The sequence below is a fragment of the Acidovorax sp. SUPP2539 genome, assembly GCF_030158975.1.
Classification (GTDB): Bacteria; Pseudomonadota; Gammaproteobacteria; order Burkholderiales; family Burkholderiaceae_C; genus Paracidovorax.
Genome location: NZ_BQXJ01000002.1, coordinates 1 through 225063 on the forward strand (window position 1 = coordinate 1; position 225063 = coordinate 225063).

Annotated in this window: 200 protein-coding genes and 1 riboswitch (1 of these 201 only partly in view); of the genes, 96 read left to right on the forward strand and 104 right to left on the reverse strand. The window is 69.2% G+C overall.

Translation table 11 applies throughout. The annotated features are described in order from the left end of the window. Positions 1 to 130: 130 nt before the first annotated feature. The 12 genes from gshB to AVTE2539_RS07675 form a co-directional block, all read right to left on the reverse strand. Positions 131 to 1084 carry a glutathione synthase gene (gshB, locus tag AVTE2539_RS07620; protein WP_284409502.1) on the reverse strand — a complete coding sequence of 318 codons (954 nt, stop codon included), beginning with the start codon at positions 1082 to 1084 and terminating at the stop codon, positions 131 to 133. A gap of 23 nt (positions 1085 to 1107) precedes the next feature. Then, a complete protein-coding gene (locus AVTE2539_RS07625; RefSeq protein ID WP_284409504.1) occupies positions 1108 to 2295 on the reverse strand; it encodes a benzoate/H(+) symporter BenE family transporter in 1188 nt (395 codons plus the stop codon). A gap of 117 nt (positions 2296 to 2412) precedes the next feature. After that, positions 2413 to 4281: a potassium transporter Kup gene (locus AVTE2539_RS07630; RefSeq protein WP_284401544.1), complete on the reverse strand. Its 1869-nt coding sequence runs from the start codon at positions 4279 to 4281 to the stop codon at positions 2413 to 2415. 166 nt (positions 4282 to 4447) lie between these two features. Further along, positions 4448 to 5743 carry a glutamate--cysteine ligase gene (gene gshA, locus AVTE2539_RS07635; RefSeq protein ID WP_272566777.1) on the reverse strand — a complete coding sequence of 432 codons (1296 nt, stop codon included), beginning with the start codon at positions 5741 to 5743 and terminating at the stop codon, positions 4448 to 4450. 129 nt (positions 5744 to 5872) lie between these two features. Further along, positions 5873 to 7339 carry a TrkH family potassium uptake protein gene (locus AVTE2539_RS07640; RefSeq protein ID WP_284409506.1) on the reverse strand — a complete coding sequence of 489 codons (1467 nt, stop codon included), beginning with the start codon at positions 7337 to 7339 and terminating at the stop codon, positions 5873 to 5875. A gap of 43 nt (positions 7340 to 7382) precedes the next feature. Beyond that, a complete protein-coding gene (gene trkA, locus AVTE2539_RS07645; RefSeq protein WP_284409508.1) occupies positions 7383 to 8873 on the reverse strand; it encodes a Trk system potassium transporter TrkA in 1491 nt (496 codons plus the stop codon). Between the two features lie 43 nt (positions 8874 to 8916). Next, positions 8917 to 10197, reverse strand: coding sequence for a glutamate-5-semialdehyde dehydrogenase (locus tag AVTE2539_RS07650; protein ID WP_284409510.1), 1281 nt, complete (start codon positions 10195 to 10197; stop codon positions 8917 to 8919). Between the two features lie 160 nt (positions 10198 to 10357). After that, a complete protein-coding gene (locus tag AVTE2539_RS07655) occupies positions 10358 to 10960 on the reverse strand; it encodes a nucleotidyltransferase family protein (protein ID WP_284409512.1) in 603 nt (200 codons plus the stop codon). Positions 10961 to 10968: 8 nt separating this feature from the next. After that, the gene (locus AVTE2539_RS07660; protein ID WP_284409515.1) at positions 10969 to 11715 is read right to left on the reverse strand and encodes an ABC transporter ATP-binding protein; all 747 of its coding nucleotides are present in this window, start codon (positions 11713 to 11715) and stop codon (positions 10969 to 10971) included. Then, complete coding sequence (locus tag AVTE2539_RS07665; RefSeq protein ID WP_284409517.1) at positions 11712 to 12506, reverse strand: ABC transporter ATP-binding protein; 795 nt, start codon at positions 12504 to 12506, stop codon at positions 11712 to 11714. Before AVTE2539_RS07665 ends, AVTE2539_RS07660 begins: the two co-directional genes overlap by 4 nt. Next, positions 12503 to 14428 carry an ABC transporter permease gene (locus AVTE2539_RS07670; RefSeq protein ID WP_284409522.1) on the reverse strand — a complete coding sequence of 642 codons (1926 nt, stop codon included), beginning with the start codon at positions 14426 to 14428 and terminating at the stop codon, positions 12503 to 12505. The genes AVTE2539_RS07665 and AVTE2539_RS07670 overlap by 4 nt, the downstream gene beginning before the upstream one ends. Positions 14429 to 14480: 52 nt before the next feature. After that, positions 14481 to 15719: an ABC transporter substrate-binding protein gene (locus AVTE2539_RS07675; RefSeq protein WP_284409524.1), complete on the reverse strand. Its 1239-nt coding sequence runs from the start codon at positions 15717 to 15719 to the stop codon at positions 14481 to 14483. A 269-nt stretch (positions 15720 to 15988) separates the two neighbouring features. Between AVTE2539_RS07675 and AVTE2539_RS07680 the strand changes: the two genes are divergently transcribed. Continuing rightward, positions 15989 to 16378, forward strand: a complete 390-nt coding sequence (locus AVTE2539_RS07680) for a nuclear transport factor 2 family protein (protein ID WP_284407315.1) — start codon at positions 15989 to 15991, stop codon at positions 16376 to 16378. Positions 16379 to 16507: 129 nt separating this feature from the next. Here the strand turns inward: AVTE2539_RS07680 and AVTE2539_RS07685 are convergent, their stop codons facing one another. Continuing rightward, positions 16508 to 18148, reverse strand: a complete 1641-nt coding sequence (locus AVTE2539_RS07685; RefSeq protein ID WP_502868895.1) for a sulfatase-like hydrolase/transferase — start codon at positions 18146 to 18148, stop codon at positions 16508 to 16510. Positions 18149 to 18257: 109 nt separating this feature from the next. Further along, positions 18258 to 18445, forward strand: a riboswitch (yybP-ykoY riboswitch). Between the two features lie 15 nt (positions 18446 to 18460). On the opposite strand from AVTE2539_RS07685, the gene mntP reads away from it, so the two are divergent. Both mntP and AVTE2539_RS07695 read left to right on the forward strand, forming a co-directional pair. Beyond that, positions 18461 to 19027, forward strand: a complete 567-nt coding sequence (gene mntP, locus AVTE2539_RS07690) for a manganese efflux pump MntP (RefSeq protein WP_272566760.1) — start codon at positions 18461 to 18463, stop codon at positions 19025 to 19027. A gap of 25 nt (positions 19028 to 19052) precedes the next feature. Beyond that, entirely contained in the window at positions 19053 to 19355 is a 303-nt protein-coding gene (locus AVTE2539_RS07695; protein ID WP_272566759.1) for a hypothetical protein, read from the forward strand. A gap of 30 nt (positions 19356 to 19385) precedes the next feature. On the opposite strand, the gene AVTE2539_RS07700 is transcribed toward AVTE2539_RS07695, so the two are convergent. From AVTE2539_RS07700 to AVTE2539_RS07735, 8 genes are all read right to left on the reverse strand, one after another. Then, positions 19386 to 20717, reverse strand: coding sequence for an NAD(P)/FAD-dependent oxidoreductase (locus AVTE2539_RS07700; protein ID WP_284409526.1), 1332 nt, complete (start codon positions 20715 to 20717; stop codon positions 19386 to 19388). A 25-nt stretch (positions 20718 to 20742) separates the two neighbouring features. Next, positions 20743 to 21795, reverse strand: coding sequence for a DNA polymerase III subunit delta (holA, locus tag AVTE2539_RS07705; protein WP_272566756.1), 1053 nt, complete (start codon positions 21793 to 21795; stop codon positions 20743 to 20745). Between the two features lie 100 nt (positions 21796 to 21895). Then, a complete protein-coding gene (locus AVTE2539_RS07710; protein ID WP_272566755.1) occupies positions 21896 to 22396 on the reverse strand; it encodes an LPS-assembly lipoprotein LptE in 501 nt (166 codons plus the stop codon). Between the two features lie 2 nt (positions 22397 to 22398). Then, entirely contained in the window at positions 22399 to 25080 is a 2682-nt protein-coding gene (gene leuS / locus AVTE2539_RS07715) for a leucine--tRNA ligase (protein WP_284409528.1), read from the reverse strand. A 139-nt stretch (positions 25081 to 25219) separates the two neighbouring features. Then, positions 25220 to 25681 carry an ExbD/TolR family protein gene (locus AVTE2539_RS07720; protein ID WP_284409530.1) on the reverse strand — a complete coding sequence of 154 codons (462 nt, stop codon included), beginning with the start codon at positions 25679 to 25681 and terminating at the stop codon, positions 25220 to 25222. Positions 25682 to 25711: 30 nt separating this feature from the next. Further along, positions 25712 to 26398, reverse strand: a complete 687-nt coding sequence (locus AVTE2539_RS07725; RefSeq protein ID WP_284407322.1) for a MotA/TolQ/ExbB proton channel family protein — start codon at positions 26396 to 26398, stop codon at positions 25712 to 25714. Positions 26399 to 26415: 17 nt separating this feature from the next. Further along, positions 26416 to 27264, reverse strand: a complete 849-nt coding sequence (gene dapB, locus AVTE2539_RS07730) for a 4-hydroxy-tetrahydrodipicolinate reductase (protein ID WP_284409532.1) — start codon at positions 27262 to 27264, stop codon at positions 26416 to 26418. Positions 27265 to 27322: 58 nt separating this feature from the next. After that, on the reverse strand, positions 27323 to 27871 hold the full coding sequence (locus AVTE2539_RS07735; protein ID WP_284401583.1) for an outer membrane protein assembly factor BamE: 549 nt from the start codon (positions 27869 to 27871) through the stop codon (positions 27323 to 27325). A gap of 92 nt (positions 27872 to 27963) precedes the next feature. On the opposite strand from AVTE2539_RS07735, the gene fur reads away from it, so the two are divergent. After that, positions 27964 to 28398, forward strand: a complete 435-nt coding sequence (gene fur, locus AVTE2539_RS07740; RefSeq protein WP_272566748.1) for a ferric iron uptake transcriptional regulator — start codon at positions 27964 to 27966, stop codon at positions 28396 to 28398. 45 nt (positions 28399 to 28443) lie between these two features. On the opposite strand, the gene hprK is transcribed toward fur, so the two are convergent. From hprK to hpf, 3 genes are all read right to left on the reverse strand, one after another. Beyond that, a complete protein-coding gene (gene hprK / locus AVTE2539_RS07745) occupies positions 28444 to 29397 on the reverse strand; it encodes an HPr(Ser) kinase/phosphatase (protein ID WP_272566747.1) in 954 nt (317 codons plus the stop codon). 34 nt (positions 29398 to 29431) lie between these two features. Continuing rightward, the gene (locus AVTE2539_RS07750) at positions 29432 to 29902 is read right to left on the reverse strand and encodes a PTS sugar transporter subunit IIA (protein WP_272550568.1); all 471 of its coding nucleotides are present in this window, start codon (positions 29900 to 29902) and stop codon (positions 29432 to 29434) included. Between the two features lie 121 nt (positions 29903 to 30023). Next, a complete protein-coding gene (gene hpf, locus AVTE2539_RS07755) occupies positions 30024 to 30359 on the reverse strand; it encodes a ribosome hibernation-promoting factor, HPF/YfiA family (RefSeq protein WP_272566746.1) in 336 nt (111 codons plus the stop codon). Positions 30360 to 30781: 422 nt separating this feature from the next. Here hpf and AVTE2539_RS07760 point away from each other — a divergent pair, with 422 nt between their 5' ends. After that, positions 30782 to 31702: a phosphoribosylaminoimidazolesuccinocarboxamide synthase gene (locus AVTE2539_RS07760; protein ID WP_272566745.1), complete on the forward strand. Its 921-nt coding sequence runs from the start codon at positions 30782 to 30784 to the stop codon at positions 31700 to 31702. Positions 31703 to 31758: 56 nt separating this feature from the next. Here the strand turns inward: AVTE2539_RS07760 and AVTE2539_RS07765 are convergent, their stop codons facing one another. Next, positions 31759 to 32565 carry an META domain-containing protein gene (locus AVTE2539_RS07765; RefSeq protein ID WP_284409536.1) on the reverse strand — a complete coding sequence of 269 codons (807 nt, stop codon included), beginning with the start codon at positions 32563 to 32565 and terminating at the stop codon, positions 31759 to 31761. Positions 32566 to 32597: 32 nt separating this feature from the next. Beyond that, positions 32598 to 33506 (reverse strand): thioredoxin, encoded by a 909-nt coding sequence (gene trxA / locus AVTE2539_RS07770; RefSeq protein WP_284401594.1) that lies wholly within the window; start codon positions 33504 to 33506, stop codon positions 32598 to 32600. A 93-nt stretch (positions 33507 to 33599) separates the two neighbouring features. Here trxA and purE point away from each other — a divergent pair, with 93 nt between their 5' ends. From purE to AVTE2539_RS07790, 4 genes are all read left to right on the forward strand, one after another. After that, positions 33600 to 34097: a 5-(carboxyamino)imidazole ribonucleotide mutase gene (gene purE / locus AVTE2539_RS07775; protein WP_272566742.1), complete on the forward strand. Its 498-nt coding sequence runs from the start codon at positions 33600 to 33602 to the stop codon at positions 34095 to 34097. Next, a complete protein-coding gene (locus AVTE2539_RS07780; protein WP_284409537.1) occupies positions 34094 to 35266 on the forward strand; it encodes a 5-(carboxyamino)imidazole ribonucleotide synthase in 1173 nt (390 codons plus the stop codon). The genes purE and AVTE2539_RS07780 overlap by 4 nt, the downstream gene beginning before the upstream one ends. A gap of 19 nt (positions 35267 to 35285) precedes the next feature. Further along, on the forward strand, positions 35286 to 36296 hold the full coding sequence (locus AVTE2539_RS07785) for an L-threonylcarbamoyladenylate synthase (RefSeq protein ID WP_284407328.1): 1011 nt from the start codon (positions 35286 to 35288) through the stop codon (positions 36294 to 36296). Positions 36297 to 36384: 88 nt separating this feature from the next. After that, entirely contained in the window at positions 36385 to 37338 is a 954-nt protein-coding gene (locus AVTE2539_RS07790) for an SGNH/GDSL hydrolase family protein (protein WP_272566738.1), read from the forward strand. A 93-nt stretch (positions 37339 to 37431) separates the two neighbouring features. On the opposite strand, the gene AVTE2539_RS07795 is transcribed toward AVTE2539_RS07790, so the two are convergent. The 3 genes from AVTE2539_RS07795 to dacB all read right to left on the reverse strand — a co-directional run bounded on the left by AVTE2539_RS07795 (position 37432) and on the right by dacB (position 40886). Next, the gene (locus AVTE2539_RS07795; protein ID WP_284409539.1) at positions 37432 to 38103 is read right to left on the reverse strand and encodes an OmpW/AlkL family protein; all 672 of its coding nucleotides are present in this window, start codon (positions 38101 to 38103) and stop codon (positions 37432 to 37434) included. A gap of 33 nt (positions 38104 to 38136) precedes the next feature. Beyond that, on the reverse strand, positions 38137 to 39294 hold the full coding sequence (locus AVTE2539_RS07800) for an SGNH/GDSL hydrolase family protein (RefSeq protein ID WP_284407330.1): 1158 nt from the start codon (positions 39292 to 39294) through the stop codon (positions 38137 to 38139). A gap of 131 nt (positions 39295 to 39425) precedes the next feature. Then, the gene (gene dacB / locus AVTE2539_RS07805) at positions 39426 to 40886 is read right to left on the reverse strand and encodes a D-alanyl-D-alanine carboxypeptidase/D-alanyl-D-alanine endopeptidase (RefSeq protein WP_284409541.1); all 1461 of its coding nucleotides are present in this window, start codon (positions 40884 to 40886) and stop codon (positions 39426 to 39428) included. A 174-nt stretch (positions 40887 to 41060) separates the two neighbouring features. Between dacB and AVTE2539_RS07810 the strand changes: the two genes are divergently transcribed. The 5 genes from AVTE2539_RS07810 to corA all read left to right on the forward strand — a co-directional run bounded on the left by AVTE2539_RS07810 (position 41061) and on the right by corA (position 44724). Further along, entirely contained in the window at positions 41061 to 41369 is a 309-nt protein-coding gene (locus AVTE2539_RS07810; protein ID WP_272550553.1) for a hypothetical protein, read from the forward strand. Positions 41370 to 41520: 151 nt separating this feature from the next. Then, complete coding sequence (tsaB, locus tag AVTE2539_RS07815) at positions 41521 to 42249, forward strand: tRNA (adenosine(37)-N6)-threonylcarbamoyltransferase complex dimerization subunit type 1 TsaB (RefSeq protein WP_284409543.1); 729 nt, start codon at positions 41521 to 41523, stop codon at positions 42247 to 42249. Further along, a complete protein-coding gene (gene rimI / locus AVTE2539_RS07820; protein WP_284409545.1) occupies positions 42246 to 42716 on the forward strand; it encodes a ribosomal protein S18-alanine N-acetyltransferase in 471 nt (156 codons plus the stop codon). Before tsaB ends, rimI begins: the two co-directional genes overlap by 4 nt. Next, positions 42713 to 43504 (forward strand): uracil-DNA glycosylase family protein, encoded by a 792-nt coding sequence (locus AVTE2539_RS07825; RefSeq protein WP_284407334.1) that lies wholly within the window; start codon positions 42713 to 42715, stop codon positions 43502 to 43504. Before rimI ends, AVTE2539_RS07825 begins: the two co-directional genes overlap by 4 nt. 233 nt (positions 43505 to 43737) lie before the next feature. Next, entirely contained in the window at positions 43738 to 44724 is a 987-nt protein-coding gene (corA, locus tag AVTE2539_RS07830) for a magnesium/cobalt transporter CorA (RefSeq protein WP_092742874.1), read from the forward strand. Positions 44725 to 45027: 303 nt separating this feature from the next. On the opposite strand, the gene AVTE2539_RS07835 is transcribed toward corA, so the two are convergent. The 9 genes from AVTE2539_RS07835 to AVTE2539_RS07875 all read right to left on the reverse strand — a co-directional run bounded on the left by AVTE2539_RS07835 (position 45028) and on the right by AVTE2539_RS07875 (position 54913). After that, the gene (locus tag AVTE2539_RS07835; RefSeq protein ID WP_284409547.1) at positions 45028 to 45789 is read right to left on the reverse strand and encodes a 5'-methylthioadenosine/adenosylhomocysteine nucleosidase; all 762 of its coding nucleotides are present in this window, start codon (positions 45787 to 45789) and stop codon (positions 45028 to 45030) included. 67 nt (positions 45790 to 45856) lie between these two features. Continuing rightward, positions 45857 to 47536 carry a long-chain-fatty-acid--CoA ligase gene (locus AVTE2539_RS07840; protein WP_284409549.1) on the reverse strand — a complete coding sequence of 560 codons (1680 nt, stop codon included), beginning with the start codon at positions 47534 to 47536 and terminating at the stop codon, positions 45857 to 45859. A gap of 144 nt (positions 47537 to 47680) precedes the next feature. Beyond that, complete coding sequence (locus AVTE2539_RS07845) at positions 47681 to 49171, reverse strand: NAD(P)(+) transhydrogenase (Re/Si-specific) subunit beta (protein ID WP_284409552.1); 1491 nt, start codon at positions 49169 to 49171, stop codon at positions 47681 to 47683. Beyond that, complete coding sequence (locus AVTE2539_RS07850) at positions 49168 to 49512, reverse strand: NAD(P) transhydrogenase subunit alpha part 2 (protein WP_284409554.1); 345 nt, start codon at positions 49510 to 49512, stop codon at positions 49168 to 49170. The genes AVTE2539_RS07845 and AVTE2539_RS07850 overlap by 4 nt, the downstream gene beginning before the upstream one ends. Before the next feature lie 78 nt (positions 49513 to 49590). Further along, positions 49591 to 50337 carry a hypothetical protein gene (locus AVTE2539_RS07855; protein ID WP_284409556.1) on the reverse strand — a complete coding sequence of 249 codons (747 nt, stop codon included), beginning with the start codon at positions 50335 to 50337 and terminating at the stop codon, positions 49591 to 49593. 16 nt (positions 50338 to 50353) lie between these two features. Continuing rightward, positions 50354 to 51469 (reverse strand): Re/Si-specific NAD(P)(+) transhydrogenase subunit alpha, encoded by a 1116-nt coding sequence (locus tag AVTE2539_RS07860; protein WP_284409558.1) that lies wholly within the window; start codon positions 51467 to 51469, stop codon positions 50354 to 50356. 169 nt (positions 51470 to 51638) lie between these two features. Beyond that, a complete protein-coding gene (fba, locus tag AVTE2539_RS07865; RefSeq protein ID WP_272566720.1) occupies positions 51639 to 52703 on the reverse strand; it encodes a class II fructose-bisphosphate aldolase in 1065 nt (354 codons plus the stop codon). A gap of 93 nt (positions 52704 to 52796) precedes the next feature. Further along, positions 52797 to 54125: a histidine kinase dimerization/phospho-acceptor domain-containing protein gene (locus tag AVTE2539_RS07870; protein ID WP_284410638.1), complete on the reverse strand. Its 1329-nt coding sequence runs from the start codon at positions 54123 to 54125 to the stop codon at positions 52797 to 52799. 86 nt (positions 54126 to 54211) lie between these two features. Then, entirely contained in the window at positions 54212 to 54913 is a 702-nt protein-coding gene (locus AVTE2539_RS07875) for a response regulator (protein ID WP_284409562.1), read from the reverse strand. A 96-nt stretch (positions 54914 to 55009) separates the two neighbouring features. Between AVTE2539_RS07875 and AVTE2539_RS07880 the strand changes: the two genes are divergently transcribed. Continuing rightward, a complete protein-coding gene (locus tag AVTE2539_RS07880) occupies positions 55010 to 55771 on the forward strand; it encodes a phosphatase PAP2 family protein (protein WP_502868896.1) in 762 nt (253 codons plus the stop codon). Beyond that, a complete protein-coding gene (locus tag AVTE2539_RS07885; protein ID WP_284409564.1) occupies positions 55758 to 56345 on the forward strand; it encodes a phosphatase PAP2 family protein in 588 nt (195 codons plus the stop codon). The genes AVTE2539_RS07880 and AVTE2539_RS07885 overlap by 14 nt, the downstream gene beginning before the upstream one ends. Here the strand turns inward: AVTE2539_RS07885 and pyk are convergent. The 4 genes from pyk to AVTE2539_RS07905 form a co-directional block, all read right to left on the reverse strand. After that, positions 56278 to 57714, reverse strand: a complete 1437-nt coding sequence (gene pyk, locus AVTE2539_RS07890; RefSeq protein ID WP_284409566.1) for a pyruvate kinase — start codon at positions 57712 to 57714, stop codon at positions 56278 to 56280. The genes AVTE2539_RS07885 and pyk overlap by 68 nt on opposite strands. Before the next feature lie 179 nt (positions 57715 to 57893). Further along, positions 57894 to 59675 (reverse strand): KAR9 family protein, encoded by a 1782-nt coding sequence (locus AVTE2539_RS07895; protein WP_284409568.1) that lies wholly within the window; start codon positions 59673 to 59675, stop codon positions 57894 to 57896. Beyond that, positions 59665 to 60153, reverse strand: coding sequence for a hypothetical protein (locus tag AVTE2539_RS07900; protein ID WP_284409570.1), 489 nt, complete (start codon positions 60151 to 60153; stop codon positions 59665 to 59667). Before AVTE2539_RS07900 ends, AVTE2539_RS07895 begins: the two co-directional genes overlap by 11 nt. Continuing rightward, the gene (locus AVTE2539_RS07905; RefSeq protein ID WP_284409572.1) at positions 60150 to 60626 is read right to left on the reverse strand and encodes a hypothetical protein; all 477 of its coding nucleotides are present in this window, start codon (positions 60624 to 60626) and stop codon (positions 60150 to 60152) included. Before AVTE2539_RS07905 ends, AVTE2539_RS07900 begins: the two co-directional genes overlap by 4 nt. A gap of 439 nt (positions 60627 to 61065) precedes the next feature. Between AVTE2539_RS07905 and AVTE2539_RS07910 the strand changes: the two genes are divergently transcribed. From AVTE2539_RS07910 to AVTE2539_RS07920, 3 genes are read left to right on the forward strand one after another with little or no spacing between them, the layout of a single operon-like run. Beyond that, entirely contained in the window at positions 61066 to 63447 is a 2382-nt protein-coding gene (locus AVTE2539_RS07910) for a TonB-dependent hemoglobin/transferrin/lactoferrin family receptor (protein WP_284409575.1), read from the forward strand. Positions 63448 to 63503: 56 nt separating this feature from the next. Continuing rightward, positions 63504 to 64028, forward strand: a complete 525-nt coding sequence (locus AVTE2539_RS07915; RefSeq protein WP_284409577.1) for an EF-hand domain-containing protein — start codon at positions 63504 to 63506, stop codon at positions 64026 to 64028. Between the two features lie 20 nt (positions 64029 to 64048). After that, positions 64049 to 64864 carry a DUF4198 domain-containing protein gene (locus tag AVTE2539_RS07920; protein WP_284409579.1) on the forward strand — a complete coding sequence of 272 codons (816 nt, stop codon included), beginning with the start codon at positions 64049 to 64051 and terminating at the stop codon, positions 64862 to 64864. 13 nt (positions 64865 to 64877) lie between these two features. Here AVTE2539_RS07920 and AVTE2539_RS07925 read toward each other — a convergent pair whose 3' ends face one another. Then, a complete protein-coding gene (locus AVTE2539_RS07925) occupies positions 64878 to 66269 on the reverse strand; it encodes an aminopeptidase P N-terminal domain-containing protein (protein WP_284409581.1) in 1392 nt (463 codons plus the stop codon). A gap of 143 nt (positions 66270 to 66412) precedes the next feature. Here AVTE2539_RS07925 and AVTE2539_RS07930 point away from each other — a divergent pair, with 143 nt between their 5' ends. Further along, the gene (locus AVTE2539_RS07930; protein WP_284409583.1) at positions 66413 to 67162 is read left to right on the forward strand and encodes a hypothetical protein; all 750 of its coding nucleotides are present in this window, start codon (positions 66413 to 66415) and stop codon (positions 67160 to 67162) included. 33 nt (positions 67163 to 67195) lie between these two features. Here AVTE2539_RS07930 and AVTE2539_RS07935 read toward each other — a convergent pair whose 3' ends face one another. Next, positions 67196 to 67981 carry a nucleotidyltransferase family protein gene (locus AVTE2539_RS07935; RefSeq protein WP_284409585.1) on the reverse strand — a complete coding sequence of 262 codons (786 nt, stop codon included), beginning with the start codon at positions 67979 to 67981 and terminating at the stop codon, positions 67196 to 67198. After that, a complete protein-coding gene (gene speD, locus AVTE2539_RS07940) occupies positions 67978 to 68370 on the reverse strand; it encodes an adenosylmethionine decarboxylase (protein ID WP_284407352.1) in 393 nt (130 codons plus the stop codon). Before speD ends, AVTE2539_RS07935 begins: the two co-directional genes overlap by 4 nt. A 104-nt stretch (positions 68371 to 68474) precedes the next feature. On the opposite strand from speD, the gene tkt reads away from it, so the two are divergent. The 7 genes from tkt (at position 68475) to AVTE2539_RS07975 (ending at position 75379) form a co-directional block, all read left to right on the forward strand. Beyond that, positions 68475 to 70526 (forward strand): transketolase, encoded by a 2052-nt coding sequence (tkt, locus tag AVTE2539_RS07945; RefSeq protein WP_284409587.1) that lies wholly within the window; start codon positions 68475 to 68477, stop codon positions 70524 to 70526. A 76-nt stretch (positions 70527 to 70602) separates the two neighbouring features. Then, positions 70603 to 71064, forward strand: coding sequence for a hypothetical protein (locus AVTE2539_RS07950; RefSeq protein ID WP_284409589.1), 462 nt, complete (start codon positions 70603 to 70605; stop codon positions 71062 to 71064). Between the two features lie 17 nt (positions 71065 to 71081). Further along, entirely contained in the window at positions 71082 to 71870 is a 789-nt protein-coding gene (locus AVTE2539_RS07955; RefSeq protein ID WP_284407355.1) for a hypothetical protein, read from the forward strand. A 45-nt stretch (positions 71871 to 71915) separates the two neighbouring features. Further along, entirely contained in the window at positions 71916 to 72917 is a 1002-nt protein-coding gene (gap, locus tag AVTE2539_RS07960) for a type I glyceraldehyde-3-phosphate dehydrogenase (protein WP_272550521.1), read from the forward strand. Between the two features lie 320 nt (positions 72918 to 73237). Then, entirely contained in the window at positions 73238 to 73705 is a 468-nt protein-coding gene (locus AVTE2539_RS07965) for a DUF4398 domain-containing protein (protein ID WP_284409590.1), read from the forward strand. A 96-nt stretch (positions 73706 to 73801) separates the two neighbouring features. After that, positions 73802 to 74704: an OmpA family protein gene (locus AVTE2539_RS07970; RefSeq protein ID WP_284401668.1), complete on the forward strand. Its 903-nt coding sequence runs from the start codon at positions 73802 to 73804 to the stop codon at positions 74702 to 74704. 117 nt (positions 74705 to 74821) lie between these two features. Then, complete coding sequence (locus AVTE2539_RS07975; protein ID WP_284409592.1) at positions 74822 to 75379, forward strand: DUF924 family protein; 558 nt, start codon at positions 74822 to 74824, stop codon at positions 75377 to 75379. A 32-nt stretch (positions 75380 to 75411) separates the two neighbouring features. Here AVTE2539_RS07975 and AVTE2539_RS07980 read toward each other — a convergent pair whose 3' ends face one another. Further along, positions 75412 to 75819, reverse strand: coding sequence for a YciI family protein (locus tag AVTE2539_RS07980; protein WP_284409594.1), 408 nt, complete (start codon positions 75817 to 75819; stop codon positions 75412 to 75414). Between the two features lie 21 nt (positions 75820 to 75840). Beyond that, positions 75841 to 76254, reverse strand: a complete 414-nt coding sequence (locus tag AVTE2539_RS07985; protein WP_284409596.1) for a VOC family protein — start codon at positions 76252 to 76254, stop codon at positions 75841 to 75843. Between the two features lie 89 nt (positions 76255 to 76343). Here AVTE2539_RS07985 and AVTE2539_RS07990 point away from each other — a divergent pair, with 89 nt between their 5' ends. The 3 genes from AVTE2539_RS07990 to AVTE2539_RS08000 all read left to right on the forward strand — a co-directional run bounded on the left by AVTE2539_RS07990 (position 76344) and on the right by AVTE2539_RS08000 (position 79414). Beyond that, a complete protein-coding gene (locus AVTE2539_RS07990; RefSeq protein ID WP_284409598.1) occupies positions 76344 to 77018 on the forward strand; it encodes a TetR/AcrR family transcriptional regulator in 675 nt (224 codons plus the stop codon). A 138-nt stretch (positions 77019 to 77156) separates the two neighbouring features. Then, positions 77157 to 78476: a putative DNA modification/repair radical SAM protein gene (locus tag AVTE2539_RS07995; protein WP_284409600.1), complete on the forward strand. Its 1320-nt coding sequence runs from the start codon at positions 77157 to 77159 to the stop codon at positions 78474 to 78476. After that, positions 78476 to 79414 (forward strand): TIGR03915 family putative DNA repair protein, encoded by a 939-nt coding sequence (locus tag AVTE2539_RS08000; protein WP_284409602.1) that lies wholly within the window; start codon positions 78476 to 78478, stop codon positions 79412 to 79414. The genes AVTE2539_RS07995 and AVTE2539_RS08000 overlap by 1 nt, the downstream gene beginning before the upstream one ends. An 88-nt stretch (positions 79415 to 79502) precedes the next feature. Here AVTE2539_RS08000 and AVTE2539_RS08005 read toward each other — a convergent pair whose 3' ends face one another. Beyond that, positions 79503 to 79850 carry an HPF/RaiA family ribosome-associated protein gene (locus tag AVTE2539_RS08005; RefSeq protein WP_272566686.1) on the reverse strand — a complete coding sequence of 116 codons (348 nt, stop codon included), beginning with the start codon at positions 79848 to 79850 and terminating at the stop codon, positions 79503 to 79505. A gap of 289 nt (positions 79851 to 80139) precedes the next feature. Between AVTE2539_RS08005 and AVTE2539_RS08010 the strand changes: the two genes are divergently transcribed. From AVTE2539_RS08010 to AVTE2539_RS08035, 6 genes are all read left to right on the forward strand, one after another. Further along, the gene (locus AVTE2539_RS08010; RefSeq protein WP_272566685.1) at positions 80140 to 81012 is read left to right on the forward strand and encodes a gamma-glutamyl-gamma-aminobutyrate hydrolase family protein; all 873 of its coding nucleotides are present in this window, start codon (positions 80140 to 80142) and stop codon (positions 81010 to 81012) included. A gap of 341 nt (positions 81013 to 81353) precedes the next feature. Then, positions 81354 to 81914 carry a Csu type fimbrial protein gene (locus AVTE2539_RS08015; protein WP_284409604.1) on the forward strand — a complete coding sequence of 187 codons (561 nt, stop codon included), beginning with the start codon at positions 81354 to 81356 and terminating at the stop codon, positions 81912 to 81914. A 45-nt stretch (positions 81915 to 81959) separates the two neighbouring features. Beyond that, positions 81960 to 82583 carry a Csu type fimbrial protein gene (locus tag AVTE2539_RS08020; RefSeq protein ID WP_284407362.1) on the forward strand — a complete coding sequence of 208 codons (624 nt, stop codon included), beginning with the start codon at positions 81960 to 81962 and terminating at the stop codon, positions 82581 to 82583. Next, positions 82583 to 83422, forward strand: coding sequence for a fimbrial biogenesis chaperone (locus AVTE2539_RS08025; RefSeq protein WP_284410642.1), 840 nt, complete (start codon positions 82583 to 82585; stop codon positions 83420 to 83422). The genes AVTE2539_RS08020 and AVTE2539_RS08025 overlap by 1 nt, the downstream gene beginning before the upstream one ends. Continuing rightward, on the forward strand, positions 83409 to 85781 hold the full coding sequence (locus AVTE2539_RS08030) for a fimbria/pilus outer membrane usher protein (protein ID WP_284409612.1): 2373 nt from the start codon (positions 83409 to 83411) through the stop codon (positions 85779 to 85781). Before AVTE2539_RS08025 ends, AVTE2539_RS08030 begins: the two co-directional genes overlap by 14 nt. Next, a complete protein-coding gene (locus AVTE2539_RS08035) occupies positions 85778 to 86782 on the forward strand; it encodes a Csu type fimbrial protein (protein WP_284409614.1) in 1005 nt (334 codons plus the stop codon). The genes AVTE2539_RS08030 and AVTE2539_RS08035 overlap by 4 nt, the downstream gene beginning before the upstream one ends. 117 nt (positions 86783 to 86899) lie before the next feature. On the opposite strand, the gene AVTE2539_RS08040 is transcribed toward AVTE2539_RS08035, so the two are convergent. Beyond that, a complete protein-coding gene (locus AVTE2539_RS08040) occupies positions 86900 to 87370 on the reverse strand; it encodes an FKBP-type peptidyl-prolyl cis-trans isomerase (RefSeq protein WP_284409616.1) in 471 nt (156 codons plus the stop codon). Positions 87371 to 87462: 92 nt separating this feature from the next. On the opposite strand from AVTE2539_RS08040, the gene AVTE2539_RS08045 reads away from it, so the two are divergent. After that, positions 87463 to 87702, forward strand: a complete 240-nt coding sequence (locus tag AVTE2539_RS08045; protein WP_284407367.1) for a hypothetical protein — start codon at positions 87463 to 87465, stop codon at positions 87700 to 87702. Positions 87703 to 87769: 67 nt separating this feature from the next. On the opposite strand, the gene AVTE2539_RS08050 is transcribed toward AVTE2539_RS08045, so the two are convergent. From AVTE2539_RS08050 to AVTE2539_RS08100, 11 genes are all read right to left on the reverse strand, one after another. Continuing rightward, positions 87770 to 88153: a hypothetical protein gene (locus AVTE2539_RS08050; protein WP_284409618.1), complete on the reverse strand. Its 384-nt coding sequence runs from the start codon at positions 88151 to 88153 to the stop codon at positions 87770 to 87772. Positions 88154 to 88246: 93 nt separating this feature from the next. Then, entirely contained in the window at positions 88247 to 89311 is a 1065-nt protein-coding gene (locus tag AVTE2539_RS08055) for a pirin family protein (RefSeq protein WP_284409621.1), read from the reverse strand. A gap of 331 nt (positions 89312 to 89642) precedes the next feature. Continuing rightward, the gene (locus AVTE2539_RS08060) at positions 89643 to 90107 is read right to left on the reverse strand and encodes a GyrI-like domain-containing protein (protein ID WP_284409623.1); all 465 of its coding nucleotides are present in this window, start codon (positions 90105 to 90107) and stop codon (positions 89643 to 89645) included. Between the two features lie 76 nt (positions 90108 to 90183). After that, positions 90184 to 90612, reverse strand: a complete 429-nt coding sequence (locus AVTE2539_RS08065) for a VOC family protein (protein ID WP_284409625.1) — start codon at positions 90610 to 90612, stop codon at positions 90184 to 90186. Positions 90613 to 90747: 135 nt separating this feature from the next. Further along, positions 90748 to 91119, reverse strand: a complete 372-nt coding sequence (locus AVTE2539_RS08070) for a hypothetical protein (protein ID WP_284409626.1) — start codon at positions 91117 to 91119, stop codon at positions 90748 to 90750. Positions 91120 to 91200: 81 nt separating this feature from the next. Further along, on the reverse strand, positions 91201 to 92250 hold the full coding sequence (locus AVTE2539_RS08075; protein ID WP_284409627.1) for an SDR family oxidoreductase: 1050 nt from the start codon (positions 92248 to 92250) through the stop codon (positions 91201 to 91203). Positions 92251 to 92517: 267 nt separating this feature from the next. Beyond that, a complete protein-coding gene (locus AVTE2539_RS08080) occupies positions 92518 to 92769 on the reverse strand; it encodes a hypothetical protein (RefSeq protein WP_272566672.1) in 252 nt (83 codons plus the stop codon). Between the two features lie 120 nt (positions 92770 to 92889). After that, positions 92890 to 94032: a mechanosensitive ion channel family protein gene (locus AVTE2539_RS08085; protein WP_284409629.1), complete on the reverse strand. Its 1143-nt coding sequence runs from the start codon at positions 94030 to 94032 to the stop codon at positions 92890 to 92892. A gap of 369 nt (positions 94033 to 94401) precedes the next feature. Then, the gene (locus AVTE2539_RS08090; RefSeq protein WP_284409631.1) at positions 94402 to 95031 is read right to left on the reverse strand and encodes a DUF1439 domain-containing protein; all 630 of its coding nucleotides are present in this window, start codon (positions 95029 to 95031) and stop codon (positions 94402 to 94404) included. Between the two features lie 112 nt (positions 95032 to 95143). Next, positions 95144 to 95482, reverse strand: a complete 339-nt coding sequence (locus tag AVTE2539_RS08095; protein ID WP_284409632.1) for a hypothetical protein — start codon at positions 95480 to 95482, stop codon at positions 95144 to 95146. Between the two features lie 193 nt (positions 95483 to 95675). Continuing rightward, positions 95676 to 96551, reverse strand: a complete 876-nt coding sequence (locus AVTE2539_RS08100) for a PA4780 family RIO1-like protein kinase (RefSeq protein ID WP_284407374.1) — start codon at positions 96549 to 96551, stop codon at positions 95676 to 95678. Between the two features lie 80 nt (positions 96552 to 96631). On the opposite strand from AVTE2539_RS08100, the gene AVTE2539_RS08105 reads away from it, so the two are divergent. After that, positions 96632 to 97111, forward strand: a complete 480-nt coding sequence (locus tag AVTE2539_RS08105; protein WP_284409633.1) for a hypothetical protein — start codon at positions 96632 to 96634, stop codon at positions 97109 to 97111. Positions 97112 to 97159: 48 nt separating this feature from the next. On the opposite strand, the gene AVTE2539_RS08110 is transcribed toward AVTE2539_RS08105, so the two are convergent. Then, entirely contained in the window at positions 97160 to 97732 is a 573-nt protein-coding gene (locus tag AVTE2539_RS08110; protein ID WP_284401716.1) for a hypothetical protein, read from the reverse strand. 171 nt (positions 97733 to 97903) lie between these two features. Here AVTE2539_RS08110 and AVTE2539_RS08115 point away from each other — a divergent pair, with 171 nt between their 5' ends. Both AVTE2539_RS08115 and AVTE2539_RS08120 read left to right on the forward strand, forming a co-directional pair. Further along, positions 97904 to 98518 (forward strand): DNA-3-methyladenine glycosylase, encoded by a 615-nt coding sequence (locus AVTE2539_RS08115; protein WP_284409634.1) that lies wholly within the window; start codon positions 97904 to 97906, stop codon positions 98516 to 98518. Between the two features lie 64 nt (positions 98519 to 98582). Further along, complete coding sequence (locus AVTE2539_RS08120; protein ID WP_284409636.1) at positions 98583 to 99092, forward strand: hypothetical protein; 510 nt, start codon at positions 98583 to 98585, stop codon at positions 99090 to 99092. Positions 99093 to 99133: 41 nt separating this feature from the next. Here the strand turns inward: AVTE2539_RS08120 and AVTE2539_RS08125 are convergent, their stop codons facing one another. From AVTE2539_RS08125 to AVTE2539_RS08140, 4 genes are all read right to left on the reverse strand, one after another. Beyond that, positions 99134 to 99943 carry a tRNA-uridine aminocarboxypropyltransferase gene (locus AVTE2539_RS08125; protein WP_284410644.1) on the reverse strand — a complete coding sequence of 270 codons (810 nt, stop codon included), beginning with the start codon at positions 99941 to 99943 and terminating at the stop codon, positions 99134 to 99136. A 17-nt stretch (positions 99944 to 99960) separates the two neighbouring features. Continuing rightward, positions 99961 to 100308, reverse strand: a complete 348-nt coding sequence (locus AVTE2539_RS08130) for a HepT-like ribonuclease domain-containing protein (RefSeq protein WP_272566656.1) — start codon at positions 100306 to 100308, stop codon at positions 99961 to 99963. Continuing rightward, a complete protein-coding gene (locus AVTE2539_RS08135) occupies positions 100295 to 100606 on the reverse strand; it encodes a nucleotidyltransferase family protein (RefSeq protein ID WP_284406437.1) in 312 nt (103 codons plus the stop codon). The genes AVTE2539_RS08130 and AVTE2539_RS08135 overlap by 14 nt, the downstream gene beginning before the upstream one ends. An 82-nt stretch (positions 100607 to 100688) precedes the next feature. Further along, entirely contained in the window at positions 100689 to 101294 is a 606-nt protein-coding gene (locus tag AVTE2539_RS08140; protein WP_272566652.1) for a class I SAM-dependent methyltransferase, read from the reverse strand. A gap of 212 nt (positions 101295 to 101506) precedes the next feature. Between AVTE2539_RS08140 and AVTE2539_RS08145 the strand changes: the two genes are divergently transcribed. After that, positions 101507 to 102442 carry an alpha/beta fold hydrolase gene (locus AVTE2539_RS08145; protein ID WP_284406583.1) on the forward strand — a complete coding sequence of 312 codons (936 nt, stop codon included), beginning with the start codon at positions 101507 to 101509 and terminating at the stop codon, positions 102440 to 102442. 41 nt (positions 102443 to 102483) lie between these two features. Here AVTE2539_RS08145 and AVTE2539_RS08150 read toward each other — a convergent pair whose 3' ends face one another. Next, entirely contained in the window at positions 102484 to 102867 is a 384-nt protein-coding gene (locus tag AVTE2539_RS08150) for a VOC family protein (RefSeq protein WP_272566650.1), read from the reverse strand. A gap of 319 nt (positions 102868 to 103186) precedes the next feature. Here AVTE2539_RS08150 and AVTE2539_RS08155 point away from each other — a divergent pair, with 319 nt between their 5' ends. Beyond that, entirely contained in the window at positions 103187 to 103762 is a 576-nt protein-coding gene (locus AVTE2539_RS08155) for a flavin reductase family protein (RefSeq protein ID WP_284409638.1), read from the forward strand. A 75-nt stretch (positions 103763 to 103837) separates the two neighbouring features. Here AVTE2539_RS08155 and AVTE2539_RS08160 read toward each other — a convergent pair whose 3' ends face one another. The 7 genes from AVTE2539_RS08160 to AVTE2539_RS08190 all read right to left on the reverse strand — a co-directional run bounded on the left by AVTE2539_RS08160 (position 103838) and on the right by AVTE2539_RS08190 (position 114053). Continuing rightward, positions 103838 to 105478 carry a DUF6119 family protein gene (locus AVTE2539_RS08160; protein WP_284409640.1) on the reverse strand — a complete coding sequence of 547 codons (1641 nt, stop codon included), beginning with the start codon at positions 105476 to 105478 and terminating at the stop codon, positions 103838 to 103840. 548 nt (positions 105479 to 106026) lie between these two features. Then, a complete protein-coding gene (locus AVTE2539_RS08165) occupies positions 106027 to 107013 on the reverse strand; it encodes a glycerophosphodiester phosphodiesterase family protein (RefSeq protein ID WP_284409641.1) in 987 nt (328 codons plus the stop codon). Between the two features lie 168 nt (positions 107014 to 107181). Further along, positions 107182 to 107919 (reverse strand): glutathione S-transferase N-terminal domain-containing protein, encoded by a 738-nt coding sequence (locus tag AVTE2539_RS08170; protein WP_284409642.1) that lies wholly within the window; start codon positions 107917 to 107919, stop codon positions 107182 to 107184. A gap of 131 nt (positions 107920 to 108050) precedes the next feature. Then, complete coding sequence (locus AVTE2539_RS08175; protein ID WP_284409643.1) at positions 108051 to 108812, reverse strand: 3-oxoacyl-ACP reductase; 762 nt, start codon at positions 108810 to 108812, stop codon at positions 108051 to 108053. 48 nt (positions 108813 to 108860) lie between these two features. Continuing rightward, the gene (locus AVTE2539_RS08180) at positions 108861 to 110843 is read right to left on the reverse strand and encodes a UvrD-helicase domain-containing protein (RefSeq protein ID WP_284409645.1); all 1983 of its coding nucleotides are present in this window, start codon (positions 110841 to 110843) and stop codon (positions 108861 to 108863) included. Between the two features lie 73 nt (positions 110844 to 110916). After that, the gene (locus AVTE2539_RS08185; RefSeq protein ID WP_284409646.1) at positions 110917 to 111093 is read right to left on the reverse strand and encodes a hypothetical protein; all 177 of its coding nucleotides are present in this window, start codon (positions 111091 to 111093) and stop codon (positions 110917 to 110919) included. Then, complete coding sequence (locus tag AVTE2539_RS08190) at positions 111090 to 114053, reverse strand: DNA topoisomerase III (protein WP_284409647.1); 2964 nt, start codon at positions 114051 to 114053, stop codon at positions 111090 to 111092. The genes AVTE2539_RS08185 and AVTE2539_RS08190 overlap by 4 nt, the downstream gene beginning before the upstream one ends. A 100-nt stretch (positions 114054 to 114153) precedes the next feature. Between AVTE2539_RS08190 and AVTE2539_RS08195 the strand changes: the two genes are divergently transcribed. Genes AVTE2539_RS08195 through AVTE2539_RS08205 form a run of 3 tightly spaced genes read left to right on the forward strand, consistent with a single transcriptional unit; the run spans position 114154 to position 116413 of the window. Next, complete coding sequence (locus AVTE2539_RS08195) at positions 114154 to 114804, forward strand: SET domain-containing protein (RefSeq protein ID WP_284409648.1); 651 nt, start codon at positions 114154 to 114156, stop codon at positions 114802 to 114804. Next, entirely contained in the window at positions 114801 to 115646 is an 846-nt protein-coding gene (locus tag AVTE2539_RS08200; protein WP_284409649.1) for a biotin--[acetyl-CoA-carboxylase] ligase, read from the forward strand. The genes AVTE2539_RS08195 and AVTE2539_RS08200 overlap by 4 nt, the downstream gene beginning before the upstream one ends. A 17-nt stretch (positions 115647 to 115663) precedes the next feature. After that, complete coding sequence (locus AVTE2539_RS08205; protein WP_284409650.1) at positions 115664 to 116413, forward strand: SPOR domain-containing protein; 750 nt, start codon at positions 115664 to 115666, stop codon at positions 116411 to 116413. 31 nt (positions 116414 to 116444) lie between these two features. Here the strand turns inward: AVTE2539_RS08205 and xopAC (AVTE2539_RS08210) are convergent, their stop codons facing one another. From xopAC (AVTE2539_RS08210) to AVTE2539_RS08225, 4 genes are all read right to left on the reverse strand, one after another. Then, a complete protein-coding gene (gene xopAC, locus AVTE2539_RS08210) occupies positions 116445 to 118088 on the reverse strand; it encodes a XopAC/AvrAC family type III secretion system effector (protein ID WP_284409652.1) in 1644 nt (547 codons plus the stop codon). A gap of 142 nt (positions 118089 to 118230) precedes the next feature. Further along, entirely contained in the window at positions 118231 to 119859 is a 1629-nt protein-coding gene (gene xopAC, locus AVTE2539_RS08215; protein WP_284409655.1) for a XopAC/AvrAC family type III secretion system effector, read from the reverse strand. A gap of 199 nt (positions 119860 to 120058) precedes the next feature. Further along, positions 120059 to 120910: an N-formylglutamate amidohydrolase gene (locus AVTE2539_RS08220; RefSeq protein ID WP_284409657.1), complete on the reverse strand. Its 852-nt coding sequence runs from the start codon at positions 120908 to 120910 to the stop codon at positions 120059 to 120061. Positions 120911 to 121033: 123 nt separating this feature from the next. After that, positions 121034 to 121996, reverse strand: a complete 963-nt coding sequence (locus tag AVTE2539_RS08225) for a tripartite tricarboxylate transporter substrate binding protein BugE (protein WP_284409659.1) — start codon at positions 121994 to 121996, stop codon at positions 121034 to 121036. A 111-nt stretch (positions 121997 to 122107) separates the two neighbouring features. Between AVTE2539_RS08225 and AVTE2539_RS08230 the strand changes: the two genes are divergently transcribed. The 5 genes from AVTE2539_RS08230 (at position 122108) to AVTE2539_RS08250 (ending at position 127929) form a co-directional block, all read left to right on the forward strand. Continuing rightward, entirely contained in the window at positions 122108 to 123028 is a 921-nt protein-coding gene (locus AVTE2539_RS08230) for a LysR substrate-binding domain-containing protein (protein WP_284409661.1), read from the forward strand. Positions 123029 to 123233: 205 nt separating this feature from the next. After that, a complete protein-coding gene (locus AVTE2539_RS08235; RefSeq protein ID WP_284400787.1) occupies positions 123234 to 124601 on the forward strand; it encodes a diaminobutyrate--2-oxoglutarate transaminase family protein in 1368 nt (455 codons plus the stop codon). Between the two features lie 46 nt (positions 124602 to 124647). Then, complete coding sequence (locus tag AVTE2539_RS08240; protein ID WP_284409663.1) at positions 124648 to 125352, forward strand: 2OG-Fe dioxygenase family protein; 705 nt, start codon at positions 124648 to 124650, stop codon at positions 125350 to 125352. Between the two features lie 22 nt (positions 125353 to 125374). After that, positions 125375 to 126580: an MFS transporter gene (locus tag AVTE2539_RS08245; protein WP_284409665.1), complete on the forward strand. Its 1206-nt coding sequence runs from the start codon at positions 125375 to 125377 to the stop codon at positions 126578 to 126580. Continuing rightward, complete coding sequence (locus tag AVTE2539_RS08250; RefSeq protein ID WP_284409667.1) at positions 126577 to 127929, forward strand: ATP-grasp domain-containing protein; 1353 nt, start codon at positions 126577 to 126579, stop codon at positions 127927 to 127929. The genes AVTE2539_RS08245 and AVTE2539_RS08250 overlap by 4 nt, the downstream gene beginning before the upstream one ends. 38 nt (positions 127930 to 127967) lie before the next feature. Here AVTE2539_RS08250 and AVTE2539_RS08255 read toward each other — a convergent pair whose 3' ends face one another. Beyond that, entirely contained in the window at positions 127968 to 128675 is a 708-nt protein-coding gene (locus AVTE2539_RS08255) for a Crp/Fnr family transcriptional regulator (RefSeq protein ID WP_284409669.1), read from the reverse strand. A gap of 158 nt (positions 128676 to 128833) precedes the next feature. Between AVTE2539_RS08255 and AVTE2539_RS08260 the strand changes: the two genes are divergently transcribed. Continuing rightward, on the forward strand, positions 128834 to 130534 hold the full coding sequence (locus AVTE2539_RS08260) for an adenylate/guanylate cyclase domain-containing protein (RefSeq protein ID WP_284409671.1): 1701 nt from the start codon (positions 128834 to 128836) through the stop codon (positions 130532 to 130534). Positions 130535 to 130721: 187 nt separating this feature from the next. On the opposite strand, the gene AVTE2539_RS08265 is transcribed toward AVTE2539_RS08260, so the two are convergent. After that, positions 130722 to 131354 carry a DUF2268 domain-containing putative Zn-dependent protease gene (locus tag AVTE2539_RS08265; RefSeq protein ID WP_284409673.1) on the reverse strand — a complete coding sequence of 211 codons (633 nt, stop codon included), beginning with the start codon at positions 131352 to 131354 and terminating at the stop codon, positions 130722 to 130724. Between the two features lie 843 nt (positions 131355 to 132197). On the opposite strand from AVTE2539_RS08265, the gene AVTE2539_RS08270 reads away from it, so the two are divergent. After that, a complete protein-coding gene (locus AVTE2539_RS08270) occupies positions 132198 to 132536 on the forward strand; it encodes a DUF4148 domain-containing protein (protein ID WP_272566610.1) in 339 nt (112 codons plus the stop codon). 230 nt (positions 132537 to 132766) lie between these two features. Next, positions 132767 to 133114, forward strand: a complete 348-nt coding sequence (locus AVTE2539_RS08275; protein WP_284409675.1) for a DUF4148 domain-containing protein — start codon at positions 132767 to 132769, stop codon at positions 133112 to 133114. 40 nt (positions 133115 to 133154) lie between these two features. Here the strand turns inward: AVTE2539_RS08275 and AVTE2539_RS08280 are convergent, their stop codons facing one another. From AVTE2539_RS08280 to AVTE2539_RS08295, 4 genes are all read right to left on the reverse strand, one after another. Next, positions 133155 to 134612, reverse strand: coding sequence for a sensor histidine kinase (locus AVTE2539_RS08280; RefSeq protein ID WP_272566608.1), 1458 nt, complete (start codon positions 134610 to 134612; stop codon positions 133155 to 133157). An 85-nt stretch (positions 134613 to 134697) separates the two neighbouring features. Next, positions 134698 to 135372 carry a response regulator gene (locus tag AVTE2539_RS08285; RefSeq protein ID WP_272566607.1) on the reverse strand — a complete coding sequence of 225 codons (675 nt, stop codon included), beginning with the start codon at positions 135370 to 135372 and terminating at the stop codon, positions 134698 to 134700. Between the two features lie 134 nt (positions 135373 to 135506). Further along, positions 135507 to 137156 carry a methyl-accepting chemotaxis protein gene (locus tag AVTE2539_RS08290; protein ID WP_284409679.1) on the reverse strand — a complete coding sequence of 550 codons (1650 nt, stop codon included), beginning with the start codon at positions 137154 to 137156 and terminating at the stop codon, positions 135507 to 135509. A gap of 127 nt (positions 137157 to 137283) precedes the next feature. Then, positions 137284 to 137787, reverse strand: coding sequence for a MarR family winged helix-turn-helix transcriptional regulator (locus AVTE2539_RS08295; RefSeq protein ID WP_284406468.1), 504 nt, complete (start codon positions 137785 to 137787; stop codon positions 137284 to 137286). A 141-nt stretch (positions 137788 to 137928) separates the two neighbouring features. On the opposite strand from AVTE2539_RS08295, the gene recA reads away from it, so the two are divergent. Next, positions 137929 to 139020 carry a recombinase RecA gene (gene recA / locus AVTE2539_RS08300; protein WP_284400760.1) on the forward strand — a complete coding sequence of 364 codons (1092 nt, stop codon included), beginning with the start codon at positions 137929 to 137931 and terminating at the stop codon, positions 139018 to 139020. A gap of 77 nt (positions 139021 to 139097) precedes the next feature. Next, on the forward strand, positions 139098 to 139556 hold the full coding sequence (gene recX / locus AVTE2539_RS08305) for a recombination regulator RecX (protein ID WP_284409681.1): 459 nt from the start codon (positions 139098 to 139100) through the stop codon (positions 139554 to 139556). 37 nt (positions 139557 to 139593) lie between these two features. Here the strand turns inward: recX and AVTE2539_RS08310 are convergent, their stop codons facing one another. The 6 genes from AVTE2539_RS08310 to AVTE2539_RS08335 form a co-directional block, all read right to left on the reverse strand. Beyond that, positions 139594 to 141924: a DUF1631 family protein gene (locus tag AVTE2539_RS08310; RefSeq protein ID WP_284409683.1), complete on the reverse strand. Its 2331-nt coding sequence runs from the start codon at positions 141922 to 141924 to the stop codon at positions 139594 to 139596. A 36-nt stretch (positions 141925 to 141960) separates the two neighbouring features. After that, positions 141961 to 142914 (reverse strand): protein translocase subunit SecF, encoded by a 954-nt coding sequence (gene secF, locus AVTE2539_RS08315; RefSeq protein WP_284409685.1) that lies wholly within the window; start codon positions 142912 to 142914, stop codon positions 141961 to 141963. Between the two features lie 12 nt (positions 142915 to 142926). Beyond that, positions 142927 to 144819, reverse strand: a complete 1893-nt coding sequence (gene secD / locus AVTE2539_RS08320) for a protein translocase subunit SecD (protein ID WP_284409687.1) — start codon at positions 144817 to 144819, stop codon at positions 142927 to 142929. A gap of 83 nt (positions 144820 to 144902) precedes the next feature. Then, positions 144903 to 145238: a preprotein translocase subunit YajC gene (gene yajC / locus AVTE2539_RS08325; RefSeq protein WP_284400752.1), complete on the reverse strand. Its 336-nt coding sequence runs from the start codon at positions 145236 to 145238 to the stop codon at positions 144903 to 144905. A gap of 285 nt (positions 145239 to 145523) precedes the next feature. Next, positions 145524 to 149096: an indolepyruvate ferredoxin oxidoreductase family protein gene (locus AVTE2539_RS08330; protein ID WP_284409689.1), complete on the reverse strand. Its 3573-nt coding sequence runs from the start codon at positions 149094 to 149096 to the stop codon at positions 145524 to 145526. Beyond that, positions 149093 to 149251 (reverse strand): hypothetical protein, encoded by a 159-nt coding sequence (locus tag AVTE2539_RS08335; protein ID WP_284406471.1) that lies wholly within the window; start codon positions 149249 to 149251, stop codon positions 149093 to 149095. Before AVTE2539_RS08335 ends, AVTE2539_RS08330 begins: the two co-directional genes overlap by 4 nt. A 182-nt stretch (positions 149252 to 149433) precedes the next feature. On the opposite strand from AVTE2539_RS08335, the gene AVTE2539_RS08340 reads away from it, so the two are divergent. Both AVTE2539_RS08340 and AVTE2539_RS08345 read left to right on the forward strand, forming a co-directional pair. Continuing rightward, positions 149434 to 149934, forward strand: coding sequence for an Lrp/AsnC family transcriptional regulator (locus AVTE2539_RS08340; RefSeq protein WP_284409690.1), 501 nt, complete (start codon positions 149434 to 149436; stop codon positions 149932 to 149934). Between the two features lie 136 nt (positions 149935 to 150070). Further along, on the forward strand, positions 150071 to 151792 hold the full coding sequence (locus AVTE2539_RS08345) for an MFS transporter (protein ID WP_284406473.1): 1722 nt from the start codon (positions 150071 to 150073) through the stop codon (positions 151790 to 151792). A 32-nt stretch (positions 151793 to 151824) separates the two neighbouring features. Here AVTE2539_RS08345 and AVTE2539_RS08350 read toward each other — a convergent pair whose 3' ends face one another. After that, positions 151825 to 153057 carry a hypothetical protein gene (locus AVTE2539_RS08350; RefSeq protein ID WP_284409691.1) on the reverse strand — a complete coding sequence of 411 codons (1233 nt, stop codon included), beginning with the start codon at positions 153055 to 153057 and terminating at the stop codon, positions 151825 to 151827. A gap of 438 nt (positions 153058 to 153495) precedes the next feature. Between AVTE2539_RS08350 and AVTE2539_RS08355 the strand changes: the two genes are divergently transcribed. Continuing rightward, positions 153496 to 154638: a hypothetical protein gene (locus tag AVTE2539_RS08355; RefSeq protein WP_284409693.1), complete on the forward strand. Its 1143-nt coding sequence runs from the start codon at positions 153496 to 153498 to the stop codon at positions 154636 to 154638. A gap of 13 nt (positions 154639 to 154651) precedes the next feature. On the opposite strand, the gene AVTE2539_RS08360 is transcribed toward AVTE2539_RS08355, so the two are convergent. Both AVTE2539_RS08360 and mltA read right to left on the reverse strand, forming a co-directional pair. Beyond that, entirely contained in the window at positions 154652 to 155851 is a 1200-nt protein-coding gene (locus tag AVTE2539_RS08360; RefSeq protein WP_284409695.1) for a hypothetical protein, read from the reverse strand. Positions 155852 to 155997: 146 nt separating this feature from the next. Further along, the gene (gene mltA / locus AVTE2539_RS08365; protein WP_502868897.1) at positions 155998 to 157158 is read right to left on the reverse strand and encodes a murein transglycosylase A; all 1161 of its coding nucleotides are present in this window, start codon (positions 157156 to 157158) and stop codon (positions 155998 to 156000) included. Between mltA and AVTE2539_RS08370 the strand changes: the two genes are divergently transcribed. The 3 genes from AVTE2539_RS08370 to AVTE2539_RS08380 all read left to right on the forward strand — a co-directional run bounded on the left by AVTE2539_RS08370 (position 157157) and on the right by AVTE2539_RS08380 (position 159717). Continuing rightward, positions 157157 to 157309, forward strand: coding sequence for a hypothetical protein (locus AVTE2539_RS08370; protein WP_284400737.1), 153 nt, complete (start codon positions 157157 to 157159; stop codon positions 157307 to 157309). The genes mltA and AVTE2539_RS08370 overlap by 2 nt on opposite strands. Positions 157310 to 157437: 128 nt before the next feature. Beyond that, on the forward strand, positions 157438 to 158937 hold the full coding sequence (locus AVTE2539_RS08375; RefSeq protein ID WP_284409696.1) for a glycoside hydrolase family 19 protein: 1500 nt from the start codon (positions 157438 to 157440) through the stop codon (positions 158935 to 158937). A 132-nt stretch (positions 158938 to 159069) separates the two neighbouring features. Continuing rightward, complete coding sequence (locus AVTE2539_RS08380; protein WP_272566581.1) at positions 159070 to 159717, forward strand: YiaD family glycine zipper/OmpA-like lipoprotein; 648 nt, start codon at positions 159070 to 159072, stop codon at positions 159715 to 159717. A gap of 86 nt (positions 159718 to 159803) precedes the next feature. On the opposite strand, the gene AVTE2539_RS08385 is transcribed toward AVTE2539_RS08380, so the two are convergent. From AVTE2539_RS08385 to AVTE2539_RS08400, 4 genes are read right to left on the reverse strand one after another with little or no spacing between them, the layout of a single operon-like run. Further along, positions 159804 to 160433: a response regulator transcription factor gene (locus AVTE2539_RS08385; RefSeq protein ID WP_272566580.1), complete on the reverse strand. Its 630-nt coding sequence runs from the start codon at positions 160431 to 160433 to the stop codon at positions 159804 to 159806. Continuing rightward, entirely contained in the window at positions 160433 to 162475 is a 2043-nt protein-coding gene (locus AVTE2539_RS08390; RefSeq protein ID WP_284409698.1) for a two-component system sensor histidine kinase NtrB, read from the reverse strand. The genes AVTE2539_RS08385 and AVTE2539_RS08390 overlap by 1 nt, the downstream gene beginning before the upstream one ends. Then, entirely contained in the window at positions 162472 to 163287 is an 816-nt protein-coding gene (locus AVTE2539_RS08395; protein ID WP_284410649.1) for a carbon-nitrogen hydrolase family protein, read from the reverse strand. Before AVTE2539_RS08395 ends, AVTE2539_RS08390 begins: the two co-directional genes overlap by 4 nt. After that, positions 163287 to 167543, reverse strand: coding sequence for a YhdP family protein (locus AVTE2539_RS08400; protein ID WP_284409700.1), 4257 nt, complete (start codon positions 167541 to 167543; stop codon positions 163287 to 163289). The genes AVTE2539_RS08395 and AVTE2539_RS08400 overlap by 1 nt, the downstream gene beginning before the upstream one ends. Before the next feature lie 102 nt (positions 167544 to 167645). On the opposite strand from AVTE2539_RS08400, the gene glnE reads away from it, so the two are divergent. The 9 genes from glnE to AVTE2539_RS08445 all read left to right on the forward strand — a co-directional run bounded on the left by glnE (position 167646) and on the right by AVTE2539_RS08445 (position 179195). Next, positions 167646 to 170465 carry a bifunctional [glutamate--ammonia ligase]-adenylyl-L-tyrosine phosphorylase/[glutamate--ammonia-ligase] adenylyltransferase gene (gene glnE, locus AVTE2539_RS08405; protein WP_284409702.1) on the forward strand — a complete coding sequence of 940 codons (2820 nt, stop codon included), beginning with the start codon at positions 167646 to 167648 and terminating at the stop codon, positions 170463 to 170465. Between the two features lie 421 nt (positions 170466 to 170886). Further along, a complete protein-coding gene (gene msuE / locus AVTE2539_RS08410; protein ID WP_284409704.1) occupies positions 170887 to 171465 on the forward strand; it encodes an FMN reductase in 579 nt (192 codons plus the stop codon). Positions 171466 to 171513: 48 nt separating this feature from the next. Continuing rightward, entirely contained in the window at positions 171514 to 172671 is a 1158-nt protein-coding gene (gene sfnG, locus AVTE2539_RS08415; protein ID WP_284409706.1) for a dimethylsulfone monooxygenase SfnG, read from the forward strand. A 121-nt stretch (positions 172672 to 172792) separates the two neighbouring features. After that, positions 172793 to 173710, forward strand: a complete 918-nt coding sequence (locus AVTE2539_RS08420) for an ABC transporter ATP-binding protein (RefSeq protein WP_284409708.1) — start codon at positions 172793 to 172795, stop codon at positions 173708 to 173710. Further along, positions 173710 to 174606 (forward strand): branched-chain amino acid ABC transporter permease, encoded by an 897-nt coding sequence (locus tag AVTE2539_RS08425; protein WP_284409710.1) that lies wholly within the window; start codon positions 173710 to 173712, stop codon positions 174604 to 174606. The genes AVTE2539_RS08420 and AVTE2539_RS08425 overlap by 1 nt, the downstream gene beginning before the upstream one ends. A gap of 4 nt (positions 174607 to 174610) precedes the next feature. Continuing rightward, complete coding sequence (locus tag AVTE2539_RS08430) at positions 174611 to 175651, forward strand: branched-chain amino acid ABC transporter permease (RefSeq protein WP_284409712.1); 1041 nt, start codon at positions 174611 to 174613, stop codon at positions 175649 to 175651. Between the two features lie 61 nt (positions 175652 to 175712). Then, positions 175713 to 177044 carry an ABC transporter substrate-binding protein gene (locus AVTE2539_RS08435; RefSeq protein ID WP_284409715.1) on the forward strand — a complete coding sequence of 444 codons (1332 nt, stop codon included), beginning with the start codon at positions 175713 to 175715 and terminating at the stop codon, positions 177042 to 177044. 34 nt (positions 177045 to 177078) lie between these two features. Next, on the forward strand, positions 177079 to 178407 hold the full coding sequence (locus AVTE2539_RS08440) for an acyl-CoA dehydrogenase family protein (RefSeq protein ID WP_284409717.1): 1329 nt from the start codon (positions 177079 to 177081) through the stop codon (positions 178405 to 178407). A gap of 17 nt (positions 178408 to 178424) precedes the next feature. Next, a complete protein-coding gene (locus AVTE2539_RS08445; RefSeq protein ID WP_284409718.1) occupies positions 178425 to 179195 on the forward strand; it encodes an ABC transporter ATP-binding protein in 771 nt (256 codons plus the stop codon). A gap of 422 nt (positions 179196 to 179617) precedes the next feature. On the opposite strand, the gene AVTE2539_RS08450 is transcribed toward AVTE2539_RS08445, so the two are convergent. Then, positions 179618 to 183433, reverse strand: a complete 3816-nt coding sequence (locus tag AVTE2539_RS08450) for a CHAT domain-containing protein (protein WP_284409720.1) — start codon at positions 183431 to 183433, stop codon at positions 179618 to 179620. Positions 183434 to 183669: 236 nt separating this feature from the next. On the opposite strand from AVTE2539_RS08450, the gene AVTE2539_RS08455 reads away from it, so the two are divergent. The 9 genes from AVTE2539_RS08455 (at position 183670) to AVTE2539_RS08495 (ending at position 192890) form a co-directional block, all read left to right on the forward strand. Beyond that, positions 183670 to 184911: an SfnB family sulfur acquisition oxidoreductase gene (locus AVTE2539_RS08455; protein ID WP_284409722.1), complete on the forward strand. Its 1242-nt coding sequence runs from the start codon at positions 183670 to 183672 to the stop codon at positions 184909 to 184911. Between the two features lie 10 nt (positions 184912 to 184921). Further along, the gene (locus AVTE2539_RS08460) at positions 184922 to 186187 is read left to right on the forward strand and encodes an SfnB family sulfur acquisition oxidoreductase (protein ID WP_284409724.1); all 1266 of its coding nucleotides are present in this window, start codon (positions 184922 to 184924) and stop codon (positions 186185 to 186187) included. A 32-nt stretch (positions 186188 to 186219) separates the two neighbouring features. Then, positions 186220 to 187044: a MetQ/NlpA family ABC transporter substrate-binding protein gene (locus tag AVTE2539_RS08465; protein WP_284409726.1), complete on the forward strand. Its 825-nt coding sequence runs from the start codon at positions 186220 to 186222 to the stop codon at positions 187042 to 187044. A gap of 20 nt (positions 187045 to 187064) precedes the next feature. Then, positions 187065 to 188486, forward strand: coding sequence for an LLM class flavin-dependent oxidoreductase (locus AVTE2539_RS08470; protein ID WP_284409728.1), 1422 nt, complete (start codon positions 187065 to 187067; stop codon positions 188484 to 188486). Next, positions 188483 to 189313 (forward strand): MetQ/NlpA family ABC transporter substrate-binding protein, encoded by an 831-nt coding sequence (locus AVTE2539_RS08475; protein ID WP_284409730.1) that lies wholly within the window; start codon positions 188483 to 188485, stop codon positions 189311 to 189313. The genes AVTE2539_RS08470 and AVTE2539_RS08475 overlap by 4 nt, the downstream gene beginning before the upstream one ends. An 89-nt stretch (positions 189314 to 189402) precedes the next feature. Continuing rightward, positions 189403 to 190218: a MetQ/NlpA family ABC transporter substrate-binding protein gene (locus tag AVTE2539_RS08480; RefSeq protein WP_284409733.1), complete on the forward strand. Its 816-nt coding sequence runs from the start codon at positions 189403 to 189405 to the stop codon at positions 190216 to 190218. After that, a complete protein-coding gene (locus AVTE2539_RS08485) occupies positions 190215 to 191045 on the forward strand; it encodes a MetQ/NlpA family ABC transporter substrate-binding protein (RefSeq protein WP_284409735.1) in 831 nt (276 codons plus the stop codon). Before AVTE2539_RS08480 ends, AVTE2539_RS08485 begins: the two co-directional genes overlap by 4 nt. Further along, complete coding sequence (locus AVTE2539_RS08490) at positions 191042 to 192256, forward strand: methionine ABC transporter ATP-binding protein (RefSeq protein WP_284409737.1); 1215 nt, start codon at positions 191042 to 191044, stop codon at positions 192254 to 192256. The genes AVTE2539_RS08485 and AVTE2539_RS08490 overlap by 4 nt, the downstream gene beginning before the upstream one ends. Then, on the forward strand, positions 192228 to 192890 hold the full coding sequence (locus AVTE2539_RS08495; protein WP_272566552.1) for a methionine ABC transporter permease: 663 nt from the start codon (positions 192228 to 192230) through the stop codon (positions 192888 to 192890). Before AVTE2539_RS08490 ends, AVTE2539_RS08495 begins: the two co-directional genes overlap by 29 nt. Positions 192891 to 193075: 185 nt before the next feature. Here the strand turns inward: AVTE2539_RS08495 and AVTE2539_RS08500 are convergent, their stop codons facing one another. From AVTE2539_RS08500 to AVTE2539_RS08510, 3 genes are read right to left on the reverse strand one after another with little or no spacing between them, the layout of a single operon-like run. Beyond that, complete coding sequence (locus AVTE2539_RS08500; RefSeq protein ID WP_284409739.1) at positions 193076 to 193846, reverse strand: ABC transporter ATP-binding protein; 771 nt, start codon at positions 193844 to 193846, stop codon at positions 193076 to 193078. A 10-nt stretch (positions 193847 to 193856) separates the two neighbouring features. Next, entirely contained in the window at positions 193857 to 194699 is an 843-nt protein-coding gene (locus tag AVTE2539_RS08505) for an ABC transporter permease (RefSeq protein WP_284409742.1), read from the reverse strand. A gap of 7 nt (positions 194700 to 194706) precedes the next feature. After that, the gene (locus AVTE2539_RS08510; protein WP_284409744.1) at positions 194707 to 195705 is read right to left on the reverse strand and encodes an aliphatic sulfonate ABC transporter substrate-binding protein; all 999 of its coding nucleotides are present in this window, start codon (positions 195703 to 195705) and stop codon (positions 194707 to 194709) included. A 429-nt stretch (positions 195706 to 196134) separates the two neighbouring features. Here AVTE2539_RS08510 and AVTE2539_RS08515 point away from each other — a divergent pair, with 429 nt between their 5' ends. Genes AVTE2539_RS08515 through AVTE2539_RS08530 form a run of 4 tightly spaced genes read left to right on the forward strand, consistent with a single transcriptional unit; the run spans position 196135 to position 200648 of the window. Then, positions 196135 to 197346 (forward strand): acyl-CoA dehydrogenase family protein, encoded by a 1212-nt coding sequence (locus AVTE2539_RS08515; RefSeq protein ID WP_284409747.1) that lies wholly within the window; start codon positions 196135 to 196137, stop codon positions 197344 to 197346. A 40-nt stretch (positions 197347 to 197386) separates the two neighbouring features. Further along, on the forward strand, positions 197387 to 198559 hold the full coding sequence (locus AVTE2539_RS08520; RefSeq protein WP_284409749.1) for a sigma-54 interaction domain-containing protein: 1173 nt from the start codon (positions 197387 to 197389) through the stop codon (positions 198557 to 198559). Further along, positions 198556 to 199755, forward strand: coding sequence for an FMNH2-dependent alkanesulfonate monooxygenase (gene ssuD / locus AVTE2539_RS08525; RefSeq protein ID WP_284409751.1), 1200 nt, complete (start codon positions 198556 to 198558; stop codon positions 199753 to 199755). Before AVTE2539_RS08520 ends, ssuD begins: the two co-directional genes overlap by 4 nt. Further along, complete coding sequence (locus tag AVTE2539_RS08530; protein WP_284409753.1) at positions 199752 to 200648, forward strand: amidohydrolase family protein; 897 nt, start codon at positions 199752 to 199754, stop codon at positions 200646 to 200648. Before ssuD ends, AVTE2539_RS08530 begins: the two co-directional genes overlap by 4 nt. Positions 200649 to 200694: 46 nt before the next feature. Here the strand turns inward: AVTE2539_RS08530 and AVTE2539_RS08535 are convergent, their stop codons facing one another. Then, positions 200695 to 202587: a methyl-accepting chemotaxis protein gene (locus tag AVTE2539_RS08535; protein ID WP_284409755.1), complete on the reverse strand. Its 1893-nt coding sequence runs from the start codon at positions 202585 to 202587 to the stop codon at positions 200695 to 200697. Positions 202588 to 202788: 201 nt separating this feature from the next. Between AVTE2539_RS08535 and AVTE2539_RS08540 the strand changes: the two genes are divergently transcribed. The 7 genes from AVTE2539_RS08540 (at position 202789) to AVTE2539_RS08570 (ending at position 216893) form a co-directional block, all read left to right on the forward strand. Beyond that, positions 202789 to 203472 carry a CerR family C-terminal domain-containing protein gene (locus tag AVTE2539_RS08540; protein ID WP_284409757.1) on the forward strand — a complete coding sequence of 228 codons (684 nt, stop codon included), beginning with the start codon at positions 202789 to 202791 and terminating at the stop codon, positions 203470 to 203472. A gap of 24 nt (positions 203473 to 203496) precedes the next feature. Next, positions 203497 to 204972, forward strand: a complete 1476-nt coding sequence (locus AVTE2539_RS08545) for an efflux transporter outer membrane subunit (protein ID WP_284409759.1) — start codon at positions 203497 to 203499, stop codon at positions 204970 to 204972. A gap of 87 nt (positions 204973 to 205059) precedes the next feature. Further along, complete coding sequence (locus tag AVTE2539_RS08550) at positions 205060 to 206259, forward strand: efflux RND transporter periplasmic adaptor subunit (RefSeq protein WP_284409760.1); 1200 nt, start codon at positions 205060 to 205062, stop codon at positions 206257 to 206259. A 90-nt stretch (positions 206260 to 206349) separates the two neighbouring features. Then, entirely contained in the window at positions 206350 to 209463 is a 3114-nt protein-coding gene (locus AVTE2539_RS08555; RefSeq protein ID WP_284409762.1) for an efflux RND transporter permease subunit, read from the forward strand. A gap of 185 nt (positions 209464 to 209648) precedes the next feature. Then, complete coding sequence (locus tag AVTE2539_RS08560; protein ID WP_284409764.1) at positions 209649 to 214763, forward strand: hypothetical protein; 5115 nt, start codon at positions 209649 to 209651, stop codon at positions 214761 to 214763. Positions 214764 to 214933: 170 nt separating this feature from the next. Then, the gene (locus AVTE2539_RS08565; protein WP_272566534.1) at positions 214934 to 216136 is read left to right on the forward strand and encodes an HD-GYP domain-containing protein; all 1203 of its coding nucleotides are present in this window, start codon (positions 214934 to 214936) and stop codon (positions 216134 to 216136) included. Between the two features lie 151 nt (positions 216137 to 216287). Beyond that, positions 216288 to 216893 (forward strand): glutathione peroxidase, encoded by a 606-nt coding sequence (locus AVTE2539_RS08570; RefSeq protein ID WP_284409766.1) that lies wholly within the window; start codon positions 216288 to 216290, stop codon positions 216891 to 216893. 331 nt (positions 216894 to 217224) lie between these two features. On the opposite strand, the gene AVTE2539_RS08575 is transcribed toward AVTE2539_RS08570, so the two are convergent. Continuing rightward, positions 217225 to 217839: a glutathione S-transferase family protein gene (locus AVTE2539_RS08575; RefSeq protein WP_272566531.1), complete on the reverse strand. Its 615-nt coding sequence runs from the start codon at positions 217837 to 217839 to the stop codon at positions 217225 to 217227. Positions 217840 to 217943: 104 nt separating this feature from the next. Between AVTE2539_RS08575 and purB the strand changes: the two genes are divergently transcribed. Continuing rightward, positions 217944 to 219323 carry an adenylosuccinate lyase gene (purB, locus tag AVTE2539_RS08580; protein ID WP_284409768.1) on the forward strand — a complete coding sequence of 460 codons (1380 nt, stop codon included), beginning with the start codon at positions 217944 to 217946 and terminating at the stop codon, positions 219321 to 219323. Between the two features lie 86 nt (positions 219324 to 219409). Further along, positions 219410 to 219970, forward strand: coding sequence for a YaeQ family protein (locus tag AVTE2539_RS08585; protein ID WP_284406517.1), 561 nt, complete (start codon positions 219410 to 219412; stop codon positions 219968 to 219970). A gap of 160 nt (positions 219971 to 220130) precedes the next feature. Here the strand turns inward: AVTE2539_RS08585 and AVTE2539_RS08590 are convergent, their stop codons facing one another. Beyond that, positions 220131 to 220439 (reverse strand): putative signal transducing protein, encoded by a 309-nt coding sequence (locus AVTE2539_RS08590; protein WP_284400636.1) that lies wholly within the window; start codon positions 220437 to 220439, stop codon positions 220131 to 220133. Between the two features lie 100 nt (positions 220440 to 220539). Further along, entirely contained in the window at positions 220540 to 220977 is a 438-nt protein-coding gene (locus AVTE2539_RS08595; protein ID WP_284409770.1) for a DUF3717 domain-containing protein, read from the reverse strand. Between the two features lie 526 nt (positions 220978 to 221503). Between AVTE2539_RS08595 and AVTE2539_RS08600 the strand changes: the two genes are divergently transcribed. From AVTE2539_RS08600 to AVTE2539_RS08615, 4 genes are all read left to right on the forward strand, one after another. After that, positions 221504 to 222262 carry a TerC family protein gene (locus tag AVTE2539_RS08600; protein WP_272566526.1) on the forward strand — a complete coding sequence of 253 codons (759 nt, stop codon included), beginning with the start codon at positions 221504 to 221506 and terminating at the stop codon, positions 222260 to 222262. 125 nt (positions 222263 to 222387) lie between these two features. Then, a complete protein-coding gene (locus tag AVTE2539_RS08605) occupies positions 222388 to 222864 on the forward strand; it encodes a hypothetical protein (RefSeq protein WP_284409772.1) in 477 nt (158 codons plus the stop codon). Positions 222865 to 223117: 253 nt separating this feature from the next. After that, positions 223118 to 224896 (forward strand): hypothetical protein, encoded by a 1779-nt coding sequence (locus AVTE2539_RS08610; protein WP_284400631.1) that lies wholly within the window; start codon positions 223118 to 223120, stop codon positions 224894 to 224896. Positions 224897 to 225057: 161 nt separating this feature from the next. Continuing rightward, a protein-coding gene (locus AVTE2539_RS08615) for a phage holin family protein (protein ID WP_272569868.1) crosses the window boundary here: on the forward strand, positions 225058 to 225063 show its 5' portion. 351 nt of this gene lie beyond the right edge of the window; 6 of the gene's 357 nt are visible here — the first part of the coding sequence; the start codon lies at positions 225058 to 225060; the stop codon falls past the right edge of the window.

The following is a 225063-nucleotide window of genomic DNA, read 5'->3' on the forward strand; positions in this document are numbered from 1 at the left end:
GGCCACAACTCAAAACCAACCTTTCTTGTCAGACTCTCCGGACAACTCAGTCATCCGTCTCACCTGCCAAGCCCGCAAGTATAGACCACTTTTCCCACACCCGTAGGAGAAAGATGACAAAAAATTGTCATCAAACCCCTCCCCTCACTCCGGCCTCCAACGCATCCACGAACAACGCGGCCACATCGCATCCTGTTTGGTCGTAGATCTCCTGGAAACAGGTGGGGCTGGTGACGTTGATTTCCGTGACGCACGTACCGATCACGTCGACGCCGGCCAGCAGCAGTCCTCGGCTCTGAAGAACAGCGCCCAGCGATCGACCGATTTCCATGTCTCTTTCCGTCAAGGGCTTGGCGACGCCCTTACCGCCCGCCGCCAGATTGCCCCGGACCTCCGTGCCCTGGGGAATGCGCGCCAAGCAATAAGGAACAGGCTGCCCCCCGATGATGAGGATTCGTTTGTCGCCGTCGACGATCTCCGGCAGGAATTTCTGCACCATCACGCTCTGCGAGCCCTCCTTATTGAGGGTTTCGATGATGCTTCCCAGGTTCAGGCCATCCTCCTTCACGCGAAAGATACCCATGCCCCCCATGCCGTCGAGCGGCTTGAGGATGATGTCCCGGTGTTCCGCATGGAAGCGGCGGATGTCTTCCGCGTCCCTGGTCACCAGCGTGGGGCCGATGAACTCCGGGAATTCCATGATCGCCAGCTTCTCCGGATGGTCGCGCAGCGCCCGAGGCTTGTTGAACACCCTTGCGCCCTCCCTCTCGGCCTGCTCCAGCAAGTGGGTCGCGTAGAAATACTCACTATCGAAAGGGGGGTCTTTGCGCATGAGCACGCATCCAAAGCTCGCCAACGGCACTTCGCGGTGACCCTGAACGGTAAACCATGCCTCAGGCTGTCCAGTGAGCACGATGTCCTGCACCCGCGCCATCACCTGCCCGCCGCGCTGCCAGGCGATGTGCGAGGGCTGGCACACGGAAATCGCATGGCCGCGCCGCTGGGCCTCACGCATCATGGCGAAGGTGGTGTCCTTGTAGATCTTGAAATGTTCGAGCGGATCGGCGATGAAGAGGATGTTCATGGTCTGCGAAAGGAAGGGATCGGCTATGCGCCCGGTGCGCGCTTGCGGCCGTACTGTTGCACAAATAGCGCAAGGCTGCCGGCCGCCACGCCCCAGAAGGCCGAACCGATGCCCGCAATGGCCACGCCGCTCAGCGTGACGAGGAAGGTGATAAGCGCCGCCTCCCGATGCGCATCCTCCTTGAGCGCCGACGCCAGGCCGGTGCCGATGGTGCCGAGCAGCGCCAACCCCGCGATGGCGTTGACCAGTTCCTTCGGGAACGCGGTGAGCAGCCCAGTGATGACCGCGCCGAAGATGCCGATCACGATGTACAGGAACCCGCAGGTGACGGCCGCGGTGTAGCGGCGGGCGCGGTCTTCATGCGCTTCGGGGCCCATGCACAGCGCGGCGGTGATCGCGCTGAAGTTGAGCGCGAAGGCCCCGAAGGGCGCGAGCACGAGCGTGGCCAGTCCGGTCATGGTGACCAATCGCGAAACGGGCAGCCGGTAGCCGGTCGCGCGCATGACCGCCACGCCCGGCAGGTTCTGCGACGCCATGGTGACCACGAACAGCGGAAGCGCCAGGCTGATCAGTGCAGGCAGGCTGAACTGCGGCGCCATGAACACGGGCGCGGCCAGTTCGAAGTGGACCGCGGACCAGGCCATCTGCCCGCTGCCGGCCGAAAAAGCCACGGCCACCGCGAGCGTCGCGACCACCGCATAGCGCGGCAGCAGCTGGCGCATCACCAGATAGCAGACCAGCATGAGCAGCACCAGCGGCAAGGCGGTATTGGCCGAGGCAAAGGCCTGCATGCCGAACCGGGCGAGCACGCCGGCCAGCAGCGCCGAGGCGATTTCCATGGGAATGCGGCCCATGATGCGCTCGAACCAGCCAGTGGCGCCGGCCAGCGCGATCAGCACCGCGCAGGCCATGAAGGCACCGACCGCCTCCCCCATGCTGAACCCGCCTGCGAGCCCCGCGGTGGCCAGGACGGCTGCGCCCGGCGTGGACCAGGCCACCATGACGGGCTGGCGCAGCAGCAGCGACGGCACCAGCGAACACAGCCCCATCCCCAGGCCCAGGGCCCACATCCAGGAGGTGATCTGCGCCGGCGTGGCCTGGAACGCCTGGGCCGCCTGGAACACGATGGCCACCGAACTGGTGAAGCCCACCAGGACGGAAACGAAGCCTGCGGTAGCGGTCGAAAGGCTCAGGTCTTTGAAGAAGGACATGGGCCGCGATTCTGTCACCGGCCGCCGGCCCGACCTCGATCTGGTCGAATTGCTATTAACTTAATAGCAGCAAGGGCAATCAAACCGCCGGCATGCGGCAGAAAAGCCCATGAATTCTCAAATCTCGATCTTGGAGCCCAGCTCCACCACCGCATTGCCCGGCAGGTTCAGGAAGCCGGCAGCGCCGCTCGCGTTGTGGTGCATCTGCGCGAAGAGCTTCTCGCGCCACGGGGCCATGCCGCTGCCGATGGTGGGGATGACGACATCGCGCGACAGGAAGTAGCTGGTGGTCATGGGCTCCAGCTCGCAGCCGCGCCCGCGCATCAGCGCCAGGGCGCCGGGCAGGTCGGGATCGTTCTTGAAGCCGTAGTGCACGATCACCTGCCAGCAGTCGCCGCCCAGGGGTTCGACCTGCAGCCGCCGGTCCAGCCCGATCCAGGGGACCTCGTGGCTGCGCACGGTCACGAACAGGTTCTGCTCGTGCAGCACCTTGTTGTGCTTGAGGTTGTGCAGCAGCGCATTGGGCACCGAGCCCGTCTCGGCCGTCAGGAAGACGGCGGTGCCGTCCACCCGGGTGGGCGGGCTGACGAAGACGGCGGTGAGGAAGTCGCGCAGGTCCAGGGAGTCGTCACGCAGCTTTTCGTTGAGCAGCTCGCGCCCGCGCTTCCAGGTCATCATCAGGGTGAAGACGATGCCGCCGATCAGGAGCGGGAACCACCCGCCCTGGAACAGCTTGAGCAGGTTGGAGCTGAAGAAGGCCAGGTCCACCACGAAGAACGAGCCCGTGGCTGCCACGCACAGGGCGAGCGGGTATTTCCAGCCGTAGCGGATCACGAAGAAGGTGAGCACGGTGGTGATGAGCATGTCCAGCGTGACCGCGATGCCGTAGGCCGCCGCCAGGTTGCTGCTGGAGCGGAACATGACCACCGCCAGCACGATGGCGACGAACAGCATCCAGTTGACGAACGGGATGTAGATCTGCCCCGTGTCCCGCACGCTGGTGTGCAGGATGTTCAGGCGCGGCAGGTAGCCGAGCTGGATGACCTGCTTGGTCACGCTGAAGGCGCCGGTGATGAGCGCCTGCGAGGCGATGACGGTCGCCATGGTGGCCATGATGACCAGCGGGATCAGCGCCCAGTCGGGGGCCATCATGTAGAACGGGTTCTTCACCGCCTCGGGCTCGGCCAGCAGCAGCGCGCCCTGGCCGAAATAGTTGATGGTGAGCGCCGGCATCGCCACACTGAACCAGGCCAGGCGAATGGGTTTCTTGCCGAAGTGGCCCAGGTCGGCGTAGAGCGCCTCGGCACCGGTCACGCACAGCACCACCGCGCCCAGCACGATGAAGCTGGTGCCCGGGTTGTTCCAGATGAAGCCCAGCGCATGGTGCGGGCTCAGGGCGCCCAGGATTTCCGGGTGGCCGATGATGTGCGGAATGCCCAGGGCGGCCAGGCTCAGGAACCACACCAGGGTGATGGGCCCGAAATAGCGCCCGATGCCGCCGGTGCCGCGCTTTTGCACCGCGAACAGGCAAAACAGCACGACGAGGGTGAGCGGGATGACGGCCTTGCCGAAGTGCGGCGACACCACTTCGAGCCCCTCGACCGCCGACAGCACCGAGATGGCCGGGGTGATGACCCCGTCGCCATAGAAGAGCGAGGTGCCGAAGATGCCGATGCACAGCAGCACGCTGCGCAGCCGGGGCTTGTCCTTCACCGCCTGGGAGGCCAGCGCCAGCATGGCGATGAGCCCGCCTTCCCCGTTGTTGTCGGCCCGCAGGACCAGCACCACGTATTTGAGCGAGACGATGGTGGTCAGCGTCCAGAAGAAGATGGACAGGATGCCGTAGACGTTCTGGGGCGTGAAGGCCACGTGTCCCGAGCCGAACACCTCCTTGACCGCATACAGCACGCTGGTGCCGATATCGCCATACACGACGCCGATGGCGCCCAGGGTGAGCGCCGCGAGCGAGGACTTGGAACTTTGCACAGACTGGCCCGCTGGCACCGGGGCCAACCGGGATTCCGATATTGGGGGACCGCTATTGTGGCGCGGCTCGCCCCCGATGGTTCGGCCCCCGCCCGGTTGTTGCAATGCAGCAACTGAGGCGGCCACGGCCGCCCCCTCCCCTTGCCCGAGCGTGGCCGCGCGGCCGTCAGTCGTAGATCTCGGCCTCGGGGTTGGTGGCTTCCAGCTCGTAGCTGGCGGCGAGCATCGCCAGGCGCGCCACCACACCATACATATAGAAGCGGTTGGGCGCGCTGGCGCCGGGGCGGGCGCCGGGCTGGGGCAGGTGCGTGCTGTGCTCGAAGGCCAGGGGCACGAAGCTCGCGCCGGGGGCGTTGAGGTTCTCGTCCACGCCGCGCTCGGCATGCATGCGGTAAAAGCCCCCGACCACGTAGCGGTCCATCATGTAGACGACCGGCTCGGCCACGGCCTCGTGCACCCGCTCCTGCGTGAGCACGCCTTCCTGGATGATCACGTCGCTCACCGCCTGCCCGTCCTTGATGACGGCCATCTTGTTCCGGGTCTTGCGGTTGAGCGCGTCCAGGTCCTTGGCGTCGCGCACGGTCATGATGCCCATGCCGTAGGTGCCGTTGTCGGCCTTCACGATGACGAAGGGCTTTTCGTTGATGCCGTATTCCTTGTACTTGCGGCGCACCTTGCCCAGCTGCGCATCGACGGCGGCGCGCAGCCCCTCCATGCCCGTGCCTTCGTTGAAGTCGACGCCTTCGCAGCGGCTGAACAGCGGGTTGATGAGCCACGGGTCGATGCCCAGCAGCTTGCCGAAGCGCTTGGACACTTCCTCGTAGCTCTGGAAATGGCGGCTCTTGCGGCGCACGCTCCAGCCGGCGTGCAGCGGCGGCAGCAGGTACTGCTCGTGGATGTCCTCCAGGATGCCCGGGGGGCCGGCCGAGAGGTCGTTGTTGAGCAAGATGGTGCAGGGGTCGAAGTTCTTGAGCCCCAGGCGCCCCTTGGTGCGGACCACGGGCTCGAGCGTGACGGAGTCGCCGTTGGGCAGGGTCACCGTGGTGGGCTTCTTGATCTCGGGGCTGATGGAGCCCACGCGCACGTTGAGCCCCGCCATGTTGAAGATGCGCTGCAGCTGGATCACGTTCGCCAGGTAGAACGTGTTGCGGCTGTGGTTCTCCGGCACGATGAGCAGGTTGCGGGCCTCGGGGCAGATCTTCTCGATGGCCGCCATGGCCGCCTGCACGGCCAGGGGCAGCATGTCGGTGGTCAGGTTGTTCCAGCCGCCGGGAAACAGGTTGGTGTCCACCGGAGCGAGCTTGAAGCCGGCATTGCGGATGTCCACCGACGTATAGAACGGGGGCGTGTGCTCCATCCACTCCAGGCGGAACCACCGCTCGATCGCGGGCATGGAATCGAGAATGCGCTGTTCGAGCTCGTTGATCGGTCCCGTGAGGGCGGTGATGAGATGCGGAACCATGAAAAGCCCTCGGAAGACGAAAGACGCGTTGAATTGTAGGGATATGGGGACGCGCCCCGGCTTCGCAACCCCGGCCGCCGGCTTTCGCCACCGGTGCGCCGCCCCGGCCCGCCCGGCCGCCGCCCCGCGCTACCGCCGCCAGAACGCCGGGGTGAGCAGCACCATGAAGCTCAGGATCTCCAGCCGCCCGAGCAGCATGGCCAGCGTGCAGACCCAGAGCTGGAACTCGGTGAGCACCGCGTAGGTGGCCGACGGCCCGAGCAGCCCCAGGCCCGGCCCCGTGCAGTTGACGCTGGCCAGCACGGCGGAGAACGCGCTCACCAGGTCCAGGTCGGTCAGCAGCAGCACCATGCTCAGCACCGTGACGGTGGCGCCATAGACCAGCATGAACGCCAGCACCGAGAAGATCATGCGGTGGTCCACCACCGCGCGGCCCAGGCGCACGGGCTGCACGGCGCGGGGGTGGGCCAGGCGTGTCATCTCGCGGCGGGCCTGCTTCAGCAGGATCAGCATGCGCACCATCTTGATGCCGCCGCCCGTCGATCCCGCGCTGGTGGCCACGCCCGACAGCATGAGCATGAAGATCGGAGCGAACACCGGCCAGGCCAGGTAGTCGGTGGTGGCAAAGCCCGTCGTCGTGGCGACCGACACCACATGGAAGAACCCGTGCCGCAGCGCCGCCAGCGGCGCATAGACGTCCTTGGCCCACAGCAGCAGCGCGACGAACAAACCGCCGCCCAGCAGCGTGAGCACGGTGGCGCGCATCTCGGGGTCGCACCACAGGCTGCGCCAGTGGCCCTTGCGCAGCGCGACGAAATACAGCGCGAAGTTGCAGCTGGCCACCACCATGAACACCACCGCGATGGATTCGAGCAACGGCGACTGGAAATGGCCGAAGCTGCTGTCGTGCGACGACAGCCCGCCCAGGCTCACCGTGGTGAACATGTGCATGACGGCATCGGCCGGCGGCATGCCGCCCAGCCAGTAGGCCAGCGCACACGCCAGCGAAAAGAGCACGTACACGCCCCACAGCCCCTTGGCGGTTTCGGTCATGCGCGGGGTGAGCTTGGTGTCCTTGACCGGTCCGGCGGCCTCGGCCTTGAAGAGCTGGCTGGCGCCCACGCCCAGCAGCGGCAGCACGGCCACCGCCAGGATCAGGATGCCCATGCCGCCCAGCCACTGCATGAAGGTGCGCCACACGTTGATCGACAGCGGCAGCGCATCCAGCCCCGTCAGCACCGTGCCGCCCGTGGTGGTCAGGCCCGAGACGGCCTCGAAGTACGCATGCGTGAACGATATCGGCCGGCCGATCTGGTGCATGGCCAGCAGCAGCGGCAGCGCGGCGAAGAGCGGCAGCACCACCCATACGAGCGCGACGAGGATGATGCCGTGGCGCGGCTGCAGTTCGCGCGCCTGGTGGCTCAGACCCGCCCACAGCCCGCCGCCGCACAGCAGCGTGGCCGCCAGGGCGCCGGCGTATTGCGGCCACAGGCCGTCGCCCGTCCACCAGGAGGCCGCCAGCGGCACGCCGAAGGCCAGCGAGAACAGGGCGAGCAGGGCGCCCAGCACGCGCAGAACGGGAAGAAGGTCCGCCATGGTGTCGGTGTGGAAGGAAACGAAGAGAGTCGGGGGCGCGGGTTCAGAAGAACGTGGCGCCCAGGCGGAAGGCCTTTTCCACATCGCGCACCAGGCGCTTGTTCGGCAGGAAGAACACCACGTGGTCCCCGCTTTCGATCACCGTGTGGCTGCGCGGAATGATGACCTGGGGTTCGGCGAAGGCGTCCGGGCCATCGCCCTCGGCCAGCGCCGCATCCGCCCCCGGCTCCGCGCCGGACAGACCGCGCACGATCAGCCCCATGTGTACCTCGGGCGGCAGGTGCAGGTCGCCGACCTTGCGGCCCACCACGCGCGAGCTCTTGCGGTCGCCGCGCGCCACGATCTCCAGCGCCTCGGCCACGCCCCGGCGCAGGCTGTGCACGGCCTGCACGTCGCCGCGGCGCACGTAGGCCAGCAACTCGCCCAGCATGGCCTGCGCGGGCGACAGCGCGATGTCGATCTGCGTGCCGTGCATCAGGTCGGCGTAGGAGCGGCGGTTGATCAGCGCCAGCACGCGGCTCGCGCCCATGCGCTTGGCCAGCAGGCAGGCCATGATGTTGTCTTCATCGTCGTCGGTGAGCGCGAGGAACAGGTCCACCTCCTCGACGTTCTCGTCGCCCAGCAGGTCTTCGTCCGTGGCATCGCCCTGCAGCACCAGCACCTCGGAGGGCAGCGTGGAGGCCAGCTCGACGCAGCGGTCCGGATCGCCTTCGATCACCTTGATGTGAAAGCGCCCCTGCTGCGCCAGCTGCCGCGCCAGGCGCAGGCCCACGCGGCCGCCACCGGCGATCATGATGCGACGCACCGCCCGCGCGGGCTGGCCGTCGCGCTGGTGCATGGCGGCCAGCACCTGGGGAATGTGCTCGCGCGCGGACAGCACGAAGACCTCGTCGCCCGCCGCGATGCGCGTGTTGCCGTCGCAGGCGATGAAGCGGTCGGGCTCTTCGGGAAAGCGGCGGTAGATGGCCACCATGCGCATGGCCACGTCCGGGATACCGGCCCGCATGTCGGCGATGCGCACGCCCGCCACGGTCGCGCCGGCCCGCACGCGCACCGACACCAGGCAGGCCCGGCCACCGGCGAATTCGCGCACCTGCAGCGCCTCGGGGTACTCCACCAGCTTGCCGATGTAGCGTGTCAGCGATTCCTCGGGGCAGATGATGCGGTCCACCGCGAAGCCGTCCTTGCCCAGCAGCAGCGCGGCCTGCTCGCGGTCGTGCTCGAAGCCGGAGGAGCGCACCCGCGCGATGCGCGTGGGCACGTTGAAGAGCAGCTGCGCAACCTTGCAGCACACGAGGTTGGTCTCGTCCTGCGCGGCGCAGGCGATGAGCAGGTCGGTGTCGCGCGCGCCGGCCTCGGCCAGCACCTCGGGGTCGATGCCGTTACCCACCACGCCGCGCAGGTCGAAGCGCGATTCCAGATCGCGCAGGCGCTGGGCGTCCGTGTCGATGACGGTGATGTCGTTCTGCTCGGACACGAGGCTGTCGGCCACGCTGCAGCCGACGCGGCCCGCGCCGAGGATGATGATTTTCATGTCAGTGTGGGGCTGGGCCGGACCGCAGGCTCGATGGGGACCGTCAGCCGCGCACTTCGCCTTCGCCCAGCACCACGTACTTGAGCGAGGTCAGGCCCTCGATGCCCACCGGGCCGCGGGCATGGAACTTGTCGGTGCTGATGCCGATCTCGGCGCCCAGCCCGTACTCGAAGCCGTCGGCGAAGCGGGTGCTGGCGTTGACCATCACGCTGGCCGAATCCACCTCGCGCAGGAAGCGCTGGGCGTGGCCGTGGTGGGTGGTGAGGATGGCGTCGGTGTGGTGGCTGGAGTAGCGGTTGATGTGGGCGATGGCCTCGTCCAGGCCGTCCACCACCTTCACGCTGATGATCGGGGCGAGGTATTCCTCGCTCCAGTCCTGCTGGGTGGCAGGCACCAGCTTCGCGCCCGGCACGCCGGCCAGCAGGGCGAGCGATTCGGGGCAGCCACGCATCTCCACGCCCTTGGCGGCATAGACCGCGCCGATCTGCGGCAAAAAGGCGGCCGCCGCGCCCCGCGCCACCAGCAGGCTCTCGCTGGCGTTGCACGGGCTGTACTTGTTCGTCTTGGCGTTGTCGGCCACCTTCACCGCCATGGCGATGTCGCAGGGGTCGTCCACATAGGTGTGGCAATTGCCGTCCAGGTGCTTGATGACCGGCACCTTGGCGTCGCGGCTGATGCGCTCGATCAGGCCCTTGCCGCCGCGCGGGATGATGACGTCCACGTACTCGGGCATGGCGATCAGGTGGCCGACGGCCTCGCGGTCGGTGGTCTGCACCAGCTGCACCGCGTCCTCGGGCAGGCCGGCCTCGGCCAGGGCCTGCTGCACCAGGGCCGCCAGGGCCTTGTTGGAGTCGATGGCCTCGGAGCCGCCGCGCAGGATGCAGGCGTTGCCGCTCTTGATGCTGAGGCTGGCGGCCTCGATGGTCACGTTGGGGCGGCTCTCGTAGATCATGCCGAACACGCCGATGGGCACGCGCATCTGGCCGACGCGAATGCCGCTGGGCTGCTGGCGCATGCCGGTGATCTCGCCGATCACGTCGCCCATGGCGGCGAGCTGCTCGCAGCCGAGCGCGCAGGTTTCCAGCACCTTGGGGGTGAGCTTCAGGCGATCGACCATGGGCTCGGCCAGGCCGGCGGCGCGGGCGCGCTCCAGGTCGCGGGCGTTGCTCTCCTGCAGCGGGGCGGTCTGCTCGCGCAGCAGGCGGGCCAGGGCGAGCAGGGCCCGGCTCTTGACCGCCGAGGGCGCCCGCGCCATCTGCGCGGAAGCCGCTTTTGCCTGGATGCCGAGGCCATGGGTGTATTCGGCGATGTGGAGCGCGTTCATGGGCGTGATTTTGACGCAGTTGCCGCGGCCGCGGAAACGCAGGGCTGTCGCGCCCCTCGCCTTTCGGAATGGAATCACTACCAATTTGATAGCACGATGCCCTAGTAATGATTGCGCCAGAGCCTGATTCGACCCCGAACCCTTTCCGGGACCACCGCCGTCACCCCAGCCCGGCGGGCGTGTCCAGATCGCGCAGCACGCCGGGGTCGTCCAGCGCGCAGCGCTGCGCGGCCGCCCAGTCGAGCGCACGGCGCACGCCGTCGTCGCCCGACAGTCCCTCCAGCCGGGGATACAGCACTGCCGGGATCAGCCGCGGATTGCCGGGCTGGCCGCCGAACACCGGCAGCACGGGCTGCCCCGGCTGGCGCTGCCAGGCCGCGATGAGCGCGCGCACGGTGGCCGCCCGCACGTCCCCCATGTCGGCCAGCGCGACCACGATGGCCGGCGCGCCGCGCACCAGCGGCAGGGCGGCCGACAGCGAGGCCGCCAGCCCATCGCCGCGCCGGAACGACCACGCCACCTCGACCTGCAGGCGCCGGCACCGCATCAGCCCCCAGGCATCGCCCGGCGGCAGCACGGCCACCACGCGCGGGCACACGGCCTGCAGCGGCGCGAGCGCGGCTTCCATCAGCGATTCATGGCCGGGCCAGGGCACGCGGCGCTTGTCGCTGCCGAAGCGCCGCGCGTGACCAGCCGCCAGCAGCACGCCGACCACGCCGTGGGCCGGCGCCGTGGGCAGGGCTTCGTCGCAGGCGGTGTCCATGGCGCGGCCTACACCGCGAGGTACGCGCGGCGCACCTCCTCGTTGCGCGATAGCGCCTCGATCGAGCCCTCGTAGCGGATCTGGCCCTTTTCCAGCACATAGGCCCGGTCGGACACCATCTCGGCAAAGCGCACGTTCTGCTCGGACAGCAGGATGCTCGCGCCCCGGGCCTTGAGCTGCAGGATCGTCTGCGCCATCTGCTCGACGATCACGGGCGCCACGCCCTCGGAGGGCTCGTCCAGCAGCACCAGGTACGGGTTGCCCATGAGCGTGCGCGCCACGGTGAGCATCTGCTGCTCGCCGCCGCTCATCTGCCCGCCGGGCCGCTGCGGCATGGCGCCCAGGTTGGGAAAGAGCTGGTACAGCGCGGCCGGCGTCCAGGACGGCGCCCCGCTGCCGTCGGGCCAGAGCCGGGGCGGCTGGCGGCCGACCTCCAAATTCTCGGTGACCGTGAGGTCGGCGAACACGCGCCGGTCCTCGGGCACGAAGCCCAGGCCCATCCGCGCGATCTCGTAGGGCTGCAGGCCCGCGATCGGGCGGCCGAGAAAATCCACCCGCCCCTGCCGCCGCGCGAGCAGCCCCATGATGGCCTTGAAGGTGGTGGACTTGCCCGCGCCGTTGCGGCCCATCAGCGCCACGACCTCGCCGCGGCGCACCTGCAGCGACACGTCGAACAGGATGTGCGCCGCGCCGTACCAGGCGTTCAGGCCGGAGACCTCCAGCAGCGGCGGCGGCGTCGGCGCGGGGGCCGTCATGCCGCACCCTCCGGCACCGCTTCCCGGTGCTCGCTCTTTTCCCCGAAGGTCGTGCCGGCGCCCAGGTACACCGCCTGCACCCCGGGGTGGTTGCGGATCGCGTGGGCATCGCCCTCGGCGATGAGCCGGCCCTGCGCCAGCACGATGATGCGGTCGGCATGGGCGAACACCACGTCCATGCTGTGCTCGGTGAACAGCACCGCCATGCGGCGCTCGGCCACGAGCCGCCGGGTGAGCGCCATGAGGTCGCTGCGCTCCTGCGGCGCCATGCCGGCCGTGGGCTCGTCCATCAGCAGCAACTGCGGATCGTTGGCCAGCGCCAGGGCCAGTTCCACGCGCTTGACGTCGCCGTAGGCCAGTTCGCTGCACGGGCGGTCGGCCTGCGCGTCCATGCCGACCTGGGCCAGGAGCGCCATCGCCTCGGCGCGGTAGTGCGAGGCGGCGGGCCGCCAGAGCGCGAACACGCGCCGGTGGTGCGACAGCAGCGCCATCTGCACGTTTTCGACCACGGTGAGCGAGGCGAACGTGGCCGCGATCTGGAAGGTGCGGCCCACGCCCAGGCGCGCGATGGCGCGGGGGGGCAGGCCCAGCAGCTCGCGCCCCTGCAACTGCACCGAGCCGGCCGTGGCCTTCGTCTGCCCGCCCACCATGTCGAAGGTGGTGGACTTGCCCGCCCCGTTGGGCCCGATGAGCGCGAGCAATTCCCCCGCCGCCAGGTCGAAGCCGATGCCATCGACGGCCTGCACGCCGCCATAGGATTTGCGCAGGCCGCGCACCTGGAGCAGCGTCATGGCGACGGCCCCTCGGGGCGGGCGCGTGCTGCCCGGCGCTGCGCGATCTGCTGCGCGAAGCCCGCGATGCCTTGCGGGAAGGCCAGGACCAGCAGCAGGATCACCCCGCCGAACAGCGCGCGCCAATACTCCGTGGCCCGCAGGATGGCGTCCTGCAGCACGCTGAACGCCGCCGCGCCGACGATGGGGCCCAGCAGGGTCTGCAGGCCGCCCAGCAGCACCATGACCAGCCCGTTCACCGACTGGCCCACGGTCACCGCCTCCGGCGAAATGCTGCCTTTGGAGAACGCGAACAGGCTGCCCGCCAGGCCGGCGAACCCGCCCGCGATCACGAAGGCCATCCACTGCACGCGCCGCACGTCGATGCCCACCGCCTCGGCCCGCAGCGCCGAGTCGCGCCCCGCGCGCAGCGCGTAGCCGAACGGCGCGAACAGCACGCGCCGCAGCGCCAACACCGACAGCCCCACCAGCGCCAGCGTGAGGTAGTAGTAGGCCGCGCCGCCCAGCCACGGCGCGGGCCACACGCCGATCAGGCCGTTGGAGCCGCCGGTGACGGCATCCCACTGGAACACCACCGACCACACGATCTGCGAGAACGCGAGCGTCAGCATGGCCAGGTACACGCCCGACAGGCGCACGCAGAACCAGCCAAAGACCAGCGCGCCGGCCCCGGCCACCAGCGGCGCGAGCGCCATGGCCAGCGGCATGGGCATGCTGAAGGCCTTGAGCAGCACCGCGGCGCCGTAGGCGCCCAGCCCGTAGTAGGCCGCGTGGCCGAACGAATGCATGCCGCCCGGGCCCATGATGAAGTGCAGGCTCACCGCGAAGAGCACCGCCACCAGCACGTCCTGCGCCAGCACCGTGGCATACGGCAGCCAGGCCGACAGCAGCGGCAGCGCGGCCAGGGCCGCCAGCACGGCCACCACCGCGGCCCGGAACAGCGGCGTGCCCGGGCACAGCGGCGCCTCCGCGGGTGCCGAATTGCGGCTCACGGCCTGGGGCCGCCCCATCAGACCCCAGGGCCGGAACACCAGCACCAGGGCCATCACCAGGAACTCCACCACCAGCGTGAGCTTGGAAAACGACACCTCGACGCCGAACCACTGCACCGTGCCCAGCCCCACGCACAGCGCCTTGATCTCGGCGATCAGCAGCGCAGCCACGTAGGCGCCCGGGATCGACCCCATGCCGCCCACCACCACGATCACGAACGCCTCGCCGATGGCGCGCAGGTCCAGCGCCAGGCTGGCCGGCTCGCGCGGCAGCTGCACCGCGCCGCCCAGCCCCGCGAGCATCGCGCCCAGCGCGAACACGCCCGTGAAGAGCCACGCCTGGTTGACGCCCAGGGCACCGAGCATTTCGCGGTCCTGCGTGGCGGCGCGCACCAGCGTGCCCCACCGGGTGCGCGTGAGCAGCAGCCACAGCAGGCCCAGCACCAGCGGGCCCAGGGCGATCAGAAACAGGTTGTAGGCCGGGTACTGCCGGCCCATCAGCTCGATCGAGCCCGCCAGGCCCGGCGCGCGCCGGCCCAGCAGTTCCTCGGGGCCCCAGAGCCACAGCACCGCGTCGCTCACCATCAGCACCAGCGCGAACGTGGCCAGCAGCTGGAACAGCTCCGGCGCGCGGTAGATGCGCCGCAGCAGCACCACCTCCACCAGCGCGCCGAGGGCGCCCACCGCCAGCGCCGCCAGCAGCAGGCCGAGCCAGTAGCCCAGCGGCCCACCGGCCGGGCCCGCCAGGCCCGCCATGCGCTCGACCAGCGAATACGCCAGGTACAGGCCCAGCATGTAGAACGAGCCGTGCGCGAAGTTGACGATGCGCGTCACTCCGAAGATCAGCGACAGGCCGGCCGCCACCAGGAAGAGCGACGACGCCTCGGCCAGCCCGTTGAGCAGCTGGGTCAGGAAGCCGGAGAAATCCATCGCGGGCGGAACGGGGCGCGGCGGGGTCGCGGGCGATCGGCAGGCCGGCGCGTCACGGCGCGGGGCGCAGCGCGCGCACCTCGGCCTCGGGCGGCAGCAGGGTGTCGCCGGGCACGTAGCGGTAGTCGACCATCACGCCCTTGCCATCCTTGAGCGCGATCTTGCCCACGTACACGCCCAGCGTGGACTGGTGGTCGATCGCGCGGTATTCGATGGGGCCGTCGGGCGTGGACACCTGGAGGCCGCTGAACGCCTTGGCCAGCGACTCGGCATCGGTCTTGCCGCCCGCGCGCTTCACGCCCGCGGCCAGGGACTGGATGGTGTCGTAGCCGATCAGCGCGCCCAGGCGCAGGTCTTCCTTGCCGTACTTGGCCTGGTAGGCCGCGACGAACGCCTTGTGGGCCGGCGTGTCGATGCTGTACCAGGGGTAGCCGGTGACGATCCAGCCCACGGGCGCCTCGTCGCGCAGCGGCTCCAGGTACTCGGGCTCGCCGGTCAGCAGGCTGACCACCGGGGTGCTCTTGAACAGGCCGCGCGTGGTGCCTTCGCGCACGAACTTGGCCAGATCGGGGCCGAACAGCGCGTTGAAGATGGCGTCGGGCTTGGCATCGGCGATGGCCTGGGCCACGCTGCCGGCGTCCAGCTTGCCCAGCGGCGCGGCCTGCTCGGTGACGAACTCGATGCCGGGCTGCTGCGCCTTCATGCGCTTTTTGAACGTGTCCACCGCCGACTGGCCGTATTCGTAGTTGGGGTACACGATGGCCCAGCGCTTTTTCTGGAGCTTGAGCGCCTCGGGCACCAGGGCCGACGACAGCATGTGGGTGGACGAGCGCAGGCGGTACGTGTAGGCGTTGCCGTTGTGCCAGGTGATCTTGTCGGTGAGCGCTTCGCTGGCCAGGAAAAAGCGCTTCTTTTGCTTGGCGTAGTCGGACAGCGCCAGGCCGATGTGCGACAGGAAGCTGCCCGCCAGGATGTCCACCCGCTCGCGCGAGACCAGCTCGTCGGCCAGCCGCACGGCCTCGCCGGGGTTGGCGTTGTCGTCGCGCGTGACCAGTTCGAGCTTCCTGCCGCCGATGCCGCCCGCCGCATTGACCTCGTCCACCGCCAGGTGCATGCCCTTCTTGTAGGCCTCCAGGAACACCGGCTGGGCCTTGTAGCTGTTGATCTCGCCGATCTTGATCGTGCCCTGCGCCCAGGCGGGGACACCGGGAAAAGCGCCCAACACGGCGACACAGGCCGCAGCCAGCCAGCGCGCGCCGGCGCCCGCAACGAAACGGTGGGGAAAGCTCATGACAACTCCTAGCGAAATAAAGGGTGGGCCGACTTTTCCTGCGGGTCCACCGGCGCAACCGCGCAACCCCCCGATGCTGGCACATCCACCGCAGGCCCAGCCCCGAAAATCGCAGCGATTCCATGGCCTTGCGGATCGCATTGTCCCGGGTAGCGGCCGGCCCGGGCGCCCCCGCCGGGCGCCGGCCGTGTTAAACATGCCGGACCGTCTCGCCACCGCCCTGCCCCGTTCGGCATGGCGGCCTGTCCTTCACTGCTTTCGGAATCTCCATGCGCACGCCTTTCGAACTCATCACCGCCCACTACGCCGCCTCCGCCCGCCAGGACATCGCCGCCATGATGGCCGACATGGCGCCCGACGTGCAGTGGACCGAAATGGCGGGTTTTCCATGCGCGGGCACCTGGGTGGGGCCTCAGCAGGTGATCGACAGAGTTTTCAAGGTGCTGGGCGCCGACTGGATCGGCTACCGCTTCGATCTGGAGACGTTGATCGATGGCGGCGACCGCATCGTGGGCGTCGGCAGCTACTCGGGCACCCATGGCCGCACGGGCAAGGCCATGCAGGTGCGGGCGGCGCACGTGTGGCAGGTGCAGGGCGAGCGAATCGTGCGCTTCGAGCAGTTCACCGACACCCTGCTGGTCGATCGTGCGATGGCCTGATTCCGGGCGGGGGAGCGATGCCCCGGCAGATGCTATTAAATTAATAGCTATATGCCCTAGGTATTATTGCGGCGGAGCCCGATTGGGGCATGCATCCAAAAGCCAGAGGCATGCCCGCCTGCCCCGCCCTCACTCCGAGAACGACGGCACCGCCACCGGCAGCGTCGGCGCCACCCAGCGGTAGCGGTCGTCCAGCACGTTGCGCTCCGGCATGGCACCGGCCCAGCCGATGTGCAGCAGATCGGCCAGGGTCCAGGCCGCCCAGTCGGCGCGAAACGGCCGCTGCGCCGTGGCGGCGGACACCGGCTGCGCCGCCGCGCTGCGCCAGATCACCGTGGGAATGCGGTAGCCCGAGGCGGTCGCGGGGCTGTGGCCCGCGCGGTCGCTGCCGTGGCCGACCTCCTGGCCGTGGTCGGACAGATACATCCACGCCCGGGACTCGCCCGGCCGCGCCCCGGCGCGCGCCAGCTGCAGCGTCTCGGACACCACGAAGTCGTGGTACAGCAGGGCCGCGTCGTACTGCTGGCGGTAGCGCCGCACCCAGGCCGAGCGGCCCTGGCCGGCCAGTTGCGCCTCGACCGCGTCCACGTGGTCGTCGAACGGGTTGTCGCCGCTCGGAAAGCGCAGCCGGTAGTGCGGGTGCGCGCCCATCAGGTGCACCACGATCAGCTTGCGCTCGGCGGGGTCGTCCAGCGCCTCCTGCACGCAGTCCAGCAGCTCGCCGTCCAGCGAGGCGCCCGCGCGGCCCGGCGTGCGGTTGACCATGTCCACCACGTCGGCCAGGCGCGCGTGCTGCTGCTCGATCGCCACGTCGTCGTGGTTGCTCATCCACCAGACCTTGTAGCCCGCGGCGCGGGCCAGCGCCAGCACGTGCTGTCCGTCGGCCCGGCCGGGCTGCCCGAAGCCGAAGAGGTTGGCCAGTGCCGGCAGCGTGCTGGCATCGACCGACCACGCATGGCGCAGCACGGCCATCTCCCCGCCCAGCACGCGCTGCTGGGCCTCCAGGCGCGGCGTGGTGGGGCGCGCGTAGCCGTACAGGCCCAGGTTGTCGCGGTTGATGCTGTCGGTCACCACCAGCACCACGGTGGACGGGCCGGGGCGCGTGACCGCGGGCGCCGCCTGCCGCGCGCGCTCCAGCAGGGCGCTGCGCTGGCGCTCCTGGTCGGCCCAGCCGCTGCGCAGGCCGTGGACCGCCGCGTTCCAGTGCATCCAGTAGGCGACCGGGTGCAGCCGACGCCACGGCTTGCTGGCATAGCCCACGGCGCTGAGCGCCAGCAGCGCGCACAGCAACGCCACCAGGCCCCGCGGCCAGCGCACGGCGGTGCGCAGCCCCTGGCGCGCGCTGCGGCCCACCAGCCACGCGGCGACCACCAGCGCCGCCGACCACACGGCCACCGAGCGCCAGTGCATCGACAGGTATTCGGCGCTCTCGCGGCCCGTGGTGTTGGCGGCCGCGCCGAGCACCAGCGTGCTGTCGGGCGCGGCCTGGTAGGCGTCCAGCAGATACGCGCGTGCCACGCCGTCGAGCGCGAAGGCCATGGCCCACAGCCACACGGCGGCGGTGCGCAGCCGGTGCACGGCGTCGCTGCGCACCGGCCAGGCCAGCCACAGCAGGGCGGGCAGGGCCAGCGCCATCAATTGCGCCACGCGGCGGCCATCGTGCCCGAGGGCCACCAGCGCCAGCACCGTGGCGGTGGCCAGGCCCAGGGCGCGCAGCGCCTGCCGCGGCGCGGGCGGGGGGGCCGCGGAAAGGGAGGAAGGGTCTGGCACGTTCGGGATCAGGCGCGTCGGGGTGGCGCGGATTCTGACAGCGGGCCAAGCCCCCGCACGCGCCAGGGCCGGCGCGGCCCCAGGCCGGCAGGGGCTTCTATAATCCGCGCTCCCTTGGGGAGTAGCCGGCTTTCGTGCAATGTCTTTCGAGCGTTGTACGAAGGCGCCTGCGTCAACACACTCGGCATGCTGCATGCCGTGGCGCAGGCAACCGTTGCGGTTGGCGAGACCATCGGCATGCCACCGCGACGAAAGGTCGGGCAGCGGGGGCGTGCCTTTGCGCTCGCCCGGCCGTACAACGACGTCCCCACCATGAATTTCGCCTCCACCGCCTTGCTCGCGCTGGCCATGTCCACCGACGCCTTCGCCGCCGCCGTCGGCAAGGGCAGCGCCCTGCAGAAACCCCGCTGGTCCGAAGCCCTGCGCACCGGCGCCATCTTCGGCGTCATCGAGGCCCTCACCCCGATCGCCGGCTGGGCACTGGGCTACGCCGCCTCCGGCTACGTGAAGGAATGGGACCATTGGATCGCGTTCACGCTGCTGACCATTCTCGGGCTGCGCATGGTGTACGCGGCGTTCCAGGCGCCCGATGCCGAAGCCGAAAAACCCGCCCGCCACGGCTTCTGGCTGCTGGCCGTGACCGGCTTTGCCACCAGCATCGATGCGATGGCCGTGGGCGTGGGACTGGCGTTCCTCGACGTGGGCATCCTGCCCGTGGCGGCCGCCATCGGCCTGGCGACGTTTGCCATGGTCACGATCGGCGTGATGGTCGGCCGGGTGCTGGGAAGCATCGCGGGCCGCTGGGCCGAGGCCGTGGGCGGCGTGCTGCTGATCGGCATCGGCTCGGTGATCCTCTACGAGCACCTAACCACGTTCTGATCCCGGCCCGCGCTACCCTTGCCGCATGACCCGTTTTTCCGACACCACCACCGCCCTCGTGCAACTGGCCACGCTGGACTCCGCCCTGGCCCGCTGCCGCGCCCCGGGCGGCAGCGCCACCGAGCTGAGCGCCACGGCCCGCGCGCAGGACGCGCTGCTGGCCGCCCTGCCCCCGCGCTATGCCGAGGTGCTGCACGGCCTGCTCGACCGCCTCGAATCGAGCGCGCTGTTTTCCGAGGAAAGCTGCTCGTTCAGTCAGAAGGACCTGCTGGACAGTCTGCAGCAGTGGGTGGACAAGGCCGGGGACGTGCTGCGCCAGGCGGGCTGACCGGGCCACCGCGACCCATCCACCGCCCGGTCACCGCTCGGCGCGGCCCGCCCACTTCTCCCGGGCGATGTAGGCGCGCACGCCCAGGCCCAGGAACGGCGCGGGCGGCATGCGCGCGAGCGCGCCCAGCGCCAGGGCGTCGGCGATCAGCGGATGGTCCTGGCCCAGCGCCAGATCGGCCGCGAGCGCGCCCAGCACCGTGTGCTTGACGATGCCCACGCCGTTGCAGCCCGCCACGCCGTGCACGTTGGAGGCCAAGCGCCCCCAGCGCGGCGCGCCGTTGCGCGTGATGGCGATGGCGCCTTCCCAGAAATGCGCGAGCGGCACGTCGGCCAGCTGCGGAAACCGCGCATCGAACACGGCCCGGTGCGCGCGCCGCACGCGCTCGCGCACGGCGCCGGCCACGCGAAAGCGCGGCGCGTATTCGAAGCCCTGGCGCACCAGCAGGCGGTGGTCGTCGGTGTAGCGCAGCGTGGCGCCGGCCACGGCGTTCACCGGCGTCACGCCCCAGCCCTGCGGTGCGCCCAGGCGCTCGCGCTGCGTGGGCGTGAGCGGCGCGCTCAGCGAGCCGAACGTGGCCAGCGGAAAGGTCTCGCCCTGGAACAGGCCGAGCTGCTGCGCAAAGGCGTTGCTGGCCACGATGAGCTGCGGCGCCTCGATGCGCCCCTGCGCGGTGTGGGCCACCACCGCGTGCGGGGCGATGTCCAGCGCGTGCACGGGCGTGTTCTCGTACAGAGCGACCTGGGCGGGCAGCGCATCGGCCAGGCCGCGGCACAGCGCGGCCGGGTTGAGCAGCACCGTGCCCGGCGTGTACAGCCCGGCAGCGAAGTAGCGCGTGCCCAGGCGCGCGGCGAGCGCATCGCGGTCCAGCCATTCGTGCGGCTCGCCAAGCGTGCTCAACTCTCGGGCGTGGTGCTCCAGCGTGCGCCCGGCCGCGGGCGAAACGGCGCAGTGGTACTTGCCCGCGCGGCGCCACTGGCAGTCGATGGCGTGCGCGGTGATGTGCCGCTGCAGGTCGGCCATGCCGGCGGCCAGCAGGCGCTGGTAGTGCGCGGCCTGGCGCAGCTCTTCGAGCGAACTGCCCACGTTGTGCGGCACGTCGATGGCGAAGCCGGAGTTGCGGCCCGAGGCGTTATCGCCCACCGTGCCCGCATCGACCAGCACCACGTGCGCGTGCGGGCGCAGCTCGGCCAGGCGGCGCGCGGCGGCCAGGCCCGCGCAGCCGGCGCCCAGCACCAGCCAGTCGGCCCGCACGGGGCCCTGCAGCGCCGGGCGCGGCGCGCGCGCCGGCAGGATGGCCGACCAGCCGTTGGTGGCATCGTCGGCCGGCAGGCGCAAGGGGGTGGGGCGCGGTGTCGGCAAGGCGATCGAAAGGCGCTGCGGGCGCTCAGCGCGCCCCGCAGGCCTTGCACAGCTGCAGCGCCAGCCGCTGCAGCGCCTGCCAGCCGTCGGTGGGCCAGTCGGGCGCCTTGAGGCCCTTGACGATGCCGTCCACCGTGTGCGCGGACTGCAGCAGCCGGGCGGCAGCGGCATCGGAAAAGCGCGGCGCGATGCGCTCGAACAGGCGCTCCTTGGGGCCCCAGATGCGGTTTTCGCGCAGGGCGATGGGCAGGGGCTTGCCGGCGTTGAGCGCGTCCTTCACGCGCTTCAAGGCGCGGATGTCCTCGGCCAGCGCCCAGTGCACCAGCACTTCGGCCTCGCCCTCGGCCTGCAGGCCATCGAGCATGCGCTGCACCCGGGCCACCTGGCCCGAGAGCACCGCCTCGGAGAGCTTGAACACGTCGTAGCGCGCCACGTTGAGCACCGCCGCCTCGACCTGGGCCCACGACAGCTCGCCGGGCGGATGCAGCAGCGCGAGCTTGGCGATCTCCTGGTGCGCGGCGAGCAGGTTGCCTTCCACGCGGTCGGCGAAGAACTGCAGCGTGCGCTGGCCCTCGTCGCCGCCGGCCACGCGCTGGCCCTGCAGCGACAGGCGCTGGGCGATCCACTGCGGCAGCGCGGCGCGCTCCACCGGGTCGATCTGCACCGAGATGCCTCGGCCGTCCAGCGCACTGAACCAGCCCCCGGTGCGGGTGGCCTTGTCCAGGCGGGGCAGCAGCACCAGGGTGAGCGTGCTGTCGTTGCCCTGCGCGGCCTCGGCGATCTGCTGCAGCGCCGCGCCGCCGTCCTTGCCGGGCTTGCCCGAGGGGATGCGGATCTCCACGATCTGCTTGTCGGCAAAGAGCGAGAGCGAGCCTCCGGCCGCCAGCACGGCGCTCCAGTCGAAGTGCGCGCCGGCCACGGTGTGGCTGCTGCGCTCGGTGTAGCCCTGGGCCCGCGCCGCCGCGCGGATGGCGTCGGCCGCCTCCTGCTGCAGGAGCGGTTCGTCGCCATGCAGGGTGTAGAGCGATCGCACGCCCTTTTGCAGGTGCGCGGCGAGCTGGTTCAGAGCGACTTGCATGGGAGCGGCCGGGGCAGGATCTTTGAATGAAACAGGCCGCATGCCCTAGAAAAACATGCGGTCACAGCTATCAAATCAATAGCAATCGAGGCATCAGCCATCAAACCGGGCGCGCCGCGGCGAGCCGGCGCAGCAGCTGCTGCACGAGATCGGTCTGCATGTTGCGGTACAGCAGCGCCTCTTCGGCCTCCTTGGCGAGCGCGATGCTTTCGTTGTAGCTCACGTCGCGCTGCTGCAGCAGCTCGGTGTCGGGGATCAGCTCCGCGCCCTGCTGGTTGCGCAGGCGAAAGTGGATGCGCAGGCGCAGCTGCAACTCGCGCACCTGGCCCGAGGCGTTGTAGCCCACCACCACGCGCTCGCGCTGCTCGGACAGCAGCTCGAAAATGGCGTCGGCCGTGGTCTTTTGCGTGGGATCGCGCAGCACCGTGAGGTTGCCGCCCGCGCCCTGCAGCGTGCGCTGCAGCTCGCGCGCCAGGGGTGAGCCGCCGCCCGCCTCCACGTAGAGCGAGCGGAACTGGAACTCGGGCGCGCGGCGCAGGTGAAAGCCGCAGGCGGCCAGGGGCGCGACGGCCAGCAGCGACAGGAGGGTGCGTTTTTGCATTGTCAGATGACCACGTTGACCAGGCGGCCCGGCACGACCACGATCTTCTTGGGCGTGGCGCCGTCCGCCTGCTTGACGAAAGCCTCGCTCGCGAGGGCGGCGCGCTCGATCTCGGCCTTGTCGGCCGAGGCGGGCACGCGGATGGAGCCGCGCAGCTTGCCGTTGACCTGCAGCATCAGCTCCAGCTCGTCCTGCACCAGCGCATCGGCATCGGCCTGGGGCCATGGCGCATCGAGCAGGTCGCCCAGTTCGCCGGCGTAGCCCAGGCCGCTCCACAGGCTGTGCGCGATGTGGGGCGTGGCCGGGTACAGCACGCGCAGCAAAATGCCGAAGCCTTCGATCATCGCCACGGGGGCGCCGGCGCTGTCCACGGCCTTGAAGTCTTCCAGCGCGTTGATCATCTTCATCGCGCCCGAGACCACGGTGTTGTACTGCATGCGCTGGTAGTCGTAGTCCACCTGCTTGAGCACGGTGTGGATCTCCAGCCGCAGGGCCTCGGCCTCCTTGCCGAAGGGCACTTCCTTCAAGCGGGTGGCGCCGGCCGCGCTGGCCAGCGCCGCATCCTTGTCGAGGGCCGCGAGCTTGAGGCCGAAGTTCCACACCCGGCGCAGGAAGCGGTAGCTGCCTTCCACGGCCGCGTCGTTCCACTCCAGCGTGGCCTCGGGCGGCGCGGTGAACATGGTGTACAGGCGCGCGGTGTCGGCGCCGTAGCGCTCGATCAGGTCCTGCGGATCGACGCCGTTGTTCTTGGACTTGGACATGGTGCCCACGCCCTCGTAGTCGATGGCGGTGCCCGCAGGCAGGCTGCCGACGGCGTTCTTGAGCTTCGCGCCCACGATCTTGCCGCCCTCGTCCACCACGTGCTCGACGTCGTGCGGCCAGAAATACTCCTTGCCGCCCTGCTCGGTGCGGCGCGAGTAGATGTGGTTGAGCACCATGCCCTGCGTGAGCAGCTTGGTGAAGGGCTCGTCGATCTTCACCAGGCCCAGGTCGCGCATCACCTTGGTCCAGAAGCGCGCGTAGAGCAGGTGAAGAATCGCGTGTTCGATGCCGCCGATGTACTGGTCCATCGGCATCCAGTAGTCGGCGCCTTCGGCCACCATGGCCTCGCTGTTCTTCGGATCGCAATACCGCATGAAGTACCACGAGCTGTCCACGAACGTGTCCATGGTGTCGGTCTCGCGGCGCGCGGCCTTGCCGCAGACCGGGCAGGTCACGCCGGCGTGAAAGCCCTCGTGGTGGTGCAGCGGATTGCCCGAGCCGTCCGGCACGCAGTCGGTGGGCAGCACCACCGGCAAGTCCTTCTCGGGCACGGGCACGGCGCCGTGCTCGTCGCAGTGGATGATGGGGATCGGCGTGCCCCAGTAGCGCTGGCGCGAGACACCCCAGTCGCGCAGGCGCCAGGTCGTTTTGGTCTCGCCCAGGCCCTTTTGCGCGAGCGCATGCGCCACGGCCTGCACGGCCTCGGGGTAGGACAGGCCGCTGAAGCTGTCGGAGTTGACGGTGACGCCACGCTGCTTGTCGCCGTACCAGTCCTGCCAGTGGTGGTAGTCGAAGGTCTCGCCATCGACCAGCACCACCTGCTTGATGTCGATGCCGTACTTGAGCGCGAACGCGAAGTCGCGCTCGTCGTGCGCGGGCACGCCCATCACGGCGCCGTCGCCATAGCCCATGAGCACGTAGTTGCCGATCCACACGGGCACTTCCTCGCCGGTGATCGGGTGCGTGACCACCAGCCCGGTGGGCACGCCCTTCTTTTCCTGCGTGGCCAGTTCGGCCTCGGTGGTGCCGCCGCTCTTGCACTCCTCGATGAAGGCGGCGATGGCCGGATTGCCCTGCGCGGCGCGCGCGGCCAGCGGGTGCTCGGGCGCCACGGCGCAGAAGGTCACGCCCATGATGGTGTCGGCGCGCGTGGTGAAGACGTACATGCGCCCGTCGCCGATCAGCGTGCCGTCCGCCGCGCGGATGTCGTGCGGGAAGGCGAAGCGCACGCCCTCGCTCTTGCCGATCCAGTTCTCCTGCATGAGCTTGACGCGCTCGGGCCAGCCGGGCAGCTGGTCGCCGGTGACGAAGCCCAGCAGCTCTTCGGCGTAGTCGGTGATCTTGAGGTAGTAGCCCGGGATCTCGCGCTTTTCCACCGTGGCACCGGTGCGCCAGCCCTTGCCGTCGATCACCTGCTCGTTGGCCAGCACGGTCTGGTCCACCGGGTCCCAGTTGACGACCTGGGTCTTGCGGTAGGCGATGCCCTTTTCCAGCATCTTGAGGAACAGCCACTGGTTCCAGCGGTAGTAGCTCGGGTCGCAGGTGGCGACCTCACGCGACCAGTCGATGGCCAGGCCCATCGCCTGCATCTGCTTTTTCATGTACGCGATGTTGTCGTACGTCCACTGCGCGGGCGGCACGCCGTTCTTGAGCGCCGCGTTCTCGGCCGGCAGGCCGAAGGCATCCCAGCCCATCGGCATCAGCACGTTCATGCCCTTCATGCGCAGCTGGCGCGCGAGCATGTCGTTGATGGTGTAGTTGCGCACGTGGCCCATGTGCAGCTTGCCGCTGGGGTAGGGCAGCATGGAGCAGGCGTAGAACTTCTTCCGGTCCGCATCCTCGGTCACGCGGTAGGCATCGGTGGCCGTCCAGTGGCCCTGCGCGGCGCGCTCGACCTCGGTGTGGTTGTATTTGTCTTGCATGGGTTGGCGGGGCCGCGGCGGTGCGGCCAGGAAAGAAAGTGAGCGGGGTGTCAGCCGGGGATTTTAGGCGCGATGCCGGCCGCGGGCGGCGCGAAGCGTTACACGGTGCGCGGTCCCGGCTGGCGCAGGGCCCGGCCGGTCAGCGGGCAGCGGCGGGAGAGGCTGGAGCTGCGGAAGGGGCGGCCGGCGCGGCCGGGTCCGCCACGAAGCCGATGCGCCGCAGGCCCGCGGCGTTGGCTGCCCCCATCACCTCGACCACCCGGCCATACGGCACGGCGGTGTCGGCGCGCAACTGCACCTCGGTGTCGGGCTGCTCCCTGGCCAGCTGCGCCAGGCGCGCGGCCAGCGCCTGCGGGGCGAGCGGCACGTCGTCCAGGTAGGCCTGGCCCTCCTTGTCGAGCACCACGGTGACCGACTGCGGCGGCGCGCCGGGTGTGGCGCCGTCGGCACGCGGCAGGTCCAGCCGGATCGAGCTGGCCAGCAGCGGTGCGGTCAGGATGAAGATGACCACCAGCACCAGCATCACGTCCACCAGCGGGGTCATGTTGATGTCGCTCATGGGCTGCGGCCCGGTGGTGCGTTCGAGTCGGCCGAATGCCATGGCGCGTGCGGGGCGGGAGTCCGTCGCTGGTCAGTCGTTCGCCGCGGCGGGCGGGGCGATGCCGGATTCATCCAGCACCAGCTCGCGCAGGTCGCGCGCGAAGCCTTCCAGGTCGGCCTCGGTGCGGCCGATGAAGCGGCCGAACACGTTGTAGGCCAGCACGGCGGGAATGGCCACGGTCAGGCCGGCGGCCGTCATCACCAGCGCCTCGCCCACCGGCCCCGCCACGCGGTCGATGGTGATCTGGCCGGCCCCGGCCATGGCGGTGAGCGCATGGTAGATGCCCCACACGGTGCCCAGCAGGCCCACGAACGGCGCGGTGGAGCCCACGGTGGCCAGCAGCACCTGCCCGAACTGCAGCCGGCCCAGCACCCCGTGCAGCGCATCGCGCAGGCCGCGCGTCAGTTGCTGGGACAGGCTGCCGCGCGCGGCCAGCGTGGCGGGGGCCTGGTTGGCACCGGCCACGGCGCTGGCCGCCTGCACCAGCGGCATCACCAGGCCATCGCGGTCGAAGGCGGGCAGGCGCTCGGCCGCCAGGGCGATCGACGGGGCCTGCCAGAAGGCAGCGATGGCGCGGGCCGCATCGCGGCGGGCACGGCGCATCAGCAGGGCCTTCCAGACGATCACGACCCAGCTGGCGACCGACATGGCCAGCAGCAGCAGCGCGCTGATCTGGGTGACCGCGTCGCCCTGACGCCACCAGTGCAGGCCGTCCATCGCGTGCGCGCCGGCCGTCAGGCGGCGTTCAGGCCCAGCACGTCGAACATGTCGAACAGGCCGGTCTGGTGCGCGGCGAGGAATCGCACGGCGCGCAGGCTGCCCTGGGCATAGGTCGTGCGGCTGGCGGATTTGTGCGTGATCTCGATGCGCTCGCCGGTGCCGGCGAACAGCACGGTGTGGTCGCCCACGATGTCGCCGCCACGGATGGCGGAAAAGCCGATGCTCGACGGATCGCGCTCGCCCGTGATGCCCTCGCGGGCATAGACGGCGCAGTCCTTGAGATCGCGCCCCAAGGCCTGGGCGATGACCTCGCCCATCTTGAGCGCGGTGCCCGAGGGCGCATCCACCTTGTGGCGGTGGTGGGACTCGATGATCTCGATGTCGTAGCCGGTGGACATGGCCTTGGCGGCCAGCTCCAGCAGCTTGAGCGTGACGTTCACGCCCACGCTCATGTTGGGCGACAGCAGGATGGCGGTGCGCGCGCTGGCGGCGGCGATCTCGGCCTTTTGCGCGTCGGACAGGCCCGTGGTGCCGATCACCATCTTGACGCCCGTCTCGGCGCACACCGCCAGGTGGGCCATGGTGCCCTCGGGGCGGGTGAAGTCGATCAGCACGTCGGCATGGCGCAGGCCTTCGCGCACGTCGGCCGTGATGGCCACGCCGCTGGCATGGCCCAGGAAGGCGGTGGCGTCGGAGCCGATGGCGGGGCTGGCCGCCACGTCGAGCGCGCCGGCCAGCACGCATTCGCCGTCGGTGTCGCGGATGGCTTCGATCAGCATGCGCCCCATGCGGCCGGACGCCCCGGCGACGGCCACGCGGCAAGGGGTGGAGGGGGATGCGTTCGGGGAAGTGGTGGCGGTCATGGAAAGATCAGCGGCTAAGCCGCAGGGCCGGTGCGCACCAGGCCCTGGCCGGCGGAAATCAGCGGGTCGACGATTCCAGCGGCGGGTAGCTGGACGGCGGCGTGGGCACGGGCGAATCGGCAGGTTCGGGCAGCGCGGCCGGTTTGGGGAACTTGGCCAGCTGGGCCTCGGTCGCCTCCAGCACCGGCACCTTGTTCTTCGGGGTGCGGGTGCCCAGGGTGGCGACGAACTCGGCCTCGGTGGGCATCTCGTCGCCCTCGGCACGCTCGAACACGTCGCCGTTGAAGAACACGGTCAGCTTGCGCGACTGCACCTCGACGCCGGGGCGCTTGAGCGTGAAGACGTATTCCCAGCGGTCGGCGTGGAACAGGCTGGTCACCAGCGGCGTGCCGAGGATTTCCTTGACCTGCTGGCGCCCCATGCCGGGCTTGAGCGCCTCGACCTGCTCGCGGGAGACGAAGTTGCCTTGAACCACGTCCACCTTGTAGGGAGTGACCAGGCTGGCGACGCGGTTGCTGGCGCTGTCGAAGCTGCCGCAGGCCGTCAAGCTGGCGCCGATCAACAGGGTCAGGGCCCAACGGGCGCTGCAGCGGGCGGAAACGGACATGGAGTTAGGCATAGGCGATATGATCCGACCCATTGTAGCGGCAGCTTCTCCCGGGCTTTGGCACGCTGGTTTGGTACACGGAAACCCCTGTCATGACGAACATCGACGAACTCAAGAGCACCGGCCTGAAGGCGACCCTGCCGCGCCTGAAGATCCTCGAGATCTTCCAGAAGGGCGCGCAGCGCCACATGACCGCAGAAGACGTGTTCCGCGTGCTGCTGCAGGAGCGCTCGGACATCGGCCTGGCCACGGTGTACCGCGTGCTCACGCAATTCGAGCAGGCGGGCATCCTGAACCGCAGCAACTTCGAAAGCGGCAAGGCGGTGTACGAGCTCAACGAGGGCCAGCACCACGACCACTTCATCTGCACGGTCTGCGGCAAGGTCGAGGAGTTCTACGACCCCGAGATCGAAAAGCGCCAGCAGCTGGTGGCCAAGTCGAAGGGCTGGGTGGTGCAGGACCACTCGATGGCGCTGTACGGCCAGTGCGCCACCTGCGCCAAGCTGGCCACCACGCAGCACCGCTGAGCAGCGGGCGCGCGCCGCCGGCGGGCCCGGGACGCGGCGCGATGGTCAGGAGCCGTCGCGCTCCATGGCGCGGCGGTGCCGCTCCACGAATTCCTGGTAGGTGTCGATCCCGCGCAGGTTCAGGATGGTGTTGCGCACGGCCGCCTCGACCAGCACGGCGATGTTGCGGCCCGCCACCACCTGGATCACCACCTTGAGCACCGGCACGCCCAGCACGTCCTGCGTGAGGGGCTCGTAGGGCATGCGTTCGTAGTCGCGCTCCAGCGTTTCCTTGCGCACCAGGTGCACGATGAGCTTGAGCCGCATCTTGCGCCGCACGGCGGTCTCGCCGAAGATCGCGCGGATGTCCAGCAGGCCGATGCCGCGCACTTCCAGCAGGTTCTGCAGCAGGTCGGGGCACTTGCCTTCGATGGTGGTCTGGTTGATGCGGAACAGGTCCACCGCGTCGTCGGCCACCAGCCCGTTGCCGCGCGAGATCAGCTCCAGGCCCAGCTCGCTCTTGCCCAGGCCCGACTCGCCGGTGATCAGCACGCCCAGGCCCAGGATGTCCATGAACACGCCGTGCATGGTGGTGCGGTCGGCGAAGTGCTTGGACAGGTAGGCACGCAGCACGTCGATGACGAAGGCCGACGACTCGTGCGTGGAGAACATCGGGATCTGCGCACGCTCGCACATGGACAGCAGCGCATCGGGCGCGACCTGGCTGTCGGCCAGCACCAGCACGGGCGGCTCCAGCGTGACGATGCGGGCGATGCGGCGCTTGCAGTCCTCGGGCGTCGCGTTGGTGAGGTAGGCGGTTTCGCGCTCGCCCAGAATCTGCACCCGGTAGGGGTGGATGTAGTTGAGGTAGCCCACCAGGTCGGCGCCGGAGCGCGCGGAGCGCACGGCCACCTCGTCGAAACGCCGCTCGGAGGCCCCGAGGCCGGCGACCCATTCCCACTTCAGCGGGCCGCGGAACTCCTCGAACAGGACATCGGCGCTGACGACGTTGGGTTTCACGGAAGGTTCAGCGTTTGCAGCGGCGGCGGCGGGGTCAGGCGGTGGCCTGGGCGGACTGCCAGCCGGCGATCAGGCCGTGCAGCTCGGCGGCATCGGTGCTGCCCTTGATGCGCTCGCGCAGCGAGCCGTCGCTCAGCAGCTCGGCGATCTCGGACAGGATCTCCAGGTGCTTTTGCGTGGCCGCCTCGGGCACCAGCAGGAAGATCAGGAGCCCGACGGGCTGCTCGTCCGGCGCATCGAAACCGATCGGGTGGGCCAGCTGGAAGACGGCGGCCATCGGCGCCTTCAGGCCCTTGATGCGGCCATGCGGGATGGCGACACCGTGGCCCAGTCCCGTGGAGCCCAGCCGCTCGCGGGCGAAGAGGCTGTCGGTGATGAGGGCGCGCGACAGGCCGTGCTGGCTCTCGAACAACAACCCTGCCTCTTCGAAAGCGCGCTTTTTGCTGGTGGCGTCGACGCTCACGAGCACTTGAGCGGCAGGCAGGATGGAGGCAAGACGGTTCATGGTGAAGGGTTGCGATTATGCACCCCCTAGCATAAACCCTGAGCACTTTGAGGGGGGCATAAAAAAACCGCCCCTGAGGGCGGCGTGGCGAAGGGCCTGGCTGCTCAGGCCCCGGCACCAATCAGGCCACCAGCTCCCGCTTGATGGCGCCATGGTGGTGATTCTGGATGCGGTCCTTGTGGCGGACCACCTGGCGGTCCAGCTTTTCCACCAGGTCGTTCACGGCCACGTACAGGTCGGAATGGGAACTCTCGGCGAACAGATCACTGCCTTTCACATGCACGTTGCATTCCGCGCGCTGGCGTTTTTCCTTCTCCTTTTGCTTCTCGACGGTGAGCAGCACCTTGACGTCGACCACCTGGTCGAAATGCTTGCTGATGATGTCCAGCTTTTCCGTCACATGGGCGCGCAATGCGGGAGTTACTTCGAGGTGGTGACCGCTGATCGTCAGGTTCATAAAACTGGCCTCCTGGGCTTGCGTTGAAGAAGCGCCGTCCTCAAAGGTCTGGTGGAAGGACGGCCCGGCGAAAGGTCAACTCATGCATGTGTTGGATTCACTATGCGCCCGCCCCCGGGCAATTGCAAACGCATACCGAAGTCGGCTGTCGGGTCTTGGGCCCCGAGGTGCCAAGGGCCGAAAAACGGCGCAAAATAGCCTGGCTTTGCTCCGCGGCACACAGCGCAGACGCCTTCGCGGGGCGCACCGCCGGCACGGCGCCCTGCCGACGCGATGGCCCGCCGTCCGCTGCGATTCCGGCCCACGCCCCTCCCTCCCGACCGCCCTGCACCGGCCATCCCGGCACGCGCCCTAAAATCGCGGGCTGGCCGGCCCTGCCGCCGAAAGCCGCGGCTTTCCCGTTCGCAATCGCTTCACCCACCATGACCCTGCCCCTTTCCTCCGCACTGCACACCTCCGCCCTCACGTCCCTGCCGCTGCTCGCGCGCGGCAAGGTGCGCGACAACTACGCCGTGGGCGACGACCGCATCCTGATGGTGGCCAGCGACCGCCTCTCGGCCTTCGACGTGATCATGGGCGAGCCGATTCCGGGCAAGGGCGAGCTGCTCACGCAGATGGCGCTGTTCTGGTTCGACAAGCTGGGCCACCTGTGCCCCAACCACCTGACGGGCGACGATCCCGAGAGCGTGGTGACGCCGGACGAAGCACCCCAGGTGCGGGGCCGCTCGATGCTGGTGCAGCGCCTGCAGCCGATCCCCGTGGAGGCGGTGGTGCGCGGCTACCTGGCCGGCAGCGGCTGGAAGGAATACCAGGAATCGCGCGCCGTGTGCGGCGTGCAGCTGCCCGAGGGCCTGACCAACGCGGCCAAGCTGCCGCAGCCCATCTACACCCCGGCCGCCAAGGCCGCGATGGGCGAGCACGACGAGAACATCACCTTCGAGCGCACGGTGGAGATGATCGGCATCGAGCTGGCCACGAAGATCCGCGACCTCAGCATCGCCATCTACCAGGAGGCCGCGGCCATCGCGCTGGAAAAGGGCATGATCATTGCCGACACCAAGTTCGAGTTCGGCCTCGCACCCGACGGCACGCTGGTGCTGATGGACGAGGTGCTCACGCCCGACAGCTCGCGCTACTGGCCCGTGGAAGGCTACGAAAGCGCTCTGGCCGCCGGCGAGAACCCACCCAGCTACGACAAGCAGTTCGTGCGCGACTGGCTGGAGCAGACGCAGATCAACGGCAAGCCCTGGAACAAGACCGCACCCGCCCCGCGCCTGCCGCGCGAGGTGGTCGAGAAGACCGCCGCCAAGTACCGCGAGGCGCTCGAGCGCCTGGTGGGCTGAACGGCCCTGCCGCGCGCGCCAGGGAGTGCAGCGTCCCGGCGGCCCGTGCGGCCGCCTCACTCCAGTTCGATGGCCTCCAGCCGCAGCAGCACGCGCGCCTCGTCGCCGAACAGCAGCAGTTGCCGCCCTTCCTGGCGGTAGGTCCGGACTTCGCCCAGCGCATGCAGGAAACGGCCCTCCAGGGTGGCCGTCTGCAGGCACAGCTGCAGCGTCGTGTTGATCTGCGTCATCCGCAGACGCACGCCATCGACCGCGTAGCTCGCCAAAAAGCGGTTGCAGCCCCCTGCCCCGCGCGCCTGTTCCCCTTCGCTGTCCAGCACCAGATGCGGCTCGGACGCTCCAGCGGGGGCCGGCGGCACGGCCGTGTCATCGATTTCCACCAACCGCCAGTAGGTCTGTCGCAGCGGCACTTCGGCCTGCACGGTCGCCTTGTCCAAAGGCAGGCGGTGCAACTCGACATCCACGCGCCGATAGGCCGGGTCCGGCGGCAACGGATGGGTGCCATCGGAGGCGAAGCGCACGTAGCCTTGCAGGGACAGCGAGGCACGGACCCGGTAGCGGCCCGGCAGCAGCGGCTGCGTGAGCGCGGACCGGAAAGGAATCCGCAACTGGTACGGCGGCGGCCCCGGCAGCTCGATGCGCTGGCGCCCGAGCACCGTGGGCGGCGCGTCAGGACGCGAGACGTCGAGCAGCGCCGCCTCGAACACGGCGGGCTCGTCGGGCGGCACGTAAAGGCGCTCACGCGAAAATACCGTGCCGATGACCATGGCATCGGGCGGAGGCGATGTGGCGCAGCCCGCCAGGGCGAGAACCAGCACCGAGGCCAAGGCCAGGGCCGTCGCACGGGCCCGTTCAGCGCCCATGGACCGGGCGGCTTCGGTGGCTGGGGCGCAGATCAGCTCAGCACCACGCTGGACAGGCGGCGGCGGTAGGTGGCGACCGTCGGGTCTTCCGGCGGAATCTGGCCCTCGGCCACCTTCACCCGGGGCGGCTCGATGATCTCGAGCACGGCCACGTAGGTCTTGCGCGCAGCCTCGTCGCTCCAGGCCTTGTCGCGCATGAGGATTTCCAGCAGTTCGTCCATGGCCTCGGTCCAGCGCTGGTGCGCGATGAACCAGCGCGCACGGCCGAAGCGGGCGTCGAAATCGCGGCGGTTGGCCGCGATCCTGGCATCGAAATCGGCCAATGCCGACGGGCCGTTCGCCTCCCTGGCCACGAAATCGATCGCATCCATCCAGGCCTTGAGCGCACCCAGCTTGCGCGACGCCGGGGCCTTGGCGATCACGGGGGCGAAGGCGACCTTGGCGTCGTCCTCGCGGCCCAGCTGCAGCAGCAGCTTCACGTAGTCGAAGCGGGCGTCGTCGTTGGCGGGGTCGGTGGCGACGGCGTGCTGCAGCTTTTCCAGCGCGGTGTCGGTGTCGCCGTCGGCCAGCGCGTCCTGCGCCAGCTCCTCCTCCTGCTCGGCCAGCGCCGCCTCGGCGGTGGGCACGTGCTTGTCGAGGAAGGCCCGCACCTGGCCCTCGGGCTGGGCGCCCATGAAGCCATCGACGGGCTGGCCGTTCATCAGCAGCACGCAGGTGGGAATGCTGCGGATGCCGAACATGCCGGCGATCTGCTGCTCCTGGTCGGAGTCGATCTTCACGAGCTTGAAGCGGCCCTCATATTCGGTCTCCAGCTTCTCCAGGATGGGCCCGAGCGACTTGCACGGGCCGCACCAGGGCGCCCAGAAGTCCACCAGCACGGGCACGTCCATCGAGGCGGCGATGACTTCGGTTTCAAAATTTTCTACGGTGACGTCGATCATGTGTTCAGGCCCGGTGGGTGCGCTCGGCACACAAAAAGTAAAATCGCGGGTTCCACTTCGGCGGGCGGCCGGTTCGGCCAGCGCCCCACTCACATGAAACCCATCCAGATCGGTGTGGTCATGGGCTCCAGCAGCGACTGGGAGACCATGCAGCACGCAGTGCAGATTCTCCAGCAATTCGGCATCGCCCACGAAGCCCGCGTGGTCTCGGCCCACCGCATGCCGGACGACATGTTCGCCTATGCCGAGGCAGCGGCCGGCGCGGGGCTCAAGGCCATCATCGCAGGTGCGGGGGGCGCGGCCCACCTGCCGGGCATGATCGCCGCCAAGACCACGGTGCCGGTGCTCGGCGTGCCGGTGGCCAGCCGCCACCTGCAGGGCGTGGATTCGCTGCACAGCATCGTGCAGATGCCCAAGGGCATTCCGGTGGCGACGTTCGCCATCGGCACGGCGGGTGCGGCCAATGCGGCGCTGTTCGCCGTGGCCCTGCTGGCCACCGAGGACCCCGCATTGCGCGAGCGGCTCGAGGCCTTCCGCGCCGAGCAGACCGCCGCGGCGCGCGCCATGGCCCTGCCGCCGGTGTCCGCATGAGCGCGCAGCCGAGGCCCCCGCTGCTGCCCGGCAGCACGCTCGGCGTGGTCGGCGGCGGCCAGCTCGGCCGCATGTTCGTGCACGCGGCGCAGGCCATGGGCTACTTCACGGCCGTGCTGGATGCCGACGCCGACAGCCCCGCCGGCTTGGTGAGCCACCACCACATCCGCACCGCCTACGAGGACCCGGACGGCCTCGCCCGGCTGGCCGGCCTGTGCGATGCCATCACGACCGAATTCGAGAACGTGCCGGCCCAGGCGCTGCGCACGCTGGGCGCCGAGCGCCCGGTGGCGCCGGCCGCGAGCGCCGTGGCCATTGCGCAGGACCGCGCCCAGGAGAAAGCCCATTTCGTGCGCTGCGGCGTGCCCTGCGCGCCCTACGCGGTGATCGAGACCGCCGCCGATCTGGCGGCCGTGGCGCCCGATCTTCTGCCCGGCATCCTGAAGACGGCGCGCATGGGCTACGACGGCAAGGGCCAGTCCCGCGTGAAGACGCCGGCCGAACTCGCCGCCGCATGGCAGGCCATGGGCGGCGTGCCCTGCGTGCTGGAAAAGATGCTGCCTTTGGCCCTCGAATGCTCGGTGATCGTGGCGCGCGGCGCCGACGGCACCTGCGTGCACCTGCCCGTGCAGCGCAACCTGCACCGGGACGGCATTCTGGCGGTCACCGAGGTTTACGATGGAAATGTGCCTCACGCCCTAGTGGAACATGCCATCGATGCTTCTAAATCGATAGCAAACGGCCTGAATTACGTGGGTGTGCTGTGCGTGGAGTTCTTCGTGCTCGACGGCGGCGAACTGGTGGTCAACGAGATCGCCCCGCGCCCGCACAACAGCGGCCACTACAGCCAGAACGCGTGCGACGTCTCGCAGTTCGAACTGCAGGTGCGCGCCATGGCCGGCCTGCCGCTCACGCAGCCGCGCCAGCACAGCCCCGCCGTCATGCTCAACCTGCTGGGCGACCTGTGGTTCACGCACGGCCCGCAGGCCCGCACGCCCGCCTGGGACGCGGTGCTGGCGCTGCCGGGCACGCACCTGCACCTGTACGGCAAGGCCGACGCCAAGCCCGGCCGCAAGATGGGCCACCTGAACGTGACGGCCCCGACCGCTGAGGCCGCGCGCGCCACGGCGCTGCAGGCGGCGGCGCTGCTGGGCATCGACGCTTTCTGAACCCGGGCCCGCACGCGAAATGATCCTCGACGGCCAACGCCCCGAATCCATCGCCGCCGCCGCGCGCGCCCTGCGCACGGGCGCGCTGCTGGGCCTGCCCACCGAGACGGTGTACGGCCTGGCCGCCGACGCGGCCAGCGATGCCGCCGTGGCGCAGATCTTCGCCGCCAAGGGCCGGCCGAGCGACCACCCGCTGATCGTGCACGTGGCCGATGCCGGCGGCATCGCCCACTTCGCCAGCGAAGTGCCGGCGTTCGCGCAGGCGCTGGTCGATGCGTTCTGGCCCGGCCCGCTCACCCTCATCCTGCCGCGCCGGCCCGGCGTGGCCACGGCCGCCACGGGTGGCCAGGACAGCGTGGGCCTGCGCTGCCCCGCCCACCCCGTCGCCCAGGCCGTGCTGCGCGCCGGCGCATCGGACGACCCGGCGCTGGAGGGCCGCCCCGTGTGGGGCGTGGCCGCGCCCAGCGCCAACCGCTTCGGCCGCGTGAGCCCCACCACCGCCCTGCACGTGCAGGACGAACTGGGCGAGGCGCTGCTGGTGCTGGACGGCGGGCCCTGCGGCGTGGGCATCGAATCGACCATCGTCGATTGCACGCGCGGCGTGCCGGTGCTGCTGCGGCCCGGCGCCATCACCCGCGCGCAGATCGCCCAGGCGTGCGGCTTGGCGCCGCTGTCGAAAGACGACCTGCCCGCGCACACCCCGCGCGCGTCGGGCACGCTGGAGGCCCATTACGCCCCGGCCGCCAAGGTGCGGCTGATGGAGGCCAAGGCGCTGCAGACCGGGCTGGACCTGCTGGGCGCCGATGCCGCGCACCTGGCCGTCTATGCGCGCAGCCCGCTGCGCTCGCGCTCGGCCAAAGTGCAGGTGCGGCGCATGCCCGACGACGCCACGGCCACCGCCCAGCAGCTCTTTGCCGTGCTGCGCGCCTTCGATGACGACGGCGTGAAGCTGATCTGGATCGAAGCCCCGCCCGCCACCCCCGAATGGGAAGGCGTGCGCGACCGCCTGCAGCGTGCCGCGGCCGCATAACCCGGATCGCATGTCCCGCGGCACGCCCTGTTGCAGGCCGTGCCGCGCCAGTCGTTAAACTCTCGCCACATTTTCTGGAGAAAAACCCATGGCAGCAAATTGGATGCGCCGCACCCTCGTGGTCGCCGCTTGTGCAACGGCCACGTTGCTCGCGGCTTGCGGTTCGAGCACAACCGAGTCGGCCATCACGCCCGACCGGTTCATCACGTTCGGTGACGGCTTCACCGACATCGGCCAGAACGGGGCCCGCTACACGGTCAACGACGGCAGCATCAACAACTGGGCCCAGCAGATCGCCAACAACTACGGCAAGAGCTTCACCGCCGCCGCAGCGGGCGGCACGGGCTACGCGCAGGGCAATGCCCGCGTGACGGCCACCACCGACGCCGCCGGCCGGACCACCACCCCGTCCGTCACCCAGCAGATCGACACCTTCCTGTCCAAGGGCGGCTTCGCCGAGAACGACCTGGTGCTGATCAACGGCGGCATCAGCGACGTGATCGCCGGCATGGCCGCGGTGAACGCGGGCACGCAGACCAGCGCGCAGTTCCTCACCAACGCGGCCACGGCCGGCAAGGAACTGGCCGCGCAGGTGCGCCGCCTGTCCAACGCCGGTGCCAAGCACGTGGTGGTGACCGGCACCTACGACCTGGGCAAGAGCCCCTGGGCCGTGGGCATCAACCAGACCACGCTGCTGAGCAACGCCAGCACGCAGTTCAACCAGGCCCTGCTGGTGAACATCGAAGACCTGGGCACCACGGTGCTGTATGTCGATCTGGCCTACTACGGCAATGTGTTCGTGGGCTCGCCTTCGGGCTACGGCTTCACCGACAAGGACAACGCGGTTTGCACCTCGGTGGACCCGAACAACGGCATCGGCATCGGCGCAGGCCAGGTCAACTCGCTTCTGTGCAACGCCTCCACGCTGCTGACCGGCGCCGCCCAGGACAAGTACGTGTTCGCCGACCGCGTGTACTTCACGCCCTCGGCCCAGCGCCAGTTCGGCACCTACGCGTACGACCGCCTGCGCGCCCGCTGGTAAGCGCCTTGCAGCCCACGCGAAAAAGCCGACCCTCGGGTCGGCTTTTTTGATGGTGCCGCGGGCTCCGTGCGGCACGGGGCCCGGCGGGGGGCCTCAGAACCGGTAGCCGATCCCGACCGCGAACACGTTGGGGTTGAGCTTGATGTCGATGTTCTGCCCGCTCGACAGGCGCGTGGTGGTCTTGAGGAAGCCTTTGTAATAGGCCGCGTCCAGGAACCAGCGCTCGTTGAACTGCCACACGAAACCGACCTGCGCGGTGACGCCCCACTTGTCGTCGATCGACGCGGTGGTGGGATTGGCCGGCGTGCCGCCGGTCAGCCCGTTCAGCGTGGCGGTGGTGCGCTCCTTGAAGAACTTGGCATAGGTCACGCCCAGCCCGGCATACGGCCTGAAGGCCGCGTTGGCCTCCTGGAAACGGTACTGCGCGAACACCGTGGCGGGCACCACCTTGGTCTCGCCCACCTTGCCTACGCCGCCGATGGCGCCGTCACCGTAGAACGAGTGCTTGAACGGCAAGCCGATGGGCACGTCCACCGCCCAGTGGTCGGTCAGCATGTAGTTCAGGCCGCCGGTCAGCGCCGTGGCGGAATGCACGTCCACGCGGGTGCCGGGAAAGCTCGGCGCGCTCAGGTTGCCGCTTTTGACTTGGGGCGAGATTTGGGTCACGCCGGCGCGCAGGCTCAACGTGCCGGCGACTTGTGCGCTGGCCGTGCCGCAGACGGCGGCCGCGGCGATCGCCACGCAGGCCCAGGAAAATGGCTTCATGAAAACTCCTCGAAGGGGATGGGGCCTGGGCAATCAGAGCCAGCCAGCGGTGGACAGGGAACGCGACACCAGCTGGGCGACCAGTTGGTGGCCATACGGCGTGGGGTGAAAGCTGTCGGCAAAACCGTAGGACTTCCACCAGTCGGCACCGCCCGTGGCGCCTGCAGGGGGCGTGCGGGCCGACAGGGCGGCCGACGTGCAGGTCGGGAAGGAGTAGGTCGGCAGGCCATCGCTGCCCACGCCGGTGGCCGGGCAGGCAGCGGTCGACACGTTGGTCAGCTGGTACTGGGCCGGGTTGGTGGCCTGGTCCTTGAACGAGCTGTAGAAGTCCACCAGGGCCAGGCGGCTGTCGGTCCCCAGGCTGGTGGCCAGGCGGGCGTTGTAGGCCTGGATCCAGCCGTCGAACAGGGCTTCGGCCTGGGCGGCGGCGGCCGCGCCGTTGGCGGCCGCGATGGAAGCCACCACCAGGCGGAACCGCGGGGTGAGGGTGATGCCCGGGGCGTTGAGCACCGCGACGCGCTTGGCGCCCTTGTCCAGCGTGTTGGTCTTGATGGTGGCCGCGAAACGCGTGGCCAGCGTCTGCATGTACAGCCCGCCCACCTGCGCCATGCCGGTCGCGCCGCCGGCCAGGGCGGTGTTCACGGTGTTGGCGTCCAGCAGCGTGCCCAGCACGGCGCGGTAGGTGGCGCCGCCGTCGCTCGAGGCGCGCAGGTAGGCGCCGATCAGGTCGGCCGCGTCGTTGGCGCCGCCGTCGATCAGCACCAGGTCGGTGTCGGTGAATCCGGCAGCGCCGGCATCCTGGATCTGCTTGGTGATGGAGACCGGCGAGGTGGGCGCCGTGAAGTTGTTGATGCGCCCGCCGCCCACGGCGTAGTTGGTGCATTCCGCCCGCGTGCCGAACGTGGTGCCGGTCGACTGGTAGTGCGCGCACAGCGTCTGCCCGTAGCTCGTGGCGACGCGCTCGGGCCAGACGGAACTGGAGCCGGCGCCCGTGGCCGCCGTGCCCTGCACGGTGAACTTGAAGCCGAACGTGCCGCTGTCGGCCAGGCTGTCGCCCATGACCTTCACGGACTTCACGCTCACGGCGGGCGTCGTGTCCGAGCCGCCGCCCCCGCAGGCCGCCAGCAAAGCGGCTGCCGCCAATGCCGTCACCGCCCAGGAAGCTCTGTTTTTAGTGGTTTTTGAGATCAAGGTGTTCTCCGTCAGGTTGAAAATAGCACGGTCGTGCGTTTTACTGGGACCCATCGTAAACCTGCACCGCCCGGGGCCAGCACAGGGGAACTACCGATAGCCGCGCCGCGCAGGCGCCCGTCCAGGGCGCCTCAGCGGTCATGGGCCACCCAATCGATCAGGGCCTCTATGGCCGGCCGCGCCGCGGCCGCGTTCGGGTGGTTGGCGATGGCAACCATCACGTAGCGGCGGCCGCTGGCGGCGTGCACGTAGCCGGCCATGGCCGAGACGTCGCGCAGGCTGCCGGTCTTGAGGTGCGCCGCGCCCACCGACCGTCCCTGGGCCCGGCGCAGGGTGCCGTCCACACCGGTGATCGGCAGCGACGACACCAGCTCGGGCATGACGGGCGACAGCCACGCGGCCTGCAGCATGCGCGCCAGGGCCTGGGCGCTGATGCGCGCCTCGCGGCTCAGGCCCGCGCCGTTGTCCAGCACGGGCACCTCCGTGCCGGGAAAGCGCTGGCGCCACCACTGCCCGACCACGGCGCGCGCGCCGTCGAAGGTGCCGCGGCCGTTCTTTTGCAGCGCCAGCGTGAGGAACACCTGCTGCGTCATCACGTTGTTGCTGTACTTGTTGATGTCGCGCACCACCTCGGCCAGCGCGGGCGAGGACGTGCTGAAGGCCGGGGCCAGGCCGGCAGGCACCCGCCCGTCGCGCACGCTGCCGGTGAGCTTGCCGCCCAGTTCGCGCCACATGCCTTCTATGGCGCGCGCCGCGTAGCCGGCGGGATCGGCCGGCGCCACCGCCCAGGTGCGCTCGCCGCAGGCCACCGGGTACACGCCCTGGAAGGCGATGCGGGCGGGGTCGGCCAGCTCGGCCTTGAGGGCCGTGCGCCAGTCGCCGCACTCCGCGCCCGCCGCGGCGAGCGGCACGGTGGCCGGCCACTGCACCCCCGCCAGCGGGGGCTCGTACTGCACCCGCGCCAGCCCGGCCGGACCATCGGGCACGAAGGTCATGGCGATCGACTTGTAGTTGACCAGCAGCGCGTCCGGCGCGGCGTTGTAGGGGCGCAGGGGCTCGCCGTCGAAGCGCGCGGCATCGTGCTCGGGCACGTCGAAGGCGCTGCGGTCCAGCACGATGTCGCCGACGATCACCTGGATGCCCTGCGCCTGCAGGCGCCGCATCAGCAGCCACAGGCGCTCCACCACGAGTTTGGGGTCGCCCTGCCCCTTGATGTACACGTTGCCCTGCAGGCTGCCGGACCGCGGCCGGGCGTCCAGGTACACCGGCGTGTCCCAGGTGAAGGCCGGCCCCAGCTGGTCCAGCGCGGCATAGGTGGTGACCAGCTTCATGACCGAGGCGGGATTGACCGGCACCTGCGCGCGGTAGGCGAGCCGTGGCGCCTGCCGGCCCTCCGCATCCACCACCAGCACCGACAGGGCCTCGCGCGGCAGCTTGGCGCGCTGCAGGGCGGCCTCGACCGCGGGCGGCAGGGCAGCGGCCTCGGGCGTGGCGGGAGACTGGGCCAGGGCCGGCAGCGCCGCCCCCGCGAATGCCACGAGCGTGGCCGCGCGCACGGCCAGACGCCGGCGCCATGAAAAGACTTGCAACATGGCGGACGAGTCTAGCGATGCACGCCGGCGGCGCCCCCCTGGCGCGCTGCCGGCGGCCGAGGATCGGCCTTCGTCCTACAAATCGATGCGCTCGCGGGGAGGGCCGGCGGCCTTCGGGTTCACCCTAGGATGGCGTCCATCTTGAAGTCCCGGCCTCCGGGGAGAAAGGCAACTGTGAGCACTTGGTACAAATTGGCTCTCGGCAATGACCAGGACGCGTTCGAGCCCGCGCGCCAGATCCAGCAGATCTTCATGGCGAAGTTCCTGATGACGCCTCCCGGCTCGGGACGCGCCCTTTTCTCCAGCTACGACCTCGCCAGCGACAACCTCTGGCTGTATTTTTCGCCCGCGGCGCGCGACATCGCCACCCGTGTGGCCGCCCAGCCCTGCGACAAGCCCGCCCCCGACGCCCCCCTGGGCCTGCTGGCCGGCGAGGGCGACGCCCTGGCCCAGCCGGCGGCGCTGGAAGCCGCGGCCGCCTGACGCCGGCGCTGCGCGCAGGGGTTGCGCGCGGCGGGAAGGCAACCGCCGGCCGGGGCGCCGATAATGCGCACCGGCTCCCCAGCACCGGGTGCGGCGCACGGCTGCGGTTTCGCAGACCCGGCGCTTCGGGCGGGCCACCCACCCTCACCCCATGAACCTGCTCGCCTTCGACACCAGTACCGACACCCTGTCCATCGCCGTACAGCGCGCCGATGCGACCTGGGAGCACAGCGGGCCCGGCGGCGCGCAGGCGTCCGCCACGCTGCTGCCGGCGATCCGGGCGTTGCTGGCCGAGGCCGGCCTGTCGTTCGACACGCTGGATGCCGTGGTCTTCGGGCGCGGCCCGGGCTCGTTCACCGGCCTGCGCACGGCGTGCTCGGTGGCGCAGGGACTGGCTTTCGGTGCGCGCGGCGGTGCGGGCGTGCCGGTGCTGCCGATCGACACCCTGCTGGCCATGGCCGAGGCGGCCCGCCATGCCCATGGCTGCACGCGCGTGGTGGCGGTGCTCGACGCCCGCATGGACGAGGTCTACACCGCGCCCTTCGAATTCCAGGCCGACGGCACCTGGCGCGGGGGCGACGATTTCGGCCTGTGCGCGCCGCAGTCCGTGGCCGTGCCGCCCGGCTACACCGTGGCCGGCAATGCCCGCGCGGCCTATGGCGAGCGGCTCGCGCCCGACGCCTCCCACGTGTTCGCCCTGCCGACCGCCCTGGCCCTGTTGCATTTGGCCCCCGCGCGCATCGCTGCGGGGGGCGCGCAGCCGGCCAGCGAGGCCCTGCCGCTGTACGTGCGCGATAAAGTGGCGCAAACCACGGCGGAGCGCCTGGCGGTCAAGCAGGCGGCCGCAGCCGCCCTGCCCCCCATTCTGAGTGCCCCATGAGCGCCGTTCCCCACACCCCCGACGAAGCCCGGTTCGAGCCGCTCACGCTCGCGCGGCTGGATGCGCTGCTGGCGATCGAACAGGTCGCCTACACGCACCCCTGGACGCGCGGCAACTTCATCGATGCCATGGCGGCCGGCTACGAGACCCAGTTGCTGATGGCCGGCGATGAACTGATCGGCTACTTCGTGGCCATGAAAGGCGTGGACGAAGTGCACCTGCTCAACCTGACTGTGGCACCTGCCCACCAGCGCCAGGGCTGGGCCCGGCTGCTGCTGGATGCGCTGGCCCTGTGGGCGCGCGGGTGCAACGCGCAATGGCTGTGGCTGGAAGTGCGCGTGAGCAATGCGCGGGCACGGTCGATCTACGAAGCCCGGGGCTTTCGCTTCGTGGGCGAACGCAAGCGCTACTACCCCGCCCACGGCGGAGAGCGCGAGGATGCCGTCGTGATGAGCCTGCCGCTATGAGCCTGGACCTGGACGCACGCCAGCGCGCCATGCTGGCCGAGATGGGTATCACCGTGTGGGCGCCGGCAGCCGCCCCCCCGGCCGTGCCAGAGCCCGTCGTGGCCGCGGCCCCGGCAGCCGAATCCATGGATGCCCCCACCCCCTACGCCGCGCCGGCCGCGCCCCGGATGGCGCCGGCGCCGCAGGCCTCGGCCCCCGCCGTGGCCCGCCCGGCCCCGGTGCCTGCGCCCGTGGCTGTGCCCCCGGCGCGCGACGAGGCCGCGGGCACCGCCGCAGCCCTGCAGGCACCGCAGCCGCTGTACCCGCAGGCCGACCCGTCGGCCACGCCGGTGGACCTGGGTGCCGGCTGGCTGGTGCTGGCCGAAAGCGCCACGCCCGACGCCCCCCTGACCGGCGACGCCGGCAAGCTGCTGGACAACATGCTGCGCGCCATGCGCCTGCACCGCCATCCCCGGGTGTTCTTCGCCGCCGTGCAGCGCACCGGCGCCGTGGGCCCCGGCGATGCCGGCATCGCGCACGCGCTGCACGAGGCGCTGGCCAGCCTGCGCCCGTCGATGGTGCTGGTGCTCGGCCTGGGTGCGGCCCGCGCCGTGCTGGAGAGCCGCGAACCCCTGGGCCGGCTGCGCGCCGGCCTGCACGCCCTGCCCGGCGGCACGCCGGCCATCGTCACCTACGACCCGGCCTACCTGCTGCGCGCCCCCGAGGCCAAGGCCGCCGCCTGGGCCGACCTGTGCCGCGCCCTCGCCACCGTGCGGGCGGCGGGCAACCCGGCGCCCGAGGCGGACTGACGGAAAACAAAGCCTTCCCGGCACTGCGCGCACGGGCTGCCAGGCCCCGCCGGGCCTCGGCGGGTGTCATGGGATTGACGCAGCGCAATGCCATAATCCGCGGCTTGCATTTTTGGAGATTCCTCCGTGGAAACCTACCCCAGTTGGTAGCTTTCAGCTCCCGGCCTGCCGAGGGTTGAAAGCCGCCCCATCCCTCGCAGAAAAAGCCCATCACACACCGGGAGTGAGCCCACATGCTCAACATTTTCACGCTCGCCAACGGCCGGCTCGTCCAGGAAGAAATCGAATCCCTGGAAGAGCTGGCGCAGTTCCAGCCCATCTGGGTCGACCTGGAGTCGCCCACCCTCGAAGAAAAACGCTGGGTCAAGCAGCATTACGGCCTCTTCATCCCCGAAGACGCCATGGACGAGGACATCGAGGAATCCGCCCGCTTCTATGAAGAAGACAACGGCGAGCTGCACATTCGCAGCGACTTTCTCATCGACGACGAAGACGACCCGCGCTCGGTGCGCGTGGCCTTCATCCTGAACCTCGTCAACGACACGCTCAAGAGCAAGGGCGTGCTCTTTTCCATCCACGACGAAGACGTGCCCGTCTTCCGCCTGCTGCGCATGCGCGCGCGCCGGGCACCGGGCCTGATCGAGGATGCGAAGGAGGTGTTGCTCAAGCTCTTCGACGCCGACGCCGAATACTCCGCCGATACCCTCGAAGGCATCTACGACGACCTGAAGAAGGTCAGCGTGCAGGTGCTGGCCGGCGATGTGACCGATGCCCGCGCCGGCGAGGTGCTGGCCGCCATCGCGCGCCAGGAGGACCTGAACGGCCGCATCCGCCGCAACGTGATGGACACGCGCCGCGCCGTGAGCTTCATGATGCGCAGCAAGATGCTCAACGCCGAGCAGTTCGAGGAGGCGCGCCAGATCCTGCGCGACATCGAGTCGCTCGATAACCACACGGCGTTCCTGTTCGACAAGATCAACTTCCTGATGGACGCCACGGTCGGCTTCATCAACATCAACCAGAACAAGATCATCAAGATCTTCTCGGTCGCCAGCGTCGCCCTGCTGCCGCCGACGCTGATCGCCAGCGTCTACGGCATGAACTTCAAGTTCATGCCCGAGCTGGACTGGTCGCTGGGCTACCCCTATGCGCTGGCGCTGATGGTGGCCAGCGCCCTGGGCCCCATGTGGTACTTCCGAAAGCGCGGCTGGTTGAAGTGACCCCCTGAGCCGCTGCGCGGCTTCCCCCCAGGGGGACGACGCCAGTGGCCCGACGGAGCCGGTTCCACGGCGTCTGCTGGCTTGAAGGCACGCGCGCTGCCGAGACCCGGCGGTCTAGCATCGAATCGCCCCCCAGCACAATCAGTACTAGGGCATTCTGCTATTGATTTCTTAGCAATCGAATGCCCGGAGCACGCTGTGCGGCGTCTGCGGGCCTCCAAGCACGCGCCCCGTCGAAAATTGCCCATTGAGAGCCAAACGACCCTCCAGCGCAATGTCCACTAGGGCATAAAGCTATTATTTTTACAGCACATCAAGAAACCGCCCGATGATGCCATCGGCATACCGGCTGGCCACGGCCTGCACGAAGCGGGGGAAGTCCACGTGCGCGGCGTCGTCCGCGCGGTCGGAGACGGTGCGGACGGCGGCAAATGGCACGCCGTAGTCGCTGCAGACCTGGGCCACGGCGGCACCCTCCATCTCCACCGCCAGCACCGCATGGCCGGCGGCGGTGAACGCGTCGCGCAGCGACTGCGATTCCTGCACGGTCGACACGAAGCGGTCGCCGCTCGCGATCAGGCCCCGGTGCACGCGCGGCGCGCGCAGGAGCGGGTGCAGTCCGGCGCCGTCCCGCAGCGCGGCCGCGCCGCTGGCCAGGTATTCGCCGGCGGCATCGGCCAGCCGGTCGGCCAGCGCTTCATCGCACGGCAGCCGGGTGCGGCCGTAGCCGGGCAACTCCCAGCGGGGGAACAGGGGCGAGGCGTCCATGTCGTGCTGCAGGAAGTCGTGCGCCACGACCACGTCGCCCACCTGCACGTCCGCGCCCAGGCCGCCGGCCACGCCGGTGAACACCACGCGCGCCGCGCCGAAGCGCTCGATCAGCGCCGTGGCGGTGGTGGCGGCCGCGACCTTGCCGATGCCCGAGAGCGCCAGCACCACCTCACGACCGTGCAGGCCGCCGCTCCAGAACGTGCGGCCGGCATGGAGCGTGCGGCGCCCCCGGGTGAGCGCGTCGATGAGGCCCTGCTGCTCTTCGGCCAGGGCGCTGAGGATGGCGGTCGTCACGGCCGCAACGCCCCCAGCGGTTGCGCCCGCGCCGGGGTGGCCCGGGGCCAGGACGGGACGGGCCGCACTAGCGCTTGTCGCGCAGTTCGCGGCGCAGGATCTTGCCCACCGGAGTCTTGGGCAGCGAATCGCGGAACTCGATCACGCGGGGCTGCTTGTAGCCGGTGAGGTTGGCCTTGCAGAACTCGCGCACCTGCGCCTCGGTGAGGTCGGTGCCGCGCTTGACGATGACCAGTTTGACGGCTTCGCCCGTCTTCTCGTCGGGCACGCCCACCACCGCGCATTCGAGCACGCCGGGCAGCGTGGCCACCACGTCCTCGACCTCGTTGGGGTAGACGTTGAAGCCGCTCACCAGCACCATGTCCTTCTTGCGGTCCACGATCTTGAAGTAGCCGCGCTCGTCGATCACGCCGATGTCGCCGGACTTGAAGTAGCCGTCGTCCGTCATGACCTTGGCGGTCTCGTCGGGCCGCTGCCAGTAGCCGGCCATGACTTGCGGGCCCTTGATGGCGATCTCGCCGCGCGCGCCCGGCTCGGTCACGTCGCGGCCATCGTCGTCGATGAGCTTCATGTAGGTGCTGGAGATCGGCACGCCGATGGTGCCGGTGAACGCCTTTTCGGTGGCCGGGTTGCAGGCGACCGTGGGGCTGGTCTCCGACAGGCCGTAGCCTTCGCAGATGGGGCAGCCGGTCTTCTCCAGCCAGAGCTTGGCCACCGCGCCCTGCACGGCCATGCCGCCGCCCACCGACACCTTGAGGTTCTTCCAGTTCACGGTGTTGAAGTCGGGGTGGTGGGCCAGGCCGTTGAACAGCGTGTTCACGGCCGGGAAGCTGTGGAAGGTGTGCCGCGAAAGCTCCTTGAGCACCGCCGCCAGGTCGCGGGGGTTGGGCAGCAGGATGTTCTTGGCGCCCGTGCGCATGCTCATCATCATGTTCACCGTGAAGGCGAAGATGTGATAGAGCGGCAGCGCACACACGGTGGTGGGCTGCTCGTTGGCCGGCACGGTCTGCATCACGGGAACGTTCCAGGCCTCGGCCTGCAGCACGTTGGCGATGATGTTGCGGTGCAGGAGCACGGCGCCCTTGCTCACGCCCGTGGTGCCGCCCGTGTACTGCAGCAGGGCCACGTCGTCGGGGCGCAGGTCGGGGACCTTGAGCGTGCCGCGCGCGCCCTGCGACAGGGCGTCGTTGAAGCGCACCGCGCCTGGCAGGCTGAACGGCGGCACGAGCTTCTTCACGCTGCGCACCACGTAGTTGACGATCAGGCCCTTGGGGAAGCCCAGGCGGTCGCCCATGGCGCACAGCACGACGTGCTTGACCTGCGTGGCGCCGATGCACGCCTGCAGCGTGGCGGCGAAATTCTCGATGATGACGATGGCCTTGGCGCCCGAGTCCTTGAGCTGGTGCTCCAGTTCACGCGGGGTGTACAGCGGGTTCACGTTCACCACCACGAAACCGGCGCGCAGGATGGCGGCCACGGCCACGGGGTACTGCGGCACGTTGGGCATCATGACCGCCACGCGATCGCCCCTGGCCAGCCCCAGGCCCTGGAGATAGGCCGCGATGTGGCGGCTTTGCACGTCCGTCTCGCCGAAGCTCACATCCTTGCCCATGTAGCTGTAGGCCACGCGGTCGGCGTACTTGCCGAAGCCCTCTTCCATCAGGGCGATGAGCGAGGGGTACTGCGCCGGGTCGATGTCGGCCGGCACCCCGGGTGGGTAGGCGGCAAGCCACGGGCGGTCATTCATGCTGTGTGTCTCCAAACCTGCTGTTACAAAAAGGAGCCCGCATTGTCGTCGCGGGCGAAGGCGCCAGGGGCCTGTAGTTTCCCTAAACCGTGCGCCCCTGCTGCAGCGGCCGCCACGCGGGCGGCACCGGAGGGGCGCGCGGGCCTATTCGATGGCCTTGCCGATGTCCTCGACGACCTTCTTGGCGTCGCCGAAGACCATCATGGTCTTGTCCATGTAGAACAACTCGTTGTCCAGGCCGGCATAGCCCGCCGCCATGGAACGCTTGTTCACGATCACGGTCTTGGCCTTGTAGGCCTCCAGGATGGGCATGCCGTAGATGGGGCTGCCCTTGGTGTGCGCGGCGGGGTTCACCACGTCGTTGGCGCCGAGGATGATCGCCACGTCCACCTGTCCGAATTCGCCGTTGATGTCTTCCATCTCGAACACCTGGTCGTAGGGCACCTCGGCCTCGGCGAGCAGCACGTTCATGTGGCCCGGCATGCGCCCGGCCACCGGGTGGATGGCGTATTTGACGGTGATGCCCTTCTCGGCGAGCTTGGCGGCCAGCTCCTTGACCGCATGCTGGGCGCGCGCCACGGCCAGGCCGTAGCCGGGCACGATCACCACGGTCTCGGCGTTGCCCAGCACGAAGGCGGCGTCGTCGGCGCTGCCGCTCTTGACGCTGCGCTGCGCCTGCGCGCCGCCGGCCGAAGCCGCCGCCGCATCGCCGCCGAACCCGCCCAGGATCACGTTGAAGAACGAGCGGTTCATCGCCTTGCACATGATGTAGGACAGGATGGCGCCCGAGCTGCCCACCAGCGATCCGGCGATGATGAGCATGCTGTTGTTCAGGCTGAAGCCGATGCCCGCCGCCGCCCAGCCCGAGTAGCTGTTGAGCATCGAGACCACCACCGGCATGTCCGCGCCGCCGATGGGAATGATGATGAGCACGCCCATCACGAACGCCAGCGCCAGCATGGCGAAGAAGGCGGTCCAGCTTTCGGTGGCCATGTAGACCAGCCCGAGCCCGATGGTCGCCAGGCCCAGCACGAGGTTGAGCAGGTGCTGGCCCTTGAACTGCACCGGCGCACCCTGGAACCAGCGGAACTTGTATTTGCCCGACAGCTTGCCGAAGGCGATCACCGAGCCGCTGAAGGTGATGGCACCGATGGCTGCGCCCAGGAACAGCTCCAGCCGGTTGCCGAACGGGATCGGCAGCCGCGCGAAGCCTTCCACCAGCACGGTGCCCTCGGGCGTGGCGGCGCTGGCCAGGGCCGGCACGGGGGGCGGCACGATACCGAAGGCCCAGGGTTCGGCCACCGCGGCGACGGCGATGAACACGGCCGCCAGGCCGATCATGCTGTGCATGAAGGCGACCAGTTCGGGCATCTTGGTCATCTCCACCCGCTGGGCCATCACCGTGCCGGCAGCGCCCCCGACGAGCAATCCGAGCAGCACCCAGGCCAGGCCCATGGGCGCGCCGCGCGTGACGCTCCAGATCAGCGCGGCGGTGGTGAGCACGGCGATCGCCATGCCGACCATGCCGAACAGGTTGCCCCGGATCGAGGTGGTGGGATGCGAGAGCCCCTTGAGCGCCTGGATGAAGCAGACGCTGGCCACCAGGTACAGCAGCGTGACGAGGTTCATGCTCATGGCGCGGCCTTGTCGGAAGCGGTGCCGGCGGCAGCGGGGGGCGCAGGCTTGCGCTCCTTCTTGCGGAACATCTCCAGCATGCGCCGCGTGACGAGGAAGCCGCCGAACACGTTCACCGCGGCCAGCGCCACCGCGAGCACGCCCATGGTCTTGCCCAGGGTGGTCTCGGTGAGGGCCGCGGCCAGCATGGCGCCGACGATCACGATGGCCGAGATCGCGTTCGTCACCGCCATCAGCGGCGTGTGCAGCGCCGGGGTCACGGTCCACACCACGTGGTAGCCGACATAGATGGCCAGCACGAAGATGATCAGGTTGATCAGCGTGGGGGAAACGGCATCCATGGCAGCACTCCTTGAAGGTGAAGGGGCGAACGGGGCGAAGGAACGGACGACTGGCTGAACGGCGGAACGACGGAAGGGCTACTGCGGCGGGGCGATCGGGAACGGCGGCACGATCAGCCGGCCGTCCATCATCGCGGTGCTCAACCGCGCGGCCTGCGCCATCTTGTCGCCCCACTCCAGCGCCGGACGGCCGGCGCGCAGGAAGGCCTCGTTGTCGCGCGTGGGCGGGCGCAGCAGGCGCTGATCGACCAGCGCATCGATGGTGACGATGGCGCCGCCGTTGGTGGCATAGCGGAAGAACACGTGCGAGTACGGCTTGGTGGGCGCCGCCTGGTTCATGGACAGCCACTGCGCCACGGCGGGGCGGTTCTTGGCCAGGTAGTCCTCGGTATCGGCGCGGCGCTTGTAGCGCAGGCAGTCGATGCGCGCGGGGCTGCCCTGGGCCTTGTCCTCGACGAAAACGCCCTGCTGCTGGGGGCACGGGGCCGTCCACAGCGTGGTGTCGCGTGGGTAGTTGGTGCTGTTGGTCTGCACCAGCAGCACGGCCAGCAGCGGCCGGTCCTTGCCCGGACCGCGCAGGCCCATGGCGGTCATCTGCGTGGGCAGGTCGGCGGAGGTGTCGTCGGGCAGCACGTCGATCACCTCGTCGCGGCGGCCGAGCACCTCCCAGTCGCCGGGCGGCAGTTCCAGCTGCGCACGGCCCACGTGCGGCAGCGCGGGCTGCACGGGCGCGCAGGCGGCCAGGGTGAGCAGCGAGGCGATGGCGAGCAGCGGGCCGCCAAGGCGGGGGGACAGGGGGAGCAGGGATGAAAGCCGGGTCTTCACAGGAATGCTTGTCTTGTCATGCGCGGGTGACCGCGCCTTCATGGGCCACGAGGCAGGCGGCGACGATGTCGTCTTGCCGGTCCACGTGCAGGGCCCCTTCGGGGTGGATGATGAGCTTGAGGAAATCGAGCACGTTGCGCGCGTAGAGCGCCGAAGCGTCGGCCGCCACGAGCGCGGGCAGGTTGGTTTCGCCGACCAGCGTCACGCCATGGCGCACCACGGTCTGGCCGGCTTCGGTCAGCGGGCAGTTGCCGCCCTGGGGAGCGGCGATGTCGACGATCACCGAGCCCGGCTTCATGGACTGCACCATCGCCTCGGTCACCAGCACCGGCGCGGGCCGGCCGGGAATGAGGGCGGTGGTGATGACCACGTCGGCCTGGGCCACGCGCTTGGCCACCTCACCCTTCTGGCGTTCCAGCCAGCTGGCCGGCATGGCGCGCGCATAGCCGCCGGAGCCCTGGGCGGCCTCTTTCTCTTCGTCGGTTTCGAAGGGCACGTCGATGAACTTCGCGCCCAGCGACTCGACCTGGTCCTTGACCGAGGGCCGCACGTCGGAGGCCTCGATCACCGCACCCAGCCGCTTGGCCGTGGCGATGGCCTGCAGGCCGGCCACGCCCACGCCCAGCACCACCACGCGCGCGGCCTTCACCGTGCCGGCAGCGGTCATGAGCATGGGAAAGAAGCGCTGGTAACGGTCGGCCGCGATCATCACGGCCTTGTAGCCGGCGATGTTGGCCTGGGAAGACAGCACGTCCATGCTCTGGGCGCGCGTGGTGCGGGGCGCGGCCTCCAGCGCGTAGGCAGTGACGCCCGCCTGCGCCAGCCGCTGCAGGCCGGTCGCATCGAAGGGGTTGAGCATGCCGACCAGCGTGGCGCCGGGGCGCAGCAGGGGCGTTTCGGATTCGGTGGGGCAGCGGACCTTGAGCACCAGGTCGGCGCCCCAGGCGCCGGCGGCGTCCACGATCTCGGCGCCGGCCGCGGCATAGGCGGCATCCGGCACGCTGGCGGCCACGCCCGCACCCGCCTGGATGCGCACCGCATGGCCCTGGGCCTTGAGCTTCTTGACCGTCTCCGGGGTCGCGGCGACCCGGGTTTCTCCAACCATGGACTCGGCTGGTACACCTATCTGCATGTTGTCTGTCTCCCGGCTGGCGTGTGCTCGGCGATCTCCGCTCACTGGGCCCGAGCTTACCCGATGCGCTCCGCGGCATCGGCACGCCCCCATGACGAAGGCCCGGCGCACGCGAATGCGCCGGGCCTTGGCGTGCGGAGGCGATAGCGCCCCCGCGCGGCGCAGGGGATCAGTTCACCACCTGGGCCAGCGCGCCCGCGGCGTACTGGCCGGCCACGACCTGCAGGCTGTGGCCCTTGATCTTGGGCGCCTGGCCTTCGCAACCGAACTCGATGTAGCGCTGCTTGCAGATGGCCTTGGCGGCCTCGCGCGCGGGCTTGAGCCATTCGCGGGCGTCGAACTTTTCGGGGTTCTCGGCCAGGAACTTGCGCACGGCGCCCGTCATGGCCAGGCGGATGTCGGTGTCGATGTTGATCTTGCGCACGCCGATCTGGATGGCCTTCTGGATTTCCTCGACGGGCACGCCGTAGGTTTCCTTCATGTTGCCGCCGTACTGGCGAATGATCTCCAGCAGATCCTGCGGCACGCTGGAGCTGCCGTGCATCACCAGGTGGGTGTTGGGGATGCGGCGGTGGATTTCCTGAATGCGGTCGATGGCCAGGATGTCGCCCGTGGGCTTGCGCGTGAACTTGTAGGCGCCGTGGCTGGTGCCGATGGCGATGGCCAGCGCGTCGAGCTGGGTGCGCTTGACGAAGTCGGCGGCCTGCTCGGGGTCGGTCAGCAGTTGCTCGCGCGTCATGGTGGCGTCGGTGCCGTGGCCGTCTTCCTTGTCGCCCTTCATGGTCTCCAGCGAGCCCAGGCAGCCCAGTTCGCCCTCGACCGTGACGCCGACCTTGTGCGCCATGTCCACGACCTTGCGCGTCACGTCCACGTTGTATTCGTAGCTGGCGATGGTCTTGCCGTCGGCCTCGAGCGAGCCGTCCATCATCACGGACGAAAAGCCCAGGTCGATCGCGCCCTGGCACACGGCGGGGTTCTGGCCGTGGTCCTGGTGCATGACCAGGGGAATGTGGGGGTAGGCTTCGACGGCGGCCTGGATCAGATGCTTGATGAAGGCTTCGCCGGCGTACTTGCGGGCGCCGGCACTGGCCTGCAGGATGACCGGGGCGCCCGTCTCGTCGGCGGCGGCCATGACGGCCTGGACCTGTTCCAGGTTGTTCACGTTGAAGGCGGGAATGCCGTAGCGGTTTTCGGCGGCATGGTCGAGCAGTTCGCGCATCGAGACGAGAGGCATGGGATGGGTCCGTTCAATGGTGGGCAGTGGGGAAGGCACGCAGGCCCTGGAAGGCCGTCGGCCGCGGTGGTAACCGCTTCGTAACCGGCGATTTTATCCGGTCGGCCCCGCCGGGGAATCCATGAATTCCAGACGGTAGCAGGTGGTGAATGGCGGCGGTACGGCGCCCGGGCCGAAGCGTGCGCCGTGCGCCTCCGCCACGCGCGCGACGATCTCGTGTCCCAGGTGCAGGCTGTCCACCGGTGCGGGCGCAGCGCCCTGGTCATGGTGCCGGGCGCCGTCGTCCACCACCTGCAGCCAGGGGCCGCCGTGTTCGGCCTGCCCCAGTTGCACCTCGATGCGGGTGCCGTGCGGCGTGTGCTTGAGGGCGTTTTCCAGCAGGTTGCGCAGGGCGATCTCCAGCAGCACCGCGTTGCCGTGCCAGACCAAGGCGCCGGGCGCCGCGACGGCGATGCTGTCCTCGCGCGCCCAGGCCGCCTGGGCGTAATCGGCGCTCACGCCGCGCGCCAGTTCGGCCAGATCGACGGGCGCGGCCGCCTCGTGCAGCTGGGTGCGGCTGGCGCGTGCCAGGGCGAGGAGCTGGTTGAGCACGTGCCCGGCGCGCAGCGCATCCTGCCCGATGCGGGCCAGCGCCTGCGCCTGCTCCTGCGCCGACAGCCCCCCGTCCAGCGCCCGCGCCTGCAGCACGATGGACGACAGCGGCGTGCGCAGCTCGTGCGCCACCTCGTTGGCCAGCCGCCGCTCGCGCGCCAGCGCCGCCTGCTGGCGGTCCAGCAGGGTGTTGATGGACACGACCATCGGGTCGAGCTCGCGCGGGGCGTTGCCGGCGTCCAGCCGCTCGGCGCGCACCACGTCCAGCCGGGCCACGGCGTCCGACAGCGAGTACAGCGGCCGCAGCCCGCGCCGAACCGCCAGGCCCAGCGCCAGCGCCACCACCGGCAGCAGCCACAGCCCGGGCTCGATGATCTGGCCGGCGATGTCGTCGGCCAGGTCGTCGCGCTCGTCCAGGTTGAGCAGCACCATGATCTTGCGGTCGTGGGCCGCATCCCACTGCGAGAACCCCCGCCAGGACACCGGCGGGTCGCCCAGCTCCAGGTCGGCGAAGCCGTCCGGCAGGTCGAACGCCGGCAGCGGCGCGCTGCCCGTGCGCGACAGCAACTGGCCGTTCGCTCCCCACAGCACCACGCTCAGCGATTGCTGGTAGTCGTGCGCCTTGAGCCAGGGCGTGGGCGCGCGCTGCGTGGCCAGGGACGGCTCGACCCCGTCGGAGGCGCGCAAATTGAGCAGCAGCGCGGCGACGCTGGCCAGGTGTCCGTCGGTGAGCTCGTCGGCCTCGTGCACCCCGGTCTGGTAGCCCAGCCCGACGAAAGTGCCCCACACGACCACCAGCGCGCCCAGCGTCCACAGCAGCAGGCGCCGCATGAGCGAGCCCCTGCGCACAGGTGGCACGGGCGCCGCGGCGGTGTCGGCGGGCTCGGGGATCGGTGGGTCGGTAGGAAGGACGCGGCTCATGGCGTGTCCTCCAGCGGCATGAAGTAGCCCACGCCGCGCATGGTCTGGATGCGCCCGCTGCCGAGCTTGCGGCGCAGGTGGTGGATGTGCACTTCCACCGCATTGCTCTCCACGGCGCTTTGCCAGTTGTAGAGGCTTTCCTCGATCTGCTGGCGCGACAGCACCCGGCCGCGCGACTCCAGCAGCACCAGCAGCACCGAAAACTCGCGCGGGGACATGTCCACCTGCTGTCCCGCCCGGCGCACCGTGCGCGCGGCGGGGTCCACCTCTAGGTCACCATGGCGGATGGTGGGCGATGCCCGGCCCGCCGCCCGGCGCAGCAGGGCGCGCAGGCGGGCTTCCAGTTCGTCCACGTCGAACGGCTTGGCCAGGTAGTCGTCGGCCCCTTCGTCCAGCCCTGCGATGCGCTGGTGGACCTGGTCCCGGGCGGTGAGGATCAGCACCGGCATGGCCGGATCGGGCAGCGCGGGCGCGCCCGGGGCACCGGGCGGGCTGTGGCGCAACCGGCGCAGCAGCTGGGCGCCATCGCCATCGGGCAGGCCCAGGTCCAGCAGCACGGCATCGAACCGCTCCATGCGCAAGGCGCTCCAGGCGGCCGCCACGCTGGAACACACGTCCACCGCATAGCCGCGCTGGTGCAGGTTGGTGCGCAGGCCGCCGGCAATGCCTGCATCGTCTTCGACCACGAGGATTCGCATGGAGGCGATTGTCACCGCGATGCGCGGCGTTCCATGACCCCAGCCGTCCGGACCCGTTAAGACGGCGTTAAGAGCGGCTGCCTATCGTCCGCCCCCATGCCGATTTCCGCCTCCCCCGGCGCCGCAACTGCCGCGCCCCGCTCCGCCCCTCCGCTTCAACCGCTGGCCTGGGCGCTGGCCATTCTGGTCGCACTCATGGCCTGGGACACCTCGGGCCTAGACCTCGATCTGGCCCGCCTGTTCGGCTCGGCCCATGGCTTTCCCTTGCGCGACCATTGGCTTTTCGTGCACGTCCTGCACGAAGGCGCGCGGCGGCTGGGCTGGGTGCTGGTGCTGGTGCTCGCTATCGGCGTGTGGTGGCCGGTGGGCGTGCTGCGCCGGCTGGACCATGGCGAGCGGGTGCAGATGGCGATCAGCGCCCTGCTGTCGCTGGGGGTGATTGCGCTGCTCAAGCAGGGCAGCACCACCAGTTGCCCCTGGGACCTGGCGGAGTTCGGCGGCGTGGCGCGCTACGCCTCGCATTGGGCCCTGGGCGTCATGGACGGCGGTGGCGGCCACTGCTTTCCCGCAGGGCATGCCTCGGCCGGCTTCGCGTTCCTCGGTGGCTATTTCGCCCTGCGCCACAAGGCGCCGCGTGCCGCGCGCTGGTGGCTGGCCGGCGCCCTGGCCGCCGGCGTGGTCCTGGGACTGGCGCAGCAGGCACGGGGCGCCCACTTCACCAGCCACACGCTGTGGACCGGCTGGTTCTGCTGGATGACGGGCTGGCTTTGCGACCTCGTGGGACAGTGGATGCACCGGCACTTCCCGGAACTGGACAGCCAGCTGCCCGCCGAGGCCGACGCCCATGCTGTCCATTGAACTGGCCCTGTTCACGGCCGTGAACGCCACGGCAGCGACCCCGGCCGGCGTCGTGACCGCCGCGCGCTGGCTGTCGCAGGGGTTCCCCATCCTCGCGGGGCTTCTGGTGGCCGCGGGCCTGGCCTTTGGCAGCCCCCGGCTGCGCCAGGCCCTCATGCTGAGCCTGGTGGCCGTGGTGGTCGCTTGGTGCGCCGCGCGCGGCATCCGCGCATGGGTTCCCATGCCCCGCCCGGGGCAGCTCGGCCTCGGCGTGCAGTGGATCGAGCACGGCGTCCGCGCGGGCTTTCCCAGCATGCATGCCACCGGCGCGTTCGCGCTGGCCCAGGGGTTGGCCCTGGGGCTGCACCGGCGCCACGCGCCCTGGCAATGGCTGGCCTTCGGACTGGCAGCGGCCGTGGCGTGGAGCCGTGTCTGCCTGGGCGTGCACTTTCCCGCGGACGTGCTGGCAGGGGCCCTAACCGGCTGCGCAAGTGCCCTGTTCGCCAGGGCCCTGCTGCGGCACGTGCTCAGCTGGCGCGGCAGATCTTCAGCATATTGGTTCCGCCCGGCGCGCCCATCGGCTCGCCGCACGTGATCGCGTACAGGTCGCCCTGCTGCACGATGTTGCGGCTCTTGAGGTGGCCTTCGGCCTGCTCCAGCGCGGTGTCGCGGTCGGCGCTGGTGTCCATGAGCAGCGGGCGAACGTTGCGGTACATGGCCATCTTGCGCTGCGTTGCCACCTTGGGGGTGAGCGCGTAGATGGGAATGTGGATGCGGTGGCGGCTCATCCACAGCGCGGTGGAGCCGCTCTCCGTCATGGCCACGATGGCCTTGGCCCCCAGGTGGTGGGCGGTGAAGAGCGCGCCCATGGCGATGGACTGGTCGATGCGGCCCAGCGTCTGGCCGGTGAAGTCGGAATCGCGTTCGGGGTCTTCCGCCGCCTCGGCGGCGGCGCAGATCTTGGCCATCTCCTCCACCGTCTCCAGCGGGTACTTGCCCGCGGCGGTCTCGGCGCTCAGCATCACGGCGTCGGTGCCGTCCAGCACGGCGTTGGCCACGTCGCTCACCTCGGCGCGCGTGGGCACGGGGTTGGTGATCATGCTTTCCATCATCTGCGTGGCGGTGATGACGACCTTGTCCATGTCGCGCGCCATGCGGATCATCTTCTTTTGCAGCGCCGGAACGGCCGCGTTGCCCACCTCCACGGCCAGGTCGCCCCGCGCCACCATGATGCCGTCGGACACGCGCAGGATCTCCTCCAGGCGCGGCACGGCCTCGGCCCGCTCGATCTTGGCGATCAGGCCCGGCTTGTGCCGGTATTCGGCTGCAGCCACATTGCACAGCTGGCGCGCCATTTCCATGTCGGTGGCGTTCTTGGGAAAGCTCACGGCCACGTAGTCGGCCTGGAAGCTCATCGCGGTGCGGATGTCTTCCATGTCCTTGGCGGTGAGGGCCGGCGCGGTGAGCCCCCCGCCCTGCTTGTTGATGCCCTTGTTGTTGGACAGCTCGCCGCCGATCTTGACGGTGGTGTGAACTTCCTCGCCGCGCACGGCGTTCACCACCAGCACGATCAGGCCGTCATTGAGCAGCAGCACATCGCCCGCCTTCACGTCCCGTGGCAGCTCCTTGTAATCGAGGCCCACGCCGTTGTCGTCGCCCGGCACGGTGCGCGACGCGTCGAGGATGAAGGACTGGCCCTGCTGCAGTTGCACGCGGCCCTCGGCGAACTTGCCCACGCGGATCTTCGGACCCTGCAGGTCGGCCATGATGGCCACCTCGCGGCCCGCGCGCTGCGCGGCCTCGCGCACGGCGATGGCGCGGTCGATGTGGTCCTGCGCCTTGCCGTGGCTGAAGTTCAGCCGCACCACATTGACCCCGGCCCGGATCATCTGCTCCAGCAGTTGCGGGTCGCTGGAAGCGGGCCCGAGGGTGGCAACGATCTTGGTGGCGCGGCGGATCTGCATGGCGGTTCGGTCTCTCTGCGTGGATGTAATCGGGTTTCAATTTTGCATGAAAAGAGGTTACATCCACTCCGGACAGACCCCGGGACGATGCGTGCGGCGGGCCGGCATCACGCCGGATTGGACTCCGGCAGCGGTGGCCGGGCGTACCTCACCCGGCCACCCTGGGGCTCGCCGCAGCGTCACATCTCGGTATCGGCCCGCCCATGGGGGCGGCGATGCCGCAGCCCTACCTGCGGTTGCTCACAGACCTCGGCCGGCACATCCCGGGCGGCCGCGCGCACGGCGCCCGCCGCCTGCCAGCTTCCCCCGATGGGCATGTACGTCAACCCCGCCAGGATCCCCGCCAGGGAATTGGACAGGAGGTTCTGCTGTCCCGGCTCCCAGCCCTGGGTCAGGTGCCCCAGCACGTTGAAGACGCTGCCGGCCCCCGTGATGGCCGTGATGCGTGCAGGCGTCTGGTCCAGCAAGCGGGAATAGTCCGTCCCGGTGAGGCGCGGGTTCAGTTGCTGCACCGTATCGGACTGCCGAGCCTCCTGCTGGGTCACCGAGATCCAGTCCGCCGTTTCCACGGCCCAGTTGATGGCCGCCTTGATGGCGGAGGCCCCCGCAATCTCCTGCCACGCACCGCTTCGGGCCCCGCTGCTGCTGGCCCTGTCCAGCAGCACGGCCCGGGCGCCAGAGGTGTCGCCCCCCAGCACCGGCAGTTCGGACCACGCGTTGTTGCCAACGACGTTGGCCAGTCCGTAGAACAGGCTGGACGAGTTCATGTGGCTGCCACTCACGCCGCCGGAGGTTTCGGCCTCCGTGCCGACCATGCTGAACGAGGCCTGGATGAAGTCGCGCGCGAAGGAGTACGCCACCGTCTTGATGTCCCCGGCCAGCACGTCCGCAGGCATCGCCACGTCGCCCGTCAGCATCCCCTGCAGCGAAAGCCCGACCGAGGCCAGCGAGGCGCCGATCTGCTCCAGCGTCACGATGCGCGACATGCGCTGCTGCGTCTGCCGCAACTCTTCTTTCTGGTCGTCCGGGCACTGGTTCCACTGGTCCAGCGTCATGGCGTGGAAGCCGCGGGCCGCCGTGTCCGGGTCTCGCCCCTCGCGCTGCGTGCGCACGAGCGCCAGGCCGATGTTGAGCAGCCCGACCCCCACCTGCATGCCCAGCACCATGGAAGGCGGGGCTGTGCGAAAAGCGACCTTCATGGACTCCGCCATCATCTCGCGCACGAAGGTGGGCACGAAGACCGATGCGGCCTGGTGGACCCCATGACCCAGCACCGCCCCCATGATGCGCTGGCTGGGCAGCAGCCCGCCGATGGCCTGCGCCGTGGTGGACTCCGATACCGCGTTGCGGGCCGAAACGGCCGCATCCCCCACCCGGTGCAGGGCGGCGTTACCGGTCTCCATCGCCCCCACGCCCAGGCGCCGCAGCAGCGCCTGCCAGCTCTGCTGCTCCGGTATCGGCACCGTCGGCGCATCCTCGGCCGCGGGCTGCGGCATATCGACGGAATGGCTTTCACTCCCGGAGACGTCGAACGCGGGGAATTCAAAGAACTCCTCGTTGTGCTCCGGCACACCGTCCATGGACCGGAACGAGGCGTTGGCCGTCCCGGGCTCGGTGTGGATCGATCGGCCCCAGGCGCTGTCCAAATGCAGCACGCCACGGCCGTCGGGGCCCGGGCTGGCCAGGGGCGTGAGCCGGGAGGCGGCACTGTTGAACGACTCCGAACGGGTCGGGCTGGACAGCAGCGAATAGGAGTCGCCCTCGCGGCGCGCCAGCGATTGGCGCGGCGGCAGCGTTTCCGAGCGCGTGCCGGGCGCCCACCGCCGGCTGCTCAGCACTTCGTGCTGAAGCCGCGCGGCAACCTCGGCCCCCGAGGTACGGGCCGTCGGGCTCTGGGGCCGCGATGGAAGGGGCGAGGAGATCGCCGAACTCGGCCGCGATGCGTTGGTTTTATCCACCATGGGACCTCCCTGCCTGGCCGAGGGCCAGCTCGCCCGTCGAAGCGGCGCCTGCCTGCACGGCGTTGGCCAGCGCGGCCAGCTGCAGGATGGTTTGCCCCACCACCGCCAGCGAAGCGCTGGCCAGGGGGCAACGGCACAGGAGTTGCGGCCCGGAGAAGCCCCGGGCGAAGACGATGCCGAACTGAAGGATCAACCGGGTGGAGGCGCGCAGCGCGGCCACGCGCCGGGCCGGGTCGTCCAGGCAGTCCGCCGGCAGCGGGGCGGCCAGGATCAAGGCTTGCTCATCCGCATCCGGCAACAGCGCGACGCTGCGGCTTTCCAGCGCAATGGTTCCGGTGCGCGATGCCTCCCGCGCCTGCTCGCTGGACGCGCCCAGGAGCAGGGCCAGGTCCTTGATCAGCGACAGAACGCGGGGCGAAGCCTCCAGTTCCTGCGCAAGGGGCGGTGCTCCCGCGGGAGAGGTCAGGACGGCGCTCATCGCACACCCCCTTTCCCGTGCGACCCCGCATCCAGCGCCAGCACCCCTTCGCGGGTGGCGTGGCACATGGACAGCAGTCCGCCCAACTGCGCGGCCAGCAGGCGCTCGTTTTCCTGCTGCGTCTCCAGCCGCCGCACCAGCACGGCATCGCCGTTGTCCTCCAGGCCATAGCCCCAGTCGGCACTCAGCATCGAGTGGCCGTTGGCGAACAGCAGCGCATCGGTCCAGGTGTCCGGGGGAATCTGCTCGGGCCGGGCCATCGTGGCAATGGCGGCCCATGGGCCATTGTCCCGATGGCTCAGGGGTGCCACGCGCAGCGTGAACGGCCCCACTTTCGCTTCGCCCGTTTCTCCAAAAATACGGGCAGTGGCCGCGTCGGCCCCCAGTTGCAAGGCTGCTTCCCTGGCACAGGCCTTGCGCCGGGATGACAGTGCGGGGCCACGCACGGGTGGCTTCGGTTTCGCGTTTTTCATCGTCGTTCTTTCAACCGTTATCGCTTATGTATTTCCGCGCGACATGCGGATTTGGTGCCCTTTACACCAGCCGGCACTCGTCTCTGAAAATGTGCCGGCCGTTCCATCGTTGAATGTGCGAAGGCACCGCATGCCTCAGCCAGCGAAGCGATTGGCCGGTTTGCGAAAAAGAAAGTTGACAGGAACGCGCGACATTGAACCTTGGCAGGCCCGCCGGGTCGTGGCGCCCGCGCGAGGGCCGATTCCGGCGGGCCGCAAGGCGCCATCGCGCAGTGTGGAATCCTGCCATTCGATGCGCCAACGCAAATGAGACATATTCTCATTTATGTAACAATGTGCGCCGTGAGCCAGACAACCTGCAGGGACGACGGTGCCGCGATCGGCAGTGTCCAGACCGCGCGAGAGGGTATCCAGCAGACAACCCTTTTCGACGCACTCCATGGTTCACTGCCTGCACACCCGGCCTGTTTCTCTTGCGCACGGCGCCCTGCGCTTCGCCTCCATTCCGCATGCCCTTCGCCCGCTGGCGGGCGCTGCGCTCCTGGCGGTCCTCGCCGCCCCTGCCGCGCCGGTGTGTGGACAGGGCGTCGGTGCCGCCGCCCCGGGCGCCGTGCGGACGGCACTGCTGCCCCAGGTGGACGTGGTGGACGAGGCCGAACGCAGTCCGGGCACCTCCACCGTCGTCAGCGGCGAGGCACTGGAGCAGGCCGGCAGCATGAAGGACGTGGTGCGCAACCAGCCGCTGGTCTCGGCCCCCGGCACCGCCGCGGGCACCACCCGCAATCGCAGCAGCTTCGACCGCTCCGGCACGACGGGCTACAACATCCGCGGGATCGAAGGCAACCGCGTGGGCATGGACGTGGACGGCGTGGAAATGCCCGACGCCACCACCCGCCCCTACGTGAGCCGCGTGGGCGCGAACACCTTCGGCATCGGGCGCGACTTCATCGATCCCGAGATGTTCTCCTCGGTCAACATCCTGTCGGGCACCACCTCCGCCAAGCGCTCCGCCGGCGGCATCGGGGGCGCCGTGAGCTTCAAGACCAAATCGGCGAGCGACTACCTGCGGGGCGAACGGACCTCGTACCTGGGCGCCAAGATCGGCTACGACTCGGCCGACCGCGCATGGAACGAGAGCTTCACCGGCGCCGCCCGCAGCGGCGACCTCGATGGCCTGATCGCCTATTCGCGCCGGGACGGCCACGCGGCGCGCAACCACAGCGACGTGGTGAACAGCTACCCCGACGACTGGCACTCGGACGCCCTGCTGCTCAAGGGCGGCCTGCGCGTGGACGGCAGCAACCGGCTGGAATTCTCGGCCGACCTGTACCGACGCAAGGATGACACCTTTTTTCACGGGTGGAACACCACCAACACGGCCATCACCGAGCAGTCCCGCCAGGCCAGCGACACGGAGCGCAACACGCTGCAGCTGACCCACCAGTGGACGCCGCGCAATGCCTGGGTGGACCACGCGGACACCCGCCTGTACTTCCAGGACACGGGCACCACGGACGTGACCGACACCATCACGCTGGCCACCGGCGCCCTGGTGCGCAATCTTTCCGAGAACCAGACCCGCACCTGGGGCGCGTCCACCACGGCGGACAAACGCATCGGCCGGCACCAGCTGAGCTTCGGCGCCAACGCCTCCACCCAGGACGTGGACCGCCCCTGGAACGTGGCGGGCTACATGAAGCCCCAGCCCGACACCACCACCCGGCGCCTGGGCGCCTTTCTCCAGGACGACATCGTCTTCGATGCGGGCGGCAAGCGGCTTGCCGTGATTCCCGCCCTGCGCGTGGACCGCATCGACATCCAGACCCGCAACCTCGGCAACTTCGTCTCCGGCGTGCTCACCGAGCAGGACGTGAGGCGCCTGTACGGCAATGCGCCCTCCACCACCCTCTGGAGCCCCAGCCTCGGCCTGACCTACGACCTCGCGCCGCGCTTCATCACGTATGCGCAGTACAAGCGCAGCGGCCGCGCGCCGTCGCCGGGCGAGATCTTCGGCTCGTGGAACATGGCCAGCAACTACGCCACGGGCAACCAGTACGCGCTGATCGGCAACCGCGACCTGAAGGAAGAGTCGAGCAACGCGTTCGAGGTGGGCGTCAAGGGATCGCCGGCCGACGGCGTGACGCTCAACAGCTCGGTCTTCTACACGCGCTACCGTGATTTCATCGCCTACACCCGCTACACACGCGCCAGCGCGCCCAGCCTGTTCACGAACGTGCCTGCGCACATCGGCACCATCTACCAGGCCGAGAACCGCGACGAAGCCACCATCTACGGCTTCGAGCTGAGCGCCCGCCTCGAACACGGCCAGTGGAGCCCGGCGGCCCGCGGCCTGTACACCACCTGGGCGGTGGGCCTGAGCAAGGGCACGTCGCGGTCGCACTACGCCGGCGACAAGGACGTGGCGCTCGACTCCGTGCTGCCACGCAAGGCCATCGTCGGCGTGGGCTACGACGCGCCCATGAAGCAATGGGGCGTGAACTTCACCGGCACCTTCGTGGCCGCCAAGCAGGCAGAGGCCACCAACCGCGACAGCTACACCAACGCGGGTGCGGCGCTCACCGACGCCACCACCCAACTGTTCCGCGTGCCCGGCTATTCCGTGTTCGACCTGAGCGGCTACTGGCAGGTGAACAAGAGCGTGCGCCTGCAGGCCGGCATCTACAACCTGACCGACAAGCGCTATTGGGACTATGCCAGCGCCCGCAGCCTGCAGCCTTCGGTGGCGCGCGACCAGCGCGACATCGAACTGCTCACCCATGCCGGCCGCACGGTGGCGGTGTCGATGTCCGTCGCGTTCTGATCCGCCCGCGCCGGCCTCAGCCGGCCTTCTTTTTCCCATTCCACAGGAGTCTTCCCATGCCACACCCACTTTCCCTCGTTTCCCACCGCCCTCGCGCCATCCGCCGGGCCGGCATCGCCGCCGCCGCCAGCGTGGCGGCACTGCTCGCAGCCTGCGCGGCCCCATCGGCCCCTGTCGGCGACGGGCCGGCGCGGCCGGCGGGCGGCCACGGCAATGCCGCCTTCATCGGTGGCTACGACGCCAACCAGGACGGCCAGGTCACCCGCGCCGAATACGACGCGGTGCGCAAGCAGCGCTTCACGGCTGCCGACACCAACCGGGACGGCTGGCTCAGCGAAGCCGAATACGTAGCCGAGTTCGAGGGCCGCCTGCAGCAGCAGTACGCCGCCCAGAAGCGCCAGCCCGACGCGGCCCATGCCGCGTCGATCAAGCAGGCCCATGTGCGCTTCGGCATCCTGGACAAGAACAAGGATGGCCGCCTGACCGAGGACGAAGAACTCGCCATCGCCGACCGGACCTTCCAGGGCGCGGACACCAACGGCGACGGCGTGGTCAATGCCGCCGACGCCAGGAAGCCCTGAGGCCGCCATCCATGCCTGCCATGCACACCGCCCCCCTCTTGCCGTGGCTGCGGCGCACCGGCCTGGCGCTGGCCCTGGGCCTTTGCGGCCTGGCCCGCGCCCACACGCCCTACCTGCTGCCTGCGAGCTTCGACATCGAGCCCGGCTCCACCGTCAGCGTGGACGCCGGCTTCACCGAGAAGTTCTTCCTGCCCGACGTGGCGTTCGGCGACACGCGCTTTGCCATCACCACGCCCGATGGCGGCACGCTGCCGTTCGGCGACGTGCGCCAGTTCAAGACGCGCACCGTGGCCGAGCAGAAGCTGCCCGGCGCCCAGGGCACGTACCGGCTGAGCACCGGCCCGCGCCTGGGCGCGATCTTCCGCAGCTGGGAGCAAGGCGGCAAGGTCGAGGTGGCACGCGACCCCGCCACGCCGATGCCGCCCGGCGCCAGGCTGCTGAGCCACTACCAGTCGCTATCCATCTCCGAGGCCTATGTGACCGCGGGAACCCCCACGCGGGCCGCGCTGGCAGGCTCGGGCAAGGGGCTGGAGATCGTGCCCGCCACGCACCCGAGCGATCTGTTCGCCAAGGAAGCCTTCGACTTCGCCGTGCAGTTCGACGGCCAGCCGCTGGCCGGGCAGAAAGTGGACCTCTACCGCTCGGCGATGGACCTCGCCAGCCAGCACAGCGCCGAGAGCCTGAAGACCGATGCGCAAGGCCGCATCCACTACGTGCCGCCACAGCCCGGCGTGTACCTGGCCCTGGTGCGCCACCGCGCGCCCGCGCCGCAAGGCGCGGCGGCCCCCATGTATGGCCACAACTACACGCTGACCTTCCGGGTGCTGGCCCCGTAGCGCGGGGGGGGCGTCAGCCCCGCATCAACGCCTCAATCTCGTCCGCCTTCACCGGCACGCCGCGCGTGATCAGCTCGCAGCCGCCGTCGGTGACGATGGCGTCGTCCTCGATGCGGATGCCCAGGTGATGGAAGTCCTCGGGCACGCCCGGGGCCGGACGCACGTACAGGCCCGGCTCGATCGTCAGCACCATGCCGGGCCGCAGGATGCGGCTGGGGCGGTTGGCGATGGTCTCGCCCGAGAGCGGGTCCTTGCGTTCGCTGACCTGCCCGACCTCGGACGGCTCCACGTAGCTGCCGCAGTCGTGCACGTCCATGCCCAGCCAGTGGCCGGTGCGGTGCATGTAGAACTGGAAGTAGGCGCGGCTGTCGATCACGTCCTGCGCCGTGCCCACCGTGTTCCTGTCGAGCAGGCCCAGGTCCAGCATGCCCTGCGCCAGCACGGCCACCGTGGCGTCGTGCGGGTCGTTGAAGCGGGCGCCGGCCTTCGTCGCCGCGATGGCCGCGTCCTGGCTGGCCAGCACCAGGTCGTACAGCGCGCGCTGCGGCCCGGTGAAGCGGCCGTTGGCGGGAAAGGTGCGCGTGATGTCGCTGGCGTAGCCGTCGAGTTCACAGCCCGCATCGATCAGCACCAGTTCGCCGTCGCGCACCGGGGCGGCGTCGGCGCGATAGTGCAGCACGCAGGCATTGGCGCCGGCGGCGACGATGGAGTTGTAGGCCGGGCACTGGGAGCCGGCTTCGCGGAAGGCATGCAGCAGTTCGGCGTCCAGGTGGTACTCCCGCACGTCCTCGCCCGCGCGCAGCATGCGCGCGCTGCGTTGCATGGCGCGGATGTGGGCCTGGGCGCTGATGGCCGATGCGCGGCGCATGGTGTCCTGCTCGTGCGCGTCCTTCACCAGCCGCATTTCGTCGAGCAACGTGCACAGGTCGTCCTGCTGCGCCGGGCACAGCGCGCCGTAGCGCACCCGTGCGCGCACCTGGTTCAGCCAGCCCTCCACGCGCGCGGCCAGGCCCGTGTGGATGGCGAACGGGTACCAGACCCGGGTGCGGTTTTCCAGCAGGCGGGGCAGTTGCGACTCCAGCACGGCGGCCGAGTGCGCGGCGTCCACGCCCAGCGTGCCCACGGCGGCCTCGGGGCCCAGGCGGTAGCCGTCCCAGATCTCGCGCTCCAGGTCCTTGGGCTGGCAAAACAGCGTGCTCTGGCCCTGCGCCGTGATCACCAGGCAGGCGCCCGGCTCGGTGAAGCCGGTGAGGTAGTAAAAGTAGCTGTCGTGCCGGTACAGGAAGTCGCTGTCGCGGTTGCGCGGGCGCTCCGGGGCGGTGGGCACGATGGCGATGCCGCCTTCGCCGAGCATCGAAGCAAGGCGGGCGCGGCGCTGGACGTAGAGGGAGTTCTGTGGGCTCATGCAGGCATTCTCAGGGCATCGGCCGGGGGGCATTTGCAATTCCACCGGGCAAATTACATTTCGAATCACTGCAGGCACGCGCCGCCCCGGCGGTGCCCGCAAAGCGTTCGAGAATGGCGGGCTTCCCCTTTCCTGGATCGCGCATGTCCGGTTTCGCCCCGTTGCAGTTCATTTTGACGACCTTCCTGCCGCTGCTGGGCCTGGGGTTGACGGTGGCCCTGCTGGGCTACGGCGCTTATGCCCTGTGGGTCGATGTGCCGCAAAAGCTGGTGCTGTCGCGCCGGGCCCTGCTGGTGCTGTGCGGCGTGGCGCTGCTGTGCAACGCATGGTTGGGGCTGCGCCTGTACCTGTCGCACAGCGAGCGGCAGGAATGGAAGGACGGCGCCGTGCACCGTGCCAGCCGCGAGCGCTTCGCGCTGGCGCAGGATTTCCAGTACGGCGAGTTGCTGATCCCGGCCGGCAGCCTGGTCAACCGCCAGGACCCGTTCGACAAGGGCGAGCCTTCGCGCCCCGTGGCGCTGCATGGGCTGGAAGCGGTGCGGTTTGCGCAGCCGGTGCTGGTGGCCGGGGTGTGGGCCAGCGCGCTGCAGATCAACCCGCTGCGCGTGGAGCTGGCGCAGGACCAGCGCATCGGACCGCTCTACCGCTACGACGCGGCCAGCCAGGGCTGGGTGGCCAACAAACTGGTGCCCGCGCTGGCCTGCAAGAAGGGCCAGATGGCCGTGTTCCAGGTGCCGCACATTCCCTACGACGTGCCGGCGGAGGTGGGCAAGCCGCCACCGGACGGCCCCGCCGCGCGCTTTCTGCCCAGCCAATGGCTGTTCCGCAACTGCGAGGCGGCGCCGCCCATTGCCGTGCAGCCGGCAAACAGCGGCACCGCACCGGCCCAGTGATCGCAACGCGCCGAAAAAAGCCGCCCCAAGGAATCAGCGGTTGAGCTGCGCCAGCCGCTGCGGCGTGCCCACGTCGGCCCAGCGGCCGGTATAGAGCGATGCGGTGACACGGCCTGCGTCCATGGCCCGGCGCAGCAGCGGTGCCAGCGCGGCGCTGATCCCCGTCGGATTACCGGCAGGCACATCGCACCAGGGCGCGCCGAACAACTCCGCCCGCAACAGTGCGAGGGTGCTGTAGGTGTAGCGCGGCGCGGTGCTGTCGGCCGGCAGGTTCAGCGCCAAGCCGGCGTCCGACCGGCCGAAGTCCCCGCGCGGGTGGTGCTCCGGGTTGGGCACCAGCCACAGGTGGGCCAGCGCGGTGCTGGCGGCAAAGTGCTGCGCGGCATCGGCCGCGAACACGAAATCGGGCGCGAACACGTCGCCCGCCGCCAGCCAGAACACCGGCCCCAACTGCGGCAGCGCCCGTGCGATGCCGCCGGCGGTCTCCAGCGCACCACCGAAGTCGCGGCCTTCGTGCGAGTATGAAATCGATAGCAGGCTGCCGGCGGATTCATTGCCCTGGAGGCCGAAACGATCCCCAAACCGCTCGCTGATCTGCTCGCCCAGCCACGCCGTGTTGATGACGGCGCGTGGCACGCCCGCTTGGGCCAGCGCACGCAGGTGCCACTCCAGCAGCGGCACGCCCTGCACCGCCAGCAGCGGCTTCGGGCACGCATCGGTCAACGGGCGCATGCGCTCGCCGCGGCCTGCGGCCAGCACCATCGCGGGCACCTGCGCCCCCCCCTGGTCCGACGATGGGGTCCGCACGGCCGCGGTCATGCCGCAACGCCCTGGGCCACCGCGCCGCGCTGCAGCGCATGCCGCTGCGCCCGTGCCGGTTCGAACAAGGCCAGCAGCGCGGCCATCAGCGACTCGGCCTTGGCCGAATGGTCACCACCGAAATTGCACACGTACACATCCAGCGTGACCGCGCCCAGTTCGGGCCAGGTGTGCACGCACAGGTGCGACTCGGCCAGCAGCAGCGTGGCCGTCACGCCGCCCGGCCCCTGCGCGGTGGCCGGGAAGGTGTGGAACAGCTGGCCCACGGCCTGCAGCCCGGCCGCCTGCACGGCGCCGGCGCAAGCGCGGCCCAGTGCGGCAGCATCGGTCAGCCAGTGCGGCGCGCAGCGGCATTGCTGGAGATCGGCGGTGAGGTGCAGGCCTTGCATGGGGCTGCACTGTAGTGCATCGGGGCCCGGGTACGGAGCCCCGGGAGCCGCCCCGGTAAAATGCCGGGTTTTCCCCCCACCGCCCCCTTCCGGAGCCGCCCCTGATGGCCAATTCTCAACAAATGGCGAATGCGATCCGCGCACTCGCAATGGATGCAGTTCAACAGGCCAATTCCGGCCATCCCGGCGCCCCGATGGGTATGGCCGACATGGCCGTCGCGCTGTGGGGCCGCCATCTGCGGCACAACCCCGCCAACCCGCACTGGCTGGATCGCGACCGCTTCGTGCTGTCCAACGGCCACGGCTCCATGCTGCTGTACGCGCTGCTGCACCTCACGGGCTACGACCTGCCCATCCAGGAGCTGAAGAACTTCCGCCAGCTGCACAGCAAGACGGCCGGCCACCCCGAATACGGCATCACGCCCGGCGTCGAGACGACCACCGGCCCCCTGGGCCAGGGCATCACCAACGCCGTGGGCTTCGCGCTGGCCGAGAAGCTGCTCGCCAAGGAATTCAACCGCGACGGCCATGCCGTGGTGGACCACCACACCTACGTCTTCCTGGGCGACGGCTGCCTGATGGAAGGTATCAGCCAGGAAGCGCTGTCGCTGGCCGGCGCCTGGAAACTCAACAAGCTGATTGCGCTGTACGACGACAACGGCATCAGCATCGACGGCCAGGTCGCTCCCTGGTTCGTGGACGACACCCCGGCCCGCCTGCGAGCCTGCGGCTGGAACGTGATCGGCCCCGTGGACGGCCACGACGTCGAGGCCGTGGCGGCCGCGGTGCAAAGCGCCAAGACCTCCACCGACAAGCCTACGCTCATCGTCTGCAAGACCGCCATCGGCAAGGGATCGCCCAACCGCGCGAACACCTCCAAGGCCCACGGCGAGCCCCTGGGCGCCGACGAGATCACGCTCACGCGCAACGCCATCGGCTGGAGCCACGTGCCCTTCGAGATCCCGGCCGAGGTCTATGCCGACTGGAGCGCCAAGGACACCGGCGCCCAGGCCGAAGCCGAATGGCAGCAGCGCTTCGACGCCTATGCCGCCGCCTTCCCCGAGCTGGCCGCCGAGTTCACCCGCCGCATGGCCGGCGACCTGCCCAAGCACTTCGCGCAGACCGCCGTGGACACCGTGGTCGGCATGCACACCAAGGGCGAGACCGTGGCCAGCCGCAAGGCCAGCCAGCTGGCCCTGGAAGCCTTCACCGCGCAACTGCCCGAGCTGCTGGGCGGCAGCGCCGACCTGACCGGCTCCAACCTCACCAACACCAAGAGCACGCCGGCCCTGCGCTTCGACGAACACGGCGACGTGCAGCAGGTGGAAGTGAACGTGGGCGCCGAGACCGCTCGCATCGGCGGGCGCCACATCAACTACGGCGTGCGCGAATTCGGCATGGCCGCGATCATGAACGGCATCGCCCTGCACGGCGGCTTCATCCCCTACGGCGGCACTTTCCTCACGTTCAGCGACTACAGCCGCAACGCCATCCGCATGGCCGCGCTGATGAAGCTGCGCGTGGTGCACGTGTTCACCCACGACTCCATCGGCCTGGGCGAAGACGGCCCGACCCACCAGTCGATCGAGCACGCCGCCAGCCTGCGCCTCATCCCGAACCTGGACGTGTGGCGCCCGGGCGATACGACCGAAACCGCCGTCGCCTGGAGCGTGGCCCTGTCCAACCGCACCCAGCCCACGGCCCTGCTGCTGTCGCGCCAGAACATCGCCTATGCCCCCAAGCGCGACCTGGGCGACATCAGTCGCGGCGCGTACGTGCTGTCCGAGCCGGCCGATGTGGGCATCAAGAAGAAGGCCCAGGCCGTCATCATCGCCACGGGTTCGGAAGTGCAACTGGCGCTCAAGGCGCAGCAACTGCTGGCCACACGCAAGATCGCCGTGCGCGTGGTGTCCATGCCCAGCACGACGACCTTCGACCGCGAAGACACGAAGTACAAGCAATCCGTGCTGCCCGCCGGCATCCCCCGCATCGCGGTGGAGATGGGCGTGACCGACGGCTGGTGGAAATACGGCTGCGCCGCCGTGGTCGGCATCGACACCTTCGGCGAATCGGCCCCCGCGCCGGTGCTGTTCAAGCACTTCGGATTCACCGAAGAGAACGTGGCCGACACCGTGCAGGCTGCGCTCAAACGATAGTCATCGACCGGTACGGGTTGCCCCAACGTTTTTCAAGAAAAGCGCATTTTTCGCTCATGTTTAATTGATTGATTGAATGACGTACAGCAAGCGAGCCAAGATATTCCTTTTCGGCGTCCTTGGCTTGATTGCTGCCTTTCTGCTGTTCTCGATTTTTGCCTGGTCTACTTTTGATGTTTCAGAGGCCGACCGCCATTCAATGGCATACCAATTGGCGGCTCCCGGACATCTCCGCGATGTGGAGATCATTGGAGAATGCATACCTCCAAAATATCGGTGGAAGGGACGCGACGGAATGGGAGTGCCATTCAGCTCTTTGAATTACGGCAGTTTGGCGCCAGCTACTGATATTTTAAAAATCTATCGCGAGAAATTCACAGCGCAATCCTGCACACCAGAGACATCGACCCCGGCGCCCGATTCTGAATATAGGTTGAGCATGACTTGCACTCATCAGGATTTCTTGGAGGCGAAGGTATTTATCGCGAAGCAGGGTGATTGCAAAACTGTCACCGTTGATTTTTTAGACAACGATTAAATCAATGAAGGTGCCACTTGAGCAAACGCATTGACATTTTGGACGGGCAAAAAGCACTGTCTCAAAACTATGGGCTCGTGTACACCTGCAACCTTGGTTGGCTTGACTTGGGCCATATGCATCCAGAGTCCACGAGGCCGCATACCGGAGCCTCTGCACTCTGGAAAGAAATCAATGCGGGCGGCCCGGATGTCAGGCATTGCCTGGGCATTCATCCGCAAATATGCACGCATCCCTCCAAGACGGACACTTTTAAGGCGGTCACCTTCCCTGACAAAAAGACGACGGGGTTCAAGGTCGTGCATCGACAAGACATGCATGCGCTTGGCAAGAAGATATCTTCCGGAGTCAAGCGGGAATATGTGGTCAAGCACAACCTGTCTCCTGCCGAGAAAAAATCAGTGGCTTTAGCCATCTTCATGGAAGTCAGCCTGGAATTTGAGGCACATCAAGAGTTCTTTCCGAATTTCATCACGGACAGCGGCTTCAGCCAGGAAGATCTGGTTTCCAATTTGATCGGCTTTCATATTGCCATCGGCACAGTGACCAAAGCCCAGGCCTTGGCCATGGCAAAACCCGTTTCCAAAGAAACTGCGTTGGCCATATGGGACCGCAACGGTTCGGTAGGCAGCAACAAGAACAGAGGATTCAAGCCGATGTTCAGCCCGGACACATCCGTCATCAATGACAAGGCCTGCATCAACGAATGCGGGGGCGTACTTCCTCGCATACCGGAATTTCTCGCTCAAATAAAGCCTGCAAAAAAGGGAACGCTTTTTATCAACAACGCCCTGGGCGGCGTTTGATATCTGGTCTACGGCATTTTTTTACTTTCTACTAAAGGAAATCTCATGACGATCAAGATTGGCATCAATGGCTTCGGCCGCATCGGCCGCATGGTGTTCCGCGCCGCCGTGCAGAACTTCTCCGACATCGAGGTCGTCGGCATCAACGACCTGTTGGAGCCGGATTACCTGGCGTACATGCTCCAGTACGACTCGGTGCATGGCCGCTTCAAGGGCACCATCGCGGTGGAGGGGAACACCCTGGTCGTCAACGGCAAGAAGATCCGCCTCACGCAGGAACGCGACCCTGCGCAGCTCAAGTGGAACGAGGTCGGCGCGGACGTCGTGATCGAGGCCACGGGCCTGTTCCTGACCAAGGAGACGGCGCAAAAGCACATCGACGCGGGCGCGAAGAAGGTCATCCTGTCGGCACCGTCCAAGGACGACACGCCGATGTTCGTGCATGGCGTGAACTGCAATTCCTACGCCGGCCAGCCCATCATCTCCAACGCCTCGTGCACCACCAACTGCCTGGCCCCCGTGGCCAAGGTGCTGAACGACAAGTGGGGCATCAAGCGCGGCCTGATGACCACCGTGCACGCCGCCACCGCGACGCAAAAGACCGTGGACGGCCCGTCCAACAAGGACTGGCGCGGTGGCCGCGGCATCCTGGAAAACATCATCCCCAGCTCCACCGGCGCCGCCAAGGCCGTGGGCGTGGTGATCCCGGCACTCAACAAGAAGCTGACCGGCATGTCGTTCCGCGTGCCCACCTCCGACGTGTCGGTGGTGGACCTGACCGTCGAGCTGGAAAAGCCCGCCACGTACGCCGAGATCTGCGCTGAAATGAAGTCGCAGTCGGAAGGCGCGCTCAAGGGCATCCTGGGCTACACCGAAGACAAGGTGGTGGCGACCGACTTCCGCGGCGAAAGCTGCACCAGCGTGTTCGATGCCGATGCCGGCATCGCCCTTGACGACACCTTCGTGAAGATTGTGTCCTGGTACGACAACGAATGGGGCTACTCCAACAAGTGCCTGGACATGGTGCGCGTGGTGTCTTCCCGCTGAGACAGCAGCGCCCGCTCGCCGGACCATCGGAACGCGCCTTCGGGCGCGTTTTTCTTTGGGCGAATGGTTTGTGCCGCCATTGGCCGCTTCGCCTCCGCCCAGCGGCATGAACCTGAATGGCATCCGCAGGAACGCGCTCGCAACCGTTGCTTTCGGATGCATTGCTCACGTTTCGTCGGACATTGCCCACGCGGCCTGCTGCGATGGGCCTACGCCGGAGGGCAGGCCCAACCCGAACAATCGGAACCCTGTCGCCAGGGGCACCCGTCACCGGGACCCGCCCCGAAGCGTCATTCCATCCCTGTCCGGAGAAAAACACCATGCCGACCTTCACCTTGATCCGAACTGCCACTGCCGTGCTGGCGCTGGGCGCGCTTGCCGCCTGCTCCTCCACACCCAAGCCCACCGAGCAGATGGCCGTGAGCCGCACTGCCGTAGACCGCGCGACCACCGCGCCCAAGGTGGCCGCCAACGCCCCCGTGGAACTGCAGAGCGCCCGTGACAAGTGGACCCAGGCCCAGCAGGCCCTGGACAGCAAGGACTACACGCGCGCCCGCCGCCTAGCCGCCGAAGCGGAAGCCGACGCCCGCGTGGCCGAGACGAAAGCCGAAGCCACGGACAACGCCGCCACGCTGCAGCAAGTCAAGACCAGCATCCAGTCGCTGCAGGACGAAATCACCCGCCGCGCGCCACCCGTCCCTGGCGCCATGCCACCCCCACCCCCTCCTGCGCCCATGGCCGCCCCCATGCCTGCACCCATGCCCGGTGCCGTGCCTCCGGCCCGCTGAGGCGCCGGGCCTTCGGGCCCGCCTTCCTGACCGGCCGCCCACACCCACGCGCCACCGCGGCGCGGCCGCCCATCCCCCGATTTGAAGGACACCACCATGCAGTCATCCAACCTCCGCCGCACCTCCACCCTGGCCGCTGCCCTGCTCGCCGCCGGCCTGCTGGCCGCCTGCGCGTCGCCCGGCCCCCTGCCGGCCGTGGAGCAGGCCCGCTCCGCTGTGAACCGCGCCGCCACCGATCCGGCCGTGAACCAATACGCCCAGCTCGAACTGAAGGCCGCCACCGACACGCTGGCCCGCGCCGACCATGTGCTGCGCGACGAGAAGGACGAGTCCGAAGCCAACCACCTGGCCTACCTAGCCACGCAGCGCGCCGCCATCGCCACCAACACGGCCCAGGCCCGCCGCCTGGACGCCGAGATCAAGCAGGCCGGCAGCGAGACCGACCGCCTGCGCCTGGAAGCGCGCACCCGCGAGGCCGAAGCCTCGGCCCGCAATGCGCAGGTCGCCCAGGCCCGTGCCATGACGGCCGAGCAGCTCGCCGCGCAGCAGCAGGCGCAAGCCCGCGCCGCGCAGGACCGCGTGCGCCAGCTCGAAGCACAACTGCGCGAGATCGAAGGCCAGCAGACCGAGCGCGGCCTGCTGGTCACGCTGGGCGATGTGCTGTTCGCCTTCAACAAGGCCGACCTGTCGGCCCAGGCCGGTCCGCGCCTGGACAAGCTGGCCAACTTCCTCAAGCAGTTCCCCGAGCGCAAGCTGCTGATCGAGGGCTACACCGACAGCGTGGGCTCGGACAGCTACAACCAGGAACTGTCGGAGCGCCGCGCCCAGGCCGTGCGTGACGCGCTGGTTCAGCGCGGCGTGGACACCAGCCGCATCACGGCACGCGGCTATGGCAAGTCCTACCCCGTGGCCGAGAACGGCTCGCCCGAAGGCCGTGCGATGAACCGCCGCGTCGAGATCGTGATCGCCGACGCCCAGGGCAACCTCAAGGGCCGTTAAAGTCCGACCGATCCGCGGGCGGGCCACCGCCTGCATCGACCGCCGCCGTTTCCCTGCATCTGCCGGGCACGGCGGCTTTCCTTTCTTTCGTCCCCACCCTTCTGGATCCGATCCGCCATGCACCCCGACTTGCCCGATGCCGCACGCCATGTGCTGACCTTCTGGTTCGAGGAAACCACGCCCCAGCAATGGTTCGCCAAGGACGCGGCGTTCGACGCCGCCATTCGCGAACGCTTCGCCCGCCTGCACCACGAGGCGGCGCAAGCCGAGCTATGGGACTGGCGCGCCACGCCGCAGGGCCGGCTGGCGGAGGTGATCGTGCTGGACCAGTTCTCCCGCAACCTGTACCGCGACAGCGCCCAGGCGTTCGCGCACGACGGCATGGCACTGGTGCTCGCGCAGGAGGCGGTGGCGGCCCAGGCCGACGCCGCCTTGCCGCCCGCGTGGCGCGCGTTTCTCTACATGCCTTACATGCACAGCGAGTCCGCTGCGGTGCAGGCGCGATCGGTCGCGCTGTTCACGCAGCTCGGCAATGCCAACAACCTGGACTTCGCGGTGCGTCACCGGGACATCGTGGTGCGCTTCGGCCGCTTTCCGCACCGAAACGCCGTGCTGGGCCGCCCTTCGACGCCGCAGGAGACGGCCTTCCTGCAGGAGCCCGGCAGCGCGTTCTGAGGGGCTGCAGCGGGGGGCGCTTCACCAGCCCCTCAGCGCCCCTGTATTTCGGCGAAGCCCTTGGCAGCCTCCTGCACATCGGGCGGGAAGTCCGACATCTCCTGGATCTGCCGCACCTCGATGGTTTCGTTGCCCGACGCCGGGCAGCGCGAGGCCCACGCGATCGCCTCCTCCCGGGAGGCCACCTCGATGATCCAGAACCCGCCCAGCACCTCGGCCACGCCGGGAAACGGCCCAGGCTGCACCTTGGGCGTACCGCCTTCGAAGGTGATGCGCACGCCCGCCGACGGCGGGTGCAGGCCTTCCAGCGACCGCAGCACGCCGGCGGCCTGCAGGCTTTCGTTGTAGGCCATCATGGCCGCGACGGCGTCGGCCTCGGGCACGGTGCCGGGCGCGGCGGATTCGTAGCCGTGGGGAATCATCAAGAGCATGAATCGCATGGCAGGGCCTCCGAGGCAGGTTCAGGACTCGGTGGGGGGAATGGCGCCGGGCTCCATGAACATGACCTCCCACAGGTGCCCGTCCGGGTCTTCGAAGCCGTGCTGGTACATGAAGCCGTGGTCCTGCGCCGCGCGCGGCGCCTTGCCGCCGGCGGCGATTGCCTGGCGCACGATCTCGTCCACGGCCGCCCGGCTATCGCGCGACAGGCAGATCAACACCTCGGTGGTGCGGTGCGCGTCGCTCACGGGCTTGTCGGTGAAGGTCTGGAAGAACGGCTGGGTGAGCAGCATGACGAAGCTGTGCTCTCCCACGATCATGCAGGTGGCCTTGTCGCTGGTGAAGCGCGGGTCGAAGCGAAAACCCAGCGCGGTGAAGAACGCGACGGACCGGGGCAGGTCCTGGATGGGCAGGTTCACGAACATCTGGGTGGCCATGGACATCTCCAAAAAAAGGGCGGGGCTTGTGTACGCCGTTCACAAACCTTAGCAGACACAATGGACAGCGTCCACATCGACAAACCCGCATGACCGAACCCGCCTCGCAGGCCCCGAACCCGCCCCCCAAAGCCGCGCCGCCGCGCCAGACCTACCGCCACGGGGATTTGCGCCGCGCCCTGCTGGACGCGGGCGTGGCGCTGGCGCGCGAGGGCGGCCCGCAGGCCGTGGTGCTGCGCGAGGCCACGCGCCGGGCGGGCGTGGCGCCCAACGCGGCCTACCGCCACTTCGCCAATCGCCAGGACCTGCTGGAGGCCGTGCGCGCCGTCGCGCTGGCCCGCGTAGCGCGGGCCATGGAAGCCGAGCTGGCCGCCATCCCCGCCGGCCTGGCGCCGCCCGATCAGGCCCGGCGCAGCCTGCGCGCGGTGGGCACCGGCTACCTGCGCTTCGCACGCGAGGAGACGGGCCTGTTCCATGCCGCCTTCGCCGCTTCGGGCGACATCGGCCCCCAGACGCCGAACCATGCCGACAAGGGTGGCGCGACCGGGCTCGACCCGTTCCAACTGCTGGGCGCCGCGCTGGACCGCATGGTGGCGGCGGGCGTGCTGCCTGCCGAGCGGCGGCCCGGGGCGGAGTTCCTGGCCTGGTCGGCGGTGCACGGCCTGGCCCTGCTGGTGATCGACGGCCCCCTGGGCCGCGCGGTGGGGCCGCAGATGGACCGCGTGGCCCAGCGGCTCCTGGACATGGTGGAAAAGGGCCTGTGATCGGCAGGCCTTTCCAGACTGCAAGGTTCATGGCCCGATCGGTCTCCAGCGCATAGTTTGCTAGGGCATATTGCTACATTTTTAGTAGCAAAACAGATTTCCATTGCGGATCGCCGCACATCACTGTAAATTCATACAGTGATTCTCGACGCCAAACTCGCCATCCTTGCCGACGCCGCCAAGTACGACGCCTCGTGCGCCTCCAGCGGCGCGGCGCCACGCAACTCCGTGGGTGGGCGCGGCATCGGCTCCACCGAGGGCTCAGGCATCTGCCACAGCTACGCGCCGGACGGGCGCTGCATCTCGCTGCTCAAGATCCTGCTCACCAACTTCTGCCTGTACGACTGCCTGTACTGCGTGAACCGCGTGAGCAGCAACGTGCAGCGTGCGCGGTTCACGGTGCAGGAGGTGGTGGACCTCACGCTCGACTTCTACCGGCGCAACTGCATCGAGGGGCTGTTCCTGTCCAGCGGCATCATCCAGAGCCCCGACTACACCATGGAGCTGGTGGTGGAGGTGGCCCGCGTTCTGCGCGAGGAGCACGACTTTCGCGGCTACATCCACCTCAAGACCATTCCCGATGCGGCGCCCGAACTGATGCAGCGCGCCGGCCGCTACGCCGACCGCCTGAGCATCAACGTGGAGCTGCCCACGCCGCAGGGCCTGGCGGCGCTGGCGCCCGAGAAGGACGGCGCCGCCATCCGCCGCTCGATGGCGCGCATGGCCGGACACATCGCCGATGCCCGACAGGCCCGGCGCGAGCAGCAGGGCGCCGCGCAGGTCGTCTCGCTGCCCGGGCGCACGCGGCGGGCCGCCGCGCCGCATTTCGCCCCGGGGGGCCAGAGCACGCAGATGATCGTGGGCGCGGACGCGGCGGACGACCGCACCATCCTGGCCACGAGCGCGCAGCTGTACGGCGGCTTTCGCCTGCGGCGCGTGTACTACTCGGCCTTCAGCCCCATTCCGGACGCCTCGCGCGCGCTGCCGCTGGCCGCCCCGCCCATGGTGCGGGAGCACCGGCTGTACCAGGCCGACTGGCTGATGCGCTTTTACGGCTTCGCGCACGAGGAGATCGTGCCCGCGCGCCAGGGCGGCATGCTGTCGCTGGACATGGACCCCAAGCTCGCCTGGGCCATCGCGCATCCGGAGCGCTTCCCGGTCAACCTCAACACCGCCCCGCGCGAGATGCTGCTGCGCGTGCCGGGACTGGGCGTGGGCTCGGTGGACCGGCTGCTGGCCTCGCGCCGGGTGCGGCGCGTGCGGCATGCCGACCTGTCGCGGCTGCGCGTGCCGCTCAAGAAGGTGCTGCCGTTCGTCGAGACGGTGGACCATCGGCCGGGGCGCCTGCTCGATTCGGTGCACCTGCCGGCGTTCTTCGCCACGCCGGCACGGCCGGCCCCGCTGGCGAGCGCACCTGCCGCCCCCGTGCCGCCCGTGCAGGCCTCGCTGTTCGGCTGATGGACGACGCAACCACCACCACCGCCACCGATGCGGTCACCACCGTGACCCTGGGCCACGCCACCGACTGGGCGGGCTTTCGCGCGGCAGCGCGCACGCTGCTGCAAGGCGGCCGCCCGCCGCAGCAGGTGCAATGGTTCACGGCCGCGGACGCGGCGGGCGACCTGTTCGCCGAGGGGTCCGGGGAGGCCGGCCCGGCGGCAGCGGACGATGCCGTTCGCGCGCCGGGCGCATCCTTTTCGCCCGATGCACCGCCGCCCGCGTCCCCACCGCGGGTGCCACGCGAATTCCTGCAGCAGTGCGAGCGCGTGGTGCTGCACCGCGACCCGGGCCGCTTCGCGCTGATGTACCGGCTGCTGTGGCGGCTCGCGCACGAGCCGGGCCTGCGCCACGACCCGCTGGACCCCGACCGCCTGCGGCTGCAGCACCTGGACCGCGCCGTGAAGCGCGACATGCACAAGATGCGCGCCTTCGTGCGGTTCCGGCCCGTGCCCGAGCCCGACGGCGGCACGCTGCACATCGCCTGGTTCGAGCCGGACCACTGGATCACCGAGGCCAACGCGCCGTTCTTCGCACGTCGCTTCACCCAGATGCGCTGGGCCATCCTCACGCCGGACGCCAGCGTGCACTGGGACGGCCAGCGGCTGCACCGGGGCCCGGCGGCGCAGCGCAGCGACGCGCCGCCACCGGATGCGGGCGAGGCGCTGTGGCTCACCTACTACCGCAACATCTTCAACCCCGCGCGCCTGAAGCTGGACATGATGCGCAAGGAGATGCCCACGCGCTACTGGAAGAACCTGCCCGAGGCCACGCTGATCGGCGAACTCGCGCAGACGGCGCAGACCCGCAGCATGCGCATGGTGGAGGCGCCCGGCACCGTGCCGCGCCGGCGCATCGCGGCAGGCCCCGGCCGCGCCGCCGGCAGGCCTGCGGAATAAAAAAGCCCCGCGAAAGCGGGGCCGTGGCGGTTCGGTGCCCGGAGGGCCGGGGCCCGCACAGGCCCGGCGCTGCCGGGCCCTGCCGGACTCACTCGGTCGCGGTGCGGATGGTCTCGCGGCCGTGGCGGTCCTTGAGGCGGCCCAGGTCGGTGTCGAGGGCGCGGGCCGCCTTTTCGACCGCGCTGGTGAAGGCATCGGCCAGCTTGTCGGCGTCCGCGCTGGCGGCGACGGGCGGACGGCCCGCCGCGCGGGCTTCCACCACGCAGCGCTTGTCGGCCGCGCCGGACTTGCCGGCATCCACATCGGACAGGAAGACCTCCACGCGGGTCAGGTGGTCGCGAAAGCGTGCAAGCCGGCTGTTGGTCTCGTCATGGATCCACTGGGCCAGCGATTCGCCGCCCTGGATGTAGTCGTCGGTGTGCACCTGTACTTGCATAGCGTTGCTCCTTTTTTCCAATGGCGCCCGGCAGGGGCCGGGCAAGACGAAAGGGCGGGACCGGCGCGTGGATGCCGCGTTCCGGCCACCACCCGGGGGCATCGTCGCACATCGCAGCGCCGGGCACCGCAACGCGCGGCGCTGAGGGACTGTCGGGCGGGCGCCCACGGCGGGAGCGGCCGGTTCCTACAGCCGGCGCCGGGGGCGGGTGTTACAACGTTCGGATGCCTTTTGCCCTGACCTGCGGCGCATCCATTCGCCGCCGATTCTCCTTCGCGGACCGCTGAGCATGTCCACCTCCAAGCGCCTCAAGATCGGTCTGTCCGCCTGCTTCTCCCACGCGGACCCCGCACGCTCGCTGTTCACCAACAAGACGCTGCAGTACGTGGAGCAGTCGATCGCCCACTGGATCATGTCCGCCGGCGCGATGGTGGTGATGGTGCCCTGCCCCACCGGCGAAACCGCGCGCGGCGACGTCACCCTGGCGCACTACGCGGACTGGCTCGATGGCGTGGTGATGCACGGCGGGTCCGACGTGTGGCCCGGCACCTATGGCGAGGTCCCGCTCAAGGACGCCTGGCTGGGCGACCGCATCCGCGACCTGTACGACCTGGCGGTGGTCGAAGCCTTCGAGCAGGCCGGCAAGCCCATCTTCGGCGTGTGCCGGGGGCTGCAGCTGATCAACGTGGCCTTCGGCGGCACGCTCTACCAGGACATCGAAACCCAGCACCCCGGCGCCCAGCAGCACCGCAACGCGGTGACTTACGACCAACATTTCCACGAGGTGGAATTAGTGCCCGGCACCCGGCTGTCGCAGATGTATCCGAGCCAGCAGCGCGTGGTGGTCAACAGCATCCACCACCAGGGCATCAAGAACCTCGCGCCGGGCTTCGAGATCGAGGCCTGGAGCCATCCCGACGGCGTGCCGGAGGCGATCCGGCGGCGCCCGCAGCGCGGGCGCGGCTACATCGCCGCCACCCAGTGGCACCCGGAATTCTTCAAGCCCGGCTCGTCGCAGACCATGGACGACGCGCCCATCCTCGAGGACTTTCTGGCGGCCTGTTCGCGCTCCAAAGTGCGTCCGTTGCCGGGCCACAGCCCCTTCCAGATCCGGGATCGTGCCGCCCGACTGCTCCGGCAGGCACTTTTGCTGCGCCGCTGAGAGGCGCGCGCTACCTCAACCGTAGCTATCAAAAACGATAGCAACCCCGCCAGACAGCGCTGCGCTGCAGTCGCTGTTTCGCATCGCAATCATCCAGAGAGGCCTTTCCGGCAAATTGTTTCCATTTGTTAACAATGCGAAGGCCTACCGTGTAACTGTGCAATAACTGTGTCCGGAGACAGTGCAGCTTGGAGAGCTGCAAGACGACGTAGACCACTGTCCCATCGAAATTTTCTTCCTGCAACGAATAGGGGAAAGCGATGCAAACGAGACCGTCAGCCGCAGGCGCAATGCCGCGCGGAACCCACACCGACCCGTCCCCCAGACTGCCGTCGCGCGCGATGCCTGCCGCGGTGGCCTTGTTCTGCCTGGCCCTCGTGGCCGGGCCCGGCACCGCGGCGGCGGACACCCTCACCGGCAACCTGCAGGCGACCATGCGCATCAGCACGGGCTGCGTCATCTCGGGCAGTTCGGGCGGGCAGTCCGGCGTGAGCTTCGGGACGCTGGACTTCGGCACCCAGCCCGCGACGTTCTCCGGCACCGTGAGCGCGGCCCCCACGGGCGGCGCCGGCGGGGCGGGCACCACGCAGATCCTGTGCTCGCCCGAGATCACCGTCATCAGCGTGACGGTGGGCGGCGGGCTGCATGCCGGCCAGGGCGCCGGGGTGGGCGTGGGCACGCGGGCGATGAACTCCGCGTCGGCCTACATCCCCTACGAGGTGTACCAGGACGCGAGCCACACCACGCCCTACCCGCTCAACACGCCGGTGGCGAATGTCGCCATTCCCACGGCGGGCGCGGCGTTCAATTTGCCCATCTACGGGCAGGTCAACAAGACCGGCAGCCAGTCGCTGCCCTTCGGGGCCTACACCGACACGCTCGGGGTCACGCTGACGTTCTGACAGCTCGGCGGCCGGCCACGCGCCCGGCCCGCCCGGAGGAAATCCATGATGCAAGCCATCGGACGGCATGGGCCCATGCACGCCCTGGAAAGCCCTGCCCGCCGGTTCCGCAGGCCGCACGCCACCCCGGCGGGCGTGCGCAAAGCCGCCTCGGTGGCGGTGCTCGCGGCGTTGCCGGCGTGGGTCGCCGTGCCCGCCGAAGCCGCCACGCCCATCGCCACCACGGCCACGATTCCGGTGAGCGCGACCGTAGCGCGCGGCTGCCAGATCTCGGGCAGCGCGCAGACCACCGGGTTGTCATTCGGCCTGCTCGACTTCGGCGTGCATTCGCCCGTGCGCACCGGCACCCACAGCGTCATGGCCACGGGCGGTGCGGGCACACAGGCCCAGGTGCTGTGCACGCCGGGCACCACGCTGCGGGTGACGGTCGGCAGCGGCCTGCACGCCAGCGGCGCGCAGCGCCGGCTGTCCAACGGCTCGCAGTTCATTCCCTACGCGCTCACGCTGGTGGCGGCCGGCGCGCCGGTCCTGCTGCCCAACGTGGCGGCGGACATGGCGCTGGGCGCCACGCCCACGGCACTGCCCATCCAGGCCACCGCGACGTTCCCGGGCTCCGGGCTCAGCGCCGGCACCTACACCGACACCGTGCAGGTGACCCTTTCGTGGTGATGCCGCACCGCTTCCTCACGCTCGCCCTGGCTGGCCTCTGCGGCATCGGCCCGGGGAGCGCGCCGGCGCACGCAGCCACGCCGATCATGATCTGGCCCGTGGACCCGGTCATCACGGGCCCGCAGCGCGCGGTGGCGCTGTGGCTGGAAAACCGCGGCGCCGAGCCCGTGTCGATGCAGGTGCGGGTGTTCCAGTGGCGCCAGACCGACGGACAGGACCGCTTCGAGGCGCAGCGCGAGGTGGTGGCCAGCCCGCCCATCAGCCAGATTCCGCCGGGCCAGCGCCAGATGGTGCGCCTGCTGTCCACGCAGCCGGTGCCGGCGCGCACCGAGCAGGCCTACCGCGTGCTGGTGGACGAACTGCCCGCCGCGACGCCCCCGCCGCCCCCGGACCCGCCCGCGCCCGCGCCCCCCTCGGCCGGCGCATCGCGCACGCCGCAGGCGCTGCCCAGCGACGCGGCAGTGGCCGTGCGCCTGCAGATCCGCTATGCGATCCCGCTCTTCGTCTACGGGCCGGACACGCTGCCGCAGCGCCTGTCCGATGCGCGGTCGCTGGTCGATGGCACCGCGGTCGTCACGCCCGAGCTGTCGTGGGCCCTCACGGGCGCAGGCCGTGCCAGCCAGGTCGTGGTGCACAACCACGGCGCGTCGCACGCGCGCATCACCTCCGTCGCCTGGGCGCGCGGCGGCAGCCCCGTGGCGCCGCCCAAGGACGTGCTGAACTACGTGCTGCCCCATGGCCAGATGCCGCTGGACCTGGCGCCGCCGCCCTCACCCGACCACGACCTGATGGTGACGGTCAACGGGCGCGAAGCCCAGCTGCCCCGTGCATCGCAATGAACCGCGCCCCTCTCCGCTGCGCACCCGCATCGCCCGGTGGGGGGTGCTGGCGGCATGCCTACCGCGCCTGCTCAGCGCCAGCGACTATCCGGTGCCGGACGCGCATGCCGGCGCCCCGGTCACCCTGTTCCTGGAGATCGTCGTCAACGGAAGGACCACCGGCGAGGTCGTCAAGGTGCAGCACAGCGGCCCCCATTACGAGATCGATGCGGAAACGCTGCGCGAGCTGTCCCTGCAGACCCCCGAGCCGGACGGCGCCCCCGTGGCCGTGGACACCCTGCCCGGCGTCTCGGCCCAGTACGACAGCCTGGGTCAGCGCCTGCTGCTGCAGGTGCCGCCCGAGTGGCTGCCGATGCAGGACCTGGCCGACCACAGCCGCACGCAGCTGCCGCTGGGCGGAGGCAGCGGCCTGCTGTTCAACTACGACGCCTACACCATGACCACGCAGGGCCGCACCACCTCGTCGGTCTGGTCCGAGGCCCGGTACTTCGGCGAGCCCGGCGTGGTGTCCAGCACCGGCATCCTGCGCCGCGGCGCCACCGGCATGTCGACCGGCTTCGTGCGCTACGACACGCAGTGGACCCGGCCCGAGACGCAGGAGGCCACGCAGACCGTGTACGGCGACGTCATCACCGGCTCGCTGCAGTGGAGCACGCCGGTGCGGATGGGCGGCGTGCAGTGGTCGCGCAACTTCAGCATCCGGCCCGACCTGGTGACCTATCCGCTGCCCGCCTTCTCTGGCCAGGCGGCCGTGCCCTCGGCGGTGGACGTGTTCATCAACGGCTTTCGCGCGGCCAACCGGGCCGTCGCGCCGGGCCCGTTCACGCTGGGCGAGCTGCCCACGGTGAACGGCTCGGGCACGGCCTCGGTGGTGACCACCGACGCGCAGGGGCGGCAGGTGCTGACTTCGGTGCCGTTCTACGTCAACACGCAGCTGCTGCGCCCGGGCTGGACCGACTACTCGCTGTCGCTGGGAGCGCTGCGGCGCGCCTACGGTTTTCGCAGCCTGTCCTACGGCCGGCCGCTGGCCTCGGGCGTGTACCGCCAGGGCATCACCGAGGCGTTCACCCTGGAAACCCAGGCGCAGGCGGGCCGCGGGCTCGGCGTGGCCGGCGCGGGCGGGCTGCTGCGGCTGGGCCTGCTGGGGGTCGCCAATGCCTCCGTCACGCGGGGGCAGGCGCAGCGCGATCGCGGCGGCTGGCAACTCGGCCTGGGCTACCAGTTCCAGAGCACGGGCGGCGGCATTTCCATGCAGCAGCTGCAGCGCACGCCCGGCTACGGCGATGCCAGCACCTACGCCGACGACGGCTTTCAACTGCCGCGCCGCACGCGGCAGCTCGATGCCAGCCTGAACGTGGCGCGCGGCTCGTTCAGCGTGGGCTGGGTGGACCTGCAAAGCCGCGAGGGCCAGCGCAGCCGGCTGGCCTACGCCGGCTACAGCACGCCGCTCGGGGACCGCAGCTACCTGTCGTTCACCGCCGGCCGCACCCTGGAGACGGGCCAGACGCAGATGCGCCTGCAGCTCACCTACGTGCTGGGGCCGCAGTCGAGCGCGCAGACCGCCGTGGCCCGCTACGGCGACGGCACCACGCAGGCCCAGGCCAGCGTGCAGCGCACCGTGCCGTCGGACGGCGGCTTCGGCTGGAACCTGGGCCACACCGTGGGCGGCCAGGCGAACCGCTACAGCCAGGCCTCGGCGCTCTACCGCGGCGACAGCATGACGGTGCAGGGCGGCGCCTACGGCATGGCCGGCCACGGCACGCGCTTCGCGGGCGCGGCCGGATCGATCGGGCTGATGGACGGCTACGCCTTCGCCTCCAACCGCATCAGCGACGGCTTCGCGCTGGTGTCCACGGACGGCATGGCGGACGTGCCGGTGCTCTTCAACCACCAGCGGGTCGGCCGCACCAACGCCCGCGGCTACCTGCTCGTGCCGGAGGTGCCGGCCTACTACGAAGGCCGCTACGAGATCGACCCGCTGTCGCTGCCGGCGGACGTGCACACCCCCAGCCTGGAAAAGCGCGTGGCGGTGGCGCGCGGCACCGGCACCCTGGTGCGGCTGCCGGTGATGCGCGTGCGCACGGCCACCATCACGCTGGTGGACGGCCGGGGCGCGCCGCTGCCAGCCGGCACCGCCGTGGTCCACGAGCAGGGCAATGTGCCCACGGTGGTGGGCTGGGACGGCGTGGTGTACCTCACCGCGCTGCAGGCCCGCAACACGCTGGTGGCCCGCCTGCCGGACGGAGAGGTGTGCCGCGGCGCATTCAGCGAACAGGCCTACGCCGGCACGCGCGATCTGCGCGTGGTGTGCCGCACGGGCGACGCGCCGGCCGACGCCGGCCCGGAGATGCAATCGTGACCCCGTCCGGCCGCCGGCCCTCTCCCCTCGCCGGGGTGGCGCGGGCCGTGCGCCCCCTGCTCGCCCTGGCGGCCCTGGGGGCGGGCGCGCCGGCCTTCGCCGCCGTCTGCAGCTATGCGGAAACCGGCGCCTCGCTGGGCTCGGCGTCCTCATTCGCCGTGCGCGACGGCAGCCTGACCACGCCGGGCAGCTTCTCCATCACCTGCGGCTCCGGGCTGCTGTCGCTGCTGTCCACCGACAGCGTGCTGCGGGCCACGCTCACCAGCGACAACGGCTTTTTGCTGCGCAACATCAGCGACAGCACCAAGGCCATCGGCTACCAGGCGGGCAACGGCAGCGGGCTCATCTATTCGTCGGGCCTGCTGGTGATCAACGCCACCGGGGCCAACATCCTCACCCTGCTGCCCAACCGCAAGGCCACCGTGCCGTTGCAGATCGCCACGCTGAACGCCAACGTCCCGGCCGGCACCTACCGCGACACCCTGCGGCTGGCCTGGACCTACAACCTGTGCGACGGCGCGGGCCTGCTCGCCACCTGCCTGGGCACGGTGTACGCCGGCACGGCCACGCGCACCGTGACGGTGGAGCTGCAGGTGAACAACGACTGCCTCATCACGCCCGGGGCGATCAACTTCGGCAGCGCCGCGCTGCCCACGGGCTTCGGCGAGGCCGCGTCGCAGGTGGCGATGGTGTGCACCACCGGCATGGTCTACACCGTGGGCCTGGGGCCGGGCAGCAACCCGAGCGGCGGGCGGCGCCAGATGGCCAACGGCAGCAACCGGCTGGCCTACGACATCTTCTTCGGCGCGGGCACCACGCCCTGGGGCACGACCGTCGGCTCCCGCGTGTCCAGCAGCCAGGCCACGTCCGGCCCGGCGGGCGGCATCGCCAACGGCACGGGGTCGCACGTGTTTCCGTACCGCGCCCGCGTGTACCCCGACCAGGCCGCGCCGGTGGAGGGCACCTACCTGGACAACGTGGTGGTGGACGTGCAGTTCTGAGCCGCCCCGCCCACCCATCCAGCCCGCCCGGAAAACCCAGTCGAATAGGCCGCCAGCGCAATCAACACTAGGGCATATCGCTATATTTTTAATAGCAAATGCCCACCAATGCCTCGATCAGTGGTGGTGGCCGTGCCCACCGTGCACGTGGCGGTGCACGACTTCTTCCGGCAACGCCGGCCGCACCTCGGTCACCTTGCAGGAAAAACGCAGTGCCTGGCCGGCCAGCGGGTGGTTGCCGTCCAGGTGCACCTCGGGGCCCTTGATCTTGACCACGTTGAACACGTGCTCGCGCCCGTCGTTGCCCGCGCCGCGCAGCTGGCCGCCCACCTTCACGCCGGGCGGGAACTCGCTCTTGGGGATGGTGCGCACCAGGCTTTCGTCACGCTCGCCGAAGGCCTCGGCCGCGGTCAGGTCCAGCGTGGTGGCGAAACCGGTGGCCTGGCCGTCCAGCACGGCCTCCACCTTCGGAAAAATGCCGTCGTAGCCACCGTGCAGGTATGCCATGTGGCCGGAATCGAGCGGCTTGCCCTGCGGCGTGGTGACCTTGTAGCTCAAGGTGACGGCGGTGTCTTTGGAGATGTTCATGGAGGGAGGGTCCGGACAGGTCGGTGGATCGTCGAAGCCGGGCGGCGTGCGCCCGGCGGTGCAGGCCTGCATTGTCGAGCAACGCGCGCGCCATGGGTGCCCGCAGCCAGATCACCCGGAAAACGGCCTCGCAGCAGTTCCCCGATTCCACGAACGGCTACTTTTTCTGCCTGAACTTCGGTTTTCCCGCCTTGCTGACAAGCAACGCCACGACGACGACGACCATGAGCAAAAATGCGTACTGCCCCAGAAACTGGAAAGCGCCCCAAGCGAGCACCGCCAACACGATGCAAAGCAGCAGGAATAGAAGGCTATTCATCACGCATAGCTGAAATTGGACGGAGCGATTTTGGCTTGCATTCCAAAGCGTGCCCGGCCCGGATGATTTTTCTGAATGACCTAGGGGTTGTTGGCATAGAAGGCTGCCAGCCCATCGAACTCCAGTTTGTTCTGGCGAGCCATCACGAAAAGATCGGACATGCGTGATCCACAGCCGAGTGAGCGCCCCGCAGCCACCGCGATGCTGCCGATGGCCGCTCCGGTGTACGCGGAGGCCCCGATGGAGGCAGCCACCGCCAGCTTTTCCAGACCCACAGTGGCGCCGACCAGTTCAGCCATCGTGGCGCCTTTGCCCAACGTGGCCAGGGTCCCCACCATCGTCGAGGCCGTGCTGAGGGCCGTGTTGTAGGTATCAAACAGCGTGGACGGCACGGGCAAGCCCAAATCCTGCATGTTCTCGTTGAAGTATTTTTTGAAATCGCCCGCGGCGTAGCACTGCCCCATCCATCGACTCCGGTAGTGAGGGAGCACAGATGCTAAATCGGCCCTCTCCATCCCACGGCAATAACCATTTGCACACAAAAAATGACAGTCCGATCACCCGGCCGATGGCAATCCCACATCCACCGGCGCGGGCACGTCCGGCACCGCGCCCGGCCGCTGCGCGAACCGGCCCAGGGTCGGCCCGTGCACCGGCGCCGCATCGCCCCAAGGCCAGCCGCCGAAGCCGGTGCGGCGGTAGTCGGCCAGGGCCTCGGCGATTTCCTGCTGCGTGTTCATCACGAAGGGGCCGTACTGCACCACCGGCTCCGCCAGAGGCCGGCCCTGCAGCAGCAGGAATTCGGCGTCGGCCGTGCCGCCGTTGTGCAGTGCCACCGCTTCGCCCGCGCGCAGCTCCAGCGCGGCGTGGTCCACCGGGCGGCCCGCCAGCGTGACGCCGCTGCCGGCAAAGAAGTACAGCATGCGCCGCGTGCCCTGACCGGTGGCGGCGGGCAGCGTGAAGCGCGCGCCGGGCTCCAGGCGCAGCGTCCAGATGGCCACGTCGGCCTCGGCCTGTGCGGCCCACGATCCCGGCGGGGGCGCCAGGGGCGCGGCCTCGCCCAGCCGGCCAGCCACCACGGCCACGTGGGTGGCGCCGCCGCCGTCCGTGCCCGGGTCCACCACGCGCGGAATGTCACCGGACCAGAACATGGTGAAGTGCGGATCGACCCGCTTGGAACGCGCCGGCAGGTTGAGCCAGATCTGGAACAGCTCCAGCGGGTTGGGCCCGGTGCGGTCCAGCAGCGGGAACATCTCGGAATGCACCACGCCGTCGCCGGCGGTGAGCCACTGCACGTCGCCCTGGCCGAAGCGGGCGGCGGCGCCCAGCGAATCGGCATGGTCGATGAGGCCCTTTCGCACGATGGTCACGGTCTCGAACCCACGATGGGGGTGCGGCGGGAACCCGGGCACCACGTCGCCGTGGTACATGCTCCAGCCGTCCCGGCGCGAAAAGTCCTGGCCGATCTGCCGGCCGTGCAGCGGCGCATCCGGCCCCAGTTCGGCATTGCCGGGCGGGTAGGCGTCGTCGTGGTGGGCGCAGAACAGGAACGGGTCCATCGTGGGCCACAGCGGGCCCAGGGGCTGGGTGTTCAGGATCGGGGTGTCGGCAACGGCTGGCATGGAAAGCTCCTGGGTGGCGCCGCGCGCGGCCCCGGCGGCGGGCGTGCACGGTGGGGTGCGGCCGGCGTGGCGCGGGCCATGCGGCGGCATGGTCTGGCACTGCATATGGGGGCGACCGGCCGCGCTGCAACGCGGGCGCGGGCAGGACGGACTGGTGCAGCCATGGAACAGTGGCCTGCGCGCCGGCCACGCAGCAGGGACGGCACGGGCCCGCACGGCCATGCCATGGCAACCCGGTATTTCAAGGAAAAACCGGTCCATGCCGGCGGATTTCATGCCTGAATTGCTATTAATTCAATAGCAAATTACCTCTGCGCAGCCAGCGGGCCGCTCAATCCTGCAGCGGCTGGTTCAGCTCCGTGCGCCAGGCGGCGGGGTCCGAGCCGGTCTCGGGCCCGGTCAGGTAGCACTCCCACAGCTCGCCCGTGGGCGTGAGGCCCTCGCCCTCGATCCATTGCAGGAAATCGCCCCAGGCGCCGGCCAGGTCTTCATAGCGCCCGCGGTGCACGGTGCGGGCCGCGCGCATGGCGGGCCACTCGCCGGGCTGCATGCGGCCGTGCGGGCCGATGGGCGCGGCCAGGGGCACGCTGATCTCGAAGTCGAACGTGTCCGTGGGCCGGCGCCGGTGGTGGGTGAACCAGGGGCCGGCAGGCGAGGCGCCCTGGGCGGCGATGGCGTCCATCAGGTCGCGCACGCCCTGGCCCATGACGTGCTGGATCTCCTCGCGAGTGCAGGTGACGTGGATGAACGCCGTGGGGCGGGCGGGAAGGTCGGCGATGTGGGGCGTGTCGATCATGGGCTGAGCGGGCGCGGGGGGCCGTGGTGGTCAATCGGAGGGGCGATGGCAAGCGTCCGGCATCAGGGCGGTCCGGTCAGGCGGCGGGCGTGCACACCACCATCCACGGCACCCCGAACCGGTCGGCCACCATGCCGAACGCGGGCGAGAAGAAGGTGGGCGACAGCGGCACCTGCACCTGGCCGCCCTCGGACAGCGCGGCGAACAGGCGCCGGGCCTCGGCCTCGTCGGCCGGGTTGAGCGACAGCGACACGCCCTGGAACACGGGCTGCCCACCGTTCATGCCGTCAGAGGCCATGAGCGTGGTCTCGCCGATGCGGAACGCGGCGTGCATGACCTTGTCGCCCGGCGGCGGGGCCGCGCCCGCGCAACCGGACGCATCGGTCGGGGCGGGGCTGTCCGAAAAGCGCATCAGCGCGGTGACCTCCGCGCCCAGGGCCGTGCGATAGAACGCCAGCGCCTCTTCGCACCGGCCGTCGAAAAACAGGTAGGGTTCCACTTTCATGCGTCGTCTCCTGGCGGCCCGCGCCGGGGCCGGATGCGGCGCCCATCACGATTGTGAACACCGTTCACAAACCATAGCCGGCCTGCCGGGCAGCGTCCACCGGGGATTCCCGGACCCGGGGCGCAGGGCCATCGATCAGATATCGGCGGCGATCGCCGGCTCCCCATGGCCCAGCGCGTCCAGGCTGATCTGGATCTGCGGCACGTCGCTCAGGTCCGGGCTGCGGCCATCGGATAGGTCTTCGAGCGCGGTGAACTGCCCGTCCAGGTACAGGAAGGTGACGGTGCCGGCGATGTCCGCCAGCGCGTCTTCGGGGCTGGGAAACCCGTCTCGCGCCACCTGGTCGCCGCCGTCCAGCGCGTAGCCGTAGCGGCCCTGGGCCTCGGTCAGCGCGCCCAGGTCGATGAGCTTGTCGCGCACGTTGCTGGCGTACACGCGGCCACCGGCCGCATAGAGCGTGAAGGTCTGCGCGGCGCGCGCGGCCTGGGAGAGCGAGGAAGCGGTCATGGACTCATCCTTTCAGTTCCAACGAAACGGGTGCCACCCGGGGGCTTGCGCACAGGCCCCTGCGGTGCGTGGCGCGTCAGGTCAAGGCTGCCGGCCGGTGCCGTCGCTGGCGGTCTCGCGCGTGGCCAGCCACCAGCCGCAGACCAGGCCCGCCACGCCGAGCGCGGCCACGGCGGCCAGTCGGCTGTCGCGGTGATCGCGGTGGCCGCCGTCGATGGCGGTGCCGCGCGACGGCTCGAACAGGTTGCCTTCGGACGCGGGCACTTCGCGCGCGCGCCGCAGCGCCGCATCGGTGAGCCAGCGCATCGCGCGGCCCACGCTGGCCGGCGCCAGCGCATGGGCCAGGCGGCCGGGCAGCGCGGGCGCGCCGAGCCAGGTCACGTCGCGCGGGCGGGTGGATAGGCCCACGATGGCCTCGGCCACGCGGCGCGGGTCCACCATGGGCAGCGGCGGCCGGATGCTGCGGCCCGTGTAGTTGGCGCCGTGCGAGAGGCCCGGCGAATCGACGAAGGTGGGGGCCACGTCGCACACGTGCACGTGGGGCAGGTCGGACACCTCGGCGCGCAGGCTTTCCGACAGCCCGCGCAGGCCGAACTTGCTCGCGGTATAGGCGGCCGCATAAGGCGCGGGCACCCAGCCGCCCATCGAGATGAGGTTGACCAGCGTGCCGCGGCCGCGTTCGCGAAAGTGCGGCAGCACGACGTGCGCGCCGTGCAGGTGGCCCAGCAGGTTGGCCTCCAGCACGCGGCGGTGCGCGGCCACGGGCACGTCTTCGAAACGGCCCACGGCGCCCACGCCCACGCTGTTCACCCACACGTCGATGTGGCCGAAATGGCGCAGCGCCTTGGCCCGCAGGGCCTGCACGGCCTGGGGATCGGTCACGTCGGTGGGCACGCCGATGGCGGTGCCGCCCTCGGCCCGGCAGGCCAGCGCCACCGCCGACAGGGTGCCCGCATCGCGCGAGGCCAGCACGATGCAAGCGCCGCGCCGGGCGAAGGCCAGCGCCGTGGCGTGCCCGATGCCGCTGGACGCGCCCGTGATGACGACGACCGTGCGCTCGGGCAGGGGCGCGGCCGGGGCCTGGTCGGCAGACGTTTCAGGATCGGGGGTCGGGGAGCGGGCAAAGAGCATGGGGCCGGGATTCCTTGGGGTCGTCGTTGCTGCGAACGGCGCGGGCGCCTGAATGCAGTGACCCACCCAGACGCGAAGGCGCCGCCTTCCAATGGCCGTTGTATCCCCCGATCGCGGGCCCGGGCGTAGGACGGTGCCGGAAAGGCGGCCGCACGGGCCACCTCACGGGGCAAGGCATGGAAACTCCGGTAGGCCGCCAGCGCAATATGCACTAGGGCATCATGCTATTTATTTAATAGCAACCGGCGGCCACACCTTGGCAGGCTTTCAGCGCCCCACCACGGACCAGCCGGCGCGCTGGTCGGTCTTGTCGTTCTCGTACTCCCACGCCGTGCCGCAGCGGTCGCACTGGTAGCGGGTGATGGTGACGAGGCCGTGGTCGCGCTCTTCCTTGCGGTTGCCGCGCTGCACCAGCTCGGCATGGCCGGGGGCGCGGCGCCAGTTGCGCTGGATGCCGGCGCAGCCATCGCACAGCTCCATCTTCTTCAATTCGCTCTGTCGAGCCGGGTCCTGGGTCATGGGGTTTTCTGCCGCGTTGGGGATCGAGGGCGCCCTGGGGGCGAGGGCCGCTACTTTAACCAACGGGGCGGCAAGGGCCACGGCGCCCGGCCGCGCCGGCTCGCACCAACCGCGCCGGGCTCAGGCCGTCGCCGGCTGCTGCACGCGCATAAAGCCCCCGGGCGGCGGCCCGCCCGCCGGCGCGGCCAGCTGCACCGTGCGCGCCGGCACGGCGAAGTCCACGCCCAGCGCGGCGAGTTCGCGCATCAGCGACAGGTTGATGCGCTGCTGCAGGTCCATGTACACGTTGTAGGCCGGGTCCAGCACGATGTAGACCACCTCGTACTGCAGCCCGTTCTCGACGAAACCCTGCAGGTGCGCGCGGTCGAAGCGCGCCTGGCCTTCGGCCTCGATGATGCGGCGCACGGCCTGCGGCACCGCCTCGGCCTGCTCGGCGGTGGTGCCGTAGGGCACGCGGAACTGGAACACGATGCGCCGCTCCTGCAGGTAGCGGTAGTTGTTGATGGTCTGCTTGAGCAGGTCGGTGTTGCTCATCACCACCTGCTCGCCGCCCAGGCTGCGGATGCGCGTGGTCTTGAGGCCGATGCGCTGCACCGTGCCCGCGACGCCGCCCACCACGATGAAATCGCCCGCATCGAACGGCTTGTCCACCGCGATCGCCAGCGAGGCGAACAGATCGCCCAGGATGCTCTGCACCGCCAGCGCCAACGCGATGCCGCCCACCCCCAGGCTGGCCACGAACGCCGTGATGTTCACCCCCAGGTTGGACAGCATGGCCAGCAGCACCGTGGCCCACAGCAGCGTGCGCAGCCCCCAGGACAGCAGCGTGGCCGACGCGCTGAACGGCGCCGCATCGCCCGCGGCGGCCAGGCCGTGGTGCATGCGGTAGCGCGCAATCCCCAGGGCCACCGCGCGCGTGCCCCACAGCCCCACCTGCAGCGCCAGCGCCAGGAACCACAGCTGCCCCACGCGCGTGGCCCAGCGGCCCGGCAGATCGAGCATGCCCACGCCCACCAGCACGGCCGCCACGAACACCAGCAGCCGGCTGGTGCCGGCCAGCAGCTCGTACACCACGCCCGCCGTGCGGTGGCTGCCGCCCTGCGCTTCGGCCAGGCGCCGCGCACGCCGCACGGCCACGCCCAGCAGCAGCGACATGGCCAGGTACGCGCCCAGCGCGGCGGCCAGCGCCAGCGCCAGGCTGACCAAGGACAGGCCCCAGAGCGTTTCGGTCTGGAACCACGAGGTGAAGGATGGCGTGTTCATGGAGCTCCTTGAAAAGAAGGACCGGGCCGCGCGCGAGGCGCCGCCGGTGGCATGAAAGGAATGGGGCGGAAGGGGCCCGTGGCCCCTGGCGAGCACGGCGGGACCGTGCGCAACGGCGCTGCGTGGCCGCGCCGGAAAGCGCCCATCGTAAAAAACGCCGGGCCGGACCGGGGTAGGACCACGCCGCACCTGTCCTGCGGCGCGCCGGGCCCGACGCTCAGAACATCTCCAACGTGGGATGCAAGGCGCGGTGCGCCGCCAATGGCAGGGGCTCGCGTGCAAACGCAGCAACGCGGCAAACCGCCCGGAAAGGCACTGGCCCTGCGGGTAGAAGAGCCATCCCCGAAAAATCGGTGAACACTTTCCTTTCTAGGGTGCGGCCTTGGGCTCGAACCGCACGACCAGCCCCTTGTCCGTCACCGTGATGCTGCTCGGCTGCATGCCAAGCCCATCCGGCACGGCCAGGTCCTGCGGCCGCAACTGGTGCAGCACCACCTCGCTCAGCGTCTGCTGGGCCAGCTGCGGGCCATAGATGTCGAGCATTTCCGCAGCCTGGGGCTGCAGCCCCTCCAGGCGCAGCGCGTTCACATGCAGCTGGTGCGCGCGGATCGTGCGGTCCGACGGCTCGTAGCGCAGCGCGAAGCCCACATCGAACGCGCCGGCGTAGCGGCGTTGCAGCAGCGGGCCCGAGGCGGTCACGTCCATGTCGGCGTTCAGCCGGTTCTGCTGCGGCAGCAGCCGCAGTCGGGGCGCCTGCACATCCAGGTTCATCAGGCCGCCCAGCGCATAGCGGCGCGGAAACTTCTCGGCCACGGCGCCCTGCATCTGCTCGGCGGAGATCGTGTAGCTCTGCGCCCAGGCCTGGGACGCCACGGCGCAGGCCGCCAGGGCGAGCGCGGCGCAGACGGCCCGGAAAACGCCACGGGGTGCTGCGGAGTGCTTGGAGTGCGCGGGGTGCGGAATCGAACGGAAAGCAACCATCGTGGCGGACACCCTCATGTGCGGAAAAGAAAAGACCGGCAACGGCAGTGACTGACCCCGGGCGGGCCGATCAGTTCCCGGGCGGCGGCGCAGGCGGGCGCCGGCCGGCCCCATGGCCCCGGCCCGCACGTCAGCCCCACCAGCGTTGCCACCAGGGCGACTGCGGGGCGGGGTCAGCCTCCGCAGCCCCGGCCAGCGGCGCCGGGGCGGACAGGACCTGCGCCGCGCTTGCAGCCTGCGCGCCGGCATGCAGGCGAAGGGCCTGCACCGCATCGTGGCAACGCCATGCGGCGCGCTCGCGGGCCAGGGCCAGGTGCTCCGCACAAAAATAGGCCAGACCGGGCGCCCGGCTTCCAGGCTCGGGCAGTGTGTGGTTGTCGTGGTCGGCAAAGGCGACCCAGTCGCCGTAGGCGCCCTCGGCCGCATCGTCCAGGGGCTGGCCGCAGATCGCGCAGGTGGCTGGGTTCATGGGTGCGGCTCCGGTGGTGTCATCGCCAAGGCACGGCAGGGCCGTGCGCGGGCTCGGCGGCGGCCCCCACGGCGGCGGCGCGCCTGGGAAGTCCGGCCATTTCGCCCGGTCGACGATTTTGCAGGGCAACCCCCGTGCGCGTGCGCCTGTTTTGTGAAGGTTTGTGAGCCCCGCCCCGCGCGCGCCCTTGCCGCTACCCGCCCGCCATGCGCAGCCGGCGCGCCGCATCCTCGGCCCGCGCATCGTCGATCTCGCGCATCACCGCCTGCAGGTCCACATCCGCATGGCGGCGCTCGTAGCGGCCGGTGAGCGGGGTCTCGTTCGTGAGCTGGCCGCTCTGGTACAGGGTCCAGATCTCGGGGCCGTATTCGGTGGCCCGCAACTCGGGCGCGAACTGGCCGAAGAAATCGCGCAGGTTGGCCACGTCGCGCAGCAGCATGCGCGGCGCATGGTTGTTGCCCGCCGCATCCACGGCCTGGGGCAGGTCGATGATGACCGGGCCCTCGGCACCTTCGTCCGCACCGGCGCCAGGGATGTGGGCGAGCAGGATGTTGAATTCGGACAAGTCCCCGTGCACCACGCCCGCGCACAGCATGCGCACCACCTCGGCGATCAGCGTGGCATGGTGCGCCCGGGCCTGCTCGGGCGTGAACGCCACGTCGTTCAGTCGCGGCGCCGCATCGCCGTGCGCGTCGGTCACCAGCTCCATGAGCAGCACGCCCTCGTGGAAGTTGAACGGCTGCGGCACCCGCACGCCGGCGGCCGCCAGGCGGTAGAGCGCATCGACCTCGGCGCTCTGCCACGCGGCCTCCTGCGCCTGCCGGCCGAACTTGCTGCCCTTGGCCATCGCGCGGGCCGAGCGGGAGTTCTTGACCCGGCGGTTCTCCGTGTAGTCCACCGCCTGCCGGAAGCTGCGGTGCGTGGCCTCCTTGTAGATCTTGGCGCAGCGCGTTTCGTCGCCGCAGCGCACCACGTACACCATGGCTTCCTTGCCGCTCATGAGCTGGCGCACCACGGTGTCGATGAGGCCTTCCTCGATGAGGGACTGGAGTCTGGGGGGAGCTTTCATCGGGGCATTTTGCCCTCTGGCAAGACCGCCTATGCTCCTGCGCCGGGCGCATCCATGAAGCACCGTCGACGTCCATACCAATGATCTTGAAGACAACCAATCCCCAGCGCCGGAAACGTGGCGTCCATGGCGTGGCGATGTGGGGCATCGCCTGGGCGCTGTGTGGAGCGAACACGGTACAGGCCGATGCGCCCACCACCGCACACGCTATCCACGCGATCGGCCGCCTTTCTGCCGTCCATATCGCCAAGGGCGCCGCACACAGCGTGCAAGGTGGAGATGCGAACTGCGAGAACCTTTCCATCGACACCCGCCGGGTGGCCTATTTTTGGCAGCATGCCGTCCGAAGCGCCCGGTACAACTACCTCCAGAGCCTGGACCAGGGCGACTGCCAGGCCGAAGCGCAACTGCAACTGCCGAACCGGAAAAAAGTCCGGCTGTCGCTGGACAACGCGACGGGCTGGGGCGTGCTGCAGATTCACCAGACCACGTACTACCTCTACTGCGAGGCCTGTGAAGGGCTCATGGGCGCAGACTTCACCTTTCCGTCCGTCAAGTGAACAGGCCTCCAGCCTCTGTGCATCTGCTGCACCGCAAGGCGGGCCGTGTCAGCCCCCGGCGCCGGCCCACACTGGATTGAGCAGACGCTCCAGCCGCTGGTGCGAAGCCTCCACGCGCTGCAACGCTGCATCGACCAGAGCGGGCGTCATCACGATGCGCTTGCCATCGGCCTCGAACGGCTTGCCGCGCGAGATCGGCACCAGCGATGCGCGAAACGCCTTGTCCTTGGCCAGCACGTCGTCGGGCGCCAGGTTGCGCGCCTTCAGCATGGCCAGCCGGTCCTTCAGGGCGGCCTCGTAGCGCGGATTCACCACGGGCTTGCGCTGCTTCATGCTGGCCTGGTAGCTCAGTGCCGTCGCGCGCTCGTACTCGATCGAATTGCGCATGGCCGCGGCCAGGCGGTCCTGCGCGGCCTCGGTGGCGGCGGCATCGGAGACGTCCACGCCCGCCCAGAAGTCGCGGTGCACCTGCTCGGTGAGCACCGCGTCTTCCTTGAACATGGACATCAGCAGCGCCTGCCGCTTGGCGCTCAGTTCGGCCGCCCAGGGTGAGCTGGCCAGCAGGCAGGCGAGGACCAGCGCGAAGCCGGCGCGGAGCCATCGGTGGGACGGAAAATTCATGGGCATGCCTTCGTGGTCGGGTTCGTTGGTTGAAGAAACAAGGGGAGACATTGGACCCGGCAGAACGCCGGCCTGGCGGGTGCGGTCGGCCCGCCAGTATCGCCGTGGCGTCCCGCCCCCATGCCACAGGCCCGGCCGTCGCCGGCCGCTGCGGGTCTTAGCATCACGACCATGCCCCACGACCTGCCCCCGGCCCTGACCCTTGCCGACATCGACTTCAACGCCCCAGCGCACGAGGTGGCACGCCGGCTCATCGGCGTGACGCTGCTGGTCGACGGCGTGGGCGGCCGCATCGTGGAAACCGAGGCTTACGACCAGACCGACCCGGCCTCGCACACCTTCGGTGGCCCCACGGCCCGCAACGCGGCCATGTTCGGCCCGCCGGGCTGCGCCTACGTGTACCGCTCCTACGGCCTGCACTGGTGCGTCAACACCGTGTGCCGCGAAGCGGGCCATGGCGCCGGCGTGCTGCTGCGGGCCATCGAGCCCACCCACGGACTGGACACCCTGCGCGAACGGCGCGGCATGCAGGACGCCCGGTTGCTGTGCGCCGGCCCCGGGCGGCTGGCGCAGGCACTGGGCATCGACGCACGCCTGGACGGCGAGTCCCTGCACCTGCCGCCGTTCGCGCTGCTGCAGCCTTCGCCGGGTCACCCGGCGCCCGACGTGATCGCCGGGCCGCGCATCGGCATCTCCAAGGCGGTGGACGTGCCCTGGCGGTTCGGGGAGAAGGGTTCGCGGTTCTTGAGCCGGCCATTCACGGCGGGGGTGGGAAACCAGGGCTGATCCGCCGGATGGCCCCAACCAGCCATCGCCAGGCCAAAAGCCCGATTCGGAACAGGAACGACCGATGACCATGAAAAACGCTCTGCGAACCATCACCCTGCCATGGCTGGCGTGGGCTGCCCTGGCCCATTCGGGGCCAATGGACCCATCGCCGCCACAGGGCTCGGCATCGGCATCGAAGGCCGCAGCAGCAACCGAACGGGATGAGGACCGCCGCCGAATGGAAGCCCGCGCCTACGCCATCGGCCCGGTACGCCGCATCACGTTGTCCAGTGCGCGATTCTTCGATGCGGAAGGCAAGCCATGCACGGCCGATCCGCCGCCGGCCCGCGTCACTGAGCGGTATGTGCGCAACTTCCTGCGGCAGGCCATCCCCATCTCGCAGGTGGCGGTGATGAACTATTACGGCTCCTTCGGGGAATGCACCAGCGATCCCGTGGACGTGCAATTCAAGGACGGCCGGCAGGTGCGCCTTTCGTTCGCGGCCGACAGCGGCGTGGGCTATCTGTCGCCGATGGTCAAGGACCGGGAGGAAGACGTGTACTTCTACCACTGCGAGGTTTGCAAGCGGTGAAGTGAAGGGGGCAGGAGCGCGCCGCCAAGCCGCCCGAGCCCTTATCCGTCTTGCCGCGCAGCCCCCTGCGCCGCAACGCCCGGCCCCAGCGCCCGCAAGGCCCGCAACCGGCGGTGCGCCTCGCCATCCATCTCCACCGGCAATTGGTGCTTGGCCTGCAGGTAGTGGTGGGTGAACACGTCGAGATAGGCCTCCAGTGTCTGCGCTGCGTGCGACTCGCCCGCCAGTTCAAGGCAGATCGCCGCCACCTCGGAGGTGCAGAAATGGTCGTCGCGTTGGGAACGGCGCAGCCGGTAGCGCGACAGCTGCTCGGGCTGGAGGCTGAGCACCGGCAGGTGGTTCAGGTAGGGGCTCTTCCTGAACATCTTGCGCGCCTCGGTCCAGGTGGCGTCCAGCAGCACGAACAGCGGGCGCCGGGGCTGCGGGGGCGGTACGCCCTGCGCTGGAATCTCTGTTTGCTCCAACCGGGTCACCACCCGCGAAGGCTCTGCGAACTCGCCAGGAAACACCACGTACGGCTGCCACTGCGGATCACGCAGCAGCGCCAGCAGGGCCGGGTCCACCACCGTGCGCGCCCAGCCGAAGGCGTAGGTGTCCGGCACGACGTCGGCGATGAGCCAGCCCGTGTTGCTGGGCTTGAGCGGCTCGATGTCGGCCATCAGCAGGCACATGCCGGCCTGGGTGGCGACCTGCGGCCGCACGGCGCACAGGCAGTGGCTGGGCACCAGCCGGCAGCCGGGGCAGCGCTCGCCGCGCGGACCGCCCCGGGCGAGGAACGGCTTGGAGCTGCGCGCCAGGCGCTCGGTGCGCAGGCGGGAGACGGCGTGGGGAACGAGGGAGTGGCCGGCCATGCGGTCCACGGGATCGGTCAAGCCAGTTCTTCCAGCAAGGTGGCAACCGTGGCGATGAGGGCTGGCAACGAGTCCTGGGCCACGGTCCAGACCGTGTGCACCCGGATGGTGGCGTAGCCATGGATCAGCTGGTTGCGAAACGCCACGATCTGCGCCAGATCCGGTATGCGCGCAGCCAGTGCGGCGTCGGCCCTGGCCAATTGGCCGAGCGCCTCGCCGATGATCTCGAACTTGCGCTCCACGGCAGCCTGCGCCATTTCATTGGCGGCGTAAGCCTCGGCGTCCATGCCCTGAAGAAAATTCTGAATCGCCTTGGCCGCCGCCTGCACATCCCACAAAAAAGCGCGCGGATCACGCGGCAACATACACAGGCTCCCGATGGCGGTTGATGCTGGCCAGCACGTAGGGATTGCGCACCGCGCCCGGCTCGATCAAGTCCACCGGACGGCCGAGCAATTGCTCCAGCGCGGCTTTGGTGCCGAAAAACGAGTGCAGCCCGACCGGCGCGTTATCGGCGAACTCCACCAGAAAATCCACATCGCTGGTGCCCGGATCGAAATCGTGCGCACGGGCTGCGGAGCCGAATACCTCCAGCCGGCGCACGCCGAAGCGTTGGCAGATGGCCGCGATGCGCGGCAGGTGTTGGGCGATGGCGGAATGCATGCGGGAGATTCTAGGGGGCACCTGCTGCCCATCGGCCCGCACTGCACGGCACGCGTGGCCCTGCCCATGACAAGGGCCCCACTCAACCGCCCACGTGCTCCAGCTCGAACAGCGGCACCTCGGCCTGGCGGCTCAGCCACAGGCCGCCGCCCAACTCCAGCGCGCCCTCCCGCAGCCCGCGCCGGTACAGCGTGGCGGAGTGCCGGAAGATGCGCGCATCGGTCAGGTCTTCGTCGATGATGTCGCGCTCGTAGTCCTCGCGGGACACAGCCTCGACATACAGCGCGCCACGGCTCAACTGGCCCAGGTTGCGCAGGGCGGCCTTCAGATCGGGTGGACTCAGGTAGGGCAGCACGCCCTGGCAGATGACCAGGTCGAACGGCTCGCTGGCCTGGTAGTCCACCACCGAGCCCTGCTGCCAGCCGTAGCGCTCGCACAGGTAGGGGCTGAACTCCACGCCCTGGTAGCTGGCCGCGGGAAAGTGCTGCGCCACGATGCCCTTCCACAGCCCGATGCCGCAGCCCACGTCCAGCACGCGCTGCACCGGCACCCGCAGGTACTTGAGGTAGCTGCACACGAAGGTGCCCAGGCGCTCCATGTGCTGCGGGTCCACCACGCTGGTCTTCTTGTCGTAGTAGAAGCGCTGGTAGTACGCCTCGTCGAAGGTGCTTGCGCTGGCTGATTTCAAAGAGGCGGTCCTTGCAGGGAAGTGGAAAAGAAGGGAGGGGCTGGGGGCGACGCCAAAACGGTGGCAGCGAGTATCCCGTATCGCCACGGCCACGCGCCCTCTGCATGCCCACCGCCGTGTGCGCCGCAGGACAGGCCAGCGCCGTCCGGCTTAGGCGGTACGGCATGGCACTGCACCACCCGATTCGAATGGACGCGACACAATGGGCCGGCATGAGCGCAGCCCCCTCCTCCACGCCCCTATCCGCACCACTTGGTCCCGCCCCGTCCGACCACTGGATCGCCACCGCGCACGGCCGCCTGTTCGCGCGGCGCTGGGCCGCCGGGCCCGCGCCCTGCCCCGAAGCATCCGCGCCGCCGCCCATCGTCCTTTTCCACGACTCGCTGGGCTGCGTGGACCTGTGGCGCGAATTTCCTGCCGTGCTGTGCCGCACGACAGGCCGCGGGGTGATCGCGTACGACCGCTTGGGCTTCGGCCGCTCCGACGCGCGCACGGGCCTGCTGCCGCGGGACTTCGTGGAAGACGAGGCGCGCACCAGCCTGCCGGCCCTGCGCGCGCACTTCAACGTGCAGCGCTTCGTGGCGCTGGGGCATAGCGTGGGCGGCGGCATGGCGGCCCATTGCGCGGCAACGCGGGGCACGCCAGGTGACGACGCAGGCGGCGCGGCGGGCAGCGACTGCGACGCGCTCATCACCATCGCTGCCCAGGCCTGCGTGGAAGAGCGCACGCTGCAGGGCATCCGCGAGGCGCGGGAGCAGTTCAACCAACCCGGCGCCCTGGAGCGCCTGGCCCGCTACCACGGCGCCGACCAGGCGCGCTGGGTGTTGAGCGCGTGGGTGGACACCTGGCTGCACCCGGGTTTTGCCGATTGGTCGCTGGCCGAGGCCATGGCGCGCGTCACCTGCCCCGTGCTGGCCCTGCATGGGGAGCGCGACGAATACGGCTCCACGGAGCAGCCCGAGCGCATCGCCCGCTGGGCCGCCGGGCCGGCGCGTGTGGACATACTGCCCGGCGTGGCGCACGTGCCCCACCGCGAACAGCCCGACGCGGTGGCCCAGCGGATCGCGGGATTCCTGGCCGGCCTGCCCGCGGGCCCGGCGGACGGCACCGGCCATCCACCGCAGCAACCGCCCTCAACGCCGGGCTGACGCCTGCCGCGCCGAAAGCCGTCCCGCCCGCGGCGAGCGCCTCACGCCTTGGGCGGCCGATGCAGTGCGCAGAGCTTGTTGCCGTCCGGATCGCGCAGATACGCCAGGTACAGCGCGCCGCTCGGGCCCTCGCGAAAGCCCGGCGGGTCTTCGCAGGTCGTGCCACCGTGGGCGACGCCCGCGTCGTGAAACGCCTGCGCCTGCTCCGGCGACTGCACGGTGAACCCGATGGTGCTGCCGTTGCCGTGGCAGGCCGGCTCGCCGTTGATGGGCGTGGAGATCGCGAACGTGCCCGTGGGGCTGCGGTAGAAATAGCGGTTCTTGTGGGCGGACCCGGGGGCGATGCCCAACGTGCCGAGCACCGCGTCGTAGAACCGCTTGGACACTTCCAGATCGCTCACACCCAACATCACATGACTGAACATGGCTTTTGTCTCCGTGGCGCCCGTCGCCGGGCAAAAAAGGGATCGGACGATGGTAGCGGCCGCCTGCCCGCGCACGGGTCGCCTGCGGGCGCAGCGCGCCGCCTTGGCGACACCCCGGAGGGGTTCGGGCCGGTGGGGGAAAGCCCTCCGCGTCCACGCTGATAAACCAAGCATCAAAATGGCCACCAGCGCAATCGACACTAGGGCATATTGCTATCAAAAACAGAGCATTACGTTTCGACCCCACGCCAACCGCTGCCTGCAACCCATTCCCATCTCACCTCATCCCCATCCCATCCACCCTGCCGCCCCTCCCGCCATGCCACCCACCCACTTCACCCCCGTCCCGCTCGACAAGGCCTACCGCCTGCTCAACCACGGCCCGACCGTGCTCGTCTCGGCCCACCACGCGGGCACCGACAACGTGATGGCCGCCGCCTGGGCCTGCGCGCTGGACTTCAGCCCGCCCAAGGTCACCGTGGTGATCGACAAGGCCACACGCACGCGCGAGCTGGTGGAAGCCAGCGGCCAGTTCGCGCTGCAGTTGCCCACGCAGGCCATGGCCGCGCTCACCGTGGGCGTGGGCACCGACAGCGCCAAGGCGCGGGCCGACAAGCTGCAGCACTACGGCGTGGAGTTGTTCCACGCGCCCGGCCACGACGCCACGCCCCTGGTGCAGGGCTGTGCCGCCTGGCTGGTGTGCCGCGTGGTGCCGGAGCCGCACAACCAGCAGGCGTACGACCTGTTCATCGCCGAGGTGGTGGCCGCGTGGGCGGATGACCGCGTGTTTCGCGACGGGCATTGGCACTTCGACGAAGCGCCGGAAGGACTGCGCACGCTGCATTACGTGGCGGGTGGGCAGTTTTATGCGACGGGGGCGTCGGTGCGGGTTTGAGTGTGGGGGAGAGGACGATTCGGTAGAAGGGTCGCTGAACAATTATTGCCGCTGATCTAGTAAGCCCCCTAGTCATCAAACTCTTTCTATTAAATGAACCTCAACAGTAAATCCCATTAGCTTTAGACGATCGGCTATTGGACGCAAGCTTACTTTGCTAAAAAATGGGATTGTTAATTGCTTTGTGCGTTTATTTCTAAACCTCATGATACCGAAAATTATTTGATATTTTCTTGCATCAACTCGCGCACCCCCTTTAGGCAATTCTGTTTCAAATCCTGATTTTTTGAATTTCACCTGCCTCTTCTTTACCTGTTCTCTTAATTCTTTTCGAAATTCTCCATCTCTTACAAAGGATTCTGCGGAAACCATTCCTTGATTCCAAAGATGACTTATTAGACCGGAAGAATGGCCATCTTTTAAATGTATGAATCTCTTACTTCTACAGAAAAAATCACAAGGCTCTAGATTCGCCCCCGGCGCCCCCATAGGTGATAATTTCACCTGATCTAAATTTAATAGATCTTTATCTAGATCAAGATCACTAATTAGCTGGCGTTCGTTTTTTCTAGTTGTGGTCGGATAGAACGATACGACTGGCAACAAACCGACAAACGATGCTTCTACTGCGTTATAGAAATTTTGATCAATTTTGAACCATTCACCGCCAAATAGGACGTATGTGCTTCCGTTTTTGACAATCTCATAGGAAAAGCAATCATATACTCGATGTCGCAATGAACTACTAGCCCCTCCTTGATCTAAAAATCGAATTTCATGACTGGTTTTAATAGAATTCATATCGACAAGCTCGGAGGGTCTACCGGCTACTATTTCTGCAATATAGTCATCAATTTTCAAGCTAATAAATCTATTTTTCTTGCCAGGCCTTAGGCCCGCGCCGAAATATGAAATTTCAAAACCTTGTTGAGGATCTGTAATATCCGGCAATGCCAAGGTTATATCCGAGGGATTCCCAGCAATAGCGCTAACTATCGCAGAAAAAACCTCTTCATCAAGTTTTTCTGTTTCAATCTTGTCAAATTCAGGAGCTATATAATCCACCCAAGGGTAATCTTTTATGTATTTATTGCTTTGATATAGCCTTAGTGAGTTTGTACATTTTTGCGTTAAATCATTCGGCGTCATCTTGGCGTTAATCAGGAGCGCATCTTTACCTGCCAGCGATCGTGCAAATGTTTGATCGCTTGCTACGCCTGCGGCTAGACGCAATAAGTCGCGCTCAACATCGACACCAAAACCCTTAAAATCAGCATTGCGATTGGATTGAATTCTTTTTTGAAAAGTGGTGGTGTCCATCGTTGCCACATCGATAGATCTTAAATTAGCACTGCTTATCGAATTAAGCGCCACCTTTAATCCAAAATTGCGCTCCAATGAGGTTGGCTCTAGGGAGTGATGACCTCCCCCGAAGCTTATTGCCATTAGACGCGGCAAAAAGGGAGGCCCTAAAAATACTTCCACAAAAAGCAATGCTCCACAACTTTGGCTAGACAAGCTATCCAATTTTACGCCTGCAAAATCCTCGAGAAAAACAAACCAACTAGGTTGATTAGGAGGATTTTGTTCAACATAAAGCTCTCCATTCGCGATGTCTATCTTTCTCAAGGCGTGGCCATGTCTTAATGCACTGGCGGTATTGAAAAATGGTTTAATTAGCCTTAATGAAATACCAATAGATTTTGCTTTTACCATAACCACCTCCCGTTAGTTAATTCTAAAAACTGAACCAATGGACTAATTGATAAAGTCGCGCAACATAAGTTAATCGAGCCGAATTCTTCAGCCTTCTAGCCACGGTTGCCATTCCATCCCTTCCCCTCACAGATGTATCTATCTGTTGCAGCTTATAGCGGGTTGGCTGATTTCTATCTGATGGAAACCCAGGTGTGGCCGTCGGGTAATGCAGTCAAGGCATGCGCTGGACTTCAAGAAAAAATGGGCTCCAGCGCATATTCCTCTAGGGGATATAGCTATTAAAACAATAGCAAATTAGAGAATTGCCGGCTGAGAAGAGATTCGCCGCAGACAACGCTGACGGCGTCGTCTTGCATGGGCAGGTGGGCCGCGCCGCTGAGGGCGAAGGCTTGTGCGGATGGCGCCGCACTCGCTGGGCCTTTCAAGGCCCGATGAACAACCGATGCCAGCAGCGCCGGGCAGCCCAGCAGCCACCCGGCGTAATGCCGTGGGCACTGGGAGCCGCAATGGCGGCCCGCGGCTACTAGCCCGCTGACTTGATGCGCTTACTTGTTCACGAACGCATTGCGCGCCGCCACCGCCAGGTCCGGGTAGTTGGCGAACATGCCGTCCATGCCCATGTTCAGGTAGCTGCGGAACTCGGTGGCGGCCGTGGCGGCATTGGCCTGGGCAAAGGTCCAGCCGTGCACCTTGAGGCCGGCGGCGTGGGCCTGGTCGATGTAGTCCTTGGTGATCGGGTACGCGGCGGTGTTGATGACCACGCCGATGCCTTCGGTGAAGCCGGCCACTTCCTTGAAGGTGAGCTGCGTGACAGTGCTGCCGAAGATCACGCCCATGCGCGGCGTGCCGTCGGCGGCCTTGGCGGCCACGCCCAGCAGGATGAGGGGCATCTTGCTGTTCTGCGCGGTCTGCTTGGTGCGCAGGCTGCGCAGCGTGGCGTCGCTGAACGACTGGATGAAGACCTTGCTGTCGGCGTTGTAGCCGTTGTCCTTCAGGGTTTTGAGGATGCCGTCTTCCATCACCGGGTCGGCCTGTTTGGCCTCGGGGTACAGGCCCACTTCGCGGCCCACGGCGGTGGATTGCTTCTTGGCGAAGTCCACCACTTCCTGGAAGGTGGGCACCTGGAAGGGGTTGGCGGCGCTGGGCGCAAAGCCGGGGTAGCTGGTCTTGCCGGTGCCGGTGGGCACCACGGTCAGGGTGCGGATTTCTGCCAGGGTGAAGTCGGCCACCTTGTAGCCGCCGTTGCGCTGGGCGAACAGCGTGGCGACATTGGTGGTGCGGTTGAGCGTGTCGTCGTGGATGGCGACGAGGGCGCCGTCCTTGGTGATCTGCAGGTCGGGCTCGATGAAGTCGGCGCCCATGCGGATGGCCAGTTCATAGCCGGCCAGGGTGTGCTCGGGCAGGTAGCCGCTGGCGCCGCGGTGGGCGATGACCTGGGGCTGGGCGGGCGGCGCGTCGTCGTTGCCGCCGCAGGCGGTGAGCGACAGGGCGGACAGGCACAGGGCAAAGGCCAGCAGGGAGAGTCGTTTCATGGGAGCGTCTTCTTTCTGGTGTCGACAACAGCGTCGATGAGCGAAGGCCGCACTCTAGAAGTGACACATGGCAAACCCGTGGCAAGTGCGTGACAGGTGGACGGCACGGGGCCGCCCCGGGGCGGCGCCCGTGCCCGGAGCGGGCCGCTGCGCCTTGCCCCGCGCAGGTTACCCGCGCTGCGGAATCTCCAGTCCGCGCGCCACGGCGGGCCGGGCCACAAAGGCATCCAGCACCCGCTGCACCTGCGGGAAATCGCCAAAGCCCACCAGTTCGCGCGCTTCGTAGAAGCCCACCAGGTTGCGCACCCACGGAAAGACGGCGATGTCGGCGATGGTGTAGTCATCGCCCAAGATCCAGTCGCGCCCGGCCAGGCGCTGCTCCAGCACGCCCAGCAGGCGCTTGGATTCGGCCACGTAGCGGTCGCGCGGGCGCTTGTCCTCGTAGTCCTTGCCGGCGAATTTATGGAAGAACCCGAGTTGGCCGAACATGGGGCCGACGCCGCCCATCTGCCACATGACCCACTGCAGGGCCTCGTAGCGCGCGGCCGGGTCCTGCGGCAGGAAGCGGCCGGTCTTCTCGGCCAGGTAGACCAGGATGGCGCCCGATTCGAACAGCGCCAGCGGCCGCCCGCCCGGGCCATCGGGGTCGAGGATGGCGGGGATCTTGTTGTTGGGGTTGAGCGAGAGGAACTCGGGCGAGAACTGGTCGTTGGTGTCGAAGCGCACCAGGTGCGGCTCGTACGGCAGGCCCAGCTCCTCCAGCAGGATGGAGACCTTCACGCCGTTGGGCGTGGGCAGCGAATACAGCTGCAGCCGCTCGGGGTGGCGCGCCGGCCACTTGGCGGCGATGGGGTGGGTGATGGAGCGAGCGGTGGCGGTGCCGGGGGCAGAGGGCGTCGTCGTCATGGTTTTTGCGGGCCTCGGGTGAGCGGCCGGGGTGGCCGGACGGGGATCGAACAGGCGTCGAACCGGGGCGCTCATTACACCCCCAGGGCCCGCGGCGGCGCTGGCGCCGCGCGCAGTAACCCCAAGGCCGCTCAGCCCTTCACCAGTCCGCTGTCCACGATGAGGTTCTGCCCGGTCACGGCGCGCGACCAGGGCGAGAGAAAGAACAGCACCGCGTCGGCGAACTCGGCCGGTGTGGTCACGCGGCGCAGCGGGGTCATGCCGGCGATGAGGTCGAACACCGCCTCGGGCGTGGCGCGGCTGGCGTCGGTGGTGCGCAGCAGGCCGCCCGACACCATGTTCACGGTGATGCCGTGCGGCCCCAGGTCGTTGGCCGCCGTGCGGGTGAGCGACAGCAGCGCGGCCTTGGCGGCGGTGTAGTCGTGGTAGGGCACCACGGGGTTCTGGAACAGGTTGGTGCCCACGTTCACGATGCGCCCGAAACCCTGCGCGCGCATGGCGGGCAGCGCGGCCTGGAGGGTGTTCAGCGCGCCCTTCACGGCGCCGTCGATCTGCTGCTGAAAGCGCTCCCAGGCGATGTCGCCGATCTGCGGGCGGGCGTCGCCGTCGAAGCGGAACTGCGCGAGCGCGTTGTTGACCACCGCGCTGATGGGCTGGCCGGTGCGCTCGTGCGCCTGGGCGAAGAGGCGCTGCACGGCGGCGGCATCGGTCACGTCGGCCTGCAGGGCGATGGCGCGCGGGCCCAGTTCTTCGGCCAGGGCGCAGGCGGCCGTGTCGCTGGTCAGGTAGTTGATGACCACGCCGGCGCCTTCGCGCGCCAGCGCCCGGGTGATCGATTCGCCCAGGCCCCGGGCACCGCCGGTGACCAGGACCCATTGTTCGGACAGTTGCATGGTGGTGTCGCTCGCGTGGTGTGAAAAAAGGACCGGGGCCGGGCGTGGTCAGGCCGACGCGGCATACCCCAGCGGTTGCAGAAAGGCGCCGGGCTGCGCGCGGTGGCACAGCAGCGTGAGCTGCTGGCGCGCCCGGGTCATGCCGACGTAGAGGGTGTTCTTTTCCTGCGCGTAGGGCGCCTGCGGCACGGGGAACACGCCCTGCTCCAGGAACGGGATCACCACGTGGTCGAACTCCAGGCCCTTCACGTCCTCGATGTTGGCCAAGACCAGGCTGGCGGAACTGCGCAATTCGCGCTGGCGCTGCTCGGCGGCGTTCAGGTGCAGGAAATAATCGCGCGCGCTGGCAAAGCCTTTCGCCGCCTCGCACAGTCCGGCCAGGTTGGCGAGGGCGTCCTCGCGCCGCTGGCGCGAGACGAACACCTCGCGGATCACGGCGTCGATCTGCAGGGCCTGCAGCAGGCGCGGCAGGGTGTCCTGGCCGCCTGCCTCGCGCGCCACCTCCAGGGCCTTGCGCAGGCGCCGCTGCATGGCGGGCTCGACGTTGGCCACGATCTGGTGGGTGAAGAAGTTCTGCAGGAACAGCGGGTTGTCGGTCACGCTGCGGATGGCGTCCTCCAGCAGGGCCTGCTGCGACTCGTGCTCGCGCCCGGCCACGACGATGCGCGCGCCGCAGAAGAACACCAGCGCCCGCATGAGCTTGTCGCGCGTGCGCGGCTCGGACACGCTGTCGAAGTTGTCGGTGGCCACGGCCAGCAGGCCGCGCACCAACAGCACCTCGGGCCGCAGCAGATAGCTGTCGAAGCCGCTCACGGTGTAGGGCACGTTGTCGGCCAGCAGCCGGTTCTCGATGCCCACCGACTGGTTGGAGTGGCGCAGCAGCACGGCAAAGCCCGCCATGCGGGCGCGGGGCCGGGCGCGCCACTGCTGGGCCGCCTGCGCGACGAGGTCCACGCAGTGCGCGGCATCGTCGTAGGGCCGCAGCTCCACCGCGGTGTCGTGCCCGGCGAGCGAGTCGTAGGGCTTGGCCGCCAGCCGCCCGGCCTTGGCCGCGAGCTTCTTGCCGAAGCGGTGGCTGGGCGTGAGCCGCAGGCGCGCCACCGGGCGGCCGGTGTGCGCGGTGATGGCATCGCCCATGAAGGCCGCATCGGCCCCGTGGGCGCCGTAGATGACCTGGTCGCGATCGCCCACGCCGCAGAAGGTGCACTGCGTGGTGTCCAGCAGCTCGCGCAGCACGCGGAACGCGGCCTCGTTCATGTCGTGCATCTCGTCGACCAGCACGGCCTGCACGCCGCGCGGCCAGCGCGGCAGGCCGGCCGCGGTGTCGCCGCCGTGCAGGCGCCGGGCCAGGTCGTAGGTGGCATCGAAGGGGCCGCGAAACAGCGGCTCGTCGGCCAGCTCGCGCCGGCGGATGCGCTCGTAGGCCAGGAACACCTTGAGCTGCGTGTACCCCACGCCGATGGCGGCCGCATGCTCGGGCGAGGCCGGGCCGCCCTCGCGCTCCAGCTCGTCCTTCATCGTGCCTTTGAGCCACACGCTGGTCGCCAGGAACTCCTCCACGAAGCCGGTGTCGCCCAGCGTGGGCAGCAGCAACTCCTCGCGCCAGCGCTCGTGCTCGTTGTCTTCCACGCGCTGCACGGCCTGCCAGACGAAGGGGCGCAGTTCCTCCAGGTGCCGGTGGTGCGGCACGGGGGCCTCGTACTGGTCGGCCAGCATTTCGGCGCAGAAGGCATCGAACGTGGCGATGCGAAAGCGCTGCGCCACGGGCGCGGGCACGCCGACCTTGCGCAGCGCGGCCTGCAGCGCCTGGCAGGCGGTGGCGGTGTGCGTGAGGGCCAGGCAGCGCTCGGGCGCCACGCCGCGCGCCCAGGCCTGCCCCATGCGCAGGGCGAGCGTGGTGGTCTTGGCCGCGCCGGCGTTGGCCTCGATGACCAGCGTGCGCTCGGCGGACTGCTGGATCGCCAGCTGCTCGGCCGTGGGGTCGATCTGCTTGGCCTGGAAAAGGGGAACGGTGAGGGGGGTGGTCGCCAAGGGATTCTTTTCAGGCAGGGCCCCGGCGCGGGCGCAGGGTGCGAAGCGGCAAGGGCGTGAGGGCGCGAAGGCCTCAGCGCCGGCGCTCGGCGCTCACGTCGATTTCGCCGAAGACGGTGATGCCGTTCGAGCCCTGCCCGCCGATGCCGTGCGTGCCGCGCGACGGCGCCTCGGACGGCGCGCCGCCCGCGCAGCCGGCCAGCAGGCCCACGAAGGCCAGGGCCGCAAGGCAGCGGGCGAGCGCGTTCATGCCTCGCCCCCCAGGTGCTTGCCCAGGATGCCGGCCAGCTCGAACATGGTGACCTGGTCCTTGCCGAACACGGGGCGCAGCTTGGCGTCGGCGTTGATGGCGCGCTTGTTGGTGGCGTCCTGCAGGCCGTTGGCCTTGATGTAGTCCCACATCTTCTTCACGGCCTCGGGCCGGGCGACCGGTTCCGGCCCGATCACCGCGGCCAGGGCGGCACTCGGGGCCTTGCCGGCCGCGGGCTTGCGCGGCGCCTTGGGTGCGGCCGGGGCCTTCTTGGCGGCGGCTTTGGCAGCGGTCTTGGCGGCAGGCTTCGCCGCCTTCTTGGCCGCGGCCGACGTCTTGGCGGCCGCGCCTGCGCCGGCCTTTGCAGCGAACGTCTTGCGCGGCGGGAATTTGCTCTCGCGCTGCTCGAACTCAAAGTTCACCTTGCCCGCCTCCTTGTCCCAGGCGAGGAACGCCTTGAACGCCCGGCGCGTGCGCATGCTCACGAACTTGTCGAGCAGGTCGGTCTTGCCGGTGGCCAGCAGCTTGCTCATCTGCGCGCGCTCCACGGGCTGCTGCAGGATGATCTTGCCGCTCTTGAAGGTGCAGCTGGGCGTGGGCTGCGCCGCCGTGGGCACGGCCTTGCTGCACACGTAGTTGCTGCCGTGCTCGTACACGGGCGCGCCGCACACGGGGCAGGCGCCCAGGCTTTCCTGCTCCGAGAAATCGACCAGCTCGCCCGATTCCTCGGCGTTCTTGTCGTCGCCGAAGTCGAACTCCAGCTTGTAGTTGTGCGCCTCGTCGTCGTAGACGATGCCCACCTCGGCCGTGAAGGGCCAGCCGGCCTTGGAGCGAAAGCCCTCCAGCGGGCCGATCTTCTTGTCGCGCAGCAGCTGGTCGGCCTCGGCGGTCTCGAAGGTGCGGCCGGCCGGCGACTTGCCGAACGAGAAGCCGCAGGCGTCCGAGCCGTCGCCGGCCTTGCCCACGCAGGCGTAGCGGCGGTAGTTCTCCTTCACCACGCCACCGCAGTTGGGGCACGGCGCCGAGAGCGTGGCGTAGTCGCCGGGAATGGTGTCGCGGTCGTATTCCTTGGCCTTCTTGACCATGCGCTCGGTCATCCGGGCGATGTCGGCCATGAAGGCCTCGCGGCTGAGCAGGCCCTTTTCCATCTGCGAGAGCTTGAACTCCCAGTCGCCCGTGAGGTCGGCGCGGCACAGTTCCTCGACCTCCAGCCCACGCAGCAAGGTCATGAGCTGGAAGGCCTTGGCCGTGGGAATCAGCTCGCGGCCCTCGCGCAGCATGTACTTTTCGGTCAGCAGCCCTTCGATGATGGCCGCGCGCGTGGCCGGGGTGCCCAGGCCCTTTTCCTGCATGGCCGAGCGCAGCTCCTCGTCGTCGATCTGCTTGCCGGCGCTTTCCATGGCGCCCAGCAGCGTGGCTTCGGAGTAGCGCGCGGGCGGCTTGGTCTTGAGGCCCTTGGGCTCCACGAAGTCGGTGCGCACCATCTCGCCGGGCTGCACGGGCACGAGGTTCTGGCCCTTGTCGCCTTCCTTGGCGCCCTCCACCTCGTCGGCCGCTTCCTTGCCGTAGATGGCCAGCCAGCCGGGCCGCACCAGCACCTTGCCCTCGGTCTTGAAATGGTGGTTGACCACTTGACTGATCCGCGTGGTGACCATGTATTCCGCACTCGGGAAGAACACCGCCATGAAGCGGCGCACCACCAGGTCGTACAGCTTCTGCTCGGCCTCGGACAGCCCGCTCGGGGCCTGCAGCGTGGGGATGATGGCGAAGTGATCGCTGACCTTGCTGTTGTCGAAGATGCGCTTGTTGGGCTTCACATAGTTGCCGTCCAGCGCTTGGCTGGCAAAGGGCGCCAGGTGGCGCATGCCGCTCGTGGCCAGCATGCCGAAGGTGTCGCGCGCCACGGGCAGGTAGTCCTCGGGCAGGGCGCGCGAGTCGGTCCGCGGGTAGGTCAGGGCCTTGTGGCGCTCGTACAGGCTTTGCGCCAGGGCCAGCGTGGTCTTGGCGCTGAAGCCGAACTTGCCGTTGGCCTCGCGCTGCAGGCTGGTCAGGTCGAACAGCAGGGGCGAGGACTGCGAGGTGGGCTTGGATTCCTCGGTGACGCTGGCCGCCTTGCCGCGCACCGCATCGGCGATGGCCACGGCGTCGGCATGGTTCCAGATCCGGTCGGCCTTCGCCTCGGGGTCTTCGCTCTTCTTCCACTGGGGGTTGAACCACTTGCCCAGGTACTCGCCCGCCTCGGCATGGAAGCCCGCATGCACTTCCCAATAGTCGCGGCTCACGAACTTGCGGATCTTTTCCTCGCGCTCGACCACCAGCGACAGCGTGGGCGTCTGCACCCGGCCCACGGTGGTGAGGAAGAACCCGCCGTCGCGCGAGTTGAAGGCCGTCATGGCCCGCGTGCCGTTGATGCCCACCAGCCAGTCGGCCTCGGAGCGGCTGCGCGCGGCGTGGGCCAGGCCCTGCATCTGCTGCTCGGAGCGCAGCGCCTCGAAGCCGTCCCGGATGGCCTGCGGCGTCATCGACTGCAGCCACAGGCGCTTGACCGGCTTGCCCAGTCCCTTGCCGTCGGGCTTGGAGCCGCCGGCGTACTGCTCGATCAGCCGGAAGATCAGCTCGCCCTCGCGGCCCGCGTCGCAGGCGTTGATGAGCTGGGTGACGTCCTTGCGCTTGGCCTGGCGCACCACGGCCGACAGGCGGCTCTTGGTCTTGTCCACGGGCTTGAGGTCGAAATACGGCGGGATCACGGGCAGGTGGGCGAAGCTCCACTTGCCGCGCTTGACGTCGAATTCCTCGGGCGCCTGGATCTCCACCAGGTGGCCCACCGCGCTGGTGACCACGTAGCGGTCGTTCTCGAAGTGGTCCTCGTGCTTGTCGAACTTGCCCGCCACGGGGGTGAGCGCGCGCACGATGTCCTGGGCCACCGAGGGTTTTTCTGCAATTACCAGTGTCTTGGTCATGTTGTGGGTTTCGCCGTTGAAAGGCGCTTCTACAATCCGCTTCTCACACGCGTACACGCGCACGCGCCTGTGTGCCTATTCAAACTAACAGAGTTTTGCCATGCCCCGCACCGCATCGCCCGCAGCCCCCCCGTCCGCACCGGGGCGCCGCCTCCAGACCCGGCGCTCGGGCGTGCATGGCAAGGGCGTCTTCGCCGTGCAGGATATCGCCGAAGGCGAAGTGCTCATCGAGTACACGGGCGAGGTCATCAGCTGGCAGGAGGCCCAGGACCGGCACCCGCACGATCCCGCGCAGCCCAACCATACCTTTTACTTCCACGTGGATGAAGACCACGTGATCGACGCAAAGTTCGGCGGCAATTCATCGCGCTGGATCAACCACAGCTGCGACCCCAACTGCTTCGCCGACGAACGGGACGGCCGGATCTTCATCACCGCCCTGCGCAACATCGCCGCGGGCGACGAGCTGAACTACGACTACGGCCTCATCATCGAAGAGCGCTACACCCCCAAGCTCAAGGCCGAATACCCCTGCTGGTGCGGCAGCGCGAACTGCCGGGGCACGCTGCTGGCGCCCAAGCGCGGCTGGGCGCCGCCGGGCATGGCGCCTGAAAAGCCGGCCAAGGCGAACAAGGCCGGCAAAGAAGCGAAGCGCGGCCAGGGCTCCCGCAAGGCCAACAAGGCATCGCCTACCACCGAAACCGCCGCGCCGCCCCCGCCGGGCGGCAAGGCGCGGAGTCCCCGCCGGTGACCGGCCGCTCCCCCGACGCCCCCATCCGCTGGCCCGCCGAGGCCATCTGGGAAGCCGTGGCCCCCGTGCTGCCGGGCTTCACCGTGGAGGTGCTGCCGAGCATCGACTCCACCAACACAGAACTCATGCGCCGCGCCCGCGCGGGCCTGACCGAGCCCACCCTGCTCGTGGCCGAGCTGCAGACCGCCGGCCGCGGGCGGCTGGGCCGGCCCTGGCGTGGCGCGGTGGGCGATGCGCTCATGTTCTCGCTGGGCATGCCGCTGGCGCCGGCCGACTGGTCGGGCCTGTCGCTCGCCGTGGGGGTGAGCGTGGCCGAGAGCCTGCAGCCCACGCCGCTGGCGGGTGCCGCGCGCATCGCCCTCAAATGGCCCAACGACCTGTGGCTGGACGGCGATCGCAAGCTGGCCGGCATCCTGGTGGAAACGGCGAGCCTCGTCGCGCCCGGCTGGGAAGCGCATGCCGCCCCCGCCACGCGCTACGTGGTGGCCGGCATCGGCATCAACGTGCAGCCGCCGCAGGCGGACGGCATGAACACCCCGCCCGGCAGCCTGCAGGACGTGGAGCCCGGCCTGGATGCGCCCACGGCGCTGCAGCGCATCGCCGCGCCGCTGGTCGCCATGCTGCAATCGTTCGAGGCCTATGGCTTCGCGCCGGTGCAGGCCCGGTTCCACCAGCGCGACGTGCTGAGCGGCCGCACGGTGACGCTGAGCGATGGCACCACGGGCACGGCCCATGGCGTGGGCGAGGATGGCGCGCTGCTGGTGCACACCGCGCAGGGCATGCAGGCCGTGACCAGCTCCGAGATCAGCGTGCGGCCCGCCGGCCCGTCGGCGCCCCGCTGACCGAGAAAGGCCCACCCATGCTGCGCGCCGCCGTCCTGGTTCTGCTGCTGGCCAATGCCGGCTACTACGCGTGGGCGCAGGGGCTGCTGCGCTCCTGGGGCTGGGCGCCGCCCGAGCAGTCGGAGCCCCAGCGCCTGGAGCAGCAGATCCAGCCCGAGAACCTGCGCCTGGGCCGAGCCAACGGAGCGGGCACCACCCCCAACGCAAACGCGAACGGGGGCGAAGCGCCTGCCACCCCGCCCGCTCCCGCCTCCACTCCCGCCCCCAGCACCAGCGAGGCCGCGCCCGCATCGGCCCCGACCGTGGCCGCCGCCGAACCCGCGCCCTGCCTGCAGGCAGGCACGTTCGAAAAGGGGCAGTTCGATGCGCTGCGCACCGCCACGGCCGGCCTGCCGGCGGGCAGCTGGACGCTGGAGCCGATCTCGCTCACCGGCCGCTGGATGGTCTACATGGGCCGCTTCGCCGACGAGGACACGCTGGAGAAGAAACGCGCCGAACTGCGCGCCCGCAAGGTGCCGTACGACCGGCCGGGCGCGGCGCTGGAGCCGGGCCTGTCGCTGGGCCGCTTTTCCACGGAAGAGGCCGCCGAGCGGGCCCTGGCCACGCTGGGCACGCAGGGCGTGCGCACCGCCCGCGTGGTGCAGGAACGCACCGATGCCACGGGCTACGTGCTGCGCCTGCCGGCCGCCACCGCGGCCCTGCGCACCCAGGCGGAGGGGCAGTTGCGCGGCATGCTGGCCAGCCGGCCGTTCCGCGCCTGCGGCTGACCGGCCGGCCACGCCGGCCTGGGCTCCCCGCTCAGGCCAGCAACCGCAGGCTGCCGGGGCACAGCGTCTGCACCAGCTCTTCCATGCCTTCGACCAGGGCGCTCACCAGGGCATTCGGGCCTTCGGAGGGCAGGTCTTCGGCGAACACGATGGCCTGGCTCAGCACCGACTCCTCCAGCACCACGGGCGGCAGGCCGTGCTGCTGCAGCGCCCAGTCCATGGCCATGAGGGCGGCCGGGCCGTTGCCCTCGTCGAAGGGGCGCAGGCTGACCAGGGCCTGGTACAGGCGCGCGGCCCGCTCCACGGCCTCCAGGCGGGTCAGCGCGGGATAGACCGCATCGGCCGGCGAGATCCAGGCCGACAGCGTTTCCAGGTGGCGCGTCAGCGAGGCCGCCATGGGATAGGCGCGCTGCTCGCCCGCACCCGGCGTGAGGAAGCGGGGGGCGAGCACGCCCGGGTCGCCGAAGACGGTGGAGCCCGAGGTGCCCGCAGCCAGCCGCTGGAATTCGCGCGTGCGTGCCCGGGGTCCGCCGGCCGGGCAGCCGTTCAGGCGCCAGCCGATCTCCAGCAGCCGCTCGGGCGTGATGGACTGGCCCGCATGCAGCCAGGTGCCCACGGCCTGGGCGGCGTCGGCCCAGGCGTCTTCCGTGCCCACGCCATCGGTGCGCAGCACCAGCGACAGGCCGCTGCGCCAGGCATTCACCTCGGCGCGCAGCCCCGCGTTCTTGCGCAGCACGCCCAGGCATTCCTGCCAGCCGACGACCACGCCGTCCAGCCGCGCGGCCAGGCGCGCCTGCTGCGGCGGGTTCCAGCGGGGGGCCTGCAGCAGGTTGGACAGCAGCGCCACGGGCGTGCCCGTCAGATCAACGGCGGGATGGTCCCGCACGGCGGCCGGCACGTTGTGCAGCTGCAGGTTGTGCGACAGGTCCAGCAGCTGCAGCACGGGCATGCGGGCCATGGCCTCGGGCACATTCTGCAGGCCGCAGTGCGTGAGGATCACGGTCGCCAGCCGCGGGGCCTGCGCCAGCGATTCGGGCAGCTCGCGCAGGCTGAAGTTGGCCGACAGGTCCAGCATTTCGAGGTGCTGCAGCCAGGCCAGGGCCTGCGGCACTTCGGTGACCACGCAGTTGCGCGCCGTGAGGGTGCGCAGCCCCCGGCACAGCGCCAGGGTCTCGGGCAGGCGGTGAAAGCCCGTGTTGTCCGACACGTCCAGGTGCTTGAGATGACGCAGGCGGTCCAGCCCGGGCGGCAGGGAGGACAGGCGCAGCACGCGCAGGTCCAGTTGCCACCCTTCCTCGCCCAGGGCGTGGCAGGCCAGCACGCGCTTGACGGCCTCCTTGCGGCGTTCGGCGAACGTGGCGGCGGTTTCGCCGTCGTCGTCCAGGTCCGCTTCGGGGGTGCGCAGGCGGCCGAGCATTCGGGCCCACAGGCCCTGCTGGCGGGGAGGCGGCCGGTTGGGATCGGCATCGCACCACTCCTGCAGTTCGCGCATCCAGCGCTCCATTTCGGGGGTGTCGGTGCCAGCGCGGCCGGCGGCCCGGGCAGCGCCGTGCCCCTGGCCTGCGTGGTGGCGGCGCAGGAAGCGGAAGGCCGAGGCGCCCTCGCTGGTCGCGGCGCTGCCCTCGGCACCGGGGCTGTGGGGTACGCGGGCAAGGACGTCGGTGGTCGCGTTCATGGCATGGGCACGCGGGCAAACGCGTGGTGAAAGGTTGGTGATGGAACAAACCCGTCCAACTGCGACGGGATGCATCCAATCTACGGACCGGGCCCCTCGCGCCATGGTGCGGATGCGATGCCTTGGCCGCGCATACGAAATTTCAGCGCGGCAGCAGGGTGCAAAGGGCTTCCTCCATCCCCTGCATCACGGCGTCGAAAAGCGCGTGCGGCACGCCGCCGACAGGGGCCGAGGCGAAGACCGCGGCATCGGTCAACGCGCTGTCGGCCACCGTCCCGTCCTTCGCCACCAGCCCGGTCATGGCTTCGGCGTCCAGCGCGACGGGCGGCAACCCATGCTGCTGCAGGGCCCAGTCCATCGCCATCAGCGCGGCCGGGCCATTGCCCTCCTCGAAAGGGCGCAGGCTCTCCACCGCCCGGTACAGCAGCGTGGCCCGCTCCATGGCCGCCAGCGGAGAAGCCGGCCCGTGGCCCTGGGCCAGCCAGGTGTCCAGCGCCGCGAGATGGCCGGGCAGTGCGAGGACCGGGGGATAGTCGAGGTGGCTGGCGGTGAGGCCCTGCGCATCGGCCGGGAGGCGCTGGAACTCCATTGCCCGCAGCTGCGCCCCGCCGGCGGGGCGGCCGTTCAGGCGCCAGCTGATCTCCTGCAGGCGCTCGGTCGTGATCGGCAGGCCCTGGCTCAGCCAGCCCCGCACGGCCGCGTCCGCATCGGCCCAGCCGGCCTCGGTGCCCGCGCCATCGATGCGCAACGCCTGAGAGAGCGCATTGCGCGCCTTATCCATCGCCGCACGCGATGCGCTGCCGTCCCGCAGCAAGGGCTCACAAGCCCGCCAGGCGCTCGAGAGTTGTCCCACACGGGTTTCCAGCGCAGCGCGCTGCTCGGGGGACCACGGCACGGGCTGCAGCAAGCGGTCCGTGAGGGCCACCGGCGTGCCCTGCAGTGCGAGGGCAACGTGGCTCTCGCGCAGGCCGGGCGGCAGCGTGTGCAGGCCGCGGTTGTGCGACACATCCACGGTCCGCAGCGCCGGCATGTCCGCCATGCCCGGCGGCAGATAGCTCACGTCGCAATGCGGCACGCGCAGCTCCCGCAGGCGGAGGGCTTGCGTCATGGCCTGCGGCAATGCCTTGAGAAAAGGGTTGGCCGACAGGTCGAGTTTTTCGAGGTTCGGCAACTGGAACAGGGCGGGCGGCACGTGGCTGACAAAGCCGTTGCAGGCCGTGAGGCTGCGCAGGTTCCGGCACCCGGCCAGCCCTTCGGGCAGGGATTGCAGGCCGGTGTTGTTCGACAGGTCCAGCGCCTCCAGATGCGCCAGCCGTTCCAGGCCCGGCGGCAGGCTGGAGAGTCCCAGCCCGCTCAGATCGAGCGTGCGGCCATCGGCGCCTTGCGCATGGCAAGCGAGCAACCGCTGCATCGCCGTCTCGCGGTGCTCGGCCAAAAGCGGCAAGCCGTGATCACCCTTCCCGGCGCTGGCCTTGCGCCCCAGTGCCCGCAGGCGCCCGAACAGCCCGTGGCGGCCCGAGACGGCCCGGTGCGGATCGGCGTCGCACCAGCGTTGCAGCTCCTGCTTCCACCGAACCGTGTCGAAGGACGCTGCGCGGGGCGGTATCGCCCCCGGTGCAGCGGCCCCCGCGCGCGATCGCAGCGCCTGGGTGTGCGTGTCGGCAGAGGCCGGCGTGGAGCGCGAGGAGGGCGACGGCACCGCAGCGGGGGGCGGGGCTTCGGAGCGGTGCGTGAACGGCTCCTGTTTGAACAGGGTGGAAAGCGATGGCATGGCAGGGCGGACACGCGGCAAGCGCGTCGCGGGCAGGGGGTGGGCAGGCCCGCGGGACGGGCCAGGGGACCCGCAATCTACAAAGCCGGCCGGACCCGCCCTGCCCGGGCTGCGAACGCCATGACCGCCATGCGAAGCGCCCTGCGCGCACGCCGCACGGCCAGCCCCGCCCCGAAAGCGCGCGGCGCGCCCTGTCCGTTCACTGCCGCGGATCGGTCGCCAGCAGCCACTCCACCAGCGCGCGCAGATCGGACTGCAGCCGCGCGAAACCGGCCGGCTCGATGGCCAGCGTGCGCTCGTCCATGTAGAGCTTGCGGTTGATCTCCACCTGGATGCTGTGGCGGTGCGCCGCCGGGTGGCCGTAGCGGCGCACCAGCTCCACGCCCTTGTAGGGGTGGTTGTAGTCCACGCTGTAGCCGCGCTCGCGCAGAAAGGCGCAGATCGCCTGCGACAGCGCCGGGCTGGCGGTGGTGCCGTCGCGGTCGCCGATCACGAAGTCCGCGTGGTGCAGGCCCGGGTGCAGCGTGGCGTGGCTGGCGGCCACGGCGGGCATGGAGTGGCAGTTGATGTGGATGCTGTAGCCGTGGCGGGCATGGGCCTCGTCGATCGCCCGGGCCACGGCCGCGTGGTAGGGGCGCCAGCAGCGATCGATGCGTGCGCGCGCTTCTGCCACGAAGAGCAGCCGGTCGTAGATGGGCACGCCCTCGTCCGTGAACTTCCAGATCAGCCCCTTGCCCAGCCGCACCTTCTGCAGCACGACGGGATCGGTGGTGACGGGATCGGTCCACGCAGTGTCGAACCCGGCCTCGAACATGCTGGCATCGACCTCGGTGGTGTCGCGGTTGGCGTCCAGGTAGATGCGGGGAAAGTGCGCTTCCACCCAGGCCGCGCCCAGCGCGGGGGCGAAGGCGTAGAGCTTCTCGACGTGCGTGTCCTCGGCGCGGCGCAGCGTGGGCAGGTCGATGGCGGCGCGGAAGTCGTCGGGGTAGGTGGTGCCGCTGTGCGGCGAATCGAGTACCAGGGCCGTGCGGCCGGGCACGGCGGAGAACATGGCCGCTGGCGCAGCAGCCGCAGCGACGGCGGGCGCGCCCGCCGCCCCTGGCTCGGCGGCCTGCAGCCGGTGCCGGCGTTGGATCAGTTGCAGCGCTGCATGCGTCGGCGCACTCCTGCGAGGTCAGTCGAGCTGGATCTTGGCATAGGCGGCCACTTTCTTCATCTTGTCGATCTCCCGCACGATCTGCTGCGAGAAGTCCGCGGGCGAGGTGCCCGAAGCATAGAGCCCCTGCCCGGCCAGGCGCTCGCGCACCGCCGGCTCCCGCAGGGCCGCGGCCACGGCCTGCTGCACGCGCAGCACGGCGGCGGCGGGGGTGGGCGCCGGCGCCACCAGGCCGAACCACGAGGGCTCGTTGGCCTGGGGAAAGCCCAGCTGCGCATAGGTGGGCACCTCGGGCAGCACGTCCAGCCGCTCGGGCCAGGACACGGCCAGGGCCTTGAGCTTGCCGGACTTGACGTGCGGCAGCGACGAGGCCACCTGGTCGAAATACACCGGTACCTGCCCGCCCACCACGTCGTTGATCGCCGGGCCGGCACCGCGGTAGGGAATGTGCACCATGGAAGTGCCCGTGCTGCTCTTGAACAGCTCGCCCCACATGTGGCCGATGGTGCCGTTGCCCGGCGTGGCGTAGGACACCTTGCCGGGGTTGGCCTTGAGGTACTTCACCAGCTCGGCGAAGTCCTTGACCGGCAGGACCTTGGGGTTGACCACGATCACCCCGGGAGCCTTGACGATCTCGGTCACGCCGGCGAAGTCCTTGACGGGGTCGTAGGGCAGCTTGGAGAACACGGCCGGGTTCACGCCATGGGTGGACAGCGTGGCCACGCCCAGCGTGAGCCCGTCGCCCGCGGCGCGCCCCACCTCGGCCATGCCGATGGAGCCGCCCGCGCCGGCGCGGTTCTCGATCACCACGGGCTGGCCCAGCAGGCGCTGCAGCGGCTCCTGCAGGGCACGGCCGGCGATGTCGGTGGCACCGCCGGGCGGGAAGGGCACGATGATGCGCAGGGGCTTGTCCTGCGCGAAAGACATTCCAGGAAGGACAGTTGTGGCAGCCATAGCTGCGATCCATTGACGGCGTTGCATGGAGATTTTCCTCGGAAGAGGGATAGAGATTACCGAACTCGGTGCCCATTGAAAAGCAATTGATGTGCCTGTTAATATTCCATTTGAGAATGTTTTAAGAACCTGAACGCCATGTCCTTGCGCCGCCTCAATCCCCCGCTGCACCTGCTGCGGGCCTTTTGCACGGTAGCGCGTTTCGGCGGCGTCTCCCGCGCGGCCGAGGCCCTGCACCTGACGCAGAGCGCGGTCAGCAAGCAGGTGCAGGAACTGGAGCGTTGGGTGGGCATCGCCCTGTTCGAGCGCAGCCGCAAGCGCCTGACCCTCACCCCCGCCGGCGAACGCTACGAAAAGGCGGTGCGCTCGCTGCTCGCCCGGCTGGAGGCGGCCACGCTGGAGCTCATCACCAGCAGCGACGGCGGCGGCGCACTGCACCTGTCCGCCCTGCCCACCTTCGCCGCCAAGTGGCTGATCCCGCGGCTGCCGCAGTTCCAGCACCAGCACCCGCAGATCACGCTGCATTTCGTGCCCTTCGTGCACGGCTACGACTTCGCCAACCCCGACCTGGACTGCTCCATCCTCTTCGGCGACGGCCACTGGCCCGGCGCCCGCGCGCACTACTTGGCCGGCAACGACGTCGCGCTGATCGCCCCGCCCGCCGGCGCGGGCGATGCCGCGCCCCTGCGGACCCCGCGCGACGTGGTGCGCAGCGCCCTGCTGCGCCACGTGTCGGTGCCCGACGCGTGGGCGCGCTGGAGCGAGGTCCATGGCGTGCCTGGGCTCGATGCGCTGGCCGGCCCGCAGTTCGACCAGTTCGAAAGCATGATCCGCGCCGTCTCGGTGGGCATGGGCGTCGCCCTGGTGCCGCGCTGCCTGGTGCACGACGAGATCGCCGCGGGCGTGGTGGCCGAGCCCCTGGCCCAGGGCGGCTACGCCAGCGCGCTGGGCTACTGGTTCTGCTACCCCGAGGCCCGAGCGCAGCTGGCCACGCTGGACCGGTTCCGCCAATGGCTGCTGGACTCGGCGGCCGGCCCGCACGCCGCGCGGGCGGACTGACAACCGCCCCGCGCCGGGGTTCGAGCAAAAACAGCGCCATGCCCTAGTACTGATTGCCCTATTTGCTATACAAAATATAGCAAACACCGCTTTCTGCGCCATGGGCCGGCGCCCCGCACCACCTACCCAATCGGGTAGTGGCGCCCCCGCCGAACGCATGCTGCAATCCGGCCTTGACCCGGGCACACACCGGGCGGGAGGAACGATGAAAACCACGGGAACACCGGCAGGGAAAGCCACGCACGACGATGGCATCCGGTTCATTGCGCAGCGGGAATCCAACGCCAGAACCTACGCGCGCACCTTCGACCGCATGATGGCGCGCGGCAGCCTCTCCAGGGTGTGGGACGTGGAGGGGCGCGAATACATCGACCTGCTGGCCTGCGCCGGCGCCCTGCCGCTGGGCCACAACCACCCGCAGGTGATGGAGCAGGTGCAGTCCTTCCTGCAGTCGGGCCACATCCTCCAGGGGCTGGACATCGCGACCCCGGCCAAGCTGGAGTTCCTTGAGCAACTGTTCCAGACCCTGCCCGCCTCCTTCGCGGACGAGGCCCGCATCCAGTTCTGCGGCCCCACCGGGTCGGACGCCGTGGAAGCGGCCCTGAAGCTCTTTCGGATCGCCACCGGGCGCCAGAGCGTCATCGCTTTCCACGGCGGCTACCACGGCATGACCTCCGGCTCGCTGGCGCTCATGGGCAACCTCGGCCCGAAGAACCCCTTGCCGGGCCTGCCGGGCCACACGCACTTCTTTCCCTACCCCTCGGACCGCCGCTGCCCGTTCGGCGTGGGCGGCACCCAGGGCGAAGACCTGTCGCTGCAGTACCTGGACAACGTGCTGCGCGACCCGGAAAGCGGCATCACCCAGCCGGCGCTGGTCATCCTGGAAGCGGTCCAGGGCGAGGGTGGCTGCATTCCCGCATCGCCCCGGTGGCTCAGGAAGCTCCGCGAGATCACGCACCGCCACGGCATCCCCCTGGTCATCGACGAAGTGCAGACCGGCTTCGGCCGCACGGGAACCATGTTCGCGTACGAAGCGGCGAACATCGTTCCCGATGCCGTGGTGCTGTCCAAGGCCCTGGGCGGCGGTTTCCCGCTGGCCGTGCTGGCCTACCACCGCCGCTACGACCAATGGCTGCCGGGCGCCCACGCCGGCACGTTCCGCGGCAACCAGATCGGCCTGGTGGCGGGCGCGGCCACCATGCAGATCCTGCGCGACCAGGACCTTCCCCAGCGCGCCGCATCGCGCGGCGCCTACCTGCAACGCAAGCTGCGGGAGCTGGCCGAGGACCTGCCCTGCATCGGCGACATCCGCGGCCGCGGCCTCATGGTGGGGGCCGAGGTCATCTCGGCACCGGAGGCCGGCACGCCTGGTGTGCTGGACGGCGCGCTCGCCAAGGCGATCAAGCGCGAGTGCTTCCTGCAAGGCGTGATCCTCGAGACCGGCGGGCGCCACGGGGCCGTGATGCGGTTCCTGCCTGCGCTCACCATCACCGAGCCGGAGATCGACGAGGCCATGGGCCGCATCCGCAACGCCATCGAGCGCTGCCTCGAACGCGACGCCCTGACGGCCTGAGCCCCCCACCCCGCCTTTCCCCACCTTCCTGCCAGGAGACGAGACCTTGGATTTCAAGAAGCAACACTACGCACGCTTCAGCGTACCCCCGCTGTCCGAACAGGCCATGCGCGAATTCGACACGCTGGCGTTCGACCCCTACACCGGCGGCAAGCAGCGGTACCGCCGCTTCTCGCAATTCAAGATCGGTTTCGAGGGCGGCGAGTGGCGCACCGAGCTGCTGCCCCACCGCCCCTTCATCCAGTCGAAGAACTACAACGGCGTGGTCGGCGGCGTGCAGCGCCAGTTCGAGCCCATCCGCTTCGACCCCACGCCGCAGGTGGCGGCGGGCGCGATCGCGGCGCAACTCGATACCCGGCAGGTGTTTCAGATCAACGTGCACCAGGTGCGCGTGCTCGCCGACGCGGACATCCCGGGCGTGACCGTTCCCGAAGGCCCCCACCGCGACGGCCACGACTTCGTGATGAACGCCATCTTTGCGCGGCACAACATCACCGGCGGGGTCAGCCAGCTCATGCCCACGGGCGGCGGCCCGTGCTTCTTCGAAGACATCCTGCAGGAGAACGAAGCCATCATCGTGGCCGACGACCAGATGTGGCACAACGCCACGCACATCCTGCCCAAGACCGAGGCCGGCGGCCACCGGGACATCCTGATCATCTCGTTCAACGCCTGGGAGCGACGGCGCTACGGCGAGGAATTCGAGCGCCGGCAAGGGGCCATCGCCATCGACGAGGCCGTGCCCGCCTGATGCCGCAGCCGGTCCCTGCCCCATGACGCCCGTCACCGGCAAGCGCCCGCTCACGGCCTTGCTGTGGGCGATCAACCTGTCGTCGATCTCCGCCAGCGTGCTGGTGTACATCTATCTGGCGCACCATGCGCTGCGCGATCTGGACAGTCTCCTGGTTTCGGAGTTCGTCCTCTTCGCGCCCATGGTGGTGCCGGTGCTGCTGGCGTTCCAGCTGAACCAGCTAACGGGCCGGATGGAAGTGCGCCGGCTCCTGCGCCTGGCCAACGTGGCCGCCGCCGCGGCGTGCCTTGCGCTATTCCTGGCCACCGACCTGGGGCCGGCCATGGTGCTGCTCGGCGCCACGGTGATCGGCGCGCTGGATGCCGTGCAGCGGGTGGCCCGCATCGTCGTCATCAAACGGTACTTCTCGCCCGAAGAGGTTCGGTTCACCGTGCCCCTGACGCTGACCGCGCAGTTCATTGCCGGGGCCGTGGCGGGCGCCATCCTGGCCTTCTTTCCCACCCAGATCACGGCGCTGGGCGCGGCCGTCGCCACCACGGCGCTGTTCGCCTGCGCGGCACTGTGCACCTGGCTGATCCCGCCCGCAGCCACCCCCACGGAGGCACCGGCCGCACCGGCCAGCCTGTGGCAGGGGCTGCGCATGCTGCGGGACGTTGCGCCACTGCGCCAGGCCATGGTCGGCTTCGTGCTGTTGGGCGCCTTCTTCCAGGGCTTCTACAACATCTCGCGGGTGGCCCTGCCGGCGCACCACCTGGGCCTGTCGCAGCAGTACGTCGGGCTGCTGCAGATCGTCGCCAGCCTGGCCGCGGTGACGGGCGCGCTGTACTTCTACGTGCAGAGCCGGCGCGGCCAGGCATTCCACCTGCGCTACATCTGCCCGGCCTGCGCGGCGGCGATGGTGGGCGCCTGCCTGTGGCATTCGCCGGCCGTGAGCTACCCGCTCTACTTCGCCTACTTCTTCCTGTTCGAGCTGGCATTCTTCCGGCTGCAGGCGGACATCATGGCCGCCACGCCCCGGGACCAGATGCCGGTGGTCGCCACCCTGCAATACGCCCTGGTGTACGCCGGCATGATGCTGGCCATCTTTTTCGGGGCCTTCTCGGTCCAGTGGTTCGGCATGCCGATCACGGCGGCGCTCTTTGCGGCGGGCTTCGGCCTGGCCCACCGTCTCCGGCGGCTGGCAGCGGACCGCGTGCCGCCGGCGCCCTCCCTTGAAAGAAACCGATGACCGAACGACATGTCGTCTTCGTGGACAGCACCCTGTCCGGATTGCTGGCCTTCGAAACCGCGAAGAAGCTCGGCTGCCGGGCCACCCTGATCGAGCCGCTCGATTCGTCGTTCCTGGCCATCTCGACCCGGGACCGCAGCCGCATCGACCCCCACCTGCTGCACCTCGACGAGCACCGGACCGTGCCCACGATCGCGGTGGACGCGCTGCTGGCCGAACTGCGGGACATCGCCACGCGGCACCCCATCCACGCGCTCGTCACCACCTCGGAGGCGGCCATCCTGCCCGTGGCCGAGGCGGCGCATGCCCTGGGCCTGCCCACGCCGGCACCGCAGGCGCTGCGGGACGCGGTGTTCAAGGACCGCTGCCGCCACGCACTGGCCCGCGCGGGCCTGCGCGTTCCCCATTACGAGGTGCTGACCGAGGCGCAGCTGCTGGCCGGCCAGGGCCGCACCCTCCGCGCGCCGCTGGTGGTCAAGCCGACGCGGGGCTTCGGCAAGCAGTTCTCGGCGGTCTGCCAAACCGAGGCGCAGTGGGATGCCTTCGTCGCGGCGCTGGCGCGCGAGCGCGCCGCGTCGGACCCGATGGTCAACCAGATCGTCAACCACCACTACATCGTCGAGGAGTACGTGACGGGCTCGCTGCATTCGACCGAGGTCATCCTGAAAAATGGCCGCCTGCAGTGCTTTGCCACCACCACCCGCTACCGCTCCCGGCACAACGACCTGCTGGAGATGGGGTATTCGATGCCCTCCGGGCTGGCGCCGCGCCAGGCCCGGCGGCTGGAGCAGTACGTGGGCGACGTGTGCCGGTGCCTGGGCCTGGACTTCGGCCTCTTTCACGTGGAGACGCTGTACGCGGAGGACGGCCCGTGCCTGGTGGAAGTCAACGGCCGCATGATGGGCGGCGTGGGCCCGCAGGTGTACCAGGCCCTGTCCGGGCGCGACGCCTTCGACCTGCTCTTGCGCACCTACCTGGGCGAAGCGGTCGAGACCGACCCGCAGGCCATGGACGGGGCCGCCACGGTGGTGCTCATCGGGGCGAAGAACGAAGGCGTGGTGTCTTGCGCCTTCACCCAGGACCGCCTGGACGCCCTGCTGGCGCGCCACGGCATTTCGTTTTGCACGCTGCGCCTGGCGCCCGGCATGCCGCTGCGGCGCTTCGACGGCAATGTCTCCGTGCTGGGGCATGCGATCGTGCATGGGCCCGATCCGCGGGCCTCGGCGGTGCGGGGCGATGCGTTCCTGCGCGACTTGGATGCGCTGCTGGGCGTGGAACTGGCGAAGTACCTCGAAGCCCCGGGCCACATCGGCGCGCTGGACCCCACGGCGCTGCTCGCCACCCTTTGAATGAACCGGGGCCGGCCGGATCGGGCCCGCCCCGCCCGTCACTCCCCGCGCACCTCGGCCACCATGCGTTCGAGCCGCGCGGCATCGACGACCACCAGCGCGCGGCCGTCCTTTTGCAGCACGCCGGCCTTGACCAGCACGCCCAGTTCGCGCGTGACCTGCTCGCGGTTGGTGCTGATCTGGCTGGCCAGTTCGGCGTGGGCAGGCGCGGGCTCGATGCGGGCCTGGTTGCCCTGCACGCCGGCCGCACGCGCCAGGCGCAGCAGCTCGGCATGCAAGCGGTTGTGCACGCCCAGGGTGCTCAGGTCGATCACGCGGTCGGACAACTGGCGCACCAGCGAGGCCAGGTAGTGCATCACCCGCTGCGCGACCAGGGGCTCGTCGCGCAGCAGGGCCAGGAACCCGTCGCGCGAGAGACTGGCCACCAGGGTGGCGTCCAGCGTCACCACGTCGGCCGAGCGCGGGCCGCCGTCGATGGCCGCGATCACGCCGATGTGCTCGCCCGGTTCGCAGTCGCGGAAGGTGACCTGCCGGCCGCTGGCCGAATAGGTGGTGATGCGCAGGCGGCCCGCCACCAGGAAGAACACGTCGCCGCCCTCGGCCGCGCGCGACAGCAGCGGCTGGCGCGCCGGCAGCTGGTGCCAGTCGCACTGCTGCGCCAGCCGGTCCAGGCACGCATCGCCCAAACCCTCGAACAAGGGAATGCGGCGCAGGGCGAGGCTGGATCGGGCGGGGGGAGCGTTCATGCGGGCAAGGCCGTGGCCGGGAAAGAAACAGGGAGGGCCCGGGCGGCGCCAGGGCATGCGGGAAGGCCGGTGGGCCCGACCGGGTGCCGCATTATGCTCAGCGCCGCCCCGGCGATCGGCCGGGGCGGATTCCATCGACCCACCACACGCCTTCTTCCGTGCCCGCGCCACTGCCCCGCCTGACCCTGCCCTCCCCGCGCAACCTGCGCTGGGCCAGTGGCGTGGTCCTGTGGCTCTATGTGGCGCTGCACCTGGCCACGCACGCCACCGGGCTGGTGTCGCTGGCCGCGGCCGAAGCCACGCGGCGTGCCGTGCATGGCGCCTGGGCCACGCTGCCGGGCACCGTGCTGCTCTATGGCGCGGTGGCCGTCCACCTGGCCATGGCGGGCGCCGCCGTGTGGCAGCGCCGCAGCCTGCGCATGCCGGCCGTGGAGGCGCTGCGCCTGCTGCTCGGGCTGCTGCTGCCGCTGCTGCTGGCGGCGCATTTCTCGGGCACGCGCTACCTGGGCGAAATCGACGGGCTGGAGCCTTCCTACGTGCGCATCGTGCGGGCCATTTGGAGCCCGGAGGGGCTCTGGCTGCAGCTGGCGCTGCTGCTGGCGGCCTGGACGCACGGCTGCCTGGGCCTGCACCTGGCGCTGCGCATCCGCCCCCGGTGGCAGCGCCTGCAGCCGGTGCTGCTGGCCGCCGCCGTGCTGCTGCCCGTGCTGGCGGCGCTCGGCGTGGTGTCCATGGGCCGCGAGATCGCCTGGGCGGCGCTGGGCGCCCCCTCGCCGTCCGCACAGGCCGCCCAGGCGTCGCGCACCCTGACCGAGGGCCTGCGCACCGGCTGGATCGCGCTGGTGGCGGCGCTGCTGCTGGCGCGCTGGGCCTTCGGGGCCCTGCGCGAGCGCGGGGGCCGGGGGCGCATCAGCCTGCGCTACCCCGACCGCACGGTGCAGGTGCCGCGCGGCTTCAGCGTGCTGGAGGCCAGCCGGGAGCACGGCATCGGCCACCTTTCGGTGTGTGGCGGCCGGGCGCGCTGCTCCACCTGCCGCGTGCGCGTGCAGGGCCCGGCCGAGCACCTGCCCGCCCCCCGGCGCGACGAGCAGCGCACCCTGCAGCGCGTGAACGCCCCGCCCGGCGTGCGGCTGGCCTGCCAGTTGCGCCCGCGCGGCGACATCGCGGTGACGCCGCTGTTCCAGCCCGGCGCGGCGGCGGCGGCCCGGCCCCTGGGGCGCGAGCGCCAGGTCGCCGTGCTGTTCGTGGACCTGCGGCGCTGGTCGGGCCTGGCAGAGCGGCAGTGGCCCTTCGACCTGGCCTGGGTGCTGGACCAGTATTTCGACCGGGTGGGCGCCGCGGTGCGCGACAGCGGCGGCCTGGCCAACCAGTTCATCGGCGACAGCGTGATGGCGATCTTCGGGCTGGACACCGACCTGCCCACCGCCTGCGCCCAGGCGGTGCGCGCGGCCGCCCTCATCGAGCAGCGCATGGACGCCTGGGGCGGCTCGTTCACCGACCAGTTCGGGCAGCCGCTGGACTTCGGCATGGGTTTGCACGCCGGCACGGTGGCGGTGGGCGAGGTGGGCTTTCAGGACACGACCACATTCACGGCCGTGGGCGAGGTCGTCAACACCGCCAGCCGCCTGCAGGACCATTCGAAGGTGGTGGCCGCCCGGCTCGTGCTGTCGCTGGAGGCCGCGCGCCTGGCGGGCGTGGCCGATGCGCTGGGCCCGCCCGAGCCCGTCACCGTGCGCGGCCGGTCGGCGCCGCTGCAGGTGCTGTACGTGGCCCATCCCGCGCAGCAGTGGGGGGAGCCGCGCTTCGGCGGCGGCGCGCCATCGCCCGCAACGGCGGGGCCCTGGTTTGATCCGCCGTGAACGTGGACTCTGGTTGATAGGCGACAACCCGAGACGGGGGCCAGAAAGCAATCACCCCGTGTTGGCGATCCGAACGACCCGGCATCGGCAAGTTTGCCGGGACGGAAAAGGCCAACCGCCGCTGGCGCGCTCCACATGCGTTGCATATGTCGAAAGTGCAGCGTCGCAGCCGAGGCCCGCAAGCCAGTTAAGCCGTAAAGAAGGCGGTGGCACAAGTGGCCGAAGCTGCGCTGGCGGTCACCTTGTGATTGGCGAGATGCCGCGCCACGATGGCATAGCCCACGGCATAACCAGCATGCCTTGGGATGTTCTCCTTTGCGCTCCCGAAAAACCAACTGGCATGGTCGTACCAAGTCGCATCAAGCATGGGCTCCATGCGCGTTCTCATCCTGTCCGACTCCACCGGCGATAGCGCGGTGGCATAGAACGGGATTCGACCGAAAACCTGCGCCTCGAAATGAAACGCCAAGCCTTCTGAAATAAGTGCCTCTCTCAAGGTGCTGCCATAGCCGACGGTTCGGCCTCTGACGCAGTGGTGGACCTCGTGCGCGAACAGAGCAGGGACGGCCGTTCGCATGCAACGCGGAAGGTTGCTGTTGCGCGGATCAATCTTCATGTGAAGAAGATGAGGGCCTTCCGCATACCCGTTTACTCCGAGCTCAGGAATGACGGCATTCGTCGCATAGGTCAGCACATCCAGGCGGTCTATCGCAAGAACGGCCGATACCTCAGCAGCAGCTCCGCTCAACAGGTCGCGCAATTCAGGCTGGAAGTGGGTCAGCTGATTTGCGGCGTCAGGGAAGTGGAACGTGATACTCATTTTTGCCTGATCCCTGTGCGGAGACACCCATGATGGTTTGCGCACTCAAAGTGCGGGGTCGCTGCCGATGGCCGAATTCTGTCGAAGTGGAGTGGCGATGAGGAGCCAGTTTCAGCGGTGATCGTGCTGTCGAGTGCTTGATATGGCGCTGCCTTCCCACAACAAGCCTGCGCCAAAACCAAGAATGACTAACGGCACCCCAAACCAACCGGAAAATGCAGTCAGCGCCTTGGATAAAAAAAACCGCGACTACGAGTGCGATCAAAGTTGAAATGCCCACTCGCCAATGCAACGTTAAAAGCACAAGTAGTTCGACCACAGAATCCATGAGCTCAATCCCAGCATTCAAAGCGGCATTCTGGCTGATGCCTGCTCGACGTTTCTATATTTTCGACCTTCGCTCCGTGCGCACTGCCTGGAGTTCGAGCGCCTCCATGAACATGTCGCAGCGACCGACATCTGCTTTTCATGGTCATCGAAAACATCTGCCCATTCCGGCAGAGGTAGCAACTCGGCAGTGATAAGCGCTTCACAGGGCAGGCGGGCGCCTGTCGCCCACGAAAAACCGCTTTTAAACGCGTTTCAAGACGTTTTTCGGCGCGCAACGTCCGATCCGGCCACCCGCGTAACGCGATGTTGCAGTGCGGCATTTTTCCCTCGGAAGCGCGGCCCTGTCGGACGCGGCGGCGGCCGTGGGCGCACGGGCCGGTAGGCGACAGACCTACACAAAACTGTGCGTTTTCGCACAGACCTGGCGGGTCCGGCGGCGCAAACTGGCTTCCATGCAGACGCAATCCGGCGCTGCAGTCCAGTTGAATCGATCCCAAGGAAGGAATCACTACCATGAACCGCAAACACCTCATCGCCATCGCCGCCATCGCCTTTGCCGGTGCCGCATCCGCCGCCCCCGTGTCTCAGGAAGACCAGTTCGGCGCCCAGCCCGTCGAGCAAGGCCAGCCGCTGACCCGCGCTGAAGTCGTGGCCGACCTGAACCTGTGGAACCGCGCCGGCCTGAACCAGTTCGAAGCCGCCGACCGCACGCCCGATGCCGATCCCGCCTACCAGATGCGCCTGGCCCAGTACCAGCGCGAACGCAGCGGCCCCGAGTACCTGGCCGAAGTCCAGCGCGTCGGCGGCGGCCACAACGTCGCCGGCATGGCCTCCAGCACCACGATGAACTGATGCCCCGCGCATCCCGGCGCGCCCAAGGCGCGCCACACCCCCGAGCCCCCGTGCGCGAAGCACCGGGGCTTTTTTCATGGGCGGCGCTTTTCACCCCACCGTGGACCAATGCGTTCCCGCTGTGCGTTTACGCACATACCCGGCCCGGCGAAACACCGAAACTGGCAGTCAGGCAGGCACCCCGCGCTGCCCTTTGTCACCCCTGTTTTCAAGCCCAAGGAACGCACCCCATGAACACCCAGCACCTGATCGCCATTGCCACCATCGCCTTCGCCGGCGCCACGGTGTCCGCCGCCCACGCGGCGCCATCGCAGGAAGACCGTTTCGGCGAGGAGCCCGTGGCCACCCGCAGCACGCTCACCCGTGCTGCGGTGGAGGCCGACACCCGCCTGTGGCAGCGCGCCGGGCTGGGCCAGGCCAACGAGGGCGACCGCTCCGAAGCGGTGGACGAAGCCAGCCCGCAGCGCCTGGCCGAATACCAGCGCCTGCGCAGCGGCAGCGCCTTCCAGGCCGAACTGCGCCGCGCCCAGGGCGCCCAGCCGGTGGCCGGCGCCGCGGCCAGCGAGACCAGCCACTGAACGGGCGTCGCGCTCCCGGCACGCCGCGGCGCGCGGCCGGTCAGGCCGCCGGCAGCGGCGGATGGGCGGGAAACTGCACGCTGAACCGGGCGCCCGGCGGCACCTGGCCGGGGTGCGCGTCTTCCAGCTGCACGGTGGCGCTGTGCTGGCGCGCGATCTCCAGCACGATCGGCAGGCCCAGGCCCGAGCCGTCCGCGTCGTTGCCCAGCACGCGGTAGAACGGGCGGAACACCAGCTCGCGCTCGGCCAGCGGCACGCCGGGGCCGGAATCTTCGACCTGCAGCAGCAGCACGTGGCCGAAGGTGTCGGCCAGCACCCGCGCGGTGATGACGCCCGGCGCCCCGGGCCCCGAGGGCGTGTAGTTGATCGCGTTGTCCAGCAGGTTGCGCGCCAGCTCCTTGAGCAGCGTGGGATTGCCCTCCATCCACACGCCGGGCGCACCGGGCTCGGCACCCTCGTACCCCAGGTCGATGTGCTTGTCCAAGGCGCGCGGCACGCAGTCGCGCACCACCTCGATCACCAGCCGCGCCAGGTCCACCGGCTGGCGCGCCAGGGCCGTTCCGCTGCCTTCCGCGCGGGCCAGGGCCAGCAGTTGGTTCACCGTGTGCGTGGCGCGGATGCTGGAGCGACCGATCTGCTGCAGCGATCGCTTCAATTCCTCGGTGCTGGTGCCTTCGCGCTGCGCCAGGTCGGCCTGCATGCGCAGCCCGGCCAGCGGCGTCTTGAGCTGGTGGGCCGCATCGGCCAGGAAGCGCTTTTGCGTGGCCAGCGAGTCGCTGAGCCGGCCCAGCAGGTCGTTCACCGAATCCACCAGCGGCGCCACCTCCAGCGGCACCGCCTTGTGGTCGAGCGGCGAAAGGTCGTCAGGCTTGCGGGCGCGGATGCGCTCCTCCAGCAGGCTCAAGGGCTGGATGCCGCGCGCCAGGGCCAGCCACACCAGCAGCACGGCCAGCGGCAGGATCACGAACTGCGGCAGCATCACGCCCTTGATGATTTCCGTGGCCAGCACACTGCGCTTTTCGCGCGTTTCGGCCACCTGCACCAGCGCGGCCGGCGCACCCGGCAGCGGCACCCGGACCCAGATGGACGCCACGCGGATCTCGATGCCGCGCAGCTCGGCATCGCGCAGGCGCACCTCACCCGAGAGCGGACGCTCGTCCTCGGGTGCGGGCGGGCGCGGCAGGTCGCGTTCGCCGGAAAGGAACTCCCCCGTGGGCGAGACCACCTGGTAGTAAACGATGTCGGATTCGTCGGCGCGCAGGATTTCGCTGGCCGGCTGCGGCAGGTTGAACTGCGCCTTGTCGCCCTGCACCGTGACCAGTTGCGCCAGGGCGTGGGCGTTGTACTCCAGCGCGCGGTCGAAGGGCTTGTTGGCCAGGCCCTGCGCCACCAGCCAGGTGAGCGCCAGGCTCACGGGCCACAGCAGCAGGAGCGGCGTGAGCATCCAGTCCAGGATCTCGCCGAAGAGGGAGCGCTGCTCGCGCTGGAAGATTTTCAAGACGGGGCGCCGGTGGGGGAATTCAAGCCAAAAGGGCCGTCAGCGCAATCATCACTAGGGCATTTCGCTATTAAATCAATAGCACTCAGGTGGCGATCTTCTCGAGGCAGTAGCCCAGGCCGCGCACCGTGGCGATGCGGATCGGGCCGCGCTCGATCTTCTTGCGCAGGCGGTGGATGTACACCTCGATGGCGTTGTTGCTCACCTCTTCGCCCCACTCGCACAGGCGCTCGACCAGTTGCTCCTTGGACACCAGCCGGCCGGCGCGCTGCAGCAGCACCTCCAGCAGGCCCAGTTCGCGCGCCGACAGCTCCACCAGCTTGCCGTCGATGGTGGCCATGCGGCCGGCCTGGTCGTACACCAGCGGGCCGTGGCGGATGGCGCTGGTGGTGCCGCCCATGCCGCGCCGCGTGAGGGCGCGCACGCGCGCCTCGAGTTCCTGCAGGCTGAAGGGCTTGGCCATGTAGTCGTCGGCCCCGAAATCCAGGCCCTTGACGCGCTCTTCCACGCTGTCGGCGGCGGTGAGGATCAGCACCGGCAGGGCCGAGCCCCGTCCGCGCAGGCGCTTGAGCACCTCCAGCCCGTGCACGCGCGGCAGGCCCAGGTCCAGGATCAGCAGGTCGAACGCGTGGTTGGTCATCAGGGCCGCATCGGCTTCGCTGCCGCTGGACACGTGATCGACCGCAGCGCCGGAACCGCGCAGGGTGCGCAGCAGCCCGTCGGCCAGCACCTGGTCGTCTTCGGCAATGAGGATGCGCATGGGGGTTGTCTCCTGGGAGCGCGGCCGGTGGCGGGGCCGCTGCGTTGGAGACCGATTCTAGAGGCCCGTTCCGCCAGGCGGCGGGGGAGCGCGTGGGGGAAATCCCGCGCCGCACCCTCCCCGCGCAGTTGGTGCTATGCCGGCAGGGGCAGCGTGCGGCCGTGGGCGGCGAGGCGCCCGGCCGGTTGCGACACGGACCGCGCGCGGGCCGTTGCCGAAGACGCGGCGGCCGCCGTATGCGCCCCGTCGATCTTGAAGACCGACACCGCATCGACCAGTTGCTCGGCCTGCGACTTCAGGCTCGATGCCGCCGCCGCGCTTTCCTCGACCAGCGCGGCGTTCTGCTGCGTGACCTGGTCCATCTGCGCCACGGCCTCGCCCACCTGGCCGATGCCTTCGCTCTGCTCGCGCGTGGCGATGCTCATCTCCGCCACGATGGTGGCGACGCGCTGGATGGACTGCACCACTTCCTTCATCGTGTCGCCCGCGCGGTTGGCCTGCGCCGAGCCCTCGCCGACACGCTCCACGCTCGTGGCGATCAGGCCCTTGATCTCCTTGGCCGCATCGGCGCTGCGCTGGGCCAGCGTGCGCACCTCGGAGGCCACCACCGCGAAGCCGCGGCCCTGTTCGCCGGCGCGGGCGGCTTCCACCGCCGCATTGAGCGCCAGGATGTTGGTCTGGAACGCGATGCCGTCCACCACGCCGATGATGTCGGCGATGCGCTGGGAGGCGGCGTCGATGCTCTTCATCGTCTCCACCATCACCTCCACCGCGTCGCCGCTGCGCTGCGCCACCGTGGACGCATCCGCCGCCAGCTGGCTGGCCTTTTGGGCGCCGTCGGCGTTCTGGCGCACGGTGGAGCTCAGCTCCTCCATGGACGCGGCGGTCTCTTCCAGGGCCGAGGCCTGTTGTTCGGTGCGGGCCGACAGGTCCTGGTTGCCCTGCTCGATCTGCGAGCTGGCCGTGGCCACGCCCTCGGCGCTGCCGTGGACGGCACCGACCACGCTCGCCAGGCTGGCGCGCATGTCGCTCAGGGCCTGCATCAGCTGCGCGGATTCGTCCTTGCCGTGCACGGCGATGTCCATCGTCAGGTCGCCGGCGGCCACGCCCCGCGCCACTCCGACGGCCGAGGCCAGCGGCCGCGTGATATGCCGCGTGATCCACCAGGCCAGCACCGAGGCGATCGCCACCGCAGCGATCAGCATGGCCAGCAGCGTGGCCTGCGCGCGGTGGAACGTGGCCACCGCATCGTCGTGCGCAGAGTCACCACCGCGGCGGTTCACGCGGGCCAGCTCGCCCAGCGTGGACGCCATGGCATCGAAGCCCTTTTCCGAATCGGTGAAGAAGATCCGCAGCGTTTCATCGTGCGCCTGCAGTGGCTGGTCCAGCATGCGGCGCTGCACCGCGAGGTACTGATCGCGCTGGGCCTGATAGGCCTCGTAGCCCTTGCGCTCTTCGCCCGGATTGACCAGCGGTGCATACACGGCCTCGGCCTCGGCCAGTTGCTGGCGCCGCACCTTGAGTTCTTCCTTGAGCTTGTTCAGGTTGCTCTGGTCCGTCGGCAGGAAGGCCTCGCTCTCGGTGCGCCGCAGGCGGTTGGCGGCGATGCGCACGTTGGCGATGGCCTCGATGCTGGGAAGCCAGTTGGTGGCCAGGTCTTCGGCACTGGCGTTGATGCGGAGCATCTGACCCCAGGCCATCCAGGCCAGGGCGACGGTGATCAGCGTGGTGATGCTGAAGGCGAGCGCCAGCTTGGCGCCGATGCGGAGGTTGTGCAGGTTCATGATAAGGACCACCTATTGCGTTTGGTATCTCGATTAACATTTAGACACCTTAGAACAGGCTTAAAACCAGCATCCGCAGCGCGGAAATGACAGAAATGCAATGCCGGCTTTATCATTTTTGCAGCTTTTAACCTGACAGCCCGTCACCTCCCGCATACGCTTCCAGCCCGATCGCAACCACCGTGGCGACCTCGTCGCCCACCGCCATGCGGAACTCCGCCTCCGCCTGGGCCACCGCATCGCGGAATGCCTGCAGCCACGCCAGTCCCGCAGCGGTGAAGCACACGCGGCGCGCCCGGGCATCGCGTGGGTCCGGTTCCCGGACCACCAGGCCCCAGGCAGCGCACTGGTCCACCAGATCGGCCATGGACTGCTTCGTCATGCCGGCCCGCTGCGCCAGATCGGTCAGCCGGTCGCCATCCAGCGAAAGGTGGCGCGTGATGTGGACGTGCGCCGCACTCACCTGATCGCGCGCGGCGAGGTTGGAAAGCGCCAGCGGCACTTCCACGTTGTGGGCCATGAGTTCGAGCACCCGGGCATCGAACCGGCGCATGGCATGCCCGAGCAGGCGGCCCAGGTGGGTCTGGCGCCAGCCGTCGTCGAGGGGGGGAAAGGGTGGGGTTTCGGCCATGGCACATTGTCAGGGAAACTGACTTAAAACACCGTTTACGCGCCGAGACGGCTCGCATAAACTACTGTTCAAGCATCCAGCCTGTGACTACCCACAGCCGGACAGAGACACCCCCAACCCATTGTTTTTCAAGGACTTTCCATGGACTTCGCCGTCAAGGGGACCCACCCCGCCCAGCCCGTCAACACCGAAAAGGCCAAGGCCCTACAGGCCGCGCTGGCCCAGATCGAGAAGCAGTTCGGCAAGGGTACGATCATGCGCCTGGGCGAAGGCGAGGTGATCGAGGACATCCAGGTCGTCTCCACCGGCTCGCTGGGCCTGGATATCGCGCTGGGCGTGGGCGGCCTGCCCCGCGGCCGCGTGGTCGAGATCTACGGCCCGGAATCGTCCGGCAAGACCACGCTCACGCTGCAGGTGATCGCCGAGATGCAAAAGCAGGGCGGCCAGTGCGCCTTCGTCGATGCCGAGCATGCGCTCGACGTGCAATACGCCCAGAAGCTCGGCGTGCAGCTGTCCGATCTGCTGATCAGCCAGCCCGACACCGGCGAGCAGGCCCTGGAGATCGTGGACAGCCTCGTGCGTTCGGGCGCCGTGGACCTGATCGTGATCGACTCGGTCGCCGCGCTCACCCCCAAGGCCGAAATCGAGGGCGAAATGGGCGATGCCCTGCCCGGCCTGCAGGCCCGCCTGATGAGCCAGGCGCTGCGCAAGCTCACCGCCACCATCAAGAAGACCAACTGCATGGTCATCTTCATCAACCAGATCCGCATGAAGATCGGCGTGATGTTCGGCAGTCCCGAAACCACCACCGGTGGCAACGCGCTCAAGTTCTACGCCTCGGTGCGCCTGGACATCCGCCGCACCGGCACGATCAAGAAGGGCGACGAGGCCGTGGGCAACGAGACCAAGGTCAAGGTCGTGAAGAACAAGGTCAGCCCGCCGTTCAAGACGGCCGAGTTCGACATCCTGTTCGGCGAGGGCATCAGCCGCGAGGGCGAGATCATCGACATGGGCGTGAACGCGAAGATCATCGAAAAGAGCGGCGCCTGGTACGCCTACAACGGCGAAAAGATCGGCCAGGGCCGCGACAACTCGCGGGAGTTCCTGCGCGAGAACGCCGACCTCGCCCGCGAGATCGAGAACAAGGTGCGCGAGAGCCTGGGCATCGCCCTGCTGCCCGCCAGCCTCGAAGCCCCCGCCGCTGCGCCAGCCAAGGAAGCGGCCGAGAAGTAAGCCCTGGCCGATTGCAGGCCATGCCCGGCTCCAGCGCTTGATTGACAGGCGCTGGACGCTTCCACTTTCATAGCACCATGGGATTTGCGACGCTTTCGCTCAAGGGCCGGGCGCTGCGCCTGCTGGCACAGCGCGAACACTCCCGCGCCGAACTGGCCACCAAGCTCGCCCGCCACGTGCAGGAGGGCGACGACCTGAACGCCGTGCTCGACGACCTGCAGGCCAAGGATTTCATCAGCGCGCAGCGCGTGGCCGATTCGGTGGTGAACCGCCGCGCCGCCCGCCTGGGCACGCAGCGCCTGGTGCAGGAACTGCGCGGCAAGGGGCTGGACGACGCCCTGGTGCGCGCCACCGCGGAGCGCCTTCGCGCCACCGAACTGGAACGCGCACAGGCCGTGTGGCGCCAGCGCTTCGGCGCCCCGGGCGAGACGCCGCAGGAGCGCGCGCGCCAGATGCGCTTCATGGCCGCGCGGGGCTTTGCCGGCGATATCGTGCGCCGCGTGGTGCGGGGCGGCGGGGACGACGAAGGCAATTGACGGCTGTGATTCCGGCGGGCCCGCGAGGCCGGCCAGCTCAGTCCAGCAGCCGTTCCGGGTTGGCGTCGATCTTGGCCAGCGCGTCGCGCGTGGCCCGCATCGTGAGGGCTTCCTCTTCTTGCGCCACCAGCAGGCCGGACTGCAGGTACGCGCCCAGGCGCTTGAGCTGCAGCAGGTAGCTGCTGCCATCGGGCGCGGCGAACAGGTGCAGCTGCTTGCGCTGGCTTTGCCACACGTACTGCACCTGGGCCGAGGCACCGTTGTGGTCCAGCGTGAACCAGGCGCCGGGCTGCAGCTCCTGTGCCCAGGCCACCATGCCCGGCTCCACGGGCGCGCCGTTGTCGGCGATCACGTGGATGGACGAGGCATCGATGCCCAGCATCAGCTCGATGTTGTCGGCGTTGAGCGGCATTTCGCCCAGCGTCGCATCGCTGATGTAGTCCTCCAGATTGGCCAGGCGGCGCGCCATCGCATCGATGTGCGCCTGCGGGATGGAGGCCGTCTTGGACAGGAAGGCATCGGCCAGCGTGTCGGTCAGCACCTTCACCTGCGCATCCTGCTCCGGCCCGTTCACGCCGAGCAGCGCCAGGCCCTGGCGCAGGTGCTGCAGCAGCGGCGGCAGGCTCTGGATGACCTTGGCGCGGTCCGCCCGGTGGGGCTTGGCGCTGGCGGCCCAGACCAGGTCGGCCGCGGTGCGCTTGAGCGCGACGGTGTCCGGGTGCTGCGCGCCGTCGCGCACCGCCGACATGGCCAGCACCTCGGCCCAGGTCTTGAAGAGGAAATCGCGGATCTCCTCGCGCACCGGCATGTCCCGCAGCATGGTGCGCAGCTCGATCGTGTACTGGATGGCCAGCGTCTCGCGCTGCTCGACCTGCTGCGCCACGCTGACGAGCTTGGAGGTGGCCTGCTTGGCCGTGAGGAACTTGGCCAGGAATTTCTCGAACTCGTCATAGACGAGCTGGAAGACGCGCTGCCCGGTTTCGGGGTACTGCTCGATCACCTGCACCACGCGGCGGATCTCGCCCTCCAGCGCGCTGCCGTTGATGGCGGTGGCGTCAAACCCCATCACCACGCCGCCCAGGCGGTCGATCAGGCGGCGTGCCGGGTGGGCGACGTCGCTGAAGAATTCGGGCTCGGCCAGCGCCACGCGCAGCACCGGCACCTGCAGCCGCGCGAACCACACGCGCACGGCCGGCGGAATGCGGTCTTCGCTCAGGATGCTCTGGAACATCAGCGCCACCACCTCGATGATGGCCTTTTCACCGGGGGTGGAGGCCTTGGCCTTCAGTTCGGTCGAGCGCTCGCGCACCGCGCCCACCAGCTGCACCACGGCGGCCGGGCTGTAGTCCTCGACCAGCGTGGCCACGCCGCTGTAGTACGTCTGCGCCTGCGCCCGGTGGGCCGACAGGGCCTGCGCCAGCGCGGCGGAGGCCGGCGGCGCGTTCACCATGTCGAAGCCCGTGGCGGGCTGCACCAGCAGGCGGCGCAACTGGCCCATCACGCCCTGGGCCCGCTGGCGCGCGCGCGCCAGCGGCGTCATGAACGCCTGCATGCCGGCACCGAAGGCCGTTCCCTGCGCGCCCATGCGCCCGGGCGCCGGCATGCCGCCCTGGGACGGCATGCCGTGCATGCTCGCCTGGGCGGACTCCCGGGCGAAGGCCTGGGCCGATTGCTGCAGGGCCTGCGACGCCAGGCCCGCGGGGGAGGACGAGCCCCCCGCCGTGCGGCGCACCTTGGAGCGCAGGTCGTTGTCGGGCTTCACACCCTGCTCGGTGCAGAACGCGTTGACGGCCTGGTATTCGCGCAAGACCAGTTCGCCCAACTGGCGCTGCAGGGGATCGATGGCGGTCTGCAGGTCGCCCCGCTCCATGCCGGCCTCGACCCACTGGTCGACGAACAGCAGGCAGACCGTTTCGGGGCGCAGGATGTCGCGGCCGTCCAGTTCCTGGCCTTCCAGGTGCTGAATGAACTGCCGCAGGGTGTCGAAGGCGTTGCCCGTGTGCTCCATCACCGTGAGCGCCATGCGCGAGGCGATGATCTGGTTCTCGACGACGTCGTCGCTGAGCAGTTCGAACCCGCCCCCGGCGGGCAGCGCCCCCCGGGTGGTGCTGACCAGCGGCAGCATGGCCTCGGACAGGGCGCGGGCGCAGCCGGCGATCCAGGCCTGGTGGCGCTGCTGGTAGCGCATCCACAGGTCGCGGCGCGTCTGCATCTCGCGCTGCGTGGCCGTCAGGCCCATGAGCTGGGTCAGGAAATCCTGCAGTTCGTTGTCGAGGCCGGGCAGCCCCGCCACCAGGCCCTCCACGAACCGCTGCCGGGCCAGGCGGGCCAGGCGCCGGGGCGCGGTGGGGGGGCGGAGTTCTTCCATACGCCGTCGATTATGGGGCGCCCCGGGGCGTCGCGGTCAGACCGCTGCGCCGGCGTTCGGATCGTTCGGGTCGCCGTCCTTCTTGGGCGGCGCCTTCACCAGGTCTTCGCGCTTGACGCCCAGCCACATGGCGATGGCGGCGGCCACGAACACCGACGAATAGATGCCGAACAGAATCCCGATGGTCAGCGCCAGCGCGAAGTAGTGCAGGCTGGGGCCGCCGAAGAAGAACATCGACAGCACCACGGCCTCCGTGGAGGCATGGGTGATGATCGTGCGGCTCATGGTGCTGGTGATCGCGTGGTCGATGACCTCGTGCGTGCTCATCTTGCGGTATTTGCGGAAGGCCTCGCGGATCCGGTCGAAGATCACGACCGACTCGTTCACCGAGTAGCCCAGCACGGCCAGCACCCCCGCCAGCACCGCCAGCGAGAACTCCCACTGGAAGAAGGCGAAGAAGCCCAGGATGATCACCACGTCGTGCAGGTTGGCGATCACCGCCGCCACGCCGAACTTCCACTCGAAGCGGAACGCCAGGTAGATCACGATGCCGATCACCACCATGCCCAGCGCCATCAGGCCGCCGTGAACCAGTTCCTCGCCCACCTGCGGGCCCACGAACTCGGTGCGGCGCAGCGTGACGTCGGGGTCGGCCGCCTTGAGGGCGCCCAGGACCTGCTCGCTTTGCTGCGCGGAGGTCACGCCCTTTTGTACCGGCAGGCGGATCATCACGTCGCGCGCCGTGCCGAAGTTCTGCACGGTCACGTCGGAGTAACCCAGGCCGGACACGGTGCTGCGCACCTTGCCGATGTCTGCGCTCTGGGTGTAGGCCACTTCCATGACCGTGCCACCGGTGAACTCCACCGACAGGTGCAGGCCCCGCGTGATCAGGAAGAATACGGCCAGCGCGAAAGTGATGAAGGAGATCGCGTTGAGAATCAACGCGTACTTCATGAACGGGATGTCTTTTCGGATGCGGAAGAATTCCATGGTCCCTCTCCTTCAGTTGGACTTGACCACGGCGGACGTGGTGCTGTCGGGTTCGGGCTTCCACACCTGTCCGATGGACACGCTCTTGAGCTTCTTCTTGCGGCCATACCAGAGGTTGACCAGGCCGCGCGAGAAGAACACGGCCGAGAACATGCTGGTCAGGATGCCGATGCAGTGCACCACGGCAAAGCCGCGCACCGGGCCGGAGCCGAAGGCCAGCAGCGCGAGACCTGCGATCAGCGTGGTCACGTTCGAGTCGAGGATGGTCGCCCAGGCGCGCTCATAGCCCGCGTGGATGGCCGCCTGCGGCGACACGCCGGCGCGCAGTTCCTCGCGGATGCGCTCGTTGATCAGCACGTTGGAGTCGATGGCCACACCCAGCGCCAGCGCCATGGCGGCGATGCCGGGCAGGGTCAGGGTGGCCTGCAGCATCGACAGGATGGCCAGCAGCATCAGCACGTTCACCGACAGCGCGATGGACGAGATCACGCCGAACAGCGCGTAGTAGATGCACATGAAGACCGAGATCGCCACGAAGCCCCACACCACGCTGTGGATGCCGCGCTCGATGTTGTCGGCGCCCAGGCTCGGGCCGATGGTGTATTCCTCGATGATGTCCATGGGCGCGGCCAGCGAGCCGGCGCGCAGCAGCAGCGAGGTGTCGTTGGCCTCGGCCGTGGTCATGCGTCCGGAGATCTGCACCCGGCCGCCGCTGATCTCGCTGCGGATCACGGGGGCCGTGACCACTTCGCCCTTGCCCTTTTCGAACAGGACGATGGCCATGCGCTTGCCCACGTTCTCGCGGGTGATGTCCTTGAAGATGCGGGCGCCCTTGGCGTCGAGCGTGAGGTTGACCGTGGGCTCCTGCGTCTGGCCGTCGAAGCCGGGCTGCGCGTCGGTGAGGTTCTCGCCCGTGAGGATGACCTGCTTCTTGACGATGATGGACTGGCCGTTGCGGTCCAGGTACTTTTCGTCGCCGAAGGGCACGGGGCCGGAGCCCAGTTCGGCCGAGCGCGCCTCGGCGCTTTCGTCGACCATGCGCACTTCCAGCGTGGCCGTGCGGCCCAGGATGTCCTTGGCCTTGGCGGTGTCCTGCACGCCGGGCAGCTGCACCACGATGCGGTCCAGGCCCTGCTGCTGGATCACGGGCTCGGCCACGCCGAGTTCGTTGATCCGGTTGTGCAGCGTGGTCATGTTCTGCTTGAGCGCCTGGTCCTGCACCTTGCGCAGCGCCTCGGGCTTGATGGTGGCGCGCACGCGCACGCCCTGGCCGTCGGGGCTGCTGGTGGCCACCAGGTCGGGAAACTGATCGGTGATCACGTTGCGCGTGGCCGTGGCGGTCGCCTCGTCGCGCAGGCGGATGTCCACCGCCTGGCCGTCGCGGCTGATGCCGCCGTGGCGGATGTTCTTGTCGCGCAGCGTGGTGCGCAGGTCGCCGGCGAGCGATTCGGCCTTTTTGGTGAGGGCCGCCTGCATGTCCACCTGCAGCATGAAGTGCACGCCGCCGCGCAGGTCCAGCCCCAGGTACATGGGGCGCGCATGCAGCGCGCTGAGCCAGTCGGGGGAGCGCGAGACGAGGTTCAGCGCGACGATGTACGGCGGGTCGGCCGGATCAGGCACCAGGGCCTTCTGGATCGCGTCCTTGGCCTTGAGCTGGCTGTCAGGCGAGTCGAAGCGCGCGCGCACCGAATTGCCATCGAAGCTCACGGCATCGGGCACGACGCTCGCAGCCTTCAGGGCCTCTTCGACGCGGCGCTGCACGGCGGCATCGACCTTCAGCGTCGCCTTGGCCGACGACACCTGCACGGCAGGGGCCTCGCCAAAGAAATTGGGCAGGGTGTACAGGGCCCCCACCAGCAGCGCGATCACGAGGATCGCGTACTTCCAGACCGGGTAACGGTTCATGATCGCGCTCTTAACTCTCAGGTCGCGGCGCAGGCCCGCAGGGCCGGCCGCCAGATCGGAACGGCTCGCGCCATCGCTTGGACTTACTTGACCGTGCCCTTGGGCAGGACCTGCGCCACGGCGCTGCGCTGGATCTGCACTTCCACGCCGGAGGCGATCTCGATGTGCAGGAAGCCTTCGGACAAGCGCGTGACCCGGCCGACGATGCCGCCGGCGGTGGCCACCTCATCGCCCTTGGCGATGGCCTCGATCATGTTGCGATGCTCTTTCTGGCGCTTCATCTGGGGGCGGATCATGACAAAGTACAGGACCACGAACATCAGCACCAGCGGGAGCATGCCCGTCAGGGAGGACATGATGTCGCTGCCACCGGCGGCGGCGGCAGGGGCGGTCTGGGCGAAAGCGGAAGAGATAAACACGGCAACAGGCTCCATTCAAATGGATGGTCGTTTCAGACACCCGCCCACGGCGCGACGCAGCGCCAGCCGGGAGGGCAACAGGCGATTGTATGCGGCGCCCCCTGGCAAAGCCCATGCCAAAACCCGCGTCCGCGGGGGTCTTGGCGTGGCAAGGCCGGCCCATGGGCCGGCCTTCGATGGGGCATGAAAACACCGCCCAGCACAATAAACACTAGGGCATATTGCTATATTTTCAATAGCAACCCATTTCCCACTCACATGCCGGGGAAAGGGGCTTTCGCCCCCTCAGGCCGTCTGGCGCAGCGCCTCCTGCGGGTGGCGCCACTGGTTCATCAGCACCGCCCACTTGGCGCGGGCAGCCTTCAGGTGGCGCTCCTTCACATGGCCGTAGCCCCGAATGTCCTCGGGAATGCGGGCGATGTCGGCGGCCAGCGGCAGGTTGTCGGCGGTCAGGCCAGCCAGCAGCTCGTCGATGCAGGCGCGGTACTCGGCGATCAGGGCGCGCTCAGTGCGGCGCTCCTCGGTGCGGCCGAACGGATCGAGCGCCGTGCCGCGCAGGCCCTTGAGCCTGGCGAGCACGCCGAAGGCCTTGCGCATCCACGGGCCGAACGGCTGCTTGAGCAGTTCGCCCTTGTCGTTCTTCTTCGCGGTCAGCGGGGGCGCCAGGTGGTGCACCAGCTTGTAGTCGCCTTCGAACATGCCCTCGATCTTGGCGGTGAACGCCGCATCGGTGTGCAGGCGCGCGACCTCGTACTCGTCCTTGTACGCCATGAGCTTGAACAGGTAGCGGGCCACGGCCTCGGACAGGCGCGTGCCCTTGCCGCCGGTGCGCGCCTCGGCGGCCTGCACCTTCTCCACGAAGGCCTTGTACTCGGCCGCATAGGCCGCGTTCTGGTAGCCCGTGAGGAACTGCTCGCGCTTGGCCACCACTTCCGCCAGGCCCGGCTTCTTGACGAACTGGATCACCTGCGCGGCCTTGAAAAGGGCCTGCACGGCGGCCAGGTCATGGGCGCAGCGGCGGCCCCATTCGAAGGCGGCCTTGTTGTTGTCCACCTGCACGCCGTTCAGTTCCATGGCGCGCATGAGCGCGGCATGCGACAGCGGCACGCGGCCCTTTTGCCAGGTGTAGCCCAGCATCAGGGGGTTGGTGTAGATGCTGTCGCCCAGCATCTGCATGGCGACCTCCTCGGCATCGAAGCTGGCCAGCAGGTCCTCGCCCACGGCGGAGGCGATGGCCGTGTCGCAGTCGGTGCCCGGAAACTGCCAGTCGGGGTTGTGCACGAACGACGCGGTGGGCGAGCCGTGGGTGTTGAGCGCCACGAAGGTGCGGCCCGGCTGCATCGCGGCCATGGTGGTCTTGTGCGAGGCGACGATGGAGTCGCAGCCGATGATGAGGTCGGCCTTGGCCGTGTCCACCTTGGTGGTGTAGATGGCATCCGGCCGGTTGGCGATCTGGATGTGGCTCCAGGTCGCGCCGCCCTTTTGCGCCAGGCCCGCCGCGTCCTGCGTGATGACGCCCTTGCCTTCCAGGTGCGCCGCCATGCCCAGCAGCGAGCCGATGGTGATCACGCCCGTGCCGCCCACGCCGGCCACGACGATGCCCCAGGCGCTCTCGGCCACGGGCAGCACCGGCTCGGGAATGGGGGGCATCGCGGAGAGGTCGCCCTTCTTTTCCTTCTTGGGTTTTTTCAGCGTGCCGCCCTCGACGGTGACGAAGCTCGGGCAAAAGCCCTTCACGCACGAGTAGTCCTTGTTGCAGGTGCTCTGGTTGATGCGGCGCTTGCGGCCGAACTCAGTCTCCAGCGGCTCCACCGACAGGCAGTTCGATTGCACCGAGCAGTCGCCGCAGCCCTCGCACACCAGCTCGTTGATGACCACGGTCTTGTTGGGCGTGGCCAGGGTGCCGCGCTTCCTGCGGCGGCGCTTTTCGGTCGCGCAGGTCTGGTCGTAGATGATGGCCGTGCAGCCGGGGATCTCGCGGAACTCGCGCTGGATCCGGTCCAGCTCGTCGCGGTGGTGCACCGTCACGCCCTCGGCCAGCGCCACGCCGTCGTACTTGGCCGGCTCGTCGGTCACGATCACCAGCTTGGCGATGCCCTCGGCCTTCAGGCTGGCCATGATCTGCAGCACCGAGTGCCCCTCGGGCCGCTCGCCCACCTGCTGGCCGCCCGTCATGGCGACGGCGTCGTTGTAGAGCACCTTGTAGGTGATGTTGGTGCCCGCCGCGATGCTCTGGCGGATGGCCAGCAGCCCGCTGTGGAAGTAGGTGCCGTCGCCCAGGTTGGCGAAGACGTGCTTTTCCGTGGTGAAGGGCTGCTGGCCCACCCAGGTCACGCCCTCGCCGCCCATCTGCGTGAAGGTGGACGTGTTGCGGTCGGGCATCCAGTTGACCATGTAGTGGCAGCCGATGCCGGCCACCGCGCGCGAGCCTTCGGGCACGCGGGTGCTGGTGTTGTGCGGGCAGCCGCTGCAGAACCACGGCGTGCGGTCGCCCGTGTCCACCTTGGATTCGGCCAGGCCGCGCTCGCGCGCATCGATCACCGACAGGCGCGCGTCCATGCGGGCCACGATGTCGGCCGGCACGCCCAGCTTTTTGAGGCGTTTGGCGATGGCGCGCGCGATGATGGCGGGCGTGAGGTCGGCCTTGGGGCGCAGCAGCCAGTTCTGGCTCGGGTTGGGCATGCTCCACTCGCCGCCGGAGTTGTCGCCCTCCACCTCGTCGAACTTGCCCAGCACGTTGGGGCGCACGTCGGCGCGCCAGTTGTAGAGCTCTTCCTTGATCTGGTATTCGATGACCTGGCGCTTTTCCTCCACCACCAGGATCTCCTGCAGCCCCTGGGCGAAGTCGCGGGTGATGGTAGCCTCCAGCGGCCACACCACGTTCACCTTGTGCAGGCGGATGCCCAGCTGGCGGCAGACGTCGTCCTCCAGCCCCAGGTCGATGAGCGCCTGGCGCGTGTCGTTGTACGCCTTGCCGCTCGCGATGATGCCGAAGCGGTCCTGCGGGCCCTGGATCACGTTGTAGTTCAGCTTGTTGGCGCGGATGTACGCCAGCGCCGCGTACCACTTGTAGTCCATGAGGCGCGCCTCCTGCTCCAGCGGCGCGTCGGGCCAGCGGATGTGCAGGCCGCCGGGCGGCATGGCGAAGTCCTCGGGCAGGACGATCTTCACCCGGTCCGGGTCCACCGAGATGCTGCTGGAGGACTCCACCACCTCCTGGATGGTCTTCATGCCCGACCACACGCCCGAAAAGCGGCTCATGGCGAAGGCGTGCAGGCCCATGTCCAGGATGTCCTGCACGCTGCTCGGGAAGAACACCGGCAGGCCGCAGGCCTTGAAGATGTGGTCGCTCTGGTGGGGCGCGGTGCTGCTCTTGCTGATGTGGTCGTCGCCCGCGATGGCGATCACGCCGCCGTGCCTGGAGGTGCCGGCCATGTTGGCGTGCTTGAACACGTCCGAGCACCGGTCCACGCCCGGGCCCTTGCCGTACCAGATGCCGAACACGCCGTCGTATTTCTTCGTCGTGGGGTACAGGTCGAGCTGCTGCGTGCCCCACACGGCGGTGGCGCCCAGCTCTTCGTTCACACCGGGCTGGAACACGATGTGGTTCTTGGCCAGGTGCTTCTTGGCCGACCACAGCGCCTGGTCGTAGGTGCCCAGCGGGCTGCCGCGGTAGCCGCTGATGAAGCCCGCGGTGTTCAAGCCCGCGATCGCATCGCGCTGGCGCTGCAGCATGGGCAGGCGCACCAGGGCCTGCACGCCGCTCATGAAGGCACGGCCCTCCGGCAAGGCGTATTTGTCATCGAGCGTGACCGTTTCAATGGCGCGGCGGATGTGCTCGGGCAGGGGGGCGTTCATAGCACGGCTCCTTCGCCAGCACGCTCGATGCCCAATCCGCAGCGTGCGGCTGCGCCGCCCCCCACGTACTTGTGGCGCAACCCGCAGTGCGGGTTGTCATCCAGCATGACCGTTTCAATGGCGCGGCGAATGGGCTCGGGCAGGGGGGCGTTCATCGGGGGAATCTCCAGTGGGGTCGTTGGCCGTCGCCTCGTGAGCGCGGTTTCAGCGGGGTGCCCTGGGCTCGGACGCACCGCCTTGTCAGGGCAGTGTAGGCAGGACGGCCGGATATGTCCTTTCGTTTTCATGCCGTGTTTACCCTCGTTTTAGAAAGGATCTTTCGCAAAATAATCCAGGGATGAATACTTTGGACAAATTCGACCTGGCGATCCTCGGCGAGCTGCAGGCCGATGCCCGGCTGACCAATGCCGAGCTGGCCCAGCGGGTGGGCCTGTCGGCCGCGCCGTGCTGGCGCCGCGTGCGCGCGCTGGAGGAGTCGGGCTTCATCAAGGGCTACCACGCCGAGATCGACCGCCACAAGATCGGGCTGGGCGTGCTGGCCTTCGTGCGGCTGGACGCCGACCGCAGCACCGGGGGCCTCACGCGCGAGATGGAGGCCGCCATCGCCCAGATCCCCGAGGTAGTGGCCTGCCACTACATCAGCGGCACGGGAACGTTCGAGCTGCAGGTGGTGGCGCGCGACCTGGACAGCTTCTCGCACTTCGCCCGCAACGTGCTGCTGAACCTGCCGAACGTGAAGGACATGCACACCAGCTTCTCGCTGGGCGAGGTCAAGGCCAGCGGCGCCCTGCCGCTGGCGCACCTCGGCCCCACCGGCAATAAGCTACAAAAACAATAGCGCAATGCCCTAGTACCGATTGCGCTGGAGGCCTTTTCGGCTTCAGCCCGTCGGCTCGCTTTTCCGCGCCGCCATCCGGGACGTCGGCGCCCCGCCCGGCACGCCCCGCCCGCACTGCGCACAATCGAGACCATCTATGCCCCCTTTGCCGCCCCACGAGAGCCCGCCCCGCCCCACCCCGTTCCCGCCCCTGGACGACAGTCCTCCGGCCACCGCCGCCGCAGGCCAGGCGCACACCGCCGAGGCCGCGGCCGCCGCGCAGCTGGACCAGGACGCCGCCCGGCGCGCCAGCCTCTCGCCGTTCGCGCCGCTGCAGGTGCCCGTGTTCCGCATGCTCTGGCTCACCTGGCTGGCCGCCAACACCTGCATGTGGATGAACGACGTGGCGGCCGCGTGGCTCATGACCACGCTCACCACCTCGCCCGTGCTGGTGGCGCTGGTACAGACGGCCTCCACCCTGCCCGTGTTCCTGCTGGGCCTGCCCAGCGGCGCGCTGGCCGACATCCTGGACCGGCGGCGCTACTTCATCGCCACGCAGTTCTGGGTGGCCGTGGTGGCGCTGGTGCTGTGCGTGGCCATCCTGATGGGCGGCATGACGGCGCCGCTGCTGCTCGCCCTGACCTTCGCCAACGGCATCGGCCTGGCGATGCGCTGGCCGGTGTTCGCGGCCATCGTGCCGGAGCTGGTCAGCCGCCAGCAGCTGCCGGCGGCCCTGGCGCTCAACGGCGTGGCCATGAACGCCTCGCGCATCATCGGCCCGCTGCTGGCCGGCGCCATCATCGCGAGCGTGGGCAGCGCCTGGGTGTTCGTGCTCAACGCGCTGCTGTCGGTGGTGGCGGGCTTCACCATCATGCGCTGGCGCCGCACGCACGTGCCCAGCCCGCTGGGGCGCGAGCGGCTCACGAGCGCCATGCGCGTGGGCGTGCAGTTCGTGCGCGAGTCGCCCCGCATGCGCGCCGTGCTGTGGCGCATCTCGGTGTTCTTTTTGCACGCCACCGCGCTGCTGGCCCTGCTGCCCCTGGTGGCCCGCGACCTGGAAGGCGGCGGTGCCGGCACCTTCACCCTCCTGCTGGCCTCGATGGGCGCCGGGGCCATCGCGGCCGCGTTGTTCCTGCCGCGCCTGCGCCAGGCCATGTCGCGCGACACGCTGGTCTCGCGCGGCGCGCTGCTGCAGGCCGCCTCCACGGCCGTGATCGCCATCGCGCCCAACGTGTACGTGGCCGTGCCCGCCATGGTGCTGGGCGGCATGGCGTGGATCACCACGGCCAACTCGCTCAGCGTGTCGGCCCAGCTCGCGCTGCCCAACTGGGTGCGCGCGCGCGGCATGTCGATCTACCAGATGGCCATCATGGGCGCCACTGCGGCGGGCGCGGCGCTGTGGGGCCAGGTGGCCTCGCTCACCACGGTGCACATGAGCCTGGCGCTGGCCGCGCTCACCGGCACCATCGCCATGGCCTTGGTGCAGCGCTGGGTGGTGGACCGCACCATGGAGGAAGACCTGAGCCCCTCGACCGCCTTCAAGCTGCCGGTGGCACCCACCACGCCCGAACGCGGCCACGTGGTGGTCACCATCGAATACCACATCGACCCCGCGCGGGCGGCGGAATTCCGGGCGCTGATGCAGGAAAGCCGCCGCAGCCGCCTGCGCCAGGGCGCCCTCGACTGGCAGTTGCAGCACGACATCGCCGACCCCTCGCGCTACGTGGAGCGCATCGTGGACGAATCGTGGACCGAGCACCTGCGCCGCTTCGACCGCGTCACCGCCTCCGACGTGGCGCTGCGCGACCGCAAGCTGGCCTTCCACACGGGCGAGGCGCCGCCGGTGGTGTCGCGCTACCTGGTCGAGCTGGAGCGCTGAGGGCGCACCGGCTCAGCGCCCCGTCAAGGCGCTCACCGCCGCGAGGGCCGCAGGCCGAACCATCCGCCCTCGGCGTCGTAGAGCAGGTCGAACTGCTTCAACAGGTAGCGCCCGGTGTTCATGAAGGCGGGGCGGCCCACGAAGGTGAAGCGGCCCGGCGCGTTCACGAGCACGGACTGGGGAGCGTCCGCATCCCCCACGCGGAAGTCGTACTCTGCCACCGGCGCCTGCGCGCCGGGGAACATCACCTGCACCCGCGTGCCGTCCTTCAAGCCCGTCACCGGCCGGCCCCGGCGGGTGGGATCGGCGATCTGCGCCGTGGGCAGGGCCGACGGATCGGCGGCCGTGAGGTACATCTGCGCGATGCCGGTGTCCACCAGCACGGGACCGGTTTCGGGCGCGCCGCCGTCCACCGAGACGGCCACGGTGGCCTGCTGCCAGTCACGGGGATCGCTGGACGCCGGCTGGCCATTCGCGAGCGGGCTGCCGGGTTGCAGCTTCATGAACCGAAAGCCCTTGGCCTGGTCGGGCGTGAGGCCCACGTAAATCGCGTGCTTGGTCACGATGTAGCCCCCGTGCACCGCACTCCGGGCGACGGGGCTGCCGTCGATCTCGGCGATGTTGATCAGCGGATTCTTGTCGGGCGTGCCCTGCGGCTGGCCATCGTGCTCGCGCCCGAAGCCCACGCCCATGTAGGCGATGCCGCCCGGGCTTTCCGTGGTGTAGGTGGGATTTTCGCAGTCGGGCCGGTTGGCCTTCTCGTCCCAGCGCGGGCAGATGATTTCCTTTTCGACCGCGAGCACGGGCACTCGGGCAATCACTTCGTTCCAGCCGCTGTTGAGCACCACGTCGCGCACCACCCAGTGGCCGATCAACAGCTGCCGGCTGCTGGCGCGGTATTCCCAGCCTTCGTTGGCCTGGCGCGCTTCCTCGTTGCGCGAATAACCGGGCAGATCGACCGCGGAAATCACCACGCCGGTGGAGCCCGTGTCCAGGGTGACGATGAAGGGCCGGGGGGGCGCCAGCACGCCGGTGTCCGTCGGCATGCGGACTTCGAACCGCAGCCGCGGCGCATCCGTCATGGGGGCAGACCAGCCCTCTCCCGGCGGGGAATGGAGGCGGATGAATCGCGATTCGGTGCCCGGGCGCAGCGAGGGGCCGGCGGTGGCCGCGGCGGCGGTGGGCAGCGGCGTCTGCGCGGGCACGGCACCGCAGGCGAGCAGCGCGGCGGCACAGGCGATCGCTGCGCGAAGCGGAATGGGCATGGGGTCTCCTTCCCTGGCGAGTGTTTGATGGGAAATGCAGGCTACACGATCCTTCGGGCCGTGCCGCACCCCGCAGGCCACTGCAGCCCGGGCGAATCGGTTCGCACGCCCTTGCAATGCTTCGGTGGGCACGGTTTCGCGTCCTGGCGTCCGCTTTATCCTGGCCTCACCTGCAAACTGCCGCCTGACGGTGGGTGGCAGGATCGCCAAGGGAAGAGATCCATGAAGCTAAGCCACCTTTCCCACGCCAAGAGCCCCCGAGGCGCGACTGCGCAGGAAGAGGCCCCACCCAAGACGTCGCAGCGCGGCGCGTCGTCCAGCGGGAATGCACCCCACGCCCTGGCAGGCGGGAGCCCGCGCCATCCCAGTTCCGGTGGCGGCATCCGGCCCCGCAGCGACAACCTACCGTCCAGGCCGCCTTCGGCATCGCAATCCTCCATGCTCGGCACCATGCGGGGGTTCATGGGGTGGGGTTCGCCCAGCAACGCGCCAGCGCCGGAGCCTGATCCCAAGGCCTGGTTCGACAGCAACGTTTCCGAAGCGAAAGCCGCCAGGAGACGCCTGCTCGACAGCGCGACCCTATTGCCCAAGCAAGTACACAACGCGTCGCCCCTCTCGGCAGAACCTCACCAGCTCGATACCTACATCACGTTCGATGGGTCCCAGAACACCGTCCTGGTTCCAAAAAAGGAACTGCTCCCAGGACTGTTGCGCTCCGACCAATTCATCGAGTTGTCACCGGATCAGTTGAATCAGGCCAATGCGCTCTCCACAACGCATCCTGGCGTCAACACGCAGATGCCGGACATGGCGCCCCACTTGCGCGTGATCTCTCCCGCAACTGCCGCCAACCTGGCATCAGCGCGGGAAGCGATCGATCTGGTCAAGGCGCTGCTTCCCGGAGGAGCCGGCAATCAGATCAAGGACATGGCGGCGACCGGGGGCGAAAGCTATCTCCGATCCTCGCTGTCGTACGCTCTGGGGGGAAGCCCAGCGAGTCGGGCGTTCGTCGCCATCCAGTACCAGGGCGGCTATTGCGATGCCCAGGCCAGCCTAGCGTATCAACTTCTTTCACAGAATCCCGCGCTCAAGGACTCCAGGATCGATATCGTGGATGGCGGTCCAAGTGGGAATCACGTGTTCGTCGTGATCCGGGGGGAGACCCCCGAACAGGACATCGTAGTGGACCCATGGACCACTTTCGCCTCACCGACCTTCGTGAAAGACGCACTTCCCCTGCACCGGACACTCCTCGGCGCTGCAGGCGGGGGCGTGCGGCAGACCAAGCCCGCTGGCACCCTTGCCGCAGCGCTGAACATCACGGAAGCGCTGAGGCGCCAAAGTCTCGTCAAGAACCAGTCGTCGATTTCAGAGCGGTTCCTGTCCGAGAAGTACCGTGATCCCGATACCGCAATCACGAAAAATCTGAAGGTCAAAGAAGACCGCTGGGATGTGCCCTTCAGCGGCAACCCCAATATCCGGTACGAAGTCCAGGATGAATCCGGCAACCGGCTGACTGATTTTCCGCTGCGATTCGACATGCAACGTGCCGCCGCTGACCCCGAGCCACGCCATGCATAAGCCCACCCTCAGATCACCCGCCGCGGCGCAGCCCGAACCAGCCGCCATCGGCATCGAACAGCACGTCATGCTGGCGCAGCAGGTGCCGGCCGGTGTTGACGAACGCCTGCGCCGAGGGGCGGGTGACGATCACCGCCGTGGGGGCCTGGGGCGTTCCCACCTGGAAGGTGTATTGCGCCACGGGCGCGGCATCGTCGGGGAACGACACCTGCACCGACGTGCCGGCCACCAGCCCCGTGGCCGTGGCGCCCTTGCGGCTCGGGTTGGGAATGGCCGTGGTCGGCAGTGCCGACGGGTTGGCCACCGTGAGGTACATCTGCGCGATGCCGGTATCGACCAGCACCGCGCCCGTCTGCGAGGCCGCGCCGTTCACCGAAACGGCCATGCTCGCCTGGGGCCAGTCGCGCGGGTCGCTGGAGGCCGGCTGGCCCGCGGCGTTCAGGCTGCGGCCCTGGAGCTTCACGTACGAAAAGCCAGCGGTGTTGGCGCGCGTGAGGCCCACGTGCACGCCCTTGGCCGTCACGATGAAACCGCTGCGCATGCTGCCGGGCGCCACGGGCTGGCCGTCGATGGAGACGATGTTCAGCAGTGGGTTCTTGTCCGGCGTGCCTTGCGGCTGGCCGTAGTGCTCGCGCCCGAAGCCCACGCCCATGTAGGCGATGCCGCGCGGCTGGGCGGTGGTCTTCTCAGGCTTTTCGCAGGTGGGCACGTTGGCCTTTTCGCTCCAGCCGGGGCAGATGATCTCTTCCTGCACCGCCAGCACAGGCACGCGCGCCACCACTTCGCCCCCGGCGGGATCGCGAAAGACCAGTTCCCGCGGCACCCAGCGGCCGATCCACAGCCGCTTGCTGCTGGACAGGAACTCCCACCCCTTCACGCCCGACTCGGCCTCCTGCGCGGAAAAACCGGGCAGGTCGGTGGCCGAGACGACGACGCCGGTCGAGCCGGTGTCCATCGTCATGGTGAACGGCGCCGCGGCGGACGTGCCGGGCACCCGCACGCCGAAGGCCAGCGCGGGGGCGTCGGTCATCGCGGGTTCCGGGTTCCTGGCCGGGGCGAAAGCCAGGAAGCGGGCCGCGGTGTCGGCTCGCAGGTCCGGTCCCGCGGGGGCCTGCGCGTGCGTCGAGCCCAGGGGCGCACAGGCGCCCAGCAGGGCGGCCAGCAAAGGAAGGGTGCCATGCGCGGCAGTGCGCAGCCATCGGTCAGCGGTCATGCGGTTCTCCTTGGGAGTTGGGTAAGGTGAGGCCACCATCCTGGCCAGGCCACGAAGGGCCTGTCACGCCCCATTGTGGAGGGCCTTCCCGGCCGGCCGCGGGGAGGCCGGCTGAAACGTGCTGAAACGTCGTGAACGCGCGCGCGTCAGCGCGGCCACAGCGCCCAGAGCCGCAGGCTTTGCTTGAGCCGCCCCGCCAGTTCGCCCGCCTCCGGGCCCCAGCCCGCGAAGTAATCGGCCCGCACCGCGCCCACGATGGCCGAGCCCGTGTCCTGCGCCATCACCAGGCGCTGCAACTGCACCTGCGGGCCGGTGGAGGCCAGCCACACCGGCGTGCCGTAGGGAATGCTCTGGCGGTCCACCGCGATCGAGCGGCCCGGCGTGAGGGCCACGCCCTGAGCGCCCTTGGGCCCGAAGCCGGCATCCATGGCGTTGAGCGGCTCCTCGCGGAAGAACACGTAGCGCGGATTGGCCCACAGCATCTCCTGCACGCGCTGCGGGTTCTGCAGCGTCCAGGCGCGGATGCCGGGCCAGGTCGCATCGCGCACCAGGCCCTGGTCCAGCAGCCACCGGCCCACGCTCTGGTAGGGCTGGTCGTTGGTGCCGGCGAACGCCACGCGCAGCAGCGTCACCGAGCCATCAGCCTCCTGCACCCGCAGCCGGCCCGAGCCCTGGATGTGCACCACCAGCGCCTCGACCGGATCGCGCACCCACGCGATGACCCGGCCGGCCAGCGCCGCCTGCGCCTCGGGCAGCGTGTCGATCTGCTGGCGCGTGTACCAGGGCTTGCGCGCGCCGTAGCCCGCGGGCAGCCGGTACAGCGGCACGTTGAAGCCGTTGCCGGGCTGGCGCGCCGCGTCCAGATAGGGCTCGTAGTAGCCGGTGAGCATGCCGTCCACTGCGCCGTCGGCGGCCTCGATGCGGTAGGGCTGCAGCCGCGCCACCATCCAGGCGCGCTGCTCGTCGGCGCTGGCGATGGACAGGCGGCGCACCTCGCCGCACAGTGGCGCGAAGGCCGGCGCGGGACGCTCGCAGTTCTTGATCCAGGCGTTCCAGGCTTCGTGCAGGGAATCTTCGGCAAAACCGGGCAATTCCGCCCAATGCACCGGTATCCAGCGGCTTTTCGGCTGCGCCATCGGGGGCGGCAACGGCCCGGTCGGCTCGGGCGGCAGCGGGGCACCCGGCACGCCGGGCAGCGAGGCACCGGGAGGCAAAGGCGTGGAAGGCGGCAGGGGCGTGGTGGAGCAGGCCACCAGGGTTCCTACAATCAGCGCCGTTGTCACAAGGCGCAGGAGACGGAATTTCATGGGGCTGATTTTGCTTGAAGCATTGCTGGCGCTGGTCGTTCTCGTCGCCATTGTGTGGTGGACGATGTTCTCGGGGCGCAAGGGGGGGGAGCCGCCGCCCGCGCCGCCACCGCCGGCTTCGGAACCAGAAGACACGGACACCAAAAAATAGCATCCACCCGCCTCAGCGCGCGGCAGGAATGCAAAACAAGAATATTTAAAAAAGGGAGTCAGAAAATGAGTGAACCAGCGGTTCTCCGATCCACCGTGGGACCTGGCCAGAAAAACCACCCGCAAGACATGCGGCTGCTGCGCCGGCATCTGAATGCGTTCATCCGGAAGGGGTACCTGCCCCAGAAGACCGAATTGCCGGAAGAAGGCGGATGGGACCAGCCCTTCGCCACCGCCTTGCAGAGCATCGAAAACAACTTCTTCTACGGAGAAGCGGACCCGGATAACCAACTGAACAATGCAGATACCCTGTTCCAGTTCCTGGTTCAGACCCAGTTGGAAGAAAAGAAACTGGTCGCGTCGCTGTCGAACGAGGTGTACGTGCTGGCGTCCACCATGGTGCCGGGAGGGGTCGACCGGATCAAGCGCACCACCCTCAAGACCCGGGAAATGGTCAATGGCAAGCCCGTCGTCAAAAAGACCATCCAGGAAACAAAAATGACCGGAAACATCCGGAACTACCTGCCCGAGATTCTTGGCGCGATGACGAAGCGTTCGCTGAACGACACGGAAATGCTGATGATGGCGCTGGCCACCATCCGCGCCGAGAGCGCGAGCTTTCAGCCGGTCGACGAAGGAATATCCCGATACAACACCAGCCCCGTGGGCACCAAGGGCCGACACCCTTTCGATCGATACGATTTCCGGCCGGACAGCCTGGGAAACCACCAGTTGGGCGATGGTGCACTGTACAAGGGCCGTGGATTTGTCCAACTGACCGGCCGAGCCAACTACGAGCAGATGGGCAAGCAATTGGGATTGAACTTGCTGGACAACCCGGACCAGGCCAACGAAGGCCCCGCCGCCGCAGCCATCCTGGCCCAATTCATCAAGAACAAGGAAGGCGGCATTCGGGCCGCGCTGAAGACCAACAACCTGGTCCATGCCCGCAAACTGGTGAACGGCGGCACCCATGGCCTCAAGGAATTCACGGACGCGTTCGCCGCTGGCCGGAATACCTGGGGATGGCCATTCCGAAGAAGGCCAAAACGGCCGCCAAAGCGAAGCCATAAGGAATTCGCCATGCAATCGCTTCCTCCTGGAGCTTCAAGATGGCTGCCCCTGCTGGGCCTGCTGCTGTGCACCGGTTCGATGTCCCAGGTGCCCGCACCGGCACCGCCCAAAGACCGGGGCCTGTGCCTGGCGGAAGAAGACGTCATCTTCGCCTGCAGACTTCAATCCAGGCGCGTGGTTTCCGCCTGCGCCTCCCCATCGCTGGATACCAGCCAGGGCCATCTGCAATACCGCTTCGGAAAGCCAGGAAAAGTGGAAATGGCGCTCCCACGCGCCAAGGACGATCCCGCATGGCGGCAGACCGTCGTGGCCAAAAGGCTTTGGTACTCCGCAGGCGGGGGCAATTACCTGCGGTTCAATCAACCGCCTTTTTCCTATGTGGTGTACCGCGCCTTCGGCGCGCGCTGGGGGGGAAAAGCCGGGGTGATGGTGTGGAAGAACGGCGAGATGGTCGGCCAGCACTCCTGTATCGGAGCGCCTTTCTCCCAGATGGGGCCTGCGTTTCAAAGCCGGGCAAGCCTGGCCGAAGACCCTGACGAATTGGTCCTACCCTGATCCTGCGCCATCCGTGCCAAGAATAAGGGCCTCTCAATTTCGTTCGGAGCCGCCGGCCGGGCCTGAACCCAAAGGGGCCTCCCCTTCAAGCACGACTGGCTGGCAGTCCATCACCTGGAAAAGGAAGATCCCATGCGCAACAAGATTCTCATCGGCGCCACTGCCGCCGTTCTGCTCGTGAGCGGCTGTGCCAACATGGACGATACCCAGCGGCGCACCGCGACGGGCGCCGGCGTCGGCGCGGTGGCCGGCGCGGTCATCGGCTCCGCCACCGGCGGCCGGGCGGGCACCGGGGCCGTCGTCGGGGCGGGTGTGGGGGCCCTGGGCACCTACATTTGGTCGCAGCACATGGAGCGGCAAAAGCGCGAGATGCAGCAGGTCACCCAGGGCACGGGCGTGGTGGTGACGCAGACCGCCGACAACCAGCTCAAGCTCGACATTCCGAGCGACATCTCGTTCGCCACGAACCGCTCGGACATCCAGTCCAACTTCGCCCCCGTGCTGGAGCGCTTCGCCGAGGGGCTTCGCAACAACCCCAACACCGAAGTGCGCATCGTGGGCCACACGGACTCCACCGGCACCGATGCCATCAACAACCCGCTGTCGATGGACCGCGCGGCCAGCACCCGCAACTTCCTGACGACGCGGGGCGTGAACGGCGGGCGCATCCAGGTCGAGGGCCGCGGCTCGCACCAGCCGATCGCCACCAACGACACGAACGACGGCCGCGCGCGCAATCGCCGGGTGGAAATCTTCGTGGGCGAACGCCAGCCGGGCTGACCGCCGGCCGGCCCCACTGCCGCCCCGCCCGTGCAACGCGGCGGGAGTGGCTTTCACAGGGCGCTTCGGCGCCCTGTGGCGTTCATTCAGTGCGCGGCGCGCAGCAGGTTGGCCAGTTCCACGGCCGACTTGACCTGCATCTTGTCGAACACGCGCGCGCGGTGCACTTCCACCGTGCGCACGCTGATGTCCAGCTGGTCGGCGATGAGCTTGTTGGGCAACCCCTCGACCACCAGCCGCATCACGTCGCGCTCGCGCTCCGTCAACTCCGACAGCCGCACCTGCAGGTCGCTGTGCTGGCGCACCTGCTCCATGTGCTGCGCGGACTGGGCCAGGGCCTGCTCGATGCGGTCCACCAGCAGGTTGTCGGAAAACGGCTTCTCGCAGAAGTCGAAGGCCCCGCGCTTGACGGTGGCCACGGCGGTGGGCACGTCCGCGTGGCCGGTGAGGAAGATCACCGGCATCGCATCGATCAGGCGGCGCTCGGCCAGCCGGTCGAACAGCGCCAGGCCGCTCATGCCCGGCATGCGCACGTCCAGCAGCAGGCAGCAGGGCTGGCGCGCGGGGGGGCGCTCGTCGAGCATGGCTTCGAAGGCTTCGGCGCTGTCGAAGGACTCGCTGGGCAGGCGGCGCGATCGCAGCAGCCAGGCGAGCGCTTCGCGCACGCCCGAGTCGTCGTCGACGATGTAAACGGTGGCGTTGGAGACGGGTTCCATCAGGGGTGGCTGCTGTCCGCGCTGGCAGCAGGCAGGGTGAAAGTGAATACCGTACCACGCGGCTCGTTGGGCGCGTGGCCCAGGAAGCCGCCGTGCTGCTCGACCACGGTGCGGCACAGGCTCAGCCCCAGGCCCATGCCCTCGGGCCGCGTGGTGAAGAAGGGGGTGAAGAGTTTCTCGCCCACGTCCTGCGCGATGCCGCAGCCCCGGTCGATGACCATGAACTCCAGCCAGGCATTGCGCGCATTCGATGCGGCGCGGCGCACGCGCAGCTCCAGGATGCGCTGGGGCGTGGCGGGGTCGTCCATGGCCTGCATGGAGTTGCGCGCCAGGTTCAGCAGCACCTGCTCGACCATGGTGCGGTCGCACAGCACCGGGGGCAGGTCGGCATCCACCGAGATCTTCACGAAGACTTCGAGCTTGCGCGCCTGCAGGCGGATCAGCGGCATCACGGCCTCCAGCAGGTCGTGCACCGAGACCACCTCGCGCGACTGGTCGCGCCGCCGCACGAAGTCGTGCACGCTGCGGATCACGCGGCCCGCGCGCTCGGCCTGCTGCGCGATGCGCTGCAGCGCCACGTGCACGTCGTGCAGCGGCTCCTGCGGCGGCCCGCCGCCCGGCGGCAGCAGGTTGAGCGAGCCCGAGGCGTAGCTGGAGATGGCGGCCAGCGGCTGGTTCAGCTCATGGCTCAGCAGCGATGCCATCTCGCCCACGGTGGCCAGCCGCGCGGTGGCCTGCAGGCGCTCCTGCGAGGCGCGCGACATCTCCTCGACGCGGCGCTGCTCGCTCACGTCCAGGAACGCGCTCATCCAGCCCGTGTGCAGGCCCTGCGCGTTGATGAGCGGCGCCTCGAAGATGAGCACCGGAAACCGCACGCCGTCCTTGCGCATGAAGGTGGATTCGTAGCCTTCGCGCGGCGGCGGGTGCAGGCTGGACAGGCGGATCGCCTGGCGCTGGCGGTACTCGTCGGCGAACTCGGGCGGCCAGTAGGGCACCGGGGCGCTCTGGCCCAGCAGCTCCTGCGCGGTGAACCCCACCATCTCGCAGAAGGCCGGGTTCACATAGGTGATGCGCCCCTGCAAGTCGCGCGCGCGCAACCCGGTCACCAGCGAGTCCTCCATGGCCTTGCGGAACGCCAGCGCATCGCCCAGGTCGCGCTCGGCGCGCAGCCGGCGCCGGTTGTCGCGCACCAGCACCACCAGCACGGTGACCAGCGCGATCGACATGGCGGTGACCAGCGCGGTGAGCACATTGGGGAACACGCTGGGCGCGCTGTGCCAGCTGTCCATGCGCAGGACCAGCGTGGCGCCCGGCAGGTCGAACAGCTGCTGCGAGCTGAACAGGCGCGTGCCGCGCCGGCTGGCGCCCACCATGGCCAGGCGGGTGCCATCGGCTTCGGTGAACGACACCTCCTGCCCGCGCTTGAGGCTGGGCACCACCAGGTCGATCAGCACATTGTGCAGCGAGTAGGTGGCCACCACGAAGCCTTCGTTGCGGCCATCCTGCATGAGGGGCAGGCACAGCTCCATCATCTCGGACCCGCGGCCATCGCCCTGGGGCTGGAAGTAGCTGCCGGAGTACGACGGCCCCGAGACGCGGCGCGCGTTGGCGCACGCCAGCGCGATGTTGGAATGCATGCCGCTGCGCATCTCGGCGTCCCACTGCACCGGGCGGTAGGGGGTCTCGACATGGGCCCGCACTTCCAGCGTGGGGCTGCGCCATTCCAGCCGCACGAGTTCGCGGCGCACGCTCAGCAAGGCGGCCGCGCGCGACTCCCAGCTCGCCAGGTCCGGCGTGCCCACGTGCAGCGCCTGCAGGTTCTGCAGGTTGTGGGCGAAACCCTGGCGGATGTCGGCCACGGCATCGGCGGCGTCGCGATCCAGGCGGTTCTGCACCTCGCTCGCCTCGTAGCGGCCGGCCAGCCACACCTGGGTGACCAGCATGCCCGCCACCAGCAGCACGAGCAGGGCCCACAGCGACCAGCGCTTCCATGCGCTGCGCCAGCGGTGCCAGGGCCACAGGAACGGCTCGCCCTCGGTCACAGGATGCAGTGGTCCAGCGCCGGCAGCTGCTGGCGCACCTGCTGCAGCCGCACCGCATCGAGCACGCCCAGGGCCACGCCCGGGCCTTCGGCCACCTGCGCCTGCACGGCGCCCCACGGATCGACCACCATGCTGTGGCCCCAGGTGCGGCGGCCGTTCTCGTGCAGGCCGCCCTGCGCCGGCGCCAGCACATAGGCGAGGTTTTCCACCGCGCGGGCGCGCAGCAGCAACTCCCAATGGGCCTCGCCCGTGGTGTGGGTGAAGGCGCTGGGCACCAGCAGCAGATCAGCCCCGGCCCGCGCATGCTGGCGGTACAGCTCGGGAAAGCGCAGGTCGTAGCAGACGGACAGGCCCACGCGCCAAAGGGTGCCGTCGCGCGCGGTCAGCTCGAAGCGCACGGGCGTGTTGCCCGCCTCGATCACCGCGGCCTCGTCGAAGCGCTCGCGCCCGTTGTCGAAGCGAAACAGGTGGATCTTGTCGTAGCGGGCCACGCACTCGCCCTGCGGCGAGAACACCAGCGACGTGTTGCGCACGTGGTGCGCGCTCTCGCACTGCAGCGGCAGCGTGCCGCCCACCACCCACAGGCCCAGCTCCCGGGCCGCCTGGGCCAGAAAGCGCTGGATGGGGCCTTCGCCGTAGGGCTCGCGCAGCGCGAGCTTGTCGGTGTCGCGCGCGCCCATGGCGCAAAAATACTCGGGCAGCACGGCCAGCTCGGCGCCTTCGGCGGCGGCCTGCTCCAGCAGGTGGCGGGCCTGTTCGAGATTGCCGGGCACGTGCAGGCCCGACACCATTTGCAATGCGGCGGCTTTCATCATGATTTGTCTCCGGTGGGGGGCTCGGCCGTGGGCGGCCGGGCGGCGGGGTCAGCGCTGCCCAGCTTGCGCCGGGGCACGCGCTCGATGCGCGGATCGGTCCAGGTGCCGTCGATGCGGAACTCCTGCGTGGCCGCCTGGATGAGCGGCCCGCGCAGAAAGACCTGCGCGAGGAAGCTGCCCAGGCCGACCACCGGGTTGATGGCCGTGGCCACGAGGGAGGCCGTCATGGCGTTGATCTCGGGCACCACGACCACGTGCAGGTCCTGCGTTTCGCGGTCCAGGTCGGCGCTGCCCTCCATCAGCACGGCGGCGTTCACGCCCTTCATCTGCAGGTTGTTGGTGGTGGCCACGCCCTGCTCCATGCGCACGTCGCCGCGCACGAAGTCGAACGCGAAGCCTTCGCTGAACACGTCGCGGAAATCGAGCGTGAGCCGGCGCGGCAGCGACTGCAGGCTGAGCACGCCCAGCAGCTTGGCCAGCCCCGGATCGGCCTTGAGGAACTGGCCCGATTCGACGTTGACGTTCATCTGGCCCGACATGGTGCGGTAGTCCGGCGTGAGCGGCGCGCCCATCCAGGCGACCTGCCCCTCCATGCGGCCCTTGCCGCGGCGCACCACGTCGGCCATGCCGAAACGCGTGAGCAGATCGCCCGAGTCGCGGATGTCGAGCTTGAAGTTCATCACCGTGCGGCGGCGCGCATCGGCGGCGCCGTCGCTGCCCAGCAGCGCCCAGTTGCCGTTGGCCGTGAGCGTGGCCTCGGGCGTGACGATGTTGAACTTGGACAGCCGCCACTCGCGCGGAGCGCCGTCGCCGCCGCGGTTCTGCGCCTCGATTTCGATGCGGCCCAGGCGCCGCCCGCGCAGCACGAAATCGTCCACCACGATGTCCAGCGACGGCAGCGTGCCGGCGCCGGCCGCCGGTTCTTCGGCCAGCAGTTCATCCACCTCCTTGGCATCGCTCTGCGGGACGGCCAAGCGCGACAGGCGGGCGAACACCCGGCCGGAGCCCGCATCGGGCCCGCTGCCCGCGCCCTGGCGAAACTCCACGTAGCCGTTCAGCTCCTGGGCGTCCACGTTGGTGCGCCAGGTGCTGCCCTCGCGCGAGCCGCCCATGACCACGCCGTGCAGCGTGCGGCCCTGGAAGTCCACCTGCCGGGCCCGCACGGCCAGCTGCGTGGGCAGGTAGTCCTGCATGGGCGAGATGGAAGGCGCGGGAGCGGCGCCCGTCCCGTTGCCCGCCACGGCAGCGGGCGCGGCACTCGCCGGCGTGCTGGCCGCCGATGCGGCCTCGGCAGCCGGTGGCGCCACCAGCAGGGGCGAGCGCGCGGGGGCGTTGCCCATCAGCGCCGCCTGCCAGGCATCGACATCCAGCTCACCGATCTGCACATTGGCCACCACGCCGCGTTCGGGCAGGGGCGCCGCCTCGCCGGGCGCCAGGCCCAGTGCGATGGCGCCGCGCAGCACCCGGGGCTGGGCGGCGTTGGCAATGTCGCGCACATAGGTCACCGAGCCGAGCGCGCCCAGGTCCAGCGCCATGTGTTCATGCAGGGGCGCCGCACCGGTGCCATTGCCACCGCCGCTGCCGCTTCCTGCCGCGGCCGCCAGCGATTCGCGCGTGAGCTGCGTCTCGAACCGCACGGGCATCAGGGCCTCGGCGGCTTTGCCCAGCGGCGCCGGCAGGTCCAGCGCCATGCCCTGCAAGGTGGTGGTCACCTGCACCTCCGGCGTGCCCCGGCGCACACCCAGCGCCAGGGTGTAGGGCGTGCTGCCGCTCGCGCGCTGGGCCAGTTGCGCCAGGCCCGGCCATTGCGACGCCTGGCGCAGCCCCTCGGCCGTGGCCACGCCCTGGCCGCGCACCTGCACGGCGGACTCCACCGGCAACGCCCCCGCGGGCAGGGATCGCATGCCGCCCTCCAGCCGCAGGTCGCCCCCCAGCGCGCGGCCCTGCACACCCGCCAGGGTGAAGCCGGTGTCGGTGAACTGCACGGTGCCGCGCGCGCGGCCGATGGGCGGGGCCTCCGGTGCGATGCGCACGTCGTTGCCCGCCAGGGTCACGCTGCCCTGCACCTTGGACTGGTCGATGTGGCTGACGGGCAGCGACAGGGCCAGCTGCAGGTCGGCCGTGCCGTTGGCGGTGGTCTTGTCCAGCGCATTGCCGGTCAGGCGCGCCAGCGGCGAGGTGGTGACGAACGACAGCATGTCCGCCAGCGGGCCCCGCGCATCGGCGTTCACCGCGACCACCGTGTGGGCCAGGTCCGGAATGCGCGCCTCCACCTTGTTCACGCGCAGCTTCGGCGTGCCGGCGAAGCTGCCGCTGGCGCCCTTCACGGCCATGGTGGAGCGGTCGAAGACCAGGTCGCCGGTGAGTTCGGTGAGCGCGGGCCAGGGCGCCTCGTTGGCATGCTGCAGGCGCGGCGGCACATAGGCATAGGTCACGTCCTTCACGCGGGCGGCGATGTGGAAGTCGCCCTGCCCGGGCGTGTTGAAGGGAATGTCGTGCAGATCGCCCTTGACGCGGAACTGCACGTTGCTGGCCGTGCCCGTGGTGATCGCGTCGCGCACGTAGTGGCGCGTCTCCTGCGGGATGGACAGCGGCAGGTAGCGGTGCACGCGGGTGCCGTCCGCGCGGCTCAGGCTGCCGGACAGGTCCAGCACGCCGGGAAACCGCGGCCGGGCGCCGCCACGCTCGGCATCGCCGGTGTGCCAGTTCAGCCGGGCCTCGCCCTGCGCATCGGCGTTGGAAAACTGCAGGTCGCTGGCCTGCACCGCGATGCGCTCGCCCTCGATCTGCCAGCGCACGTTCGCCGACAGCTGGTCCACCGGCACCGTGCCTTCCTCGAACACGTGGGGCAGCACCAGGGCGCCATCCGCCAGGGCCAGCGTGGCCTTGCCGCCGGCCTGCGACACGTCGAACTCCACGCTCGCGCCGCGCAGGCCGGGCACGTGCGAGGCCGCGCCCTCGGCGCGCGGCTGGTCGGCCAACGCCAGCCCGGTCACCTTGCCGCGCGCCTGGTATTGCTGCAGCTGCTGCAGGGGGCCGCGCCAGGTGGCCTTGACCTCCTCCACCAGCCCGCGCGGCGTGTAGTCGGCCAGGGCGGAATGCACGGCGGCATCCAGCGGCAGCCGGCTGGCGATCTGCGCCAGCGCGGCCAGGTCGAGGCGATCGGCACGCAGCTCGCCCTGCTCGCGGCCGCTTTGCACGCCGGTGTGCCGCACCGTGAGATTGCCGCCCGGCCAGCGCAATGCGTCCTGCGTGGTGAACTGCAGGCCCTCGGTGGAGAACTCGAACCCGTCGGACAGGCGCCGCCCGCCCACCCGGCCGGCGACGGACTGCAGCGCGAGCGGCTCCAGGCCCTCGCCCAGGCGGGCGTTCACCCCGGCCAGGGCGAGATCGGCCGTGCCGCCGACGAACTGCCCGCGCTGGAAATCGACCCACGCGCGCAGCGCGCCGCGGCCCTCGGCCACCTGCACGCCGTCGATGTGGACATGGTGGCGCAGCCGGGACACGTCCACGCGCGAGAAATCGGCGAACAGCTGCCCCGTCCACTGCTGCCACGACCCGCCGTGCGTCGTCAGGAACGGCTGGCGGAACTGCCCGGTGAGCTTGAACCGGTCGCCCCACTGCGGCGGCGGCGTGGCCTCGATCCGCATGCCGTGGCGCCAGCCCCGGTTGCGCAGCAGCAGGTCCACCTGCCCCAGCGCCAGGGGCGGCTCCTGGCTTTGCTCGTCGGTCAGCCGCACGGTGCCGCCGCGCAGCACGACCTCACTCTGCGAAAACAGCCAGTCGGCGCCCGCGCTGTCGCCGCCCGCGCTCTGGCGGAACGCCAGCCCCGCGATGAAGATGCGGCCGTCCGCCATGCGGCGCACGTCGAGTTCGGGGCGTTCGATGTACAGCTGCTCGAACCCCATGCGCAGCACCGAGCGCGGCGACAGCGACCCCACCACGCGCGGCAGCTTCAGAGCCTCGCGGCCCTGGGGGTCCAGCAGGGCGACGTCGTTCAGCTCGATGGTGGGCACCAGCCCTTCGGAGCGGGCCGACAGCGCACCGATGCGCACCGGTACCCCCAGCGCCCGTGTGGCATGGGCTTCCAGCTGCGGACGGAAGTCGCCGATACGCGGCACAATCCAGCCGTGAAGCACCCCCCAGGCGGCGGCCACCAGCAGCCAGAAGGCGATGAGCAGGCCCAGGGACCACCGCGCAAGACCTGCCAGGCATCGGAGCAGGCGTGAGGGGTTCGGTGGCTGTTCAATCATTGGTGGGTAAGGATGCGAAGGGAATTATGACCCGCGCCCGCTGTGCGGGTTCAGCATCAAACGGTGTCGTTATGTACGGTTTTCAGGCCCCGGGCCCTTGCTATGCCGCTGTCTTGCACTGACGTTCCAGAGATCCCCAGCGCCGCCGGCGACGGCCCGCTGGCGAGCCATTCCCGCTTCCACCAGCGGCTGCACCGGCGCTATGCCGACGCGTTCGCCGTGCTGCCGCCCGGCGCCCCCACGCGGGCCACCATGGCCGAGGCGCTGGCCGCCCTGCGGGCCCGCGGGCACGACACCGGCACGGCCCTGCGCATCCTGCGGCAGGTGGTGATGGAGCGGCTGGTGCGCCTCGATTGCGAACAGGGCGCGCCGCTGGCCGACATCACCCGCGCCACCACCGAGCTGGCCGAACTGGCCCTGGACCAGGCCTGCGTGCAGGCCCGCGAAGCACTCGACGCCCGCCACGGCGCCCCGCGCGGCCCCGAGGGCCAGCCGGTCGAGCTGTGGATCGTCGGCATGGGCAAGCTGGGCGCGCGCGAGCTGAACGTGTCCAGCGACATCGACCTGATCTACGTGTACGAACACGACGGCGAGACCGCAGGCAACGCCGAGGGCCGCAACCGCATCTCCAACCACGAGTACTTCGGCCACGCCGTCAAGGCCATCTACGGCCTGATCGGCGACACCACCGAGCACGGCTTCGTCTTCCGGGTGGACCTGGCGCTGCGGCCCAACGGCAACTCCGGCCCGGCGGCCGTGTCGCTGGCCGCGCTGGAGGAATACCTGCAGGTGCAGGGCCGCGAATGGGAGCGTTTCGCCTGGCTCAAGAGCCGCGTGGTCGCGCCGCGCAGCAGCGTCATCGGCGAGCCGGTGCAGGCCCTGCGCGGGGTGGTGCTGCCCTTCGTGTTCCGGCGCTACCTGGACTACAGCGTGTTCGACGCGCTGCGCTCGCTGCACCGGCAGATCCGCGACCACGCCGCCAAGCGCAGCGCCGGCCACCCCGAGCGCGCCAACGACGTGAAGCTCTCGCGCGGCGGCATCCGCGAGATCGAATTCACCGTGCAGCTGCTGCAGGTGGTGCGCGGCGGGCAGTTCCCCGAGCTGCGCTGCCGCCCCACGCTGGAGGCGCTGCAGCGCATCGCGCGCGCCGGCCTCATGCCGCAGGAGACGGCCGAGGCGCTGGCCGCGGCCTACACCTTCCTGCGCCAGGTGGAGCACCGCATCCAGTACCTGGACGACCAGCAGACCCACGTGCTGCCCACGCGCGACGACGACCTGGCCTGGATCGCCCAGACCCTGGGCCTGGGCACCTGCGCCTTCCTGCACCAGCTCGATGCGCACCGCGAACTGGTGGCGCAGGAGTTCGACACGCTGCTGGGCGGCGCCGGCAAGAAGCAGTGCACCAAGGGCGGCTGCGGCGGCCCGCGCGCCGGCGCGCCGGCCGCGCCCGAACTGGAAGCGGTGCTGGAGCAACTGCCGCCCACCGTGCGCGCGCGCGTCGCCGAATGGCGCACGCACCCGCGCGTGCAGTCCCTGAGCGACGAGTCGCGCGAGCGGCTGCTGCGGCTGGTGCAGCGCACCGCGCGCTGGCTGGCCGAGGGCCAGGTCAACGAAGACGCCGTGGTGCGGCTGATCGGCTGGCTCGAATCGCTGCTGCGCCGCGACATCTACCTGGCGCTGCTGCTGGAGCGCCCCTCGGTGCACGAGCACCTGCTGCACCTGCTGGGCGCCGCGCAGTGGCCCGCCCGCTACATGCTGCAACACCCCGGCGTGATCGACGAGCTGGCGGGCGACGCGCTGCTGGCCGAACGCTTCGTGCCGCAGGACTTCGAGCACGAACTGGGGCTGCGCATCGCTTCGCTGCAATCGACCGGCGAGGACGACGACGAGACCCTGCTGAACCTGCTGCGCCGCGCCCACCATGCCGAGACCTTCCGCACGCTGGCGCGCGACGTGGAGCGCCGCATCACCGTGGAGCAGGTGGCCGACGACCTCTCGGCCCTGGCCGACAGCGTGCTGCGCGTGACCGCGCAGTGGTGCTGGAGCCGCCTGAAGAACCGCCACCGCGAGGTGCCGCAGTTCGCCATCATCGGCTACGGCAAGCTGGGCGGAAAGGAGCTGGGCTACGGCAGCGACCTGGACATCGTCTTCGTGTTCGACGACGACGACGACCGCGCGCCCGAGGTGTATTCGGCCTTCGTGCGCAAGCTCATCAACTGGCTCACGGTGAAGACCGCCGAGGGCGACCTCTTCGAGATCGACACCGCCCTGCGGCCCAACGGCAATTCGGGCCTGCTGGTGACCAGCTTCACCGCGTACGCCAACTACCAGCAACGGCGCGGCAGCAACACCGCCTGGACCTGGGAGCACCAGGCCATGACGCGGGCGCGCTTCCTGCTGGGCACCGAAGACCTGGCCCCGGCCGGCCCGCTCGCGCCCCTGCCCGAAGGCAGCGAGGCGCCCGCGGGCAGCGGCCGCAACCTGCGCGAGCGCTTCGACGCGGTGCGCGAGGCCGTCATCACCGCCCCGCGCGACCCCGCCGCGCTGCGCGAGGAGATCGTCACCATGCGCGAGCGCGTGCGCGCCGCCCACCCGGTGCCGGCCGGGCAGTTCGACGTCAAGCACAGCGTGGGCGGCATGGTGGATGTCGAATTCGCCCTGCAGTACCTGGTGCTGTCGCAGTCCGCCACCCACCCCAGCCTGCGCGAGAACCGGGGCAACATCACCCTGCTGCAGCGCGCCGAGGCCGCCGGCTTCCTGCCCGACGGCGTGGGCACGGCCGCCGCCACGGCCTACCGCACGCTGCGCCAGGTGCAGCACCGCGCCCGCCTGAACGAGCAGCCCACGCGCGTGGACCCCGCCACGCTGCAGGCCGAGCGCGACGCGGTGCTGGCGCTGTGGCGGGCGGTGTTCACCGGCTGATCCCCCACCGGCATTCGGGGTCTTTTCGCCCCGACGCCCTAGTGGAATATTCCCTGATTGCTATATAAATAATAGCAACCGACCCCAACGGCGCGGCAGGCACGCGCCGCCCGGCCGGCCCGCCCCCCTTTGTCCCGCCGGCCTGCGCCCGGGCCAGCACCGCAGCAGCAAACTGCGCAATTTGCCGCTGGGCGGGCAGGCGGGCCCGGCACGCGGTGCGGCCGCCACGTGGCGCCGCCGCCCCGCGCATCGGCCCGGATTTCCGGGTTTTCCCTTGCCAATCAACCACTTGCCGGCACGCACGGATTCCGCATAAGCATGCGCCGATTCCTTTGCAGCGCTGGCGCGCCGCTGGGTCTTCAATCCATTCCATCCCCCCGCCGCGATGGTCGCGCCGGGCAAACCAGGAAGGTTCGATCCCATGACGCGCAAATTCAAGGTAGTGGCGGTTTCCGGCAATGTGCAGCGCCCCTCGCGCACGCTGGTGCTGGTGGAAGAGTTGATCGCCGCGCTCAGCGAGGCATTGCCCATCGAGGCGCACACCATCGAGCTGGGGCCGCTGGCCCCGCAGATCGGCGGCGCGCTCTACCGCAGCCAGTTGCCGGCCGCCGTCGAAACGGAGCTGGCCGCCATCGAATCGGCCGACCTGCTGATCGTGGCCAGCCCGGTCTACCGCGGCTCGTACACGGGCCTGTTCAAGCACCTGTTCGACTTCGTGCACCACGAGGCGCTGATCGACGTGCCCGTGCTGCTGGCCGCCACCGGCGGCAGCGACCGCCATGCGCTGGTGATCGACCACCAGCTGCGCCCGCTGTTCAGCTTCTTCCAGGCACGCACGCTGCCGCTGGGCGTGTATGCCTCGGAGCAGGACTTCCAGGGCTACGAGATCGCCAGCGCCGCCCTGCGCGAGCGCATCGTGCTGGCGGTGCAGCGCGCGGCGCCCCTGGTCGGCATCGCGCCGCAGGCCGCGCCCGCGCTGCGCCTGGCGCAGGCGGCCTGAGCCCCGCCGGCCACCCCTTTCCCCCTCCCTCTGTCCAGGAGCATCGCCATGAGCCACGACACGACTTCCGCTTCTTCTTCCTCCGCCGCCGGCATCCGCTTCGCCTACTGGGTGCCCAACGTCAGCGGCGGGCTGGTGGTCAGCACCATCGCCCAGCGCACCGACTGGAGCCTGGAATACAACCAGCGCCTGGCGCAGGCGGCCGAGAAGGCGGGTTTCGACTACGCGTTGAGCCAGATCCGCTTCACCGCGGGCTATGGCGCCGAATACCAGCACGAGTCGGTGTCGTTCAGCCAGGCGCTGCTGCACGCCACCACCAAGCTCAAGGTGCTGGCCGCCATCCTGCCCGGACCGTGGAGCCCGGCCGTGGTGGCCAAGCAGATCGCCACCATCGACCACATCTCGCAGGGGCGCATCGCCATCAACGTGGTGAGCGGCTGGTTCAAGGGCGAATTCCAGGCCATCGGCGAGCCGTGGCTGGAGCATGACGAGCGCTACCGCCGCTCCGAAGAGTTCATCCGCGCGCTCAAGGGCATCTGGACGCAGGACGACTTCACCTTCAAGGGCGACTTCTACCGCTTCAACCACTACACGCTGAGCCCCAAGCCCGTGCAAAAGCCGCACCCGGAGATCTTCCAGGGCGGCAGCTCGCGCGCCGCGCGCGACATGGCCTCGCGCGTGTCGGACTGGTACTTCACCAACGGCAACACGCCCGAGGGCGTGAAAAAGCAGATCGACGACATCCAGGCCAAGGCCGCCGAGACGGGCCACCGCGTGCGCATCGGCATCAACGCCTTCGTCATCGCCCGCGACACCGAGGAAGAGGCCCGCGCGGTGCTGAAGGACATCATCGACCACGCCCATGTGGAGGCCGTGCACGCCTTTGGCGACGCGGCCAAGCAGGCCGGCCAGGCCTCGCCCGAGGGCGAGGGCAACTGGGCCAAATCGACCTTCGAAGACCTGGTGCAATACAACGACGGCTTTCGCACCAACCTCATCGGCACGCCGCGCCAGGTCGCCGAGCGCATCGTGGCGCTCAAGGCCGTGGGCGTGGACCTGATCCTGGCCGGCTTCCTGCACTTCATCGAAGAGGTCGAATACTTCGGCGAGAAGGTGCTTCCGCTGGTGCGCGAGCTGGAAGCGCAGGGCCTGGGCGCACCCGCCGGTGCCGCCATCGGCGAGCCCGCCGAGGCCGTCGCCGCCTGACCGCACCGGCACAACGCCCCACCCGCCGCCGCCCACCCTCCACTGGCGCCCCCGCCCTCCCGCCGCTCGCCTGCGCGACGCGGCGCCGGGCGCAGCCTGGCCCGGAAAGCACTGCACCACCATGTCCAGCACCCTGTTCGACGGCACCCTGGCCCCGCCCGCCACGGCACCCGCTGCACCGCGCCGCAGCGCCGAGCGCGCCGGCGCGGCCACGGGCGGCACCCTGCCACCGGCCGCCCCGCCCGCGCTCGAACTGCAAGGCATCGACCTGTCGTTTGGCGGCGTGCACGCGCTGCGCGGCATCGACCTGCGCGTGGCCCCGGGCGAGCTGCGCGCCATCATCGGGCCCAACGGCGCGGGCAAGAGCTCGCTGGTCAACATCATCAGCGGCCTGTACCGGCCCGACGCCGGCCGCGTGCACATCGGCGGCGATTCCTTCGCGCAGGTGCCCACGCCCCGGCTGGCGCACCTGGGCGTGGCGCGCACCTTCCAGAACCTGGCGCTGTTCAAGGGCCTCTCCGTGCGCGACAACATCGCCCTGGGCCGCGTGCATGCGGCGCGCGCCAGCTTTGCCGAGCAGGTGCTGGGCTGGGGCCGGGCGCGCCGCGAGTGGCGCGATGCGCGCGAGCAGGCGCGCGAGGCCATCGACTTTTTGGGCTTAGGGCATGTGCAGGACCGGCTGGCCGGCGGCCTGCCCTACGGTCTGCAAAAGCGCGTGGAGCTGGCGCGCGCGCTGGTGGCACGCCCGCGCCTGTTGCTGCTGGACGAACCCCTGGCCGGCACCACGGCGGGCGAGAAGAGCGAGATGGCCGCGCTGATCCGCGCCGCACGCGACCGGCACGGCGCGGCAGTGGTGCTCATCGAGCACGACATCGGCATCGTGCTGGGCCTGTCGGACCGCGTGGCGGTGCTGGACTACGGCCGCAAGATCGCCGACGGCACGCCCGCCGAGGTGCGCGAGGACCCGGCCGTGATCGACGCCTACCTGGGCGTGGCGCACGATGAGGAAGCCCCCACGCCGCCTGCGGAGGCGCTGTGATGGAAGGTTTCGACTTCGCCTTTCTCGCCGAGGTGCTGATCGGCGGGCTGCTGTCCGGCGTGATGTATTCGCTGGTGGCCATCGGCTTCGTGCTGATCTACAAGACCTCGGGCGTACTCAACTTCGCGCAGGGCGCGCAGCTGCTGTTCGCGGCGCTCACCTTCGTGAGCCTGGTGGAGCGCGGCCTGCCGTTCGCGCTCGCACTGGCCATCACCTTCGCGCTGATGGTGGCGCTGGGCCTGGCCATCGAACGCGTGGTGCTGCGCCCGCTGGTCAACCAGCCGCCCATCACGCTGTTCATGGCCACGCTGGGGCTGTCGTACGTGATCGAGGGCGTGGCCCAGCTGGTGTGGGGCACGCAGGTGCATTCGCTGGAGCTGGGCGTTTCCGATGCGCCCATCGAGATCGCGGGCGTGCTGATTTCCACGTTCGACCTGTTCGCGGCCGGCGTGGCGGCAGTCATGGTGGCGGTGCTGTCGGCGTTCTTTCGCTACACCCGCGTGGGCCTGGCGTTTCGCGCGGTGGCCGACGACACCTTCGCCGCCCTGGCCGTGGGCCTGCGCCTGCCGGTGATCTGGGCCACCGTGTGGTCCGCCGCCGGCGTGATCGCGCTGGTGGCCGGGCTGCTGTGGGGCGCCCGGCTGGGCGTGCAGTTCTCGCTGTCGCTGGTGGTGCTCAAGGCCCTGCCGGTGCTGGTGCTGGGCGGCTTCGACTCCATCCTGGGCGCCATCGTGGGCGGGCTCATCATCGGCGCGCTGGAAAAGCTGGCCGAGGTGTACCTGGGTGCCTACGTGGGCGGCGGCATCGAAAGCTGGTTTGCCTACGCCGCCGCGCTGCTGTTCCTGCTGGTGCGGCCCGGCGGCCTGTTCGGGCAGCGGCCGGTGGAAAGGGCCTGACGCCATGGCACGCCACTTTCAACCCGCACGTTGGCCCCTCTGGGCCACGCCCGCCATCGCGCTGGCACTGGCCTACGGCGTGGTGCCGCTGCTGGCCACCGACTACGTGTTCGATGCGCTGCTGATCCCCTTCCTCGCCCTGTCGCTGGCCGCCGTGGGGCTGAACCTGCTGACGGGCTACGCGGGCCAGCTCTCGCTGGGCTCGGCCGCCTTCATGGCCGTGGGCGCCTACGCGGCCTACAACTTCCAGCTGCGCGTCGAGGGCCTGCCGCTGCTGGCGGCCATGGCGCTGGGCGGCGTGGCCGCCACGGTGGTGGGCGTGGTGTTCGGCCTGCCCAGCCTGCGGCTGCGCGGCTTCTACCTGGCCGTGTCGACGCTGGCGGCGCAGTTCTTCGTGCAGTGGGCACTGACGAAATTCGGCTGGTTCAGCAACCACAACCCCTCGGGCGTGATCGACGCACCGCCCATCGCCGTGGCGGGCTTCGCCTTCGACACGCCCACGGGCCGCTACCTCTTCGCGCTGACCGTGGTAGCCGTGCTGACGGCGCTGGTCTGGCGCGTGACCCGCACGCCCACCGGCCACCACTTCATCGCCGTGCGCGACAACGAACTGGCCGCCCGCGTGATCGGCGTGCCGGTGCTGCGCGCCAAGCTGCTGGCCTTTGCGCTGTCGTCGTTCGTGATCGGCGTGGCGGGCGTGCTGTGGGGCTTCGTCTACCTGCGCACGGTGGAGCCGGCGGGCTTCAACCTCGACCGCTCGTTCCAGATTCTTTTCATCATCATCATCGGCGGCCTGGCCACGCTGCGCGGCGCCTTCCTGGGCGCGGCCCTGATCGTCGTGTTCCCGCTGCTGCTCTCGCGCCTGGGCAGCCTGCTGCTGGGCCAGTGGTTCGACTCGGGCGTGCTGGAGCTGTGCCAGCGCATCGCCCTGGGCGCGCTCATCGTGGGCTTTCTCATCGCCGAGCCGCGCGGGCTGGCGGCGCTGTGGGAACGGGCAGTCGCCCGGCTGCAGCGCACGCGGCCGCCGCCCCCGCAGGGCGCCTGACCAGCCCCTTTCCCGCACCCCGCCATTTCCCTCTTCCTTTCTCTCCACAGGAGCGCATCGCATGTCCCTCGTCCGCCATTTGAAAACCGCCTTGCTGGCCGCCGCGCTGGCGCTCGCCGGGCTGCAGGCCGCCCAGGCCCAGGCCGCCAAACCGCAGGAACAGTTCTTTCCGCTGCAGAGTTACCGCGTCGGCCCCTACGCTGCCGGCGGCACGGGGTTTTTCGGCGGCTTCATCGACTACCTGAACCTCGTCAACACGCGCGACGGCGGCGTGGGCGGCGTCAAGCTGACGTGGGAAGAAGGCGAGACGCAGTACGAGGTGGAGCGCGGCGTGGAGGTGTACGAGCGCCTCAAGACCCGCCCCGGCATCGCCGCCTGGAACCCGCTGTCGGTGGGCATCGCCTATGCGCTGATCGACCGCGTGACGGCCGACAAGGTGCCGCTGCTCACCATCAACCACGGCCGCACCGACACCACCGACGGGCGCGTGTTCAAGTACATCTTTCCGCTGCTGGTCAACCCGTACAGCGAGACCTCGGGCATCGTGAACTACCTGGGCACCAAGGCCGGCGGCACGGAGAAACTCAAGGGCAAGAAGATCGTGGTGCTGTACCACGGCTCGCCCTACGGCAAGGAAACCATTCCGATCTACGAGCTGCTGGCCAAGCAGTACGGCTTCACGGTGCAGCAGATCGAGGTGCCGCACCCTGGCAACGAACAGCAGTCGCAGTGGCTGACCATCCGCCGTGCCAAGCCCGACTTCGTGGTGCTGCGCGGCTGGGGCGTGATGAACCCGGTGGCGCTCAAGACCGCGCAGAAAACCGGCTTTCCGGCCGACCGCATCGTGGGCAACATCTGGTCCAACTCCGAGGAAGACGTGATCCCCGCGGGCGACGCCGCCAAGGGCTATGTCGCCATCACCTCGGTGGCGCCCGGCACGCAATACCCCGTGCTGCAGGACATCGTGAAGACGGTGTACGACGCCGGCAAGGGCAACCTGCAGGACAAGAAGCGCATCGGCAGCGTGTACCACAACCTGGGCGTGCTCAACGGCATTCTGAACGTCGAGGCCATCCGCATCGCGCAGGCGAAGTTCGGCAAGCGCGCCCTCACCGGCGACGAAGTGCGCTGGGGCCTGGAGAACCTGAAGATCGACGAAGCCCGCGCCGCCGCCCTGGGCGCCAAGGGCCTGTTCCATTCCATCCACGTGACCTGGGACAACCACGAAGGCGACGGCCGCGTGGCCTTCCAGCAGTGGGACGGCACGCAGTGGAAGGTCGTCTCCGACTGGATCGCGCCGGACTGGAAGCTGCTGCGCCCGATCATCGAAAAGTCGTCCCTGGCCTATGCCAAGGAAAAGAACGTGAAGGTGCGCCAGAGCATCGACGACTGACCCGCCCCTTCTTCATCTCACCCGGAGCGACGCCATGACCGACCTCTATCGCACCCCTTCCATCCTCGGCCCCGACTACGAAGCCATTGCCGAAAAATACCGCCCCATCTTTGCGCGCATCCAGGCCACGGCGCTGCAGCGCGAGCAGCAGCGCCAACTGGGCCACGACGCCATCCAGTGGCTCAAGGACGCACGCTTCGGCGCCCTGCGCGTGCCCGTGGAGCACGGCGGCGACGGCGCCACGCTGCCGCAGCTCTTCCAACTGCTGGTGGAGCTGGCCGAGGCCGACTCCAACACCGTGCAGGCGCTGCGCGGGCACTTCGCCTTCGTCGAAGACCGCCTGAACGCCCCGCGCGACGCGGCCAACATCGTGTGGCTGCAGCGCTTCGCCGAAGGCGATCTGGCCGGCAACGCGTGGACCGAAGTGGGCAACGTGGCCATCGGCGACGTGATCACGCGCGTGACGCCCCAGGCGGACGGACGCTGGGTGGTCAACGGCCGCAAGTTCTACAGCACCGGCAGCATCTTCGCGGACTGGATCGACCTGTACGCCCGCCGTGACGGCCCGGGCGACGGCGAGGGCCTGGACGTGATCGCCGCCGTGCGCGCGCGCCAGCCCGGCGTGACGCACCACGACGACTGGGACGGCTTCGGCCAGCGCACCACCGGCAGCGGCACCTCGGTGTACGACAACGCCGAGGTGGAGCCAGAGAATATCTTCCTGTTCACCGACCGCTTCAAGTACCAGACGGCCTTCTACCAGCTGTTCCACCTGGCCACGCTGGCCGGCATCGCCCGCGCCATCACGCGGGACGCGGCCGCCCAGGTGCGCGGGCGAAAGCGCATCTTCAGCACCGGCAACGCGCCCAGCGTGGCGCAGGACGTGCAGGTGCAGCAGGTGGTGGGCGAGGTCTCGGCCATCGCCTATGCGGCCGAAGCCACCGCCGTGCGCGCTGCCTTCGCCGCCCAGCGCGCCTACGACGCGCACTGGCACGGCACGCCCGAGCAGGAGAAGCAGGCCAACATCGAGGCCGAGCTGGAATCCGCGCAGGGCCAGGTGGCGCTCACCGACCTGGTGCTGCGCGCCGCCAGCCAGTTCTTCAACGGGCTGGGCGCATCGGCCGCCAGCAGCGCGCAATCGCTGGACCGGCACTGGCGCAACGCGCGCACCGTGGCATCGCACAACCCGGTGATCTACAAGGCACGCATCGTGGGCGACTGGCACATCAACGGCACCGAGCCGCCCTACGTGTGGCAGATCGGCGCCGGCCCCGGCCGGCCCGCGGCGTCGGCGCCCGTACCGGCCACCGATGCCGGCGCGGCCAATGCAGCGCAGGCGCGGCCCCTGGCCCGCGCGGCCTGAGTGGGTGAGTGAGCGCCATGGCAAGCCCGCCCCCCGCGCTGCTCACGGTCGATGCGGTGCAGGCCGTGTACCAGGGCGCCATCGCCGCGCTGCACGGGGTCAGCTTCGAGGTGCGCGCCGGCGAGATCCACGCGCTGCTGGGCGCCAACGGCGCCGGCAAGTCCACCACGCTCAAGGCCGTGTCGCACCTGCTGCCAGCCGAGCGCGGACAGGTCACGGCCGGCCGCATCACCTACGACGGACAGGACGTGGCACATGCCAGCCCGGCCACCCTGGTGCGCGCCGGGCTGGTGCCGGTGCTGGAAGGCCGGCACTGCTTTCCCAGCCTGTCGGTGGAGGACAACCTGGTCACCGGCGCCCTGGGCCGCAGCGCCCGGCGCAGCGAGATCGCGCACGACCTGGAGCGGGTGTACGCGCTTTTCCCGCGCCTGCGCGACAAGCGCCGCACGCCCGCGGGCCTGGCATCGGGCGGCGAGCAGCAGATGACCGCCATCGGCCGCGCGCTGATGTCGCGCCCACGCCTGCTGGTGCTGGATGAGCCCTCGATGGGCCTGGCGCCGCGCGTGGTGCAGGAGATCTTCGCGCAGCTCAAGCGCCTGAACCGCGAGGAAGGTTTGACGCTGCTGGTGGCGGAGCAGAACTCTGCGGTGGCGCTGCAGTATGCGGACCGGGCTACGGTGCTGGATGCGGGGCGGGCGGTGCTGACCGGCCCGGCCGACGCGCTGCGACAGCGGGACGACATTCGGCACTTCTACTTTGGGCAGGACGTGCTTGCGCCCGCCGCCTGAGCCGTGAAACAGACGGATCTCTGCTACCACTGTGCAAGCGGGCCTCTGATGCGCTTGACAGCATGGCTAGCGCCGAACTGTCACCGTCGCTGCACAGACAGCGATAGCGTGACGCAGCAGCAACACGTCAAACCCGCTGAGGCTTGGGTGTGGGCGCTAGCAGTTGCTTCGAACATAGCCACCCAATAGACGCGCAAAGGGCTGGATGGCCGCTTCGCATTTCAGAGCGATCAATCGATGGGCCGTGGCGGTGGATGTAACCCCTGAGTGACCGGTGGATCAGCCTAGAACGAAGTGGTATTGCCTCCCCGTCAAGGTGATCGTTTAATCGAGTTGTATGCCTGAAAGCCGTCATTCTGAGTACAACAGGCGCGCTTGCTTTCAGGCGGTCAGTTCAATGAGAGAATTGAATATCGGCTTGCTCACTTTGTCATCAGCACATCGCCGTAGACGCTCATGGCAAGAGAGTACTGGGGGTTATCACCCAACCGCGTTGCCACAACTTCGTTAGCCACTTTGGTGGCTTGCAGTACCGTCGCGCCTGCGTTCCATTCATTCATGAACGGATCGAGCCAGGTGTAGGTCACTTTCACATCGAGCGGCCAGGGCGACGCAATAACCGCTCGAGCTCCTTTGTCCAGCAACTGCCGCGGCAAGCCAACAGTCCGGTTACCCCAAGGGTGTTTGTCAATCCGGCCACCACTGCAGACAAACAGGATGACAAGCTCCACGCCTGCGAGTGATGCAGCCAGTGCCGAGGGAGGCTCGACAAGACTCTCCTCATCACGGATGCTGTGCAGGTAGCGCCCTTCTTGGGCCAGCCCACCATGCGCGGTCACGACGACCAAGCCTGCGTCTGACATGTCGCCGGGCAGGCGACGGTTTGTATCTACTGAAAATCCAAATTCTTCGAACGTCCCGCTCAGTCGTGCCAGAGCGATATCCAGTGTGCCCGCTGCGTCCGGACCAGAATCAGCAGAAATCCAAGCCCGATAAACCCCCTTCCCCGTTCGCGCCCTTGGCCTCGTCACCGAAAGCCAACTGAGCGCCGGAACGAACCCTACAGCGGACTTTGAACCATAGAAGTACTCGAACTCGCCATCGTCCGGTTGCACAACCACGAGATTGGCAGTGAGTTGCTGGAGCAGAGGTTCCGCGACGATCAGCAGCTTCTCCGACTTCGGAAGGCGCACATCCAATGTCTCCATGGTGCTGAAGAACTCATTGTTTCCGTCATACGCGTCGATGAGTCCATATGCCTTGGGATACTTCTCAAGCCAGATATGCATGCGCCGATGGAAAGAATTTTCATGCTTGGGTTGCTCGATGACTTTCGCCTCTCCCTTGGACACAACGGTCACCGACAGTTCGCCGGCAGTGTTCAAGGCCATGAATGCAACATCTAACCCTTCATCGTTCAGGCTCAGGGCATATTGCAGCGCCCAATCCTCGGTGATTTTCGGCGGCGAGCCAGACAAGGTCATGGTCTGGTCTGCCAGAAGCTCAACTGCAAGAGTGCTGGCCTTTCCGGTATCGGCCAAACCCCCAGGTTCGATTAACAACCTTCGCGCAGCTATGCCAACAACCTCCAAATCGGTAGCGGCATCACCTCCAAACATCGCACGCTCAACGCTGTTGAACATTGAGACTACTTGATGGGTAGTCGGGACAAGTGAGGAGGCCGCTTCCACAAGTTCTGACTCGCGAGCGCCCACACGCCCAACTAGCGACTTCATGAGCTTACGTGCCTCCATGGTTACTGCAATGGAACGCTCATCTGCGGCCCTGATGATTTGACCCAACAGCATCGCCAAGGGCAATACATCACTTTTGTTCTTGGTCCGCCCGCATGCCCTCACGATGTCTTCAATGAGGGTTGAGACGCTTTGGGCATCCAACCTGGAAATCTCCACGGCACGAAGTCCTAACTCTGTTGACACTATGCGCGAGTCCGTCTCTGGGTCATAACCCAGGTCTGCGATGAGCCTCTTCAGCGCGGGCAGAAACTTACTTGCGAGCTCCGTCATTCCGAGATCTCTAAGCACTCGAATGACGGCGTAGACCTCTTGCCAAAGGTCCTCCTTCTCGACTGGTGTATCGATAGCGAATGCACAGGCAAGACCGATAAGCGCGTCAATGGGATTCCTGCATCGTTGGTACACGTCTGCATATGCAAACCATGCCAAACGGCGCCGGACTTCAGTTTCCTGCCCGATAACCAGGATTTGCTCCGCCAAATTTCTCGCGTACTGGAAACGCCCTGCGACCGTATAGTGTCCAGCCAGCAACCTCAAGAGGCGCAGATCTTCGTCCCGCTCATTGGTCGCGTAGGATCTGACGGCACTGGCTACGAGCACCATCTTAGACATCGTCTCCAGATCCATGTCCTGCCCTTCGATTCCCCCGACGTGCAACATCATTCGAGAAACAAAGCGAATGATTTGGTCGGCGTAAATTCCGACTATTTCGCGAGGTACGACTGTGACGCCAAACTCACCATAGCCTCGTTCAGAAATCCACTCCATGCAACGCATCAGCGCTATCTCCGTCGCATCTGCGTCGGCCTTCTTGTCCCGGCCTACCGGGTCAGCATGCGGCTCGCTCTGGCCCTTAGCAAGTGAGACGCCGACGCTAATAAGTCCCAACATGGTGACTGCAATGACGGGAAGCCCAAGTTCGCCGCAAGCTTCGACGGACAGCAGGCGTGAGAAGGATGCGCGGACGTCTTTGTCTTCCGGATGCTGTGCGAGGAATCTGACGGCCGCCATCAGAGGGCTGCGGTAGTACTCTCGCTCGTCCGGGGGCACCCCTCCCTCAAGCATCAACGCACGCGTCGCCGACAAGACAATTTGTGTAGCTTGACGTCCGTAAAGCAGCGACGAAGTGATGAGACTCCCCGCTTGAATGGCAGCCACGTTCTTATCGACCGTCCGCGCGTGCATAGCGCAGCAGATGACCGCAAGCTCCATCCATTCCCTGTCCCATTTCGTCGCTTTCTCTATGAGTTCTTCATAGTCAGGGGAGGACATGTTCACAGCGTTCAGAATTTCCAGGTGCCGCGCCGAGAATCCGGCTGTCGTGAAGATATGCCCTGGATGCACCGAAACCTCTCGGCAGTTCAACAACAACCGCCGGTCACGGTTCTCACGAATTCGCTCGGAGTTTGGGAAAAGCGCAGCAAGCTGAGCGTCGTAGCATTCAATGAGCTCGTTGTCCTCTAGCTCTGTGGCTATTTCTAACCCTTCTTCGAGCCACATCTCCTCGTCCAAGCCTACGAGGTCTCGAGGCAGCATTTGCCGAGCTGCAATTTCATCGCCGCACTTGAAGGCAATCCGAGCGATTTGCACAAGGTTGCTCTTGGTGAACCCATCCAGATATGGACGAAGCTGTTGCAGTAACGCCAACGACTCATCATGTCGGCCAGCTCGGCACATCAGTTGAAGCAAGAGCTGTAATTGCGACGATTCTTTGAGATTCAAGGATTGAATCTCGCTGACAGCGTCATCTACCTTGCCCCCCAAGGCCCAAGAAACCCAGATCGGTGCGCGGCGAACCACAACCTCTTCAGGATCATCCTGCGTCCGGAGCGCGCATGGATAGCAGTCCTCGATGGCCACTAGCATGGCTTCCAGTTCCGGGTTCTGAGGTGGCGTTTCGTCGGCATGGATGAATGCGTAGCTTCCTGTCTGACGAACCGCGGCAACGCAGCGCCTGCACAATCCTGCGACATGGGGTACCCATTGGTCTTCCGCCGTCCACACGCCAGAAAGTCCAACTGGAACAGGCAATGAAACCGATGCGTCGCGATACTTGCTTCCATCAGCGACGGCGACTAAGCGCCCTTTGCTTTCACGGACAACCAGTTCTGCAAGGTCCGCGGCCTCGAGAGTATTGCAATGAATCACCCGAACACTCCTCTTCAAGAACGCCCGTTCTTCATCATCAGGAGAAGTTCCCCTAAGCGATTTGATACCAGCAGCGAGCGCGTCGTGAACGGAGTTCTCATCAACCTTCGACGCCCTGGCCGGCGGCAAGATGACCGTGGCACCAGGGAAGAGGCGTTTCCTCTCCTGCCCTTGGCAAGCCGACATTAGGAAGATGACTGTTCTGCCAATGACCTCCCGGAAATTTCCACCCTGAATAAGGTCAATGCTCTCCAACGTAAAGCCGTTCTTGAACATTTCACCCGGTTCAAATCCTTGAGTCAGACTCGTGCCATTCGGCGTCTCTTCCATCATCCGTTCCCCCTGAATACATAAAGTTTGGCTAGGTTAGCTTAGGCGACTCAGTGGAGAACGGGCGAAATGCTGCGTCTGTGAAATCTGGCGACCCTGGCAGTGGCTATGCGACGGCGTAATTTTTTGGCGAAGTGTGAAGTCGACGGGTTTAGGCGCGCACCTCAGCAACGAATCCCGCATATCGATGCGCCGATTCCTTCGCACCACACAGCCGCCTCTCGCCCTCCAATCGGGGCATGACTGCAAGACCGGCACTGCAACCACACCTGCCCGAGATTCCCACCGACGTGGCACGGATCGCCACCGATGCGCAAGCCATCGCCGCCGCACACCAACTGGCGGCTGAATTCGCGCCCGGCGCCTCCGAACGCGACCGCGATCGCCGCCTGCCCTGGGATGAACTCACACGCTGGTCCGCCAGCGGCTTAGGGTCCATCACCGTGCCGCGCGCCTACGGCGGCCCACAGGTGTCCTACGCCACGCTGGCCGAGGTGTTCGTGATTCTGAACGCGGCCGACCCGTCCATTGGGCAGATTCCGCAGAACCATTTCGGCGTGCTGGGTGTGCTGCGCGAGATCGGCACCGAGGCGCAGAAGCAGCGCTTCTACGGCGAGGTGCTGGCGGGTCGCCGGCTGGGCAATGCCGGGCCCGAGCGCAAGGTGGACGGCGCGGCCACCATCCTGCAAAGCGGCACGCGCCTGCGCGCCACGCCGCACGGCCTGCGCCTGACGGGCAAGCGCTTTTATTCCACGGGCGCGCTCTTCGCGCACCGCATTCCCGTGCGGGCCCTCGACGACGCGGGCCGCGCCGTGCAGGCCTGGGTGCCGCGCGATGCGCCGGGCGTGGCCGTGGTGGACGATTGGGACGCCTTCGGCCAGCGCACCACCGCCAGCGGCACCGTGGTGTTCGACGACGTGCCGGTCGCTGCCGACGATGTGCTGCCCCTGTGGCAGTTGGCCGACCGGCCGGGCCTCTACGGCCCCTCGTCGCAGCTGCTGCAGGCGGCCATCGACCAGGGCATTGCCGAAGCGGCCGTGGCCGATGCGCAGCGCTTCGTGCGCGAGCGCGCCCGGCCCTGGGTGGATTCGGGCGTGCAGCACGCGCACGACGACCCCTACGTGATCGCCGACGTGGGGCGCCTGCAGATCGACCTGCATGCCGCACGCGAGGTGCTGCGCGAAACCGGCGAGCTGTTCGACGCCCTGGCCGCGCAGGCCACCCTCAGCGCGGAGGACAGCGCCCGCGCCTCGGTGGCCGTGGCCGAGGCCAAGGTGCTGACCACGCGCATCGCGCTGGAGGCGAGCGAAAAGCTGTTCGAGCTGGCCGGCTCGGCCGCCACGCGCGCCGCGCCCAACCTGGGCCGCCACTGGCGCAACGCCCGCGTGCACACGCTGCACGACCCCGTGCGCTGGAAGCTGCACCTGATCGGCAACCACCGCCTGAATGGCGCCCTGCCCGCGCGGCATTCCTGGAACTGAAAGCGAACCCATGGCGTTGTTGCAATCCATTGAACCGCTCGCAGCCGCTTCCACGCCGGCGGAGCCCGCCCCGGCCTCGCCCGCGGCCAGCCCGCCGCATCGCATCGCCACCGACACCGAGGCCCGTGCCGCCGCGCAGCGCTATGCCGCGCGCATCGCCCCCGGCGCGGCCCAGCGCGACCGCGAGCGCCTGCTGCCCTGGGACGCGCTGGACGATTTCGTCGCCACCGGCCTGTGGGCGATCACGGTGCCGCGCGAGTACGGCGGCCCGGGCGCATCGGCCGGCACGCTGGCCGAGGTCACGGCGCTGGTCAGCGCGGCCGATGGCTCCATCGGCCAGATTCCGCAGAACCATTTCTACGCGCTGGAGGTGCTGCGCGTGGGCGGCACCGACGCGCAAAAGCGCTTCTTCTACGGCCGCGTGCTGGCGGGCGATCGCTTCGGCAATGCGCTGGCGGAGATCGGCCACCAGGACTTCCAGCGCCGCACCCGCCTGGTGCCCGATGGCGAAGGCTTTCGGGTGCAGGGGCGCAAGTTCTATTGCACCGGGGCGATCTATGCGCACTGGATTCCCACGCTGGTCGTGGCCAGGGAAGACGGGCGCGACGTGACCTACCTCGCGTTCGTTCCGCGCACCGCCGAGGGCGTGCACGTCACCGACGACTGGGACGGCTTCGGCCAGCGCGTGACAGGCAGCGGCTCGGTGCAGTTCGACGACGTGCGGGTCGAGGCCGAATGGGTCGTGCCGTTCCTCGCATCTTTCGAGCGGCCCACCCCCATCGGCCCGTTGGCGCAGATCCTGCACGCGGCCATCGACCTGGGGCTGGCCCGGGGCGCACTGGCGGCCACGCTGCCCTTCGTGCGCGAGCATGCACGGCCCTGGATCGATGCGCGCGTGGAGCGCGCCGCCGACGACCCGCTGCTCATCCAGCAGGTGGGCGAGACCGCCGTGCGGCTGCGCGCGGCCGAGGCCCTGGTGCGCCGCGCCGGCCGCTTCGTCGATGCGGCCCAGGCCGACCCGACCGAGCAGCGCGTGGCCGAGGCCTCCATCGCCGTGGCCGAGGCGCGCGCGCTCACCACCACGGCGTCGCTGGATGCCGGCACGCGCCTTTTCGAGCTGGGCGGCACCTCGGCCACCACAGGCCAGAAGGGCCTGGACCGCTTCTGGCGCAACGCGCGCACCCACACGCTGCACGACCCGGTGCGATGGAAGTACCACGCCATCGGCAACTTCCATCTCAACGGCCGCATTCCGCCGCGCCACGGCGCGATCTGATTTTTCACATCCCCCAACACCCAGCGACGACCATGAAGCCACGCCGTTTTCTGCACGCTCTTTTCACGTTCTCCACGTTCATCGGCGCGGCCCTGTTCGCCGGCAGCGCCTTGGCCGCACCGCTCAAGATCGGCGTGGTGCCGGGCATCTTCGCGGACTCGGTCGAGGTGGCGGCCAAGGAGGCCAAGGCCCAGGGACTGGACATTCAGGTGGTGGAGTTCACCGACTGGACGACCCCCAACGTGGCGCTGGAGTCGGGCGACATCGACCTGAACTACTACCAGAACAGCAACTACCTGGCGAACGCCGTGCGCAGCAAGGGCTTCAACTTCGTCAGCGTGCAGCCCGGCATCCTGTCGTACCTGGGGCTGTATTCCACCAAACATAGATCGTTGGCCGACGTGCCCAACGGCGCCAAGGTCGCCATCGCCAGCGACCCCGTCAACATCGGCCGTGCCCTGCGCCTGCTGCAGCACGCCGGGCTGATCACGCTGCGCCCGGACACCGGACTGCTGGGCACGCAGGCCGACATCCGCTCCAACCCGAAGAACCTGCAGTTCATCGAGATCGAAGGCCCGCAACTGGTGCGCGCCACGCAGGACGTGGACCTGGCGCAGGGCTTTCCTTATTTCATCATTCCGTCGAAGGCGTTCGATGCGACCCGGGGGCTGGCCTACACCAGCTATGAGGACGACTCCTGGGCCATCCAGTTCGTGGCGCGCAAGGACAAGGCGGCGGACCCGCGCATTGCGCAGTTCCTGACCATCTACCAAAACTCCGACGCCGTTCGCAAGGCGATCCACGCCTTCTACCTGAACGATCCCAAGCTCTACCGCCTGACCTGGCTGAAGCGCTGAGACCGGCACAAGGACCGACCGTGACACAAGCGAATCGCCACATCCTGCTCAACGCGTTCAACATGAACTGCGTGGGCCACATCAACCACGGGCTTTGGACGCACCCGCGCGATCGCAGCACCGACTACCGCACGCTGGCTTACTGGACCGATCTGGCCCGCACGCTGGAGCGGGGGCTGTTCGACGGCCTGTTCCTGGCCGACATCGTGGGCACCTACGACGTGTACCAGGGCAACGTGGACGTGCCGCTGCGCGAATCCATCCAGCTGCCGGTGAACGACCCGCTGCTGCTGGTGCCGGCCATGGCCGCCGCCACGCAGCACCTAGGCTTCGGCGTGACGGTGAACCTGTCGTACGAGGCGCCCTACCTGCTGGCGCGGCGCTTCTCCACGCTGGACCACCTGACCCAAGGCCGCATCGGCTGGAACGTGGTGACCGGCTACCTCGACAGTGCCGCGCGGGCCATGGGCCAGCCGCAGCAGCTGCCGCACGACGAGCGCTACGAGCGCGCCGACGAATACCTGGAGGTGCTCTACCAGCTGTGGGAGGGCAGCTGGGAAGACGGCGCGGTGCGCCGCGACAAGGCCGCGCGCGTGTTCGCCGACCCGGCGCGCGTGCACCCAGTGCAGCACCACGGCCGCTATTTCGACGTGGAGGGCTACCACCTGAGCGAGCCCTCGCCGCAGCGCACGCCGGTGCTGTTCCAGGCCGGCAGCTCGGGCCGGGGCCAGCAGTTCGCGGCGCGCCATGCCGAGTGCGTGTTCATCTCGCCCCCCAACAAAGAGGCTGCGCGCAAGACCGTGCAGGCCCTGCGCGAGCAACTGGTGCGGGCCGGCCGCCGGCCCGATGACGTGAAGGTCTTCGTGGGCGCGGCGGTGGTGGTGGGCCGCACCGAGGCCGAGGCGCGCGAGAAGCACGCGGACTACCTGCGCTACGCCAGCCGCGAGGCGGGCCTGGCGCATTTCGCCGCCAGCACCGGCATCGACTTCGCGCAGTACGACCTGGACGCGCCGGTGGACTACTCGCCCGGCAACGCCATCGAATCGGCCACCCGCACGGCCCAGCAGCACGGCTGGACGCGCCGCAAGCTGCTCGAACTCTTCTCGCTGGGCGGCCGCTACCCGGCCATCGTGGGCGATGCGCAGCAGGTGGCGGACGAGTTGCAGTCGTGGGTGGCCGAGACCGGCGTGGACGGCTTCAACCTGAGCCGCACCGTGGTGCCCGAAAGCTACGAGGACTTCATCGACCTCGTGGTGCCCGAGTTGCAGGGCCGGGGCGTCTACAAGACCGCCTACGCCGAAGGCACGCTGCGCAGCCGCCTGTTCGGCGAAGGCGACCGGCTGCCGGCCAGGCATGCGGCGGATGCGTTCCGGCGCCAGGCCCCCAGCGCCGCCACCCACCGGCCGCCCCAACCCCATCCCGCCCTGGAAGCACAGCCATGAAACGCCTGGCCCGACGCCTTTTTTCCTTGCTCGCGGCCTTCGCTGCCGCAGCGGCAACCGCGCAAACACCCGCGCCACCGCTGCGCATCGGCGTCACGCCCGGTTCGCTGGCCGATTCCGTGCAGGTCGCCGCGCAGGAGGCGCGCCAGCAGGGGCTGGACGTGAAGGTCATCGAGTTCACCGACTGGACCGCGCCCAACACCGCGCTGGCCGCGGGCGACATCGACCTCAATTACTTCCAGCACCAGGCCTTTCTGGACAACGCCATCCGCGAGCGCGGCTATGCGTTCGTCAGCGTGGCCACGGGGCTGCTGCCCAACATCGGCCTGTATTCGCTCAAGGTGCAGCGCTTTGCCGACCTGAAGGACGGTGCCCGCGTGGGCGTGGCCAACGACCCGGTGAACCAGGGCCGCGGCCTGCTGCTGCTGGAAAAGGCCGGCCTCATCCAGCTCAAACCCGGGGTGGGCGCGCGCGGCAGCGTGAATGACATCGTGGCCAACCCGAAGAAGCTGCGCTTTGCCGAGATCGAAGGCCCGCAGCTGGTGCGCACCCTCGACGACCTGGACCTGGCGCAGGGCTACCCGGCGCACTACGTCAATGCCGGCAAGCCCCAGGTGGCGGGCAGCGCGCTGCTGTATTCGGGCATCGACGACCTGGCCTATGCGATTCGCTTCGTCGCGCGCCAGGACAACGCGCAGGACCCGCGCATCCAGCGCTTCGTGAAGGTCTATCAAGACTCGCCCGCCGTGCGCGCGCAGATCGGCAAATCCTTCGCCGGCAATGAGCGGCTCTACAGCCTGCCGTGGCTCGCCAAGGCCGCGCATTGACGCATTCCTGACCTTGCCCCCGCACGCCCCCGACGCTTCCTCACCTTCGATTCCTCTCACCCCAACGACCGCCTGCCGCGGACCCTGACATGACACTCCATCGCCTCTTTCTCGCCCCCCTCCTCGCCCTCTCCGTGCTGGGCGCCCTGCCCGCCCATGCGGCCGACAAGCTGCGCATCGGCGTGCTGCCGGGCGTGTATGCCGACGCCATCGCGGCCGCTGCCAAGGACGCCAAGGCGCAGGGCATCGACGTCACGGTGACCGAGTTCACCGACTGGACCACGCCCAACGTGGCGGTGGACTCGGGCGACCTGGACATCAACTTCTTCCAGCACCAGCCGTTCCTCGATAACGCGATTCAGAAGAACGGCTTCAAGCTGGCCAGCGCGGGCACGAGCTTCCTGGCCAACATCGGCCTGTACTCGCTCAAGCACAAGACCATCAACGAGGTGCCGGTGGGCGGCAAGGTCGGCCTGGCCAACGACCCGGTGAACCAGGGCCGCGGCCTGCTGCTGCTGCAAAAGGCGGGGCTCATCCAGCTCAAGCCCGGCGTGGGCTTCGTCGGCACGGTGGACGACATCGTGCAGAACCCCAGGAAGCTGAAGTTCGTCGAAGTGGAAGGCCCGCAGCTGGTGCGCATCACCGGCGACGTGGACCTCGCCCAGGGCTACCCGCACTTCATCGTGGCCTCCAAGGCGTTCGATCCGTCCAGCGGGCTGGCGTATTCGGGCGTGGAAGACGCACGCTTCGCCATCCAGTTCGTGGTCAAGGCCAACCGCACGCAGGACCCGGTGATCCAGAAGTTCGTGAAGGTGTTCCAGAACTCCGACGCGGTGAAGGCCGCCATCGACCGCGCCTTCGCGGGCGACAAGCGCCTGTACGTGCTGACCTGGACCCAGCAATGATGCACGCGCCCCGCTTCTTCCACTTCAAGGCCGCCGCCCTGGGCTGGCTGCTGGCCGCATCCGCCCTCACCGCGCACGCGGCCGACGTGATCCGCATCGGCTCCACGCCCGGCGTCACCTCCGACGCGGTCGAGGCCGTGGTGGCCGAGGCCAAGGCCCAGGGCCTGGAGGTGAAGCTGGTCGAGTTCACCGACTGGACGCTGCCCAACGAGGCCGTGAACAACGGCGACATCGACCTGAACTTCTTCCAGCACCAAGCGTTTTTGAACAATGCCATCCAGGAACGGGGCTACCAGCTGCAGCTGGTGGGCCTGGGCCTGCTGCAGAACATCGGCATCTACTCCAACCGCATCCAGCGGCTGCAGGACGTGCCCGAGGGCGCCAAGGTGTCGGTGGCGAACGACCCGGTGAACCAGGGGCGCGGGCTGCTCCTGCTGCAAAAGGCCGGCCTCATCAAGCTGCGCCAGGGCAACGCCGTGGGCGCCAGCGTGAACGACGTGGTCGAGAACCCCAAGAAACTGCGTTTCTATGAGATCGAAGGCCCGCAGCTCATCCACTCGCTGCAGGACGTGGACCTGGCCGTGGTGTGGCCCAGCTACTTCGTGAACGCCGGCAAGAAGGAGCAGGCCAGCCGCGCGCTGCTGTATTCGGGCATTGACGATTCGTTCTACGCCATGGGCTTCGTCGCGCGCAAGGACAAGGTGCAGGACCCGAAGATCGCCCGCTTCGTGCAGCTGTTCCAGCAGTCGCCCAAGGTGCGCGAGGTGGTGTCCGCGCGCTTCAACAACGACCCCAAGCTGTACACGCTGCCCTGGAAGACGCCATGAGCCTGACCGCCGCCTCCCCATCACCCGTCTGGCGCAGCGCTGCCGGAACGGCACCCTCCCCCGCCACGGCGCCTGCCGGGGCGCCGCAGCCCCGCGCCGGGGCGGCACCGCCGCCCGCACCATCGGCGGAGGCCGGCGCACCTTCGGGCTCCGTGGTCTTCGAGCAGCTTGGCAAGGTGTACGCGTCGTCCGCCGGGCCGGTCGCGGCGCTGGCGGACATCAGCCTCCAGATCCCCGCAGGCAGCATCTTCGGCATCATCGGGCGCAGCGGCGCGGGCAAATCGAGCCTGCTGCGCACCATCAACCGGCTGGAGTCGCCCACCTCGGGCCGCGTGCGGGTGGATGGCACCGACATCGCCACGCTGGACGACGACGGCCTGGTGGCCTTGCGCCGGCGCATCGGCATGATCTTCCAGCACTTCAACCTGCTGGCCGCCAAGACGGTGTACGACAACGTGGCCCTGCCGCTGCGCGTGGCCGGCTGGCGACCCGCCGCCATCCACCAGCGGGTCGAGGAGCTGCTGGCCCTGGTGGGCCTCTCGGACAAGCACCGCACCTACCCCGCGCGCCTGTCGGGTGGGCAGAAGCAGCGCGTGGGCATTGCCCGGGCGCTGGCCACGGCGCCGGAGATCCTGCTGTGCGACGAGGCCACCTCGGCGCTGGACCCGGAGACCACGCATGCCATCCTGCAGCTGCTGCGCGACATCAACCGGCGTCTGGGCATCACGGTCATCCTCATCACGCACGAGATGAGCGTGATCCGCGAGATCGCCGACCAGGTGCTGGTGCTGGAGCAGGGCCGCATCGCCGAGCAGGGCGAGGTGTGGAAGGTGTTCGGCGCGCCGCAGCACGACGCCACGCGCGCGCTGCTGGCGCCGCTGCAGCACGGCCTGCCCGACGACCTGCAGGGGCGGCTGCAGGCCGAGCCACCGGCACACGGCGGCTACCAGCGCATCCTGCGCCTGGGCTACACCGGCGAGGGCGGGCTGGAGCCCGATTTCGCGCGCATCGCCCAGGCCCTGCACAGCCCCGTCAGGCTGGTGCACGGCGGCGTGGACCGCATTCGCGGCCATGCGCAGGGCCGGCTCATCGTGTCGCTGCCCGGCACGGTGACGCTGCCTGATTTCGTCCATCTGGTGCAAGGCCCTGGCGCCATTGCCCATTCCATCGAGGTGATCGGCCATGTCGCTGACGTTGAGCATTCCCTTTGAGCGCTACACCCAGGCGTTTCTCGACACGCTGACGATGGTGGGCACCTCGGCCGCCATCGCCTTCGTGGCGGGCATTCCGCTGGCGGTGCTGCTGATCGTGACGGCGCCCGGGGGCTTCCTCGCCTCGCCGCGCATCCACCGCGGCGTGGGCAGCGTGGTCAACGGCTTTCGGGCCACGCCCTTCATCGTGCTGCTGGTGGCGCTGATTCCGTTCACGCGGCTGGTCACCGGCACCACCATCGGCGTGTGGGCGGCCATCGTGCCGCTGGCCATCAGCGCCACGCCGTTCTTCGCGCGCATCGCCGAGGTGAGCCTGCGCGAGGTGGACCCGGGCCTGATCGAGGCCGCGCAGGCCATGGGCTGCCGCAAGTGGCACATCGTCTGGCACGTGTACCTGCCCGAGGCGCTGCCCGGCATCGTCGGCGGCTTCACCATCACGCTGGTGGCGCTCATCAGCTCGTCCGCCATGGCGGGCGCGGTGGGCGCGGGCGGCCTGGGCGACCTGGCGATCCGCTACGGCTACCAGCGCTTCGACACGCAGGTGATGCTGATCGTCATCGCCGTGCTGATCGCGCTGGTGTCGCTGGTGCAGTTCAGCGGCGACCGGTGGGTGCGCTGGCTGCGCAGCCGGTAGACCGTGGCGGGTGACCGGTGGAGCCGCCGTGGCGCTGGCTGCGCCCCTGGGGAAACGGGATGCGCGTCAGCGGCCCGTCTTCCAGGGGTTTACAAGCCAAATCGGCCTCCAGCGCATGATCCACTAGGGCATGTTGCTATCAAAAATATAGTGCTAGGATGTGCCGCCGCGCCCCGGCTCGTTCGTTAGAACGCGTGGGCGTGCCGCAGCGCATCCAGCACGCGCAGGGCGCCCAGCGACGCATCCTCGCGATGACGCGGGCGGGGCAGCGGGTTCTCGATGACCTGCAGCTCGGCGCCGGCGCGCGCCTCCAGCACCACCACGCGGTCGCTCAGGAAGAGCGCCTCGTCCACGTCGTGCGTGACCAGCAGCAGCGCCAGGCCGTGGCGGCGCGCCACCTCGGCCAGCAGTTGCTGCAGGCGGGCGCGGGTGAAGGCATCGACGGCGGAAAAGGGCTCGTCCAGCAGCAGCAGGCGCGGCCGCGTGAACAGGCCCCGGGCGATGGCCACGCGCTGCGCCTGGCCGCCGGACAGCTGCTTCGGCAAGCGGCCTTCGAAGCCCGCCAGTCCCACTTCGGCCAGCAGCTCGCGCACCTGCGGGTGACTCCGCCCGGCGCGGCCCAGATCGAACGCCACGTTCTCGGCCACGGTGAGCCAGGGGAACAGGCGCGGCTCCTGGAAGATGAAGCCGATGTCACGCGTGATGCCCTGCTGCGGCTGGCCGGCCAGGTGCACCTGGCCGTCGTACTGCGTGTCCAGCCCCGCGACGATGCGCAGCAGCGTGCTCTTGCCGCAGCCGCTGGCGCCCACGAGGCTGACCACCTCGCCGGCGGCGATGTCCAGCGGCACGTTCTGCAGCACGGGCCTGTCGCCGTAGGCCTTGCGGCGCACGCGGGCCTGCAGCAGCGGCTGCACAGAGATGGCTGCCAGGGCGATGGATTCCTGCAATGCCGTCATGGGTGATGCCTCAGTCGCGCGCGGTGGTGTCGTAGGTGTCGCGCCAGGCCAGCCACCGGCGTTCGAGCCAAGCCATGCCCGTGTCGGTGACCTTGCCCAGCAGCGCCAGCAGCACGATGGCCGCCAGCACGATGTCGGCGCGGCCCATCTCGCGGCCGTCGGTCAGCAGGTAGCCCAGGCCGCGCGTGGCGGCGATGAGTTCGGCCGCCACCATGAACATCCACGCCAGGCTCAGGCCGTTGCGCAGCCCGGTCAGCACCGCCGGCAGGGCGGCCGGCAGCAGCACGCGGCGCACCATGGCCACAGAACCCAGCCGGTGCATGCGGGCGGCCTCCACCAGCTTGCGGTCCACGTCGCGAAAGCCCGAGGCCACGCCCATGTAGACCGGGAAGAACGCGCCGATGGCAATCAGCGCGATCTTGGATGCCTCGTCGATGCCCAGCCACAGCAGCAGCAGCGGCACCCAGGCCAGCGAAGGAATGGCGCGCAGCGCCTGGAAGGTCGGGTCCAGCAGCCCTTCGGCCCGGCGCGACAGCCCGACCAGCGCGCCGATGGCGATCGCCAGCACGGTGCCGATGGCAAAGCCCGCCGCCACGCGCGCGCTGCTGGCCAGCACATGGCCGGCCAGGCCCTGCCCGCCGAAACTGATGAGGGTCTGGACGATCTCGGTGGGCGCGGGCAGAAGGTGCGGGCTGACCCAGCCGGCGCGCACGGCGCCTTCCCACACGGCCAACACTGCGGCCGGCAGGATCCAGCCCGTGCCCAGCGCGCTCCAGCCCCGGCGGCGCGGTGCAGTGCGGGCGGTCTCCACAGCCGGGCCGATGCCGGACCATTCCTGCGGGTTGGCGGACATGGCGCGGTCAGGCCGGCGAGGCCGCCGGCGCGCTCGTCACGCTGCGCGCGAACTGCGTGTCCACCAGGTCGGTGACCACCTTGTTCAACGCCGTGCCGGGCCGCACCAGGGCTTCGGACAGGAGCAGCGGGGCGGCTCCCTGCAGCGCGGCGATGTGTTCCTGCGAAGGTTGCGGGTTGGACAGGTCGGTGCGCAGTTTGAGCTGCAGCAGCGCCACCTCCAGGCTGACCTTGGCCTCCTCCGACAGGATCCTGGCCGCCTCGGTGGTGTGGGCCAGGATCCATTGGCGGGCCCGCTCGTAGCCGGCCAGCACGCGGCGCGTCTCGGCGGCGCGCTGGGCCAGGAACTCTTCGCGCACATTCAAAAAGCCGTAGGTGTTGAACGCCACGTTGCGGTAGATGAGGCGCGAGCCGGCGTCCAGCTCGCTCGCGGCCATCAGCGGGTCCAGGCCCGCCCAGGCGTCCACGCGGCCTTGTTCCAGCGCGGTGCGGCCGTCGGCGTGCTGCAGCGCAACGATCTCCACGTCGTTGCGCTTCAAGCCCGCCACCTGCAGCGAGCGCAGCAAAAAGAGGTACGGGTCGGTGCCCTTGGTGGCGGCGACCTTCTTGCCCTTGAGTTCCTTCACCGACTGGATGGGCGAATCCTTGCGCACTACCAGCGCCGTCCATTCGGGGCGCGAGAAGATGTACGGCGCCCGGATCGGGTTGCCGTTGGCCTTGGACAGCAGCGCGGCCAGCCCGGCCGACGAGCCGATGTCGATGCTGCCCGCATTCAAGTACTCCAGCGCGCGGTTGCTGCCCGCGCTGAACACCCACTTCACGGCCGTGCCCTCCTGCTTGAACGACTCTTCCAGCCAGCCGAAGCGGCGCAGCACCAGGCTGGAGGGCGAATAGGTGGCGTAGTCCAGGCGCAGTTCCTTCAGCGGCTGCGCGGCGTGCGCGGTGTGCGAGGCCAGGGGCCCGGCCAGCGCTGCGGCGCCGGCCGACAGCAGGGTGCGTCGTTGCATGGTGGTGGGTTCCCGGTGAATGCGGTGATGGTGCGGCGCAGTATCGGGCGCGGTTTGCCGCACGGCCAAGAACGTTATTCGTCTATTTTTATGAGAAACCTGCCGCGCTTGACGTGCCCTGACGCGTCCCTGAAAACCGGCCGGCTGGCCTGCACCAGCCGCCGCAGGCAAGCAGCAAATTGCGCACGAGTCACCCAGCAGGCCGCTGCGCGCACGGCGCGGCGGGCCGGTGCAGCCCACGGCGACGCGGGTTGCACCGCGCCCCATGCCCGCCCGGCAGGCCGCGGCGCGCGCATCGGCCAAAAACCGCATAAGCACGCGCGAATTCCGCATGTGGCGGGCCCGCGCCACTGCGCACACTGGGCCCACTCGCGGCGGCGGGCGCCCCTGGCCCCCGACCGCCCCCACCCCTTTGCCGGCGCCCCACCCATGTCCTCACGCGACCCCCAACTGCACCCGCCCGAAGCCCCGCCCACGGCACCCGCCTCGCCCCTGCCCACCGCCCAGGCGCTGGCCGACCGGTTCGCCGCCACCGCCGCCGAGCGCGATGCCCGCGGCGGCACGCCGAAGGCCGAGCGCGATGCGCTGCGCGCCAGCGGCCTGCTGTCGCTTTCCATCCCCACCGCGCAGGGCGGCCAGGGCGCCGACTGGGCGACCACGCTGCAGACCGTGCGCACCCTCGCGCAGGCCGACAGCTCGCTGGCCCACGTCTACGGCTTTCACCACCTGCTGCTGGCCACCGTGCGCCTGTTCGCGCGGCCCGAACAGTGGGTGCCATGGCTGGAGCAGACAGCGCGCAAGCAATGGTTCTGGGGCAACGCGCTCAACCCGCTGGACACGCGCACCGCCGTGCGCCGCATTGGCGACTGGTACGACTTCTCGGGCAAGAAAAGCTTTTGCTCGGGCGCGCTGGATTCCGAGATGCTGGTCGCCTCGGGCATCGACGAACACACCGGCCAGTTGCTGATCGCCGCCATTCCCACGGCCCGCGCGGGCATCACCCTGAACGGCGACTGGAACAGCTTCGGCCAGCGCCAGACCGACAGCGGCAGCGCCCTGTTCGAGAACGTGCGCGTGGAGGGCAGCGAGCTGCTGCGCGACCCCGGCCCGCTGACCACGCCGCGCTCGTCGCTGCGGCCGCTGCTGGCGCAGCTGGTGTTCGTGCACCTGTTCCTGGGCTTGGCCGAGGGCGCGTTCGCGCAGGCGCGGCACTACACGCTGAACGAGTCGCGCCCCTGGTTCCGCTCGCCCGCCGAACGCGCCAGCGAAGACCCGTACATCCAGTCGCACTACGGCGAATTCTTCGTCGGGCTGGAGAGCGTGCGCCTGCTGGCCGCGCAGGCCGCCGCCACGTTCGATGCGGCCTGGGCGCAAGGCGACGCGCTGGACGCCGAAGGCCGGGGCCGCGTGGCGGTGGCCGTGGCAACGGCCAAGGTGGCCTCCACCCGCGTGGGGCTGGACGTGACCAGCCGGCTTTTCGAGACCACCGGCGCGCGCGCCACGCACGGCGCGCTGCGGCTGGACCGCTTCTGGCGCAACCTGCGCACGCAGACGCTGCACGACCCGGTGGACTACAAGCTGCAGGAGCTGGGCGACTGGGCGCTGCACGCCAGGGTGCCGGCACCGTCGTTCTATTCGTGATCGCCCGGCACGATCGCTTTCAAACTCCAGGCTGAAGACCATGGCGACCCTCCCCGCATGGCCCGCCGCACCGGCCCGCACCGCCACCGCCACGCCCGCCGCCCCCGAGGCCGGCCTGGCGTGGATCTTCGAAGACCCGCGCTCCAAGGCGCTGCTGGCCGAGGTGGAGCAGGTGGCGCCCAGCGACGCCGGCGTGCTCATCACCGGCGAGAGCGGCACCGGCAAGGAGCTGATCGCGCGCTACCTGCACAGCCGCAGCCCGCGCAGCGCCGCGCCCTTCGTGGCCGTGGGCTGCGGCGCGTTCTCCGAAGCGCTGGTCGATTCGGAGCTGTTTGGCCATGAAAGCGGCGCCTTCCCCGGCGCCTTCGGGGCGCAGCCCGGCTGGTTCGAGGAAGCCCATGGCGGCACCATCTTCCTGGACGAGGTGAACGACCTGCCGCTGGCCGTGCAGAACAAGCTGCTGCGCGTGCTGCAGCAGCGCGAGGTGGTGCGCGTGGGCGGGCGCCAGCCCATTCCCATCGACGTGCGCATCGTGGCCGCCGCGTCGGTGGACCTGCAGGCGCTGGTGCTGCAGCAGCGCTTTCGCAAGGACCTGTACTACCGCCTGAACGTGGTGAGCCTGGAGGTGCACACGCTGCGCGAGCGCCCGGGCGACATCGTGCCGCTGGCGCGCCATTTCATCGACGCCTACAGCCGGCGCCTGGGCTACCCGCGCCCGCAGCTCACACCCGCCGCCGAACGCGCGCTGCAGCAGGCGCCCTGGCCCGGCAACGTGCGCGAGCTGGAAAACACCATCCACCGCACGCTGCTGCTGGGCGAAGGCCGCACGCTGGACGCCGCCGACCTGCGGCTGTCCGGCACCGCGCGGCCGGGCACCGAGCCCGAAGCCCCGGCGCCAGCGGCGCCGCCGCAGGCCGCCAGCCCCTCGACACCGGGCCTGCCGCTGCTGCGCCAGGCCGTGCGCCAGCTGTGCGAAGCGCATGTGCCCGCGCTCTACCAGACGGTGGAAGACGCCGTGCTGCTGGAAGTCTTCCGCTGGTGCCACTACAGCCAGAGCGAGGCCGCGCGCGTGCTGGGCTTGAGCCGCAACGTGGTGCGCGCGCGGCTCATCCGCCTGGGCGAGGTCGGCGCGCCGCGCCGCGCCGGCGCCGATGCGGGCGCGCCACCCGCCGAATTTCCACCCGACACCGATTCCGAAAGCCCTTCCCCATGAGTCCGACCCCCGACCTCTTCTGGTTCCTGCCCACCTCGGGCGACACGCGCTACCTGGGCACCTCCGACTTCGGCCGCGCGCCCACCAATGCCTACCTGCGCCAGATCGCGGTGACCTCCGAGCAGTTGGGCTACGACGGCCTGCTCATTCCCACCGGCAGCTCGTGCCTGGACCCGTGGGTGACCGCCGCCAGCCTGGTGCCCGTCACCCAGCGCATCCAACTGCTGGTGGCATTGCGCACCTCGCTGGGCAACCCCACCGCGTCGGCGCGGCAGGCGGCCTCGCTCGATCAGGCCCTGGGCCCCGGCCGCCTGCTGCTGAACGTGGTGCCCGGTGGCGATGCGACCGAGCTGGCGGCCGACGGCGTTTTCTACAGCCACGACGAGCGCTACGCCGCCAGCGATGAGTTCCTGACCCTCTGGCGCCGGCTGCTGCTGGGCGAGAAGGTCGACTTCGAAGGCCGGCACCTGAAAGTGCAGGGCGCGCAGAACTTCTTCGCGCCCGCCACGCAGCCCTACCCGCCGCTGTACTTCGGCGGCTCGTCGCCCGCCGCGCACGCGCTGGCCGCGCGCCATGTCGATGCCTACCTGACCTGGGGCGAGCCGCCCGCCGCCGTGGCCGAAAAGATCGCCGACGTGCGCGCGCACGCCGCCGCCGCAGGCCGCGATCTCGACCGGCACCCGTTGCGCTTCGGCGTGCGCCTGCATGTCATCGTGCGCGAGACCAGCGAAGAGGCCTGGGCCGATGCCGACCGCCTCATCAGCCGCCTGACCGACGACGACATCGCCCGCGCCCAGCAGAACTACGCGCGCATGGATTCGCACGGCCAGCAGCGCATGGCCGCGCTGCACGGCGGCCGGCGCGATCGGCTGGTGGTAGGCCCCAACCTGTGGGCCGGCGTGGGCCTGGTGCGCGGCGGCGCGGGCACCTCGCTGGTGGGCAATGCACAGGAGGTGGCCGAGCGGCTGCAGGAATACGTGGAGGTGGGGGTGGACCGCTTCGTGCTCTCGGGCTACCCGCACCTGGAAGAAGCCATCCGCTTCGCCGAGCTGGTGTTTCCGCTGCTGCCCGGCCGGCAGGCGGTGACGCTGCGCGACCAGTCGCTGACCGGCGGCGCGTTCGACATCCGGGCGAGCCGGCCGGCGGCGGCCGAGCCCGTGGCGGCCACCGCGCCCGTGCCGGAGGCGGTGCGATGAGCGCCGCCACCACGACCCCGCGCGTGATCGACATGCGCTGCCGGCCCGCCTACCTGCACGACTTCTTCGGCCGGACGCCCGGCTCGCCCGGCGAAGACCTGGCGCGCTGGCTGAACCGGCGCGTGGGCACGCGCGGCGATGACGCGCACTTCACCCGCTCGCGCACACCCGAAGGCTTTCTGGCCGAGGTGCGCGATGCCGGCCTGTCGCACGCCGTGGTGGTGGGCCGTCACACGCCCGGCCAGCACCTGCCCAACGACACCATCCATGCCATCGTGCAGGGCCAGCCGGAGCTGATCGGCATCGGCGCGGTGGACCCGGCGCTGCAGGGCGAGGCCGCCGCGCTGGCCGAAGTGGAGCGCGCCGTGAAGGTGCTGGGCCTGGCGGGCATCGACATCGAACCGGGCTTCGGCCAGCCGCCGCGCCACCCGGACGACCCGGTGTACTTTCCCATCTACGAGCGGGCGCAGCAGCTGGGCGTGCCCGTGTTCCTGATGACCGGGCCGACCTCGCCCGAGCTGCGCTTCAACGACCCGGCCCCGGTCGCGCGCGTGGCGCAGGCCTTTCCGCGCCTGCCCATCGTGGCGTACCACGGCTGGTGGCCCAACGTGCAGCAGGCCATCGGCCTGGCCTTTCGCTACGACAACGTCTTCCTGGTGCCCGACATGTATTTGTTCCAGCCCGGCAGCACGGCCTATGTGGAGGCGGCCAATGGGTTTCTGGGCGACCAGCTGCTGTTCGGCTCGTCGTACCCGTTCCGGCCGATCGGCCAGTCCATCGAAGACGCCCTGGCGCTGGGCCTGCGCGAGAGCGTGATCGACCGGGTGCTGTACGGCAATGCGGCGCGGCTGCTGGGCATCGGCAGCGTGCCGGTGCAGGCCGGGCCCGCCTGACTCCCGTCGGCCTGCAGCGCCCGCCCGGCAAGGGCCAGGCTTTTTCTCAGAAGGTTTCCCAGTCGTCATCCGACCGCGATGACGGCGCGGGCGCCGGGCGCGGCGCAGCGGCCCGGGGGGCGGCCGGTGCCGGCGTGGCAGGTGCCTTGGGCTTGGCGGCCGGGGCGGTCAACGCGGGCGCGTTTGCGGCGGGTTTGGCAGCGGATGGAGCCGCGGATTTCGCAGCCGGCTTCGGTGCCGGCGCTACTGCAGCAGCGGGCGAAGGCGTGGCCGAGACGGCCGGGCGCGCCGGCGCCGGGCGGGCCGCCACGCGGGCGGGTGCCGCGACCGGGGCCGCACTGCGTGGCGCGGCCGACACCGCCGCCAGCGGCACCGCGCTTGCATCCACGCGGAACTGCGAGACAGCCTCGCGCAGGCGCTTGGCCTGCTCTTCCAGCGACGAGGCCGCCGCTGCCGACTCTTCCACCAGCGCCGCGTTCTGCTGCGTGGCCTGGTCCATCTGCACCACGGCCTGGTTCACCTGTTCGATGCCCGAGGACTGCTCGGTGGATGCGGCCGAGATCTCGCCCATGATGTCCGTCACGCGCTGCACCGAGGCCACGATCTCCTGCATGGTCGCGCCCGCGCGCTCCACCTGGGCCGAGCCCGCGCCCACCTTGCCCACCGACTCGTCGATCAGGCCCTTGATCTCCTTGGCGGCGGTGGCGCTGCGCTGGGCCAGGGCCCTCACCTCGCTGGCCACCACGGCGAAGCCCCGGCCCTGCTCGCCGGCACGCGCCGCTTCCACGGCGGCGTTCAGCGCGAGGATGTTGGTCTGGAAGGCGATGCCGTCGATCACCGCGACGATGTCCGCGATGCGGCGCGAGCTGCCCGCGATCTCCTGCATCGTCGCCACCACCTCGCCGACCGCCGCGCCGCCGCGCTGGGCCACCGCCATGCTGCTGGCGGCCAGCTGGTTGGCCTGGCGCGCGCTGTCGGCGTTCTGCTTCACGGTGGACGACAGCTGCTCCATGCTGGCGGCGGTTTCCTCCAGCGACGCGGCCTGCTGCTCGGTGCGCCCGCTCAGGTCGCCGTTGCCCAGCGCGATCTCGCGCGAGCCGGTGTGGATCTCTTCCACGCCCTGGCGCACTTGCGTGACCATGCGCGCCAGGCCCTCCTGCATGGTGCGCGCGGCGCCCATCAGGCGGCCGATCTCGTTGGACGAGCGCACCTCGATGCGCGTGGTGAGGTCGCCCTGGGCGACCTTTTCCAGCAGCGCGCCGGCGGCGTCCAGCGGCGCCAGCACGTTGCGGCGGATGAACACCCAGCACAGGACCGCCAGCACCACGCCCACCACCACCAGCACGCCGGCCGCGATCTCGGCGATGTACAGCAGCCGCACCGACTGCGCCTGCAGGGCATTGCCGCGCTGGCCTTCGGCATCGAAGAGCTGCTTCATCAGCCCCTCCATGTCCGCCAGCAGCTTGTTGCGCTGGGCGACGATCTCCTTGCCGCTGTATTCGGCCTCGTTGCCGCCGGCCAGGCCCACGGCGCCGCGCTGCACCAGGGCGGCGTAGGCGTCGAAGGCGGTGATCATCGACGTGGCGAGCTGGCGCTCCTGCGCCCAGTCGGCGGGCAGGCCCTGCGCGACGGACTGCAGGATGGGGCGCGCCTCCTGCATGGATTTCTCGGCGCGCGTGGTCTGCGACCGTACGCTGTCAGGCGGGTCGCCGCGCAGCACGTTGCGGTGGCCCACGGCCAGGGCGACGCGGTTGTCCCACATGCGGATCTCGGCCTGCTTGAGCGCAAGCATGTCGCGGGTCGTGCGGTCCTGCACCTCGCCGGCCATCACGCCGGCGCGGGTGCCCACCCAGCCCACCCCCACCGAGACCAGCAGCGCGCCGGTGAAGAACAGCAGCACCAGCAGCAGCGCCACCCGGATGGAAAGATTCCTGAACATGCCAACCCCTTGATCGAACCGGTCCACGGCGGACCACAACCCCACACCGTTTGCAACAAAAAGTTTGCCAGAAAAAGCCGACAAAACATGTCGGCTACCCGGTTGATTTCGGCCAGTGTGTCGGCTCAGCCACGCCCGCAGCCCACGGTGGCCCCGGGGTTTAAAACAAACGTTTGATTTATCGTGGTCTAATCCGCCGCGATGTCTCCCACCAGCCCTCCCGCCGCCCCGGCCGACGCCGCCGCCGGCACCCCCACGGCCCGACTGCGGCTGCTGCATGCGGCGCTGCGGCTGTTCGCCGAGCACGGCTACGCCAAGACGTCGATCCGCGCCATCGCGCAGGCCGCCCAGGCCAACGTGGCGGCCGTGAGCTACTACTTCGGCGACAAGGCGGCGCTGTATGCCGCGCTGTTTTCCGAGCCGTTCGGCGACATGCCGTCGCTGGTGGCGGACTTCACCCGCGACGGGCTCGATTTGCGCGAGGCGATGCAGCGCTACTTTCGTGGCGTGCTGGCCCCGCTGCAGCACGGCGAGATGGCGCGCCAGTTCATGCGGCTGCACATCCGCGAGATGCTGGAGCCCACCGGCCAGTGGGAAAAGGAGCTGGAGCAGGACGTGCGCCAGCCCCACGACGCCATGGTGCGGCTGCTGGGCCGGCACCTGGGCGTGGCCCGCCCCGACGACGACCTGCACCGGCTGGTGCTGGCCATCACCGGCCTGGCCTTCCAGATCTGGTGCCAGCAGGAAGTGCTGGCCGCGATGGAGCCGCAACTGCTGGCCACCCCCGAAGCCGTGGACGCCTGGACCGGCCGGCTCACCGAATACGCGCTCGCCATGGTGGCGGCCGAGCAGGCGCTGCGCGCGCCGGCCGCGGCCCCCCGCTAGCGCCATGCCTTTTTCTGGTTGCCCATGAAAACACCCCCAACGCACCGCCGCCCCCGCGCCCTGCTGGCCCTCGCCCTGCCCCTGTGGCTGGCCGCCTGCGCCGTCCCCAGCCCCGCCCCGCGCGTGGAGGCGCCCACGCCCGCCGGCTGGCAGGCGCCGCTGCCCCACCAGGGCAGCGTGGCCGACCTGTCCCGCTGGTGGGAGCGCGCCGGCGACCCGCTGCTGGCCGAGCTGATCGCCTCGGCGCAGGACATCAGCCCGAGCGTGGCGCAGGCCCGGGCGCGCCTGGCGCAGGCCCGCGCAGCCCGGGTGAGCGCGCGCGCCGCGCTGCTGCCCTCGCTGGACGGGCAGGCCAGCGCCAGCCGCGGCGTGAACGAGCAGGTGGGCGGCCTGGCCAGCACGGCCCAGGCCGCGCTGCAGGCCAGCTGGGAGGTGGACCTGTTCGGCGGCAACGCCGCCGCCAACCAGGCCGCGCTGCAGCGGCTGGCCGGCGCCCAGGCGCAGTGGCACGAGGCCCGCGTTTCCGTCGCGGCCGAAGTCGCCACGCAGTACAGCAGCTGGCGCCAGTGCCTGGCGCTGGCGGACGTGGCCGCCTCCGATGCCGCCTCGCGCGGGCAGACCGCGCAGCTGTCGCGCCTGAGCGAGCGGGCCGGCTTCACCGCGCCCGCCACGCTCGCCCTGGCGCAGGCCAGCGAGGCCGAGGGCCGCGTGCGCGCCGAGCAGCAGCGCATGGCCTGCGAGATCGATCTCAAGACCCTGGTGGCCCTCACCGGCCAGGACGAATCCGCACTGCGCGCCCGCGCCGCCGCCGCGCCGCTGGCGCCGGCGCCCGATGCGCTCTTCGCCATCGAGGCCCTGCCGGCACGCGTGCTGGCCCAACGGCCCGACGTGTACGCGGCCGAGCGCGAGGTGGCGGCCACCAGCGCCGACGTGGGCAGCGCCCGCGCCCAGCAGTTGCCGCGCCTCACGCTCAGCGGCTCGGTGGGCCGTGGCTGGGTGCGCACGGGTGGAGCCAGCATCACCTCCAACACCTGGTCCATCGGGCCGGTGGGGCTGTCGCTGCCGATCTTCGATGCGGGCCGGCGCGCGGCGCAGGTCGATTCCGCCGAGGCGCAGTACGACGCGGCCGTGCAGCAGTACCGCGGCACGGTGCGCCAGGCCGTGAGCGAGGTCGAGCAGGCGCTGGTGCGCCTGGCCAGCACCGCCGCGCGCAGCACCGATGCGCAGCGCGCCGCGGACGGCTACCGCGCCTCGTTCACCGCCACCGAGGCGCGCTGGCGCGGCGGGCTGGCCAGCCTGGTCGAGCTGGAAGATTCGCGCCGCACGGCGCTGGCCTCCGAGACCGCGCTCATCACCCTGCGGCAGGAGCGCATGGCAGCCTGGATCGGCCTGTACCGCGCGGCGGGCGGCGGCTGGGAGGCCGAGGCCACGCCGCAGGCCGCCGCGGCGGCGCCGCTGCCCGCCTCGACCCTGGCGCCTTCCGCCACACCCGCCCGGTGAGCCGCCCGCCATGCACCGCCGCACCGCTCGCCCCCGTCTCCCGCTTTGTCTTCAGTCGCCGTCGTTGACCGCATGAATGGAACCCCCATGCAGCGCATGAAATTCACCCCCTCTTCCCTCCCCGCGGCGCTGGCCGTGCTGGCCGTGTGCGTGCTCGCCGCCGCCGGCGCGCTGATGGCCGCCGGCCCCTCGCGCGCGGCGGACGATGCCAAGAGCGCCAAGGCCGGCGAGCCCCGGCCCGCGCTCACCGTCACCACCACGCAGCCCACGCGCACCTCGCTGGCGCAGCGCCTGCCCGCCAACGGCAACGTCGCCGCGTGGCAGGAGGCCAGCATCGGCACCGAAAGCAGCGGCCTGCGCCTGACCGACGTGCGCGTGAACGTGGGCGACACGGTGCGCGCCGGCCAGGTGCTGGCCACCTTCGCGCCCGAGACGCTGCAGGCCGACGTGGCCCAGGCCCGGGCGAGCCTGCTGGAGGCCCGCGCGAGCGCCGCCGAGGCCGCCGCCAACGCCGAGCGCGCCCGCACGCTGCAGGCCAGCGGCGCCCTGAGCCAGCAGCAGATCCAGCAGTACTCGACCGCCGGCGAGACCGCCCAGGCCCGCGTGGAGGCGGCGCAGGCGGCCCTCAACGCGCAGCAACTGCGGCTCAAGCACGCCCAGGTGCTGGCGCCGGACAGCGGCGTCATCTCCTCGCGCACGGCCACCGTGGGCGCGGTGCTGGGCGCGGGCACCGAACTCTTTCGCATGGTGCGCAAGGGCCGCCTGGAATGGCGCGCCGAGGTCACCTCCAACGACCTGCCGCGCATCCGCCCCGGCAGCCAGGTGGTCGTGACGGCCGCCAGCGGCGCGCAGGTGCCGGGCACCGTGCGCATGATCGCCCCCACCGTCGATCCGCAGACGCGCAACGGCCTGGTCTATGTGGACCTGCCACTGCACCCCGACGTGCGTGCGGGGATGTTCGCGCGCGGCGACTTCCTGCTCGGCCAGCGCGATGCGCTCAGCGTGCCGCAGTCGTCGGTGGTGGTGCGCGACGGCTTCAGCAGCGTGTTCGAGATCGGCGAGGGCAGCCGCGTGGTGATGCGCCGCGTGCAGACCGGCCAGCGCACAGGCGACCGGGTGGAGATCGTCTCGGGCCTGCAGCCGGGCGTGACGGTGGTCGAGCGCGGCGGCGCGTTCCTGAACGACGGCGACCTGGTGCGCGTGCAGGCCGCAGCGCCCGCAGCAGCGGCGTCCGCGCCGGCGCCCCGGCCCGCGGCATCTGCACCAAAAGTGCCTGCAGCACAATGAATACTAGGGCATCATGCTATTAAATAAGGAGCAAAACATGCTTTTGCCCGGTTGCCACCGCGGCCCTGCTGCCGCCCGCAAGGACCTGCCATGAACCTCTCCGCCTGGTCCATCCGAAACCCGATTCCGGCCGCGATGCTGTTCGTGCTGCTCTCCTTCGCGGGGATGCTGTCGTTCCACGCGATGAAGGTGCAGAACTTTCCCGACATGGACCTGCCCGTGGTCATGGTCACCGCGTCGCTGCCGGGCGCGGCGCCGGGGCAGCTGGAAACCGACGTGGCGCGCAAGATCGAGAACGCCATCGCCACCACGCAGGGCCTCAAGCACATCACCTCGACCCTGGTGGACGGCACGGCCACCATCGCGGCCGAGTTCCAGCTCGAAAAGCCGGTGCAGGAAGCGGTGGACGACGTGCGCTCGGCCGTGAGCCGCGTGCGCGCCGACCTGCCGGCCGACCTGCGCGACCCCATCGTCGCCAAGCTCGAACTGTCGTCCCAGCCCATCCTGGCGTTCGCCATCGCGTCCGACCGCCTGGACGACGAGGCGCTGTCGTGGTTCGTGGACGACACCCTCACCCGCCGCCTGCTGGCCGTGCCGGGCGTGGGTGCGGTGAACCGCGTGGGCGGCGTGTCGCGCGAGGTGCGCGTGTCGCTCGACCCGCTGCGCCTGCAGGCCCTACGGGCCACGGCCGCGGACGTGTCGCGCCAGCTGCGCCAGGTGCAGATCGAGAGCGCGGGCGGCCGCGCCGACCTCGGCGGCGCGGAGCAGCCCGTGCGCACCATCGCCACCGTGCAGACGGCGCAGGAGATCGGCGCCATGGACATCCCGCTCACCGACGGCCGCCACATCCGGCTCGACCAGGTGGCCACCATCAGCGACACGGTGGCCGAGCAGCGCACCGCCGCGCTGCTGGACGGCAAGCCGGTGATCGGCTTCGAGGTCTCGCGCAGCCGCGGCGCCAGCGAGGTCGAGGTGGGCGCGGGCGTGCAGCGGGCGCTGGACAAGCTCCAGGCCGAGCGGCCCGACCTGCACCTCACGCGCACGGTCGATTTCGTGGACATCGCCAGCGACGAGTACGACAGCTCCATGCGCCTGCTGTACGAGGGCGCCATCCTGGCCGTGGTCGTGGTGTGGCTCTTCCTGCGCGACTGGCGCGCGACCATCGTCTCGGCCGTGGCGCTGCCGCTGTCGGTCATCCCGGCCTTCATCGGCATGCACCTGCTGGGCTTTTCCATCAACATCATCACGCTGCTGGCGCTGTCGCTGGTGGTGGGCATCCTGGTGGACGACGCCATCGTGGAGGTGGAGAACATCGTGCGCCACCTGCGCATGGGCAAGTCGCCCTACCAGGCGGCGATGGAGGCGGCCGACGAGATCGGCCTGGCGGTGATCGCCACCACCTTCACGCTGATCGCCGTGTTCCTGCCCACCGCGTTCATGAGCGGCATTGCCGGGCGCTTTTTCAAGCAGTTCGGCTGGACGGCGGCGCTGGCGGTGTTCGCCTCGCTGGTGGTGGCGCGGCTGCTCACGCCCATGATGGCCGCCTACATCATGAAACCCATGGTGGCGCAGGAGAAGGAGCCGCGCTGGCTGGGCGCCTACATGCGCGCCTCGGCCTGGTGCCTGCGCCACCGCGTGATCACGCTGCTGGGCGCGCTGCTGTTCTTCGCCGGCTCGATCGCGCTGATCCCGCTGCTGCCCTCGGGCTTCATCCCGGCCGACGACAACGCGCAGACCCAGGTCAACCTGGAGCTGCCGCCCGGCAGCCTGCTGGCCGACGCCCGCGTGGCGGTGGCGCAGGCCACCGAGCGCGTGCAGCGCGTGGGCCACGTGGCGAGCATCTACACCACCATCGGCGGCGGCTCGGCCGGCTCCGACCCGTTCGCCGGGGCGGGCGTGGGCGACCCGCGCAAGGCCACGCTCACCCTGCGCATGGACCCGCGCGGCGAGCGCCCGCGCAAGCAGGTCATCGAGCAGCAGCTGCGCGCCGCGCTGGAAGACCTGCCCGGCGTGCGCGTGAAGATCGGCCTGGGCGGCTCCAACGACAAGTACGTGCTGGCCCTGGCCAGCGAAGACCCGCAGGCCCTGGCCACGGCCGCGCAGGCGGTCGAGCGCGGCATCCGCACCATCCCGGGCATCGGCGGCGTGAGCTCCACCGCCAGCCTGGTGCGCCCCGAGATCGCCGTGCGCCCGGACTTCGCGCGCGCCGCCGACCTGGGCGTGACCAGCAGCGCCATCGCCGAGACCCTGCGCGTGGCCACGGTGGGCGACTACGACCAGTACCTGCCGAAGCTGAACCTGGCGCAGCGCCAGGTGCCCATCGTCGTGCGCCTGGACAACGCGGCGCGCGAGGACCTGTCGGTGCTGGAGCGCCTCACGGTGCCCGGCGCCCGCGGGCCGGTACGGCTGGGCGAGGTCGCCACGCTGGAGGTGGCGGGCGGGCCGGCCGTCATCAGCCGCTACGACCGCTCGCGCAACGTCAACTTCGAGATCGAGCTGGGCGCGCGTGGCCTGGGCGAGGTGACCGAGGCCGTCAAGCAGCTGCCCGCCGTCGCCCAGCTGCCCGCGAGCGTGCGCCTGATCGACGTGGGCGATGCCGAGATGATGGGCGAGCTGTTCGCCAGCTTCGGCCTGGCGATGCTCACGGGCGTGATCTGCATCTACCTCGTGCTGGTGCTGCTGTTCAAGGACTTCCTGCAGCCGGTGACCATCCTGGCGGCGCTGCCGCTGTCGCTGGGCGGGGCGTTCGTGGCGCTGCTGGTGGCGGGCAAGAGCTTTTCGATGCCCTCGCTCATCGGGCTCATCATGCTGATGGGCATCGCCACCAAGAACTCCATCCTGCTGGTGGAGTACGCCATCGTGGCGCGCCGCGACCAGGGCATGAGCCGCTGGGACGCGCTGCTGGATGCCTGCCACAAGCGCGCGCGGCCCATCATCATGACCACGCTCGCCATGGGCGCCGGCATGATGCCCATCGCCCTGGCGCTGGGCAGCGCCGACATGAGCTTTCGCTCGCCCATGGCGGTGGCGGTGATCGGCGGGCTCATCACCTCGACCGTGCTCAGCCTGCTGGTGGTGCCGGCGGTGTTCACCTACGTGGACGACTTCGCGCAGTGGTTCCAGCGCCGGGTGATGCGGCGGCCCGCGCCGCCGCCGCGCCCCCCACAGGCACCCGGCGCGCCCGAAGCGCCGCACCCGCTGTGAGTGGCCGCGCGCCGGCGCCCTGCCGCCGACGGCGCCGCCCGCCCCTCTAGCACAGGGTTTGAACCGCCGCGCCCTGGGCGCGGCGGCCGGTTCGCCTATCGGCGCACGGCTTCGCATCGCCGGGACGGCCGCAAGGACTTGTATACGACCATGGGATTCCAGAAGAATTCCAGGGAGACAGGACCATGCGTGCCAACCATTCAGGGGAAATCCAGCCAGTCGGCCTGCCCCCGTCCACGCCTGCACAGCCGGCCCCCCCGGTGCCGGATGCGCCGGAGCGCAGCGCCAGCCTGAAGGGGCCGGAAGGGCTCGCTTCGCGCGGCAAGAGCGGATCGGCGGCGGTCTACACCACGGCCAACATGGCGCAGCGCTCGGACCGGACCGTCCTGTCCAAGCTCAAAAGCCTCTGGAAGGGCGGCAAGACCACGGCCAACGCCAGCCTGGGCCCGCTGGCGGTGGGCACGCAGACCCAGCACCCGGTGGTGCGGCACAACCAAGTGCAGGCGCCACGGTTCGAGGCGGACGGACGGGTGCCGCTGCCTAACGCCACCAAGACCGGGCTGGCGCAGGCCGTGAAGGAGGCGCTGCACCAGGTGGAGACCGGCCAGGCCCCCGGCGCCGAGGCATCGGGCCAAACCGGCGGCGTGGCGGGCACGGCGACGTACTGGGCCCAGCAGGCGCTGTCCGTGCTGTCGCTGGGCAAGGGCCCTGCCAGCGTGCCCAGCGATGCACTGGAGATGTTCTATGAAGCCGGGGGCCTCAAGGCCGGAGGCCAGAGCAGCCAGGGCAGCGCCACGGCGGAAACGAAGTCCATCGTGCTGGGCCATCTGGAAGGCCTGGTCCATGCCGAGAAGGCCAAGGCGACCATCCACCTGGCCACCCAGGCCGCATTGCCCGATGGCGCGCGCGTGAACACGGAAGGCGCACTGCAACAGCTGACCGACGCCGCCAAGGCCGCCGAGCAGCGCTCCAAGGACGCGGCGACCGCCGCCAGCGCCAGGATGGTCGCCGAACTGCTCTCGGGCGTGCCCGAGCCCCTGCAGGCCCGGCTGCAGGCGGCCACCGACACGCTGGTCGCGGCACTGAACCACGGCACCAAGGTGCCCGACGTGCTGGCCGTCGAGCTGCTGATCAACACCGCCCGCGACACCTTTGCCGGCGACCCCGAAGGCCTGGCGACGGCCATGGAAGACCTGTCGCACAGCCCGCCGGCCCGCCTGGTCGGCCTGGTGCACGACACCTTGCAGTCCTCCGGCCAGGACAACGAAACCCGCGCCGAGCAGGCGCCGCTGTCGCGCCTGGCGTGCGCGATCGCCGGGCCGCCGGGCGGCATGCGCATGCTGGCCAGGATGACGGACCCTCCCGCCGCCGGGACCCGGCAGGATGCCCTGCAGGTGGCCATGTCGGCGATGCTGCACCTGCAGTCGTCCCTGCCGCAGGAGGGCCCCGGGTCGGCCGAGGCCCCAGCGGACATCGCATTGATGCGCGCCGCGGTGGAGCATGCGGTCGAGCTGGTCCAGCCAAGGCACCACCCGGTGCCCGAATCCGAGCGGACGGTGGCGCAGCGCACCGCGTTCCATTGCCTGCAGAACGGGTTCACGACCAAGGCGCAGGGCTCCAGCTACGACCGCGTGCGCCAGCGGCTGCTGCAGTTCAGCGACGGGGCGCTCGACCAGACCAGCCAGCGCAACGCGCGGGCGGCGTCGGGGCGGCTGGGGCGCTTGCGTAACTGGCTGACGGGCGGGCTGCCCAAGGCCATCGTCAAGAATTCGGCGGGCATGGAAGGGCTGCTGGCGCCTGCGCTGCCCGCCATCGCATCCTGGCTGCCCGGCGCGCAGCCGACGATGTGGCGCAAGTCGGTCATGCGCAAGATGACCGCCGCCGCCGGCGAGAACGGCATGCTGCCGCGCCGCGACGAGGCCGTGGCATCGCTGCACCGCACGGCCACCGACCTGCGCATCGATCTGCAGTCGCGCGCAGGGGCCGGCGCGTCGCCGGCCGAAACCCTGATGCTCGGGGTGCTGACGGAGCTGGGGCTGGGCGGAGACACGCCGGCCCCCTCGCAGAGCACGCTCAAGCACCTGGGCAAGGACCTGTTCCAGAAAGTGGAGGCCCACCTGGGGGCCGAGGGCGTGGCCGGGCTGCCTCCCGGCCTGGCCGCGGACTGGCAAGCGCTGCGCGGCAGCCGCCCCAATGTCGGGCACATCCTGCGGGTGCTGAGCGAGCACACCGATCTGCGGGCCCTGGCCGATGGCACGCTGTCGCCCACGGTGGGCCCCAGCCAGGTCGCCCGGGGCCTGCGCACCGACGCCATCGCCCACGAAGCCATCGGCGGCTTCCATGAGATTGCCGAAGCGGCCAGGGCCGCGGCCGGCGCGGAGGCGCCGCAGACCCGGGCACTGGCCGACCTGATGGTGGTGTCGGCCGACCTGCTGGCCAAGGTGAAGCCCGCGGCCGCCTTGCGGTCCCTGCGCATCGACACCTTCGAGGCCATCGAGAGCAAGCTCACCCAGGACTGGCTCAAGACCCTGCCCGAGGGCGAGCGCCCGTCCCGGGAAGAGGCCCTGGAGCAGGTGCAGAACGCCTGGCCCGCTTCGGTACGGAGCGCCTGGTCCCAGATGAAGGAATCGGGCGACGATGCGGGCCGGCTGATGCGCACCCTGGTCGATGCGGCCCTGGCCGTGCCATGGAGCCCGCCCGCGGCCAGCACCGGCGCGGCGTCCAGCAGCACCGCGCCCCGCACGGTGGCCGATACCGTGAAAACGGCGGCGCCCGCGCTGCAGGCCCTGCAGCGGGACGTGCACGTGAACCGCTTCGAGCTGTGCGTGTCGGACACCATCACGCTGTTCAACGACCTGCGCGGCCCGGCCGACGCGGCCGAAGTGATGAAGTCGCTGTCGCAGCGCATCAGCCTGGGCGAGAAGATCAAGAGCAGCGATGCGCGGCTGGCCCGGCTGGAGCTGGGCAAGGCCGTGTCGGTGACCACCGCCACGCCGGAACTCGTCACGCCGATCGCGGGCATCGGCCTGGGGCACGAGCGCTCGATGGACCTGAACATGGTCGGTGCGGCCATGCAGATGCAGATCGCCACGGCGGACTCCAAGAACGCCAACGTGGGGCTCAGCGTGGGCCTGCGGCGCGAGCTGGGGAACCAGGACCACGAGTTCAACCTGGGCGATGACGAAGCGGGCATCGCGCTGCGCTTCGACATGCGCCTGGAGGCCGGCGGCGAGACCTCGCGCACCGAGGGCGTGAGCCTGCGCATGCAGCGCACCGCCTCCCATGAGGACACCTTGCGGCGGCACTTCGCCGATGCGCTCATTGCCATGGCCCACGGCGGCGGCGCATCGACGGAAGGGGCCCTGGAGATGGACCCGCTGGCCCACCTGCTGGAGCACTTTCCCGCCCTGGCGGTGGCCGAACTGTCCAACACCAAGCGCAGCCGCACGTCCGAGATGGCCATCGGCGCCAATGCCATGGTGCGTGCCCGCGGGCCCCGGGACCGCGACGAGCACGACCGCAAGGCCACGCGGCGCGCCATCGGCGTGGGCGTGCAGGCGGGGGTCGCCAGCAGCAACCAGCGGTCGCGCTCGGTGCAGACGGAAAGCCGTTCGGGGCTGAACGTGGAGGAATACAAACTGTCGGCGCAGCACCGGGCCGATGTCCGCGCGAGCGCCAACGCCAGCCTGGGGCTGGTGCCGGCGTCCAAACACGATCCGGAAAAGGCCGCCCAGGCGCGCGGGGCCGGGCTGGACTTTCGCAAGCAACTGGCCAACAGCGGGGTCGATACCACGCTGCGCATGACGACCCGCCATGGCGAAACCTGGGCCGACCAGACCCAGATGATCCGCGAGTTCGAAGACCTGGATGATTTTCTGGCCGAGCTCGAACCCCGGATGCACGAGTTCGTTTCGGTCATGGCCGCACGCGACGGCGTGCCGCATGCCTCGGCGGAAGAAAAGACCGGCCGCGCCTGGCTGCGCCTGCAGGACACCCTGGTCCAGGCTGCGCAGGCCAGCGCGCCCGGCATGACGTTTTCCGTGGTGACCAAGCTGCGCCCCCAGGCAGCCGAGGCCTACGACAAGCTGCAGGGCCTGGCACAGCAGGCCACCGGGACGGGCCAGAAAGCCGCCGCCGCAGCGCAGCAGGCGACCCAGGCCGCCCGTCGAGCCACCATGGAAAGCCAGCAGGCCCAGGCCGCCATCCGGCGGGCCGCTGCCGCAGGCCAGCCCGCCGTGGCACTGGCCCAGCAAGAAGCCGTCGCACGATTGCGGGACCTGGCGGCCACCCAGCAAGCCGAGGCAGCGCGCCAGCAGGCCATCGCACAGGCACAGCAGGCCAAGGCCGACGGCTACCGGGCCAAGGTGCGCACCCTGCTGAACAGCCACGACGCCTGGACCGCCAACAACCTGCAATTCAAGACGAAGGCCAAGGACGAGGCATCGCAGAGCGCCGCCCTCGGCATGCTGCAGGGCAAGGCGGCGTCGGAGTCCACCCGGCTGCACGAATTTCTGCCGGCAGGCTCCCAGCAGGTGGGCCGCACCCCGCAGCAGCACGCCGCAGCCCCCGAAGATCACTCGGCCCGATGGGCGCCGAAATTCGCCCCGGTGGCGCAGAACCCCGAGCCCAGGCCCGATCCCGAAGCGGGAGTCGAAATCGAAAGGGAGCCGGTGGCGGCCGCCGATCCCCAGGCGGTCTGGCGCGCCCGCGCCGAGGCCCAGGCCACCAAGCTCACGGCCCAGGCACAACAGCAAGCGCAAGGCCTCTTCACCCGGGCCAACGGCGGCGTGAACAAGGCGCAGGAGCCCGAGGAGCCGGACCTGCAGACTCCCCAAGCCCCGGACGTGGAACCCCCACCAACGCGGCAACGACGCCCGACGCTGGGCCAGTTGTTCAAGGAGCCGTTCAACGACCAGCACCCCCTTCACCCGCTCCCCAGGCCGCCGGTCATCGCCAGCCCCTCCTTGCAGGACTGGGTGCCCGAAGACGATGGCGTGGACGGCGAGCCGTCCGAGAGCCATCCCCTTCCGCTGCCACCCGAGGGGACCACCCCGCCCACTAGCGCAGCGGGACGCCGGGCCACGCCCGCAGGCGCACGTTGGGCCCCCACGACCCCGCAGCCCATGCCCCTGCCCACGCCGGAGTCCGTCGGGGCTACGGGCCGCGCGGTACCGCGGCCCGTGCCCCCCAACTTCGACCCACGGCGGCCCCCCGTGACCCCGCAGCCCCTTCCGCTGCCCACGCCGCCGGCCGGCCGCAGCGCCGGATCCGGAGCGGGCGCGTCCCGGCCCACGCCCTGACGGCGGGCCGTGCGCGGCGCTGGCGGACCCGCGCGGGCGCCGCTGAATGAACAGGGCGGCCACACGCCACCGCCCCGGGCCACCACCAGGAACCGGCGAACAACGGTGGGTTCCCGCCATTGCGCCGGCTTTCAAGGCGCACCCGTGCGCCCATAATGCGGCGACTCACCATGAACCTCGTTGCGCTGAACATCGAATCGATCCAGCTCGGCTCCCCGCTTCCCTTCATCCTGCGCGGGGCCGATGGCGTGCTGCTGGCGCAAAAAGGCTACGTGATCCGCACGCGCAACGAGCTGGACGTCCTGCTGTCGCGCGGCCTGCAGCTGTGCGTGGACACCGACGAATCGGGCGACAGCCACCGTGCCTATCTGGCGCAGCTGCAGCAGATGCTGATGTCCGACACCTCGCTCGGCCAGATCGCCTCCATGAAGATCAGCGCCGGGGCCCAGTCCTCGCGCGACCGCGCCGAAGGCGGCCCGCCCGATTGGCCGGGGCTGCAGCTGCGGGCCACGCAGCTGCTGCGCGCGCCACAGGCGCATGACTTTCCCGACCGCTTCGATGCGCTGCACCGCGAACTCGCCCTGCACTGCCGCCAGAGCCCCGACGCGGTCCTGCTCGCCCTCATCTACCTGTCCGGCCACGAAACCCGGCAGTACAGCGGCACCCACGCCATGCTCGTGGCCTGCGTGTGCATGCTGGTCGCCGTCGAGCAACTGCGCTGGCCGGTGGAGCGCGTGATGCAGACCGGGCGTGCGGCGCTGTCCATGAACATCGCCATGACCGCGCTGCAGGACCAACTGGCCGTGCAGGCCCAGCCGCTCACCTCGGACCAGATCGCCGCGGTGGAAAGCCATGCCGCCCGATCCGAGACCCTGCTGCGCCAGCTGGGCGTGCACGACCCGGTGTGGCTGGAAGCCGTGCGCTGCCACCACCACCGCTCGCCGGGCCCGCTGGCCGACAAGAGCGAAGGCGAGCAGATCGCCCGGCTGATCCAGCGCGCGGACGTGTTCGGCGCCCGCCTGGCCCCGCGCGCCTCGCGCGCGCCGATGCCCGTCACCGCGGCGATGCAGGCGAGCTACTACGACGAATCGCACCAGGTGGATGAAGCGGGCTCCGCCTTGGTGAAAACCCTGGGCGTGTATCCGCCGGGCGCGTTCGTGCGGCTGGTGAGCCAGGAGATCGCCGTCACCCTGCGCCGCGGCGGCAGCGCCACCACGCCACGCGTGGCCGTGGTGCTCAACCGCAACGGCATGCCCACCGGAGAGCTCATTCCGCGCGACACCGCCCAGCCGGCCTGGAAGGTGACCGGCGCCATCGCCCAGCGCGATGTGCGCGTGCAGCTGCAGTTGAACCGCTTGCTGAGCCTGGTCTGAGAACGTTTTTCAGGGCTGCTCCTGTCAGCGGCGGCCTCATGGAGCGCGCGGGGGTGGGACTTTTCCGCCGATTTGCGCCAAACTCGTTCGTGAGCCGCTGCCACTCGTGATCCAGCCACAGTCCGTGGCGCCCCTTCATCAGGAGACCTCCATGCTGCGCCGAGTCCTTTGCCTTGCCCTGGCGGCTGCGCCGCTCGCCCTGTCCGGCCTTCCCGCGCGGGCCGCGGGCCCGGCGGCCACGACGGAAGACGGCACCTGCCCGCCCCTGCTGCGCCACACCCCCCTGCGCCTGCAGGACGAACTGCCACAGCCGCTGTGCCAGTACCGCAACAAGGTGCTGCTGATCGTCAACACGGCCAGCTACTGCGGCTTCACGGGGCAGTACCAGGGGCTGGAGGCCCTGCACGCGCGCTACAAGGACCGGGGGCTGGTGGTGCTGGGGTTTCCTTCCAACGATTTCTCCCAGGAGGGCGGCAGCAATGCGCAGATCGCCGACTTCTGCGAGAGCACCTTCGGCGTCAAGTTTCCGATGTTCGCCAAGAGCCGGGTCGTCGGGGCCGATGCCTCGTCGCTGTACCGGGAACTGAAGGCCCAGGCCGGCGAGGCGCCCCGCTGGAACTTCCACAAGTACCTGGTGGGCCGGGACGGCAAAGTGGCCGGCAGTTTCGCCAGCATGGTGGAGCCGGGCGACCCCCGGCTGGTGCGCGCGATCGAGCAGCAACTGGACGCCGGGCGACCGAAACCGTCACCGTTCTGAAACGGTTCCGTGATATGGAAATGGTTACATTTTCTGATGCTTTTAACCACCAGACCCCTGGAACTTCACGGGATCGTCACTACTCTAGTAACCAGTGCAGGCGGTGACGCCCGCTCCCCGATCAACCCCTTTACTGTTGCGAAGCCTTTTGAACCCTGGTGGTTCGACTGAAACCCTGAAGCGCTTCTCCTCCCTCCCTCTCTAAATTCGTTTCGGGACGCTTCGCAACTTTTTTATTCCGCCAAAAAATAAAGCGCGCAACCTTCGCAGGTTGTGCGCTTTTGGCTTTGTGGGCGCCGCTTTTTGTCAGTCAGCGCGCCGGGGCGATCGATCAGGCAGGCCGTGTGTCGGCGAAGCTCACGCGCTGCTCCAGCTTGTCCAGCAGGCGGGCGAGGTTGGCATGCTCGGCACGCCATTCGATTTCCGGAAAGCGAAAGCCGATCCAGCCCAGCGCGCAGCCCACGGCGATGTCGGACAGGCTCATGTGGATGCCGCTGCAGTAGGGCTTCTCGCCCAGGCCCTGGGCCATGGCCTTGATGCCCGCCTCGACCTTGCCGAGCTGCCGGTCGATCCACGCCTGGCTGCGTTCGCCCTCCTGGCGGCCGGCCCAGCGCGACTCGAGCCGGGCGAGCACGCCTGCGTCCATCACGCCGTCGGCCAGGGCCTCCCAGGTCTTGACCTCGGCGCGCTCGCGGCCTTGCGTGGGAATCAGCCGGCCCACGGGCGAGAGGGTGTCCAGGTATTCGACGATGACGCGTGAATCGAACACGGCCTCTCCGCCTTCCATCACCAGGCACGGCACCTTGCCCAGCGGGTTGGAGGTGGCGATGGTCGTGTCCTCGGCCCAGACGTCCTCCTCGATGAAGCGATAGTCCAGCTTCTTCTCGGCCATCACGATACGCACCTTGCGCACATAGGGGCTGGCTGAGGATCCGATCAATTTCATGGTGTTCTTCCGGGCACGGCAGGGGACGGGGACAAGGCCGCTTGATTTTATGGGCAGTCTTGCCTTGGATAGCTTACAGGCAGCGCCACCTACAATCCCCGCCCATGAGCCTGTCCACCATCACCGCCCTCTCGCCCCTCGACGGCCGCTACGCCGCCAAACTCTCCGCCCTGCGCCCGATCATGAGCGAGCACGGCTACATGCACCGCCGGGTGCAGGTGGAAGTGGCCTGGTTCATCGCGCTGTCGGATGCGGGCTTCGCCGAGTTCAAGCCCCTGACCACCGGCGCGCGCGCCTACCTGCTGGGGCTGGTGAAGAATTTTTCCGAAACCGATTCGGCCGCCATCAAGGACATCGAGAAGACCACCAACCACGACGTGAAGGCCGTGGAATATTGGCTCAAGGGCAAGTTCGAGGCCCGCCCCGAGCTGGAGAAGGCGGCCGAGTTCGTGCATTTCGCCTGCACCAGCGAGGACATCAACAACACCAGCCACGCCCTGCAGCTGCGATCCGGCCGCGACCAGGTCGTGCTGCCGGGCCTGGACCGCATCGTGCTCAAGCTGCGCGAGATGGCCCACATGTACGCCGCCGTGCCCATGCTGAGCCGCACGCACGGCCAGACCGCCAGTCCCACCACGGTGGGCAAGGAACTGGCCAACGTGGTCGTGCGGCTGCAGACCGCCTGCGAGCGCGTGGCCTCGGTCAAGATGCTGGGCAAGATGAACGGCGCCGTGGGCAACTACAACGCCCACCTGTCCGCCTGGCCCGACTTCGACTGGGAAGCCTTCAGCAAGCGCGTGGTGGAAACGCCCGAGCCCCTGGGCCTGGGCCTGACCTTCCAGCCCTACAGCATCCAGATCGAGCCGCACGACTACATGGCCGAACTATTCGACGCTGTGGCGCGCGCCAACACCATCCTCATCGACCTGTCGCGCGACATCTGGGGCTATGTGAGCCTGGGCTACTTCAAGCAAAAGCTCAAGGCCGGCGAGATCGGCTCCTCGACCATGCCGCACAAGGTCAACCCGATCGACTTCGAGAACGCCGAAGGCAACCTGGGCCTGGCCAACGCGCTGCTCAAGCACCTGTCCGAGAAGCTGCCCGTGAGCCGCTGGCAGCGCGACCTGACCGACAGCACCGTGCTGCGCAACATCGGCGTGGCACTGGGCTATGCGGCCCTGGCGTACACCTCGCTCATGACCGGCCTGAACAAGCTGGAACTGAACGAAGAGGCGCTGTCGGACGACCTGAACGCCTCCTGGGAAGTGCTGGCCGAGCCGATCCAGACGGTGATGCGCCGCTTCGGCGTGCCGGGCGCCTACGAAAAGCTCAAGGAAGTCACCCGCGGCAAGACCGTGACGGCCGACGCCCTGCACGGGCTGATCCGCAGCCTGGAGATTCCCGAAGCCGAAAAAGAGCGCCTGCTCGCCATGACGCCCGGCAGCTACATCGGCAAGGCCGCCGAGCTGGCGCGCCGCGTCTGACCGCCCACCGCCCGGGTTGAAGCCCTTTTGCCGGTCCGCGCCCCACCATCGGGCGCGGACTGCTATATTTTTGTGAGCACCAGCCCATGGCCATCAAGTCCACCATCTTCAAGGCGAACCTGCAGATCGCCGACATCGACAACAGCTACTACGCCGACCATTCGCTCACGCTGGCCCGCCACCCGAGCGAAACCGACGAACGCATGATGGTGCGGCTGGCGGCGCTGGCCCTCAACGCCCACCAGCTGCAGGCCGTGTGCCAGGGCGACGGCACCCTGGCCTTCGGCGCGGGGCTGTCCGACCCGGACGACCCGGACGTCTCCCTGACCGACTTCACCGGCCGCAAGCGCCTGTGGATCGAGGTCGGCCAGCCCGAGGACAAGCCGCTCACCAAGGCCTGCAGCAAGTCGGACGCCGTGATCGTGTATTGCTTCCACCATGCCGCCGAGGTGTGGTGGAAAGGCATCCAGACCAAGCTGTCGCGCCTGGACAAGCTGCAGGTGTGGCGCCTGCCCGCCGAGGCCTCGCAGGCCCTGGCCGCGCTCGCGGAGCGCAGCATGCAGCTGCAGGCCACGGTGCAGGAGGGCGCGCTCACCCTGAGCAGCAACCTGGGCAGCGTGCACGTGGAACCCCAGCGCTGGAAGTGACGCGGCCACGGGTTGTGCCGGGGTGCGCAGGGTTTGAAGCCTGATGGGCCTCCAGCGCATGATCGACTAGGGCATATTGCTATCAATAAGTGAGCATCACAGCGTGCGGCCGGCCACACGCCGCGCCGGCCCGCCCGATGGCATGCAGCGCTATCTGAGCTCAAGCCGGCTGCGGCATCAGCGCGCCGCACTGCCAGCACTGCTCGAACCCGCCCTCCACCATTTCGCCGCACCCGCACAGCCAGCGGCGCTGGGGCAGGTTCTGCAACGCCTGCAGCAGTTGCCGCGCTCGGGCGGCGTGCTCGTCGTGCTCCAGCCAGATCTCGGGCAGGCACTGGTCGGGCGGCAGGTGCCCGGCGGCGGCCCCCAGATATTGCCGCTGCACCGACGCCGGCATGCCGCCCTCGCGCAGCAAGTCGGCCCACAGGGTGGCGATCGCGATGTTGGGGGCCTGGGTCAGACGGAGCATGAACCCACCATAGCCGCTGTCCCGCGGCCCGTAAAGGGCGGGAAAGCCATGGCGCCGCCCATCCCCCCGCACCGGGGGCCGAAACGCCCACCGACGCCGTTCAGGCAGGCGCCTTGGCCTCGGCCGGCGTGCTGCCTTCCGCCGCGCGTTCGGCGTAGCGGTTGAAACGCCACGCCGAGCTCTCCAGCGTGATGCGGCGCCACACCGTGCGCTTTTCGACCGGCGTCATCGCCAGCCAGTGCTGCACCTCGGCGAAGCTGCGGCCGCAGCCCTTGCACTGCTCGTCGCCCTGGCTGGTGGAGCAGATGGCGATGCACGGGGTGTCGGGCGTGGTCTCGTACCAGGCGCGCCAGGCTGCCATCGCCGCGGGGGGAAAGCCCGCCTCGTCGGCTTCGTCCTCGTGCCAGTACACCATCAGCGCGTAGACCTCGGCCAGCGCCACCAGCTCGGGCGCCAGCGTCACGCCGTCGGGCGACGGCGACCGGGCGCGCCAATGGTTGATGGCGGCTTCGATGTCGGTGATGTGCAGGACGGCCATGGGAGTGCGAAAGGGGGCCGCGATCATACCGCTGCCCGGGTGCGCTCCAGTGGCGCCCGCCGGCCTCCGAGCCGCCCCGCAAAACACTCACGAATTGATAGCAGCAAAGGCAATCAAAACGCCGGCGTAGGGCCTATTTGACTCAAAACCGTTCCGGCGCGCGAGACACGTTCGCTTGCACGGCCGCTCGCCCCTGTGTTCCAATGCCGGCTTCGAAGGGGAGTAGCTCCCAACCCAGCAGACATCCGGCAGGCACACCGCCCGGGGCGGCTGGGCTTGTCGGTCCTGTCGTCAGTACGAAGCGCAAGCTTCCGGCAGGCCGGGTCCATCCATGCAAGGCATGGCGGACCGAGCGAGACCTTTGATGGGCCCTGCGCGGGCTGATCAAGGCCGTCCCTATCGAACAACGCTCCGCGCAACGCGGGCGTGCCTCAGGTCACCTCCGCAGTCAGCCCCCGTTCCCGGAGGGGCCCGGCGCTACAGGGGTAGCGGGTTCCTCCTCCCGGCCATTGCTTTTGAGGAATTTATGGACTTCTTGACTTCACCCGAGTTCTGGGTCGCGTTGGGGCAGATCATCATCATCGACATCCTGCTGGGTGGCGACAATGCGGTCGTCATCGCGCTGGCTTGCCGCAAGCTGCCACCCGCCCAACGAACCAAGGGCATCATCTGGGGCACCGCGGGCGCCATCATCCTGCGCGTCATCCTGATCGCGTTCGCCATGACGCTGCTGGCGCTGCCGTTCCTCAAGTTCGTGGGCGCGCTGCTGCTGGTGTGGATCGGCATCAAGCTGCTGGCACCCGACGAAGACGGCCACGGCGACGTGGCAGGCAGCGACAAGCTGTTCGCGGCCATCAAGACCATCATCGTGGCCGATCTGGTGATGAGCGTGGACAACGTGATCGCCATCGCCGGCGCCGCCCAGAATGCCGGCGAGCACTCGATGCTGCTCGTGGTCCTGGGCCTGCTGATCTCGATCCCGATCATCGTCTGGGGCAGCCAGCTGGTCATCAAGCTCATGGAGCGCTTCCCCATCATCATCACCATCGGCGGCATGCTGCTGGGCTGGATCGCCGGCGGCATGCTGGTCACCGACCCGATCTTCGTCAACACCGAGCGCTGGAGCTGGGCACCGAAGCTGGGCACGCTCGACGCGCAAGGCCTGGCCGTGATCTCCGACACCCTGTACTGGGCCGCGCACATCGCCGGCGCCCTGCTGGTGCTGGTGGTCGGCAAGGTCATCGTCTCGCGCCGCGCCGCAGCGGCTCCGGCCGCCCACGGCTGAGCAAGCAGGCCTTGACGACGAACGGTGGGCAAAACGGCACGGGCGCCGCCAGGCGTCCGGCCATTTCGCCCGGCCCTCTTTCCCCCATTGCTAACGGCACCCCTGCCAGGTCACAAGGAAGCCTCATGAACAAAGTCATCGTGTACGTGGACGACGCCGAGCAGGCCCGGCAGGTCCTGGCGCCCCTGTCCCACCGCGCCTCGGCCGAGAAAACGGAATGGGTGCTGGTGGCCTGCGCGCCGCGCATGACCCACCGCATCAGCAAGTGGGTCAGCCACAGCGCCCGCGAGAACTGGCGCACCAAGTGGGCCGACAAGCTGTTCGGCCAGATCGTCCCCTGGCTGCAGGCCGAAGGGGTGCAGGCCAGCACCGTGCTGGCCAAGGGCCCGCTGGCCGATCTGCTCACCCAGCTGCAGGCCGAACACGGCGCCGTGCCCGTGATCGACGCACGACGCCCCAAGCAGGACGAAGTGGCCGCGCCGACGCCCGTCCAGGCGGTGGCCGCCCCCGTCAACATCACGCGCAAGCCATCGCCGCGCCGCTGGTCCCTGCCGGGCACGTTGGCCGGCCTGGGCGCGATGTTCATGTTCGTAGCGGAGTGATCCTCCCCCACGGCCTTGCTGCCCAGCAGTTACGCGCAAGGGCCTGTCCTGCACACATGACGTAGTTGTGCTGGCTGACGACCTGTTGCGTCCGGTGCGTCGCGGAGGTTCCGGGTACCCGCGACAACCGGGGATCTTGCTGCAGCGAGGCACTTCGTGAAAGGAGACTGGACTTCGCGATCCCTCGGTTATTTTTGGCACGGCTAAGCGATGGTGGAGGTTTTTTCACTCACCTCCAGTCTCAAGATTACCCATGCAGATTGCTCCCTTGGTCTCCACCTCCGTCGCCTCTACCTCTTCCGTGCCCGAGCAGCCGGCGAGTCAGCCTTCATCGCGTCCCGGCTCGCCCCGTCCGTCCACCATGGAGTCCGGACCTCCGATTCGGCCCAAAGGTCAGTCGCTGCCCTCCACGAACAGCCTGGGCCCTCGCATTGAAGCGGATCGGCTTGCCGATCTGCAATCCGACAGCCGTCCCGGCCCGTCTTATCAGGGCACTGTTCGCGTGGAGGGGAATCAACTCACGTCCAAAAACCCGGTGACCCAGAAACTGCTGGAGTCCCTGGCAATCGATCCTGCCGAAGTGCCCGGCCTGAAATTCATGGCCCTGGCTGGCAAGGAGCCGACGCTATCGCTTCGCCTGGGCGCCAACGGTGGAAACACATTGGACAGCCTCAAGGCGGCGCTTGGCGAAGACCTCAGCGCCCCGATGGAGCACGCCACCATCCCGCTGCTACTCGGCGTGATTGCTCGCGGTGAGCAGGCGATCGGCGATGACCTTCGCGGCCGGATCATCCCGCTGCTGCGGGAGGCACGTCCGAGGATGGAATCGTCTTTGCCCGCACTGAAATCCTTGATCGAGGACCGGCTTGCCGCACGGCCGGACCTGTCGCTGAAGATGGCTGCCACAGGACTGCTGCAGCTTGCTACGGCCAAGAGCATCGACCTCAAGCTGCTTGGCTCGAGCCTGGCCGTCAGCTCGGGGCTGGGCTCGCTGTGGGAGCTCGTGGCGGCACCAAAGGCCAAGCTCGCGCTGCTGGGTTCTGGCTTCGCATCCGTGGCGTGGGGCCTGCCGGCGTCCGTGATCGACGCGGCGCCCATGGTCGCGATCGAGGCGGCGGACACGATGACGGTCAAGAAGCGCATGGCCAATGACCGTGGCGATCCCTTCCCATTCATGCAAAAGCTCGGCGAGGCGCTCACTGCCGGGGTCGTGTCGGCCATCGGCGCGTTGCCGAACAACTTGCTCGAATACAACGCCGCTCGTCTACCGAGAGCTGTCGCTGCGCTGATCGGCGTGGGGACGACCGAGGTCGCCATCCTCTCGGCGGCGGCGGGCGTGCCTGGAGAGATTGCTGAGATCCGTGAGTCGGTCAAGGAGGCCGTCGAGCACGCGGTCCACAGCGGCGTGATGAAGCTGCCCGAGGGCGTCGCACAAGACGAAGCCATCCATCTGGCCACCGAACTGGCACTCAAGATGGAGCCCAGTACGGTGATCGGCAAGAAGTCGATGGGCGTCGCACTCGCGGTGGGGCTCGTGCCCTTCCTCCTCGGTGGCATGGTCACCGGTGCGCTTCCAGAAGCGGCGCTGCGCATCCTGCGCAGCACCGCTTTTGCACCGATTGAGATGATTGGCATGAATGTCATTGCCGCCATCTCTCAGACCGGCGTCCCGGGTATCGTGTCCAGCGATCACCAGCGCTTCGCGAATGTGATCGGGGACTTGCTCCAACACTCTGCTGCAAACATCGGTGACCTCGAGAGCGGAGCGGGTGAGACGAGCGGCCTGCAACCGACCATCGACGAGGAGGCCATCGTCGCGAGGCTCGCGCCTCACAACGAATTGCTGCGTCACGTCGGAGGCGCGGCCCTCACCGCCATGGCGGGGGTGCTCGACAGCGTGGGTTTCGTCGGACAGGTCGCTGCCTCAAGCGCCTCGTCTGCCATGAGTTCGCTGACGCGTCCATTCCGCGCGGTCGCCCAGGAAAGCCAGGCCAGGGAACCGTTGCTAACGTCATCCGCAACGCATGGCTGAAGCGGGGGCAGGCTGACGGACAGCAAGCCTCGCCCGAAGAACCCACGAAGCCATCGCTTCGCTGGTGCCTGAACGCAGCGGTTGAGCGCATTCGCGGGCCGGGGAACAGACCAGCGAATCCGCCGAGCCATGGCATGCGGGTGCTATGCTCCCGCGCCATGATGAAA

Coding starts and splice junctions, on each gene's coding strand:
- AVTE2539_RS07710 (WP_272566755.1), bottom strand. CDS start 22,396: ATGCAAAAACGCACCCTCCTGTCGCTGCTGGCCGTCGCGCCCCTGGCC.
- AVTE2539_RS08025 (WP_284410642.1), top strand. CDS start 82,583: ATGCCGCACCGCTTCCTCACGCTCGCCCTGGCTGGCCTCTGCGGCATC.
- AVTE2539_RS07860 (WP_284409558.1), bottom strand. CDS start 51,469: ATGCAGATAGGTGTACCAGCCGAGTCCATGGTTGGAGAAACCCGGGTC.
- purE (WP_272566742.1), top strand. CDS start 33,600: ATGAAACCCATCCAGATCGGTGTGGTCATGGGCTCCAGCAGCGACTGG.
- sfnG (WP_284409706.1), top strand. CDS start 171,514: ATGAGCCACGACACGACTTCCGCTTCTTCTTCCTCCGCCGCCGGCATC.
- gshB (WP_284409502.1), bottom strand. CDS start 1,084: ATGAACATCCTCTTCATCGCCGATCCGCTCGAACATTTCAAGATCTAC.
- AVTE2539_RS08510 (WP_284409744.1), bottom strand. CDS start 195,705: ATGCAACGACGCACCCTGCTGTCGGCCGGCGCCGCAGCGCTGGCCGGG.
- AVTE2539_RS08190 (WP_284409647.1), bottom strand. CDS start 114,053: ATGACCAAGACACTGGTAATTGCAGAAAAACCCTCGGTGGCCCAGGAC.
- AVTE2539_RS08135 (WP_284406437.1), bottom strand. CDS start 100,606: ATGCATTCCGCCATCGCCCAACACCTGCCGCGCATCGCGGCCATCTGC.
- AVTE2539_RS08565 (WP_272566534.1), top strand. CDS start 214,934: ATGAACCTCGTTGCGCTGAACATCGAATCGATCCAGCTCGGCTCCCCG.
- AVTE2539_RS08460 (WP_284409724.1), top strand. CDS start 184,922: ATGGCGTTGTTGCAATCCATTGAACCGCTCGCAGCCGCTTCCACGCCG.
- AVTE2539_RS07965 (WP_284409590.1), top strand. CDS start 73,238: ATGCCGACCTTCACCTTGATCCGAACTGCCACTGCCGTGCTGGCGCTG.
- AVTE2539_RS08155 (WP_284409638.1), top strand. CDS start 103,187: ATGCCACCCACCCACTTCACCCCCGTCCCGCTCGACAAGGCCTACCGC.
- AVTE2539_RS08085 (WP_284409629.1), bottom strand. CDS start 94,032: ATGAACACGCCATCCTTCACCTCGTGGTTCCAGACCGAAACGCTCTGG.
- AVTE2539_RS07915 (WP_284409577.1), top strand. CDS start 63,504: ATGCCACACCCACTTTCCCTCGTTTCCCACCGCCCTCGCGCCATCCGC.
- tkt (WP_284409587.1), top strand. CDS start 68,475: ATGGCCAATTCTCAACAAATGGCGAATGCGATCCGCGCACTCGCAATG.
- AVTE2539_RS08270 (WP_272566610.1), top strand. CDS start 132,198: ATGAACCGCAAACACCTCATCGCCATCGCCGCCATCGCCTTTGCCGGT.
- AVTE2539_RS07725 (WP_284407322.1), bottom strand. CDS start 26,398: ATGGACGGCCTGCACTGGTGGCGTCAGGGCGACGCGGTCACCCAGATC.
- AVTE2539_RS08095 (WP_284409632.1), bottom strand. CDS start 95,482: ATGAACCCAGCCACCTGCGCGATCTGCGGCCAGCCCCTGGACGATGCG.
- AVTE2539_RS07735 (WP_284401583.1), bottom strand. CDS start 27,871: ATGTCCGTTTCCGCCCGCTGCAGCGCCCGTTGGGCCCTGACCCTGTTG.
- AVTE2539_RS07925 (WP_284409581.1), bottom strand. CDS start 66,269: ATGAGCCCACAGAACTCCCTCTACGTCCAGCGCCGCGCCCGCCTTGCT.
- trxA (WP_284401594.1), bottom strand. CDS start 33,506: ATGATCGACGTCACCGTAGAAAATTTTGAAACCGAAGTCATCGCCGCC.
- secD (WP_284409687.1), bottom strand. CDS start 144,819: ATGAACCGTTACCCGGTCTGGAAGTACGCGATCCTCGTGATCGCGCTG.
- mntP (WP_272566760.1), top strand. CDS start 18,461: ATGAATTTCGCCTCCACCGCCTTGCTCGCGCTGGCCATGTCCACCGAC.
- recX (WP_284409681.1), top strand. CDS start 139,098: ATGGGATTTGCGACGCTTTCGCTCAAGGGCCGGGCGCTGCGCCTGCTG.
- AVTE2539_RS08225 (WP_284409659.1), bottom strand. CDS start 121,996: ATGCAACGCCGTCAATGGATCGCAGCTATGGCTGCCACAACTGTCCTT.
- AVTE2539_RS08440 (WP_284409717.1), top strand. CDS start 177,079: ATGACCGACCTCTATCGCACCCCTTCCATCCTCGGCCCCGACTACGAA.
- AVTE2539_RS07970 (WP_284401668.1), top strand. CDS start 73,802: ATGCAGTCATCCAACCTCCGCCGCACCTCCACCCTGGCCGCTGCCCTG.
- AVTE2539_RS08055 (WP_284409621.1), bottom strand. CDS start 89,311: ATGCCAGCCGTTGCCGACACCCCGATCCTGAACACCCAGCCCCTGGGC.
- ssuD (WP_284409751.1), top strand. CDS start 198,556: ATGAGTCCGACCCCCGACCTCTTCTGGTTCCTGCCCACCTCGGGCGAC.
- AVTE2539_RS08105 (WP_284409633.1), top strand. CDS start 96,632: ATGATCTTGAAGACAACCAATCCCCAGCGCCGGAAACGTGGCGTCCAT.
- AVTE2539_RS08175 (WP_284409643.1), bottom strand. CDS start 108,812: ATGCAACTGTCCGAACAATGGGTCCTGGTCACCGGCGGTGCCCGGGGC.
- AVTE2539_RS07795 (WP_284409539.1), bottom strand. CDS start 38,103: ATGAAGCCATTTTCCTGGGCCTGCGTGGCGATCGCCGCGGCCGCCGTC.
- AVTE2539_RS07765 (WP_284409536.1), bottom strand. CDS start 32,565: ATGGGCGCTGAACGGGCCCGTGCGACGGCCCTGGCCTTGGCCTCGGTG.
- AVTE2539_RS08595 (WP_284409770.1), bottom strand. CDS start 220,977: ATGGCCGTCCTGCACATCACCGACATCGAAGCCGCCATCAACCATTGG.
- AVTE2539_RS08355 (WP_284409693.1), top strand. CDS start 153,496: ATGCTCGGCACCATGCGGGGGTTCATGGGGTGGGGTTCGCCCAGCAAC.
- AVTE2539_RS07670 (WP_284409522.1), bottom strand. CDS start 14,428: ATGGATTTCTCCGGCTTCCTGACCCAGCTGCTCAACGGGCTGGCCGAG.
- AVTE2539_RS07950 (WP_284409589.1), top strand. CDS start 70,603: ATGACGTACAGCAAGCGAGCCAAGATATTCCTTTTCGGCGTCCTTGGC.
- AVTE2539_RS07625 (WP_284409504.1), bottom strand. CDS start 2,295: ATGTCCTTCTTCAAAGACCTGAGCCTTTCGACCGCTACCGCAGGCTTC.
- dapB (WP_284409532.1), bottom strand. CDS start 27,264: ATGACCGCCACCACTTCCCCGAACGCATCCCCCTCCACCCCTTGCCGC.
- AVTE2539_RS08045 (WP_284407367.1), top strand. CDS start 87,463: ATGGGTGCCCGCAGCCAGATCACCCGGAAAACGGCCTCGCAGCAGTTC.
- AVTE2539_RS08445 (WP_284409718.1), top strand. CDS start 178,425: ATGGCAAGCCCGCCCCCCGCGCTGCTCACGGTCGATGCGGTGCAGGCC.
- AVTE2539_RS08480 (WP_284409733.1), top strand. CDS start 189,403: ATGACACTCCATCGCCTCTTTCTCGCCCCCCTCCTCGCCCTCTCCGTG.
- AVTE2539_RS08150 (WP_272566650.1), bottom strand. CDS start 102,867: ATGTTCAGTCATGTGATGTTGGGTGTGAGCGATCTGGAAGTGTCCAAG.
- AVTE2539_RS08080 (WP_272566672.1), bottom strand. CDS start 92,769: ATGACCCAGGACCCGGCTCGACAGAGCGAATTGAAGAAGATGGAGCTG.
- AVTE2539_RS07985 (WP_284409596.1), bottom strand. CDS start 76,254: ATGGCCACCCAGATGTTCGTGAACCTGCCCATCCAGGACCTGCCCCGG.
- AVTE2539_RS08540 (WP_284409757.1), top strand. CDS start 202,789: ATGTCTCCCACCAGCCCTCCCGCCGCCCCGGCCGACGCCGCCGCCGGC.
- AVTE2539_RS08065 (WP_284409625.1), bottom strand. CDS start 90,612: ATGAAAGTGGAACCCTACCTGTTTTTCGACGGCCGGTGCGAAGAGGCG.
- corA (WP_092742874.1), top strand. CDS start 43,738: ATGCTCAACATTTTCACGCTCGCCAACGGCCGGCTCGTCCAGGAAGAA.
- AVTE2539_RS08265 (WP_284409673.1), bottom strand. CDS start 131,354: ATGAGTATCACGTTCCACTTCCCTGACGCCGCAAATCAGCTGACCCAC.
- AVTE2539_RS08275 (WP_284409675.1), top strand. CDS start 132,767: ATGAACACCCAGCACCTGATCGCCATTGCCACCATCGCCTTCGCCGGC.
- AVTE2539_RS08195 (WP_284409648.1), top strand. CDS start 114,154: ATGCCCCGCACCGCATCGCCCGCAGCCCCCCCGTCCGCACCGGGGCGC.
- AVTE2539_RS07845 (WP_284409552.1), bottom strand. CDS start 49,171: ATGAGCATGAACCTCGTCACGCTGCTGTACCTGGTGGCCAGCGTCTGC.
- AVTE2539_RS08385 (WP_272566580.1), bottom strand. CDS start 160,433: ATGGAACCCGTCTCCAACGCCACCGTTTACATCGTCGACGACGACTCG.
- AVTE2539_RS07720 (WP_284409530.1), bottom strand. CDS start 25,681: ATGGCATTCGGCCGACTCGAACGCACCACCGGGCCGCAGCCCATGAGC.
- fba (WP_272566720.1), bottom strand. CDS start 52,703: ATGCCTCTCGTCTCGATGCGCGAACTGCTCGACCATGCCGCCGAAAAC.
- AVTE2539_RS07930 (WP_284409583.1), top strand. CDS start 66,413: ATGTCCGGTTTCGCCCCGTTGCAGTTCATTTTGACGACCTTCCTGCCG.
- AVTE2539_RS07920 (WP_284409579.1), top strand. CDS start 64,049: ATGCACACCGCCCCCCTCTTGCCGTGGCTGCGGCGCACCGGCCTGGCG.
- AVTE2539_RS08535 (WP_284409755.1), bottom strand. CDS start 202,587: ATGTTCAGGAATCTTTCCATCCGGGTGGCGCTGCTGCTGGTGCTGCTG.
- pyk (WP_284409566.1), bottom strand. CDS start 57,714: ATGCAGATCCGCCGCGCCACCAAGATCGTTGCCACCCTCGGGCCCGCT.
- AVTE2539_RS08110 (WP_284401716.1), bottom strand. CDS start 97,732: ATGAATTTTCCGTCCCACCGATGGCTCCGCGCCGGCTTCGCGCTGGTC.
- AVTE2539_RS08100 (WP_284407374.1), bottom strand. CDS start 96,551: ATGAAAGCTCCCCCCAGACTCCAGTCCCTCATCGAGGAAGGCCTCATC.
- AVTE2539_RS08490 (WP_284409737.1), top strand. CDS start 191,042: ATGAGCCTGACCGCCGCCTCCCCATCACCCGTCTGGCGCAGCGCTGCC.
- AVTE2539_RS08435 (WP_284409715.1), top strand. CDS start 175,713: ATGTCCCTCGTCCGCCATTTGAAAACCGCCTTGCTGGCCGCCGCGCTG.
- AVTE2539_RS08570 (WP_284409766.1), top strand. CDS start 216,288: ATGCTGCGCCGAGTCCTTTGCCTTGCCCTGGCGGCTGCGCCGCTCGCC.
- AVTE2539_RS07750 (WP_272550568.1), bottom strand. CDS start 29,902: ATGAACCGTCTTGCCTCCATCCTGCCTGCCGCTCAAGTGCTCGTGAGC.
- AVTE2539_RS07780 (WP_284409537.1), top strand. CDS start 34,094: ATGAGCGCGCAGCCGAGGCCCCCGCTGCTGCCCGGCAGCACGCTCGGC.
- AVTE2539_RS07885 (WP_284409564.1), top strand. CDS start 55,758: ATGCTGTCCATTGAACTGGCCCTGTTCACGGCCGTGAACGCCACGGCA.
- AVTE2539_RS08115 (WP_284409634.1), top strand. CDS start 97,904: ATGCCCCACGACCTGCCCCCGGCCCTGACCCTTGCCGACATCGACTTC.
- AVTE2539_RS08145 (WP_284406583.1), top strand. CDS start 101,507: ATGAGCGCAGCCCCCTCCTCCACGCCCCTATCCGCACCACTTGGTCCC.
- rimI (WP_284409545.1), top strand. CDS start 42,246: ATGAGCGCCGTTCCCCACACCCCCGACGAAGCCCGGTTCGAGCCGCTC.
- AVTE2539_RS08230 (WP_284409661.1), top strand. CDS start 122,108: ATGTCCTTGCGCCGCCTCAATCCCCCGCTGCACCTGCTGCGGGCCTTT.
- hpf (WP_272566746.1), bottom strand. CDS start 30,359: ATGAACCTGACGATCAGCGGTCACCACCTCGAAGTAACTCCCGCATTG.
- AVTE2539_RS08310 (WP_284409683.1), bottom strand. CDS start 141,924: ATGGAAGAACTCCGCCCCCCCACCGCGCCCCGGCGCCTGGCCCGCCTG.
- AVTE2539_RS08000 (WP_284409602.1), top strand. CDS start 78,476: ATGGACGACGCAACCACCACCACCGCCACCGATGCGGTCACCACCGTG.
- AVTE2539_RS07650 (WP_284409510.1), bottom strand. CDS start 10,197: ATGAACGCGCTCCACATCGCCGAATACACCCATGGCCTCGGCATCCAG.
- AVTE2539_RS08330 (WP_284409689.1), bottom strand. CDS start 149,096: ATGAACGCCCCCCTGCCCGAGCACATCCGCCGCGCCATTGAAACGGTC.
- AVTE2539_RS08585 (WP_284406517.1), top strand. CDS start 219,410: ATGGCCATCAAGTCCACCATCTTCAAGGCGAACCTGCAGATCGCCGAC.
- AVTE2539_RS08290 (WP_284409679.1), bottom strand. CDS start 137,156: ATGAACCTGCACAACCTCCGCATCGGCGCCAAGCTGGCGCTCGCCTTC.
- purB (WP_284409768.1), top strand. CDS start 217,944: ATGAGCCTGTCCACCATCACCGCCCTCTCGCCCCTCGACGGCCGCTAC.
- AVTE2539_RS08380 (WP_272566581.1), top strand. CDS start 159,070: ATGCGCAACAAGATTCTCATCGGCGCCACTGCCGCCGTTCTGCTCGTG.
- AVTE2539_RS08170 (WP_284409642.1), bottom strand. CDS start 107,919: ATGACGACGACGCCCTCTGCCCCCGGCACCGCCACCGCTCGCTCCATC.
- AVTE2539_RS08465 (WP_284409726.1), top strand. CDS start 186,220: ATGAAGCCACGCCGTTTTCTGCACGCTCTTTTCACGTTCTCCACGTTC.
- AVTE2539_RS08515 (WP_284409747.1), top strand. CDS start 196,135: ATGTCCTCACGCGACCCCCAACTGCACCCGCCCGAAGCCCCGCCCACG.
- AVTE2539_RS08205 (WP_284409650.1), top strand. CDS start 115,664: ATGCTGCGCGCCGCCGTCCTGGTTCTGCTGCTGGCCAATGCCGGCTAC.
- fur (WP_272566748.1), top strand. CDS start 27,964: ATGACGAACATCGACGAACTCAAGAGCACCGGCCTGAAGGCGACCCTG.
- recA (WP_284400760.1), top strand. CDS start 137,929: ATGGACTTCGCCGTCAAGGGGACCCACCCCGCCCAGCCCGTCAACACC.
- AVTE2539_RS08255 (WP_284409669.1), bottom strand. CDS start 128,675: ATGAACGCTCCCCCCGCCCGATCCAGCCTCGCCCTGCGCCGCATTCCC.
- AVTE2539_RS08360 (WP_284409695.1), bottom strand. CDS start 155,851: ATGACCGCTGACCGATGGCTGCGCACTGCCGCGCATGGCACCCTTCCT.
- AVTE2539_RS07990 (WP_284409598.1), top strand. CDS start 76,344: ATGACCGAACCCGCCTCGCAGGCCCCGAACCCGCCCCCCAAAGCCGCG.
- AVTE2539_RS07785 (WP_284407328.1), top strand. CDS start 35,286: ATGATCCTCGACGGCCAACGCCCCGAATCCATCGCCGCCGCCGCGCGC.
- AVTE2539_RS08075 (WP_284409627.1), bottom strand. CDS start 92,250: ATGCTCTTTGCCCGCTCCCCGACCCCCGATCCTGAAACGTCTGCCGAC.
- tsaB (WP_284409543.1), top strand. CDS start 41,521: ATGAACCTGCTCGCCTTCGACACCAGTACCGACACCCTGTCCATCGCC.
- xopAC (WP_284409652.1), bottom strand. CDS start 118,088: ATGAACGCGACCACCGACGTCCTTGCCCGCGTACCCCACAGCCCCGGT.
- AVTE2539_RS08050 (WP_284409618.1), bottom strand. CDS start 88,153: ATGGGGCAGTGCTACGCCGCGGGCGATTTCAAAAAATACTTCAACGAG.
- AVTE2539_RS08520 (WP_284409749.1), top strand. CDS start 197,387: ATGGCGACCCTCCCCGCATGGCCCGCCGCACCGGCCCGCACCGCCACC.
- AVTE2539_RS07870 (WP_284410638.1), bottom strand. CDS start 54,125: ATGCGGCGCCTGCTGCTGTGGACGCTGGGCGCGCTGGTGGTCGTGTGG.
- holA (WP_272566756.1), bottom strand. CDS start 21,795: ATGCAAGTCGCTCTGAACCAGCTCGCCGCGCACCTGCAAAAGGGCGTG.
- AVTE2539_RS08475 (WP_284409730.1), top strand. CDS start 188,483: ATGAAACGCCTGGCCCGACGCCTTTTTTCCTTGCTCGCGGCCTTCGCT.
- AVTE2539_RS08395 (WP_284410649.1), bottom strand. CDS start 163,287: ATGAAAGCCGCCGCATTGCAAATGGTGTCGGGCCTGCACGTGCCCGGC.
- AVTE2539_RS08455 (WP_284409722.1), top strand. CDS start 183,670: ATGACTGCAAGACCGGCACTGCAACCACACCTGCCCGAGATTCCCACC.
- AVTE2539_RS07660 (WP_284409515.1), bottom strand. CDS start 11,715: ATGACGGCCCCCGCGCCGACGCCGCCGCCGCTGCTGGAGGTCTCCGGC.
- AVTE2539_RS08160 (WP_284409640.1), bottom strand. CDS start 105,478: ATGGTAAAAGCAAAATCTATTGGTATTTCATTAAGGCTAATTAAACCA.
- glnE (WP_284409702.1), top strand. CDS start 167,646: ATGCCGCTGTCTTGCACTGACGTTCCAGAGATCCCCAGCGCCGCCGGC.
- AVTE2539_RS08040 (WP_284409616.1), bottom strand. CDS start 87,370: ATGAACATCTCCAAAGACACCGCCGTCACCTTGAGCTACAAGGTCACC.
- AVTE2539_RS07880 (WP_502868896.1), top strand. CDS start 55,010: ATGCCGATTTCCGCCTCCCCCGGCGCCGCAACTGCCGCGCCCCGCTCC.
- speD (WP_284407352.1), bottom strand. CDS start 68,370: ATGCAAGGCCTGCACCTCACCGCCGATCTCCAGCAATGCCGCTGCGCG.
- AVTE2539_RS07655 (WP_284409512.1), bottom strand. CDS start 10,960: ATGGACACCGCCTGCGACGAAGCCCTGCCCACGGCGCCGGCCCACGGC.
- AVTE2539_RS08560 (WP_284409764.1), top strand. CDS start 209,649: ATGCGTGCCAACCATTCAGGGGAAATCCAGCCAGTCGGCCTGCCCCCG.
- AVTE2539_RS08165 (WP_284409641.1), bottom strand. CDS start 107,013: ATGAAACGACTCTCCCTGCTGGCCTTTGCCCTGTGCCTGTCCGCCCTG.
- AVTE2539_RS08500 (WP_284409739.1), bottom strand. CDS start 193,846: ATGACGGCATTGCAGGAATCCATCGCCCTGGCAGCCATCTCTGTGCAG.
- AVTE2539_RS08120 (WP_284409636.1), top strand. CDS start 98,583: ATGACCATGAAAAACGCTCTGCGAACCATCACCCTGCCATGGCTGGCG.
- AVTE2539_RS08125 (WP_284410644.1), bottom strand. CDS start 99,943: ATGGCCGGCCACTCCCTCGTTCCCCACGCCGTCTCCCGCCTGCGCACC.
- AVTE2539_RS08430 (WP_284409712.1), top strand. CDS start 174,611: ATGGCACGCCACTTTCAACCCGCACGTTGGCCCCTCTGGGCCACGCCC.
- AVTE2539_RS07840 (WP_284409549.1), bottom strand. CDS start 47,536: ATGAATGACCGCCCGTGGCTTGCCGCCTACCCACCCGGGGTGCCGGCC.
- AVTE2539_RS07680 (WP_284407315.1), top strand. CDS start 15,989: ATGCGCACGCCTTTCGAACTCATCACCGCCCACTACGCCGCCTCCGCC.
- AVTE2539_RS08010 (WP_272566685.1), top strand. CDS start 80,140: ATGTCCACCTCCAAGCGCCTCAAGATCGGTCTGTCCGCCTGCTTCTCC.
- AVTE2539_RS08575 (WP_272566531.1), bottom strand. CDS start 217,839: ATGAAATTGATCGGATCCTCAGCCAGCCCCTATGTGCGCAAGGTGCGT.
- AVTE2539_RS07980 (WP_284409594.1), bottom strand. CDS start 75,819: ATGCGATTCATGCTCTTGATGATTCCCCACGGCTACGAATCCGCCGCG.
- AVTE2539_RS08545 (WP_284409759.1), top strand. CDS start 203,497: ATGAAAACACCCCCAACGCACCGCCGCCCCCGCGCCCTGCTGGCCCTC.
- AVTE2539_RS08375 (WP_284409696.1), top strand. CDS start 157,438: ATGCGGCTGCTGCGCCGGCATCTGAATGCGTTCATCCGGAAGGGGTAC.
- gap (WP_272550521.1), top strand. CDS start 71,916: ATGACGATCAAGATTGGCATCAATGGCTTCGGCCGCATCGGCCGCATG.
- AVTE2539_RS08350 (WP_284409691.1), bottom strand. CDS start 153,057: ATGCCCATTCCGCTTCGCGCAGCGATCGCCTGTGCCGCCGCGCTGCTC.
- AVTE2539_RS07895 (WP_284409568.1), bottom strand. CDS start 59,675: ATGGTGGATAAAACCAACGCATCGCGGCCGAGTTCGGCGATCTCCTCG.
- AVTE2539_RS08335 (WP_284406471.1), bottom strand. CDS start 149,251: ATGAACGCCCCCCTGCCCGAGCCCATTCGCCGCGCCATTGAAACGGTC.
- AVTE2539_RS08590 (WP_284400636.1), bottom strand. CDS start 220,439: ATGCTCCGTCTGACCCAGGCCCCCAACATCGCGATCGCCACCCTGTGG.
- AVTE2539_RS08020 (WP_284407362.1), top strand. CDS start 81,960: ATGATGCAAGCCATCGGACGGCATGGGCCCATGCACGCCCTGGAAAGC.
- AVTE2539_RS08425 (WP_284409710.1), top strand. CDS start 173,710: ATGGAAGGTTTCGACTTCGCCTTTCTCGCCGAGGTGCTGATCGGCGGG.
- AVTE2539_RS08605 (WP_284409772.1), top strand. CDS start 222,388: ATGAACAAAGTCATCGTGTACGTGGACGACGCCGAGCAGGCCCGGCAG.
- AVTE2539_RS08060 (WP_284409623.1), bottom strand. CDS start 90,107: ATGATCGACACGCCCCACATCGCCGACCTTCCCGCCCGCCCCACGGCG.
- AVTE2539_RS08245 (WP_284409665.1), top strand. CDS start 125,375: ATGACGCCCGTCACCGGCAAGCGCCCGCTCACGGCCTTGCTGTGGGCG.
- AVTE2539_RS08130 (WP_272566656.1), bottom strand. CDS start 100,308: ATGTTGCCGCGTGATCCGCGCGCTTTTTTGTGGGATGTGCAGGCGGCG.
- AVTE2539_RS07875 (WP_284409562.1), bottom strand. CDS start 54,913: ATGCGAATCCTCGTGGTCGAAGACGATGCAGGCATTGCCGGCGGCCTG.
- AVTE2539_RS08485 (WP_284409735.1), top strand. CDS start 190,215: ATGATGCACGCGCCCCGCTTCTTCCACTTCAAGGCCGCCGCCCTGGGC.
- AVTE2539_RS08070 (WP_284409626.1), bottom strand. CDS start 91,119: ATGACCGCTTCCTCGCTCTCCCAGGCCGCGCGCGCCGCGCAGACCTTC.
- AVTE2539_RS07825 (WP_284407334.1), top strand. CDS start 42,713: ATGAGCCTGGACCTGGACGCACGCCAGCGCGCCATGCTGGCCGAGATG.
- AVTE2539_RS08235 (WP_284400787.1), top strand. CDS start 123,234: ATGAAAACCACGGGAACACCGGCAGGGAAAGCCACGCACGACGATGGC.
- leuS (WP_284409528.1), bottom strand. CDS start 25,080: ATGCAAGACAAATACAACCACACCGAGGTCGAGCGCGCCGCGCAGGGC.
- AVTE2539_RS08220 (WP_284409657.1), bottom strand. CDS start 120,910: ATGTTCTCCGCCGTGCCCGGCCGCACGGCCCTGGTACTCGATTCGCCG.
- gshA (WP_272566777.1), bottom strand. CDS start 5,743: ATGGTTCCGCATCTCATCACCGCCCTCACGGGACCGATCAACGAGCTC.
- secF (WP_284409685.1), bottom strand. CDS start 142,914: ATGGAATTCTTCCGCATCCGAAAAGACATCCCGTTCATGAAGTACGCG.
- AVTE2539_RS08370 (WP_284400737.1), top strand. CDS start 157,157: ATGGGGCTGATTTTGCTTGAAGCATTGCTGGCGCTGGTCGTTCTCGTC.
- AVTE2539_RS08505 (WP_284409742.1), bottom strand. CDS start 194,699: ATGTCCGCCAACCCGCAGGAATGGTCCGGCATCGGCCCGGCTGTGGAG.
- AVTE2539_RS07640 (WP_284409506.1), bottom strand. CDS start 7,339: ATGGCGGACCTTCTTCCCGTTCTGCGCGTGCTGGGCGCCCTGCTCGCC.
- AVTE2539_RS08600 (WP_272566526.1), top strand. CDS start 221,504: ATGGACTTCTTGACTTCACCCGAGTTCTGGGTCGCGTTGGGGCAGATC.
- AVTE2539_RS07760 (WP_272566745.1), top strand. CDS start 30,782: ATGACCCTGCCCCTTTCCTCCGCACTGCACACCTCCGCCCTCACGTCC.
- dacB (WP_284409541.1), bottom strand. CDS start 40,886: ATGTTGCAAGTCTTTTCATGGCGCCGGCGTCTGGCCGTGCGCGCGGCC.
- AVTE2539_RS07900 (WP_284409570.1), bottom strand. CDS start 60,153: ATGAGCGCCGTCCTGACCTCTCCCGCGGGAGCACCGCCCCTTGCGCAG.
- AVTE2539_RS08450 (WP_284409720.1), bottom strand. CDS start 183,433: ATGATGGAAGAGACGCCGAATGGCACGAGTCTGACTCAAGGATTTGAA.
- AVTE2539_RS08610 (WP_284400631.1), top strand. CDS start 223,118: ATGCAGATTGCTCCCTTGGTCTCCACCTCCGTCGCCTCTACCTCTTCC.
- AVTE2539_RS07935 (WP_284409585.1), bottom strand. CDS start 67,981: ATGACCGCGGCCGTGCGGACCCCATCGTCGGACCAGGGGGGGGCGCAG.
- AVTE2539_RS08555 (WP_284409762.1), top strand. CDS start 206,350: ATGAACCTCTCCGCCTGGTCCATCCGAAACCCGATTCCGGCCGCGATG.
- AVTE2539_RS07905 (WP_284409572.1), bottom strand. CDS start 60,626: ATGAAAAACGCGAAACCGAAGCCACCCGTGCGTGGCCCCGCACTGTCA.
- AVTE2539_RS07790 (WP_272566738.1), top strand. CDS start 36,385: ATGGCAGCAAATTGGATGCGCCGCACCCTCGTGGTCGCCGCTTGTGCA.
- trkA (WP_284409508.1), bottom strand. CDS start 8,873: ATGAAAATCATCATCCTCGGCGCGGGCCGCGTCGGCTGCAGCGTGGCC.
- AVTE2539_RS08530 (WP_284409753.1), top strand. CDS start 199,752: ATGAGCGCCGCCACCACGACCCCGCGCGTGATCGACATGCGCTGCCGG.
- AVTE2539_RS08340 (WP_284409690.1), top strand. CDS start 149,434: ATGAATACTTTGGACAAATTCGACCTGGCGATCCTCGGCGAGCTGCAG.
- msuE (WP_284409704.1), top strand. CDS start 170,887: ATGACGCGCAAATTCAAGGTAGTGGCGGTTTCCGGCAATGTGCAGCGC.
- AVTE2539_RS07695 (WP_272566759.1), top strand. CDS start 19,053: ATGACCCGTTTTTCCGACACCACCACCGCCCTCGTGCAACTGGCCACG.
- AVTE2539_RS08495 (WP_272566552.1), top strand. CDS start 192,228: ATGTCGCTGACGTTGAGCATTCCCTTTGAGCGCTACACCCAGGCGTTT.
- AVTE2539_RS07975 (WP_284409592.1), top strand. CDS start 74,822: ATGCACCCCGACTTGCCCGATGCCGCACGCCATGTGCTGACCTTCTGG.
- AVTE2539_RS08285 (WP_272566607.1), bottom strand. CDS start 135,372: ATGCGCATCCTCATTGCCGAAGACGACCAGGTGCTGGCCGACGGGCTG.
- xopAC (WP_284409655.1), bottom strand. CDS start 119,859: ATGCCATCGCTTTCCACCCTGTTCAAACAGGAGCCGTTCACGCACCGC.
- AVTE2539_RS08250 (WP_284409667.1), top strand. CDS start 126,577: ATGACCGAACGACATGTCGTCTTCGTGGACAGCACCCTGTCCGGATTG.
- AVTE2539_RS08420 (WP_284409708.1), top strand. CDS start 172,793: ATGTCCAGCACCCTGTTCGACGGCACCCTGGCCCCGCCCGCCACGGCA.
- AVTE2539_RS08295 (WP_284406468.1), bottom strand. CDS start 137,787: ATGGCCGAAACCCCACCCTTTCCCCCCCTCGACGACGGCTGGCGCCAG.
- AVTE2539_RS07850 (WP_284409554.1), bottom strand. CDS start 49,512: ATGGATGCCGTTTCCCCCACGCTGATCAACCTGATCATCTTCGTGCTG.
- AVTE2539_RS08345 (WP_284406473.1), top strand. CDS start 150,071: ATGCCCCCTTTGCCGCCCCACGAGAGCCCGCCCCGCCCCACCCCGTTC.
- AVTE2539_RS08550 (WP_284409760.1), top strand. CDS start 205,060: ATGCAGCGCATGAAATTCACCCCCTCTTCCCTCCCCGCGGCGCTGGCC.
- AVTE2539_RS07665 (WP_284409517.1), bottom strand. CDS start 12,506: ATGACGCTGCTCCAGGTGCGCGGCCTGCGCAAATCCTATGGCGGCGTG.
- AVTE2539_RS08015 (WP_284409604.1), top strand. CDS start 81,354: ATGCCTGCCGCGGTGGCCTTGTTCTGCCTGGCCCTCGTGGCCGGGCCC.
- AVTE2539_RS08090 (WP_284409631.1), bottom strand. CDS start 95,031: ATGAGGGTGTCCGCCACGATGGTTGCTTTCCGTTCGATTCCGCACCCC.
- AVTE2539_RS07675 (WP_284409524.1), bottom strand. CDS start 15,719: ATGAGCTTTCCCCACCGTTTCGTTGCGGGCGCCGGCGCGCGCTGGCTG.
- AVTE2539_RS07910 (WP_284409575.1), top strand. CDS start 61,066: ATGGTTCACTGCCTGCACACCCGGCCTGTTTCTCTTGCGCACGGCGCC.
- mltA (WP_502868897.1), bottom strand. CDS start 157,158: ATGAAATTCCGTCTCCTGCGCCTTGTGACAACGGCGCTGATTGTAGGA.
- AVTE2539_RS08185 (WP_284409646.1), bottom strand. CDS start 111,093: ATGAACGCGCTCGCCCGCTGCCTTGCGGCCCTGGCCTTCGTGGGCCTG.
- AVTE2539_RS08005 (WP_272566686.1), bottom strand. CDS start 79,850: ATGCAAGTACAGGTGCACACCGACGACTACATCCAGGGCGGCGAATCG.
- AVTE2539_RS08400 (WP_284409700.1), bottom strand. CDS start 167,543: ATGATTGAACAGCCACCGAACCCCTCACGCCTGCTCCGATGCCTGGCA.